The organism is Microbulbifer sp. MCCC 1A16149 (assembly GCF_050368945.1).
In the GTDB taxonomy this organism is placed as follows: Bacteria; Pseudomonadota; Gammaproteobacteria; order Pseudomonadales; family Cellvibrionaceae; genus Microbulbifer.
The window spans coordinates 3,408,014-3,638,699 of record NZ_CP185959.1; the positions used below are offsets into that span (position 1 = coordinate 3,408,014).

Sequence of the window (230,686 nt, forward strand, 5' to 3'; positions counted from 1 at the left end):
GTCGGCCAGCTCACCGCTTACGCAGTTCAAACCGCGGAACATACCGCGACCGCGGGTGGTCATGTTGCCGTCGCCATATTTGTCAACGATGGTCTGCAGACGCTTCTCGATGTACTCGCCCTTGCGCAGCACTTCCTTGGCGAACTTATCGTCGCTCCAGAAGTGTTTGATCGCTGCAGTGGCGGTAACGAAGGCCAGGTTGTTGCCGCGGAAGGTGCCGTTGTGCTCACCCGGCTTCCACTGGTCCAGCTCCGGCTTCATCAGTACCACGGCGAACGGCAGACCGTAGCCACTCAGGGATTTGGACAGGGTTACGATGTCCGGCACGATGCCCGCTTCTTCAAAGCTGAAGTAGCTACCGGTACGGCCACAGCCCGCCTGAATGTCATCGACAATCAGCAGCACGTCGTGCTTTTTACAAACGTCCTGCAGGTTGCGCAGCCATTCAACGCTTGCCGCATTGATACCGCCCTCGCCCTGCACGGTTTCCACCAGTACCGCTGCCGGGTGATCGACACCGCTGGAAGAATCGCTCAGTACCTTGTCCAGGTACGCAGTGGTGTCGAACTCGTCACCCAGGTAGCCGTCGTACGGCATGCGCGCAACACTGCTCATGCTCACACCGGAGGCACCGCGGTGGTGGGAGTTACCGGTAGCGGCCAGGGCACCCAGGCTGCAACCGTGGAAACCGTTGGTGAAGGAGATGATGTTCTCGCGGCCTTTGTACTTACGCGCGATTTTCAGCGCGGCTTCCACAGCGTTGGTGCCGGTGGGGCCGGTGAACTGCATGACATAAGACATGTCACGCGGCTTCAGGATGTTCTCGTAGAACGCTTCCAGGAACTCACGCTTGGCCTTGGTGTGTAGGTCCAGACCGTGGGTGATGCCGTCCTGCTGGATGTACTCCAGCAGCGCTTCCTTGAAGATCGGGTTGTTGTGGCCGTAGTTCAGGGTGCCCGCGCCGGCCAGGAAGTCCAGGTACTGGTTGCCTTCCTCGTCGTACAGGTACTCGCCCTGGGCCTTGTTGAAAACCCGCGGGAAAGCGCGGGCGTAGCTCATTACTTCTGATTCAATTTCGTCAAATACTTTCATCGTGGCAACCCTTTTCTAGTGGTTGATTAAATACATAAATGGAAAACGGAAATTCGGAACAATCTCGTAGAGCGGCGCATGCGCTCAACGGGCATCACCCGCAGCGGTAAACGGGCCGATACGCAGCAGCATTTCGCTGTCGTGCTGGCCGTCGAAATGGCGGTCGCGGTCAAACATCACCGAGTCCGCACACTCCGCTTCAAGCTTGCGCGCAAGGCTGCGGAACAGCGCCCAGGAGGCGTCGTTGTCCGGAGTGATGGTGGTCTCGAGGAACTGCACCTCGGCGCACGCGGGACGGGCGAGGATTTCCCGCAGCATGCGACCAGCGAGCCCCATTCCGCGGCCCTGCTCGGCAACCGCCACCTGCCAGATGAACAGGGTGTCGGCGCGTTCGGGGATGATGTAGCCGGAGATAAAGCCAACCAGCTCGCCGTTCAGCTCCGCGGCCACGCTGGTGGCAGAGAAGTGACTGGCCTGCAGCAGGTTGCAGTAGAGGGAATTGGTATCCAGGGGCGGGCAATTCCCGATCAGGCGGTGCACATTGGCGCCGTCTTCACTGATCGGGCGGCGCAACAGAACCTGGGCACTCTTGGATGGGCCCTGGGTGGCCTCACGAGCTTCCTTCTGTTGCGCCAGCTTGACCTTGTCGTCAATCGAGTCGTCTTCTTTCAATTCGCTTGTCGCGCTCAAACCAATACCTTTCTTTCGATCTTTAGTCATCAAATTGTTAGAGCAATATCAAACTTCTGTAATAAAAACGGAACCCTGTCGTTTAAACCGGATTCCGCTTGAAATTTGACCTTTTTCGCAAAAAGTTATTTACTGCTCTAAATATTTAAATCCATAGTACTCTAAACATTATCGAGGGCGCAAGGCCAAGCCTCATGCAATTTGATCAGAACGCGACCAATTACGACGTCAGCGATGAGCCCCAAGATGGCGCGGAGCCCGCGCAACTACGGGGCTCGCGCACCATTGACGGGCGCGCGAAGCCACCCAAGCAGGGACAGGAAAAGGTGTCGCCAAAGACCACCCAGAAACCGACTAATGGTTCAAAAAGTGGCCAGGAAAGCATTTACCGCAACGAGGCAATTGACAAAAACGGTGCAGAATCCAAAATCGGCCGCGGGCATGTCAGCCGCCATGCCTGCCACCCCGATTTCAAGAGCCTGCTGCTGATGGATAAAATTGAAGAAGTTTTGATCACCCTGCGCCGTCTGATCCGCGCCACAGACCTGCACTCCAAGCAGCTGGTCAAAACGGCGGGGCTGACCGCGCCGCAGCTGTTGCTGCTGCAGGCGATCCGCGAGCAGGGGCAAGTGACCATCGGCGCCCTGGCTAAGGAAATCAGCCTCAGCCAGGCCACCGTAACCACCATTCTCGACCGCCTGGAAAAGCGCGGCCTGGTCTACCGGGAGCGCTCCTCCGAGGACAAGCGCAAGGTGCACGCCTACCTGACCGACAAGGGCACCGACATCATCCGCGATGCCCCCACCCCGCTGCAGGAACACTTCGTCAAACAGTTCCGCGACCTGCGCGAATGGGAGCAGTCGATGATCATCTCCGCACTGCAACGTGTGGCACTGATGATGGACGCCGAACATATCGACGCTTCGCCGGTGCTGGATGTGGGCGATCTGGACCGCAAGGACAGTCGCAGCCTCCCCAATCAGGAAGATAAGTAAAACCGGAATTGCCACACCCCCAACTCGGCGAACAGCGCAACAGCTGCACGTAGAAATAGACGCCATCGAGGTCAATGTTCTAACCAGCCGCCGATTTGGAAACAATTCGCATCCAGCCGTTGCATTCGGGCCGCAGTCCGGTATAAATGGACCGGCAACACTAAAGTGGACACTCGCCCAGTCGGTTAGCGTCCACTGACTCAAGACAGCGGCGAAAAGTGCGGTTGCAGAGGCAAAAACGAGAAGTGGATCACATTGCCAGGCATGGCAAATGGTGTACCACTCAAGCTTCGCGACTGCGCCCCCGGCAAAAACAATCGGCCCGTGCGATGCCCTGCCCCGCAGGTAGCATCCGGCACGACGTCGGGCACACGGTGGTGCCCGGTGAGAAGCATTCCGGCCGCCCTGTCTCGATAACTTCTGCACGCCGCCGAGCACCGGTTTCACACCATTCGGGTAGCGCGTCGCAGTCTTTTGGGGAAGGGACTGAACATGGCCTGCTTGCAACATCCTGATCGGGATCAACCCGTGTACCTGATGGCGCACCATACGATTGGCCGCCGCCAGGGAGTCGCGGATACCCGCATCACGCTGCCAGAGATTTCCGGTATCCACGCCGCTATCCAGTGGACCGGTAGCCACTGGGTGGTGCGCGATCTCAGCCGCAACGGCACCTGGGTCAACGACCAGCAGCTGGTGCCGGCCAAAAATCACCAGCTACAGCTCGGCGACAGGCTCGCCTTCGGCCGCGCCAACAATCCGGTATGGAAAGTGGAAAACCTCGATCCGCCGGAGAACCTGCTGATCGATATCCAATCCGGGGAAGCGCAGGTGCTGGAGTCCTACCACCTGCTGCCGGACGAACACGATCCCATCGCCAGCCTGCACTTCAACCCCATCAACGGGGTGTGGATTTACGAGCTGCTCGAAAGCCCCGAGCACAGCGAATACGCCAAGGTCGTCAATCACGGCAGCCGCGTCGACTGCGCCCACAACAGCTGGGAGCTGTTCCTGGCCAACAGCCAGAGCACAACCACCGAGCTCTCGTTCAAAAGCCTGTGTGTATCGGATTTCCGCCTGCAGTTCATCGTCAGCCACCACGAAGAACACATCCAGCTGCAGCTGTCCAAAGACGACACCCGTGTTGACCTGGCTGCGCGCACCCATAACTACCTGTTGCTGTACCTGGCGCGCGCCCGTATCCGCGACATCCAGCGCAACGTGGACGGCCCCGACCAGGGCTGGGTCGCCATCGATCTCGCCACCCGCGAGCTGGCCATCACCGTCAATCACCTGAACACGCAGATATTCCGTGCGCGCAAGCAGATTGCAGACAGCCTGCCAGACGCCATCGATACCGGACGACTGGTAGAACGCCGGGCCTACGAGATGCGCCTCGGCTGCTTCCTGCTGGATATTTTCAAGGGATCGCAGAAAGAAGAAGTGGAGGCCTCCACCGGCGAACACCCGGTGGTCCCGGAACCGGCCTGAAGAAACAACCCAACGCAGGGACTCGACAAAACAACAACACGCCCGCCCACGGCGGGCTCTGACCATCCATGGACGGCGGTCTAACACAAAGAGTTACAACCGCAGTCAACACCATGCAAACAGAGCAGTTACCCTTCTACATCGGTCATTACCGCGCCACCGCCAGACTCGGCTCCGGGGGTATGGGTGTGGTGTACCTGGCAACCGACGAGCGCCTTAACCGCCGTGTGGCCATCAAGAAACTGCTCCGCAATCCCAACAGTGGCACCGCCGGCGAACGCATTCGCCGCGAGGCCCTGCTGCTCGCCCAGCTCAACCACAGCAACATCGTGCAACTCTACGACGTGGTCGAGAGCGAGAACGGCATCGCCCTGGTGATGGAGTATGTAGACGGCAGCAACCTGCACCGCTGGCAACGCGAGCGTTCGCCAGACCTGCCGCGCAAGCTGCAGATTCTCAAGCAGATCTGCGCTGGCCTGTCCCGCGCCCACAGCGCCGGCATCATCCACCGGGACCTGAAGGCGGAAAACATCCTGGTGGACAGTGAAGGCACCATCAAGATCACCGACTTTGGTATCGCCAAGGACCTGCAGGAAGACAGCGACCTCACCCGCGAGCAGCACGTGGCCGGCAGCTGGGGCGCCATGTCCCCGGAGCAGGCCCAGGGCCAACCGCTGGACAACCGCAGCGACCTGTTTGCCTTCGGTGTGCTGGCCTATCGCCTGCTGTGCGGACAGAACCCGTTCGGGGACAACAGCAGCCCCTATGTGACCGTGGATCGCATCGTCAAAAGCCCGCATCCGCCCGCCGCCCGCGTGGCCCCGGAACTGCCCGCAGCCCTGTGCCTGTTGCTCGACAAACTGCTCGCCAAGAAGCCGGAGCAGCGCCCGCTCAACGCCGCCGAGGTGGCCGCAGAGCTGGAGGCCGTTATCCAGCAGATCCAGGGCGGCTCCACCAGTTTCACGCGCACCCACAGCATTACCGCCACGGTCACTGCGGAAAACTTCTATCAGCAGGCTGACCAGCGGCGCCGCTGGCCGGTGCGCGGTATCGTCGCCACACTCGCGGTGTGCGCCCTCGGCGCTATGGCGGCACTCGGTATCAGCACCTTTTCCGTCGCGCCCACCACCGGCCAGTACATTGCCATCCTGCAGGCGGAAATGCCGGGCGGCGAAGACGATACGCCCAGTGAACAGAACCGGAAGCTGCTGGCCGGCAACGTGCGCAGCGCGCTCAAGCAGGCACTGGCCGGCCGCGAAGGGCTCTTCCTGGTTCCCCACACAGAAACCCGCGACCTGCAGGACCAGCCGCTGGCGGTACAGGCAAAGTCGCTCAATGCCGACCTGCTGCTGATCCCCACGCTGGATTGCGCAACGCGCAGCTGCGAACTCTCGCTGGAGTTGCTCGACAGCGATACCCTGGCGGTGGTCCACAGCAACAGCACCCGGCTGGAAATCGATGAGAGCCTGGAAAGCCGGGCCCGCACCCTGCACCAGGTGGACGAGCTGCTGCCGGAGTATCCCGCGCGCGCCACAACCCCGCTCACCCAGATCAGTGCCGAGGACTACCTCACCTATCTGGAGATCTACGAGCGCCGCCACGACGCCCTTCACCGGGGAGAGTTACTGGATCGTTTGGACGAGCTGCAGGCACGCGAACCGGGCTTCCCACCGCTGTACGAGCTGTACGCGGAAATGACCATCGACCACGAGTTCAACTCCCGCGCAGCGGACTCCGTCGAGCGCCTGAGAAAGCTGTTGCAGAAGGTGCCCGCCAGGCTCGATGACACACCGGAAGTGCTGATTACCAAGCTGTACCTGGCCATTATCAACGGTCAGGATGGCCCCGCAGAATCCCTGCTGGCGCAGCTCAAGCTGACCCTCCCGGACAAGACCGTCTACCACCACCTGAAGGCGGCGTACCACCAGTCCCGCGGCGATTACGAGCTCTCCCTGCAGGAGATCAACAGTGCCCTCAAGCTGCGCACCAGTTACAACTATCTGGTGATGAAGGCTCTGAACCTGAGCCTGCTGGGAGACATGCCGGCGGCGAACGAGGTGCTGCAGCAGACCATGGCGGTAAACGGCAAGGCCATCCCCGCCATCTCCATGCTCGCCGCCAACATGCTCGACACCGGCAAGCCCGATGAAACCATACGGCTGCTGTCCGAGGCCGGGCTCGACCGCATCGGCCCCATGGACACCTACAACCTGTGCCTGGCCTACTACATCCAGAAAGAGTACAACCAGTCCCAGCAGTGCTTTACCAAGGTCTCGAGCCTGGCCCCCAAGGATGCCGACCCGCTGCTGTACCGCGCGGAAATTGCCCGTGAGCAGCAACAGCCGGAAAAAGCCGAGGAACTTGCACAGCAGGCCTTTGAGCTCACCCGCGAGCGTCGCGACTGGGAAGGCCTGTTGATGCAGGCCCGCGCCTACGCCGAGCTGGGTGAGGCGGAAAAGGCGGTGGAAAACCTGATCAGTATCCGCCGCATTGCCCCGGACGACCTCTACGTGAATTACGCCCGGGCCCAGGTGTACATCAGCACCGGCGACCTGCTCTCCGCCAAGGCGCATATCCGCAAGACCCTGGAACAGGGCATCTCGCCCATCTGGTATTGCACCGCGCGGTTTGTCAAAATCTGCAACATGCCCTCGTTCGACGATCTCCGGCAGCAATATCCGGGGCTCTGCGCGGGCAAAGAACACCACCAGCAAGCGGACAATTCCCAGATTGCCCGCAGCGGCGAGACCAGTGTGAATCTGTAACGGGCCAGCACCCTGTACCGATTCCCACCGCTCGCACTGGCCCGCGCCAGGGGTTTCGGCACGGGCACCCAATAGGCTCTAACAAAAAGAACACACGCAGATGGATATTGCAGATCCCGAGGTTGAACAACAGCCGCGTACCGACTCCCCTGTCTTTGTGGGTAGCGACCGCTACCGCATCCAGAGCACCCTCGGTGCCGGCGGCATGGGCATTGTGTACCTGGCGGAAGACCTCAAACTGCACCGCCAGGTGGCGATCAAAAAACTCAAAGACAACGCCGCCAGCCAGAACGCCCGCGACCGTATCCAGCAGGAAGCGCGCCTGTTAGCCCAGCTTAACCACCCCAATATCGTCGCCCTGCACGATGTGCTGGAAGACCAGGGGGATATCGCCCTGGTGATGGAATATATCGAGGGCACCACCCTGCGCCCCTGGATGCGCGAGCGCAGCCCCAGCCTGCAGCAGAAACTCAGCCTGCTGATGCAGATCTGCCAGGGCCTGAGTGAGGCCCACAACCTGGGCATCATTCACCGCGACCTGAAATCCGACAATATCCTCATCGCCGAAAACGCCAAGGGCGAGCCGGTGGCCAAGATCACCGACTTCGGCATCGCCAAATCCCAGCAGCTGGATGAGAAAACCCTCACGGAAGAAAACCAGCTCGCCGGCACCATCACCGCCATGTCGCCGGAGCAGATCCTCGGCAAACCCCTGGATGCCCGCAGCGACCTGTTCAGCCTCGGTACCATCGCGTTTGAACTGCTGTGCGGCAGCCGCCCGTTTGAAAAACACGAAGCGGGCGCCCTGGCCATGGCCAACCGCATTACCAACGAAGCCCACACCCCGCCGCAGGAAGCGTGGCCGGATATCCCGGAGCCACTGGCGATACTGCTGGACAAGTTGCTGGCCAAAGACCCGGCACAGCGGCCGCAAAATGCACTGATCGTGTACCAGGGTTTCGAGCTGTTATACAAACAAAGGTTGGAGAGTGAGAGCGAGGATTTCACCGCTACCATGACCGACCTGTTTACCCACCACAAAATAAAAAGCCGCCGCCGCTGGCAACAGGTTGTGGCCGGCATGACCGCCGCGCTGGTGCTAAGTGCTGGAGGTTACTGGGGCTGGAAGGAATTTACCCGGCTGGAACCGCAGTATATTGCGGTGATGCCGGTGGAGATTAATGGCGAAATCCGTGGCGAGGAGAATGCCAAGGCGCTAACCCGCACCATGGTGCGGCAGGCCCTGATGAATTCGGTTTCGCAGTTGAAGGCGAGTGCGCTGGTGAGCTTTACCCCGAAGGAGGGGCAGGATTTTGAGGCGCAGTTGCAAAAATTGAGAGACAAGGGGGTCACCGATGCGCTTTTTGCAAAGTTAGAGTGCGCGCAGATACGATGCGAAATCGAGCTACATCGGATAGCGCCGGCCATAGGCCAGATTAAGCAGCAGACCGACTTCGTTTTTTTGGTAGACAAACGGCAGGAAGCGGAATACAGAATTGGTAACAGTGCAATGGCTTTGTTTCCAAGCAGTTACGCAAATGAGAAAAATGAAAAAGTCGTAATGTCAGATGAAGATTACTCTGACTACCTGAATATTATTAGCCGACTAGAAACCAAGGATAACTCCGTTGAAGATCTCACCACGCTGGAAAATTTGAGTGACACCTACCCGAAAAACCCTAACCTTTACCGGGTAATCGTTGAGATTGCCACCAATCTATTTGTGCTTACCAATGAAAAAAAGCATCTGCAGACAGGGTTCGATATCATCGAGAAGGCCAAGGGTCGAGATGTTGATTCAGCATCATTACTTGAGCTTGAACTATGGCTAAGCACATATATAGGTGACAAAAAAGAATTCGACAGACTGCTAAAGCAATTGAATAAGCAGGACTCGCCGTCAGCTACACTGCTCGCTAAATTTGCTCGTTATTTCTTTATGCAAGGGGATTATGAATCAGGCCTGAGCTACGCGAAAGAAGCAGCCGCACTAAATCCATCCGCAGACAACCTATATTTGGTCGCACTGAATAACGCCGTAGCTGGAAACTATCCTGAGGCACGCGCTGTACTGGAAGAAATTATAAGTGCTTTCCCAGACCACTGGCCTTCCTATTCTGCACTTGGAAATATCGAAATGGAGAGCGGGAACCTATCTGCAGCTGAAATCGCTATAACAGCAATCCCGCAAGACTTACGCGGCTGGCGCACAAAGTCCAACCTTGGCGTAACCTACTTTCTCCAAAGGAAATACCCGGAAGCGTTAGAGGCCCAAAAACAAGTATTGGTATCCGTTCCAGATAATTTAGAAACCATAGAAGGAATTGCAGCAACCTACTTAATGCTTGGCTTACTAGATTTAGCAAACAATGAATTCAAAAAAATTCTAGATCTCACCGAGAATTCGAACACTGCAAATGAGTTACGTTTTCGAGCGATCGCACTTGCTAACCTTCAACAAAGCTCAGAAGCCATCGATATTAGCCACGAAATTTTAAAGAAATCTCCAGAAGACACCTACATTCACTACAGTGTTGCACAGGTTTATGCTATTGCAGGTGAGTGGCGGTCGGCCAACTATTACATTGAGAAATTATTAGATCAGGGCATGAGCACAGAGTGGTTTAGCCTGCCGGCATTCCAGCAGCTCTGCGCCCAACCACGAGTTTCTGAACAGGTGAAAATCGCTATCTGTGACTGATCATTGCGGCTCGTACTGCGCAGTCGGATCACCGGAAACAATGTTCATCCCGGAATCAATCATTTCGCACAGCCATAGAAACGAGAAATTATTCCCAGCATCCGCAAGCTCAGAAGCTTGGATGCTGGCTTTCACTGTCAGCTCGGTGTAATCCGCACGACCTTTAAGTTTGCCAGCCTTGGCACTGAATTCCTGTTTGAAATCGGTACTCAGGCCAACAATCCCATCGAAATTGCCCTGGTTGGTCTTGGTAAACTGGATACCTTCTACTTCTGAAGTGTCCAGGGTGATATTAAGGGTGATCTTCTTGTTCTGTCCGCGAAACTGGAACAGGATGTTACCGAACTCTTCAGCGGGGTTGGCGGCATTGTACAGCGGCCAGTACTGGGCTTCCCCGTTAATGGGTGCTACCGGCTTCAGAATCAGGTCAAAGGTATCGTTTACATTCAGGTCGGCGACGAAAGTCGGCTTGTCGGCACAGATGTTGGCCATGGTGTTATTCCCCTAAGTTGTATCCCAAAGTTCGATGCTTTCCTGGATACCGCTTGGAAAGCGTGTTTGCTCTCTAATGGTTCTCGCAGCCACCCCCAAAATGTCCCTGAGCTATCGACTGCGCGCTATAGCATAAAAGAAAAATACGCCGGAACTCCATCACATTTTAAATAAAAAAAACCGGCAGTAAGCAAGCTTACTGCCGGTATGAATCAGATGGTCCCAGCCATCTACGGTTACAACAACACTATCAAGAGCGAAAATGAGGCATCCGTGCCTCTATCAGGCCCTTCCTAGAATCCCGGCTTCCTAGGCTCTGTGGTTACCGGGCTGGCCTGACTTTCCGGCTTGCGCCGGAATTCTTCCTGACTTACCAAACTTTCCTGCAGGAACTACTGGGAGTCCTGCGGGATCGTTCGGTTACCAATCCTTTGGCAATGGCTGAGTGCGCGTTACTGTTCACTGAGTGGAGAGCAATTCCGTCGCTCTCCCCAGCTCCTTGTAATACAGTCCGTCTTCCGTAACGGTCTCTGCTAACAGGGTGTCTGCAATCCACCTCGCCACGGCTCCTGTGACGACCGGGCTTCGCGCCCCTCAACCTTGATACGCACTTTACGGATGGACCCATTACAGGTCGATCACAAGCCATTACACGCCATTACACAAATCGCAATTTACTGGCAGTAAAAGGCGCCAGGCAAAGTGATTACTCACATTGCACTTAATCCGGCCCGGAATTACACGCATCACTACGGCGTTCACTACACTCAACAGTCGTTGACGGAATTTCTCCGCGGGTGGCGGCTACCCGGCTCGCTTGTTGGGCTGTGACCGATCCCGTAATATCGGCCGACCTTTCGGCCAGAATTTCGCCAGGCTGTTGTGTCGCAATTTTTGCCCGCACCCGTACACATTTGCGGCGCGCATGCGACACCTGAATTTTTGCTAGCCATAAGCACCACACAATATGTCCAACTTTTACAAGCGTCTGTTTTCTCCCCTGCTGGCCCTGCTGCTGTTGTGCGCCGCCGGTGGGGTACTGGCGCAGAGTTACGAGCAGCTGTACAGCGATTACCGCGGCAGCCTGTACCAGATCCGTCTGATCGAGCTGTCGTCCAATTCCAAAGCCGGGCTGGGCTCCGGGTTCCAGATTTCCACCGATGGCCTGGTGGCCACCAATTACCATGTGGTGTCCGAGGCGGTGCACGATCCGGACAAGTACGCGCTCAAGTACCTCTCGGTGGACGGCAAGGAGGGGGAACTGGAACTGCTGGACGTGGATGTCATCAACGACCTGGCCATCCTGCGCCAGAAGGGCGAACCGGGCAGTGACTTCCTGCGCCTGGCATCCAAGTCCCCGAGCAAGGGCGAGACCATTGTCTCCATGGGCAATCCCCTCGACCTGGGCATGACCATTGTCCCCGGCACCTACAACGGGATTGCCGGCGGCAGCTTTTACGATCGCATCCATTTTTCCGGTTCCATCAACCCCGGTATGAGCGGCGGCCCGGTGATCAATCGCAATGGCCAGGTGGTGGGTATCAATGTGGCCACCGCGGGCAACCAGATCAGCTTCCTGGTGCCTGTGGATAAACTGGTTGCGCTGCTGCTGGATTACAAAAAGGAAGCCACCGCCGGCAACGGCGCCCTGGAACTGCAGCCGGTGATCAGCCGCCAGTTGCACAAGAACCAGCAGCGCATTATCGACCAGGTACTGGCCGCAGACTGGCAGCTGCGCCCGCTGGGGGAAGCCATGGTGGTGGGAGAAATCGTGCCGTCGATCCAGTGCTGGGGCAGTTCCACCGACGATGAGGACGAGCCCGTTACCCAGGTGGCCAAGGGCTGTACCGGGCAGGATGTGGTGTTCCTGTCGGAGGACTTCGATACCGGCCGTGTGGAATACGAGTTCTTCTGGCTGGAGGCAGACGACCTGCGCTCCTCACGCTTTTACAGTGCCTATGAAGAGAACATGAGCGGCTTCTTCCCCGGCAACAGTGCCGGCGAGGACGATGTGACCGATTTCAACTGCAAACAGCAGTTCACCAGCCATCCGCGCAATGGACATAAGATCGGCGCCAACACCAGCGATAAGACGGACACAGCGGCGGGGGACGATAAAGAAGCCCAACAGCAGGGCCAGGCAGAAGACGAGCCCGCGCAAGCCACCCCGCCCAAAGCCAGCGGCAAGCGCGATCCGGTGATCGCGCGCACCTCCTACTGTGTGCGCCGCTACAAGGACTTCCCGGATCTGTACGATGTGTTTTACGTCAGCCTCACCGTGGACCAGAACAATCGCGCCCTGGTAAGCCATTTCACCCTGTCCGGCTTCACCCAGGAATCTGCCACGGCCTTTACCCAGAAGTTTGCGAGTGAAATCCAATGGCACTGATTATCGAGGAAATCAATCGTGCCCACCGGGTGGGCACCCGCTACCGCATGGAAGGCGAGCGCGCCACTCTCGGGCGCTGTTATGAAAACCCGGTGATGGTGGAAGACCCCCACGTGGACCCGGTGCACGCGGAAGTGGTGCGCGACGAAGACGGCTGTTATGTGCTGCGGGATCTGGACAGCCTCAACGGCGTGCGCCTGATGCGCAACTTTCTCGACAAGTCGGTGAAACCGAAAAACATCCGCGAGCACCTGATCCAGAGCGGCGACGAGATCCAGCTCGGCAAGAGCCGACTGCGCTTTATCGATACCGAGACCAGCGTTCCCCCCGCCATCCCCCTGCACTCTGCAGAGACCATCTTCGACCGCCTGGCAACGCCACTGGTGGCGGTGATCCTGTGCGCGCTGGTGGGCGCTTTCAGCCTGTGGATGGCCTATCTGGGTAATACCGGCGAGTTCCAGTGGACTGGCGCGGTGGAAGTACTGACCAACGCGGTCCTCGCCCTGTTGATCTATGCCGCGGCCTGGTCCTTTATCGGCAAGGTGGTGAAACACGAGGCGCACTTCCTCGCCCATCTGTCCATCGCCGCAACCGCGGCGCTGGTTTACGCCGCCTGGCAGTGGTTCGGCACCCTGCTCAATTTCAATTTCTCCCTGCACCAGATCTTGCCGCTGCTGAATATTCTGGCACTGGCGATTCTGATTCCGGTGATGCTGTGGTGCGCGGCCTACCTGGCCCTGAATGTTGCCCCGCACTGGCGACTGGTCGCCTCTATCCTGCTGCCGTGGGCGTTCCTGGGATTCGCCGCGGCGGTGGAGATCGGCAGAATGGATGAGTTCAGCGGTTCTCCTGAGGTCTCCAAGGAGCTGAAGTCGAAGGATTTCCTGTGGCGCGATCCGGTGCCGCTGGACGATTTCCTCGCCAGCACGCCGGCGCTGTTTGATATTTCCATCGAAAAGAGCAAGGCCGAAGGCGGCAGCAAGTCCAAGCGCAAAAAATCCGGGGAGGATCAGGGTATTCAGGGCGAATAGGCGTCGAAGTCTGCGCGCAGAGCCCGTAAAATCTCCGCCCGCTGGGCCTGTTTGCCCGGCCAAGGAGTGACAGCATGAGCGATCAAATGAGTGATCAGCCCCAAGACAACCCGTTCTGGAGCCCCGCGGTAGCGCAGCTCCAGCCCTACGTGCCCGGCGAGCAACCCAAGACCACCGCTCGCCTGATCAAGCTCAACACCAACGAGAGCCCCTACCCGCCTTCCCCCAAGGCGCAGGCGGTGCTGACGCAAGAGGGCCTGGCGGCCCATCTGCGCCTTTACCCGGACCCGGAATCCACCGAGCTGTGCGCGACCATTGCCGCGGAATTTGGCCTGCAGCCGGGTCAGGTATTTGTCGGCAACGGTTCCGACGAGGTGCTGGCGCACGCGTTTTACAGTTTCTTCAAACGCCCCGAACCCCTGCTGTTCCCGGATATCACTTACAGCTTCTACCCGGTGTACTGCCAGTTCTTCGAGATCGAGGCGCGCAAGCTGCCGCTGAGGGACGATTTTTCCATCGCGGTGGAGGATTACGCGGTGGAAAATGCCGGCGGCGTGATCCTGCCCAACCCGAACGCGCCCACCGGCCGCTATCTGCCTCTGGCAGAGATCGAGCAGCTGCTGCAACTGCACCCGCAGCGGGTGGTAGTGATCGACGAGGCGTATATCGATTTCGGCGGCGAGAGCGCCGCAACCCTGATTGATCGCTACCCGAACCTGCTGGTTATCCACACCCTCTCCAAATCCCACGCGCTGGCGGGCCTGCGCCTGGGCTATGCAATGGGACAGGCGCATTTGATCGAGGGTTTGAACCGCGCAAAGAATTCCTTCAATTCTTACCCGATTGATGGGATTGCGCAGAAGGTGGCGACAGCGGCAATCGCGGATCGCGCGTGGCTGGCGGACAACTGCGCCAAGGTCATCGCTACTCGCGAGCGTACCTGTGCGGCACTGACCGAGATGGGCTTCGATATCGTGCCGTCCAAAGCCAATTTCATTTTCGCCAAGCCACCGAAAATTTCAGCGGAAGCGTTATTTGTGGCTTTGCGTGAACGCAACATCATCGTCCGCTATTTCAACAAGCCGCGGATTAGTGAGTACTTGCGTATTAGTATCGGTACTGATGAGGAGATGGAGGCTTTGGTTCAGGCCTGTCGTGAGATTTTGTAAGCCAGGGCTGCGTACCGGATAGTTCAGTGGCCCCTACCCGAACGTCTTGTGGCGGCTCGGCTAAATGGGGCTCTCTTGCGAGACACGAGCTAAGGTTTACCGGTACCTGGACCGCCCCAGCAATATCTACAAGGTACCGCCACGATCCCAATCAACAACTCCCAAGCGGACCATTCCACAGAAGTCCACAGCGGAACCTCTATAATTCCTCGGGCACTAAAACCTAAACCGACACCACCGCAGTAAATTATGTCGACGTACATGCCCGTATCCCTGTTTGCCCTGCTCACCACACTGACGTTGTGTATTGCCCTCCCCGCCCACGCCCAAAACCCGTGGGAAGCCGTTAAAAAGCCCTCGAAACAACTCCCAGCCAGTATCGGCGGCTACAGCAATGGCTGCCTGAGTGGTGCCGAACAGATGCCACTGCGTGGGGAAGGATTCCAGCTGGTGCGTACCGGGCGCGACCGGCACTACGGCAACCCGTACTTGGTGGAATTCCTCAAGGACTTCTCCAACACCGTCGAAGAAAACAACCTCGGCCGGCTGCAGATTGGCGACATGTCCATGGCCCGCGGCGGGCCGTTCAGCAGCGGGCACAGAAGCCACCAGATGGGGCTGGATGCCGATATCTGGTTCTCCCAGGACAAGCGCGCCGCCGAGCGCCCGCTGAGCGCCTGGGAGCGGGACAACATCTCCGCCATCCCCATGGCCGATACCCGCAAGCACGTCCTGCTGGAAAAAAACTGGGATACACGTATTCCCGGGATTCTGCGTATCGCCTCGGAAGATCCACGTGTCGCACGGATATTCGTGCATCCCACCATCAAGCGGAAAATGTGCGATATTGCAGGGAGAGATAACGAATGGCTGCGCAAAGTGCGCCCCTGGTGGGGACACAACTATCATTTTCACGTGCGCCTGAACTGTCCACCGGGAGACAAAAACTGCAAGCCCCAGAAAAAGGTGCGCGGCAGACCCTGTAACGGCGGTCTCGACTGGTGGTTTAGCGATGAATTTTACGCCATCCTTAACCGCCCGGCGCCGACCAAACCCGTACCGAAGAAGCCGCCGAAAAGACCGGAGATGCCCGCGCAGTGTGCGCAGGTGCTTGCCGCCCCCGCAGCGGTATCCAATTAAGAAAGAACGATGAGAGCCCAATGAGCGACAAGGCCCAACAGACCATTCACGTACTGCTGATCTGCGGCGGTGGCAGCAGCGAGCACGATGTCTCCCTGCGCACCGCGGACTTCATCCAGCGCGAGCTGGGCAAACTGAACGATATCCAGCTCTCCCGCGTCACCATGGAAGCGGACGGTCGCTTTGTGGATGCCAACGGCCAGGTGCAGGAGCTGCGCTCGGACAAACTGCTGTACAGCGCTACCGGCAGCGCCCAACTGGTGGATTACGTGATTCCCGCGATTCACGGTTACCCCGGTGAGACCGGCGACCTGCAATCCCAGCTGGAAATCCTCGGCCTGCCCTATTACGGCTGCGGCTCGGAGGCGAGCAAGATCTGTTTCAACAAGATCACCACCAAACTGTGGCTGACGGCGCTGGGGATCGACAATACCCCTTACAAATTCCTGTGCGCGAATACTTCGGAAGAGATCGCCCGCGCGCGGGATGCGCTGACCCTGTGGGGTTCAGTATTCGTAAAGGCGTCCAACCAGGGCTCGTCGGTGGGCTGTTACAAGGTGAGCGATGAAGACGCACTGGAGAAGGCCCTGCGCGAAGCATTCAGCCTGTCGCCCTATGTGCTGGTGGAAAAGTGCCTGAAGGTCCGCGAGCTGGAAGTGGCCGCTTACACCTACCAGGGTGAGCTGGTGATTACCCCGCCCGGGGAAGTGTGTGCGCCGGAAGATACCTTTTACAGTTACGAGGAAAAGTACGCGGAGGCGAGCCGCGCGCAGACCCATGTGGTAGCAGAGGGGCTTTCCGATGCACAGCTGGGGTGGATTCACGAAGCGTCAAAACGGGCGTTTATCGGTCTGCAATTGAAGGACCTGTCGCGGATTGATTTCTTCCTCACCGACGACGGGGAAATTTATCTCAATGAGGTGAACACCTTCCCGGGCATGACCCCGATCTCCATGTTCCCGAAAATGCTGCAGAATCAGGGACACGATTTCAGCACTTACCTGGGTGCGCTGATTCGCGACGCCGTTTAGCCGGCTTTGGTGGAGGTGGCGCAACCGATATTGCCGCCTTCACCGCAAGCGCTTCCGCACCACATATTTCAGATCAACCCGCCTGCTGAACCACTTCTGACAGCCAGCTTTCCTGCCGCTTGCGGGAAAACTGCCCGCGCAGAAATTCCATCTGATCCCCGCGAATCCGCGCGCTGTTGGTAAGCGCCAGATATTCCGCCGCATTGGGCACAAACGGCAGCGCCAGCAAGTCGATTTCAAGATCCTGCAGCAAGCGGTTGCCCTTGTGCTGGTTGCAGCGACGGCAAGCGGTGACCACGTTTTCCCAGATATCCCGGCCGCCCTTGGAAACCGGGTGCACATGGTCGCGGGTTAACTCGCGGATCGGAAACCAGCTACCGCAGTAAAGACAGGTGTGCTGGTCCCGGGCAAACAGTGCGCGGTTGTTTAGCGGCGGGCGTTTGCGCGGACGCGCCATGCGATCGCCGCCACAGGCAATGATCGCGGCGAGATCGAGGGTGGAGCGTTCGCCCAGGCGGTTGATACCGCCGTGTACCGTCTGCACCACCCCGCCCATGGTCCAGGTCACCAGCTCCCGCACGTACAGACAGGCCGCCTCTTCCCAACTCAGCCATTCGAGGGGTTGCCCCGCGAGATTCAACCTCAGGATTTGCGCTTGCACGAGTTCACCTCCCGTTTTTGCGAGCCACGAAAACAGCAGAGCCCCGCGGGATGGCCGGCAGGGCTCTGGAAGTCTGGAAATTGGTTGTGAAAACTGGGGAATCTGGAGGCGCTGGAGGAATGGCGCGAAATTTGGGGGCGATGAAGGCTTGACCACCAATGATGGAAAGGTGGTTGCGTTACGAACGGGTACGGCAATACATTACTGAATGCGTCATCCTCCGCGGTCACTTTATTTGGACCGGCTTTACCTGATTAAAGCGGAGGTTTGTTACGATTTCCAGACTGGCGGACAAAACTGCTGCTGTTTTTTTACTTTTGTGAGATGTCCGTAACGATCTAGCCCGGGCAAACGCAGAAAAACTTTTTTGCAGAAGCCTGTTGCGCGGCAACGAAAACCACCGGGACTTGTATAGACAGGATGATTTGAATTGGGAAAGGGAAGCCGTGACAATGTCGGCAAAAGATCAGGACAGGTTTTTCACAGCCCCAAACGTAAAACACCGCCTGGGCAATCCGGCCCAAGCGGTGCGTCTCACAGGATGGTGCCCAAATCCTTTCGGGCTGGCAGCGCGGTCTCCATTCCTTGGGGACCTATCCTTGCCGCCGTTGCAATCCGTTCTCCGTCCTTGCAAATACATTATGGTCGCTGGGGAAAAATAAGGTAGTGGGAAAGTGCTGAACTTGTTGTAAGAGATGTCTTACAAGCACGTGACCGTCGTCACATTTCACTCGGGGAGAGCGGAGGGGAATGATTTGGCGCGTATCGCAACTGGTACGGCTGTGCGACATTTAGCGGCTTACTATAGTTACTTTTGTTACGAGATCAAGACGATCGTGAAAGCTCCGTCGAAAAACGCGCTAACTTTTACCCGCCGGGTAATATTCGGCGCCATTGTTCTTTTTTTGCTGCTGGTGGCGGCAATCGTCGCCGGTTGGGTGCCTGGTATCAATGTCCCCTGGGGACAACTGATTGGCGCCAGTACCGATGAAAAAACCGTTGAGCGTCAATTAATGCTGGCGCCGGGTTATCGACTGCAACTGTTCAGTGAACAGGTGCCCAACGCGCGTTTTATGGCAGTCACCCGCAGTGGCGATCTGCTTGTCTCGCAACCCAAGCTGGGCCAGGTGAGCCTGCTGCTCAGTGACCGCAACGAAGACGGCAAGACCGATGGGCAGCGGGTACTGATCGACGGCCTGCAGCGGCCGCACGGGCTGGCGCTGTTCGAGGACTGGCTGTATATCGCGGAAAGCAACGGCGTGGGCCGGGTGCCCTTCGATCACTCCGATGGTCGCATCGCCGGCCGTTACCAGAAAATTGTCAGCGGCCTTGCCGATACCGGCAACCACTGGACGAAGACCATCGGCATGGGGCCGGATGGCTGGTTGTACCTTTCCAGCGGCTCCACCTGCAATGTATGTATAGAGGAAGACCCGCACCGGGCAACCATTATGCGTTTTCGTCCGGATGGCAGCGATTTCCAGATTTACGCCACCGGACTGCGCAACAGTGTGGGGTTTGACTGGTCGCCGAAAGACGCCGCGCTCTACGCCACAGATAATGGCCGCGACTGGCTGGGGAACGACTTCCCCCCGTGCGAGCTGAACCGCGTGCAGCAGGGGGGCTTCTACGGCTGGCCCTACGCCAATGGCAACCGCGTACCGGACCCGGATTTCGGCGAGGGCGCTGGGGAAAATGCGGGTGAAATACAGCAACTTATCCGCACCTCGATTCCCCCGGTGTTCGAGTTCCGCGCGCACAATGCGCCGCTGGGCATCCATTTCCTGCGCAGCCCGGAACAGCCGGATACATTCCGCGACTCGGCACTGGTGGCACTGCACGGTTCCTGGAACCGGGACGTAAAGGATGGCTACAAGGTGGTAGCGCTGCACTGGCAGGAAGACGGCAGCATCCGCGCGCAGGACTTTATGTGGGGCTTCCTGGGTGAGGACAAAACCACGGTGTACGGTCGCCCGGTGGATATCGCAGAGGATGCCCGCGGCAACATTTATATCTCCGATGACTACGCCGGTGCGGTTTACCGGGCACAGCCCGGAGATGCCGATTCCGCCAGCAGCGCCATTCCCGCCGATAATCGCCCGCCCATCAGCGCGCCGAAAAAGCCTCTCGCCATCGACAGCAGCGCCGCCCGCCAGGGGGCCCAGATCTATGAACGGCGCAATTGTGTGCGCTGCCACCAGCAGGCGCCACTGCGGGACCTGAGCCGCAAATACTCGCTCAAACAGCTGGCGGACTATTTCGACACACCCACGCCGCCAATGCCCAATTACGGCTTCAGCAACAGCCAGAAACGGGCGCTGGCGCATTTCCTGATGGAGCGGGAGGTGCAGTCGGAGGGAAGCGGGCCACAGCTGGAGCACTTCCTGCCCTGAGGGAAGTCGCGCACGCCAATTGACCGTCCTATTGCGAGCCGCTAAGGTTGCCCGCAACTGCAGCCCTATCAGAGATACCCTTCATGGCAGCCAAAAAGAAAGCCGCAACCTTCGAGAGCGCACTGGAAGAACTGGAACAGCTGGTGGAACGCCTGGAAAGCGGCGACCTGCCCCTGGACGAAGCGCTGACCGACTTCGAGCGCGGGGTAAAGCTCACCCGCGAGTGCCAGCAGAAGCTGGCCAGCGCCGAGCAGAAGGTAAAGGTACTGATGGAGGAGAACGGCAAGGTACAGGAACTGCCCTTCGACACCGAGGACGACTTTGCAGGAGACAATGGCCCCGGAGCTGCGGAGTAAGTGAGCAGTAGCACCGCGGCAGCCATGCCTGCCAAACTGAAGATGTTCCTGCAGACCGCCGGCCAGCAGGTCGAACAGACCCTCACCACTGCACTCGCAGACCACTCTTCCGCTGAAGCCCTGTTCGCCGCCATGAACTACGCGGCCCTGGGCCCCGGCAAACGCCTGCGCCCGGCACTGGTGTACGCCGCTGCCCAGGCTCTAGCGGGCAACAGCGCAGCCGGCCAGAGCCACGAGGCGGCGGCCGCCCTGGAGTGTGTACACGCCTACTCCCTGGTGCACGATGACCTCCCGGCCATGGACGACGACGCCCTGCGCCGCGGCCGCGCCACCTGTCATATCCAGTTCGACGAAGCCACCGCGATTCTCGCCGGCGATGCCCTGCAGACCCAGGCCTTCGAGCTCCTCGCCGCCGCGGCCCTGCCCGCCGAGCTCAAGATCCGCCTGATCGCAGAACTGGCCCACGCTTCGGGCGCCCGCGGTATGGTTGCCGGCCAGGCCATCGACCTGGCGGCGGTGGATCACGCCCTTGCCCTCGAGCAACTGGAAGAGATGCACCGCCTGAAAACCGGCGCCCTGATCTCCGCGAGTGCCCGTATGGGGGCGATGATCGGCGGCGCCAGCGACGATCAGCTGGCTGCCATCACCCGCTATGCCGAGGCCATCGGCCTGGCCTTCCAGGTGCAGGACGATATCCTGGACGTAACCGCGGATACCGAGACCCTGGGCAAAACCCAGGGCGCCGATGCCGCGCGCAACAAGCCCACCTATGTATCCCTGCTGGGTCTTGACGGTGCCCGCAGCAAGGCGGCGGAACTACACGGCGAAGCGAGCCGCGCTCTGACGACGCTTTCCGCCAGCCCAGATGCGACCAGTGCATCAGGCATCCAGATTCTACAGTTGCTCGCAGACTATATCGTCGAGCGAACCCACTGAACGGGCGGCCCCTGGCTGCCCTGTTCCTGCGCCCCACTTTATTCTCTATCCCCCTCACCCAGTCTCTCGGCCAACCCGGCTTAACCTGGCTCTACCGAGTAGGTAAATATGTAGCCAGTGCCCCAGGCGGTCTTGATGATATCCGGATGCTTGGCATCATCCCCCAGCTTGCGCCGCAGGCGGCTGACATGGGAATCGATACTGCGATCAAACGGAAAGCTCTCACGGCCTTTGGTGAGGTCGAGCAACCGGTCTCTGGAGAGGGGTTCCTGGGGATGCTGTACAAAAGCCAGCAGCAGCTCTGTCTCACTGGAGGAGAGGGCGATGGTGTTGCCGTCTCCATCCTTGAGTTCCATCTGCGCGGGGAAAAAGGTCCAGTTACAAAAACGGTAGAGGCCGAGCTTGCCACCGGGCGCGCGACGGTTGGCGCGACGTAAAATCGCTTTCACCCGCGCCACCAGCTCGCGGTCACTGAAGGGTTTGACAATGTAATCGTCGGCCCCCATCTCCAGCCCCACCACTCGGTCCACTTCACTGTTTTTACTGGAAACGAACATCACCGGCGGCATCGCCTCGTCACCACACAGCAGGCGACACAACTCAAATCCATCGGTACCGGGAAGCACGGTTTCCAGCAGGATCAGATCTGCAGTGTGGGAGGCCAGGTGGGCAAGCAGCAACTCGCCGCTCCCCAGGATTTCCACACTGTACCCCTCCGCTTCGAGCAGGGAGCTCAATAGCCCGCAGGCCTCTTCGTCACCATCGACCACCACAAGTCGGGCTTTCGGCGCACCGGTAGCATCCATCTGGCACCTTTATCGTTATTTATGACCAAATGTACAAATTCGTGTGGGACTCTGAATAGCCCCCGTCGATAAAGCTCTCCCTCTGCACACACGGTAACAAAGATTTAAAAAACGCCCAATTAGCGCCAGTTTCAACGCAAATAACCAAACAGCGCGCCAAAAAGAAATTTCACACAGGCCCGCACACTTTTTAACAAATTTAGCAATCTTCCGCACACCTTAAGTGCCAAAGTAATTACGAACAAAAAAACCAACAATAAAAAAGACAGAGAGGTGGCGAGTATGAAAGGATTTACATGTTCTGGATTCGCAGCGGCAACCGCGGCGGCGCTCGCGCTCAGCCAGTCGGTATCCGCGCTTGAAGGCCTCACCGCGCCAGGCCTGATCACTGCCTGCAAAGCCCACGAGGAGAACCGGCAGAGTCCCGAAGCCACTAGCTGCCGCGCCTTTATCCAGGGGTATCTGTCTGCCAGCACTGACGTTGTTGCAAGCGAAGACCAGCCCTCCCCATTCGTAGCCCGCGCTATCCGCACTCGCGCCAGCCGCCTGTCGGAAGACGCGGAACAGCGCCTGAATAGCCGTTACTGCCTCCCCGGATCTACCGCTATCGACACCCTGGCTGCCAAGGTGGCAGGGATTTCGCAACCTGTTGCAGAAGAAGCGACGGCGGAATCCCTACTGATCGGGGTACTGAATGCCCACTTCCGCTGTGACGACGCGGCCGGGGAATAAGTGTGGGGCTCATCCCCTGATCTCTGTTGTCGCGGTAACCAAAACGATAAAGCAGTCATTCATTCATGCGTTACACCTTTAGTCTTTTCGCTGTACTTGCATTTATCTGGCTCGCCAATTCCGGCCTCTACTCGCCACTGATACTCTTTTTCGGGCTGTTGTCAGTCTTGTTCGTGATCCTGATTGCGCGACGCATGAAAGTAGTCGACGGTGAATCCCTGCCTCTGCATCTGTGGTCATCCCTCCCCGGTTACTACCTCTGGCTGCTGCGGAAAATCATCACCAGCAATCTCGAAGTGGTCGGCTGTATCTGGGGAAGTCTGTTACCGGGCCGCAAACCCATCACACCGGTGAGCAAATATATTCCCACGGTGCTGCGCACTGACCTCGGCAAAGTGCTCTACGCCAATTCCATTACCCTCACTCCCGGCACCGTCTCCATCGATGTCGGAAAAGATTCCATTCTGGTACACGCGCTGACCCAGGATGGATTACAGGAACTCGAACGAGGGGAGATGGAACAACGCATCCACAAGCTGGCAGAAGGCGACGCATCACCAGATCACGACACTGCTACACAGCCGGAGGCCCAATGCTGACTGCAACCCTGATCGCACTGCTGGTGGTGATGGCACTGGCACTGATACGCGCCCTGCTCGGCCCGACAATTCACGATCGCATTCTGGCGGTGAACCTGTTCGGCACCAAAACTGTTTTATTGATCGCGGTAATCTGTTTCACCCTGGGAAAGCCGGAATATCTCGATATTGCACTGGTTTACGCACTGATCAACTTTGTCAGCGTGATTGGGGTATTGCGGTATTTTGAGTTTAGAAGCAGTGCGGGCGGCGCTTTTAAAAGCGCTGCCGCTGTGGAGGAGACACGCGGTGATTGACTCCATTTTAACGCTAGTCAGCGGTCTTTTATTGGCAATGGGCTGTTTTTTCATGCTGAGCGGTGCCATCGGCATTTTACGCTTTCCCGATTTTTATACCCGCATGCACGCCGCGGGGATTACCGACACGCTGGCGACCTTCCTGGTAATCACCGGCCTTATGCTGATTGCGGGATGGTCGCTGGCGCTGTTCAAGCTCGGACTGATCCTGCTATTCATATTTTTTACCAGCCCTACCGCCAGCCACGCGCTGGCCCGATCCGCCCAGCATTCGGAACTCAAATTGCAATCGCTGTGGGAAGGCACCGCCAGTAATGGGCGATCGCAGAAAAAAATTTCTACCAAAGGTAGTGAGCCGGATACCGCCATGGAAGCCGCAGACGTTTCCCGCTAGCAATAGACGGAGCGCATCGAGAATAACGGGAGTAAAACCATGATGTCAGGGGAATACAAAATACTGGAGCGCGATTAATGGAGTTATTGCTGGATATCGCCCTGCTGGCAATGCTGCTGGTCACCGCAGTATCGATCGCGTGGATCAAGGACCTGTTCGCCGCAACCATGCTGGCGGGTATTTACGGCCTGCTGTCCGCCGGTTTTTTCATGACCATGGGTGCCGTCGATGTGGCATTCACTGAAGCCGCTGTGGGCGCCGGAATTTCTCCCCTGCTAATCCTGCTGACACTGGCACTGTGTGGCAGACACCAGCGCGCGGACCGCAATCGCGCGCGGCTGGCACTGGCCCTGGTTATCCCACTGGGTGCACTGCTGATCATCGCAACCCACGATATGCCGGCATTCGGCGCAGCCGATGCGCCAGCGCAATTACATGTAGCGCCGCACTATATTCAGGAATCCATGCGCGAGATCGGGATCCCCAATATTGTCACATCGGTGCTCGCTAGCTACCGGGGCTACGATACGCTCGGGGAGGTCGTGGTCATTTTTACCGCGGGCCTCGGTGTACTTTCTCTGTTGCGGGCTACCTCAACCGTAGAACTCCAGCTTCCCCCGCAAACGAACAGCCAGCCCCTTTCTCAGGATATCGTGCTTAAGGTAGTGGCCAAGGTTTTGATCGCGCCGATCATGCTGTTTGCCCTCTACGTGCAGTTCCACGGTGAATACGGGCCCGGCGGCGGCTTTCAGGCGGGCGTGATTTTCGCGGTGGGTTTTATTCTCTACGGGCTGGTGTTTGGTCTGGACGCGGTACGCCGCGTGGCGAGCCACGATGTGGTGCAGCTGCTTTCTGCCATGGGCGTACTGGTGTATGGCAGTGTCGGATTACTCAGCCTGGCCAATGGCAAAAGCTTTCTCGATTACAGCGCACTCGCCGGGGATCCGGTAATCGGCCAGCACATCGGCATCATCGCCATCGAGCTCGGCGTGGGCATAACCGTGGCCTCGGTGATGATCATGATTTTCTACCTGTTTTCGGAGCAACTGCGCCTGCGCGGGACAGACCCCGCCTCCGACGCTGCGCCGGAAATACCGGGACAGGAGGCCAGCTGAAATGTTACTGGCATCGCACTACAACTACTGGATCGTCATCGCGCTGATGATGATCGGGCTGTATATGGTCATTGCCCAGGGCAACCTGGTGAAAAAAGTTATCGGCCTGAATATTTTCCAGACATCGGTGTTTATTTTCTATATCAGTGTGGGAAAAGTTGAAGGCGGCAGCGCCCCCATTCTCAGTGAGGGAGAAGTGCTTTATTCCAATCCGCTACCGCATGTACTGATTCTCACGGCAATTGTTGTGGGCATTGCCACCACCGCACTGGCGCTGGCACTGGTGATTCGCATCAAACGCGCTTACGGCTCCATTGAAGAGCGGGATATACAGAGCGCAGAAGAAAAACAAGAACAGCTGTTGCGCCAGTCAACGGTCGAGGGAGCGGAATAACTATGTTTGCCCACCTCCCCATACTGCAGGTGATACTGCCACTGGTAGCAGCTCCATCCTGCCTGATCATCCGCAAGTCCACACTGGTCTGGCTGTTTACCCTGCTGGTGAGTTTTGCGGCGCTGGTCGTCAGTGTGTTGTTGCTACAGCAGGTATATGCGGAAGGTGCCATCAGCTACCGCCTCGGAGGGTGGGAGGCGCCCTGGGGGATCGAGTACCGGATCGACCTGCTGAATGCGTGGGTGCTGCTGATTGTTTCGGCCCTGAGCAGCGTGGTGCTTGCCGCGGCGCGGACCAGTGTTGCGCAGGAGCTGGAGGCCAGCCGTCAGACGGTTTTCTACGCGTTATACCTGCTGTGTTTTGCCGGGCTTCTGGGTATCGTTGCCACCGGCGATGTGTTCAACGTTTTTGTATTCCTGGAAATCTCCTCCCTTTCGACCTACGCATTGATTGCCCTCGGGCGCGACAGGCGCGCGCTGTGGGCTGCGTTCCAGTACCTGATCATGGGCACTATCGGGGCCACCTTTCTCCTGATCGGGATCGGCTTCCTGTACATGATGACCGGCACCCTGAATATGGCGGACCTGGCAACGCTGATTCCCGCCATGGATCAATCCACCACGGTGCTCGCCGCCTTCGCCTTTATCTTCGTCGGTATCTGTCTCAAACTCGCGCTGTTTCCGCTGCATATGTGGCTACCCAACGCGTACAGCTGTGCGCCGTCGATCGTCACCGCATTTCTTGCGGCCACCGCCACCAAAGTGGCGCTCTATCTGTTACTGCGATTCACTTTTACCGTCTTCGGCATCCAGTTCTCACTGTCTCACCTACCGATGGATACACTGCTCGTCGGCCTCGGGCTGGTGGGTGTTTTTGCCGCGTCCGGCGTCGCCATTTACCAGGCCAATATCAAACGCATGCTGGCCTTTTCCAGTGTGGCCCAGGTGGGTTACATGGTGGTCGGTATTGGAATCGGCACGGTCACCGCACTGCAGGCAACCCTGCTGCACCTGTTCAACCATGCCCTGATGAAGGGAGGCCTGTTTCTCGCTCTGGCCGGTCTGGTCTATCGCCTCGGCGGCTGTCGTATCGAACATTTCAACGGTCTCGGCCGCACCATGCCATGGACCATGGCGGCAATCGTCATTGGCGGTATCAGCCTGATCGGTATGCCGCTCACCGTCGGTTTCGTCAGCAAGTGGTACCTGATTGCCGCGGCCATAGAGCAGCAGCTGTGGTGGGTAGCCGTATTGGTGGTGCTCGGCTCCCTGCTGGCAGTGGTTTATATCTGGCGCCTGGTTGAGGCCGCCTATTTCCAGCCCGCGAATTCGGATGCGGTTACCGAAGCGCCCCTGGGGATACTGTTACCCACCTGGTTACTGATCGCCGCGAATATCTATTTCGGTATCGACACTCGCCTGCCGGTTGAGGTAACGGCTGCAGCCGCGCAATTCCTGATTGGAGGTGCCGCGCCATGAGTGAGTCCAACCTGTTGCAGCTGGCCCTGTTGATTCCTCTGCTGGCATTAATTGGAATTCAGCTAACCGCACGCTGGGAAAATATACGGGAGGCAGTATCCCTGGTGAGTGCCAGCGCGCTGTTCGCAGTGACGACAGAACTCTACCAACCCCTGCTCGCAGGCACGGCCATTAGCGCCCACTGGCTGGAAATACTGCCCGGGTTGAGCCTGGCCTTTCGCGTGGAGCCCCTGGGGCTGTTGTTCGCCCTGGTGGCGAGCTTTCTGTGGATCGTTACCACGCTTTACGCCATCGGCTATATGCGCGGCCACGGCGAGAAAAACCAGACCCGATTTTTCAGCCTGTTTGCGGTATCCATTGGCGCGGTGATGGGGATCGCGTTTGCAGAGAACCTTTTCACCCTGTTCGTGTTCTACGAAATCCTTACCCTGTGCACCTATCCGCTGGTGACCCATGCAGGGACCGACAAGGCCCGTCACGGTGGCCGCGTTTACCTGAGCATACTGCTGGGTACCTCGGTGGGTTTCTTCCTGCTCGCCATCGTCGCCACCTGGCTACTGGCAGGCACGTTAACCTTCAAGCCGGGAGGGATTTTCTCCCCGGATACCTCTGCGGCGCTGCTGTCTGTTTTGCTGGTGCTGTTCGTATTCGGTGTCGGCAAGGCGGCAATCATGCCGTTTCACGGCTGGCTGCCTGCGGCCATGGTGGCGCCGACGCCGGTGAGTGCCCTGCTGCACGCAGTCGCCGTGGTCAAGGCCGGGGTATTTGTCCTGTTGAAAATCTGCCTGCTGATTTTCGGGTTTGAAACATTGCAGAGCATTCCCGCCACCAAGTGGCTGCTGTATCTGGCGGGCGCCTCGATTTTACTGGCGTCTATCGTTGCCCTGCGCCAGCAGAACCTGAAAAAGCGCCTCGCTTACTCCACCGTGAGCCAGCTTGGCTATATCAGTCTGGGTGCCCTGCTGGCGACCTCTGCGGGCATGACCGGCAGCGCACTGCATATCGTCATGCACGCGTTCGGCAAGATCACCCTGTTCTTCTGTGCGGGCGCCATTCTGGTAGCCGCGCACAAGACAGAGATCGGCGACATGCGCGGACTCGGCCGGCAGATGCCAATCACCATGACGGCGTTCCTGATCGCCAGCCTGTGCATTATCGGCATTCCACCCACTGGCGGCACCTGGAGCAAATGGTATCTGATGCTGGGCACCTTTGAAGCCGAGCAGTGGATACTGATGGCGCTGTTGATGGTCAGCTCACTGCTGAGCATTGCCTACCTGCTGCCAATTCCCCTGCGCGCATTTTTTTCCCGGGACACACAGGCCGATGGCTCCGAAACAGCAGCGGTGAACAACGGCGTTGCCACGATTCAGGAAGCGCCGCTGCCGTCACTGATTGCCCTCGGCATCACCGCCACGGGCTGTATTTATTTGCTGCTCTATCCCGATGCTTTCTATCAGCTGATCAAGGCCGGAATCTGATATGCGTGGTAATAAACAGGCGTTCTTCGACAACCCCGACAATATCCGCAAACTGCTGCGGGTGTTCTACGGTATCTGCGCATTGCTGTTTGCCGCAGACTTTGTAGTACACCGCCATATCGAATTCCGCTGGGAAGGCCTGCCCGGGTTTTACCCCCTGTACGGGTTTGTAGGCTGTGTGATTCTGGTGTTTGCCGCAAAATGGATGCGCACTTTCCTGATGCGCCCTGAAGACTATTACGACAAGCGAGAGCTGGGCAGCGACAGCGCCGATTCCGTAACAGGAGGACGCACCGATGTTTGAAGTTGCCCCCTTCATTCCGTTCTTTGTCGCCGCCTTGCTTGCCGGCGTATTGCGCGGCCGGGCGCGCGCTCTGATTACCCTCGCCGTACCGGTTCTGGGGCTCGCCAATTTGTGGCTGCTCGGCAGCGGCAGCTTTGGCCACTACGGTATTCTCGATTTTGACCTGCTGCTATTCAGGGCCGACAAACTCAGCCTGCTGTTCGGCTACCTGTTCCATATCGCCGCACTGATTGCGGTCATTTATGCCCTGCACGTACGCGACACCCTGCAACAGGTAGCGAGTATGCTGTACGCCGGCAGTGCGCTGGGCGCGGTATTTGCCGGCGACCTGCTCACCCTGTTCATTTTCTGGGAACTGCTGGCGCTGACCTCGGTGTTTCTGGTGTGGGCCCGCCGCACCGGCCGCGCCTACGTATCCGGGCTGCGCTATTTCACCCTGCATATCCTGTCCGGATTGTTACTGCTCGGCGGTATCGTGTTCTACGGTCAGGCCCACGAAACCCTGTCCTTCGGCCAGATCGGCCTGAGTGACAGCGCCTACAGCTGGTTGATCTTCCTCGCGTTCGGTATCAAGTGCGCCTTCCCTTTCTTCCACAACTGGCTAACCGATGCCTACCCGGAATCCACCCCCACCGGTACCGTGTTTCTGAGCGCCTTTACTACCAAGGTGGCGGTGTACTGCCTGGCACGGACCTACCCGGGCACCGAGCTGCTGGTGTATATCGGCGCGACCATGGCCTGCTTCCCGATCTTCTATGCGGTGATCGAGAACGACCTGCGCCGGGTACTGGCCTACAGCCTCATCAACCAGCTGGGATTTATGGTGGTGGGCATCGGCATCGGTACCTCGCTGGCAATCAACGGCGCCGTGGCCCACGCGTTCAATGATGTGATCTTCAAGGGGCTGCTGTTTATGTCCATGGGGGCGGTGCTGCACGTGACCGGCCGTATCAACGGCTCCGAACTCGGCGGCCTGTACAAAAAAATGCCCAAGACCACAGTGCTGTGCATCATCGGCGCGGCCTCGATTTCCGCCTTCCCCCTGTTCAGCGGATTTGTCAGCAAATCGATGGTGATGAGTGCGGCGATCAAGAATGGTTACGAGGGCGTCTGGCTGATCTTGCTGTTCGCCTCCGCCGGGGTCTTCCACCACGCCGGTATCAAGATCCCTTACTTTGCGTTCTTCGCCCACGATGCGAAGCTGCCCGCCCGCGAACCTCCGGTAAATATGCTGGTAGCGATGAGCATCGCCGCGGCCCTGAGTCTCACCGTGGGAATTTACCCACAGGCCCTGTACAGCCTGCTGCCCCACGAGATGTCCTACACCCCGTATGACCTCACCCACGTACTGACACAGCTGCAGCTTCTGTTCTTCTCCGCTCTGGCCTTTGTGTGGCTAAATTTGCGCCATCTCTACCCACCGGAGCTACCTTCGGTCAACCTGGACGCCGAATGGCTTTACCGGCGCCTGTTGCCAGATGCCGCCAGAGGGCTGTTTGGCGGCCTGTTTGCCCTCGACAAGCGCCTGCGGGCCGCAGCCACACGGGGTGTCGAGCGCCTCATTACCGGCCTGGCGGACCACCACCGTGCAGACGGGATCCTGGCGCGCAATTGGCTGACCGGCAGTATGGTCGCTGGCGTGGTATTGCTGCTGGCGATCTACCTGATCCTCGGTAGCCTGTGACGCCGCGAGCAGGATGCAATATCGTCTCCTTGGGCATACAATTCGCTTCTTATATCAGTTGCAATTGATACTGTGAGCCGCCGCCCGGCTCTAGTGCCCGAATCAGGACCCTTGATGTTCGACGAGATACCCCGCACACGCCCGTCTACGCCGCTGCTCGACCAGATCGACTCACCGGCCCAGCTGCGCGCGCTGGCGGAAAAACAACTGCCCGAGCTGGCAACCCAACTGCGTGAATACCTGCTGTACTGCGTAGGCCAGACCGGCGGTCACTTTGGTGCCGGCCTCGGTGTCGTCGACCTCACCATCGCCCTGCACTACATCTACAACACCCCGGAAGACCGTCTGGTCTGGGATGTGGGCCACCAGACCTACCCCCACAAGATCCTCACCGGTCGCCGGGAGCAGATGCTCACCATGCGCCAACAGGGTGGCCTCTCCGGATTCCCCAAGCGCTCCGAGAGCCCTTACGACACCTTCGGCGTCGGTCATTCAAGCACCTCCATCAGCGCCGCCCTGGGCATGGCCCTCGGTTCGCCGGATGAGCGCAAGGTGGTGGCAGTGATTGGCGATGGCGCCATGACCGCGGGTATGGCCTTCGAGGCCCTGAACCACGCCGCGCATACCGGTAAAGACATGCTGGTGGTATTGAACGACAACCGCATGTCCATCTCCAAGAATGTGGGCGGCCTCGCCACCTACTTTGCCCGCATCCTCGCCAGCAAGACCTACCTGAACATGCGCGAAGGCAGTCGCAAGGTACTGTCCGTCATTCCCAAGGCGTGGCAGCTGGCGCGCCGCGCGGAAGAACATGTCAAAGGCATGATCACCCCGGGCACCCTGTTCGAGGAACTCGGCTTCAACTACGTGGGCCCGCTGGACGGCCACAATATGCAGGACCTGGTACACACCCTGCGCAACCTGCGCAATCAGCGCGGCCCGCAGCTTCTGCATATCGTCACCACCAAGGGCAAGGGCTTCGGCCCGGCGGAAGAAGACCCGGTGGGCTACCACGCGCTGAACAAGCTGGAGCCAGAGCCCAAGGTGCAGGTAGCACCGTCTGTGGATAAAAATGGCGAAGCCAAGAAAAAAGGCCCGAAATACCAGGATATTTTCGGCCAGTGGCTGTGCGACGCTGCGGAGCAGGACGACAAGCTGATCGGCATTACCCCGGCCATGTGTGAAGGCTCTGGCATGGTGGAGTTTGCGGAACGCTTCCCGGAGCGCTTCCACGATGTGGCCATCGCCGAGCAGCACGCTGTGACCCTGGCTGCGGGCCTCGCCTGCGAAGGACAGAAGCCGGTGGTAGCCATTTACTCCACCTTCCTGCAGCGCGGCTACGACCAGATGGTGCACGATGTGGCGATCCAGGACCTGGATGTCACCTTCGCCATCGACCGCGCCGGTCTTGTGGGCGAAGACGGCCCTACCCACGCGGGCAGCTTCGACCTGACCTTTATGCGCTGTCTGCCGAACCTGATCATTGCGGCCCCCAGCGACGAGAACGAGTGCCGCCAGTTGCTGCACACGGCCTACGAACACAATGGCCCGTCGGCAGTGCGCTATCCGCGCGGCACCGGTCCTGGTGTCACCATCGAGAAAACCCTGGACGCGCTGCCTATTGGCAAGGGCCGGGTTGTTCAGGCGGGTAAGGATATTGCCATTTTGAGCTTCGGCACCCTGCTTGCATCCGCTAAAGAAGCGGCGGACAAACTCGGTGCGACGCTGGTGGATATGCGCTGGGTGAAACCCCTGGACGAGGCCCTGATCGACCAGATGGCCGACAGCCACGACCTGCTTGTGACCCTGGAAGAAAACACGGTTGCAGGCGGTGCGGGCAGTGCGGTTTCGGAATACCTGAACCAGCGAGTGATTCCGGTACCACTGCTACAGCTCGGCTTGCCCGACAAAATTATCGAACACGGCAAGCATCCAAAGTTACTGGCAGAGATTGGTCTGGATGCCAAAGGCATAGAAGAACAAATCAGCGAACGCCAATCGCAAATGCACCAGGCCCAGTCAAAAGGGCAAGCTGCGGCTATCTAGGGCTGACAAAGTACATAACTAAAAATCGAAGGCCGGGTACCGGGTACGGGTTTTCAGGAGCGTCGGCGACAGGACGTCGCCGCCGCAGCGCCCAGGGATGGGTTCACAGGGGGGCGCCTAGCTCGGTCCTGAAAACCCGTACCCGGGACCCGGCTGCCACTGCACTCCGAACAGGGCTCGGATGAAGGACTTCGAGAGAACTACCGTGGCGCCGGGCCACTGGGCAAAGCTTTTCGGAACCGCTGTAGATACGTCCATGTACGCTGCGTCCCGCCTTAAATTTTGGCATCCTCACCTTGTCGCCAAAAGTCCGAACACACTAAATATAAAACAGAGACAGGAAGTACTATGTCCTTTTCACCACTCCGAAAAATCCTGAACTCGAAGCTGATCAGCTTATCCGCAGCCATTATGGCCGCGAGCCTGAATGTGCAGGCGATGGATCAAAAGGCCTTTGAAAAGGCCATGGATGAGATCCCCAAAAAAGGGGCCAGCGAAAAGCTAAAAGCCCTGCAGGACATCCGCTATCGCTGGATCATGGAAAGCTACCCGGAAAACGCCACCTATCGCGGCTACCCCGGAGGGGAAAAAGACTGGACCGATCAATCCAACAAAGGTATTGAACGGCGCAAAGGCCAGACCCGCGAACTACTCGCCGCCAGCCGTCATATCAACGAAGACAAGCTCCCCGAAAACGAACAGCTCGACTACCAGCTGCTCTACCAGGACCTGCTGCTGCAGGTAAAAGGCTACCAGTTCCCCGAACACCTGCTGCCCGTCAATCACATGAGCGGCATCCAGCGCAATGTGCCAGCCGTACTGAGTGCCATGCCCAAACGCAACGCCGCAGACTACGAAGATATTCTCGCGCGCCTGGAGAAACTGCCCCAGCTGATTGATCAGACCCAGATCCTCATGGAAAAGGGCCTGAAGCAAAAACTGACCCCGCCGCAAATTACCCTGCGCGACATACCGGGACAGATCCGCGCCCTGATCCCCACCGATCCCAAGCAGAGCCCGCTGCTCAAGGCATTTTACGAAATGCCAGCGAGCATCCCCGCCGCCCAGCAGACGCGACTGCGCAACCGCGCCCAGAACCTCTACCAGAAAACCCTGATTCCTGAGTGGCAGCAACTGGCAGAATATGTCGAGCGCGATTACATCCCCAACGCCAATACGGAAACTGCGTTTACCAAAAACGATGACGGTATCCGCTGGTACGCCTACAAAGTGCGCGAAGAAACCACTACGGAAATGAGCCCCGAGGAAATCCACCGGATTGGTCTCGGGGAAGTTCGCCGGATTCGCGGCGAGATGGACGCGATCATCAAGAAGACCGGCTTCAAAGGTGACTTCAAGGCATTCACCGATTTCCTGCGCAACGACCCGCAGTTCTACTACGACAGTAAAGAAGACCTGCTGAAAAATTACCGGGATATTGCCAAGCGCATCGACGGCGAACTGCCCGCGCTGTTCGGCACCCTGCCGCGACTGCCCTACGGAGTAAAACCGATTCCGAGTTACTCGGAAAAATCCCAGACCACCGCCTACTACCAGCCGGGCTCCAATGAAGCCGGCCGTGCGGGGGTGTTCTTTGCTAACACCTACGACCTGAAGAGCCGCCCGACCTGGGAGATGGAAGCGCTAACGGTGCACGAGGCCATGCCCGGCCACCACCTGCAGATTGCCCTGGCCCAGGAGCAGAGTGACATCCACCCCCTGCGCCGCAACAAGTTCTACACCGGTTTTGTCGAAGGCTGGGGACTCTACTCGGAAAGCCTCGGTTACGACCTGGGGCTGTACACCGATCCGTATAACGAGTTTGGTGCGCTGACTTACGATATGTGGCGTGCGGTACGCCTGGTGGTGGACACCGGTATGCACCAGCTTGGCTGGAGCCGGGACGAAGCGATCGAGTACTTCAAGAACAACAGCGCCAAGCCGGAACACGATATCGTGGTGGAGATCGACCGCTACCTGGTGTGGCCGGGTCAGGCTCTGGCCTACAAGGTAGGGCAGCTGAAGATCAAGGAAATCCGCGCGCGCGCGGAAGAAGCCCTTGGGGATAACTTCAATATCCGCGAATTCCACGACGCGCTGCTCGGCGCCGGTGCACTGCCTTTGAATGTGCTGGAAAGCCGTATGAACACCTGGATTGAATCCCAGGGCGGAGAGATCAGCAAGGCCCAGCCGGTAAGTGACGCCGGCGGCCAGGCGGCCCTGAACTAGGCTTCAGGAATTGCCACAGGTCCCGTGGCAATCAGCCACGGGACGCCTTTTAACTAATTCCCATTTATCTACTTCCCTTCTCTACTCCTCTCCACTCTTGCGCGCGCGGGAGTGCCCCTGCACCGTGCGCACAAACTGACTGAATGCGCGCTCCTGCGCCCGGGATTCCGCCAGGGTCCGGGTATTTCTCTGGATCTCTCGCCCCAGTTTGCGCCAGTTGTGCAACCGGCGTTCGTCCAGTTCCCCAGACGCAATCGCCGCCTGTACCGCACAGCCCGGTTCGGATTCATGGGCGCAATCGGCGAAACGGCACTGCTCGGCAAGTTCACCGATGTCGGAAAAAGTGGCCGCGAGACCTTCGCTGACATCGGCCAGCCCGAGTTCGCGCATACCCGGGCTGTCCAGCAGCAGCCCGCCATCGGGGATTGCGTAGAGCGCCCGGTGTCGGGTGGTGTGACGCCCCTTGCTGTCGTCTTCACGAATGCCGGAAGTCGCCGCCAGTTCGCTGCCGGCAAGGCTGTTCAACAGCGTGGATTTGCCCACCCCGGAAGAGCCGAGCAACGCCAGGGTTTCTCCACTGCGGCAGTAGTCGCGCAGGGATTCCACACTGGTGCCGTCGAGGGCATTGACCAGTACCACAGGAAGATCCCGGTGGCCCTTCAGCGCCTCGCGATATTGCTCGTGGTCGTCACTGAGATCGGCCTTGGTCAACACCAGGCAGGCGCGACAGCCAGCCTCTTTGACCAGAGCGAGATAGCGCTCCACCCGGGACAGGTTGAAGTCGTGGTTACACGAGGAGACGATCAATACGTTATCGATATTCGCCGCGATCAGCTGGACCTGCTTGGCCCCGGGCGCCATGCGGCGGAACAGGCTGCTGCGCTCGAGGCGTCGCACCGGTTTGCGGGATTCGCGCTCCAGCAGCAGCCAGTCGCCCACCGTGGGCTTATCCACAGCATCGTCAAACAGGGGGCCACTCACCAGCACGGGCTCGTCTCCCCGCTCACCGGAAACCTCGATCTGGCTGCGGTGCACCGCCATTACCCGCACCGGTTCACACGTCTCCAGTTCCTCCAGGGAAAGTTGCTGCTGGAAAAACGGCTTCCACCCCAGGCGGGCCAGAGGAGCGCCGTTGGCCGGCGCAGTTTTCTGGTCGCCCGCAGACACACCGCGCCGGAAAGTCGGGCGGCGGGAAATCAGGGATTTACTCAATTTTGCAGATCCTCAAAAGTCGCCCGCAGTGAATCAAAAAAGATGCGGACGCACGCACTTTATGCCTCTGAGCATAGTTCGGGCAATCAGAATTGGAGGGGATAAACGAGGAAATCCGACAAAAGAAATCTGCCGAAAGAAGACACTTACAGTTGCAGCCGGTGGCCGTTGTCCTTCAGCCAGCGCCGCAGCCTGCGGTAGTCCGGACACAGGCTCTCCACCAGGGACCAGAACGCCGCACTGTGGTTGTGGTGCTGCAAATGGCACACCTCGTGGATCACCAGATAATCCACCACGGCCTCGGGAGCCAGGCATACCAGCCAGTTGTACTGCAACTCCCCGCGAATGGTGCAGTGTCCCCACTTGCTGCGGGTCCGCCGCACCTTGACCGAGGAAAATGAAAGACCCAGCAGCCCGGCAAAATAGGCCGACTTCTCCGTCAGCAATGCCAGGGCTTCCCGCTGATACAGCTTTTGCAGCGCCGACTGGACCTGCGTCGCATCCGGCTCCCGCGTGCGGCAGTAAAGCTGGATAAAGCCATCGCGAATACCGGCATCCGCAGCGCGGGCCGCGCGATCCAGCTCAAGGGCGTTACCCAGCCAGGGAAAGTGTGCGCCAAACGCGAAATGGTGCTCCGGCACCTGGGCCTGACGCACCTCCACCCCGCGCAGCTGCGCGCGCACCCACTGGATATTGTCGCGCAGGAACTGATGGCCGTGGCGCTCGGCGCAGCGCTGGGGAATCCGCACCTCCGCGCCCTTCTCCGTCACCACCAGCCCCAGACGCTTGCGGCGCGGGGAACGCGACAGACGGTAGGCAACATCCTCGAAGGTAAACAGATCCCCACTCACAACAAACGCAGTACCGGAATTAACAGAGATTACTCGGAGGGCACCGGCACCACCGCCATGGTGATCCGGGAAATACAGTTCAGTTTGCCGTTCTGGTCGTGAATACGAATCTCCCAGACTTGGCTGGTGCGGCCGAGATGTACCGCGGTCGCTTTGCCGGTTACCGCACCGTCGGGGACCGGGCGCAGGTGATTCGCATTGATCTCCTGCCCCACGCAATAGAACTTGCTGTTATCCACCACCATGTTCGCCGCCATGGAGCCCAGCGTCTCCGCCAGCGCCACACTGGCACCGCCATGCAGAATACCAAATGGCTGGCGGGTGCGATCCTCTACCGGCATGGTGCCCACCAGATAGTCATCACCAATTTCGGTAATGTGCATCCCCAGGTATTTGGGCATGCAATCGCCCATGCTCCGATTTACCTCATCCAGAGTCGGGTTAGCAGTGTGCCAGACAGCCATAAATCACCTTTACCTATTCGCAGCAAAAACGGCCAGACAATATCAGTAGAACAGCTGCGGATTGAAAGTGCCAAAGCCGCCAAAGTGCATCATCTCAGCTTCCAGGTGACGCATTTCCCGCAGCAGGCTGCGGCGCTCACTGCGCAGGGCGCGCCGCTCCTCCTTGGATTCCGCCTCATCCAGCGCGTCCTCTATCCGGTACACCTCGCGCTCCGCCTGCTCGTATTGCTTCGCCAGTGCCGCGTACTGCTGCTCGGCCTGGTACACGGCGAGGCCGCGCTCGTAGTTGGCCAGGAACAGGTCTGCGGTGGGGCCGGTGCAGACACCTTCGTAATTGCTACCGCGACGGCCAACCACAAAGCCATTTTCCGGGGTGCAGTACTGCTCAACGCCCTGTTCGTGCCCCTGCATCCAGGCTGCGGTATCGGTACGGATACCGTACTCGTGACATTTCTGCGCGATCTTGTACACGGTGGCCTGACTGCGACCGCGGGCACCGTCTTCTATACCGCGCTCGTACCAGAGCCCGGCCTGGCATTCGTTTTCGGAAATTACCGCGCAGCCGCTGGAGAGGGCCAGGGCTGTGGGGAGGGCGAGTAGTGTGAGTAATTTCCAGAGTTTCATATCCGGCCTGTGATGCGAAGTAACGAGGTAGACGTGAAGGCAAAGTGCCGGGTACAGGTTTTCAGGAGCGTCGCAAACAGGATGTTTGCGCCGCAGCGCCCAGGGATGGGTTCACAGCGGTCCTGAAAACCTGTACCCGGCAATTTGCCGCTACTGTCAGTGTTCAGTGCCACTATTTAGCCTGCCCCAGCGTGAATCGATGCTGAATCAACCAAAGCGTTTGTCGGCCACGAAGGGGTTGGTTTGCCGCTCCTGTCCAAAGGTGGACATGGGGCCGTGGCCGGGGATGAATTTGACTTCGTCGCCCAGGGGCCAGAGCTTTTTGGTGATGGAGTCGAGCAGATCCTGATGGTTACTCATGGGGAAGTCGGTGCGGCCGATGGAGCCGGCGAACAGGACGTCTCCCACCAGTGCCAGGTTGCTGGGGCGGTGGAAAAAGATGACGTGGCCGGGGGTATGACCGGGGCAGTGCACGACTTCGAGCACTTCGTCGCCGACGGTGACGGTGTCACCGTCTTCCAGCCAGCGATCCGGGGTAAAGGTTTCCACCGGTGGGAATCCGTACATCTGCGCCTGCACCACGATTTTCTCGATCCAGAACTGGTCCGCCTTCTGCGGGCCTTCCACGGGCAATCCGAGGTCCCGGGACAGAGGCGCGGTGCCGCCGACGTGATCGAGGTGGCCGTGGGTCAGCAGGATTTTTTCCAGCTTGAGATCGCGCTCTTTGACCGCAGCGAGGATACGGTCCACATCCCCACCGGGATCCACAACCGCAGCCCGCTTGCTGTCATCGCACCACAACAGGGTGCAGTTTTGCTGGAACGGAGTGACGGGAACCGAGTGAAATTGTAGAGCCATGGGAATACCTGTTTAGTTCTCGGTGCCGAGTATAACGCTCGGCGCCTTATCCGGCTAAGGTGGCTCTGGGCTTCGTTATCAGTCTGGTGGCGGTGTAGAGTCCTACAGCGCCGCTGCCGTCGCCCGCTGCATGGGGCTGGGGCGGCGTGCCGAGGACTTTTTCAACAATTCCTGCACATCCTCGATCAGGCTCTTCTGCACCATCTCGCTCTGCCAGTAACCGTCGTGGGCCACCAGCTGGGGGCCCCAGCTGGCAGCGCTCCAGTCCGCCAGCGGGCGGGTCTCGTAGTCCCGGTAGACGGCCTGGTTATAGGAGGGACTCAAGGGCTTGAGTGGCCAGCCGAAGAGGTCGTCCGGGTGGTAGAAGTTTTTCCAGCGGAAGTTGTAGCCGCGGGTATCCGACGTGACCGCCTGGATCTGGTCGCGGGCCATGCCGGCGGTCCACAGGGGGTTGCTGGCACCGAGGGTGTACCAGTGGGCCAGGGTTTTGCCGCGCAGGAAGAGATCCTTGGCGGAACCTTTGTGTACGCCTTTGGGGCCGCCATCGCGCCATACGCCATGACTCATGGTGGGTCGCTGGGCGTCCCACAGGTAGTTGGAAAGGATGCTGCAGCCGATGGAGTGGCTGAGCAATATCACAGGAGCAGTGTCGGCGGTGGCTTTGGCCGCGCGCTCGAAGGTCTGGTAGATGGCCTGCTGGGTCTTGTCGTAGTTGCCGCCCCGCTGTTGGATATCGGCCTGTTGCGCGGAGGCTTCGGCGAGCCCGTAGAGCATGAATTTGCGCGCGCGCAGGTAGTCCATGTCGCGCTTCTGCATGGCCTCGAACACCCGCTCCAGGTTGGGCTGCAGGTGGCCCTGACAAAGGATGGTGTCGGTGTGAATGCGGGACCAGTCGTCCCCCAGTCCGCTCTTGAGCGCCTGAAATAGCGGCTCGGCAAAGTCTTCGTCCACCGCGCCCATGCCCGGCGCGGCCAGGATGACCAGATCAGCCATTGTCGCTCCCCGTAGTATTTTTTTATTGGATGCGATTACCTCGCCGGGGGTTTCCCGCGCATCTTGTTATTTTCTCTGGATGTATGAATTTGTGCTGCTCTTCAATCAACGAACCACGAGCAGTACTCCACAAACGCTAGAAGCTACCACTGCACGTTGGCAATGGGAAGAATGGCGCCACAAAAGATGAATATGACGACAAAATCATCCCTATGTGGCGGATTTTGCAAAAATTTGGGATTTTTTCATGCCGGCGGGGAACTAGAGCGCCATGGGCCCGTCAAACATTACAGTTCCCCCAAATCGTATCGTGTGAACGCTTGGTAATCGAACTCTCATCGTATCTCTGCTTAAAGCCGGCCTTGTGCCGGCTTTTTTTCTGCCTGCAGAAAACGGTCAGATTCTGGGCGGGGCGTCGGAGCGGCGGCGGATAAGGGTGAAGTCCAGCTGAACCTGCTGGCCCTGCTCGGCTTCCCCCGCGCGCACTGCGCGGACTTTCTTCACCAGCAGGTCCACCGCCGCCCGCGACATATCCACCACCGGCTGGTGGATGGTGGTCAGTTCCGGCCAGATGGTAGTGGCAAGGGCTGTGTCGTCGAAGCCGCACACGGTGAGGTCCTTGGGGATATCCAGCCCGCGACGCTGGGCCACGGAGATGGTCGCCGCAGCCATTTCGTCGTTACACGCAAAAATCGCGGTGGGCGGGAGTTCCAGGTCGAGCAGCTGCTCGGCGCCGAGCAATCCCGAGCGGTAGGTGAAAAAGCCCTCCACCTCCAGTTCCGCCGAGGGCGCCAGCCCCGAGTCCTTGAGGGCCTGGCGATAGCCTTCCAGGCGCCGCTGGCTTACCTGCTGGCCGCGGTCGCCGGTGATAAAGCCGATGCGCCGATGGCCGAGGGAGGCGATATGCCGGGTCATTTCATAGGCAGCCTGGTAGTCATCGATCTTGACCACCGAGATATTGTTGCGCGGCTGCTCCGAGGCGATCAGTACCGCGGGGGTATCACTACCCTCCAGTACTTCCAGCACCGCCGGCAGGTCAGATAGCGGCGGCGGCAACAGCATGGCCTCGACGCCGCCGCTCAACATCCGCGCAGCCACCGCTTCCGCGTTCAACTCGACATCGCAGTGTTCCACTACCAGCTGGATGTTGTAGCGGCTGGCCTGCTCCAGGGCACCGATCAGGAAGGCACTCAGGTAGGAAGCACTGAGATTGCTGTGCATCAGGCCAATCTTGATCTGGGCGCCGCCGGCGAGACTACGCGCGGCGTTGTTGGGGGTATAGCCGAGGGATTTGATCGCCGCGTTAACGATGTCGCGGGTGCGTGCACGCACATTATCTTCGCCATTGATTACCCGGGAGACGGTCATCGGCGAGACCCCGGCCTCGCGGGCGACATCGGCAATAGTGGGGCCGCTGCCCTGGCGGCGGCTCTGTTTGGGTTTCACGCTGTCACAGGCCCAATCAATTTCACAGGCGGACAATGATCCACTTTAATCGTCACCGGAAGCAAGCGGTCACGCAGGCACCGGTGCAGAAGACGGGCAATACTGCCGGATAAACTCGTGGTGCGGCGGCAGCGCGTTGACCCCCTGGGCTACCTGCGCACGGAGCCCGGATTGTAGTTGCTGCATTTCCTGCTCGGTGATCATCTGCGTAAGCGGGTGGAAGGATTGCGGCTGCAAGCCCTGCCCCAGCATCACCTGCACCCAGGAATCCACGCGAAACAGTTCGTCGTTATTCTGGTAGGCATGGGCGCGCTCGCGGAACAGGTCGATCCGCTGGGCGAGGCTGTCGGGAATATCCATCTGTCGGCAGTGATCCCAGAACACATCGCCCTCGCGCTGGTTGACGTGATAGTGCAACACGATGAAATCGCGGATGTCTTCCAGTTCCCGCTGGGTCTGGCGGTTGTACTCCTGTTGCAGTGACGGTTCCACACCAGTGAACGGGAACAGCTGCAACAGGCGCACAATGCCCGTAACGATCAGATGGATACTGGTGCTCTCCAGCGGCTCGATAAACCCACTGGAAAGACCGAGGGCAATACAGTTGTTTTTCCAGGTCTGCTTTTTCCGGCCGGTAGTAAATCGGATCACACGCGGATCCGTCAGCGGCTCGCCGTCCACTCTCTCGAGCAACAGCGTCGTTGCCGCATCGTCCGAAAGGTAGCGACTGCAATACACCAGGCCGTTGCCGACACGTTCCTGTAGCGGGATTCGCCAGCGCCAGCCGGAGGTCTCGGCGATGGAACGGGTGTAAGGCATGGCCGGGCCAGTAGCGCGGGTCTGCAGGGGCACGGCGCTGTCGCAGGGCAACCAGTGGGACCAGTCCTCAAATTCACTGTGCAGGGTTTTATCAATCAACAGGCCGCGGAAGCCACTGCAGTCGATAAACAGGTCGCCGGCGATCTCGCGGCCGCCCTCCAGCAGCAGCGATTCGATATCACCGGTTTTGGAATTCTGGCGCACATCATGGATCGTGCCCTCCACCCGGGTTACCCCATGCTTCTCGCTGAATTCACGCAAAAATGCAGCGTACTGCGTGGCATTCAGGTGATAGGCAAAATTGAGTGGCGACTTGGGCCCCGCAGCAAATCGACCGGCCTCGGCGGCCTGGTGCTCCAGACAGAAGTCACCAATCCCGGTATCAAACCCCATCTCTTTGCCGCGCAGCCAGAAGTGGTGAAAGTCACACATCCACGCACTGGTACCCGTTTTTCCAAAGGAGTGGATATAGCGCTCCCCTTCCCGGCCCCAGTTTTCAAATGCGATGCCGAGCTTCGCCGTGGCCTGGGTGGCGCGCATAAAGGACTGCTCATCGATCCCCAGCAACCGGTGAAAAGTGCGCAGCGGCGGAATAGTCGCTTCGCCGACACCAACGGTGCCAATGGAATCCGACTCCACCAGTGTGATATCCAGTAATTCACCGAGTTTTTTTGACAGAGCGGCAGCGGCGATCCAGCCCGCGGTTCCCCCACCGGCGATGACAACGCGTTTAATGCGGCCTTTTTCGTTCGCGACAGAATTATCCATCCCGGCTCCCCTAGCGGTTCAGCTTGTTGATCAGCATGGCGCGCAGCTGGCGTGCGCCGATATTATCCAGTTCTCCCAACACACCGCGGGCGTGCTCCGGAAGATGTTTGCCGGCCCGATCCCCGGGGCCGAACACGTAGTATTCAAACAGCTGTCGCCAGCCTTCTTTTTCATGCTCGGGCTTGTCGCGCAGGGACAGGATGCCGTGATAAAGCGCGTTCATGCCGGAGCCGGTGTGCAGGGGCGCATCGTCCCACCAGTAATTCACCAGGATATTGAACGGGCTCAATCCCTCTACATGGTGCATCCACATACTGGGAATATAAATCGCATCCCCGGGCTCCAGCTCGACAACCTGACCGGCAGCGAGCGCATCGCGAAACCCCGGGAAGCGCTCAAAATCCGGGTTGGCGAAATCCACCATACTAATCGCCTGACCACCGGGGGTGAGATCCAGCGGGCCAAAATACAGATTCTCGAACTGATCCGGCGGGAAAATGGTAAAGCGACGACGACCGGCAACGCAGCAGGCGATATTGTCCAGCGCGTCGTAATGACAGCTCGCCACCGAGGGGTTGCCAATCCAGATTTTCATTTGTGCGGGGGAAACCGGATAGCCGCGATCAATGCGGGGGATTGCCAGGTCGTTTTCCGCGCGCAGTCCGGGAAAGTGGCCGTCCACCGAGGTAGAGGAGATATAGAAAGAGGTATAGGCCTCGCCTTCCGTATTTTTTCCTGCAGCAGGGCCATCCAGCGTATCCAGAATACACTGCAGCACTTCGTCGATGGGTGAGCGCAGGGTATCGTAATTCAGCGAACGCAGGTCTTCGTCATAAAAGTACCGGCCGTCCACCGTGCCGCGCCCGAAATTCACCAGGCAGGGCTTGCCATTGTAATAGCTGGTGAGATAGTCCACCGCCGCTCCAGGTGAGCGCTTGCCCTCATTGACCAGCTGCCAGTGACTCACCAACCCTTTCAGCACTACCGGCTTGCAGGTGGAGAGGATTTCCTGAGGAATTTTTCCCGGTTCCAGTCCGTCGATGACCTGCACCGGGTTTTCGACGTTCAATAATTCTTTTGCTGTTTCATCTGCCATTGCCTGCGCCTCCCGATCAGCTCAACTTTCGCCCGGTTAAATGCGCAGGTTCTTACGCGCGACAAGATGTTCGATATTGCCGAGCGAGGAGAGCATCAGGAATATCCCGCGCAGATAGCCGGCGGCATTCAGTCCATGCAGGGTGTCACCGTCCAGCGCGTTCAGGCGCTCTTCGCTGACGGTGTAGTAGCCAGACAGCTGGTGCTTGTCGCCATTTTTCAGGTCGATATTGATGGACACAGGTTCGATCAGACCCACTTCGTCGAGCGCGGCAAACATTGCACGCCCCACTTCCGCGCCCTGATGAATGGTGCGCAGTACACCGGAAACCTGCTCTAGGTAAGCGCTGTTGCCACCAAACTCTTTGAATAGCGGTGTCCCCCGGGAACGGCTCACCCTGGGGTGTTCCAGATCGACAAACACCATCGGCTGCGCGTCATCACCGTCTGCGCCAGCTTCCTGAAAACCAATGATAAATGGACCGCGGGCCACCATGGCGGGCACGTAATTTCCCGCCCAGCCATTGTTGGTGGAATGCTTGCCGCCCTCCAGAAACAGGTTCTCCCCCTTCTGCAGGCCGAGAATGGCAACCGCCTGGAATGTGTCGTCTTCGGAATTTTTTCGCAACAGGATCGGGTATTCCCGCTGGATATTTTCAAATTCGGTAGGAAATGTCATGACTGCGGCGGCACCGTCACCCGCGTCACTGGAATACTGTTCCACAACCTTGAGATCTGCATGCTCGACGTTATTGAGCAGAACGTAATTATTCTTCATGGTTACCCCGTTATTATTATCTTTGAAGCTGCGCTTCGTTCAGGGACTGATACCTGGATCAGTTTTTATATGGTGTGCACCTGAACTTCATACTACCGGCATTTTCTGAAAACAAAAAGCCGCTGTTTCCAGCGGCTTTTTGCACTTCACGTTACCAATTTTTCTCTACAAAACGTTTCATCAGAATTTGTAGGAAGCACCCAGCTGGTAGCGCGCACCGAGGTCATCCATATAGCGCACCATACGCTCATTGCGGTTGTACTCGGTAATATCTTCGCCGGTGATGTTGATGCCTTCAAAGGCCAGGGAGATCTGATCTGTCAGCTCGTAACCGATGCTCAGGTCGATCTGTGAGAAGGTATCCACATAACGCGGGTTACGTGAGGAACCCTGGTTGGTGGCGGTGAGGAACTTGTCGCGCCAGTTGTAGGCCAGTCGCGCCTGCAGGCCGAAGTTCTCGTATACCAGTACCACGTTGGCGGTATCGCTGAGGCCGGTCAGGGCAAACTGGTTTTCCGTGGGCAGTCCCAGGTTATCGAAGCCTACGTCACCGCGCACGATGGTGTAGTTGGCCTGCACACCGAAGCCGGTTTCACCGAAGAAGTGCTGCGCGGCCAGTTCGGCACCGTGGATTTTCGCTTCGCGGTTGTTGATCGGCTTACTGGTGCGGAACACCATTTCCGGATCGCCGCTTTCCGGGATGACATCCCAACCATCGGTTTCACCCAGCAACAGCAGCTGCTCGTTGGTGCCTTCGAACACCCCGTTGGGGAAAATATCCGGGTTGTCGGTGATGGCTTCCGGGTGCTCCATCAACACCACCATGGCGTAGAGGTTGGTATCGTCCGTTGCCAATCCCAGTGCGTCGAGTTCTTCCGCGGCAGCCTGGGCACGGGGACCGGAAGTCTGGTCGAGGATGCCGAAGTGGGTCTCGTCTTCCTGACCGGTGCCGATAAAGTTATCCACACGCTTCTCGAAGAATCCCAGGGAAACATAGCTGGAATCGCCGTAGTACCACTCAAGGGAAAGGTCCAGGTTGTTGGATTCCAGCGGCAACAGGCCCGGGTTGGCAGAAGTCGCGGTGGGCACCGCGCCATTGCGGGTCGATCCATCTAGGGCAAAATTACCCGGCGCCACCTTCAGGTCGCTGTAGCCAGCGCGGGCGATGGATTTACTGTAGGAGAAACGGCCCACCAGGTCTTCGGTAAACTGGATGTCAAAATCCAGGCTCGGCAACAGGTTGTCGTAACTGGCCTTGTCTGCCCAGGTCTGCTGATCACCCGCGGCACCCGGAGAGAAGTCATTGTTGTTTTCCCAAACCAGGTAGGGAATCGGGTTAACCAGAGACTGGGAATCCACATCGGTAGTTTCGTAGCGCACACCGGCGAGGAAATTGACCGGCATATCCGCCAACTCGCTGTTCAGGCCAACCTGGAAGTAGGCCGCTGCGGTATCTTCTTCCAGGGTGTCGTTGAAGGAGTTGGTGTCGGAAACACACAGGCAGGTTCCCGGGTACAGGGTGTTGGCATAGCGGGTCAGTTCCACCGCGTCGCCGCGGAAACCGGTAACCGGGCTATTGCCGGTACTGAAGTCTTCAAACTGGCTGGCAACGTTGATGACATCCAGCATGTCCGCCGGGAACTCACCCGGATTAGCAATACCCCAGTTGCCCAGCGCCTGGTTCACACCGGAGGTCTGATAGGCGCTCATTTCCATCTGACGGGTTTCAACACCAAAGTCAAAACGGCCATCGTCGAACTCGAAACTACCGTCAAACTTCGCCTGGGTAATGTCGTTGACCGAGCCGGCACCGCGCACACGCAAAATGGAGGAACCTACGTGCTCTGCGGTCAGGGCATTACCGGGTACGCTGGTGTTGTAGCTATATTGCGGCGTGCTGCCGGTGAAATCGAGGGTTTTACCGGTAACGGTGGGTGAACCGAGGCCGATGGCGACTTCACCGGAACGATCCGGCCCGGTGGGCAGGCTTTCCATGGACGAGTCGTGCACGTCGAACGCCAGGGTCAGGCTGTCGTTGACTTCGAACTCCACGTTCAGGCCGAAGGAGTCCAGGGTATTGCTCTGGGAGCGATACTGCTGCTCGTAACCCACATCCACGGTGCCACCGTAGGCTTCGGTAATACTGAGCGGAGTGGCGATATCGGAATCATCGAACACCACGCGGGCAATATTGGAGCCGTTCTGGATCCAGTTGGCCACTTCACCGCGATGCTCTTCGATATCGTTATCCGCATAGAGGTAATCGACGGTCGCGGTGAGTTTTTCGGTGGGCTTGAATTGCAGGGTCAGCTGGCCGTTGAGGCGCTCGCGCTGGGTGTCGGAGAAAGCGTAACGGAAATCGTTCGGACGCGCGTACAACTGGCCGTCCTGCGGTGCGTTAACAATTTCGGCCTTGTCCGCATCCGGTACGCCGCCCTGGTTGTACAGATCGTCCTGTCCCCATACACCAATGTTCCAGTTATTGACGGTGACACCGGAGTAACCGGAATCCCGCTGCTGGTGACTCAGCGCCAGGGCCGCGCCCCAGGTTTCCTCTTCGTTGGCGAAGCTGACAATGCCGGAAAACTCCGGGGTAATGTCATCGTTGTAGCGATTGGTGGTATCCGCTACGGCTTTCACGCCAACGTTGGCGGTCAGGCCCGGATTATCCAGCGGGCGCATGGTATTGATATTGATGGTGGCACCGATGCCACCGGTGGCGACATTGGCCTTGCTGGTTTTGTAAACCTCAACACCGCTGACGTTTTCTGAAGCGAGGTTGGCAAAGTTGAACGCGCGGCTGGCGGCGGCGCGGGTAGTACCGTCGGCGCCACTACCGCCACCGTAGGTGGTGCCGGTAGGCATGGTGCGACCGTTCAGGGTCACCATGTTGTTGTCCGGGCCAAAACCGCGCACGGTAACTTCCGCCCCTTCACCGTTCACCCGGTTGATGGACACACCGGTAATCCGCTGCAGGGATTCCGCCAGGTTGGTGTCCGGGAATTTGCCCATATCCTCTGCAGAAATGGCATCGACCACACCGGTGGAGTCGCGCTTGATATCCATGGCGCGATCCATGGAGGCGCGGATACCGGTAACGGTAACCTCTTCCAGGGTGGTGCTTTCCTGGGCCAGCAAGTGCGGCGCACAGGTCATGGAAGCGATGGCCGCGACCACTGCACCGGACAGTTTAGTGCGTTTGAACATTTGGATTTCCCTCTTCGCATTTACCGCGAACGATCCCGATCGACTGAACCACTCCGATTTGGGCTCTGCGGTTTTTATTGGTTTTTGTTTAAATTCTAATCTTTATGGTACCGCTACCATAATAGAGATACGCCTGCTGACTCGGTGAGTCAAGTGGTTTATTCCCTATCTACTTGGAAAGACGATTCAACGGCGGGGATAGTCCCCCCGAGGGGGGCAAAAAAATGCGGCCAAAAGAGGGCAGCGAAGCGCGCATAACGCGCGCCGCAGTAGAACAGGACGACGAATGTGAACGATGGGAAAACCGGAAGGCGGTTCTCGCGATGGCTTCAGTGCCCCGGTGCCCAGGGGAATTCCAGCGCCCGGTAATACGCGAGATCCCGCACCGGTGGCGCGACGCCGTCGGGGAGCGGCCTCGCCGATACTGACTGGAAATAGGCAATGGAGGCATCCCGCCACCACTTCGCCTCGCGCTCCTGTACCGCCAGTAGCCGCGCGGTTTTTTCAAACCGCTCCCGATCCACCAGCGGTGCAAGGGCCTGCCACTGCATGCGCATCTCCTGCACCGCTACAACGCCGCGGTCGTAGCGGTACACCAGCTCCTCCCACAGGTCGCGCCCGGAGCGCATCCGGTGATCCCATGGCAGGTGGTGGAACCACAGCAACAGGTCCTCGCCCACGCGACTGCGGCTGGCAAACCGCTCCGCCACGGGCGGCGCATACTGGGCGACCGCATTGCTTCCCTCCGCGGTGCGATCAAAGCCGATGCCGTTGCGATCGGCGCGGTGATAGTAAGCCGGATTCCATTCCGGCCGCGCCAGGTCCGATACCCATGGGCCAGGACCATAGTGGTGTCCGGTCGCCATCAGGTGCGCGAGCCCCAAGGGCGTCATGTAATCCACCACCGCCTGACGCGACGCCAACATGATATCCAGGCCACCCGCGATTAAATCCGGGTGATCGGAAAAAGTGATCTTCAACCAGTTGCGCGCGACCGCCTCCGCAGCGAGATCCGGGTTCCACGCCATGCGCCCGAACACGTACCAGTTGGCCTGGTTGAATATGGACCCGCTCCAGTCGCGGTCGCGGCCAATATTCGCCACCCCGGCAATCCCCGTGAGGCGCTGCCCGTGCAGGCTGCCGTCAATCACCTTCGTCACCGTGGAGCCCGCCCCCTCGGCAAATGTATCCGCGCGCAACACCTCTTCATACATGGGGCCGAGATAGGCCAGGTGGGAGGCAAAGCCCAGATACTCCTTGGTGATCTGGAACTCCATCATCAGCGGTGTTTTCGGCATGGCACCGAACATCGGGTGAAAGGGTTCGCGGGGCTGGAAATCGATGGGTCCGTTTTTTACCTGCACGATGACGTTGTCGTCGAACTGTCCGTCGAGCGGTACAAAGTCATTGAACGCCTGCTTGGCGCGATCCTCGGGATTGTCCTGTTGGTATACAAACGCCCGCCACATCACCACCCCACCGTGGGGCGCGAGCGCCCGCGCCAGCAGGTTCGCGCCCTCGGCGTGGGAGCGACCGTAATCCTGCGGCCCCGGCTGCCCCTCGGAGTTCGCCTTGACCAGGAAGCCCCCGAAATCTGGAATCCGCTGATAGATCTCGTCTGTCTTGTGCTGCCACCAGCGCTGCACTGCGGGGTCCTGCGGATCGGCGGTTTCGAGCCCGCCGATCTCCACCGGCGCGCTGAAGCGCGCGGACAGATACACGCGAATTCCGTAGGGGCGGAACACCTGCGCCAGTGCTGCAGCCTTGTCCAGGTAACGCGGGGTGAGGCTATCCGCGCTGGCATTCACATTGTTCAGCACCGTGCCATTGATCCCGATGGCCGCATTGGCGCGGGCGTAATCCGTGTAGCGCGGATCCAGTACATCCGGCAGGTTCCACCAGTCCCAGATCGACTGTCCCGCATAGCCCCGCTCCACGCTGCGATCCAGGTTGTCCCAGTGATTCAACAGGCGCAGGCCTATGCGCGGACTACTGGAGATATCTACATCTGCCAGTGCACTGCGGGTCTGCAACAGACGCAACAGGTGAAAACTCCCGTATAGCAAGCCGCGCTCGGAATTCGCGGTAACCAGCGTGCCGGTATGACCGCGCAAAGAAATGGCACGGATCAGGTACCCTTCCTCCCCAAGTGCATCCATCGGCAATTGCGCTGCGCGGACATCGGCGGAAGAGTCCGGCGTTGTCACCAGTACAAAGCCGTCTTCGCGAATCCGGCTCGCCATCTCGGGCGCGCGACCAATCAGCCCACCGACACCCCGAACCAGTTCATCGCCGATAGCCTGAAGTGTTCGCGAACCTTCCCTGCCGGGAATCACCAGCTGCCGCAGTTGCGGCCGGTAGTTGTGCCTGGCCTCCACTTCCAGCGGCTGGTAGCGCAGCCACAGGTCGTAGCCATCTTCCGCATTTACGGCCGCCGCAAGTAGCGCCGAATACAGGAATGTGGCAATTAACAGCAGGTTTCGGGACAGGCAGGACACATCGCTCGACATAACAACCTCGCGGGCTTTTTATTATTTGTGGTGTTGATTCCAGCGTCCGGGGCTTTCTTTACAGCAGCACCCAAGGCTAAAATGGTAGCGCTATCAAAAACAAAACCATAACACAGAATGGACCCCGTGGAAGCTACCTGAACGGATATGGTTGCGGCCATATTTCATCGCTAAGCTGAAAAACAACTAGGCCACGATATTTGAAAGTTGATCTGAGTTTTCCGTGAAGGTGTCGATACCGCCACCGACCAAATTCAAAGCACCCCAAAGAAATAGCGACGAAACGCCCAGGAAAGAAAGCATGCTAAAAATTAAGTCCGCCCGGGTTATCACCACCTCCCCCGGCCGCAACTTCATCACCCTGAAAATCGAAACCGAAGACGGTACCTTCGGCCTCGGTGATGCCACCCTCAACGGCCGCGAGCTGGCGGTGGCCAGTTATCTGCAAGACCATGTTGCGCCCTGTCTGATCGGCCGCGATGCGCACCAGATCGAAGATATCTGGCAATACCTCTATAAAGGTGCCTACTGGCGACGTGGCCCCGTCACCATGTCCGCCATCGCCGCTGTCGACATGGCCTTGTGGGATATAAAAGCCAAAGTGGCCGGCCTGCCCCTGTACCAGCTGCTCGGCGGAGCCTGCCGCAAAGGCAACATGGTTTACGCACACGCCAATGGTGAAAGCATCGAAGAAACCATAGCGGAGGCGAAAAAATATATCGCCCAGGGGTACCGCGCCGTGCGCCTGCAAAGCGGCGTGCCGGGTCTGAGCTCCACCTATGGCGTCAGCAAAGACAAGGAGCGATACGAACCGGCGGACGCCGACCTGCCCACGGAAAATATCTGGTCCACCGAAAAATATTTGCGCAGCGCGCCGGAACTCTTCGCCCGCGCCCGGGAAGAACTGGGTTGGGATATCCACCTGCTGCACGATGCCCACCACCGCATGACACCCATCGAGGCCGCGCGCCTGGCCAAAGACCTGGAGCCCTACCGCCTGTTCTGGCTGGAAGACGCGGTACCTGCAGAAAACCAGGCCAACTTCCGTCTGATCCGCCAACACAGCACCACACCACTGGCGGTGGGAGAAGTGTTCAATAGCATCTGGGACTGCAAGCAGCTGATTGAGGAACAACTGATTGACTATATCCGCGCGACCGTGGTGCATGCCGGCGGCATCACCCACCTGCGGCGAATAGCCAATCTGGCAGCCCTGTATAACGTGCGCACCGGTTGCCACGGCGCCACCGATCTCTCCCCGGTTACCATGGCCGCCGCGCTGCATTTCGGTTTATCCATCCCGAACTTTGGTATTCAGGAATATATGCACCACACCGATGAGACCAACGCGGTATTTCCACACGGCTATCAATTCAAGGACGGCTACCTGCACCCGGGTGATCAGCCGGGGCTGGGCGTGGATATCGATGAAGAAGCCGCAAAAGACTTCCCCTACCAACGCGCGTTTCTGCCGGTAAACCGCCTGCAAGATGGCGGCATGCACGACTGGTAAAAAACGCCGGGTTATCCACAAAAAAAGCCACCGGAATCCGGTGGCTTTTTCGTTAACGTGTTTTTACCGGGAAATATTATTCACAGATATTACCCGTGACCACCGGCACCTCGGCACTACTGCTGCCTTTTTCCCCCTGCATACCAAAGCTGACGGTCTGGCCCGCACCAATGGTGTCATTCCAGTCCATGCTGCTAGCAGTAAACGGGCCCATGCCGTTCACCACCGCACTCCAGGTGTTCACTAGAGAAGTACCGTCGCTATAACCCCACTGAACTTCCCAGCCGCTTACCGCCTCGCTACCGGTATTGGTCAAGCGCACTTCCGCGGTAAAGCCCGTATTCCATTCATTGGATACCACATACTCACAGCTCACACCGCCACCGGCACTGCCACCAGAACTGGAGCTGGAGCCACCGCTACTGGAGGAGCTCGAAGAAGAACTGCCGCCGGATGAACTGGAGGAACTGCTGGACGAGGATGAGCTACTTGAGGAGGAGCTGCTGGAGGAGGAGCTGCTGGAGGAGGAGGACGAGCCACCACTGGAACCAGAGCCGTCAAACGCTACATCCACACAGCCGTGGAAACGCTCCCAGGTAAAGTAATTGCGCCCCCACTCCCCGTAGATGATATGCCGTCCTTCGCGCTCCGGCACTTCACAGGTGGTGTGAAACAGGCTGTTGGCTTTTTCCGCGACCACATTGGGATTGGCCGTGGGGTTTTTGTCGTCGTAGTTCAGAACACAGAAGGCGTCTTCCTCGAAGTCATCCCAGGTCAGGGTTCCGCCCACCTGGTAATCGAAGTCCGGCTTGGTGATCCAGTAGCGGAATTCCTCGGTATCGTCCCAGTGTGGGCCCCAGCTGATATTCCAGGTGAATGTCTGGGTGCCGCCGTCCATGGGGCTGGTGGGCCAGTCCAGCTGGTAATCCCAGGGCGTGGGGCCACCGTTCCAGGTCTCGCTGTCAAAGCCACAAACGTTGGTACTGTCGGCCTGTGCATGTCCCTGGGCATGGGTGAGCACGCTCATAAACTGGTACATGCCACTGAAGTCTTTCTGCGCGGCTTCGACGCAGGCCGGTGTAGTGGCCTGGTCCGGTTTTTCATTCAGGCCGCAATGAGCGTTACGAGCCGGCGGCTCCACTATCAGGCCGTGGCCGAATACCGCACCGGCACACAGGGATAGCCCCAGCACCACCGCGCCTTTTGCCAGGGTGCTTTTTTTACACAAACTTATTGCCATCATCACTGTCCTCTTATTCTACGTGTTATCGGTTTACTGCTGAGGACGTGACGGGACAGCTCGGGCGATGAGCCCCTTACAGTGCTGGCGATGCGCCGTATTGTGGATAAGATCAAACTAGTGGAGTGAATCAGGCGCTAATCGCCTGCACCAATCGCGCGGTGACGTCGCCTTAGCAATCGATCGCGCAGTGGCGCCGGATAAATTCCCGGTGCGATGGCATTGCCGCGACCGAATTCTGCATCACGGATTGGATTTCCCGCATCCGCCCAGAAAACTGTTCCTCGTTCATGGCATCTACCAGCGGATGATAGCTGCGGGGCACGATTCCCTGCCCCAGCATTACTTCCATCCAGCTCAACTCGTTGAAAAGCTCGCTGTTCGCACGCACGATGCGACCGTTCGCTCGGAACTGATCGATTTTCTGCGCCAGGGAATCCGGGATATCCATGGTGCGGCAGTAGTTCCAGAATTCGCTGTCGTCGCGCTCGGTGGCGCAGTAATGGAGAATCAGGAAATCGCGGATACGGTCCATTTCGAAATGGGTCTGACGGTTATATTCATCGATATCCTCGCGGGCGAAGTTGCGATCCGGAAACAGGCTCAGCAGCCGCGCGATGGCAGATTGCACCAGATGAATGCTTGTGGATTCCAGCGGCTCCATAAAGCCGCTGGCGAGCCCCAGGGCGATACAGTTTTTGTACCAGAACTGTTTCCGCTTGCCGGTGGTAAAGCGCAACAGCTTCGGCTCAGCCAACGGCTTGCCGTCCAGGTTATTCAACAGAATGGATTGCGCCGCGCTCTCATCCATAAAGCGACTGCTGAACACATGTCCATTGCCGATCCGGTGCTGCAACGGTATCCGCCATTGCCAACCGGCGCTGTGAGCGGTAGAGCGGGTATAGGGAAGCGGGGCATCGTCGCCTTCGCAGGGTACCGCCCAGGCGCGATCACAGGGGAGCCAGTGGCGCCAGTCTTCATAACCCACACCCAGCGCTTCGCTGATCAGTAACCCGCGAAACCCGGAGCAATCGATAAACAGGTCGCCCTCAATATCGTGCCCATCGTCGAGTCGTAGCGAGCGGATAAAACCACTGTCATCGTCCAGCAAGGTATGTATCACCTTGCCTTCTGTGCGCTGCACACCGCGTTTCTCCGCATAGGAACGCAGGTAGCGCGCATACAGGCCCGCGTCGAAATGAAAGGCATAGGTAATATTGGACAGCGGCGAGTTACCGGCATCGATGGAGCGCATAAAGCGTCCCTGCTGCGCCGCCAATGCAGTAAGGGTGTATTCACCAATATCCTGGCTGCCGCCGCGCAGGTGCTGTTTCAGCCAGTAGTGGTAAAACGGAATGCCCTCCATATCCTTGCCCACCTCGCCAAAGGCGTGGATATAGGAGTCCCCTTTCCTTCCCCAGTCGACAAACTGGATCCCGAGCTTGAAGGTGCCGCAGGTTTCGCGCACGAACTCGTCCTCATCCAGGCCGAGCATATGATTGAACACCTGGATCTGGGGAATGGTGGCCTCGCCCACGCCAACGGTGCCAATGGTTTCCGACTCCACCAGCTGAATGTCGCAAAACCGGTTTTTCAATACCCGGGACAGCGCCGCCGCAGCCATCCAACCGGCAGTACCGCCACCAACGATCACGATCTTGCGAATATTGTTATTTTTCATTTCTCTCAACCGAGTGGCATCGGGATTTAATCGCCGTTCCACTCAACGTTACCGGCCACACTGGCGGTCTGCAATGCAAAAAAAGACGCACTGCTTGCACAGTGCGCCGACGAGAAAGCACAACAGTTTCCAACTACTGGATGCCGTGCGGGAAACTCAGAAATTCGCCCTGGCGATCAAGGCGAAGCGGCGGTCCTGGATAAACCAGGAGCGGCCCGCTTCGGTGCCTTCATTATCCAGCTGCATGATGGTTTCGGTCTGTGTATCCAGCAGGTTCGATACCTGCAAGCCTACCGTCACACCATTGTCGAAGTTGTAGAACACCGATCCATCCATATACCCCGCATCGTCATTGAAAATCGGGTATTTGCTGATTTCGTCGCGGGTGGTCAGCAGGTACTTGGAGCGCCAGTTGTACGCGAGGCGCGCGGACCAGGGGCCCTTCTCGTACATACCCACAATGTTATAGGTATGCTCGGAAACACCGCGCAGGGGCAGCAGTGAAATATCCGGCAACGGATAGCGGTCAGTGGTTTCCTCCACACCGGTGGCCGGTTCTGCACGGCTACCAAGGCCGCTATTACTGAGCCCGGAATCAATCCAGGTGTAGTTCAGCTGCAGGCCGAGACCATCGAACGGCGCCGGCAGGAAATCGTAGAATTGCTGGTAGGCCAGTTCCACCCCCTGCATATAGCCGTCGCCGCCATTGACAGTGGATTCGAAATCGACGGACTGAACCTGCCCGGTGTCCGGGTTGGCAAATTCCCGGGGAAATGCACCGGTCACAAAGGTATCGCTGAGATCTTTATAAAACAGCGACGTGGTAAAAGACCCCACCCGGGCAAAATACCATTCCACCGAGGCGTCGTACTGGATGGACTCCATCGGCCAAAGGAACGGGTTGCCACCGGAACCGACCCAGTCTACTTCCGATACCGATTTGATATCGGTGCCGTTATCTTCCCCCTCTACCGGCGCTGGCGCGTTCGGCGGTAATTCATCCGGGGAGAATCGCACGACGCCGAGCTGACGGGCACCGATTACTGCCTGGTTTTTCACATCCGACATATCTGGAAGGGCGATGGCCTTGGATACCGCAAAACGGGTCAGTACCTCCTCACTCAGCTCCACTTTCAGATTGAAGCTCGGCAGCACGGTGCTGTATTTGCTCCAGCCTTCTTCGAGGGTAAAGGCATCATTACCGAAGGCTTTTTCTTCCTGTGTCAGCCAGTTGTTGGCATCGCGGGCATAGGCAATAGCATCCTTGACGGTTGCGTAGCGACCATCTGCGACGGCCTTCTCACCCCATTCATATACCGAGCCATAATCATCCAGGTCCACCGGTGCACCCGCGGGATAAGGCAAACCGATAAGATCCGGGTACTGCACCGAGCCCAGTGCCTCGCGCTCCAGCTCCACGTAGCGCAGGCCGACATTACCGGAAAAGCGCAGTGCGGTCTCATCCGAGCCGAAATCCAGGCGCAGGTATGCGGCACGATTGGTCTCGGTGGTATCGAACACTTCCGGAGCCTGGAAAATGCCTTCGGCAACGATGTCATCGCGGGTCGGGTAGGGTTCCCAGGGATCACCGGATGGTGAAATAAACAGGTCGCGATTCCCTTTCACAACGCCCATGACATAGTCGGCATCCGGGAACAGGAAACCGCCCCCGGGTACGTTCACCACACCGCCGCGATGGAAATCCGTGAAGTTCACATATTCGTAAGGCTGATCTGCCACTTCCGGGTCGGTCAGGTAATAGGGTGTATTCCACTCCGCGCCGATGGTGCCCCAGTTGTAAGAGGTGAGGCGCACGGTCTGGTCTCGCTTTGCCATACGCGCGCCAAATTTCGCAGCGCGCAGCAAGCCAAAGGGCTCTTCGCTGAAATGGTAGGTGCCGTCAAAACGTCCGGCGATGGACTCGCCCTCGGATCGCTCGTAGTGATCCATGGCAGAGCGCCACCAGTAGTTTTCCGGGTTCTGGAACCAGTTGGGATCACTGCTACCGTCATAGGGCGTATTGGGATCCTCGACGATCAGTGTAGGGGTGTCACCGCTGGCGTCGTAACTCTGCTGCAGCCACTGGCCGAGGGCGATTTGCAGATCGTCGTCCTGGGTTTCTGCCTGAATATATTGCAGGTCAAAACTGTATTCCCAGTTATCGTTGGGTGTCAGTGTCAGGTTCAATGCGAAATCGTCGACGACGGTGTGGGTATCTTTCACCCGGGTATCGGTCTGGAACTTGGAGCCGTACTGGCCGTCGCCCGGTGCATAACCGCCGCGCCAACCGGCTTCGGTCACCATCGCACCCTGCTCGAACACGCCGTTGTCATCGAAAGAAAACTCGGTTCCGGCCAGCGGTCCTACGCGGCGATCTGCATCGTAGGCGTCGCCCTGGTATTTAACGGCATTTTCCGCCCAGGAAAGACGGGAATCCGAACGCATAAACTGCGCGGTGGCGAGGATGGTCTCGTCGGTGTCCGCCCACTGGAACGCGGCCGCGTAGCCCTTGCGGGTGCGCTCATCGTTTTTCTGGAAGAAGTTGGACGCGTTGGGGATCCACACCGTATCGAAATCTTCTGCACCGGCAATCCCCTCGGCTGAATACTGCAGATAGGTATCCGATTGGATACCGTGGGAGGTGCCCAGTAATTCCGAATGGGCAACATTGAACAGTACGCCGAATTCGCCGGCACTGGTCATCCAGCGGTCGCTGTACAGAGCCGACAGACTCGGGGTGCCCTCTTCATCCAGGTCGCCCTGGGAGTAATCCGCGGAAATGGAAACGGTCTGTTCCGCCAGGTCAAAAGGCTTGCGCGTGCGCAGGCTGACAGTGCCGCCTATACCGCCCTCGATCATGTCTGCGGACTGGTTTTTGTAAATATCCACACCACCCATCAATTCCGGCGGCACATCCTGGAACGAGAGTCCGCGTCCGGAGTTGGCGGTGAAGGAATCGCGGCCGTTGAATTCGGAACGGGTTGCGGTCATCCCGCGGATAATTGCACCGGAGCCTTCCACACCAAAGTGGTCGGGGTCGTCGGCGCCGGCAAAGCGTTCGATGGAGACCCCGGGCATGCGCTGCATGGCTTCCAGCACGCTGCGATCCGGCAGAGAGCCCATATCTTCGGAGGAGATGGAGTCGACGAAGGTATCTGCGTCGCGCTTGATATCCTGGGCATTCTGCAGGTTGTAACGCACACCGCTGACAACGACCTCCTCGATCGCCTGCGCGGTATCACTGTCGCTGTCCTCGGTTTCTTCCTGGGCGAGCGCCTGCTGCGCACTGAAGGCGGTCGCCGCCAGCGCAATGATTACTTCGGAAAGCCGGTTTCGGTTGAACTGGTTTTTATTCAGCTGCTGGTTTTTGAGCCGTTTATTCTTGAACACGGGTGTGCCCCCATCTCGCTTGTCGCCGTCGCTCCCGACCCGGTCAGCCGCGGGCTCACCCAAAGTCTGAGAACGTTCGCGGCGGCTTGTTATTTTTGCGTTTTGACCGCTCGATTATTGTTTTGGTACCGCTAACAATTTCTAGAATTATTCAGTGAACACCTCCCTGTCAAGGACTTTCAAACACGGAAACTTCGTGAATTCACTGGCTCTGGAAGGTTTTTTACGCCACGCGTTGTAAACGTTTACATCGAATGGTAGCGTTACCGCAAGGTGATCCCAGTGGCCACCTGCAGCAGTGCACCTGACATCGGCGCCAGAAACTCCGGCGCAGTGAAAAATAACAAGCACTTGCGCGAATGTAGCGATGACAAGCGATGCCCCGGCACCCGGGCCTACCTGCCCGTGTGCGCCCGACGAATTCCGCCGCCCCGGGCCAGCTCCCATCTCTCCACGCGTCAGTTGCCGTTACCGTATCAACAAAAAAAAAGCCCGGAATACCGGGCCAACGGGAAGGGTATCGACCATGAAAAACACGCTGTTCACAACCGCTGTACTGGCACTGGCGATTGCCTCCGCCGGCTGTACCGAAAGAAAGGTCAAAGGGCCAAACGCGTCGCCACCCACAGATAACAATACGCCGCCGGTTGCTGAAGCCGGTGCCGACCTGACGGCCTCCGCCGGCAGCCTCGTCACGCTGACCGGCGCAGGTAGTGATGTAGACGGCAGCATCGCCGGCTACAACTGGAGCCAGGCTTCCGGCCCCTCCGTCACCCTGGACACGGATGCCAATGGCACCGCCAGTTTTACCGCACCTGCCACCGACGAGACGATCACCCTGACCTTCGAGCTGCGCGTCAATGACGACGGCGGCGCAACCAGTCCAGCAGATACAGTGACCGTCACCGTGTTGCCCGCGCTGAACAAGTTCTTTGGCACCGCTATCGAAGACGCCGGTGATTACAATCAGCTCACCACCTATTTCAGCCAGATCACCCCCGGCAATGCGGGCAAGTGGGGCAGTGTGGAGGCCGAGCGGGACATCATGGAGTGGACCGCACTGGATACCGCACATACGTTTGCCGGCGACAACGACCTGCGTTTCAAATTCCACACACTGTTCTGGGGCCAACAGCAGCCGGGCTGGCTGGAGGGCCTGAGCAGTGAGGAGCAGCGCGCTGAAATCGAGGAGTGGATCGCGGCCGTTGCCGAGCGCTACCCGAGCCCGGATATGATCGATGTGGTAAATGAGCCCCTGCATGCCCCACCCGCCTATAAAGAAGCCCTGGGGGGCGATGGCGAAACCGGTTGGGACTGGCTGATTACCGCCTTCGAACTCGCCCGCGCGCACTTCCCGGATTCCAGGCTGATCCTGAACGACTACAACATCCTGAATCTGGAAGATGCCACCGAAGACTATCTGGCACTGGTGGAACTGCTGCACAGCCGAGCGCTGATCGATGGTGTCGGGGTACAGGCGCACTTCCTGGAACAATCCCTCGGCGCCGATGTGGAAGCCAATCTGGACACCCTGGCCAGTGCTGGACTGCCGATCTACATCTCCGAGCTGGACATCAACTTCGCCGACGATGCGCGCCACGCCAACAAGCTGCGTGAACTGTTCCGGGTTTTCTGGGAGCACCCCGCCGTGGCCGGCGTAACCCACTGGGGTTATCGCCAGGGCCATATGTGGCGCAGCGAGGCCTGGCTGCTGGCCAGTGACGGCAGCGAGCGCGCGGGACTGCAGTGGTTGAACTGCTATCTCGGCGAGGCGGAAAACTGCGATCTGCTGGTGCCGGAGTATGTGCCCGCTGGCTGGTCCGGTACGGAAAACCTGCTCACTCTAGAAGCGGAACTGTATGACGAGGGCCGCGGCGTGCTGGCCACAGGTAACGCCGTGGCGCACACGGATGTGGGCGACTGGATTCTGTTTGAGCGTGTGGAATTCAGGGAGTCCTGGGACAGCTTCAGCGTGAATTACGCGAAAGGTGCGGGCAACACCGGCAGCCTCTCCGTGCGCCTGGACAGCCTGGATAGTGCCAATGCGCTACGCGTTGAGTTACCGCCCACCAATGGCTGGGATGATTATCTTACCGTGGCCGCAGATTGGGCACCCATTGCCGGCAGCCACGATGTGTATATCCGTTTCAACGATGTGAGCGGTGTGGGCAATATCGACTGGCTGCGTTTCGGTGTGGCGGGCGCAGAGCCTGTTGCCAACCTGGTGAGCAACGGCGACTTCGAACAGGGTGCGGATGGCTGGAGCGCCGGTTGGGCCGGCGGTGCACTGAGTACCTCCGCTGACAAATCGCAGACCGGCAATCGCAGCCTGCTCGCTTCCGGGTTTGGCGGTGGCGCTTACGCGCTTTACGACCTGACCGGCGGCGTCGAAGCCGGAGGTAGTTACCCGGTCAGCTTGTGGGTAAACCTGAGCGCGGCGGACCGCGTGACGGTAACGCGCAAACTCGCCTGTGCGGGTCAGTCGGACAGTTACAGCTGGTTGACGGACAATGCGGACATCCCGGCAGATACCTGGACGGAGCTGACGGCGACCCTGGAAATTCCGGCGGCCTGCGAACCAACTGAAGTGCTGGTGTATCTGGAAAACACAACGTCGGGTACAGATGTGTATATCGATAATGTGCAGGTCACTGCGCCGGTTTCTGGTGAAGAAACCGGGGACGGTAATCTGATCAACGACGGCGGCTTTGAGGGTTCTGCGGTTGCGGGTAACTGGAGTGCCTGGTGGAGCGGTGGCACGGTGCTGGCGCTGAGTAATGAGCGGGCACAGGCGGGCTCTCAGAGCCTGAAGGTTTCCGAGCGGGTGGAAAACTCGATGCCTTCTTACGATCTGACGGCGGCGGTGGTGCCGGGCACGATCTACGATGTGTCGGTGTGGGTACAGCATTCCGGGCCGGATGCGGCGCCGGTGACGCTTACCCACAAGCTGGCCTGTGAGGGCGCGGATGATACTTATGTGGGTATCGCTTCTGCGGAGGCGATGGCGGCGAATAGCTGGACGGAGTTAACCGGAACTATCGAGGTGCCGGGTGACTGTACGGTGAACGAGTTGCGAGCCTACTTTGAGGGCATCCCTGCGGAGGTAGAAGCCTTGTATATCGATGAGTTTTCGGTAACACCTCAGTAGCTCCTAAGTAACTCGATAATAACTTCGTAGCCGCGCTTTGTGGCGGCAGAGCACCGGGGACCCGTTTTCAAAACCGCTGTGAATACATCCCTGTACGCTGCGTCGGCGACGTCCCTGTCGCCGACGCTTTTGAAAACGGATCCCCGCCGCTCTGCCTGCATTTCAACTTTTGCCACTTCGTAGCTCTTAGGTCTTGAACAGCTGAATAATTATGCTCAAACGTTGTTGTTTTCATTGGGCAATTGCACTGATTGCCACTCTCTCTATACCTGCTCAATCGTTTGCATTGGGTAATCCCTCTTTTGTTTCTTCATTTCCTGCAGTCAATAACTTCAGGCTAGTCGAAGATGGCCATGCAGCCACGCTGTATCACGATGAATATGCAGATACTGCAATCAGGCAGGCGTTGATGCATTTACGGCAGGATATCCAGCGGGTCAGTGGATCGCGGCCGCGACTGGTTACGGACCAGAAAAAGTTAAAGCGTTATACGCTGATTGCCGGGCAAATCGGTAAGAGTCCGCTGATCGACCGACTGATTGCGGAACGTCAGATAGACGTCAGCGCGATTGCGAATCAGTGGGAAGGCTACCTTATTCAGGTGGTGCGCAATCCTGTGGAGGGCGTGGACCAGGGGCTGGTTATTGCGGGAACGGATCGGCGCGGTACGGCTTACGGTATTTACGAGGTGAGCGAACAGATTGGTGTCTCGCCCTGGTACTGGTGGGCGGATGTACCCGTAAGAGAACGAGAAAGCCTGTATATCCATAGGGATACCCGGGTGGTGGACTGGCCGCGGGTGCGTTACCGGGGAATTTTTCTAAACGATGAGGCCCCCGCGCTGACAAACTGGGTGAAGGAGAAGTACGGGGACTACAACCACAAGTTCTACGAAAAGGTTTTCGAGCTGATGATGCGCCTGAAGGCGAATTATCTGTGGCCGGCGATGTGGAACAACGCTTTCAGTGATGACGATCCGTTAAATATGGTGCGCGCGCATGAATACGGGATTGTGATGGGTACATCCCATCACGAGCCGATGATGCGTGCAGATAAGGAGTGGAATCGCTACGGCAAGGATTTTGGTTCCGGCGCCGCACGGGGCGCTTGGGATTACGCAACCAATCCGGAAGGGCTCTACGATTTCTGGCTGCAGGGCGCGAAGCGCAATAAGCCCTACGACAGTATTTATACCCTCGGCATGCGCGGGCAGGAAGATACGCCCATGAGTGAGGAGCAGAATATCGGGCTGCTGGAAACTATCGTCAATGATCAGCGGCAGATTCTCGGCAAGGTGTTTGATGGTCGCCCGCTCTCCGAGGTCCCCCAGGTGTGGGCGCTGTACAAGGAGGTGCAGGGGTATTACGAGAACGGTATGCGGGTGCCGGAGGATGTGACCCTGCTGTGGGCCGATGACAACTGGGGCAATATCCGCCGCTTACCCACGCCGGAGGAAAGAAGCCGCAGCGGGGGCGCGGGGGTGTATTACCATTTTGATTATGTGGGCGGGCCGCGCTCCTATCGCTGGATCAACGTCACGCCCATCGCCAAGGTGTGGGAGCAGATGAACCTGGCATATGCCTACGGTGCGAATCGTATCTGGCTGGTCAATGTCGGGGATCTTAAACCGCAGGAATTTCCCACCGAGTTTTTCCTGCGCATGGCGTGGAACCCGGACGCGTGGCCAAAGGAGCGACTGCAGGAATTTGGCGAATTGTGGGCCGCGCGGGAGTTTGGCGGGGCGTACGCGCGGGAAATTGCCGCGCTGGTGCAGGGGTACAGCCGTCACAACGGTCGCCGCAAACCCGAGCTGGTGGAGGCGGACACTTACAGCCAGCACCACTATAACGAAGCCATGCGGGTTTACACCGAGCTCGCCGAGCTTTCGCGCCGGGCAGATGACCTTTACCGGAAAATTGACTCCCAATACCGGGACGCGTTTTTTCAACTGGTGCTTTACCCGGTCAAAGCCAGTGCCGCGGTTTCCCAGCTGTACATCTCCACCGCGCGCAACCGTTTATACGCCAGCCAGGGGCGCGCGGAAGCCAATGACTACGCGCAAAAAGCCCGCGAACTCTTCGCACTGGATGCTGACCTGAGCGAGCAGTTCCACCGTATCAATGGCGGCAAGTGGAATCATATGATGTCCCAGCCGCATATCGGCTACACCCACTGGAACAACCCACCGGCCAATACCCTGCCCGCCCTCGCCCATTACCGGCCGCACAGTGAGGCGGATATGGGAGTTACCGTGGAAGGTGGTGACGATTTCTGGCCGGCAGCAGCCAACCTCGCACTGCCGGAATTCAGTCCCTACGGCGAAACCAGCCACACCATCGAGATATTCAATCGCGGCACCAGGCCGTTCGATTTTGCCGTCACCACGAGTGCACCGTGGATTCGCGTGAGTACAACCGAAGGCACGGTAAAGCAGCACACGCTGCCGCTGTCTGTCGCCATCGACTGGGAAAAAGCCCCCGCAGGGCGGCACCGGGAAACGGTGGATATCCGCGGAACCGGCTGGGGCAGCGCGAAGATTCAGGTCAGCAGCTTCAAACCGGATGTGTCGAGCGGGGAAGACGTTCAAGGATACGTCGAGGCCGACGGATATATTTCCATCGAAGCCGCCGGTTTCACCCACAAGCGGGATGGCGCGCACGGAGGCTGGGAGGAAATTCCCCTGCACGGGCGCACCCGCTCCTCCATTGCTGTATTTCCCGTCAGTGATCGAGTGTATGAAGATCCGATCCATGCACCTTACGTGGAATACGACCTGACCCTGTTCACCACCGGTCAGGTCCGCGTACAGACACTGGCAGCCCCGAGCCTCAATTTTCAGCCCCAGCGCGGGCTGCGCTACGCCATTGCGCTGGACGACGGCGAACCACAGGTAGTGGATATTCTGGCCGATCTATCCAAGGGCGCCTGGGAGACCGCGGTCAAAGACGGCGTGCGCAAATCTCAATCGGTTCACCGGGTGGATAACGCCGGCCGACACACGCTGCGCATTTACGCGCTGGATCCCGGAGTCACCCTGCAGAAAATCCTGATCGATACCGGCGGACTGAAACCCAGCTACCTGGGGCCGCCGCAGAGCCAGTTTGTAGAGCGCCGGCTTGTAAAAAATCCTACCCTGGAGAAAAAACCGTGAACCTGTTCAGTCTGAAAAAAGTGCGGTGCCTGCTTGGCGTTTTCGCCGCAGGCTTAACGTTCGGTGCCAGCGCCGAAGTCACGCTACCCAAGCTGGTCAGCAACGGGATGGTGCTACAGCGGGACGCCGCCGTGAAAATCTGGGGTTGGGCAGATGCCGGTGAGCAGGTGCGGGTGGACTTCAACGGGCGTCAGTATCAGGCGGAAGCGGATGATGCCGGGGACTGGTCCGTTGTGCTTCACCCCACCGCGGCAGGCGGCCCATACACCATGGATATCCGCGCTGAAAATCATATCCACCTCAAGGATATCCTGCTGGGCGATGTGTGGCTGGCCTCCGGGCAGTCGAACATGGAATACCCCATCAACCGCATTGCACATCGCTTTACTTCCGAAATCGCCGCTGTGAGTAACACCCGCATCCGCCAGTTCCAGGTACCACAGACCTACGATTTCAATACGCCGCTGCCGGACCTGGAGGGCGGGCAGTGGCTGCCAGCCACCCAGCGCAATATCCAGAACTTTTCCGCGGTGGCCTATTTTTTTGCCGATCACATCCAGCAGCGTGAACCGGTACCCATTGGCATCATCAACAGTAGCCTGGGCGGGTCGCCGGCGGAGGCCTGGGTCAGTGAGGAGACACTGCAGCGGTTTCCTGAGCACCTGGCGGAAAAGAAAAAGTTTGAAGACGCTCAACTGATCGAGAAAATCCAGCGCGAGGACCGCGCCCGCAGCGAACAGTGGTATGCCGCCGCGACACAAAAAGATCGCGGCCAGCAGCCGGGGAAAACACCCTGGTATACGCCGGAGCTGGATACCGGGAACTGGCAGACATTCTCCGTTCCCGGTTACTGGGCGGAACAGGCGGGCATCGAAGAGAAAGGCATTTTCTGGCTGCGCAAAACCATAGATCTGCCGCAAAGCCTCGCGGGAAAACCCGCGCTTCTGGAATTGGGGCGCATCGTCGATGCGGATGAGACCTGGGTCAACGGCCACAAGGTGGGCAACACCACCTATCTGTATCCGCGGCGACGCTATCAAGTTCCGGGCGACCTGCTCAGGGCGGGCAAAAACAGTATTGCGATTCGCGTCACCAATAGCGGCGGAGCCCGCGGCGGCTTTGTCCCGGATAAACCCTACCGACTGTCGGTAGACGGCCAGCGCTTTGATCTCCGCGGCCAGTGGCACTTCAAGCAGTCTGCCCAAATGCCGCAATTGCCCGGGCAGACCTTTGTGCGCTGGAAACCCGCGGGACTGTATAACGCCATGCTGCACCCCCTGCAGAATTACCGTATCCGCGGCGCCCTCTGGTATCAGGGAGAATCCAATGTGGGACGCGCGCAGGAATATGCAGAATTATTCCCGGCACTGATCCGCGACTGGCGTGCAGGCTGGCAACAGGGCGCCGGGCAGCAATCCCTGCCATTCTTGTTTGTGCAGCTGGCGAACTTCCTGGAGCCACAACCCGCACCCACCGAGAGCGACTGGGCGGAACTGCGCGAGGCACAATCCGCTGCGCTGGATTTGCCGGAGACCGCCATGGCGGTGACCATCGACGCCGGTGAATGGAACGATATCCACCCTCTGGACAAAAAAACCGTGGGGCAGCGACTGGCACTGGCCGCAGAGAAGCTCGTCTACGGTCGTGAAAACACGGCGGCATCCGGCCCGCGCCTGAAGTCTGCAGACTTTACCGATAACAAAGCCGTGCTGAATTTTGCCCACACCCAGGGCGGCCTGATCGCCACGCCCTGTAGCAATGACTGCAACCATCGCGAAGCCGTGTCTCCGCTGTTTGAATTTGCCATTGCCGGTACCGATGGCAAATTTTACTGGGCCAATACCCGTATCGCAGGCGACACCGTGGAGGTGTGGAGCGAGCAGGTGAGCAACCCGCAGACGGTGCGCTACGCCTGGGCGGACAATCCCGCCGAAGCCAACCTGTTCAACGGCGCGGGCTTGCCGGCTGCACCATTTCAAGTAGCTCGCGCGCCGCAAAGTGATCGCAACGACATTTCTGAGCCGTCTCAATAACAATGCTCAATAGCGGCAAAAGTAGTAACGCAGGAGAAGCACAGTGAATTATCGACAACTGGGAAAAACCGGATACCGCGTCAGTGAAATCGGCCTCGGTTGCTGGCAGCTGGGAGGCGATTTCGGGCCCCTGGCGGGAGACACCGCCAGCGACATACTGGAGACCGCCGCTGCATGTGGCATCAACTTTTGGGATACCGCCGATGTGTACGGAGGCGGCGAAAGCGAGCAGCGAATTGGCAACTCCCTGCACAAGCCAGACAACCTTGTGGTTGCAACCAAGGTGGGACGCGGAGCCGGCCTGTATCCTGAGGGCTACAGTCTCGCCGCGGTGCGCGCCAGCCTTGAAGCTTCCGCGCAAAGACTCGGTGTCGACGCCATCGACCTGGCACAGCTGCACTGTGTGCCTCCGGCCATTCTCAAACAGGGCGATATTTTCCAGTGGATGGAATCGCTGAAGCACAGCGGCCTGATCCGTCATTACGGCGCCAGCGTGGAAACCATCGAGGAAGCCTTCACCTGCCTACAACAACCTGGTCTTGCAACACTGCAGATCATTTTCAACCTGTTCCGCCAGGATGCTGCGGAAGCACTGCTGGATGCAGCACAGGAAAAAAACGTAGGGATCATCGTGCGCCTGCCCCTCGCCTCCGGCCTGCTCTCTGGAAAGTTCACCCGCGATACGCGTTTTGCCGAAAGCGACCATCGTAACTACAACCGCGACGGCGCCGCTTTCTCCGTGGGCGAAACCTTTGGCGGTATTCCATTTGAGAAAGGCGTAGAGCTGGCCGAGGGTTTGGAACCTTTGCTCACAGAAGGCACCCCCACCGGTCTCGCTGCTCAGTCGCTGCGCTGGATCCTTGATCACCCGGCGGTGTCCAGCGTAATCGCCGGCGCCTCCAGCCCGCAACAGATAACCAGCAATGCTTCGGCTTGTGACCTTGCGCCGCTGTCCGAATCAACGCACCAGATACTGTCAAGCTACTACCAGCAACAGGTTCGTCCGCATATTCGCGGGGCTATCTGAACGCCCGGGAATTCAAGCGAGCGTCGAGCCGGATCGTCGGTGCGCGAAGGATGGCAAGCGTCAGAGATTCAATACAATAAAAAGGAGAAGACCATGGCTGTAACAAAGGGCAACAATAAACTGGCGAGCGGCTGCGCGCTGATTATGGCCACGGTTTTCTGTGGTTCACCTTATACCCAGGCTGAGCCAGAGGTGAGTGGGGATATCCGCGTTAACCAGCTGGGTTTTTCCCCGCAATCGGAAAAGATCGCGCTACTCGTCACCCCAAAAGTGCCGGAGGAGTCATCCAGGTTTGTGGTGCGCGCAGCGAAAACCGGCAACGCCGTATTCGAGGGAAGGCTGCAACCGGGCCATACTAAAACCTGGAGCGGCCAGCATACGCTGGTGGCGGATTTCTCCCACCTGAAAAAAACCGGCCACTACTATCTGGAAATTTCCGGAGCTGGCGATACGGAGCCCCTCCGCTCAACGCCGTTCGAGGTGGACAGCGCGGTTTTCCAGGACCTCGCGACTGCCAGCCTCAAGGCATTTTATTACCAGCGCGCCTCTACCGAACTCGAGGAAACCCACGCGGGCCCGTGGCACCGCGCCGCCGGGCACCCGGACGACAAGGTATTGATCCATCCCTCTGCCGCCAATCGGGCACGTTCCGCCAATACCCGCGTCTCCGCCCCCAAAGGCTGGTACGACGCCGGTGACTACAACAAATACGTGGTCAACAGCGGTATCACCATGGGAACCCTGATGAGCGCCTTCGAGCGCTACCCGGATTACTTTTCTGCGCAGTCCCTGAATATTCCCGAATCGGAAAATGCGCTGCCGGATATTCTCGACGAGGTGCGCTACAACCTGGACTGGCTCAGCGCTATGCAGGACCCGACAGACGGCGGTGTTTACCACAAGCTCACCACCGCCGGGTTCGAGGGTATGGTTGCCCCGCAGCAGGCCACACAGCCCCGCTACATGGTGCAGAAAACCACCGCCGCTACCCTCGATTTCGCCGCGGTGATGGCGCAGGCCTCGCGGGTGTATGCCGCCTACGATGCGCAGGGCAGTGAACAGTACCTGCAGGCGGCCCTGGCGGCCTGGAAATGGGCGCAACAACATCCCGCGGTGCACTACCGGCAGGACGAACTCAACAGGCAATTCGACCCGGATATCACGACCGGCGCCTACGGCGATGAACAGCTGGCCGACGAACAGTTGTGGGCTGCCGCTGAACTGTACCTGGCGACGGGACAAACGGATTTCTGGCGCGTCATCGGTAATACTCCTCGGGAATACAGCCTGCCCAATTGGGCGGATGTGCGCTGGCTGGGATACTACAGCCTGCTCGCGCACAATGATCAACTGCCGCAAGACAGCAATCGCTGGCGCAGTGCCATCGAGAAAATCCTGGTCGTCGCCGCACGTGAGCTGGGAGGGGCGGGCAGCAAAAATGCTTATCTGGTACCCATGCTCAGCGACCCCCAAAACTTCGTGTGGGGCAGCAATGCGGTGGCAGCCAACCAGGGCATCCTGTTTCTGGAAGCATTTCGTATTACCGGTGACCAGGCCTTCCTGAACAGCGCACAAGCCACCCGGGATTATCTGCTGGGCCGCAATGCCACCGGTTACTCCTACGTCACCGGCTTCGGCCACAAAACCCCAATGCACCCCCATCACCGCCTGGCCGCAGCGCGCCCGGACCTGCCTCCACTGCCAGGCTTTCTGGTCGGCGGGCCAAATCCGGCACAGCAGGATGACTGTGAATACCCGAGCAAGGTTGCCGACCAGTCCTATGTGGATCACGTGTGCAGTTACGCCAGTAATGAAATCGCCATCAACTGGAATGCGCCCCTGGCTTACCTGGCCAACGGGCTAAGTGCCATCGAAAACCAGCATGCCGAGAGCCACTCCCATCATGAGTAAATCGTTCAAGCGTCTGGCCGCAACGCTTCTTTTCTCGGTGCCGCTAATCAGCGCGGCCATGTCTGCAGAAATAGAAATACAAGGCGAGCGGCGCACAGCCGCCGCAACCACGCAGGAAAGCCTGGCGACAAGCAATCGGAAAACCGGCGAGGCCGCCACTTTCGACTGGTTCGAGTACCGAGGCGAAGACCCGGTTTTCGAAAAGCCGGTCTCGAGCTACCAGTACCGCAACCCGATTCTCGCCGGCTACTATCCCGACCCGAGCATCGTGCAGGTAGGAGCCGATTACTACCTGGTGAACTCCAGCTTCGCGCACTTTCCCGGGATACCGATCTTCCACAGCCGCGACCTGGTCAACTGGAAGCAGCTCGGACATGTGATCGATCGCCCCGGGCAGCTGGACTTTTCCGACCTCGGAATTTCCCGTGGCGTATTCGCCCCGGCGATCTCCCATTACCGGGATAGGTTTTACCTGGTGAGTACCTGCGTGGATTGCGGCGGTAACTTTGTGGTCACCGCAAAAGACCCGGCGGGCCCCTGGTCGGATCCAGTGTGGTTGCCGGATGTCGGCGGGATCGATCCCTCGCTATTTTTTGACGACGATGGCAAAGCCTATATCGTCAACAACGATGCCCCCGAGGGCGAGCCGTTGTACGAAGGCCACCGGGCAATCTGGGTACAGGCATTCGACCCGGAGAAACTGGCGACTTTCGGTCCACGTAAACAGATCATCAACGGTGGGGTGAATATTGCGGAAAAGCCGATATGGATCGAGGGGCCACACCTGCTGCGCAGAAATGGCCAGCTGTACCTGACCGCTGCGGGGGGCGGTACCAGCGTGAATCACTCGCAGGTCATATTCAGGGCGGAATCCCCTTTCGGACCTTTTACCCCGGCGCAGTACAACCCCATCCTCACTCAGCGCCATCTGGATCCAGCGCGGCCAAACCCGGTCACTTCGGTAGGCCACGCGGATTTTGTGCAGGATAGCAGGGGGGACTGGTGGGCGGTGTTTCTCGGCACCCGGCCTTACGAGGGTGACTTCTACAACACCGGCCGCGAAACCTTCCTGATGCCGGTACAGTGGCAAGACGGATGGCCGGTGATTACCCGGGGTGAGCAGTCCATTCCGTATATCGCGCCGCGCCCCGCTGTCCCCATGTCCGCGCGCCCGCCGCTCCCGACCAGTGGCAACTTCACCCTGCGCGACGAGTTCGACCAACCACAGCTCCCCCTGCACTGGCTGCAACTGCGCAATCCGGCGGAAAAAGCGTGGTACGACCTGCAGCAGGTACCCGGTAGCCTGCAGCTCACCCCCATTAGCCACACACTCGGAGACACCGCGAACCCCGCGTTTCTCGCACGTCGCCAGCAACATCAGAATGCACTCGCCAGCACGCGGCTGCGATTTAACCCGGATCGGGATACCCACGCGGGCATGGCGGTGTTCCAGAATCGCGAGCACTTCTATTTTTTTGGTATCGGCCGCGACACCCGCGGCAACGCCAGCATTGCAGTGCAACGCCGGGATGGAGGACCGGAGCGCAGCGGGGAGATCGTAGCGAGCCGGCTACTGGACCTGCCCACAAATGCGCCGGTGGATATCGAGCTGCGTATCCGCGCCCGGGGCCCGGCGTACGACTTCCACTACCGGCTCAGCGGTGATCAAGCCGGTGAAGGCCCCTGGCAACCGCTGCTGCTGTCGGCAGACGGGCGCGTGGTGAGTACGCGCAGGGCGGGGGGCTTTGTGGGCGCACTGATCGGGCTGTACGCCTACCGCGAGGACTCTCCCCGGTAACCGTGACCCAAAAGTCGCAGGCTCTTGATCCCCTCCTCCTCCCCCCGGGGGGAGGACGTGCCGCCACCCCCTCTACTGGCACACTAAAGTTGTACAATTGCGCCTACGCCATCGGGAACTCCAGATGCCCCGCTTGGCCCAGCGACAAGCTCAGCAGAACCGGTTCAAGCCATGCTACTAGCCTCAAAGTACAGCCTTCCCGACTGCCCGGAACACACTCTGCAACGGCCGCGTCTGCTGTCGTTGCTGGAACAGAGCCAGAGCGACCAGCTGTTGCTGGTCACAGCGCCGGCGGGCTACGGAAAAACGACCCTGGTCACCTCCTGGGCCGCGGAGCAGGACAACCCCGTTGCCTGGTTCTCCCTCGATGGCGGCGACAACGAGCCCGGCCAGTTCTGCCGCTATCTGGTGGAAAGCGTGCACCGCGCCACCGGCAACGGTGTGCCGGAAACCAGCAAGATTATCGCCGCCCAGCAAAATCCCGATCCCTCCCTGGTGATCAGCCAGATGCTGGCGGAACTGCGCCAGCTGCCCAGTGAACTGCGCATCGTCCTCGACGATTACCACCAGATAGACAACCCCGTGGTGCACGACGCTACGCGCTTCCTGCTGCGCCACGCCCCCGCTGGTATCGGCGTGGTCATCACCAGCCGCAGCCAGCCACCGCTGGGCCTCGGCGCGCTGCGCCTGCAGGGACGATTGCTGGAACTCGGCCCGGAAGACCTGGCGCTCACCACCGACGAAACCACCCAACTGCTCGCCCGGCGCCTGCCATTTGCCCTCGGCAGCGACCGCGTGGCGCAACTGCACCAGCTGTCCGAAGGCTGGCCGCCGGCGATACAGATGTTCGCCCTGTCCGTACGCAACCAGGAAGAAGTGGACCGCTACCTGGGAGAGCTGGAGCAGGGACACGGCCACATTCTCGATTATCTCGCCGAGGAAGTGCTGGAGCGGCTCGAGCCGGAACTGCGCCAGCTGCTCGCGCGCACCTCGATACTCACCCGCGTCAACGGGCTGCTGGCGGAGCGCCTCAGCGGCCAGGACAACGGCCAGCAGCAACTGGAGAGCGCGGCCAGCCGCGGCCTGTTCCTGCAGGCCCTGGATTCCAGCCGCCAGTGGTTCCGCTTTCACCCGGTATTTGCCCGCTTCCTGCAACGCCAGCTGGGCGATGGCGCGGCGCTGACCAGCCTGCACCAGACCGCCAGCGATACCTGGCAGGAACTCAAACAACCGCTGGAGGCCCTGCGCCACGCACTGCAGGCCGAAGACCGCGAGCGGGTGCACAATCTGCTGGCCATATACGGAGAGCAGTTCCTGCGCGAGGGCCAGTTCCGGGTGCTGAACGACAGCCTCAGCTGGCTCGGCGAAGACCAGATCCAGCGCCACGCCCCCTTTGCCCTGCTCGCCGCGCGCCTTGCCCGCGACAGTTTTGATTACGACCGCTGCAACAAGCTGCTGGCCTCGGCAGAGAGCTGGCTGCAACGGGAAGACCCCAAGCAGTGGCAGGAATTCGAGGGTGCGTTCGCCGCAATGCGCGCGCAGGTTTCCGTATCCCGCGGCCAGATTCTCAAGGCCAAGGAATACGCACAGGAAGCGCTGGAGCTGCTACCCCCGGACCAGGACAGCGAGCGCGTCGCCGCGCAGCTGGTCATCGGTGAAACCAGCTTCTGCCTGGGCGAACTGGACCAGGCGATGCATCACATGGAAGCGGTGGAAAAAGCCACCCTGGCCCGACAGGACATCCCCAACGCCGCCTGGGCCCTGTGCCAGCAGACAGAGATCGCCTTTGCCAACGGCCTGCTGAAAAAAGCCGCCGCCCTGCAGGCGCGCGTGCAGCGCCTGATCGAGGAACACCACCTGGTGGGCCTGCCCATCTCCGAATTCATCTACCGGCTGAAAGGCCAGCTGCAGTGGGAAGCCGGTGACCTGGATGGCGCTGCAGAGTCCGCGCGCCGGGGTATGCAGATCAACCGCAAGGTGGGCGAGCGCTGGTTGCTGCCGGAGTACACCCTGCTGCTGAAAGTCGCCCTGGCCCGCGGCGACAAGGACGAATGCCTGGAGTGGATGGAGCGGGTGGAACACCTGCTGGCGGGAGAGCAGTACCACCGCGACTGGATTGCCAACGCCGACGCCGCGCGCATGCGCGTGTGGCAGGCCCTGGAAAACACCGATGCCATTGCCAGCTGGCAGGAACAGGCGGATCCGGTAGCGGACCGCCCCGCCAACCATTTCGAACAGTGCCACGGGCGCAATCACGTGCGCGCACTCATTTCCCTGCACCGCTGGTCCGATGCCAACCGCCTGCTGGGTCGCCTGCAACAGGTGGCCGAAGAGTGCGGCCTGATCACCGACCAGCTGCGCAACCGGGTACTCGCCACCCACCTGGCGTGGCTGCGCGAGCGCCCGCAACAGGCCCTGGAGCATATCCGCGCTGCCCTCGACATCCTGCAGGAGAGCGACCTCACCGCCAGCGTGCTGCAAATCGGCAAACCGCTGATTGTGGTGCTAAAAGCGGCGCTGGCGGAAACCGGCGAGCAGGCACTGAGCGACGCGCAGAGCGAGAAAGCCCAGCAGCTGATCAAGCTCGCGCAACAGCAGCCGGAACTGGGGGGCGGTATTCGCATCGAGCTGGACGAGACCATCGTGCGCGAAATCCTCGCCAGCGACGCGGTGCCCGATTTCCTCAGGCACTCACCACTGACGCCGCGGGAGTGGCAGGTGCTGAATGCCATTCACTCGGGGCTCTCCAACGAGCGCATCGCGCGGCACTTCAAGGTCGCGCCGAGTACCATCAAGACCCATATCCGCAGCCTGTACCAGAAGCTGGATGTGAAGGATCGCCAGCAGGCGATCGCACTGGCGGAGCAGTTGTTGCGCTCGGTGCAGGATAAGCCCTGAGCAGCCTCCAAAGTGGCCATATTCGAGGAGTGTCCACCCCGTAAAGTGCCCTTCACCGGTGAGTTTCTCTCCCCCCTCCTCCCCTGCAAGGGAGGAGGTAAGCGACCACCGGCACCGCCATACTGACCCTAACCTAATAAGTATCACAAAACGGACTATAGGCATGAGCGGTAATCCCAGCAGCAACAACACCGGGGAATGGTGGCGTAACAGCGTTATCTACCAGATTTACCCCCGCAGCTTTTGCGACGCCAACGGCGACGGCATCGGCGACCTTCAGGGGATCTGCCGCAAGCTCGACTATGTGAAATCCATTGGCGTCGATGCCATCTGGATCTCCCCGTTCTTCAAGTCCCCGATGGTTGACTTCGGCTACGACGTTTCCGACTACCGGGACGTTGACCCGATTTTCGGCACCCTCAGCGACTTTGACCAGGTGATCGAGAAAGCCCACGCGCTGGGCCTGAAGGTCATCATCGACCAGATCCTGAGCCACACCTCGGACCTGCACCCCTGGTTCGAAGAGAGCCGCCAGAACCGCGACAACCCCAAGGCCGACTGGTACGTGTGGGCAGACGCAAAGGAAGATGGCAGTGCACCAAACAACTGGATGTCCAACTTCGGTGGCAGCGCCTGGCGCTGGTGCACCCGTCGCCGTCAGTACTACCTGACCAACTTCCTCAAGGAACAGCCGGACCTGAACCTGCACAACCCGGAAGTTCAGGAACAGCTGCTGGCAGACCTGAAATTCTGGCTCGACCGCGGCGTCGATGGCTTCCGCCTGGACGCCATCAACCACGCGTTCCACAACCGTTCACTGCAGGACAATCCGCCGCGTCCGGTGAAGCTCGACAAGAACGGCCTGCCCCCGGTGAACAGCTACGAATACCAGTGGCACATCCACGACAAATCCCAGCCGGAGAACCTCGAGTTCCTGCATCGGGTGCGCCTGTTGATGGACCAGTACCCGGGCTCCACCACCGTGGGTGAAGTGGGTGACGACAACACCCACAAGATCATGGCCGATTACACCACCGAGGAACGCCTGCATATGGCGTACTCCTTTGACCTGCTGGCGGAAGACTGCAGTGCGCAGTTCCTGCGCGAGACCCTGGAGAAGAACCGCCGCGTGACTGAGGAAGGCTGGCCCTGCTGGTCCATTTCCAACCACGATGTGCCGCGCTCCTTCAGCCGCTGGAACAAAGGGTTTGATACGGAAACCGCATTGGCCCGCGCGCCGCTGTTCCTGCTGATGCAGCTGATGCTGCGCGGCAGTGTGTGCCTGTACCAGGGCGAAGAACTGGGCCTGCCGGAAGCGGACGTGGCGTTCGAGGATCTGCAGGACCCCTACGGCATTAACCTGTGGCCGGAATTCAAGGGCCGCGATGGCTGCCGTACGCCCATGCCGTGGTTCAACGGCGGCGAGATCAATGCCGGCTTTTCCAAGGTAAAACCCTGGCTGCCGGTTGCCGAGGAACACTACCACCTGGCGGTGTCCCTGCAGGAAGACGACCAGCACTCAATGCTGAACCGCTTCCGCGCGCTGCTGAAATGGCACGCGGAACTGACCCCGGCACTGGCCACCGCGGAACAGCAGATTTTTGATACCGAAAATGATCTACTGGTATTCGAACGCCGCACCCAGGACGAATGTTATTTCATCGCCCTGAACCTCGGCAGCGAAGCGGCATCCCTGGCGCTGCCGGAAGAGTTTGCCGGTTGCGAAGACATTTCCCCGGCAGAGTTCGGTGGCAGTGTGGCCGGCTCGGCAATCGAACTTCCGGTTGCCGGTGCGCGGGTTTTGCGTCGTAAAACGTCATAAATTTAAACGGAAAGAAAAACACACAAAACGCCCGTGAGGAATTCGGCGCTTATTGTGGAAATAGGTAAGAAATTGGCGCGAGGTTAACTGCCTGCGCCGAACCTTGGGCCGCCTGCGGGCTCAAAAGGTTACCTCTCAATAAGATCGTCAACATTTGTTGCTCTCTCGTCAAAGCACGATTCCAGACCTTCTGGAAAGTTTGAAGCCGGCTACTTAGCCGGCTTTTTTTTTGCCTGCTATTTCACGCACTTCTCCGGTCGACTCTTTTATAGGAAAAAAGTCCCACAAGGGTACCTGCAGAAATTCCTATAAGCGGCGCCCCCGTCATTCTGAATGAATGTAAAAAGCGCCAAATCAGCACCCTACCATGCCTCTCACTTGCCCTGGTGCCGTCCACCGGAACCGGATGCAGGCTCATCCCGCGGCCAAATCGGGATACACCGACGCGCCGCTTTGGGGAAATTCACAGGCTCAGGTTATGCACTCGCTGCAGGGACTCGTTCGTCCCCGAAAAACCGGCCTGCAATTGGCTCGCAAGAGCAGATGAGGTACGCATGCAACGCCCTTCCACTTTTCTGAAAAGCACCTTCAAGAAATTCATGCTTGGCAGCAGTCTGGTACTGGCGGCATCCGCGGTATTTGCGCCGGTTGCCCAGGCCGGGGATTACCCGTATCCCTATCAGCAGCACAGATCCATGACCGACGGCAGTGCCTGGTGGCGCCGGGATGTAATGGGGGGAGCACCGCATATCATTATCGACATCAGTGAACAGCGTGCCTATTTTTACAAGGGTGGTCGCCTCGCCGGTATTTCTCCGGTAGCCACCGGTATCGCCGGCTATCGCACGCCCACGGGCAGCTTCCGGGTATCGGAAAAAGACATTGACCACCGTTCCAACCTGTTCGGCCACTATGTGGACCGCGCCGGCTACGTGCGCAAATCCAGCGTCGATGTACGTCGCGACAGACGCCCCGCGGGTACCGTGTTCCGCGGTGCCTCCATGGACTTCTTTATGCGGGTCAATGGTGCCGTGGGCATGCATGCGGGCAAGGTAACCGGGCGTCCGGAGTCTCACGGCTGTATCCGCCTGCCCTGGCATATGGCAAAAATCTTTTATGAAAATTCGCCGGTGGGCACCAAGGTGACCATTCGCCAGTAACATTACGCAAGTAAATAACAAGCAAATAAAAAGGGCAGCCATCGGCTGCCCTTTTTATTTTTGATATCGCTAAATTACCCCAAGCTGCCCAGCACACTGCGCATGGTCCAGAAATCCCAGCCCTCTGGCAGCAGCGCGCGATCTTCCTCACTGGCGACAATCCCGCGACGGTGTTCCGGCCACGCCAGTACCGCCACGCCCTCATACCCGGTAAAACGCTGGAACAGTATCGGGGCGGGCAGCTTGCGCTCCAGCTGTTCGCACAGTGGATGCCAGGAGAGCGGCAGTTGCCGACGCGCGCGGGACCAGTCGCGTTCGTTTTCCGGCTCCGATTCCTGCGCTGGCAAACTGACACTGTCGAGCTGCGCACTATGCCGTGTGTGACTGGCCTCCAGTGCACTGGCATCCGGCAAGGTGAGTACGCCCATCGCCTGCTGTTGCGCACAGAGCACACAGGCATCGATGGACAAACCCAGCTGGGTACCGCGTTCTACCGGCACAAACCAGTCGTGCCCTGCAGGCACCTGCCACTCGCAGAAGCCGCAAGTACCGCTGTCGGCAGAATCCGGTTCGATCGCGGAAAGTGCCTGCACCACTTTACCCGGTGCCCAGAAGTTGGCCTCGTCGCCGGGAAAAAATTCCTGCGCATACTGGCTAACGTGCCAGTGGAAGCTGAAGCCGGCGGCAACGCGCGTGCGGTCACGCGGCCCCAGGCTGCGGAAGCCGCGGTGGTTGACCTTGGCCAGGCAGTATTCGCAGGCGTGGGTGGTTTCCAGCCCCGGCGCGGCAAGCGCCTCGCGCGCGGTGCCAATCCACACCGCCTGTGCCGGATCTTCCAGAGCGCCACAGCAGCTCGCCAGGTGCACGCGCTGGAAAAACTCCCGCCGCACCTGCTGATCTTCCACTGCGGCCACATCTACCGCGTACACCATTACCGGGTGTCCACGATACATCCAGCCGTGCTCGGTCTGGTCCAGATCACCCAGGGTCACTTCCATACCCTTGATCAGGGCCTGCTCGATAGAGCTGTCCCGGGGCTCGATCGCCTCCTCGGGTTCTGGAGACTCTACGGCTTCCGCCTCGGGCGCTTCCTGCAGTGCGGTATCGCCGTCGGCGTCCGCCGCGGCAGGCGCAGAAGCCCCCATGCCACTAATGGCCTGGGTGAGCGCTTCCAGATGCCGGCTCCAGCGTCCCATCAGAAGGATTCCTCTAGGATACTGTGGATCTTGGTTTCAGAATTGGTAATCACGCGAAAGGCCACCCGCTTGGATTGGTCGATATTCTCACTGCCATCCGCATTGTATATGGGCCGCGACGATGAATATCCGACCGCCGCCACATTCTGCATCATCCATCGGTTGTAGGACGTGACCGCATCCAGGGTGTAGACAAAGCGCAACACCGAGCGCGCGCGGTCCTGGGACAGCCGCAGGTTGTTGAAGTACATGGCGTGGCGATCGCTGGACTGCCCCCAGCCGGAGCTGGTGTGGCCCTCGATCCGCACTGCTTCGATGGACGCCCTGAACGGTGCCAGTACGTTCATGTAGCGCGGAAAAAACTCCTCGAACACCACCTGGTAGCTCGCATTGAGCTGCGCTTCACCGGTCTCAAACATTGCATCGGAGTTATTGAAGGCAATGGTCAGGGTATCGCGATTGATGGTGGCTCCCCAGCGGCGCAGGTCCGGGGCGAACTCCCGCTGCAGGGATTCATAGATCGCCAGCTGGTTTTCCTTGTAGGACATGGCGATGGTGCGGATTTTCTCGCGCTCGATCATCACCGAGCGCATCATCGCCACCGCGATACACAGGAACACCATCATCAGGCCGGCCATCAGGTCCGACACACTGATCCAGGAGGCATCCCCTTCGCCTCTCTCGCCACCGGTCCCCTTACCGTATCCCCGGCTTCGTCCCTGAGTTCCCGGCCACTGGGCCATTAGGCCATTTCCTCACGGGGGCTGTGCGCCTGCTGCTCGGCGCGCCCTGCGGATTCCGACAGGCGCTGCATCTGCCCGATCAGCTGACGGTAATCCCGGGTGAACTGGCCACTGATCGCTGCCAGGGCCTGCCCCATGGCGCTGATCACGCCCTCGATTTCCTCTTCCATACGACGCTCTACCATCTGGTACTGCTTGCCGATGGTGTTTTCGGAATCGCCAATGCTCTTGCGGATAACGTGACTGAGGGCATCCACCATTTCCTTGTGGGTGCGCGCCTGTTGCAGCGCCAGCTCCTGCATGCCATTGCGATGGGTAGTAACGGATTCCTGCACCAGGGACTGGATAAAGTCCGCATCCAGGCTCGACATTTTCTCGAATGCACCGGAAACCGCCTGGATCTGGGCGCCGAGCAATTCGCTCTGCTGGGCAATGCTGACCAGGGACTGCTTCATGTCGCTGGTCATCACCTGCTGCACCACATCGATGCCATCCACAAACTGGGCAATGCGGTCGCCCAGCTGCGGCATGACTTCCTGAACCTGCGCACTGACCTGACCGTAGCGCTCCAGCTGTACATTGAGCGCCTGCATCTGCTCGCGCACATCCTTGCCAAACCCCTGCATGCCTTCAAAGAATTGCGGCACTTCCGCCAGCTGTTGATGTACCTGCTGCAGATCCCGCGCCACCTGCACCATACCGATAACCGCGGTGTCGCAGTGTTCGGACCAGTACTCGACGCGCTCTTCGTGCGCCTTGTATTCCTTGCTCAGCGTGGCAACCATGGCATCGAACTGGGCGAAGTTCTCACCGAAACGGGTCATGTTCTCACCGAACTGCGCTTCCACGCGCTCGTTGAAGCGCTGCACCACCTGTTCCATTTCGGAAACCAACGCGCGGGAAATCTGCTCAGAAAATTCCGTCAGCTGGTTTTCACTCTGCTTGAGCTGGCGCTCCTGCCCTTCCACCAGAGCGGCCTGCAGTTGCTGCAGGGACTGCTGGATATCTGCCAGTTCGGTCACCGGCCCGGCACTGTCACCGGGAATCGGGATAAAGCGGGTCAGCGCGCGCAGTACGATGGAGAGACCGATACCGCACACACTGGTAATAAACGCGGTCTTCAGGCCATCCAGCAGGGTCGCGATACTCTGGTCGATATCCACCAGACTGAATTCAAACAGCCCGATAATCACCCCGGTAAAAGTGCCGAGAATACCGAGAGAAGTCAGCAGCCCCGGTGCCTGCTCCACAAACTCGCCGCCGCGACGGACAAAGCGGCACACCACCGCCAGGGCGAACAGTGACAACATCAGGTACAGGAATCCCTCGGTCACCGCATCCGGGCTGAGAGCAAGAAATACAGAACGTAATAATTCAGACATGTTGTTTTTCTCGAGACTTTTTCAAATAGGTACTCAAAAAGCGTGCTCAAACAGCGTGTACTCAGCCCTTCAGTTGCAGCACAAATTCCTGAAAGGATTCCCCGGTCGGCAGGCGGCCAAGGTGGTGGCTGTACAGGCGGTAATTCGGCAACAGCCGCATCAGGTCCGCGGTACTGCCCAGATTGCGCGCACAGCGTTTAGTGGAAACACCGGTAACTGCCACGCGACCATCCTCCAGTACTTCAAACATCGACGGCCGCTCCGGCTGCTGCGCAGACTTGTACACCAGGAAATGTAGCGTCGCACCGGTATTCATACGCTCCGCCAGCAGGTCTCCCAGTGCCTGAACCTGTTCCAGGGAACAGTAATTCAGTAGGTCCCACAGGAAGGCCCCATCCAGTCGCGCGCCCTTGTCAAAACTGAACATGGACTCGCTGAAGCCGGTGCCCTCACCGTGGGTCTTTTTTCGCCACGCCAGGGATGCGTGCAGGTCCTCGACATACAGGGCACCCACTTTCTTTTTCAGTGCATCGATATTGCGGCCGTTTTTACGTCCACAATCGAGCACGGTGCTTGCCGCGGGTAGTGCGGCCAGGGCCTTTTCAATACCGGCAAATTCGAGACGCTCATCGTCCTTCACGGTATTGAAGTAGGCACTGACATCGGAGGCTCCACCACTGCGCACCTGATTGCGCGAGGTGACACTGTCGTATTCCAGGAAGTGCTCGGTCACGTTCTGGTCCATGCCCTCCCGCTTCATCAGTGAATTGAACAGGCTGAACCGGTCCATGCACTTGAGTAGGGTTACCGTGGAATGCCCCTTGGACGGGACTTCCGGGTACTCGGGGTCATCCACGTACTCGAAACAGAAATCCTCCAGCAGGCGGAAACGACGCGGCTTTTCCGGCTGGTTGCGGCCGGTATAGCGCATGGTGTGCAGAATCGTGCCCTGCTTGAGGTGCGGCTTGAGTAACTGGATCAGGTGTTCGATGACCTCCAGATCGAGGAAGTTGAGCAGATCCCAGCACAGAATGACATCGAATTTCAGGTTGGCAGGCTTGGGTAGAAGGTGCGCTTCCAGCGCCGCCAGCGGATCACTGCAGGATTGGTTTTCCGTCAGGTATTCCACCAGGTCTTCGATATGACACTGGCAATTTAGGCCGAGAAAAGCCTGGGTGGTCCCGGATGAGAGCGGTCCAAGATCGAGGATTCTGTCCCCACTTTTGACCATCTCGGTCGTTAACGCAGCGAGGCCAAAAGAACGGTGTTGCATCGGTTATCGCAAAGGTTCGGGGCGTGAGCCTGGAATTGAAAAGCGGCGCCGTCAGAGGGACCAGCGCCGCTGTCGAGTCATCTGCAATCAGCTATCCGCTGACTCGACTTCCTTGGCCGCATCCTTGGCGCTGTCTTTGGGGGCAAAAGACTTTTTCGCAGCAGCGACACGCGCCGGTGCTTCATCCTTAGGCGGCAGGTTCGGGTGAACCAGCTTCTCTTTGAATTCGCTGTGACGCGCTTTCATCTCGTCATCGGTATCGACCATATCCATGGAGCCGCGGAACTTACCGCCGTCGTCCAGCTGGATACGCGGGGCAATCAGGTTGCCTTTGACTACCGCGGTGTTGCGGATCTCAATCAGCTCGTCTGCCAGCGCATCACCGGTCAGGGTACCGTTGATCACGATATTCTGCGCGTGGATGTTCGCGTTGATTTCACCTTCGCGACCGATGGACAGGTCGTGGCCTTCCATGATCACGGTACCTTCGATGGTGCCTTCGATGTGCAGGTCTTCGGTGCCGATCAGTTCGCCGCGGAACTTGATGTTTTTACCGATCACAGAGCGATCCTTCGCCATGGTGGATTCGAGTTTGTCCGCAAACGGACGCTCGCTCGCACCATTTTCGTTCATACCGGAAAGAAAAGAATTGGAGTCCAGATTTGCGTCTGGTTTGGGATCGAGAGGGTTCGCCATTGTGCCACCTAACTGTAACCGTAGAGAGAGTTTATGTTTTTAGGTAAGCAGCGTTTTTAGCGCTTTTTTCCACTGGTTCCCATAGCTGGTGAGACAAAAATCAAAGCGTGCGCCAAGTTTGTGAGCGCCCTCACACAAAATCGCTCCGGTTTACGGAACTATTTTTGTGGGGCGCATAAAAACCATTCAGGCCTGCCCAAAAATAACACAGGCAATAAAACTCGGTGCTGATGAAATACTGATTAAATCAGCGAAAAAACACGCACTTACGCACCCGGGGTTTTCACAAAATAATCGTGCGCAGCGCGATTTACCCGGCCGGACAGGCGCAGGGTGGACACCATGGTAGGGATCGCCATCACCGCATACATACCGATAATCAGGTTGTTGACGATATTTAGCGAGGCCACCGCACCAAATACGATCAGCAACAGGTAGAGGATGGTGTAGATCACCTGAAAGCGGTTGCCAAACAGGAATACAAAACACTTCATGCCGTAATACCAGAAAGTGACGATGGTACTGAAGGCCAGCGGTACCACCATTACCAGCAGCAGCACGGGACCCCAGCCACCAAACACGCTGCTAAAGGCATTCGCAGTGAGCGATACCCCTTCAATGCCCTCGCCGTGCTGCCACACACCGGTAAGCAGAATCACCAGCGCGGTACAGGTACAGATGATCAGGGTATCCACAATGGGGCCCACCATCGCCACCACGCCCTCGCGCACCGGCTCGGTCGTCTTGGCCGCGCCGTGGGCCAGAGACTCGGTGCCGATACCCGCTTCATTGGAGAAGGCGCCGCGGCTGATACCGGTGGCGATCACCGCGCCCAGCGCGCCGCCGGCCACGGCTTTGCCGGTAAACGCATCGGAAACAATCAGTGCGAATGCCGCGGGAATTTCCTGCCAGAAATAACCGATCACGCCCAGGGTCAGTAACAGGTAGAACACCACCATTGCCGGCACGATGCGCACCGCAAAGCGACCGATACGCTGGATGCGCCCGGAAATCACCACCAGCGCGGCCAGCGCCAGGGCAACACCCAGGCCGAGTTCGAACACAAACGCATTATCCGCAGAGACCCAGCCCAGTGGCTCGGCAAAAGAAACCCGCAACAACTGCACCGTCTGGTTGGACTGGAAGGAAGGCAGTAGGCCGCACAGGCCGGCAATGGCGAACAGATATGCCAGCGGCTGCCAGCGCTTACCCAGTCCTTCGCGGATCACATACATGGGGCCGCCCTGGATTTCGCCGTTGCTGTCGCGGCCGCGATACATCACCGCCAGGGTTGCGGTGTAGAACTTGGTCGCCACCCCCACCAGTGCGGTCACCCACATCCACAGGATCGCGCCGGGACCACCGGTACTGATGGCAATCGCCACCCCGGCAATATTGCCCAGACCGAGGGTACCGGATAATGCCGTGGACAGTGCCTGGCGGTGGGGAACCTGGCCGGGATCATCGGGATCGTCGTACTTGCCCCGCAGCAGATCAATGCTGTGGCCAAGGTGGCGATAGGGACGGCCGCGGGAGCTGACCAGCAGAAACAGGCCGCCGCCGACCAGCAGCACCAGTAGCGGCGTGCCCCAGGCGTAGGCGACGAAGGTATTGAGTGCGGAATCCAGGGATTCGATAAATGACATGAGAGGTTTTCCCGGCGGGGTTCAGTACGACAAGCGGGATATGCTCGCGCACTGGGGGGAAAATCTCAAACCTTCTCCGACCAGGGGAACCTGTTGAGGGGCAGAGGCTGCCGGGGACGAGCCTCTCACAATCGAGCCCGGGGAATACCGGCTACCCGAACTTACACCACCGCATCCGCAACAACCTGGCGTGCCCCCAGCTGGCTTTCGATCAGTTCCAGCGCCTCGGATTGCATGGCGGCAGACGCAGAACTTGCCCCAGTCACATCGCCGCGCTCGATCGCGTCATACAGTTTTTTATGGTTCGCGTAGCTGGCGCTCTCCACCCCCTTGATACGGTTGGTAAAGCGGATACTGACCCGCAGCGCCGTTTCGATAAAGCTGCCCAGCTGAATATAGAAGGGGTTGTTGGTGGCGTTGAGGATATTGATATGGAAGGCGATGTCCGCTTCCACGGCATCGCCGAGACCGCCCTCCGCCGCTTTCATGCGGGCCAGCGCGTCCTCGATTCCGGCAATGCGATCGCGATCCTGCTCCGCGGCAGCCAGTGCCGCGGCTTCCTTTTCGATCGCTTTGCGCAGCTGCATAAACTCTCGCAGCATTTCCAGCGAGGGGGAGGCGCGCAGAATCCAGTCCAGCACATCCGGATCAAACAGGTTCCAGCGCGCACGGCTCTGAACCCGGATTCCCTGGCGTGGGCGCGAGGAGATCAACCCCTTGGCGGTCAGCATCTTGATCGCCTCGCGAGTGGCGCTGCGGCTGATGCCGTACTCCTCGCACAGGCTGGCCTCGGAAGGCAGGCCATCGCCGGGCTGGTAACGCCCGCTGGCGATGGTTTCCCCCAGGGTGTGTACCAGTTGTTGTGTCAGATTGCGTCCACTGTGGTATCGATCCACGCTCAGCCCCTCATCATTGTTATTGGATAAATATGTCAAACATCACCGGTGCCGCCAAGCCCGCTCGCCGGCGCGCGGGAATACCGCCGGGCGCCACAACCCGGAACACCCCGTGAAACCTGACGTTGGATTGTCCGCCAGCCATTTAGCATATAATTGCGATAAATATTGTAAACGTTTACATCCAGTGATACTTTAAAAATCGTCTCCGGAACATGACTTCGGATTCACAAGCCGTTCAGCCTGAGAAAAAGTGCAAAAAGCACTCGCTGAAAATCACTCAGCACCAGGCTGATCGCAATTAAGCCGGCCCAATAGCACCGGCACAGGCGCCCACCACCGAGCGCCAAACGTCACAAGTAGTAATAACAACAACCAATACACCGTGACACGCGATGAAAAGAGAAGGTCCCCACACCCTGGGCGTGGTCCGTCCGCGCGACGCTGCTGCACAGGTTTATCTGGCCGCGAGCCTGGCATTGTCATTTGCCGTGCCCGCTGTAGCCGATGATCCGGCACTGACACTCTGGTTCGATCACCCGGCACAGGACTGGGAGACCGAATCCTTGCCCATTGGCAACGGCGCCCTCGGTGCGGCTGTGCAGGGCGGGGTCGTCCGCGACACCCTGCAATTCAATGAAAAAACCCTGTGGACCGGTGGCCCCGGCTCCAGGGAAAACCCCGCTGCGGGTTATGACTACGGTATTCCCACACAATCGCGCGTCGGCGAACTGGCCGCAGTGCGCCAGCAACTCAAAGAAAAAGGCGCGTTAAAGCCCGAAGACGTCGCCGGGGTACTCGGCAACAAGATCACCGCCTACGGCAACTACCAGAGCTTCGGTGACCTGGTACTGGCGTTTCCCGCAGCCGACTCGGTAAGCGATTACCGCCGCTCACTAGACCTGTCCAATGCCACCGCCCGCGTCAGCTACCGCGCAGACGGCGTCCACTTTTCCCGCGAGTATCTCGCCAGCTACCCCGATGAAGTGATTGCGGTACACCTGAGTGCAGACCGGCCCGGCAGTATTAATTTCAGTGCACATCTGCAGGTACCCGATAACCGCAGTGCCGAGGTCCATACACGGGGCAAACGTGTAACCATCAACGGCCAGCTGCACGATAACGGGCTCGCCTACGAAACCCAGCTGCAGGTGATCACCGAGGGCGGCGCGGTACAGACGGCTGAAAATGGCACCCTCACCATTACCGGCGCCGACCGCGCCACCCTGCTGCTTGCTGCAGGCACAGAATACGCGGCGGAGTACCCGCAGTACCGCGGCCAGAATCCCCACAGGATGGTGCAGGCACGCCTGGACCGGGCCAGCCGCAAAGCCGCGAGCGATGGCTACCCGGTCCTGCGCGCTGCCCATGTGGCGGATTACCGCAACCTGTTCGCACGGGTCGACCTATCCCTGACTTCCAACGCCATACAAAACCCACCGCCCATTGATCGCTGGCTGGAAAACTACGCTGGTGGCCATGGGCAATTCGATCGCGCCCTGGAACAACTGTATTTCCAGTACGGCCGCTACCTGTTGATCAGCAGTTCGCGGGACGGGTCACTGCCGGCCAATTTACAAGGGGTGTGGAACAACTCCGCTACACCGCCATGGAACGCCGACTACCACGCCAATATCAATCTGCAGATGAATTACTGGCCCGCGGAAGTCACCAACCTCGCGGAAACCACCGGGCCCCTGTTTGATTTTGTCGATAGCCTGCAGGCACCCGGCGGCGTGGCCGCGGAAAAACTTCTCGGAGCTCGCGGCTGGACGCTGTTCCTGAATACCAATATCTGGGGTTTTACCGGGGTTATCGACTGGCCCACCGCCTTCTGGCAACCGGAGGCTGGCGCCTGGCTCGCGGACCATTACTACGAGCACTACCGTTTTAGCGGCGATGAAAAGTTCCTGCGCGAGCGCGCCTATCCTGTGATGCGCGGCGCCGCACAGGTCTGGCTGGACAGCCTGATAAAAGACCCGCGCGACGGCCGCCTTGTCGTCTCACCGAGTTATTCCCCGGAGCACGGGGACTTCACCATCGGCGCCGCCATGTCCCAGCAGCTGGTCAGGGAACTGCTGCACAACACCCGCGATGCCGCCACCCGCCTGGGTGATACCGCTTTCGCCAGCGAACTGAACATCGCCCTGGAATATCTCGATCCGGGTCTGCGTATCGGCAAGTGGGGTCAGCTGCAGGAGTGGAAACAGGATCTTGACGATCCGGAAAACCAGCATCGCCACGTCTCCCAGCTTTACGCGCTGTTTCCCGGCGATGAAATCGGCCACCACACCCCGGCACTGTTCGATGCCGCTCGCACCTCACTCAACGCCCGCGGTGATGCCGGTACCGGCTGGAGCCGCGCCTGGAAAATTTCCCTGTGGGCACACCTGGACGATGGCGACCGCGCACACAAGATTCTCGCCGCGCAGTTGAAAGACAGCACCCTGCCAAACCTGTGGAGCACCCATCCCCCGTTTCAAATAGACGGCAACTTCGGCGCAACCGCAGGCATCGCCGAAATGTTGATCCAGTCCGATGATCACGCCATACAGCTGCTCCCCGCTCTGCCCAGCACCTGGCCAACGGGCCATATCACCGGCCTGCGCGCGCGCGGTGGTGTGACGGCCGACATGCACTGGCGAGAAGGGAAGCTGACCCGTGCACAACTGTATGTGCACAGCGATCGCGATATTCAAATCCAGCTGCCCGACAACAGCCAACACAACCTCGCCGACTACACGCTGCGCGAGGTTGGCAGCCAGAAAATTCTCGCCCTCACCGGAAAAGGCAATCGCCGCAGTTTCTCCGCCAGGGCCGGAACCCGCTATCTCCTGAGTCGTAATAACCAAAACTCCGCGGCCGGGCAGGGATAGCAAATGCGGTAAAAAATCTTAGCGGTATAAAAAATCAACCACAAAGATGGGAGAAGAGAGATGTATAACAATAAAAAGGCTTTCGCCAGAAGTACGCTGTCTTACTACATTCGCGTCGCCTCCGGGGTATCCCTGATGGCGCTCGGGTCTGTAGCACTGGCACAGGAAGAGGTGGGCGAGGAGGATGAATCCGCGCAATCAGTGGAAGAAATCTCCGTCACCGGACAGCGCCTCAGCATCATGTCGGCACAGGATCTGAAACGCGACGCCGACCAGATCGTCGACTCAATTGTGGCCTCCGACATCGGACAACTTCCGGATCGCAGTGTCACTGAAGCGCTACAGCGTATTCCCGGCGTGAGCATAACGCGCTTCAAGTCTCTGGGCGATCCCGAGCATTTTTCTGCAGAGGGCTCCGGGGTAATGGTACGCGGCCTGACGATGGTGCGCAGTGAACTGAACGGGCGGGATAGTTTCACCGCAGATGGTGGACGCGCACTGAGCTTCCAGGATGTCCCGCCGGAATTGATGGCCGGCGTCGATGTCTACAAAAACCAGAGCGCCGATCTTATTGAAGGCGGCCTTGGCGGCACGGTGAACCTGCGCACCAAAAAACCATTTGATTACGACGGCTCCGAAATGGCGTTTACCGCCGAAGGTAACTACGGCGATTTCGTGGAAAAAACCAGCCCTTCTGCATCCGCTTTGGTCAGCAATCGCTGGAACGTTGGTCAGGGTGAGGTTGGCGTTTTACTCGATTTCGCCTATTCCGAAGCGGCAACCCGCACCGACGGTGTTTACACTCGTGCGCTATTTCCACGCGACAATATTGTGGACGGGCAAACGGTTTACATCCCCCGTGGGGCCGACTGGCGCAGTTACGAATTCGACCGCGAACGACAGGGCGCTTACGGCGTGGTGCAGTGGCGCCTGAACGACACCACAGAAATGTCCTTCCAGGTATTTAACAGCCAATATGCGGAATTCTGGGATGAAAGTTCGATCTTCGTCGACAACTGGCCTTTGGACATTATCCCCGCGGACGGTACTGAATTTACCTACGACGACAACGGCGTTTTCCGGAAAGGCAGACTGGCCTCTACCTCCGGCGCTATTCCCATGGGCGCCGCAGCGCGCTTCCAAGACCGGGAATCGGAGACCACAGATCTCTCCTATAACCTCACTTGGCAGCCCAATGACAGCTGGAATGTGAATTTCGACCTGCAACATGTCATGGCGGATACCAGGAGCCTGGACGCCACGGTTGCCACCGGTATCGAACTGGATTACCTGGAAGTAGACCTCACCGGGGGACGCCCCCAGATGTCGACCAATTCCGAGCTGCTGGGCGATCCTTCGAACTACTACATGGCATTCACCATGGACAACCGCACCCAGAACGAGGCGGAAGAAACCGCGGTGCGACTGGATGCCACGTATGATTTCGAAGCCGGCCCAATCCGGGGCGCCAAATTCGGAGTTCGCTTTACCGACACCACTTCTGAAAACCATGATACCGGCTACGACTGGCAGCCCATCTACCAGCAGTGGATGCGCTGGTGGGCGCTGGATGGTATGGCACCCATGCCCTCTGCCGACGGGAGCCAGCTTTCCCTCAACACCCTGGATAATTTTTATCGTGGGAAAGGTGCGCATCCCGGCGTCTTCATGACGCCGAATATCAGCCTCGCCGCCGGTTTCCCGCAATCCTTCCTCGACCTGCACCAGCAGGCCGCGGATTCAGGAAACTTCCTGTGTCCCGATCGCTGCGGTCAGGGCCTGCGCGAAATCCGCGATATCAATGACATCGCGTACACCAACCTGCAGGACGAAAAGACCAGTGCGGTCTACGCAATGACCTATTTTGGCTGGGATGAGCTTCAATACCCCGTCAGCGGCAACCTGGGTGTGCGCGTGGTGAGTACGGATATGTCGACAAACGGCTCGACCATTTATCCCTCGACCGTTACTGACATCGCCGGCAACCAGGGCTTTTATCGCGATCCGGAAGCCCTGGCCGTGGATAACAAGTACACCCGGGCACTGCCAAGCCTCAATGTAAAGATGGAGCTGAGCGAAGAACTGCAACTGCGTTTCGCTGCCGCCAGAGCCATGACCCGACCGGCCTTTGGCGAGCTCCAGGCTTACCAGCAATTGAGCGCGAATCTTCCTAACGGTATCGGTATGGAAGACGAGCCGGAGATGAGTGACTTTCTGCTGACCGCCGACCTTTACGACAACCCGAATCTAAAGCCGACCATGGCCGATCAATTCGACCTGTCCCTCGAGTGGTATTTCAATGAGCACGGCGGCATGGCCCACATGAACGTGTTCTACAAAGATATCACCGACCTCATCAGTCGCGAGTTCGTACAGGAGGAGTACAACGGCTGGACATACAGTGTCGCTCGACCCACCAATAATGGCGACGGCACACTGCGTGGCGCCGAGTTGGGCTGGAAGAAATTCTTTGACCAGTTACCCGAACCGTTTAATGGCCTCGGCATTGATGCCACTTACACCTATATCGACAGCAAAATGGCGCTGGAAGATATCTCGCAGCCGGTGGACACAGATTTCTCCAGTTACGCCGATCTGCCGTTCACCGGTATCTCTCGCAATGCCTATAACCTGACCGGGATGTATGAGTACGGTCCCTTCTCCGCCCGTCTCGCCTACAACTGGCGCAGTAAATTCCTTATGGGGGTTGGGCAGAACGGCTTCAACGGAGATGTCAATGGTCAGTGGCGCCTGCCGGTATACAACGATGACTACGGTCAGCTGGATGCCTCGGTTGAATATCGAATCAACGACAACCTGGCTCTCAGTCTGCAAGCCATCAATATTGCCAATGCAGAGACAGTGCTGATTGCTGACCAGAATGCGGCCGGAGATCATCAGAGCTCCTACGTCAACGACACTACTTACATCATGCGAATGACAGCGACATTCTAATTCTGTTCGCTGATGTAATCCCGGGGGTTCACCAGAACCCCCGCTTTTCGTAACTCCACGTAGATGTGATGTTGATACCATGAACACACCCATATTCCGGTTACTGACCACTGCTTTCTTTTGTATCACCTGTGCATTGCAGAGTGTGAACGCCGCCGAGCTGCCCCGGGTTATCGAGCGCGACGGCCGCCACGCACTGATGGTCGATGGCAAGCCCTACCTGCTGCTCGCCGCCCAGACCAACAACTCCGCCAACTACCCCGCCGCTCTGCCCGATGTGTGGCCGGTAGTGGAGCAGATGCATGCAAACACCCTGGTTATTCCAGTGGCCTGGGAACAGGTAGAGCCTGATGAGGGTGAGTTTGATTTCTCCTATGTGGATACCCTGATCAAACAGGCGCGGGAAAGAGACGTGCGCCTGGTATTACTGTGGTTTGCCACCTGGAAAAATAATGCCCCCCACTACGCGCCATCCTGGGTAAAGCTCGATAACCGGCGTTTTCCTCGGGTAAAAACGGCGGAAGGTAAAACCCTGAACTCCCTGTCACCGCACCACCGCAGCACGCTGGAGGCGGACAAGAAAGCCTTTGTGCAGCTGATGCGCCACCTGAAAAAAGTCGACCGCCAGCGCACCGTGATCATGGTGCAAGTACAAAACGAAGTGGGTACCTATGGTTCAGCCCGGGATTATTCCGATACCGCACAGAAGATATTCCAGCAGCCAGTGCCACAAAAGCTGTTGCACGATACCGGCAAGAAACCGGGCAGCTGGCGTGAGGTGTTTGGCAAAGATGCGGACGAATTCTTTCACGCCTGGCATATCGGCCGCTTTGTAGATGAGATTGCCGAGGCCGGCAAACAGGAATATCCGCTCCCCATGTATGTGAACGTGGCGCTGCGCAACCCGTATCACCCCGGTGAACCCGGCCAGTATTCCAGCGGCGGCGCCACCGACAATGTGATCCATATCTGGAAAGCCGCCGCGCCGCATATCGATATGATTTCGCCGGATATTTATTTCCGCGATCACAAGACCGCCACCCGGGTGATGGATCTCTACGCCCGCGAAGACAATCCGCTGTATATCGCCGAGATCGGCAACGACCAACCCTACGTGCGCTACTTCTTCGACGCAATGGGCCACGGCGCCCTCGGCTTTGCCCCGTTCGGCATGGACAACACCAAATACTCCAATTTTCCGCTGGGTGCGGAGACCATGGACGAAAAAGTCATCAAGCCGTTCGCCGATCTTTACCGGGTGTTCGGCGCTATGGGGTCCGAGTGGGCGGAGATCAGCCTGAACCATCGAACCTGGGGCTTTTCCGAACCCGTAGACACCTTCGCGCCAGACAAGGAACTGTGGAATGCCAGGGGCAGCGACGGCGAGGAGAAAACAGAAAAAGATCCCGAGGACTATACCCAGCGCCAGAACCTGGGGGGCTGGACCGCGGAAATCACCTACGGCCGCCCGGCATTCTGGATTGATCCCCCCAAGGGCAATAACCCCGCATCCGGCGGCGCGGTGATCGCGGAACTGGGTAAGAACGAATACCTGGTAGTGGGCTACCACGCGCGGGTGAGCTTCTCCCCGAGCAAGGAATTGGAAGGTGAGCAATTCACCTTTGACCGAGTGGAAGAAGGACATTTTAAAGACGGCGAGTGGGTATTCGAACGCGTATGGAATGGCGACCAGACCGACTGGGGACTGAACTTCATCTACCGTCCCCATGTGCTCAAGGTAAAACTCGCCACCTACGAAATCGATTGACCGACCATCGGAATCAACAATAACAACGGAAAAGACCATGAGAAATTTCAAACCCAAAAGCACGCTGCTTGCCCTGGCACTCTTTCCCGCGCTCTATGCCTGCGATGGCCAACAAAACGCAAATAACACCACACCAGCAACACACGCCAGCTGGGAGAAGACCGCGCACGGAGCTGTGGTTGCTCTCAAGGGCAGTGAATTCAAAAAAGTCCGCGTGCAGGTCATCGACGAGGAAATTGTCCGGGTTACCGCCACGCCGCAGCAGGATTTCAGCAATCTGCCGGATACCTTGATGGTGACGGCACAGCCGAAGGGGATCGACTTCAGTGTGACTGAGGTAAATGGCGAGCTGCTGGTCAAGACCGCACAAGTGACCGCGGAGGTCTCACTGGAGAATGGTTCGGTAGAATTCAAAGATGCCGCGGGCAAAACCCTGCTCGCAGAAGCCGGCCGCAGCATGGGCCGGGTGATCAATGAACCCGGCAAACCGAATGCCGATTCTCACTCGTTCCGACAGCGCTTCCAGCCGCAGCCGGACGAAGCGTTTTACGGCCTCGGCCAGCAACAGGATGGGCGGGTAAATTACCGCGGTGAGAATATTGAGCTCACCACCTACAACCTGGAAATCGCCATTCCCTACCTGGTATCCAGCCGCAACTACGGCCTGCTGTGGAACAACACCGGCATCAGTCGCCTGGGCGACCCGCTGCCGCCGCAGCCACTGCCGGAAGGCTTCAAACTGTACGACGCACAGGGCGAGCCCGGCGGGCTTACCGCACGTTACTACGACGGCGATGAGCTGAAACTGGAGCGCTCCGAATCCGACCTCAACTACCAGTTCCTGTCCCACGCCAGCGTGCGTGAAGTCCCACTGCCGGAAGAGGTAGCAGACGCAGAAGACCTGCGCATCCAGTGGACCGGCACCATTGAACCGACTACCAGCGGCGAACACGAATTCAAAATGTACTCCAGTGGTTACGCCAGCCTGTCCCTGGACGGTGAGGAATTGTTGAACCGCTGGCGTATGAACTGGAACCCCTGGTACCACAACGCCGAAGTGGAACTGGAAGCCGGTGAGAAATACCAGCTGGATCTCGACTGGCAGCCCCAGGGCGGTTACATGCGCCTGCTACAACACGGGCCGCTGCCGGAGAAAGAGCAGCAGGAACTGTCCTTTACCGCCGATACCGGCAAAGCGGTGGACTACTATTTTGTGGCCGGCGACGACAAAGACGACGTGGTTTCCGGCTACCGCGAGTTGACCGGCAAGGCCACCATGCTTCCCAAGTGGGCATTCGGCTTCTGGCAGAGTCGCGAGCGCTACAAGTCCCAGGACGAACTGCTGGGCGCACTCGAAGAATATCGCGAGCGCAAGATACCCATCGACAATATCGTGCTCGACTGGTCCTATTGGCCGGAAGACGCCTGGGGAAGTCACGACTTCGATAAAACCTACTTCCCCGACGCCAAGGCCATGGTGGAGCGCGTCCACGCACTGGATGCGAACATTATGATTTCCGTGTGGCCCAAGTTTTACCCCACCACAGAAAACTACGCGGAGCTCAATGCCAAGGGCTGTATGTTCAACAAGAACATCGAAGAGAAAAACCTGGACTGGATCGGCGGCGGCTACCTGAACACCTTCTACGATGCCTACAACCCCGAGTGCCGGGAAATCTACTGGAGCCAGATCCGCGACAAGCTCAACACCCTCGGCTTCGATGCCTGGTGGCTGGATGCGGTGGAGCCGGATATCCACTCCAACCTGAGCTTCAAACACCGCAAGGACCTGATTACGCCGAATGCCATGGGCACCGGCGCGGAGATGTTCAACGCCTACGCCCTGCCCCACGCGGAAACCGTGTATCAGGGTGAGCGCAAAACCGACGGCGACAAGCGGGCGTTTATCCTCACGCGCTCCGGCTTCGGTGGTATCCAGCGCACCGCATCCGCCATCTGGAGTGGCGATGTGGTTTCCCGCTGGTCCAACCTAGAGGAACAGATTGCTGCGGGTATTGGTGTGGGTATGGCGGGCATGCCGTACTGGACCTTCGATATCGGTGGATTTACCCCGGAGGATCGCTACCGCTACAACGGCGATGTAGTGGTGGGTAACTACAAGGAAATGGCGGAAAGTGAACAGCAAGAGTGGCAGGAACTGAACCTGCGCTGGTTCCAGTTCGGTGCTTTCACGCCACTGTTCCGCGCCCACGGACAGAATCCCTACCGCGAAATCTTCAACCTGGCCGACGAGGGCAGCGATACCTACAACAGCATGGTGGAGTACACCAAGCTGCGCTACCGCCTGATGCCCTATATCTACACCCTGGCCGGTGACGCCCACCACAAGGACGGCACCATGATGCGCGGCCTGGCCATGGACTTCGGCTCGGATCCCAAGGTGCGCGATATCAACACCCAGTACATGTTCGGACCATCACTGCTGGTGAACCCGGTAACGGAATTCGGCGCGCGCGCCCGCGATGTGTATCTGCCCGCGGGCAGCGACTGGTACGACTTCTACAGCGGTGAGAAATTCAGCGGAGGCCAGACCATCGATGCGGATGCGCCCTACACCCAGATGCCCCTGTTCGTAAAGGCGGGCAGCATTGTGCCCACCGGTCCGGAAATCCAGAGCACCGCGGAGAGCCTCAACACCCCGCTGACACTGAACGTATTTACTGGCGCTGATGGCAGCTTCGAAATTTACGAGGACGATGGCAAAAGCTACGGCTACGAACATGGCCAGTGGTCGCGGATTCCCGTCGAGTACAACGAGGACAGCGGTGAACTCACCATAGGTGAACGTATTGGCAGCTTCGACGGTATGGCAGCAGAGCGCGAGATTGAAGTCCGCTGGATAGACCGCGGCGACAAGCCCTTTGCTCTCGACACCGAAGCAGGCGAAACCGTGCAGTACAGCGGCAATCGCCTCACCCTCAAGCGGAGCTGAGTTCAGGGAGGCACGGGCCTCCTCCCCTGTGGGGAGGGGGTGACTGGTGCAAAATCTCAAAAGCAAAGATCACTCGAGAGTACCCCATTGTGAATACTGCTACTTATCCCGACCTGCACGACAAACCGGTGTTTATCACCGGTGGAGGCTCCGGCATTGGCGCCACCTTTGTGCGCGCTTTCTGTCGTGCCGGCGCGCGCGTGGCATTTGTCTCCCTCGATGAATCCAAAGCAAGGAAACTGTGTACGGAAGTCGAGATGGAAACCGGAAGCTCCCCGTTTTTTCAACGCTGCGATATCACCGATGTGGATCATCTACAGCAGTGTATTGCCCATGCAGCGGGAAAGCTGGGAGACTTTGCAGTGCTGATCAACAATGCGGCGAGGGATACTCGCCACACACTGCAAGAACTGCAGAAAAACGCCTGGGACGAGTCTCTCAATACCAACCTGAGACCGCACTTTTTCACGGCGCAGGCGGTCGCAGCGGCGATGCGCACCAGGGGCGGAGGCAGCATCATTAATGTTGGCTCCAACTCTTCCATGCTCGGACTCGCCGGCTATCCTGCCTATGTCGCCGCCAAGGCGGGAATTATCGGGCTTACCAAAGCCCTGGCCCGGGAGCTGGGGCCGGACCGCATCCGGGTCAATGCACTGGTTCCCGGGTGGGTGATGACCGAACGGCAAAGGCAATTATGGGTAACCGAAGATGCGTTGCAGGAATGCCTGGACCAGCAGTGCCTGAAGGAAACCGTCTCTGAACAGGATTGTGCAGAGGCCGCGCTGTTTCTCGCCTCCAGCGCCGCGCGCATGATCACGGCACAGGCCCTCGTAGTGGATGGGGGGCGCGTCTGATGCAACGCATTGTAGTGGACTGGGGCACAACCAACCTGCGCGCGCACCTGGTTAACGATGGCGGGGCTATTGCCGACACGCGCGTAGCACCGCGCGGGGTGCACAACTGTCACGGCAACTACAGGGAAGTGTTACGCGAGTTCTGCGGTGACTGGCAGCAGCAATGGCCCGGCATCCCGGTGTACCTGTGCGGTATGATTGGCAGCCGCACCGGCTGGCACGAGGCACCCTATGTGGAAAGCCCGGCAACTCCGGATGCGTTGTATCGCGCACTACTCCCCATTCCCTCCGAAGCCAATATGTTTACGGTACCCGGTATGCGCTGTATTACCCCAGCTGGTGCGCCGGATGTGATGCGCGGCGAAGAGTGTCAGGTACTCGGCGCCCTGGAGGAAACCGGGGCGAGCGAAGCGCTGATTATTCTGCCCGGCACCCACAGCAAGTGGGTGCGGGTGACCGATGGAAGCATTCACGATTTTGCGACGTTTTTTACCGGTGAAATGTACGCGCTGCTGCACCAGCACAGCTCCATAGGTGCGGTGCTGAATCTGAAACATCAACATACAGGGAGTTTCCACCGTGGGCTTTCCGAGAGCGCTGGTCCCGGCGGCCTGCTGAACCAGATATTTTCCGCGCGTACCCGCACCCTGTGCGAAGACACCGGTGACCAGTCCATGTCGGCTTATCTGTCCGGCATCCTGATCGGCAGTGAATTTATTCATGGCCGTCAGCTTTTTGCCCCCAAAGGCCGTATTTTTCTGGTGAGTGATCCGAACCTAGCGGTTTTATATCAGATGGCGGCCGACCACTTTGGACTGGAACTGTGGCCGCTGGATCCAGCGCACACGGTTGTTCGCGGCGTTGCCCGGATCTGTGCTGCCGGCGCGGGCCTTGAAGATAAAAAGGCATCGCAACCGGTACGGGATCAAACACAGCCGCCAGAGGAGGTCACCCAATGCTGACGCCCTATATGGAAGCCTGCCCGCTGGTGGCGATACTGCGGGGCATTACGCCACAAGAATCTGTAGCGATTGCTGAGCTGCTGACGCAAAGCGGCTTCAGCATGGTCGAGGTGCCGCTCAACTCACCGGATGCGTTGGATTCCATTCACAGAATCAGTGAAAAGTTCGGCAACCGCTTACTGGTGGGCGCGGGTACCGTCACCAACACTCAGCAGGTAAGCGAGGTAGCGGCCGCCGGAGGACGTCTGGTGGTATCGCCGAATTGCGATCCCGCGGTGATCAACGAGACAAAGTACCGAGAGATGGTCTCTCTGCCCGGCTGCTGTACACCCAGCGAAGTATTTCGGGCCCTCGCTCTGGGCGCTGATGCCATCAAGCTGTTTCCGGCCAGCATGATTTCTCCGCAGAGCGTCAAGGCACTGCGTGCGGTTCTGCCCCCGGTACCGCTGTTCGCGGTAGGCGGTATCGGGGCACCGGATTTCGCCGCCTACCTAAAAGCCGGTGTCGATGGATTCGGTACCGGATCGGGCCTGTACCGGCCCGGGATGGAGCCCGTCGAAATTGGGCGGCGCGCATGCGAAATGGTCGCGACGATCCGCGGCCTGACTACCGAGGTAGCGCCAAACTGAGGCAACACGAACGATTTCCCCCCCAAATTAATACCCGAATAAAAGATAAAAATAAGCAATAGCGAGGTGAACCCCATGCAACTGGCAGCAATCGATCTGGCGATTTTTATCGCCTATGTAGCCATGTTAGTCACCATCGGCTACCTGGTATCCCGGGAGAAAGCCGGCCATGAAAAAAATACCAGCGACTATTTCCTCGCCGGCAAAGGCTTACCCTGGTGGGCAGTGGGGGCATCGCTGATCGCCGCGAATATTTCCGCGGAACAGATTATCGGCATGTCCGGATCCGGTTATGCCATCGGCCTTGCCATCGCCTCTTATGAATGGATGGCGGCAATCACCCTGATTCTGGTTGGCAAGTATTTTCTGCCGGTCTTCGTGCGCAAGGGCATCTATACCATGCCCCAGTTTCTGCAGCAGCGTTACGACGACCGGGTAAAACTGGTGCTCGCCATTTTCTGGCTCGGTGTGTATGTATTTGTAAACCTCACCTCCGTGTTGTGGCTGGGGGCATTGGCCATCAATGCCATTGCCGGTGTCGAGCTGTTTGTGGGGCTGATATTCCTCGGCCTGTTTTCCGCGGCCTACTCCCTCTACGGCGGCCTCAAGGCCGTGGCACTGACGGATATCATCCAGGTGGTGCTGCTGGTGATCGGCGGGCTGGTGCTGTCCTACCTGGCCCTGAGCCTGATCGGCGAGCAGAACGGCGGCGGCATATTGGCCGGGTTTAGCGAGCTCACCCGGGTTGCCCCGGAAAAGTTCGACATGATTCTCTCGAAAGACAACCCGCATTATATGAGCCTGCCGGGACTGTCGGTGCTGGTCGGTGGTATGTGGGTAGTGAACTTTGCTTACTGGGGTTTCAACCAATACATCATCCAGCGGGCACTGGCGGCAAAAAGTATTGCCGAAGGCCAGAAGGGTATTGCTTTTGCCGCCTACCTGAAATTGCTGATGCCGGTGATCGTGGTACTGCCCGGTATTGCCGCGGTGATACTGCTGCCCGAACTGGAGCGCCCGGATCAGGCTTATCCGCAACTTATGAACCTGATGCCGGTCGGCTTCAAGGGATTGATCTTTGCCGCACTGGTTGCCGCTATTGTTTCTTCACTGGCATCCATGACCAACAGTATCTCCACGATTTTCACCATGGATATTTACGCCCGCTACCAGCCCGGCCGAAGCCAGACCCACTATGTGCGCGTCGGTCGCACCGTGGCCCTGCTCTCCCTGGTTTTGGGCATGATCTGCGCCCAGCCACTTTTGGGCCAGTTCGATCAAGCATTCCAGTATATCCAGGAGTTCACCGGCTTCTTTACCCCAGGTATTACAGTCCTGTTCTTACTCGGTGTTTTCTGGCCACTGGCCACGGCCAATTCTGCACTGGTTGCCGCAATCGGCTCCGCCGTGTTGTCTCTGGCAATGAAACTTTGGTGGCCAGAGCTACCGTTTATGGATCGCGTGGGGTTGGTATTCCTGATTTGCTTCAGCCTGGCGGTGATTGTTTCGCTGTGGGAAAACCGCACACGTGGCAACTCCAGGGATCAGGTGCACGCGCTCTCTACCGGTGAAGTCAATTTTGCTACCAGCAGTGTATTCAACCTTGCTGCGTTGGGGGTCACTCTGGTGCTGATCGCCCTTTACACAACCTGGTGGTAAGCGCGTTCGTCGATTGGAGTACACATCGAATGAAAAGGAAAAAACTGGTTTACCTTGCCTGTATCTCTGTAGTTTTAACCGCCTTGAACGCCAGCGGCGAGACTACCCGGCGACACAAAGCAGACGAGGCCCGCTTCCAATGGTTTGAATACCGCGGAGAAGATGACGTCTTCGACACTCCGCTGGCCGAGAGCGAATACCGCAACCCGATTCTTGCGGGGTTTCACCCCGATCCCAGTATCGTGCGCGTAGACAGGGACTACTACCTGGTCAACTCTACCTTTGGATTTTTTCCCGGCATTCCGGTTTTCCACAGCCGCGATCTGGTGAACTGGACACAGATAGGCAATGCCATACATCGTCCCGGACAAGTACAATTCGATGGTCTGCCACTGACCAACGCGGGCGTGTACGCGCCGGCTATCGAATACCGTGCAGGTACTTTCTATGTGATCAATACCTGTATCGGATGCGGTGGTAATTTTGTCGTCACTGCGAAAAACCCCGCTGGCCCCTGGTCCGATCCGATCTGGCTGCCTCACCTTGATGGCATTGACCCGTCTATTTTCTTTGATGATGACGGCAAGACTTATGTGGTCCACCACGCCGAACCGGATAAAAAGCGCTACCCTGCCCACACCGCGATCCGGGTAATGGAGGTGGATCCGGAGACCTTCGAACCTCGCTCAAAAGACATGCTTCTGGTAGACGGGGGCGAACTCCCCCGCTGGAACAGTGACTACCTGGAAGGCCCGCATCTATACAAGGTCAAGGGTACTTATTATCTGTCTGCCCCTGGGGGAGGTACCGGCTACTTTCACCAGCAGCTGGTGTTTCGCTCAGATAATATTTTTGGCCCTTACGCACCCAATCCCAACAACCCAGTGCTGACCCAGCACGGACTGCCCGACGATCGCCCAAACCCGGTAACCGCGACCGGGCATGCGGATTTCTTTGAAGACAGTAACGGCGACTGGTGGGCGGTATTTCTCGGCACACGTGTATACGACCTGGCGACCCCACCGCAAGACCCCGGGAGGTTTCACACCGGTCGCGAGACATTCATGCTGCCGGTACAGTGGAAAGACGGCTGGCCAAGTATTCTCGAAAAAGGACGTGCCCTACCTTACACGGTAAGAAAACCCGACCTCCCCCCCGGCAATCCCGTGCAACGTGCCACTACCGGGAATTTCACCCAACGAGACCTATTTTCCGATTCGGGTCTTGCCCCTCACTGGTTGCTTGCCCGAACCCCCAAAGACACCTGGTGGGATACCAGCAGTCAGGGGCTGTCCCTGGCATTACGACCCTCGGTTATCGGTGACCGCAGTGGCCAACCCGCGTTTATTGGCCGGCGCCTCGCCCATATGAAGGCCGAGTTCACCACCGCATTGAGGTTTACCCCACGGCAAGCGGGACAGGAAGCGGGTCTTGCGGCACTACAGAGTGACGACTTTTTCTATACCCTCGGACTCGGGGAAAACGCCACCGGCGATACTGTTCTGCGTATCCGCAGGAAGGCGGGTAGTAAAGAAAAACTCGGGGGAGAGGTCATTCTGGAATCACCCGTTACCATAAAGGACGGCGATACGGTGTATCTGCGAATGACGATTAACCAGGCCGACCTGGACTTCTCGTACAGCCTGGATGAAAAAAAATTCACGCCGATACTGGAAAATACAGACGGAGGAGTACTGACTACTGCCGCGGCAGGTGGATTTGTGGGTGCAGTTGTGGGGATGTACGCACAGAATAACTTACACGGAGCACAGCAAGCGGCCCGGTGATGAGAGTGCGGCAAGTGGAGCCGGAAAGGACACCTCAGTGTCCATTCCAGCTGTGCACTGCCGCCAGGCTCGCGTTTACCGCCTGCAAAGGGTTCTCTGGATTGTCGTGCTCGACAAAGCCAAACCGGTAGCCCGCGGTCTCCGCTGCCTTGAAAATCTCGGGGAAGTCGATCAGCCCTACGCCAACATTCACCATATTCCCAGCCTTGTCCATATCCTTGATATGCCAGAGAGGAAAGCGACCGGGATATTTTCTGAAATACGCCAGGGGATCCCGCCCGGCCTTGTGCATCCAGAACAGATCCATTTCGAAACTGACGAGCTGAGGGTCGGTAGTCTCCAGCAAGTGATGGTAAGGGTGGAAGCCATCCGTTTCCTGGAATTCAAAATCGTGATTGTGATAGGCAAGCTGAATTCCCGCCGCTCGGAATTGTTCTCCCCAGCGGTTGAGTTCCTCCGCCAGCCGGCGGTAATTGTCCGGCGTGCGTTCTTCCTCGGCAAGCCAGGGCAATACGGCATAGCGGTGACCGATTTCCGCTACGGTTTCCATGCTTTCGGCAAAGTTATCCCGCAATTGTGCGAGTTGCAGATGCGCAGATGGAGCAGCTAACCCCTCACCGTTGAGCACTTTGCGAATTTCACCGGGCTTGGCGCCATAGTAACCAGCGAACTCCACTTGCTCGTAGCCAATAGCAGCTAGCGCCTTCAGGGTTTCAGTAACGTCCTTTTCCATCAATGTGCGGACTGTATATAACTGCACACCGCTCACGGGCACCCGGGAGCGGCCAGTGGATGCGCTCCCTGCCAGCGCTGAAGGCAACATGCTGGAGGTAATCCCGGCTACTGAAAGATTGAGAAAGTCTCTGCGGTTCATTTTGTTGTTCATCTTCAACACTCGCCTTTATTTAGCGACTGGATGCATGAACCATCCAGCGGTATACCTGTCATGGCTGTAAATACTTATCCACAAAGGCGACCATGGCCTCCACTGCCTCGAGGCGGGTCTCACTCTGCATCAGATTGTGGGTCTCTCCACGCAGCTCAATCAGCTCCACCTCTTTTTTCGCTCGCTTCAGTTTTTTGTACATGGTTTTCGACTGGGCATAGGGAACATTGAGATCATTCCGTCCGTGGATCAACAATACCGGGGCCGTGAAATTCTCCGCAAAGCGCGCAGGTGATACTGCGTTGAGTTTTTCATCGGTAATTTCACCATTGCCCATATTTTTCTTCCAGTAGGCCATGACCCAGTGATCGTCGCCGAAGTCACGTTCCTTGTATTCCAGCATATCTTCCAGGTCAGCCACACCATTGATGGATACCACGCATCGGTACAGATCCGGGGTAAAGGCGCCGCCGGCCAGTGCGGCATAGCCACCGTAACTCGCCCCGACAATACAGATACGCTCAGGGTCCACGATTCCCTTCTTCACCAAGACATTGACCGCATCGGAGAGATCGTGTTGCATCTTGCCTCCCCATTCACCCCGGCCTGCCATTTCGTGCTGCAAACCAAACCCGGTGGAACCGCGGAACTGGGGCTGAACCACCAGGTAGCCGCGGTTGGCCAGGGACTGTGCCAACCAGTCAAAACCGATATTGTCGTAAGATGCGGGGCCACCGTGCGGAAGAATGACCGCGGGTAGATTTTTCATGTTTTCCAAGCGATCCCGGGGAATAGTCAGCAGGTTTGGAATTTTCAAGCCATCTCGCGCCTTGAAAGTCATGCGTCCAATCGGATGGATATGTTCCGCTGAAATACCCGGGCGTGCGGAAGCCAGCTCGGTAGGCGGTTCATTTTTACTGAACTTGTAGAAAGTGCCCGAAAACTGCGAACCTTCGACGTAGACAATCAGGTCTTCCCAGTTCGCACTCCAGTCTCGCAGCCAAACAGAGTGCTGCGGGAAGAGTTCACGGATTTTACGCATCCGCTTATCAAGCTCTTCGTCAAAGAAGCGGTACTCCGGGTTGAAACCTGAGTAGCGCACCCCCCAGACAATACGATCCAGTCCTTTATAGGTAAACTCGATATCAGCGTCGGCGCGACCAAAGCCCATATTGGTGAACTCGCCGCTTTCGAGTGACAGAGTGTAATAGTCATCGCGGTCAGTCGTACTGTTGCTTCCCAGCACCACCAGAGATTTTCGGTCAGGCGTAAGACCAACGACATTGATGGTCATGATGTCGGTTTCCTGGCGGTAGACGGTTTTCCACTCCTCACCGACCAGCGCCTGAATCTCATGGTGATTCTGACGGTTATCGAACATTTCATGAACGATAACTTCGCCATTTTCGTCAACAAAGAAGTCGATAGAGTCATCCTTGCCTTTAAAGTGCACTCTCGGACCACGCGGGGTTTTCAGATCCACGCGCATCAGCGACATTCTTGGAGACTGATCGGTGGCACTGTCCGGGACATAGGCCGGCATATATACATCATTGCGATCAGGTGATAACCCGGAGATCCGTCCCAACCCTTCCTGCCCCTTGTAGATGACATCACCGGGGGTCAGCAATTGTCGAATTTTCTTATTCTTCAGGTTGTAGGCGTAGGCAGTGCTGAGATCGAGCTTGCCTCGATAGCCCCTCACTCTCCGAACCTGCGTGGCAACCATGACCAGTTCACTGTTGGTGGCGAAATAGAGGGAATTTATCTGGCTCTTGTTTTCGGCCAGATCGAGACCCGCCAGGTGTTTTCCTTTAGCAAGGTCATACACCACCACCATATCCCGCTCGCCTTCGGTCATTCGATAGGCAATCATTTTGCCATTAGGTGAAATACTCATACTGCTGATTCGCGGCAGTACGCCATATTCCTTCGCAGTGATGGTTTTGGCAGTGGCAACACCGCTAAATGCGGTTAAAAAAAACGCGGCAAAAACGCAAAGCAAGTTGAACTTGCGACTACAAGCAATCATGGGAATTCATTTCCTTATGGTCTTTTCTCTCGTCGCGGGTAAGGGTACCGAATTAACCATCACCAGTCGCGTATACAACCGGTAAAAGTGATTCCCGATATCGTTTAAAAATAAGCAGGGACCCATAAAAAAACCCGGCTGCATACAGCCGGGCTAAAATCGGTCACCAATATGACCATATATCGCGGAGAAAGCTTTTCGGTTAGCGGAGGATTTAGTAGTTCCCTCTCTCCTTTTTACTCACAAACGCTTCCAGAGATGGAGGGAATTTCCAGCGCTTCTTCCGTAGATTTTTCGCCCTGGTAGCCGAATTCCGCATAGGCGCCGGGCTGGATTACGCTGTTCCAGTCAAATCCGGTGGCACTGTAGGGGTTACTGCCAGTGAGATTGGCATTCCAGAGATTGGTAATTCGGCTGCTGCCGCTATAGGCGAAAGTCAGTGTCCAGCCGTCAATTGGCGCCGCACCATTGTTGGTAATACGGATGCTACCGGTAAAGCCGGCACCCCAGTGGCTGCCTTCGATGTATTCGCAGCTGGCAGTGCCGCCTCCATCGTTACCGCCACCATCACCACCGCCATCTGCGGCACTGACCGTGATTACCAGGCTATCGCTACTGCTGGCTGCACCATCGTTTACGGTAAGCGATGCGGTGTATTCCCCCGCTTCTGTATAGGTGTGGGCCACGTTGACGCCAGTGCCGGTACTACCGTCACCGAAATTCCAGCTATAGGTAAGTGCGTCGCCATCGGCATCACTGGATCCCGCCGCATCGAAGGTCACCGCAAGGGGCGCCTCTCCGCTCGTGGCACTGACTGCTGCCACAGCTACCGGAGACGTGTTTTCAGGTTCTACACCGTTAGCGGTAATGACCACACTGGCGGTATCCGTGCCACCACGGCCGTCATTGACCGTAAGGGTTGCGGTGAAGTTACCCGCGCTCTGGTAGGTATGGCTCGCCGTGGCACCAGTGGCCGAGGCGCCATCGCCAAAGCTCCAGCTGTAGCTAAGCGCATCGCCATCAGCGTCGCTGGAGCTACTACCATCGAAGCTCACCAGCAGTGGCGCATCGCCGCTGACTGGCGTGGCGCTGGCTGCGGCAACTGGCTCGGCATTCTCCACAACCGCACCGGTGGGGTCAGCGTACAGCAGGCCGCGGCCATTGGTGCCCAGGTAAACACGGCCGTATATCCGCGGGTCGCCGGTGATCGCCTCGCCCATATTGCCGTACTGGTGCGCGTCATCATTGATACGTACCCAGCCGGCACCTTCATTGGTCGAGCGGAATACCCCGGTTTCTCCATCCACCGTACCCACTAGATAAAGCGTCTGGTAATCACTGCCTGGCGCGGCGGCCCCCAGGCCAATATTCACGCCCTCGTCCACCGAGGTAAGTTTATCGAAACTGGCACCGCCATCGGTAGAGCGCCACACGCCGGTGACTGTTCCCGCACTCGCATTGACGGCACTGCCCGCGAGCCAGATATGTCCCTCCAGTCCGGGCGCCGCGAGGAACTTGCCGGATTCCGGCAGGCCACTGGCGGCTGTCGCGGCAAAACTGTTGCCACCATCGGTCGACACGTAGAAAGTGCCACCGCTGAAGGCGTAAAACACCTGCGGATTCACCCGGTCACTTTCCACGCGCGCACCCTCGGGAACCCCGCTGGAGGCTGTCCAGGAGCTGCCATAAGTGGTGGATACGTGCACCCCGGCGCCAACCGGGCTCCACACGATCGCACCACCATCAGCGCTCATCGCCACATTGCCACCACCGGTTACACCGGCGGGTTCCTGTCCCTGCCACCAGCTGTCACCCGAGGAACTGGAGACGCCGAGATGTACGGTATCCGCATTGCCGACTCGCACCATGATGGAGGGATCCAGCGCGGCAAAATCTATTCCGGTGGTACTGGTTAAGTAAGGTGTCTGGTACATCAACTCAGGCACCGCATCCACGTCTACATGTTTGAACCCACCAATATCACCCAGGGCGGAAAAAATATTCGCAGTGCCGCTGGGTGGGCTGGCGAGATCCAGTACCGCGGTTTCTTCCACGCCCTTGATCATCGGCTCAATGATGACTGTGCCATCGCTGTCCCAATCGGTGAGGTTTTGCGAGCCATAAATGGTCGCACCCGTGCCATACATAAAGCGGTCGGAGTTGTGTGGATCGATTTCAATCGACTCATTCATCCAACCCAGTTTCAGAGCCTCTTCCGGCGGCTGTGGGTTGGCGCCGAGATGCAGCCAGGGCACGGAGCTGATATCCATTTCGTAGCGCTTGCTGCGGGTAGGGTATCCCGCCCAATCCCAGATCCGTGTCCAGGAGTCACCACCATCGGTGGTGCGGAACAGGATCATGTCTGGCCACCATGAGTTGAGTGATGCGACCATCAGGGTATCGGGATTCTGGCGATCAATGGTGAGCCCGGAGTAACCGAAATAGAGCTCTCCACTGGCAGCGGTCATGGGACTGATTTCGGTCCAGGTTTCCGTGGCACTATCGAATTTCCACACCGCACCGGTTTCTCCATCATAGGGTCCGCCGGTATCACTCATGGCGACATAGAGCTCACCATTCACTTCATCGTAAACGCCCTTGTGGGGAATCAGTCCCGATGGTGCTCCGGGGATTACCTCCCAGCTGGTGCCACCATCGGTAGAGCGGTACAGGGAGTGGGCTTTATCCGCAACCCCCACATAAATCACATCTGACCCTTCACCGCTGGTGCCTGAAGACGGATCAAAGGTAACCCACACCACGCCCTGCAGCTTGTCCCCGTAACCCCATTCGTCATCGGGATCTGCGGCGTAGGTGCCGGAATTGGGGAAAGTCTGCACCTCATACCAGGTCACCCCGTAATCGGTACTGCGCCACAGGCCCTCACCCAGCTCGGCACCGTAGTAGATGGTGCTGTTGTCGTTGGGGTCGATACGCAGGCGTTCGCCCATTCCGCGGCCCGGCATATTGCCGCCCACCTTGAATGGTAGCTGGGTCACCTGCCATGTTTCACCGCGATCGGTGGAGCGTGCAATTGCGCCGTTGTTCGGATCCCAGTCATTGGTGTACATGCCCAGCGCCGCGTACACCCGATCGGTGTCCACCGGGTCTGTGGCCATACTCATCACGCCATTCCAGCCCCAATTATCCCAGCCTACCCAGTCGAGCAGCGGCACCCACTCCTGGTTCGCCTCGTTCCAACGGTAGGCGCCACCGATATCCGTGCGGGTGTAAATCAAATTGGGTTCGGTGCGGTTGAAAATGATTCCCGGGATAAAGCCACCGCCGTCGATACGCACGTTTTTCCAACTATATTCTTCTTGCGGTGCGCCCTGCACACTGCTTGCGCACAGCGCAAACAGGCTTGCCTGGAGCACTGGCCGGCAGACCTTTGCCACTTCTGTGGCAAGATTCATCTTTTTGAAGTTAATCATCGCTATGTCCTTATTCTATTTATTTAATAACCGCTTTTATTGAAGTCACTCATGGTTGTGTTGGGAATGCTCCACATCCCGGAATACCCACATTTCCGGGAGAGCCTTGCAGCCCATAAGTCGTGCTCTCAAATGATCCAAGCTTGCCGTTGTAAGACACAGAGCGGCCCGATATCACTTGCCCTTCTGTAGAATCCATATTGATATTCCACGCGTTAGTTACCGTGACCGAATGGGGAAATATCAGATCCGCCCGCCATGAGTCGGCAGAACCATCGGTTTCATTTCTCACGGTTACATTGACGACGAATCCATTACCCCAGTCACTGACACTGTCAATCTTGCAGGTATACATGCCGTTTCTCCCACCCGAGCTCGAGGAGGAACCACCAGAAGAAGAACCAGAAGAAGAACTGCCGGAGGAAGAACCACCCGACGACGAAGAGCCTGAAGAAGAGCTCGAGGACGAGCTACTACTGCCACTGCTAGAAGATGATGCGCCGCCAGAAGATGAACCGCTGCAACCCTCAAAAACCGACGCGCACTGCGCCGTTTCCGCAATGCCATTTTCGCCGTTGAACAGCCGCTCCCCCCAGCCGGAAAGATTGTTCGGATCCCAGTTCAGCGCCATATCCAGATAGGGTTCGGTATTCCCGGACCAGGACCAGCCGAGATAGCCAATACCGCGAGCCTGTGCTTCGGCGAGAATGGAGTCCTCGTCCACCGGTTGTCCCTGGTGCTCGTGGCCAAACTCGCCCACGATCAGGGGCAGCCCCATGTCTTCGAAGTCTTGCATGTAGCTTGCAACCGTATTGTGGTCGCCGTAGACCTGATACATATGCACAGAAAACAGTACATTAGCCAGCGGGTCGGCTGCGAAAATCTGCGGCGCGTTTGCGCGCATGTAATTTTCCCAGTCCTGCCCCCAGCTTGAAGCATCGACCACAATGGTATGGGTTAGACCAGCGTCGCGAATCCGCTGAATCGCCGATGTGGTTCCATCTACATAGTTGCTTTCCGATACGGAATTACCGAAAGGCTCATTGGCAATATTGATCAGGACATAATCTTCCTGGCCACTGAGCGCCTCGACAATATCCGGACTTACCCAGTATTCCGCGGCTTCGGAAATATGAATGGCAGAAGCGTCTTCACCCCATCCCGTCGCATCGTGTACTTCCAGTACACATACCAGCGCATTTACCTTGCACTGCGCAATCACTTGCGCGACATCCGCACCGTTATTGCGGCTCCAGCGACCGCCGGTGGCAAGTACAACGCGCACCGTGTTCGCACCGGCATCGGCAATGTGGAATAGCGCCTGCTGGGTACGCCCTGGATACCAGGTATGTGCGTGATTAACTCCGCGCATAACAAACGGCAATCCGTTGCCATCCAGCAGACGGCCATCATCGATGGAAAATCCAGCCCACCCGGGAATGGATATCGCCAGCAGCCCGCCCACCACTAAACTTCGGAGTAGACAACCTTTGAACTTATTGCGGGGAAAATGCATCTCTCTTCACCTTATCGTTTTGATATACCAGTCAGCCATGGCAATACATTGCACAGGCTGCGTGCACAGAAATCGAAAAAATCGATATCGGTAGGGCAAGCACACGGAGTCGCGCGCACAACAAACCCAGTCCGGTTTTTATGGTGTGAAAAGAGTTAGGACGTTATTTAATTATTATTCCGGGTTATTCTTTCCGGTCGATCGGTGCGTTAAAAAAACTGGCGGGGATAACTCACCCGCCCAAGCTCACACCAAACCTGAAAGTCACACCGGCAGACTGAAACAACCAATCTATCAGCTTATTTATATGACGGATGGCTCTCGTTAAACGGCCATCGTTAAGGAGAAGTAGGCGACATTAATTGACGAAAACATCACAGTTTTGCATACCAATTTTCAGATTGCCCGATATTGGAAATCCCGGAACCGGACACTTGCTTTTGCGGACATGTTTTCGTGACCTTTGCTATTCAGCGCACTATACAATCCCACGCGCAAACTCAGGAAACCGCCGAATACATTGTGATGTAATCCCGAAACTTCCATACGGTGCCCGTGTTGCTCCCAGGTTTCGCCACCGTCTTTGGAGTAATGATAAGTAACGACATTGTCGCGATTCACCATTCGCATGCGCAAACTTCCGGTGTTCGCCGGCTGCCGAAACCAGCTTTGCTCCTCCGCATACTGAAATGTCTTTATGTGCTGACGGGAAACCCCAAGGCCAACAAACGCCTTGTGGCTATAAAACAGCAACAGGCCACCTTCTGCATTTCCCGATAGATCCATCGCCACCTCCACCTCATAGGCGCGGTCAACCGGAATACAGGTGAGAGGGGCACTGTCTATTGGGGATTGTCCCCGACACGCTACGCGCAGCGCACGTTCTTCGTAGTGCACTCTCTGCATTTCATCATCGGCGGGCATGTGAAAGGCCCACTGGACACCAAAGCGGTTTCGGGAAAAATCGTCGGATAATTCCAACCCGGAAATCGTATTCTGTTTCTTCCCCTGCGGCCGCTGCATCGGCAATGAAAGGTCACCGCCTTTCGCGCGAAACCAACCATCGTCCGTCCACTCGATCGGCTCAAGCAGTGTCTGCCGCCCCAGTGTACGGAACCCGTTTTCATAGCCGTGATAAACCATCCACCAGTCACCCTGCGGACCTTCTACCAGGGTCGCATGGCCACGAGACCACCACGGCTCGTCTGCACTCAGTGTGCGCACCAGGGGATTTTGCGGGCAGTGCTCCCAGGGGCCATGGATAGACCTGGAACGTGCGGCAATCACCATATGCCCGGTGGGCGGCCCGGCGGTCCCTCCAACAGCGGTAACCAGGTAAAACCAATCTCCGCGACGCAGTAGCTTGGGTCCTTCCGGGGCAAAATTTTCCACAACCCAGTCTTCCGGGTAACGCCATGGACTGTACGCGTGCTCCAGCTCTCCCGCTGCGGCGAGGCCATCGTCGGTGAGGCGAATCTTGCGAACACCATTGACGAACAGGTAGCGGTGCCCGTCCTCTCCCACAATATGTCCCGGATCGATACAGCCGGGAATCTTCATATCGATGGGATCGCTCCATGGACCTCGAATATCGTCGGCCCAGATCACGAAGATAGACCACCCCTTGTCATCCGGGTTGGCGGGGATATAGATGTAATAACGATCTTCGTGTTTACACAGATCCACCGCCCAGATGGCGCCCAGCGGTTTGAACAGGGTTGGCCCGACCGGCGACCAGTTGACCAGATCCGTAGAATGCCAGATGACCAGCCCGGGATAAGAGTAGAAAGACGAGAACGTCATATAGTAATCATCGCCATCCTTGATGATGGTTGGATCGGGATGATCACCGGGGACTATGGGATTCAGGAAAGTCCCGTTGCCCAGGTCTGCACTTCTCTGCCCCTCCACACCGCGGCCCCATTTTGGGATGGTGACAGCCGATTGCGATGATTTATCAACGCAGTTGCCCTTCGTTGCCAGCGCATTCCCTGCCAGCGGTGCGGATGCGGCACCCACTGCCAGTGCTTTGAATAATTTACGGCGTGTAATATCAGTCATCCCTAAACACTCCCTTTATCCGTCAATCCATCAGCCGTGAGAGCGAAGGCTCCATCGTCTCGGCCCAGATCCGATACCCTTTTTCATTCAGGTGCAGGTAATCTGGCATGATTTCCTTGGTCAGCCGACCATCTTCTTCCAGGAACTCGCTGTATATCTCCTGATAGAAAATATGTTCACCATCGGCATACTCTTCGATGATGTCGTTGATCCCGAGATTGACCTTGCGCATTGGCGTTCCCGGTTCCGGGTCCCGGGGAAAGATACTCAGCAGCAGGATTTTCATTTGCGGCTGACGTTGACGCATTTCATCCAGTACTGCCCGAATACCGGCAGAGGTAAGCTCCGGGTCTTCCAGTCGATGTCCGGTATTGTTGGTGCCGATCATTACCACCGCGGCCTTGGGCTTGATACCTTCCAGCTCGCCGTTCTGCAATCGCCACAGCAGGTTTTCGGTGCGGTCTCCGCCGTAGCCAAGGTTTACCGCATTGCGCTCCTTGTAGTACTCGTCCCACACTTTTTTACCGGCGTTTTCCCAACCCTCGGTAATGGAATCACCAATCATCAGGAGGTCCACATTCCCTTCAGCCAAACGCTTTTTATTCCGCTCAAAGCGCTCTTCCCACCAGCCGCGCGCCCAGTACTCGTGGCGGATATCCGGCGTGGTCGCCAGGGTGCGGTAATCCGGGCACGGATCTTCCGCCTCGGCCGATTTATCCAGCTGGATATTGGCGATGGCCACCTGCCCCTTGCCGCCAACGCGCAGAGCAAATGGCGAAGTCACACTGGAGAAGTCATCGCCCTCGTGCACAAAGCAACTGAGCTTGTAGCTTTCTCGCGTCCACCCATCCCCGATATTTTTTCGCGCTGGTACAGATAATTCCACTCGACGCTCGCAGTTTTCTCCGCACTGGACTTCCAGTGCGAGATCACCGCCGGTGAGGTCATCTACCTTCATGTCAAATGACAGCACCCCTTCTTCTACGTAGCTGGATAAATCCAGGGGACCACCGTGCTTCAGGCTAAGCCGTGCAAACCAGGTATCGTGCCATTTGAAGGTCAGCGCATCTTCCTGGACATCCTTATCACTGGTAAACACAGTCACGCGACCGCTGGGCAGTTTGGCAAACGCGCCACTCAACATCTGGTTTTTCTCAAAATCTTCAATCTGGACGCCCCACGGTTGTAGTGGTCGACCACGGTAGAGTGCATAGCTTTCCGGCTCGCCCCGCATCAGGCCGGGGACATTTTCTGCGAGCTTGCCCGGTCCCTGTACTTCGTCGTACAGGCTCAGACCGTAGCCGGTTGCAAACAGGGGTTCGTAGTCGGGGTGATGTGCATTGAGTTTTGCCTGCAGCGGCAGACCCGGCCAGGAGAAAGAGAGGCGACCTCTGAAGTCATGACGGGCTTTACCGCCCTTATCTGCAATCAGCATGTCCGCCACGCCGTCACCTTCGGTGCCGGGCAACCAGGCGGCCACAAACGCGTCGGAGGCATTGAGTTCAGGGTTGACCCACAGCGGACGGCCGGACAGGAATACCGAAACCACAGGAATATTTTTTTCCTGCAGTTTTTTCAGCAGCGCCAGGCTTTTTTTGTGGCCCGCTTCAAACTCCAGGGTGTTGCGGTCGCCCTGCCCTTCCGCATAGGGCGTCTCACCGAATACTACAATCGCGGCGTCCGGCTTTTTCGTGAAGTCGCCATCGGCAGACAGGGTGGCCCGGCCGCCAGCGCGCTCTACCGCTTTGCGGATCCCGGCGTAAATCGAAGTCGCACCGGGGAATTTATCGTTGGTAATACCAGCGCCCTGCCAGCTGACACTCCAGCCGCCGGACTGCATGGCAATACTATCGGCACCGGGGCCCGTCACCAGGATATTCTGATCGGGGTTCAGCGGCAGGATACCGTCGCGGTTTTTCAGTAACACCAGGCTTTCGCGTACAGCGCGCCGCGCCAGTTCGCGGTGTTCCTTGCTGCCTACGACACTCTCGTCGCCGGCCAGTGCGCGCTCGGAAGGTTTTTTGTCGAATAAACCTGCGCGCAGTTTTACCCGCAGGATTCTGCGCACTGCGTCGTCCAGACGCGCCATGGAAATCTCGCCACTCTTCACCTGCTCGAGCGTATTGGCGATCATGTTTTTCCAGTCGTAGGTCACCATCAGCAGGTCGATGCCCGCATTGATGGCCTGCGGGCAACTGTCATTGGTGCAGCCAACCACCTGGCCATGGCCGTTCCAATCGCCGACCACCAGGCCGTCGAATCCCATGCGCTGTTTCAGCACTTCGGTCAGAATGTATTTATTGCCGTGGTGCTTTTCGCCATTCCAGGCGGAGAAGCTGGCCATGATAGTCTGTACCCCGCTTTCGATCGCCGCGGGGTAGCCGGCATTGTGGATCTGCACCAGCTCCTGCTCGCTGATACGCGCATCGCCCTGATCATCGCCCTCGAAGGTGCCGCCGTCGGCGAGAAAATGCTTGGCAGAGGCCAGCACGCGGGTTTCCGCAAGAAATTCGTCGCTACCCACGCTGCCCTGTAACCCCTCGACCATTGCGGAGGCGAACTGCTTTACCACCTTGGGATCTTCACTGTAACTCTCGTATGTGCGACCCCAAAAATCGTTCTGGGCAACCGCCAGTGTGGGAGCGAATACCCACTCGACCCCGGTAGTGCGAACCTCCTCTGCGGTGGCAGCACCGATGGCCCGCACCAGTTCGGGGTTGCCGGTGGCACCAAGGCCGATATTGTGGGGGAACAGGGTTGCGCCGGTGAGGTTGCCGTTACCGTGAACCGCATCAGTGCCCCAGAATACCGGTATCGCCGGGCCGCCATCGCTGGTATCCATGGAGGCCTCCCAGTAGGCATCGGCAAGCGCCAACCAATCGTCCGGGCCAGCATTTTCCTTGCGCCCGGGAATGGAGCCACCGCCGTTCAAGACGGAACCGATATGGTATTCCTTCACTTGCTGCGGGGTGATGGACTGGATCTCGGGCTGCATGATCTGGCCAACTTTCTGCTCCAGAGTCATTTTTTTCAGCAGCGCCTCAACCTGCTTTTCCACCTCAGGCTTTACCGCTGGACTCTGGGTTTTTGGCCATAGATCCAGCTGGTGGCCACTTGCCGCCGCAAAGGAGACTGCCGGCAATCCTGCGAGCACGATGCCCGCGGCCAGCAGTGCGCGAATTGGTTTGAACGGGGTTCTGGTCGCGGTCATGAGAGCCATCCCTCTGTTGTTTCAGTTCGTTATATTTATTTCTTTCAATACTGCGAACCCGAACATTTCATCGGGTTAATCATATAAATTGCGTCGAGCCAAAAAAATTCCCGGGGCATACCCTGACAAATTCAGGGCAGAGGCCGCGGGGATAAACGAGCCGTGACTCGTGGGGAGCTGACGCTTTTGGAAAATCAGCCCTGCATCTGCTCCAGCTCGCGTCCCTTGGTCTCGCGTACATACTTGCTGACGAAGAAGATCGAGATGAACGCACAGAGCGCGTAGATACCGTAGCTACCAGAGAGCTGGATGCTGACCAGCAGTACCGGGAACGACAGGGTAATACCGAAGTTGGCCAGCCACTGGGCGAGACCGGCTACGGCGAGACCGGAGCCGCGGATCTGGTTCGGGAACATCTCCCCGAGCATCACCCACATCACCGGCCCCCAGGAAGCATTAAAGAAGACCACGTAGGCATTGGCGGCAATCAGCGCAATGGTGCCGACAGAATCCGACAGGCTGAGTCCGCCGTCTTCACCGAGCGTCGCCCGGGAAAACGACACCGCCATGATCGCCAGGGTCACCGCCATACCGATGGAACCGACCCACAGCAGAGGCTTGCGACCGATTTTGTCTACCAGGATCAGCGCGGTAATCACCGCGGCAATACTGACCGCCCCGGACACCACATTGATCAGCAGCGCATCGCTCTCGGTGAAGCCCACCGACTGCCACAGCACCGCGCCGTAATAGAACACCACATTGATCCCCACCAGCTGCTGGAACACGGCGAGACCGATACCAACCCACACAATACTGCGCAGCTTGCCGGTTTTCGCGTCCTTGAGATCAGACAGGCTGGGACGGTGGTCGTCGGCCAGGGAAGCGCGGATATCCCGCTCCTTGTCGCCCGCCGCGCGCTCGCCGAACAGGCGGGTCAGTACCGAGCGGGCGGTATCACCGCGACCGCGGGCTACCAGGAAGCGCGGGCTTTCAGGAATGAAATACAGGCCGATCAGGAAAATGGCCGCGGGGAGCAGTTCAATCCAGAACATCCAGCGCCAGGCCTCAAAGCCCATCCAGAATTCAGTGGTGGAAGCACCGGCGAATTTGGCGATGGCGTAGTTACTGAGGAATGCCGCGGTAAGGCCACTGATTATCGCCACCTGCTGTACCGTGGCCAGTCGCCCCCGGTAGGCTGCGGGCGCCACCTCACTAATATAGGCGGGGGTCATCACACTGGCGGCACCTACCGCGAGGCCACCGAGAATGCGGTAAAAGACAAACTCCAGGGAGCCGGTGGCAATACCGGAGCCCCAGGCAGAAACGATGAACATGATTGCGGAGGCGATTAGCAGTGCCTTGCGGCCATACTTGTCCGCCAGGGTGCCGGCGAAGAATGCGCCGATGGCACAACCGAGCAGCATCGAGGCCACATTGAAGCCAGTGCCGGCGCTGTCGGAATTGAACGCAGCCTGCAGGCCATCCACGGTGCCGTTGATCACACCGCTGTCGAACCCGAACAGGAAGCCACCGATGGTGGCGACACCGCTGATCGCGATGACCAGGCCATGATTGGTTTCTGAGAGGTTGGCTTCTGAAAGGCTGGACTCCGGGCGCAGGGCCTCGACGCCCGCATCACTGCTGACGGTAGTATTCATTTTTATTCTCTCACTCACTGCGGGCCGCTGTGCGACTCCAATTTATTCTTTGATCAGCCAGCTTGCGCCGCCTTCCTCAACTTACGGGAAATCAGGGCGAGAGGCCAATGGCACATTTATACAATTAATCACACGATTATGTAAACGATTACAAAGGTTTCAGAAAAAATGGCGCGTGGAGCTACCACAACCCAACCTCACACCCACAAAAAAGCCCCTGCAATGAGGGGCTTTGAAAGAGACGATATGGATCAGGCGGCAACCGGATCCGACGGTGCGGGCAGTGCCGCTTCCTCTTGCACAAAGAACACCGAGATGGCGCCACACACCATAAACACGCCGGCCAGCATCAGGATATAGATGGCCTGGTTGTCGAACACGCCGGCGAGGATCGGCCCCGCCACCAGCGCAGACAGGATCTGTGGCGCGGCGATGGTGAAGTTGAAGATACCCATGTACACGCCGGTTTTGCTCGCCGGCAGCGAGTCAGAAAGGATCGAGTAAGGCATGGCCAGAATCGCGGCCCAGGCGATACCCACACCGATCATCGGAATCAGCAGGCCGAGCGCACCACTGGGAACGGTTACCTCGGTAATCAGCAGATTTACCTGGGTTGCTTCACCGCCCTGGAACAGCACGAAGCTCATGTAACCCAGGCCACCCAAAAGCAGGGATAGTGCGTATGTAGGCTTGCGGCCAAGCTTGTTGGCTACGCGGGCCAGCACGATGGAGAAAAGCGCGGCGAACAGGGAATAAGCGGCGAAGATAATCCCCACCCAGTCACCGGCAGCGCCCTTGGCGGCGGCGATATGCGCGGGGATCTCACCCACAGATTCCAGGTAGTGGGAATCAAACCACTTGGCCTCCACACCCCACACGTGCTGGGTAATCGCCGGGGTGGTGTACACCCACATGATGAACAGGGAGAACCAGGAGAAGAACTGCACTACTGCCAGCTGACGCATGGTCTTGGGCATGCTCACAAGCAGCTTGAAGAAACCGCCCAAGCGCTGCGGCAGGGATTTGCGCTCCGCCAGCTCCTTCGCCAGGGTCTCTTCGTCGATCCCCTTGTAAGCGTTGTATTCCTTCGGCGCGTACTCCTTGGTGCGGAACACTGTCCACAGTACCGAGCCCAGCAGTACCGAAGCACCGATATAGAAAGCCCAGATTACCGACGGCGCCACTTCACCCGCCTGCGAGGTGTTCTCCAGGCCGATCACATTGGTGAGGATAAACGGCAGCATGGACCCCATCACCGCGCCGATATTGATCAGCAGGGACTGCACCGCGTACCCCACAGTGCGCTGCTCCGAGGGCACCATATCCGAGACCAGCGCACGGAACGGCTGCATGGTGACGTTGAACGCCGCATCCATCAGTGCCAGCATCACGCCCCCGAACAGGATCGGCGCAACAAAGGCCACTGCGATACCCGCATTGGGCATAAACGCCATACCCAGCGCCGCGGCAATGGCACCGAACAGGATATAAGGGTTGCGACGGCCGAAGCGGCTCCAGGTACGGTCAGAGGCAGATCCGACGATCGGCTGCACAATCAGCCCCATCAAGGGCGCAACAATCCAGAACAGGGACAGGGAGTGCAGATCTGCACCCAGGTCGGAAAGAATCCTGCTCGCATTGGCATTCTGCAGGGCAAATCCAAACTGCACCCCGAGGAAACCGAGGCTGACATTCCACACCTGCCAGAAGGGAAGCTTGGGCTGTTGTTTCATCGCATTAACCGCCTGATTATTGTTGAATCGGCCGAATACACCGGAAATAGTGCGGTGCGGGGCTCTGGTTATGGCGGCATTGTGTCAGCAGGGGCAGTGCGGGCCATCCTCCCCGGCGGGGGTGGAGAGCACAGCTGGTAGCGCCGTGAACGGCGCTGCACTCCCGGTCAAAACAGATCAATCAAACAGCAAATCTACATAACGTGCGATTTTTGGCACCTAAAGTACATTAGAGCCGAATAAGTCCCAAATACGGAACATTAAAAACAGGCATTGTAATATCCTCATAAAGGAACATAATCTAGGTAATCAATGCCTATATCCCCTATAAAGCACCTTATGGACTATAGCCAGAAATCCCCCGCCGCCATCGCCGAAGCGCTGGGCCAGCGCCTGAAGCAAGCACGCCTGAACCGGGACCTCACCCAAATTGAGGTAGCGGAGCGCGCCGGCGTCAGCCGCAAGGCGGTGCTCAATGCGGAAAAAGGCAAGGCGCAGCTGGAGGTTCTGGTCGCCATACTCCAGGCCCTCGACCTCACCACCCAGCTGGACAGTTTCCTGCCACCGCAGCCGCCCTCACCGATCCAGCTGGCCAAACTCCAGGGTAAGCAGCGTCAGCGGGCCTCCGGCCAGCGCGGCAAGGGCCACGGGGGTGAGGAAGGAGAAGACAAAGACACACAGGAGGAACCGGAATGGTAATGGAAGTCATCAGCGTCGATTACCAGGGGCAAGCCGCCGGTGCCGTCAGTTTCGACACCGATACCGGTATCGGTGCATTTGAATATGACCCTGCCTTTATCGACACCGGCATCGAACTTTCCCCCCTGAAAATGCCCCTGGCACGACGAATCTACAGTTTCCCGGAACTGCGCTATGAAACCTTCCGCGGCCTGCCCGGCCTGATCGCCGATTCCCTCCCCGACGATTTCGGCAATGCGGTACTCAACGCCTGGATGGCCGCCCAGGGTAAACACCCGCAAGACATCACGCCCCTGCAAAGACTTCAGTACACCGGTAAACGCGGCATGGGCGCCCTGGAATACGCCCCCGCCACTCGTATCAAGAAGCTCAACGCCTCCCAGGATATCGCCATCGACGAACTGGTGAGCATCGCCCAGGAAGTACTCGACAGCCGCGCCGGCTTCCGCGTAGAGCTGGATAAAGATGGAGAAAACCGGGAAGCCATGGTCGCCCTGCTCTCCGTAGGCATGAGTGCCGGCGGCGCCCGCCCCAAAGCGGTACTGGCTTTCAATAAAGACTTCAGCCACGTGCGCTCCGGACAGACCGAGGTCCCCGAAGGCTTTACCCACTACCTGATGAAATTCGACGGCGTGAGCGAGCACAATAAAGACCGGGAAACCTTCGGCGACCCCATGGGCTTCGGCGCCATGGAATACGTCTACCATGAGATGGCCACCAACTGCGGCATCGACATGATGCCCTGCCACTTGCTGCACGAGGGCAACCGGCGGCACTTTGTCACCGAGCGCTTCGACCGCCGCGGCAACGACAAGATCCACATCCAGACCCTGAACGGCCTGGCCCATGTGGACTACAAAGCCCCCGGCTCTTTTTCCTACGCAGAACTCTTTGGCGTCGCGAGACAACTGAAACTCACCGCGAGGGAAGCCGAACAGCTACTGCTGCGTATGGTGTTCAACATCGTCGCCCGCAACCACGACGACCACGCCAAGAACTTCGCCTTCCAGTTAACAGAAAAAACCTGGCAACTGGCCCCCGCCTACGACCTCGCCTACAGCTTCAAGCCAGGTAGCCGATGGGTCAACAACCACTGGATGAGCCTGAACGGCAAGCGGGAAAACTTTACCCGGGAAGATATCCACAGCCTGGAAAAAATCAGCCCACTGTTTAGCAGAAGAAAGATCGACAGCATTGTGGATAACGTGGTGGAGCAGGTATCGCAGTGGCGAAGGCTAGCCCTTGAGCACGAGGTGCCAGATTCACTGATTGAGGAGATTGAGGGGAACTTGCGGTTGCATATATAGCTGTCCAATTCAGCTCAGACAGCAGCTATACGACCTGCATACCGGTGGCTAGTCACCCGAAATAATAGTAGCAATTCTTCTATTTCTTGAACAAACGCCGTAAGTCATTGATATTTATAGCTTTGGAAAATAAATAGTAGCCAGTTGGTATCGCACCACTCGGAAGGAAAGTCTCGTTATTTCCGGTTAAAATCTAAGCGCATGAATATAACCTTTTGATTCTAATGATGTTTCGAGTTAAGGATCAATTCGAGAGAAGTAAATAGTAGCTAGAGAGAGATAAAGCCACTGGCCTTTGAATAAACTGTTAAGTATTTATCGATAAGGAGATCACGAAGTAATGAATGTAGAAGCTATTGCGCAATTATCAGGGTTTATTATCGCTGTGGCGATGATAGTCGCTTGGTTCTGGGGTGGTATGAAGTACGCGATGATAATATACGTTGGGTGTGTCGCGGCCATATTTGCTGTTGTGTTTGCCGGTGGCCCCCAAATGATAGCGGGTGTGATTACTGGCGTAATAGCAAATGAAATCACCAGAGCAATTCGTCAGCGGAAACAGAGTGCCACTAATACTTAACAAACACAGGCAGCGAGGCTCCGGCCCTTCGGGCCTCCGCGGTACGTCTTACCTTATGCAGATTTTTGGAGTAGTTCGTGAATTCTAAGAAAAAATACCTAAGCACTTTCCATATATTCATGCTTTATTGGTTTGTAGCAATCCTAGTTATTGTGGGATTGGTCTTTCTCGGGTATCGATACAACAGCGTTCTAGAAGATATGGATGCGGAGTTTGCGGAACTAAATAAAAGCTTTCCAAGAAATCTCAATGATGAAGTTTCTATGATTGGAGTCTTTCGAGAAGATCGGAAAATTGTGTATATATTTGAAATGCTGGATCCAGAAGATCTGGAATTAAATGAAATATATAGTGCAACCCCTAAGTCAGAAACGGCTGAAGAGTTCTGCGCTATAGAAGAAAGTAAAGATATATTTAGCGGAGGATTTTCTGTCGCTTATAGGTATAGTCTTCCGAATGGAAATATACTGGTGGAGCACCTGGTTACAGCTGACGACTGCGCAACTTTGCGAGAATCGGCATAACAAACGCAAGCAGAATGCTCCGGCCCTTCGGGCCTCCGCGGGACGTCTTACCTTGTGCGCCTTTTGCGCGGGTCGATTCGCCCCAATTTTCGGGCAAAAAAACGCACAAGGTAAGCCGCCTCTGCTGTGGGCGTTAGAAGCACATAAGAGTAAGCGCATGGAAAAAGTTTTGTTCGCACTGGAAGTCGAAGATGGATGGCCTCCTGTTGGAGTGGAAGGTGTCTGGTGTGAAAAGGTTGGGGAAAATTTCCAGTTAAAGAATGTGCCTTTCTTTATAGCGAATATTGCAGCTGAAGATATTTTTCATGCAATACCTGACCCAGTTAACGATCATGTATTTGAGTTTGAAATTGTCAAGGAGTCTGGGCACTCTGTCATCTGGTTAATGAATAATATTGATTTAGACATTACAGAGTTTGTCGACATAGTTAAGGCGCTCGGATGTAGTTATGAGGAATTCTCTCAGTATTCACTAGCAGCTATTGACGCACCTCCTGAGGTCGATGTGGATCAGTTAAATGAAGTAATAGATAAATTCGAAGAAAAGGGAATAAATTTCGCGTTTCCAGTATGGCGCCTTGATTGACGTCACTTCTAAAAAACGCAAGCAGTTTGCTACGGGCCTCCGCGGGACGCCCAACGCCATGCACATTTTGTGCGGCGCGCTACGCTCCCAGTTTCGCACAACATGTGCATAGCATTGCCCCCCTGTTGCGGGCGTTAGGAGGCTTTCCCAGTGATGCAGCGTATTTCGGCACCGAGTCGAGGATTTGACAGACAGTTTGTAAAATTCTGGATAGGTGGTGTCCTCTGTATGTCTTTACTGGCCATTTCACTCGGTGACTTTTCATTACTCACTGTGGCTTCAATATCAGTAATGCTCGCTTTTGGTTTAGTCTTTTTTTATAACACTGTATGGAGCGTTTTCGACGAGGTCTTGGATTTTGGAGACCATCTTTTATTTAAAAAAGGAAAATCTGAACAAAAGGTGTACTTTTCTGAAATCAAGAAAATTGACCATCCATATGCAAATTTTAAGGGACTAGTTAGAGTCCACCTCCAATCAATGAGCATCGTAGGTAAATGTCTTACTTTCCGTGTAGCCTCATCTCCGTCCTCAAGGTTTACGGAGACACGCTTATTCAAAGATCTAAAGAAGAGGCATCAGCGTGCAATTTCCTCCTAAAAAGGCGCTGCAGGCGACAGCTAACTTTATGCACCTTTTGCTCTTTCGCTACCAATTTTCGCGCAAAATTCGCATAATTATAGAGTCTATTTTTTGTGTGTAAGACCAGCATTCAAAAATATCATGCAAGATAAGATTTCATTATCGCAGTACGTTAAGAAACGAAATGGTGTTGCGCTAGGTGCAAACCATTCCATGAGAAATATGTTGTATCGCTCTCTTGGGGCGGGTTCATTCCCGATCTTTTGGCATTATTGGAATCCGATATGGGGCTACTATTTGTCTCGAAACATCATGAAACCGCTGGGTTTATTTCTGCCGAGTTGGCTAGCGGTCGTTTTTACGTTTCTTGTTAGTGGTGCGATCCATGATTTAGCGGTATCTCTCGTTAAATGGAAAATGATTATATTTTTCACTCCATGGTTTGGCCTTATGGGTATTGCTGTTGTACTTTCCAAGTATTTTTCTATTTCTTATCGCTCATATCCGTGGCTTTTTCGTGCATCAGTAAATATACTTTTTATCAGTAGTACACTTTTGGCAACATACTTCGTGGAGGGCAAATATGCCTAACAAGACAGTACAGGCCGACGGCCAAATTTGTGCACTTTATTTGCGGTCGCTGCGCCCCTTTATTGTGCATGACTCGCACAAGGTAAGCCGCTCCTGCTGTGCGCGTTATATGAATCCATTCGTTTTCGAAGAAAAGTATACTTTGAGTAATTTATGAATATAAATATTGGGCTCACCCCCTACATACTGATCTTCACTTCCATTATTCCGGCATTGCTGGCATTTTGGGTTGCGAAGAAGCAAGGACGTTCAGCCGTAGCCTGCTCAGCGGTTGCTCTAGTTTTAGGTTTGAGCTGGGTCGGTGGCTGGCTTTACTTGGCAGTACTAACCAACTTAAAACCAAAGCAAGTGAGTAGTTAACTCCCATATAAAAAACGCAGGCATATTAATTCGGGCCTCCGTGGAACGTCTTAGCTCATTTACATTTTGTACAGGTCGCTTCGCTCTTACTTTTGCGCAAAGCGCGCCTAAAGAAATTTGCTCCTGCTGCGGGCGCCATGTATTCGAAATCCAACAATAACGGACGTACTATGAAAATTATATTAATCGTCATCATGTCAATTGCGATTGCTTCATGCGCTTCAACATCTGAAAAATACTTGACCTCGGACCCAGTAGAGATAGGGATTGATAAACTGGATCACTACTGGGTTAATGAAAGTAAATCTATTAGATTTAGCATTTCGCCTCGCGTAGTACCAGCGCCTGGTACACAAGGGGTTGTAAAGGTACGTTTTCTTATTGATTCAAAAGGTGATGTATATAACCCAGAGATCATAGAGTCGTTTCCAGAGGGAGCCTGGGATCAAAGTGCACTAGTTGCAAGTACGAAACAAAAGTATGTTCCGTCAAAAGACAACACTAAACGAACTCCTGTGTATGTCATTCAAACGATTAAATTTAAATTTGGTTGATATAAATTCAGCCGGCGTCTTGCTTTGTTCACGTTTTTATCGGCGGCTGCGCTCCACATTTCGTGCAAAACGCACACAAAAAATTCGACCTGACTGCAGCACCAGCCAATTTAGGCATCACTCGTTTTAAGGGAGTAAGTGGATGCAAAAAGAAAAATGGTATAAAAACCCAGAAATGCTTGTTGCACTAACAGCGTTATTTATTGGCTTAGTCACTGCGGCCATTTCTATTTATTCTGCGTACATCGATCGCGCATATGCGAAAGCATCGGTCTGGCCAAGAGTTGAAATTTTCAGAAGCTACAACAATGAAGGTTTCAGCTACGGAGTTTCAAATAGAGGCACCGGCCCGGCGATTATAGAATATGCAAAAGTAAGTTCAGGGAATCAATTTTTAAAAAAGTGGGATGAATTGCCGGAGTTCAAAAATATTTCTCAGTCCCACTTCAGCAACATTACATTACCATCAGGACAAACTGTGAATCCCGTGAAGTACAAGGGAGAACTAATTAGTGACGTTCTGACTTTAGATAAAAAAATACAAATCGAAATTTGTTATTGCTCAATTTATGGTGATTGCTGGATTGTAAAGCGGTCAAATGAAACCCAACCAACAGAAGCCTGCTCAGTGATTTCTGAACAGGCATTTGCACAATGAACAAGTATATAAATGTAATGATTCTGCGCCACTTCGCTGCGTAGGCACTCTCTATTATTCCAATTCACCGAAGACAGTTAGTAAGTCAAGACAGAAAAATTCCGGGTCATGTGTCTTTATACCGGGCCCCACATCTAGGAGCTAGAAAGTAGTGATAGGAATATGGCAGACATAATTCTCGAGTCAACGATCACTTGTCCTGAATGCCACCACCAGAAGATGGAAATCATGCCGACAGATTGTTGCATCTTCTTTTATGAGTGCGAGAATTGCCACACTCTGCTAAAACCAAAGCCTGGTGATTGCTGTGTTTTCTGCTCGTTTGGCACCATCAAGTGCCCTCCGATCCAGCAGGGGGAGAACTGTTGTGGGAACGGCACTTAACCAAGCTAGCTCATCAATAATTGATGCTATTTGCTACACAAGGGAGATACGCCAGTGCCCATTCGGAAATGGATTTTTCAATACCTGGTCATGCTTGCTGTACTGTTCACGCTGTTCGCAGGCGTGCAGTTTTTGAAAGGTAGGGAACTCGAGTACTCCCTGGAGTTTGGCGTGCTTTGGGCGTTGATCAGTTCAACCATTTTCCTGGTTGTACGTATACGCAACTATAAAAAAAGAATTGCCTGCCAGTTGTGCAATGATCTTCCCGACCAGTGAGCGGGGTATCGCGAATTCCTTCCAGCCAAGCCAGGGCTCAAAACTCTGGCGCTCTACGCCTCTCGCCCAACAGCAATTGCGGAATCAGGGAGGCCCTGACTATTCAGGCAATTTTGGCCACTTCCGTCAGAGCCAATCTTTAACCTGATAACTCTCTATTTTCGCCACATTTAGGCTAAATTTCTCGTAAAAAGTGCGCTCAACATATCGATCTTCTACTTGTTTCGCATGCCGCCATCCACGCACTTTCATGTAGCCAGATAGGATCAGGCAAGACTCAGCCTCAATCAGGCAAACGCTATTATCCGGCAAGCACTTAGTATTAACGGCATGGAAAACAGGTGTCGGGATGTGAACGGCTCAAGGAGTCTAAATTACGCCCGCCTCTCCGGGTTGTCTCTATGGGCAGCTGGATATACTCAACAACACTTAAGAGGACAACGGTTATGGTTCTGCAAGATACGTATACCCTCTCTAATGGCATCAAAATTCCCAAGCTCGGACTTGGCACCTGGATGATTGAAGGCAATGCTGCCGAACAGGCGGTCAAGGAAGCTGCCCGAATTGGCTACCGGCATATCGATACCGCGCAGGATTACGGTAACGAGGCGGAAGTCGCAGCCGGTATCCTGTCTTCTGGTGTACCCCGCGACGAGATGTTTCTTACCAGCAAGCTGGCAGCACAGTACAAGGATTACAAGGGTACGGTTGAGGCCATCGACGGCTCGCTGGCGCGCATGGGGCTGGACTACATCGACCTGATGATTATCCACAGCCCACAACCCTGGGGTAGCTACGGTAGCGAGAAGCGCTTCTTTGAGGGCAACCGGGAAGCCTGGCGCGCGCTGGAGGAAGCCCACAACGCAGGTAAGCTTCGTGCAATCGGCGTTTCCAACTTCACTCAGCCCGACATCGATAACATTCTGGCATCCTGCTCTGTGAAGCCAGTGGTAAACCAGATTCTGGCACACGTGAGCAACACCCCCTGGGATCTGATCCAGTATTCTCAGGACAAGGGGATGCTTGTGGAGGCGTTCTCGCCAATGGGCCACGGCGAGCTGTTCAAGAACAGCGAACTGGTAGATATGGCGAGCAAGTATGATGTTTCCATCGCACAGTTGTGTATTCGCTACAATCTGCAGCTTGGCCTGCTACCGCTTCCCAAAACAGGGAATCCGGTACACATGCAAAACAACGCGGAAGTGGATTTCGTTATTAGCGACGAAGACATGGAAGTGCTGAAAAGTATGAAGACCATCGAACATTACGGCGAAGCGGGCGTCTTCCCGGTTTTCCAGTAATGTTCGCGGCCCAGGTTTAACGAGATTTTCTCGCGCGCCGTGCGGCCATTTTCTTCGCCACAAAAATAGTGTGCCGCGCCCCCTTACCGGGGCGCTCGCGCACTGTCTCTACCTTTACCTGAAAGCCTGCCTTCTTTAGACGGCCGACGTACATGGAGTCGGGCCCCGCCGACCACACCGCCAGAACACCACCCGGCGCCAGACTACTGAAAATGCTGCTGGTCCCCTCGACCGAATACAGCCAGTTGTTGTCACTGTGTGTCAGCCCCTCTGGACCATTGTCCACATCCAGGAGCACGGCGTCATAGCGAGCGTCACCCTTCGTCAGCAGCTCAGCCACGTCGCCGATATGTACGCTTACCCGAACATCATCCAGGGGCCGCCCGGCACAGTCCCCCAGCGGTCCGCGGTTCCACTCCACCACCTCGGGAATCAGATCGGCGACCATGACCTCGGCGTTGGATGACACTGCCTCAAGGGCTGCCGCCAGTGTATAGCCCATACCCATACCGCCCACCAGTACGCGGGCGTTATCCCGGTTCTTCAGATGGGCACAGCCCAACACCGAGAGCTGCTGCTCGCTGTTGAACCGGCGACTGTTCATCAGTTCGCCGCGGGGACCGGACAGGGAGATGGAGAATTCCTGGTCGCGCTGGCGCAACGTGAGCACCCCGCCGTCGTTGGGAATCTGGGCGGTACCGAGTTCGATCCAGGGCTTCATGGGGAGAGCTCACTCACGTCTGGGGGGTAATTGGGGATGCGGACTGCGCGCGCAATGTAGCACACGTTGGTTCGCCATGCCGGTGACGTTAATATGCACACATTCGCCAGACCAGCTATGGTGACCACATATGCCCGCAACCCCACCGAGAATCCCATGAACCGCAGGAAGAAAGTCAACCAGATCCTGAAGAAGAAGGCCAAGAAGGCCAAGAAGGCCAACGACAAGCTCAACTCCAATAGCAAACCCCGCTATGTATCCAAGGCAGAACGTGCAAAGCAGGAACAACAAGCGGGGGAGTAACCTGCGGCTACAGGCCCTCTTTAGGACCGTGACACCAGCACCATAAGAATACAGCGAACACCTATGCAGATTATCAACCTGGCAGATGTTCCGGAGGCCATTGGGACTCTGGCTCGATGGCACTTCGACGAATGGCACACCCTTTACCCCGAAGAGACACTGGAAGATTTCCAGGCAGAGTTGGCGGCGTCGACGACGCAGGGAACCGTGCCATCCACATTTATCGCACAAGTAGACGGCAACGTGGTTGGCTCAATCAGCCTGTTATCGCATGATATGGATATCGACGAGCCGTGGGCCCCGTGGCTGGCCAATCTATACGTACACCCGGACTACCGGCAGCAGGGCGTTGGCAAACAGCTGATCCAGCACTTGATCGCCTTCGCTCGCCGCAATTCGCTGGACCAGCTTTATCTGTTCACACCCAGCAGCCGCGATTATTACGAGGCGCTTGGCTGGACATTATTGAGAAGGCAGTCCTATAAAGGCCAACAGGTAGATATCATGCTGCTGGCGCTATCGGAAAAGGATGGATAGCAGAAGCGCCAAGGAAAATAAAACTCAAGGAGGAGTTGAATGGACCCATTCAGAAATATACAAAGCAAGCATCTATCCATAGTGCTCTCATTTGCCAGAATCCTGTGTTTCTTCTCGATGCTGGCTTTTATCGTGATTCTGTTGGGCACAATCTTCAGCCCGTTCATCGGATACCCAGTTCTTTATTTCATCTGGTTTATTGGTGTTCCTATATCAGGCTTTATACTGTCGGCCCTTCTCGCCGCCCTGGTGGCATTTGAAGAGGGATTCAGACAGAGGACCGAGCGGATACTGACTGAAAAGCAGGATCCTGCTTGATTCCACCTGAAGCACGCCGTAATAACGACATAATGGATTATTCGATGAAATTAACCGCTGTTCTCGCTTGCCTATTCCTGGTATCTCCCATGGCCCTGGCATCATCAATGGATCTCAAGGGGGTGTGGAAGCTGAAATCCGGCGAGTACATCAATGGTGAAGGTGACTTGATCAGTTACCAGTCACTCAATATGCAGTCCCTGAAAATCATTTCCGATACCCACTTCAGTTTCACCTCCATGAAGGGAGACACTTTCTGGGCTTCGGGCAGTGGGTCTTATGAGTTCGAGGACGGCAAGTACGTCGAGAAGCTACAGCTCAATTCCTTTGGCGAGAAACCCGGCGCGATATTCGCGTTTGATGCCAGGGTAGAAGGGGAGTACTGGTACAACGCCCGTTGGGACAATGGCAAGCGGGTTGAATACGAAGTATGGCAAAAGGTCGAATGACCCGATTCGCAGGGGCCACCAACCGCTGATGCTGCGCAGGTAATTAAACTGTGCCCCGTACGGCGGGGCACGAGCTATTGCGCTTTATCCACACGCATTTTATTTTCAATGCGGTGAATGCGCCGTGCTACGGGCTGCTCGAGCAATTCCTCCAGTCCGTTTATTACATCCAGCATACCGCTCACCCTGCGCTTTTCCTCCCCTTCCAGGCTGGCGTAAAAATCACAGCAGCGCTGCCACATCCATTGCATATAGGGAAACGTCAGGCGCGTTCCGCTGACGCCCTCGATGGTAAACCCGACTTCACCGATTGCCCTATCGATCTGATCACCGCCCTGCCAGTTACCGACCTGTTCCATGGTCTGCCGAATAACCGGACCCTGCTCCTCCAGCATGCGTTGCAAAACCGGGTACAGGGTGTCGGGCACTTCGTCATCCGCTAAAAACTCACCGGATAGCGGTGCGGGTTCGATCATACGCCTGACCCAGGCAACTACATTGGGCGCCTGCGCTTCCATCAACCGCCCGGAATAGGGATCGCGATACAGGTGCGCGTACAGGGGGCCGATCAGGCCGAAGTCTCCGATACTGGGGCGGCTACCGAGCAGAAAGGAGTATTGGGCAAAATGGCGATCCAGATCCGCCAGCAGGCCCAGGTAGCTTTTTTCGATGGCGGGTAAGGTATCGTCTTTCACCCCCAGCATAGGCAGCGCACCAGCGAACGGCTTGGCGGTCTGCTGGCCAATGGCCACCTGCTCTTCTTTGTTGGCGTGCGGTGCCGATGTGCGACCGAACTCGCCGATAGCGAAATTGCGATTTTCGTCGATGTTCCAGCGGTAATGCATCGCCGGAATAACGAGCCATTCATCGCCATAGGTTTCGAGCAAGAGTGAGACTAGATTTTGCTTCGGTGTACTGGGATAGATACTGGCCTCTGGATATCGCCTTTCCAGAAAGTCAATTATCTCGGTGGTATCCTGAATCGCTTTATCGTCATCACTAATCAGTACCGGGATATAACGCACACCGGTACGCGGAATGATGACATTTTGAAATACTTCCCGTGAGGCGGTGACCTCATCAAAAGGAATGTTCTTGTATTTCAGGTAGCAACGAAGCTTTCCCGTATAAAGAGAAACCTCCGCGCCAATAAGCTGATGTGAAATCATGCGGCGCCCCTGACTATTCTTTATTCTCGCAAGAATGTTAGAAGGCCGCCTATTTAACAACAATACCGTTTAGCGCCACATCGCCTGACCGTTTCTTCAGGGTGCTGGCCTGCGTCACATCCACCAAAAAGCCCCGGGCAGAGACCCGGGGCTTTTAGCGTTTGGTGAACAATTACATTAATGCAACACGATCACTTCATTGGCGTCCAGGTTCAGTACCGCGGAACCGCCGCTGACGTTCACTGAATCACTGCCCACCAGGCTGCTGTACTGCCCGTCGGCCAGATCCAGGTTGCTCACATTGATCGAGGTGCTGCCGCCGCGGTTGACCGCTACCATCACCACATCGCTGCCTGAGGTGCGCTCGAATACCAGAATATCCCCGTTGACCCAGCGCTGGGTGTAACTGCCGGATGCCAGTGCCGGGCTCTGTGCGCGCAGTTCGGCAAGCGCACTGATCAGCTGGAAGGCTTCCGTGGTTTCGCTGAACGAGGGCATCCCTTCGCGGTTGTACGGGTCATGCCCTACCTGGCCATCGCCGTTGGCGGTAAACCAGGTGCTGTTCTGCTCGCTGCCGTAGTAGATGGTGGGGATGCCCGGCAGGGTCATGACCAGTGCCATCCCCAGGTTCTGGCGCGCGTCCGCCAGTGTCTTGGAGAAACCTTTACCGGTGCGGCCGTTGTCCACCGGACCGGTGGTCTGCAGGAATACACTGGTGCGGGTGGCATCGTGGTTGTCCAGGAAGATCGGCTGCCAGCTATCGCGATTGTTCATCGCCCCGGGGCGGGATTCAATGTGGGTGTTCAGCTGGGTCATGGTGATATCGCCGGCAATGGCCTGCTCGATATGATTGCGCAGCTGGAAGTCCAGCAGCTCGGAACCGCGCCCTTCATTCAGGAACTGCATGGACAGGCTCTCACCGGCACCGGCGCCATACCACTCACCGAAGATATACACATCCGGGTTCTGCGCGCGCACTGCACTGCTGAAGCGGTTGATAAAGCTCGGCTCGATATGCTTGATGGCATCGATACGGAAGGCGTCCACGCCGTGGCTCATCCACTTGAGTGCCGCGTCGATCAGGTACTGGTCCGCGCTGCTGTTGCCACTGACACCGTGGTTGAAGTCGGTGAGGTTAAACAGGGTCTTGTTGCGGAAAGACCAGGGGTCATCCCACTCGCTGCCACAGGTAGTGGAAGGGTCGGCGTCGCCACAGTCGGCAATGGCGCCGTTGTGGTGATACCAGGTGCCGTTGTCCTGATTCACGTCGGTGATGAAGGTACCCTCTTTGTAGAGTGCGCCGAACTCGTACTGGTCGTCCTGGTTGGAGTGGTTCAGCGCGATATCCAGCACCAGCTTCATGCCGCGGGCTTCCATTGCCGCATCCAGCTGATCGATCAGGGCCCAGTCTCCCAGGTGCTCATCCACTTCGTAGAAGTCGCGCCCCCAGTAACCGTGGTAGGCACCGTCTGATCCGGAGTTATCGATATTGTCATTCAGCGGGGTAACCCAGATGGCGGTTACGCCGAGGGCTTCCAGGTAATCAAGCTTGTCGATCAGGCCCTGGATATCGCCACCCCAGTATTTTTTCCACTCGGACAGGCCGCCGGCGGATTGGGTGGTAGAGGTGGCCGCAGCGTTGTTGCCATTATCGTTGCTGGTGTCGCCATTGTGGAATCGATCGACGAATACAAAGTACATGCTGCGGTTGCGGAAGTCGGTCAACCCGGGCTGGGTGGTTTCACAGCCGTTGGCATCCACCGCAGTACCCGCCGGGGTGTTGGGGCAGTTGTCCTGGCTATCCGGCACGCCGTCGTTGTCAGAGTCCGGCTCAACTGCACCGCAGTTTTCGCCCAAATCGGTGGTGACACTCACCAGGGTGTTGTTCGCGCCGTCGGCAACGATGTAGGTCCAGCCGCTGGCGGCCTGATCCTGCGCCGGGAACTCGCCACCGGACCAGCTGCCACTGGGGTCGATCTTGAAGCGCGGGCCACCGTTGCCGTCGCCGCTGGTGAAGTTGCGGCAGGCATCGTATTCATCGGTCTCGCCAATGCGGGCCAGCAGGTCGCCGGCGGCCCAGCCGTTGTGGGTACCGCGCAGGTGCAGGGTGGCATCCGGGGTTTCCGGGTCTTCAGCGGGCAGGATGTGGTAGTCCTTGGTATCCGTGTAGAACTTGATATCCCAGGTTCCGGCGGGGACGGCAATATTGTTGCCGCTTTGCTGGCCATTCGCCCCGTAGTTTTCGCTCCAGTCGCCCCAGCGGTCAAACTTGATCTCGCCGGCACTGGTGAAAACCACATCGTCCGCCAACATGGTGTTGCTGCCCAGATTCTGCATCTGGTCCGCCTGCCAGTTGTTGTGGGTACCGCGCAGGTACCATTCCGCCTGAGCGGTCGCGCTCGCACAGAGCAACAGGCCCGCGAGGGCTAGTGTTTCTCTCAACATTTTCATCATCTCTTGTGGATTATTTTTCTGTGAGTTGGCGAGCCTGCTAGAAGGCTCTGATCGCATGGTCGGAAATACGGGGATGGTTGACCTCCTCCCCGGCCGGGGCGTGGAGGAATATTGCGCCAGGCCGTTTCACGGGCCCGGGCGGGAACTCCCCCTGCCGGGAGGGGGATAACAGATTGCGAACAAGACGGCACAATGGTGAAAAAAAGTACGGGTCTAGCCAGACACTAGCCGCACAACAATCGCCAACAGGCTGAGCCAACACAGGTGCCCGCGATGACAAAGTCCCCAAACTGCTTGGTTGCCAGCTTGCTGTTTACGCTGCTCCTCCCCCTTTCTGTGGCCGCCAATAAGGCCGATGCGCGCGTCGAGCGTGTGGAACCGCCCTTCTGGTGGACCGACATGGCGGAATCCCGGCTGCAACTGATGCTGCACGGGGAGGATCTCGCGGAGGCGGAGGTACACCTCGATTACCCCGGCGTGGCCGTTACCGGCACCGAGCGGGAAGCGAACCCCAATTACCTGTTTATCAATCTGGCGGTAGCAAAGGGCACCGAGCCCGGCGAACTACAGATCCAGCTGCGCAAGGGCGACTGGCAGCAGGTGCTCCGCTACGATCTGAAGAAACGCCGCCCCGACTCCGCCAACCGCCAGGGCTTCGACAGCAGCGACGTCATCTACCTGATTACCCCGGACCGCTTCGCCAACGGCGATACCGGCAATGACAGCACCGCCGACACCCAGGAAGGCCCCGACCGCGACGACCCCAACGGCCGACACGGTGGTGATATCGCCGGGATGCGGCAACACCTGGACTATGTGGCGGACATGGGCTTTACCCAGATCTGGCCGAATCCGCTGATCGAAAATGACCAGCCCGCCTATTCCTATCACGGCTACTCTGCCACTGACTTCTATCGCATCGACTCCCGCTACGGCAGTAACGAAAGCTTCCGCGCATTCGTGGCTGCAGCGAAAGAAAAAGGCATCGGCGTGATCCAGGACATGGTGCCCAACCATATCGGCGACGGGCACTGGTGGCTGCAGGACCTGCCCGGCAGCGACTGGCTGAATGGTGACGGCACCGCAAAAGGCGACTACGAGTACACCAACCACGCCCGCACCGTACATATGGACCCTTATGCCAGTCACCGGGATCACGCGTTGTTTACCGATGGCTGGTTTACCGACTCTATGCCAGATCCCAATCAGCGCAATCCACGCATGGCGAATTACCTGATCCAGAATGCCATCTGGTGGGTGGAGTACGCCGACCTGTCCGGTATTCGCGTGGACACCTATGCCTATTCCGACGCGGACTTCCTTACCCGCTGGTCCGGGCGCCTGATGCAGGAATACCCCAACTTCAATCTCGTCGGCGAAGAGTGGACCCGGCAGGCGGCACTGGTGGCTTACTGGCAGGCGGGAAACAAAAACCGCAACGGCTATATCTCGTATATGCCGAGCATGATGGATTTCCCGTTGCTCTACGGACTGCGCGACGGGCTCGAAAAACCGGAGACCTGGAGTACAGGCCTGGTAACCCTATACGAGTCCCTGGCCAACGATCTGCTGTACCCCAACCCGAACAACCTGGTGATCCTCGGAGGCAATCACGATATGAGCCGCCTGTACAGCCAGCTGGATGAAAACATTGGCAAGTTCCGCATGGCCATCGCCTACCTCGCCACCATGCGCGGTATCCCCCAGTTTTACTACGGCGATGAGATCCTGGCGAAAAGTCCCAAGCACCGCGACGACGGTGTGGTGCGCAGCGACTTCCCCGGCGGCTGGGAAGGCGACAAGATCAACGGGTTTACCGGCAAGAACCTCAACCCGCAACAGCAACAGGCGCAACAGTTTGTGCGCACCCTGTTCAACTGGCGCAAGGACAAGGACGTTATCCACAACGGCAAGCTCAAGCACTTTGCACCGATCGATGGCCTCTATGTGTACTTCCGCTACAGCGAAAAAGACACGGTGATGGTGGCGATCAACAAGAGTGACCGTCCACGCGAACTACCGGTGGCGCACCTGGCGGAAATGCTCGAAACCAAATCCACAGCTACCAGTATTACCAATGGCAAATCCTCGCCACTAAACGAACTGGTGATCGCGCCCAGCGATGTACTGGTTGCCGAAGTATTCTAAAAAAACAGAAGCAAGCGACGATGAAAGACGTGAAATCCCTCAAGCCCAAAAGGCTGTTTAAGAAATTCGGGCTGGCGACCCTGCTGCCCACCCTGCTGGCTACCGCCCTGCAACCGGCCTTTGCCGAGACAGCACGCAGCTACCAGAACCACCAGTTGTTCGGCGACAAACTGGTGATCGAAACCAGCGACAGCCAGGTCACCCTGACGCCGCTGAATAGCGGTGCGCTGGAAGTGCACTACCAGCGCGAGGGCATGAAGCAACTGCCCTCCTTCGCACGAGCGCAACTCGAGGCCGATGTTCAGGTACAACTGAGCGTTTCCCAGGAGACCCTGCGCTATGCACTCGGTGACCTCACCGCGGTTATCCACAAGTCACCGTTTGCCATCGAATACCTGCGCAACGACAAGCCGCTGCTGGCGGAAGAACACGGCTTCTTCGCCAACCAGACCATGCGCGGTTTTCGCTTTGCCCTGCAGGAAAACGAGAAACTGATCGGCGGCGGCCAGCGCGTGCTGGGCATGGACCGCCGCGGCCATCGCCTGCCGCTGTACAACAAGGCCCACTACGGCTACACCACCGAATCGGAACAGATGTATTTCGGCCTGCCGGCGGTGATGAGCAGCAACAAATACATCCTGCTGTTCGACAACAGCGCGACCGGCACCATGGACCTGGGTGCCAGTGAAAGCGACGTCATGCAGTTTGAAGCAGTGGCCGGGCGCAGCGCCTATATCGTGGTTGCCGGCGCATCTTATCCACAGCTGATCGAAAACTACGTGGATGTGACCGGCCACCAGCCCATGCCGCCGCGCTGGGCACTGGGCAATTTTGCTTCCCGCTTCGGTTACCGCTCGGAGCAGGAAGTGCGCGATGTGGTGGAGAAATTCCGCGAGGAAGATTTCCCGCTGGACGCGGTGGTACTGGACCTGTTCTGGTTCGGCCCGGACATCAAAGGGCATATGGGCAACCTGGCGTGGGACAAGAACACCTTCCCCACGCCGGTGGACATGATGGCGGATCTGGATAAACAGGGCATCAACACCATTCTGGTCACCGAACCCTTCGTTCTTTCCACTTCCGAGCGCTGGGACAACGCAGTAGCCAGCAACGCGCTGGCGAAAAATATTGCGGGTGAGCCCAAGCAGTTCGAGTTTTACTTCGGTAATACCGGCCTCATCGATGTGTTCTCCGAAGACGGACGCGACTGGTTCTGGAACGTTTACAGCGATCTGAAGGAACAGGGCGTAGCCGGCTGGTGGGGCGACCTGGGCGAGCCGGAAGTACACCCGTCCGATACCGTGCATGCCGTCGGTATGGCAGATGAAATCCACAATGCCTACGGACACCGCTGGGCGCAGATGTTGTTCGACAATGAAAAAGCCGCAAGTCCGGAAGAGCGTCCGTTCATCATGATGCGCGCCGGTTTCCCCGGCTCCCAGCGCTTTGGCATGATCCCCTGGACCGGCGATGTGGATCGCAGCTGGGGTGGCCTCAAACCACAGGTGGAACTGTCACTGCAGATGGGTCTGCTGGGCTTTGGCTATACCCACTCCGATCTCGGCGGTTTTGCCGGCGGCGAGAAGTTTAACCGCGAGCTGTATATCCGCTGGCTGCAATACGGCGTGTTCCAGCCGGTGTACCGCCCGCACGCGCAGGATCACATTGCCCCGGAGCCGGTATTCCACGACCGCAAGACCCGCAATATTCTGCGCGAGTACGTGAAACTGCGTTATCGCCTGCTGCCCTACAACTACACCCTCGCCTTCGAGAACAGCCAGACCGGCATGCCGCTGATGCGCCCGCTGTTTTTTGAAAACGAATCCGACCTGGCGCTGATGGACAACAAGGACGCCTACCTCTGGGGTAACGACTTCCTGGTGGCACCGGTGACCGAGGAAAACATCGACGAGGTGGAAGTACAGCTCCCCGGCGGCGTCTGGTTCGATTACTGGACCGATGAAGCCTACCGCGGAGACAGCGCGGAAGTGGAAGTGGAACTCGACACCATTCCCGTCCTGGTGCGCGCCGGTGCGTTTATCCCGACCATCAAGGATGTGCGCAACACCCGTGAATACTCCAGCGAGCACCTGCGCCTGGACTACTACGCTGATGCATCTGTCAGTGCGTCTAGCGGCTCTGTGTACGAGGACGACGGCGTGACTGCCGATGCCTTCGCCAAGGGCCTGTACGAACAGCTCGCCTTTACCAGCGCGCGCGGAGACAACGCCCTGAACTTCGCCTTCAGCCGCAGCGGCGACGGCTATACCGGTGCGCCGGAAACCCGCGCCATCGAGCTGGTGCTGCACAACTGGCAACAGGCGCCGGCGTCCATCACCCTCGGCGGTGAGTCTATTCCGCTGGTGCGCAAGGAAAACCAACTCACCACCAACACTGCCTACTACGACAAGCGCAGCAACACCCTGCAGGTGAAATTCGCCTGGGGCAAACAAGACCTGAAGCTCGCTGTATCCCTGTAAGGGAATAGAAATAACGAACGGAATTATTGGCTGTTATGAAAACATTTACCCGACTGCTACTGGCTTCTTCCATCGCCACTGCGCTGCTGAGCGGCTGCGACAATAAAGCTGCCGATGCACAGACCACCCGGATTCAGGAAAGCGTGCAGGAAAACACACAGGAAGCCGTACAGGCAGCAACCGTGCTGCCTTCCCCGGTAGAAACCTTCGGCAAGCCGGTGATTTACCAGGTACTGCCACGCCTGTTCGGCAATACCAATACCACCAACAAGCCCTGGGGTACCATCGAGGAAAACGGGGTCGGTAAATTCAGCGACTTCACGCCGAATGCGCTGCGGGAAATTCGCGAATTAGGAGCCAACTACATCTGGTATACCGGCGCGTTGCATCATGCGGTAGTGCGTGACTACACCGAGTTTGGTATCGCCAACGACGATCCGGATGTAATCAAGGGCCGCGCCGGTTCTCCCTATGCGGTCAAGGATTACTACTCGGTAAATCCGGATCTTGCCGAAGATCCGGGCAAGCGCCTGCAGGAATTCGAGGCGCTGATCGAACGCTCCCACGACGCGGGTCTCAAGGTCATCATTGATATCGTCCCCAACCATGTTGCGCGCAATTACCACTCCCTGGCCAAGCCAGAGGGCGTGCGCGACTTCGGCGCGGATGATGACACCAGCGTGGCCTACGCCCGCGACAACAATTTTTACTATGTGCCCGGCGAACCCTTCCAGGTGCCGGTGGCGGAAGACGGCTACCAGCCGCTGAATGGTGAGAGTCACCCACTGGTAGACGGTGAATTCAAGGAAGTACCGGCAAAGTGGACCGGCAATGGCAGTCGCGCCCCGCAACCGGCCCAGGGCGACTGGTACGAAACGGTGAAGATCAACTTCGGCGTGCGCCCGGATGGCTCTCACGATTTTGCGGAACTGCCGCAGGACTACGCCCAGAAAGATTTCCGCGCACACGCGGCCTTCTGGGCGGATAAAGACGTCCCCAGTAGCTGGGAGAAATTCCGCGAGATTACGGATTACTGGCTCGCCTTTGGTGTCGACGGTTTCCGCTACGATATGTCCGGCATGGTGCCGGTGGAATTCTGGAGTTACCTGAACTCCAGTATCAAAATGCAGAAGCCTGACGCACTGTTACTGGCGGAAATCTATCAGCCTGATCTGTACCGGGATTACATCCACCTGGGCAAGATGGATTACCTGTACGATAAGGTAGGTACCTACGATGCCATCCGTGCGGTCATGGAAGGCAAGGCCGGTACCGACCCGCTGGTGGATATTCAGCACAGCCTGCAGGGTATTGAAGACAATATGCTGCGCTTCCTGGAAAACCACGACGAGCAGCGTATCGCCAGTCCGGAATTTGCCGGCAGCGCCGCGGCTGGCAAGCCCGCGATGGTGGTGTCCGCCACTATCAGCGGTGCGCCTACGCTGGTCTACTTCGGCCAGGAACTGGGTGAGCCCGGCGCCGACGATGCGGGTTTCGGCAAGGCCAGTCGCACCACCATTTTTGATTACTGGTCGGTACCTACCATTCGCCGCTGGAACAACGAAGGCGCCTTTAACGGCGAGAACCTGAGCGAGAGCGAACAGCAGCTGCGCGATTTCTACCAGCGCCTGATGCAGTTCTCCAGCGAGAGCAAGGCACTGCAAGGTGAGTACCTGGACCTGCACAAGTTCAATCGTACCCAGTCTGAAGGCTATGGTGACAGACAGTTTGCCTTTGCCCGTTGGGCCGGTAATGAGCGACTGGTGGTGGCTGCCAATTTTGCCGATGCAGAACGGAAGCTGACGCTGAAGCTGCCGGCAGAGCTGGTGCAACAATGGAACCTGAAAGACGGCCAGTACCCGTTGCAGGAACAGCTCGCAGGCAATGTTGATGCAGCGCTGAAGGTAGAGGGTGGCGAAGGCGCGATCACGCTGGAGCTGATGCCCCAGGACAGTGTAATCCTGCAGCTGGACAACTGATCCAGTACTTGGGGTTTATCTGAGTGGACGCCGGTGGGTCACCACCGGCATCCGGCTCAGAAAAATTCATACTCCAACAGCAGACGGATTGTCTGGTCGGGGCTGTCACTGGTCAGTCCCTGGATCACCCCGAATTCCCACATCAGCTTGCTCGCTCCTGGGAGCTTCTTTTCCCCGCGAACAATCGGCCCTATGCCGCGATAATCCTGCCCCGCGTAGAATTCCACCCCGGGTTCAAAATGCGGTAACCAGCGGTAGCGCGCCTGCATACGCAGTTCCGATTCCCACTCGTTTTTGAAGTCGTCGCCCCATTCGTAGAGAGCGGAGAGATTGGCCGTGCCGGTCCAGCGCCCCCACTCCCGGCTACTGATCAGCGTTGCTGCCGCCTCCCACACATTTTCTTCGCGTTCGTGCTCCAGCTCGAACAACAGTCCCCAGTCTGCGGCGTACTCGCCCTGCTCGGTGAGCTGATATTTGGCCTCCAGCTCGATCGCCTCCAGTTTCAGGTCCCGCTCGGAGTCCCGCGCGCCGATCAGGTAGACCTCGCCGAACCAGCGGTCGGAAAAACTGCGGCCAAGTCCCAGGTGATGTATCTGCTCCCCACCCCAGGTTTTGTCCTTTCCGGGAATGGCGGAGGTACGCCATTCGAGTTCTTTTTCCAGCGGCTGCACGTAAGGGTCGTAAACGCGGTCCACCACCTGGCCATCCGCATGCGCCACAAGCGGTGTGACAGTCGCGGCAGCTGCCAGAGTCAGCGGGGCAAACCAGGCCTTAGTGGGCAACGGCGGGAACATGGGCGTGCGATCGATAAACATAATGGGTAAATCCGAGTGTCAGCGCCATAACCGCCAAACTCATAGCATAAAGAAACACTTCAAGCGGCGTTGGCGACGCCTCGTAACTCATCAGCGCATACAACAGCTGCCCCAGCAAGGAATCCTCCCGCAGCAGTGCCGAGGTGTCCCAAAGCGGCATCTGGGACGGCAGCCAGTCAATCTGTATTAATAGCTGCACCGCCTGTGAACACATACCGCCGGCGACGATCGTGAGCAGAATACAGGTGATCAGCAGAGTGTGACGCTCCGGCAGTGCCAGTAGCAGGTAGTACAGCAGGGCACCAATACTAAAACCGATACCCGCGCCGATCAGAGCCCCTTTCAATACACTGCCAAACAACTCTGGCTGGGTATGAAAGGTGTACAGGTAAATATAAATCTCCGCCCCCTCGCGCAATATCGAACTCATCACCGCCAGCAGCATGCACCACTTCAGCAGTGACAGCCGGCATCCTGGGCGATAGTAATTAATCACCATCAACGAGGTGCTGATCAGCAACAGGGCATAGATAAGAATATGCAGGCAGGCATTCAGCAGTTCCTGCCCGGTGCCGTCGAATGCGTTGGAAATCGCCGCCAGGTTATTCCCGTAGACTATGGAACCGAGGCCGCCCAGGGCGAGCGCGAGCAGAAACCAGCGCGTATTCAGTCCGATGAATCGGCTCATGGCGAGCAGGATGGTCAGCAGCAGCGCCGCTTCGAGCACTTCCCGCAGAATAATGATGACACTGGTCAATAACATGACGGTAATCCGACGCTACTTAAATTATTCCGCGATGATTTTTCCCTGCGCCGTTTTCGGATTGAACTCACCAAAAAACGGATACTCACCGGGCTTTAATGGACCAATAAAAATAATGGCCTTCTGCCCGCCCATAATGACCTTTTCCCGGTTCAGCTCGTAGCTCTCAAACTCCTCCGGTGTGGGATCGCGGTTGTACACAATCAGCTTGATCTTGGTATTGGCCGGCACCACCAGTTCCGAGGGGAGGAACAGGTGGTCGCGAATTTCCAGCTTGATTTCCGGCCGCGCTGCGCCGAGGCTCAGGCTGGCAAACAGGATCAGCAGCAGGAATTTACCCATGCAGGCAACCGGGCATTTAGGCATTTTTTGTTGCTCGCTCTTGCATCGATTCTGATACGGAGTTTTCCCCAACCGGTTTTCCCAGTGGGAAACGAACTTGCACGGAAAGGCCATGACCAAAATGTGAGGTACCCAGCCGGATATCCGCATGATGCAACTGGGCAATATGCTGCACAATCGACAGACCCAACCCGCACCCCTCCACCGCGGTGACATGCCGGTCGCCACCCACTCGGTAAAAGCGTTCGAAGACACGTGCGTACTCCGCCTCCGCAATACCGGGCCCGGAATCCTCTACGCGCAGCTCTACCTCGTCACGCTCGCTCAGAACATTCACTGTGACTTCAATCTGCCCGCCTTCCGGTGAGTATTTATTGGCATTTCTCAGCAGGTTCTTGAGCAGAATCGACAGTGCAAAACGATCTCCACAGAGGCCGGCCGGCGCGCCGCAGAGTTCCACCTGCTGATCTCTGCAGGCAAAGCCGGCATAGTTCTCGGCAATGACCTCACGTGCTAAAGCGTACAGATCGACCCTTTCAAAACGCGCCGGGTAATGGTCCGGGGTGGTTCGGTACAGATCCAGCATCTGCTCCACCAGATGTGCCATACGCTCCACACTGCCCTGTAATTTTTGTAGCGAGTCGGGCTTTTCAGCAGCGGAGGTTTCCGTTAACTCCCGCTCGAGATTGTGCGCGTGGACCTGGATCGCACTGATCGGTGTGCGCAACTCGTGTGCGGCATCCGCAGAGAAGCGCCGCTCGCGCTCGAAGGATTCCTGCAAGCGCCCCAGCAGTGCATTGGTAGAGGAGACAACCGGCAGTAGCTCCTCCGGCGGGTTATCCAGCGGTAGCGGGTGCAGATCTTCCGCGCGTTTCTCCTGTAGCGCTGCCGCCAACCTGCGCAGGCTGCCCAGGCCCCGCGCCAGAATCAACCAGATAAGCAGGCCGGCCACCGGGATGCCGATCAGGATAGGCGTGACCGACTCCAGGATTACCCTGTCCGCCAGCTGGTAACGCAGATCAACCCGTTCCGCCACCAGTACCCAGCCCGGTAACTGCGGCGCATAGTGGGAGAACACACGCCAGCGGAAACCGGAGAAATTCACTTCCCGGTAGCCCTCGGCAAAGGTACTTACCGGTGTCTCTGGGGCATTGACCGAGCGCATCAACAGGGCCTGAGTCTCGGTCCAAACCTGAAACGCCATGGGGCCGGTGTGCTCTACCACGACCGGGAGTTGTTCCGGCGATTGTTGTGGTGTTGGCATGGTGGAAAGCAACTGCGCCGTGGCTACCATTTGCTGGTCAAACAGCCGTTGCGCCTCCGACATACTGCCGCGATACCCCTGCAGCGCGGCGACAAAGTTGACCAGCACGATGGTCGCCAGCAGCGTGATCAGCAGGAAGAAACGAATCGACCTCACTGCGCAGGACCCACCTTGTAACCGACGCCGCGGATGGTCTGGATAAATTCGGGATAGATTTTTTTGCGCAGGTTGTGGATATGCACATCCACGGTGTTGCTGGCCACTTCCTCCCCCCAGCTGTACAGCTTGTCTTCCAGCTGTTCGCGGCTGAGGATATTGCCGGGCCGTTCCGCCAGGGCCCGCAACAGGGTGAACTCCCGACGCGACAGTTTCACCGCTTCGTCGCCGCGGAATACTTCGTGGCTGGCGAGATTGATACGCACGTCTCCGATGGCGATCTCGGCGCTGAGCCCCACCCCCAGACGCCGTTCCAGCGCGCGCAGGCGAGCAAGCAGCTCATCCACGGCGAAGGGTTTGGTCAGGTAGTCGTCGGCGCCGGCATCCAGACCCTGTACCTTGGAAGCGAGATCATCCCGCGCGGTCAAGATCAATACTGAAGATTTAACCCCATGACTGCGCAACCGGCGCAATACCTCGACCCCGTCGAGATCCGGCAAACCCAGGTCCAGCACAATCACATCGGGCTTTGCCGCGCGCGCCAGGGACACCCCCTCGCCACCAAGGGCAGCGTGATCCACGGCGTAGCCATTGTGGCGCAACGCCGTGGCGATGCCATCGGCCAGGGATTCATCATCTTCGATCAGCAATACCCGCATTGACTGTGCTTATCCCTGTGCAGTGATCGGCCTGAACCTAGTGCATTTTTTGCTGGATTTTTGCCTGCAGGCTTTTGATTTCCCCCAACCGCCCTTCGCTGGCCAGTGGCCGCTGGGGATCGGCGGGCGCTTGCTCCGCACGCTGCAGATATTCGAGTGCCTGCGTGTAACTTTTCTTCTGGAAAAGGTAGTCGGCGTAGAAGTAGTTGGCATCAACGTCTTTGGCGCCAAACTCCAGCCCCTTACGCAGGAAAGCTTCCGCTTTTTTATCATCGCCGAACCCGATTGGCCAGCCGGGTACCTGGTAATACAGGGAGCCGAGGCTGGTATAAGCGGCACCATCGAGCACACTGCCGTCGATGGCAATGGCCTGCTCCAGATCGGATTTCGCCGCCTTTACCGCAGACAACGCTCCGAGACCGCCCTTGGCGCCGGCATACGAGGCACGGATGATGCCGCTCCACACCCACACTGGTGCGCTCTGTGGATAAGTTGCGGTAGCCGCCTGTGCCTGATCAATCAGCTCGGAAAACAGCGCCGCCTGCTGTTTTTCCGGCGTGCGGTATTTGATCTTGGCCCAAGCACTTTGCAGGCTGACAACCCGCTCGTCGGCGGTTTCCGCAGCGGCGGACGCGGTAACAAATACCTGGGCAACCAGTGCCATCAACAGCACCACCAGGTAGCGGGCAAACGGTTGTGCAGGAAGCGATAAACGTTTCACGGTGTATCTCCTTTGAGGTCGGGGAAGTTCTGTTGTGCATATTCGCGGATGACCGGCAGCTTCTTCGCCAGCGCCGAATCCACCACGGCGGGAAACAAGGCGTTGACCTTGATAAACAGGCGCTCCGGCCAGCCGATAAAGCGGCGCTGGCTGGCAGCCCCTTCCAGCAGGCGCAAGCAGGCCTGCGCCACCCGCTCCGGGGAGTCGGATTTGTTGCCGAGGGAGCGATTCAACCCGTTGACCGCATCGGTATTCAACGCGGTATCTACCGCACGCGGTGCCAGGTAATGCACGCGCAAGCCGGTATCACCCAGCTCACGACGCAGGGCCTCGGTGAAGCCGTGCAGACCGGATTTACTCGCGCCGTAAACGCTGAAACCCGGATGGCCGATATGGCCGAAGGCGGAGCCAATGTTGATCACCGCCGCCCGCTTGCTCTCCTGCAGCAGCGGTATCAGGTCGCGGGTCAGCGCCATGGGAGCGAGCAGGTTGGTGCCGAGTATCCGCCCCAGTTCCTCGTCACTGGTATCGGAGAGCAATGCAAACGTGGAAACGCCGGCGTTGTTGATCAGCACATCCACGCCACCCATTTCATCGCGGCAGGTCTGCACCAGGGTGCGGCGGGCGGCGGGGTTGAGCAGGTCGGCTACTAAAATGCGGTGGTCCGCATCCCCAGGCAATGATATGCGCAGCTGTTCAAGACGTTTTGCATCGCGCCCCTGCAACAGCAGGCGGTAGCCCTGCGTGGCGAGCAGGGTGGCGATGGCGCGGCCGATGCCACCACTGGCGCCGGTGACCAGCACCGTCAGTGGCTTGGTTTCGGGCTTGGTTTCGGGCTTGGTTTCAGATGAAGAGTGAGCGCGCATTACGCAGCCTCCAGGGCCATACTCAGGCGGTCCACTTCGCGGAACACATCTCCGTACAGGCGGAAGAACACCCGCGCACTGTGCACGATGGCGGCCTTGTCGGTATCGCTGTCGATGCGGTTCATCAGGCCGCGGAAGAAATCCACGTGGCCGATATCCAGGTCACCGTGGGACAACAGGTAACTGAAGGCTTTATTGGGCAATTCCAGCGAGGTCTGGATCGCACGGGCAGCACTGGTGGCGAGGGCAATACTGGTGCCCTCGAGCACATTCACCATGCCGAAGAAGCTCACCGGGTTACCGCGGGCAATGCTGTCGTAGGCGTAGGCCACCATCAGTTCAGTGGAGAGGTTGGGCCGGCTGTGGCGCACGGCTTCGGCATCGGCGCCACAGGCCGCGATGTCATTGAGGATCCACTCCTGGTGCCCGGTTTCCTCTTCGATATATTCCGCTAGCGCCTCGCGCAACCACTCCTGGTGATCGCCCAGGCGACTGCCGCAGGCCATCATCAGCGGTACAGTGTGCTTCACGTGGTGATAGGCCTCGGTCAGAAACGCCACGTATTCCGGTAATTCAATTTCGCCGCGGGCACCGCGCTGGATCAGCGGCACGTTTAACAGTGACAGGCGGGCGTCTTCGGTCTGCTGTTGCAGTTCGTCATAGAAAGGCATGGGATTCTCCGTACAGCGTTTCAATGGATTCGGCATATTGATTGGCAATGGCATCGCGGCGCGGGCGGCCGTTGGCGGTCAGCAGGCGGTCGGCAAACGTCAGCGGTGCCGGCAGGCGGCTCCAGTTACGTACCTGTGCGTAATCCGGCAGGCGCTGGTTGACCGTGTTGAGCCAGTCGTCGACCTGCGCGTCCGCGACACCGGGATGGGGGAATATCAGCGCACAGCAGTGCGGGCGCGCATCGCCGATAACCACGCACTGCAGTACCTGTTGATCCAGCAGGATTTCACTCTCGATCCACTCCGGCGAGATATTGCGACCGAAGGCGCTGATCAGCAGGTTCTTCTTGCGCCCGGTAATGTGCAGGAAGCCGTCGTTATCGATGGCACCGAGGTCACCTGTTGCCAGCCAGTCGCCATCCATATCGCTCGCCGTTCCATTGACCGTGCCACTGTCGCCCAGGTAGCCCAGGTAACGGGGCCCGCGCACCTGCACTTCGCCATCGCGAATACGGATTTCACAGTGGGGCAACGGACGTCCAGCAGCTCCGGGGCAGTCGGCACCGGGCAGGTTCAACGCCACCACCGATCCGCACTCCGACAGGCCGTAGCCCTCGAATACCGGCAGCCCCAGCGCGCGCGCCTGGAGCAGTAACTTCGCGGAGACCTTGCCCCCGCCCACGGCGATAAAGCGCAGCGACGCCGGTGCACGCCACTGGCCCAGATGGACTTGCGCCACCAGCAGTTTCAGGATCTGGGGCAGCAGGATCAGGCTGTCCGGCTGATACTCGTCAATGCAGCGGCACAGCTGTGCCGCATCCAGCTGGGAACTGCCGTGGAAGCCGAGCTTCGCCAGCGGCGGCGCGATTACCGTCCCCCCCAGCAACCAGCAGGTGTAGGCACCGGCGACGTTCTCCAGCAGAGTGGCCAGGGGCAGCAGACACAGGTGACGCGCACAATCGAGTTCATTCAGGCGCTCGGCCAGTGCGGCGGCGGTGGTGTACTGGGTTTCGTTCGCCAGGCAGACACCGCGGGGGGTGCCTGTGGATCCAGAGGTGAAGGTAATCTTGGCGGTCTCTGCCGGCAGCGCTACCCGCTCGGTTCCCGGGGTCTCAATCAGCGTCAGGCCGGCGAGATCACCCCGTGCCTCACCCACCACAGACAGCGGGGTAAAGCGTTCGCAGTCGTCCGTCAGCAGTGCCTGCATGCCACTGGTGCGAATGGTGTGTTCGAGCTGCTGGGGGGTAAAAAAGCCCGGCAGCGGCACCAGTGTCACACCCGCTTTCTGACAGGCCAGGTCTAACAGCAGCCACTGGGGACCGTTGTCCGCATACAAGCCAAGCACCGCTATGCCCAGTTGTTGCAACGTGCCCGCCAGCGAATCTATCGTCTGCGCCAGCTGTGCATAACTGGTGTTTTCCTCAACACCAATAAGCGCAGCCCTCGTGGGTGAACTCGCGGCGTGCGCGGCGATCTGTTCGATCAATTGCATGGATAAACCTCCCGCAATGCATGCGCCATCTGCTGTGCCGGTGTGGCACAGGCCTGTAACAACTCCCGGATCAACGGATGCGCCAGCAGTGCGTCGCGCTCCTCGGCCACATTGATGGCGGTCACCGCCGGCCGGGTATCGTAGTAACTGCCCCAATCGGCGAGCCGCTCACCCAGGCGATCGCCATCCGCCTGACACAGTACAAACTGGTTGCCGGTGAGCTTGTTCAACAGGCGGTGCACTTCCGGGGTGGCAGTAAAAATGGCCCAGGTCACGTCCGCGGCAGCAAACAGCTCGGCCAGCATGAGAAAAAGCAGGCGACTGCCGCCGCGGGCGGTGGAGACCAGATTGCCGATTTCCACAATGTCGCCCCGTTCGACTTCGCCGCCGGTGGCACTGGCCAGTGCGGCTTCTACTGGCTGATCCAGGTACTGCTCCAGAAACAGCGGTGCGGTATCCGCCCTGCGCAACCCCAGCGCCGACACCAGGCCGCTGTCATTGCACTGTGCCAGCAACAGGGGCATAAAGTGGTAAAGCCGCGCGCCGTAGGTCTCGGCAAAGGTCGCCGCGATATAGGATTCCACCGCGGGTCGATTGCGGTCCCCGGCCGCGCTCAGGAAGAAGCCCGGACAGGCACTTGGCGCGAAAACTCGCGCAGATCCATTACTTTCCCGTTCCATGTTTGGAGAGCTTTCCGCTGCCATGAGACCCACTCTTTGGATTGTCGATGCTGTGAGTCTATGGGGGCCAAATTAAGGCAAACTTAAGCGGGGATAATTTTTGGAGATTTTGCGGGGAGAGACTTTCAGAAGTTATTCGGGGGGCGGAGGAACGCGCTATCCGAAACCTTCGCGACCTGATACTGTCCTAGACTTCACAGTCAGTGGTTTACACTGTCTTATAAGGCGCCAGACGCTGAGCGCGGGAATCAACGGGAGGATTTGCAGATGGGTGGCAGTATCAAAGATTGGCTGATCGCGCTGCTGGTGGTAGCAGCGGTAGTTTTCGGCATTTACTGGTTCGCGTTGCGAGATACCCCGGCACCCGAAGCCCCCGCTCCCGTCACCGAGCCCGCGCCGGAAACACCGAGCGTCGACCTCGACAAGCCAGAGGACGAGCCGGTCATTCCTCCCGCTCCGGAACCCGCCGAGCCAGAAGATCCGCCGCGCCAGCTGCCCGCCCTGAACGACAGTGATGCCGAGGCGCGCAAGGATATCATCAGCCTCTCCTCCGACGGTGCGCTGGCAAACTGGATAGTGCCGGATGAAGTCGTGCGCAAATGGGTCGCGGCGGTGAACACCGCAACCAAGGGCGACCTGATGCACAAGAACCGTCCCTTCAACAACCTGAAGGACAGTCTGGCGGTCAAGGATCTGGAAACCCGCGATGACGGCCAGAAGATCTACGTGCTCTCTCAGGAGAACTACCAGCGCTACGAGCAACCCGTGCGCCTGTTCGCCATGGTCGATACCGATACCGCGGTAAACCTCTACCAGTTCTGGTACCCGCGCCTGAAACAGGCTTACGGCGAACTGGGGCTGAAGAACAAGAACTTCCACGCGGCGGTGCTCGCCGCGATCGATCAGGCACTGGCCGCCCCGGAAGTCGAAGGCCCCATCAAGCTGATCCGCCCCACGGTGTACTACAAGTTTGAGGATGAAAAACTGGAGAAACTGCCCGGGCTGCACAAGTTGATGATTCGCATCGGCCCGGATAATGCGGCGCGGGTAAAGGAAAAGTTGCGCGAGCTGAAAGCCGCACTGCAGAACCTGCCCAGCGAGCAGTAAGCCACACCCACCCAATAAAAAAGCCCCGGTATATCCGGGGCTTTTTTTTGGGGGCAGATTAAATACGGAAACGGGTTTAATCCGGCACACCCAGCAAGACCACGGAGTGCGGTGTGCTCAGTGCAACTTCGCCATTGACCACCTGGGCACTGGCCCCGGAGTAGAAATCCAGCAACGACTGCCCCTCCTCAAATACCCCAGCGACCGGTATTTGCTTGTCGCCGGCAGGTTGAGCCAGTGCGACCACCACCGGGGCAAAATTTTCCAGGCTCCTGGAAAACACCAGCGGCGCCTGCTGGATCACCTGATGTTCACCTGCACCGAGCGCCGCAAACCGCTGGCGGAATTTCAACAGTTTTTGCCAGTGCGTCAGCAGCAGCTGGGTATCGGTATCCGCCATATCCTGCCAGTTCATGAAACTGCGCAACTCGGCATCGTACAGCGCCTGTGCGTCCGTTAGCGGCCGTCCCAGCTCATCACCGTAATATACCTGTACTGCGCCGGGTGCCAGCAGCAACTTTGCGGCAGATTCAAACGCTCGACTGCGGTCCCGGTCAAAGCTGTCCATATCGTCGTGGGAGCTGATGTAACTGAGCACACCGGCGCCCTTGAGGTCACCGGTATTAAGGTCCTGTGCATATTGTGCAAACAGCTCTGCCGACGACTGTTCCGCGTGGTGCACAAATCCCATATTGATCAGGCTGTCGAAACCATACTGGTAAAAGTCCACCTGCTGATCACCAAAGTCATACTGGCGACCGTCACTGTTAGAGAAATCATCGACGCCGAAGCCGTAAACTTCTCCCAGCATGAAGAAGGCTTTGTCGTCGATTTTCTGCAGTGGATTTTGCGCTTTCCAGTCCGCCAATGCGTCTTCGGCTTCCCGCTTCAGCTGCCCCCAGAATTCTGGCTCCACATGCTTGGCGGTGTCCACGCGAAAACCGTCCACGCCGTATTCGCGCACCCAGTCGGTGAGCCATTTCATCAGGAAATAGCGCGGCGCGCGCGGGTAGCCGGTGCGTTCGAAGAATGCATCCAGCTCAGCCACCTCCTCTGCCTGACGTCCCTCGGACTGCCATTTTTCCAGCAGGAATTCGGGAATTTCCACCGACGCGTCACTTTCCGTGCGGATATCCGGCAGGTGATCGGTGAGTGTGCAGGTGACATTGCCGGCGAAACCGGACCAGTCGCACACCGGTGAAGTGCGCACCCACGCACTCGGCCACAGCGGGTCCTGCGCGGTTTCCGGGCCGGTGTGATTGGCGATTACATCGAGCAATACCCGGATGCCCTGCGCGTGCGCGGTATCGATCATCTCCTTCAAATCAGCCTCACTGCCCAGGTTGGCATCTACCGCGGTCCAGTCCTTTGGCCAGTAGCCGTGATAGGCATAGGTGCGACCGGAGCTTTCCAGATAACCGTGCACATTTTCCATAATCGGTGACATCCAGATAGCGTCGATGCCAAGATCGGAAAAATAACCTTCGTTCAGTTTATCAATGACCCCGCGCAGATCTCCGCCGAGAAAACCGCGCAGGGGGGCACCGTCGGCCTGGCGACCATAGGCCAGGTCGTTGCTGCTGTCGCCGTTATTGAATCGATCCGTGAGCAGGAAGTAGATACTCGCATTGGCCCAATACGGATCGATGGAAATTTCTGGCAGGGGCTCCGGTTCGGGTGCTGGTTGTGGTGTTGGCTGCGGTGTTGGCACCGGTGCAGGCGTTGCACCACCTCCACCGCCTCCGCACCCCGTGAGAGCCACCAACGTCAACAACCCGGTCAACGCATACCGCTTTACCGTCATACTTCCCCCGCTCTTCTCCGTGTGAATTTCTTGATGATTTTTTCTCGAGTTGTGCTTTCGCCGGGTCAAACCACCCCGCCACTCCAGTGGCTTTCCGGCAGGCTGTTCACCCCCAGATAGCGGGCAACATCACCGAACAGTTGATGAGTACCAAAAATACGCTGGCCATTGTTGACGCCATCCCCACAGTTGATGATCCGCCCCATCTGCAGCGCGCCGCCGGCGCCACCGGCGAGGGTGACAGCGCCAGCGGCACCACCGTGCTTGGAGCCATCCCCCACCTCACTGAACATCATCACCAGGGTGTCATCCAGCAGGCCTTTGTCCTCAAGTTGCTGCAGAGTGTAGGCGAGCAGCGAGTGATACCAGCGCACCTGGGCGGTGTGCGGCACATCGCCCGGGCGATGCGAAGCACTGTGGCTGGCAAATTCGTTGTACCAGCGAGTGGTAGCACCCAGCGGGCCGCTTTCACTGGTGCTCTGGATACCCTGGTTGATCGCGTCCTGGGCCATCTGCCAGCACTCGTCGTAGGAGTAATTCACCAGGTTGCCGTTCTCGTCGCCCTTGGAAAGTTGCAGGGTGGCGACCCGGTGCAGGCCACAGGAAAAGGCGCCCACAATATTGTCCACCTGGGCCCGCGCCAGGTGCGGGAACATCTGCCATTCAGTGGGCGTGAGCTGACTGCTGGATGCGTAATACGGATCGCTCATCACATTGGTATTGAAGGTGCACTGGCCCACCTGATTGCTGGCGAGGTCCCGCAGGCGCTTGAGGGCATTTTCGTGCAGGGTCAGCTTGTCCCTGCGCGCGGCATCCAGTGTGGCGTTGGCAAGGCTGTCGAAGTCGTTCAGTACGGCTTCGTAATACGCCTGCTTTTCCCCGTTACTGTCACTACCCCCGCCCTGAATACCCACCGCCAGCTTCTGCGCCGCATCCGCGGGGTCGTTATTGGGAATCGGCCGAGTTTCACTGTCGTAGCCGCGCGGTTTGGAAATCATGATGTCCGAGCGGCTGCCGGTACGCACACCGAGACTCAGCACACCCTCACTGCCCAGCTGTTCTGCAATCAGATGATCAATACTGGCGCTCTCGCGGCTGATCTGGTTGTTGCCGGTGAGGATGCCGCGCATATCGTTGTAGTGGGCCCCGGCCCCGGCACCGATGTCCAGGGTCAGGTTCTGCAAAACGATCATGCGGTTGTGCCATGGCGCGAGTGGCCCGAGGCCGAAACTCAGCTCCTGGCTGCCGCTGATGGCACCCGCGCCCTGTTGCGGCAACCAGTTGTAGGGCACCACACCGTTGGGGTAATAGAGAAAGAGTACCCGCTGGGCGCTGCCGCCCTGTGCCAGCACTTTTTGCCCCAGCATGCTGCTGGCCAAAGGCAACAGCACACCCGCCTGCGCCATGCGCTGGAGAAATTTCCTGCGCGACTGGCTGGTGGATTCCTTGATGGTGGGGAGACGGAATTGATTGAACAGTTTCATTTTTATTCTCCTGTTTCAGCGACGCAGGGTGAATGCGTCGGACAACACCAGGCTGCGCAGCATGGCCTGCATGCCGCCGCCATTGCGCAGGTCTTCACTCACCGTATGAATGATCAGGTCATCACTGGCACCCTCCTCTCGCCCTACCACATAGCGGTAGAACTGGCGGGCGAAGCAGGCCTCCCCCTGATCACTGCCGGCAATCAGGCTGGCCAGTTCCGCTACCGAGTAGAAGTCATAACTGGGGCTGGTGGGGTCGAGTACCGTGGCCGGGGTGTACAGGCTCTTGATGCTGCCGCTGTCATCAATCGCCTGCTCTTCACCGGTGCCAATAGTTTCGATGGTTCGGAAGAGCGCATCGCTGCCGAAACCTTCGAAGCCAAAGCCGACACCATCGATAAACTGGTGACAGGCGGCGCAGGCAGGATCGGAAGTGTGACGTGCGGTCGCTTCCCGGTTGCTGTCGGTCTCTTCAAATACCACGTTGAAGTCGGCTGCCGCGGGGGGCGGAAACTCCTGGCACATGAGCACTTCGCGCACGTAGACACCGCGCTTGATGGGTGCCGGGTTGGCGGTACTGGTGCGTGACGCGAGGAAGCTGCCGTGCCCGAGCAGGCCGGTACCTGTGCGCGGATCCCCCACGGGAAAACTGCGCATCATCCAGCCGCTGCCCGCACTGGTATCGAGGCCGTAATGTGCCGCCAGTACTTCGTCCGCCCAGGTGGCATTGCCGCTGAGGAGCGTGCTGTAGGCTGCATCGTTGCGAATATTTTCCAGCACGAAACCGACGGTTTCTTCCTTGAATGCGGCGATCAGGTCGGGGCTGCTGATGGCGGGGAACGGATACTGGTTGTTGATCAGCCATCCGCTGATAAACCGGCGCAGGCCCCGCTCAGACCTGGAGTCCGCCAGCAGTCGATCCACCTGCGCTGCCACATCGAAGTTTTCTTCGGTGGCCGCCAGCAGCAGCGTATCGTCCGGTGTGGTTCCCCAGAAGGTGTAAGACAGCAGGGTAGCCACTTCGTAGTTGTCCAGACGATAAAGCCCGGTTTCCGCATCCAGCTGGCCCAGCTCGGAGCGATACATGAAATGCGGAGACATCAGCATGGCCTGCAGCAGTAACCGGCCATCATCCTCGCTGCTATAGAGCGGTGTGTAGTTGGCGATTTCAGCAGCGGTCAGCGGACGACGGAACAGGCGGAAGCCAAGTGTGTCCACCACGCAATTTACATCGCCACAGCCACTGGCGAGATTCAGGAAACCCGTCTGGCCAATAGCGAGGTCCGCAACCTGCTCTGCCACCAGCTCGAAACCGAGGGTGCGATCGTTGCCGGCGGTGAGGAAAGAGGCGGTATCGAAATTGCGGAATCGACCATCCGCCGGTACCGGGCCCATCAGCGAGGCATCGAAGTCGATGGCAAAAATATCCCGCACACTGTTGAGATACTCGTCCCGTGTCAGCAGACGCAGATTGCGCTGGTCCAGGTTGCTGCCATCGCAACTGCTGTCACCACAGGAGCCGTTGCCCCAGGCCTCATCCACGATCAGGCGCGCCGTTTCATAGGCACAGGCCCCGGGCTGATCGCCGACGCAACTGGCCGCCGCATCCATCGGCATAAAGTCTTCGATATATTGCGTGAGCTGCACCAACTGCCAGTTGCTACCGGACCCCGCGAGCGCCTGCGCCACACCGCCCTGCCCCTGGTCGCCGTGACAACTGGCACAGTGCGCCGCATAGAAATTCTGCCCGGCCTCGTAGGCATTGTTGCTGCTGGGGAACAGGGCAACCAGGGACAGGTCGTGCTGGGGAATCAGCAATTGCACCTGCGGTTGCGACGGGTCGCCGACGATATAGGGCGCTGCGTCGCCGCTCCAGCTGGCGAACTCGGTGCCCAGTGGCGGGGTATCGGCAGTGACGGTAATAACCCTGCCAATCGCGTAGTCACGGCCACCATCGGCGGTGGTACCGCCGATCACCGACAGGCGCGAAGTATCGCCGCCCACCGGCCCCTCCGCCTCCCAGGGTTCCCAGGTCCCGCCTGTCAGACTCGAGGATTCGGCAATATTGCGCTGGTCGCCGGTCTGCTGGCCGTTGCCGTTGTTGAACACAAGGTTAATCTGACCGTTGTGAAGGTCTTCCTCCGCAATCGTATGACTCCACCAGCCTTCGGCATCCGGCCCCATCATCAGCAGCCCGGGCCACTGGGTAATCGCCTGATCCTGACCATCGACGGTCACCCACAGGTGGACAAACACCTGGGCCCAATCGTCCGGGTTGTCATAGCGCACCGATATTCCGCTGCTCGCCTCGGTGAGCGCGACCGTTGCAGAAAACTCGCCGGCTTCCGCGCGCACAGTGACATCACCGCCGCCGGTGCGCGTCACCAGGCCACTTTCGTCGACAGTGGCCGGGCCGCTCTCCACGGACCAGGTAACCTGTCCGAACAGATTCTGGCGCGTACCATCGGCACGCACACCGTAGGCCGCTAACTGACGGGTGCTATCCAGCGGCAATCCCTGCGGTGCAATAGCGATATCCGTTATCCCGGTGTCTACCGTGGTCACCGAAATTGTCAGCGACTTGCCAAACCCGTTTTGCTGTACCGTTACCGTGGCGCTGCCGGTGTCGCCGGCACGCAGGGTAAACGCACCGCTAGCGACGGACTCGATGGACACCACCGAGCTATTGCTGGAAGTCACACTGGGGGTACCGGCAACAGCCGTGGTAAAACCGTTATCAAACTCGGCCTGCACGGTAACGCTGAGAAGATCACCGCTGTTGAGGCGGTCGCTACCAGCCTGCAGAGCGATTCCGGTTTGCTGTGCCGCCGTCGCATCAATCCAGCTTCTGAACAGGGCCTCCGCCACCGGGTTGGTGTAACGGGTCCCCTTGGGCATGCGGTTGTTATCGGTGGTCTGATAGATATAAATCAGACTGCTGGCGTGATCGAATGGCCGCAGGCGGGCTGTGCTGCCGGTGGCCTCCACTTCCAGCAGGCGCGTATCCGCCAGCGGTGTGTCGTAACGCAGGTCCATAAAACTACTGGCGTGACAGTGAGAGCAATTGGTATCCAGGTAGGTGCGTGCGCGCTCGTTCAAATCAGCGGAAGTATCATCCGCAGCGACAAACTGCGCGTGATTTTGCGCACTGCCAATATCTTCGCTAAACAGGCCGATCGTATTGAATACGTCCAACTGGTTGGCAGCGCTTTCCGGAGACTCCCCGTACTGGAAAGTCCGGTTGAACTGTCGCGTATGTACCGCCAGGGGCTCGCGACTGCCACTTCCTATGTGGCAGGATCCGCAGTCGGCGGCTGACTGCACGGCCCGCTGACGGCTTTCAATGCCGCCATCCATCACTGTGAGTGTTTCATTCACCAGGTCAGCGTCGGTACCCGCGCTGTTCCAGTAATAATTCGCCGCTTGCCACTTGCCGGTATCCTGGCGGAACAGCACGGATGTGGTAAACGGTTGTTCGGGGTTTTCTGCTGTGGCAATACTCTGGTGTTTCACCAGTACCGTCCCCACCGGCAGATTCCAGTTATCAATATCGGTAAAATTGATCTGGCTGTCGTTGGGCAAAGAAATGAAGTGACGCACACTGGCGCCATCAAACCAGCCTTTGGTATTCAGGCTGTACTCCAAAACGCCCGAGACCGGTACCAGGTTTTCAAGATCGGCAAACAGACCGGTTTCAGATAATTTTGCAGGAATTACCGCGGTTTCCGCGTCGTCATCCACCACCTTGTAGATTGTGGATTGCCCGCCGTACTCCACGCCGTAGGTGGAGACCAGCAGTGTTTCGCCACTGAGATCGGTGCCGAAAGAGGCGATATTTTCCGGGAAGGTATCACTGATCAGGGTTTTGGCTTCGCCATCCACAATCGACCAGATACGCTTGGTAACGTAATCGCCAAAGATGAAGTTGCCGGTAAGTCCCGGAAGCGAACCGCCCCGATAGACCACGCCGCCAATAATCGAGAAGCCGGTGGGATGAGCGTAACCATCGCGCGGGGGTTCAAAATCCGTGCTGCAGTTTTTCGCCGGGTCTCCCCCCAGATCCCCGCGATTGGTGGTGCCTTCACACACCGGCCAACCGTAATTTTTTCCTTTTTCGATCAGGTTGACCTCTTCAAACCCGGCCTGACCGACTTCGGTCTCCCACAGGGTATAGGGGGCTTCGCCATCGAAGCTCCAGCGCCAGGGGTTGCGGTGGCCATAGGACCAGATTTCCTCACGGAAACCGGGTACGCCCACAAAGGGGTTATCTGCGGGGATCGCGTAATACTTCCCGTCTACCGGCTGCGCCAGTGGCTGGATACGCACAAAAGTACCCAGCAGGTTATCGGTTTCCTGCGCGCCATTATTGGTGCGCGGATCTTCCGGATAAGACATGGTGGCGCTGTGCCCGTAGGCACCGTCACCGATACTCAGGTACAGGTAATTGTCTTCCGGGTGAAACTGCATCATGCCGCCCTTGTGGTCCGGGCCGCGTTGGGGAATACGCAGCAGCTCCGCTCTGGAGCCGGCAATTACCTGCACCGGATTGTTCGGGTTATCCACCGTCCAGCGCTCGAGGATGGCATCGCCGTAGCTGCCGTCCGGTGCGCGCTCGTTGTCGTCGGTACCGTGGATGTAATAGATATAGATATAACCGTTGCTGGCGAAGTCCGGGTCAAAGGCCATGCTGAGCAGGCCCTGCTCATGATAGTTACGCACTTCGGCGTTGATGTTGAGCAGGGTCTGCACCTCTCCCGGAGCGACATCTTCACGATTCGGGAAAGTAAAAATAGAACCGGTTTTATCAACTACATACAGCAGGTCATTCAGCCCATCCGGCACCACCATCACCGGCGACATAAACATGCCCTGCAGGTTGGGGTAGGCGATTTCAAACCGGTAGTTACCACCGGACACATTGCCGGAGATGGGAAAGTTCAGCGGCTGCGCCAACAGCGGTCGCTCGCTGGGAGGCTGGTCCGGGTTTGCGTCGAGTCCACAACTCAGTGCAGGCTGCCACTGGCCATCGAGATAGCAGGGATCGCCACTGAAAAGCAGGTCTGGAGTCTGGGCCGCACCGTTATCATTGAAAATGACATTCAGCGAATCCGGCATGGCGCCATCAAGATGCCCGACAAAGTCATAGCAGTAGAAGCCACCGCTCTGGGTCATTGGCCGCCCGGGCCACCCGGGTAGATCGTTAAAGCCGGCAGCCGGCTGCGGGCCCCAGAAATAGATATGGGGATCGGCATAATTCTGCGCATTGTCGAAACAGACCTGGTTACTCGACTCGGCCGGAGGATCGACAATTTCCGTCACCGAAATGTCTTTACTGACGTCGTCGAAAACAATCCGGTAGCGCCCGTTTTGCATCAGGAAGTCATTCGCCGGGTAGGCTTCATTCCAATCCTGGAAGTGGCTGATCTTGAAGCGCGGGTTGGCATCATCGAACGTCTGTTCCGTCACCCAGGCACCGGCCTCCGCATCGTAGGTCATCGCCGTTGTTCCCCAATCGTTTGGGGTACCGCGAAACCAGGCTTCGGACCAGCTTTGAGCAAATGCCGTAACTGGCAGGCAGAGTACCAGCAGCAGGAAAGCGCGCAGGCATACGTAGGTAGCGGAGACCTTGTCTCCGACCACTTGGGGGGCAGATATCATCGCTATGCTCCGGTCGTTATTTTTATCCGGACGACTGTCATGTCAGTTCAACATTCAGTCTTTATTTTTTTCAACTGAATACATCGCAGCTGTGTTGTGCGCAGGAACCGCATAAGCGCAGCGCCGAGTAAGGCGCATATTCAAATTACTCTGATTGCAAAGGATTGCCTCACCCTCCCCGGGGGAGGAGTTGGCAAACCCGCCAATGAGAGTTTGTAAAAGTGAGGTACCGCACAAAAGTGACAGGCAAAAAAAACCGGTATCACGCGTCAGCGGATACCGGTAAATCTTTCGACGAGAAAGAGATGGGGTCACACGCGGCCAAAAAAGGCCGGACAAACAAAGACGTCAATACAGCCGTCAATTCCAAGTCATCCCACTGCACGAGGCAAGATCCGGTAGCAAACGCTCTGGAACTTACCGCTGCGGAGTGATGATAAAATTCGCGGCCCGGTCAGTTACCGGGCGCTCAATGCCTGGGTGGCGGGGCTACCCAAAAGTAGAGTATCGAACTCTGTATCAAATTTCAGAGTGCCATTTTCTACCCGGGCTTCAATACCAGAGTAATAATCTTTCACCAGGGTGCCCTCGGCGAAGACGCCGGCAGCAGACAGGGACTTCTCCCCTTTTGGCATATCCAGTGCCACCATTACCCGATCATCTTCCAGCGTGCGGCTGAATACATAGGGCGCTTCACTGAGACGCTTGTGCACACCGGCGCCGACCGCCAGATGAGACTGTCGGAACTGACCCAGTTTCTGCCAGAGAGCGAGTATCTCGCGGGTTTCGTTTTTTTCAAGATCCCCCCAGTTCATAGGGCTACGCAGCTGGGCATCGCCCTGGGCACCGGGCGCCGTCAGCGGCCGGGCCAGCTCATCGCCGTAGTAGATCTGTGCGGCGCCGGGCGCCAGCATCAACTTGAATGCCGCTTCGCGGGGACGCTGGCGCTCGCGGTCGAAGGAATTCATATCGTCGTGAGAGGTCAGGTAATTGAGCACACCCACACCCTCCATTGCCCCGCCGTTCAACATTTTTGAGTAGCGGGAAAAGATCGACTCCATATCTTCGTGATCGGCGCGCGCAGCGATATCGAAATTGATCAGGCTGTCGAAGCCGTAGTCAAAGAAGTCCACCTGGCGGTCGCCGAAATCGAAATCACGTCCGCTGGTAATCCCATAGCCATAGACCTCTCCGACCATATAAAAGTCGCGATTGTCGAGCTTTCTATCCGGGTTGCGTTGTTTCCAATCTGCGAGGGCAAGGCTTGCCTCCTTCTTGAGCACTGCCCAGACTTCCGGCTCCACATGCTTGACCGTATCCACGCGAAAGCCGTCAACACCGTACTCACGCACCCAGTCGGTCAGCCATTTCACCATGTAATATTTGGGCGCGCGCGGGTAACCGGTGCGCTCAAAGAATGCGTCCAGCTCGGCCTGCTCCTGTTGCAGGCGTCCCTCCTCCGCCCACTTGCTCACCAGCTGCGGCGGCAGATCAACCGGCGCTTCGCTTTCGGTGCGGATGTCCGGCAGGTTATCAACCAGCATGCAGCTGACGGTACCGGCAAAGCCAGACCAGTCGCACACAGAATCGGCGCGGTTCCACTCCGCTGGCCACAGCGGATCCTTGCCGGTCACCGGACCAGTATGGTTCGCAACCACATCCAGCAGTACGCGGAGGCCGCGGCTGTGCGCCGTATCAATCAGTTCCGCCAGTAGCGCCTCATTGCCAAAGTTGTGGTCAACGGTGGTCCAATCTCTGGGCCAGTAGCCGTGATAGGCGTAAGTGCGCCCGGTGCCCTCATCCGTGGCACCGTGAATCTGCTCGTAGACCGGGGACATCCACAGGGCGTCAACACCCAGCGCGTCGAAGTAGCCCTCATTCAACTTGTCGATAACGCCTTGCAGGTCGCCGCCGTGAAAACCGCGCAGGTGGCCCGTATCGGCTTCGCGTCCGTAGGCCAGATCGTTGTCCGGGTCACCGTTGGCAAAGCGGTCGGGGAGCATGAAATAAACGGTGGCATTGTTCCAGAATGGGTCCGCCCCGGTCGGTGCCGCGACCTTCTCGTCAGCCTCGGCCTGGACCGGGGACTCAGCTGCGGTGACTGGCGTTGCCGGATCCGAAGCGGATCCGTCGTTACAGGCAGCCAATGCCAGGCTGGCAGCTGCGATAAAGGCACTCAGGCCGGATGTTTTTCTCATTATCTTCTCTCCGCCGTTATCGAACGGTAATCACTGCAATCTACTGTACGCACCACAGCCATATTTTCATCATCCCGCCCCGGGGCGTAGATGAAAAAAGCAGCGGCCGGTGATAGGCTTGACTCCCCAGTCTTAGGGCCGCCCCAAAGCCATTTTTGGCACCAATTACAGAGGCGGGAACTGCGCCAGATCAACCTGTTGCGCGGTGATACCAGAGAGAATTCAGGGAACCGTTTCCCAATTAAAAAGGAGTGACCATGCAGGATAAACCCGTCGTATTCGTTGTCGTCGACCCCAATGACGACCGCCACGTAGCCCTCGAGCGTGCACTGACCACCGCCCGCGAGCGCAACCCCCAGCCCAAGCTTGCCGTATTCGTTGCCGTGGATGGGGAAGCGGTAGATACCCGGGCCGTCAACGACCACCTGTTCCGCGACGAGTTCTGGTTCCGCGACCAGATCCGCACCCCGATCGAAGAGGCCGGCGTTGAATTCGAGATCTCCGTGTGCTGGTCCAGCGACTGGCAGGGAGCCATCATCCAGGAAGCCAAGCGCTGCAACGCTGAAATGATCTACCTGCCGGTGCACGCCAGAACCAGCAGCCGCCGCTTCACCTTTGCCGAGTCCAAGTGGCAGGTACTGAAACAGGCCAAGTGCCCGGTGGTACTGATTCGCCCCGGCGCCAAGGATCGCCGCAAAGTGGTACTGGCGACCGTCAACTACCAGGCCCAGACCAACCAACAGCGTCAGCTGAACCGACAGATCACCGAGCGCGCCAGCTACATTGCCAGCGTATACGGCGCCGAGCTGCACCTGGTCAACGCCTTCCTCGATTCCATGCGCTACCCGGACCGCGGCGCCCTGGCCAAGCTGGCAGACAAAACCGGCGTACCCACCGACCGCATCCACGTGAAGCAGGGCTACACCAACGAGGTAGTAGCCGAGATTGCCAAGGAAATCGATGCAGATGTGGTGGTGATGGGCACCCTGAACCAGTACGGGGAAACCGGCTCACTGCTGCGCGGCAATACTGCCGAGCGGGTGATCGGTTCGGTGGATACCGATGTGATGGTGTGTAACGCGTTTACCACTACCACACACTGAACTCGCCTGAGCGAAAAGAAAAGCCGCCGCTAATTCCGGCGGCTTTTTTTATCTTTTCTTCCGGCTCCTCTCAGCCCCGGCCCAGAAACGCTTCGTGCGACGGCAGCGGGCGCACGGTACCCGTCACCAGGGTGCGCAGGCTCTCAAGCAGCGAGTTCACCTGTTCTTCGGACAAGCCATCCGCAAGTGCATGGTAATCCTCGGGTACAATTTCCTGCCCGATCATTACCTGCAACCAGGCCACCTCGGTAAACAGGTCCTCGTAATCCCGAAATAGCTTTCCGGTGCTGCGGAACAGCTCGATTTTTTCATTCAGGCTGTCAGGCACCGCCATGTTCTCACAGGCCCGCCAGAATTCGCTGTCGCGACGCTGGTTCGCTTTGTAGTGGAGAATGATGAAGTCGCGAATACGCTCCATCTCCACCCGCGACTGACGATTGAACTCCGCCACTTCCACCTCGCGAATACCATGATGGGGAAAGCACTTGATCAGTCGGGTGGCCGCAGACTGTACCAGGTGAATCGACGTGCTCTCCAGTGGTTCCAGGAATCCACTTGCCAATCCCAGGCTGACCACATTGTGTTTCCACTGTTCGCAGCGATGGCCGGTTTTGAACGGGATGATTCGGGCTTCCGCCAGCGCCTCACCGGGCAGGTTGGCAAACAGCAGGTCGCGGGCCTGCTCATCGCTCCAGTGCGCACTGGAATACACCATGCCGTTACCGGTGCGGTGCTGTAGGGGAATCTGCCACTGCCAGCCGGCACTGTGGGCGATTGACCGCGTATAGGGAACAAGTTGCTCGGCGGACTGACTGGGTACCGCCATTGCGCGATCGCAGGGAAGCCATTTGTCCCAGCGCTCGTACTCACTACCCACGACCTTATCGATCAGCAGCCCCACAAACCCGGAGCAGTCTACAAACAGGTCTCCCTCTACCGACTGTCCGTCTTCCAGCAACAGGCTTTCTACATGCCCGGTGTTTCCGCTTTGGCGCACATCGCAGACCTTGCCTTCGATGCGCTGTACACCGCGCTGCTCACTGAACTTCCGCAGGTATTGCGCGTACAGTCCAGCATCAAAATGATAGGCATAGGCGATGCCGGGAAGGTTGGTATTGGGGATATTGGCCAGCGGTGCAAAGCGGTTACTTTTTGCAGCCTGATAATTGAGTGAATAATCCCACAGGCTGGACGTATCACCACTGGCGCGGGCACGCAGCCAGTAGTGGTGGAAATCGCAGAACGGAAAATTCTTGCCGATATTGCCGAAGGCATGCATGTAACTACTGCCCGGCCGCGACCAGTTCTCAAACTGGATTCCGAGCTTGATGGTGCCCCGGGTCGCCTTGAGAAAATCCTGCTCATCAATGCCCAGGGCGCGATTGAAATTCTGGATTGGCGGGATCGTGGCTTCACCAACGCCCACGGTGCCAATCTGGTCCGACTCCACCAGGGTAATGTCGACCGTCTCGCGCATACTGCGAACCATCAGGGCGGCTGTCATCCAGCCCGCCGTGCCACCGCCAAGAATAACTAGCTTCTTTATTTTTTTATTGTTCACAAATCTTCCCCGCAGAGGGCTTCTCTCAAATAATTTCTCGCTTTCCCTGCAATTACTTCCTGAAAACAAAAAAGGCCCCTGCAACCGGAATCACAGGGGCCCTGATGACAACTCAGTGGTGCTTACAGCTCGTAGCTGAAGCCCAGCAGGTAGGTCTTACCATAGCTCTGGTAATCGCGAACCTGAAGTTCATTGTCACCGCTCAGTGTGGTAAACGGCTCGTCGGTCAGGTTGATGCCCTGCAGGTAAACGGACAGGCCTTCCAGACCACCGATACCAGACTCGCCAAAGTCGTAACCCAGTTGCGCGTCGACGATGGTTTCACCCAGCACGTCTACCTGTACGGTATCGAAGCCCAGGCCATATACGTCGCCCTTGAAGTCAGAACGCTTGCGCACACTGGTACGGGCAGAGAAACCATGGTTATCGTAGTAGAAGGTCATGTTCTGGATGCTGTCAGACAGGCCCGGCAGCTCGTACTCGTTACCATTGATGTCTTCGATATCAGAGCTAACGCCAGTGTGGCTTGCCAGCAGGCCGAAACCGTCGAGGCTCTCGCTGAACATGTTGAACGGCAGAGACACAGACAACTCGTAACCCTGCAAGGTACCGCCACCGCCATTGACCTTACTGTAGCGGGTCGCGTCGGAGGAAACACCGTCCGGAATCAGGGTGGAATCGAGAGACAACACTTCGGACACATCAACTTCGTAGTTGTCGTCGAAGTGCCAGGAATCGAGGTCTTTCCAGAAAACTGCTACGGAGAAGTAACCTTCGTCGCTGAAGTAATTCTCGTAGGACAGGTCAACGCCAATCGCTTCTTTCGGCTCCAGGTAGGGGTTACCACCGGAGATTTTGAAATTGTTGCCGTTGTCATCCTGAGTCGCGGAGTACTCGAAGTTTACGGAAGAGTTCATCTCATCCATGCGAGCACGGGAGATGGTCTTGGCCGCACCGAAGCGCAGAGTCTGCTGCTCGTCGATTTCCAGAGACAGGTTCAGGCTTGGCAGCAGGTGACCGTAGTCGTGCTTCACGTTGGAGGCTTCTGCAACGACCAGGTTGTTTTCGACCTTACCGGTGTAACCTTTGGAGGTCACTTCGGTGTATACGTAGCGCAGACCAGCATTACCGGACAGCGGCAGACCTGCCACCTGAGTTTCGAAGTCCGCCTGCGCAAAGGCCGCAGTAACGGCTTCGCTGATGTCGTAAGACTTGGTCAGGTGCTTGATATCAGTCAGGGATTCGTCGGTCAGCTCGTAATAGCCGTCACGCAGCATGCCAGCCGCGTCGTAGGCAATCATCTCGCCCATGCCGATGAAGTCCAGGGAAACGGTGCCCAGACGGTATTCTTCCGGCACGATCAGGGTGCTGTTTTCGGTAGTACCGTCGAAGTTCGCCAGGGTCATGTAGTAACCCTGAGAGCGCTTCACCTTCTGGCGGTCGCGGTAGGAAACACCGTAGGAAATTTCGTTGACGATACCCGCTTCAACAATCTGGGTAGCAGCCAGCTTCAGGGAGGTCAGCTCGTCATCGATTTCCGGCGCATTCAGGAAGCCGTCCTGCGCTGCATTCTCGTAGGGAGTGCCTGCGAGGTTGTATTTGTCGTTCAGCGCCTGGCTCCAGCCCCAAGTCAGCGGGCCGCCCAGCTGAATCAGGTCATAGTCGCTGTAGTCCAGACCATGCTCGAACTGTGCACCGGTGTTTCCGCCATTGAAGGTGTATGTCAGGTCATCCGCAACACCTTCGCTGTCGCCACGGCCAGTACCGGAGTAGCTCTCGAAGCTCCAGATATCGCGCTCAACCTTGGAGTGGCTGGCATCGAACTCCAGCTGGAAATCTTCGGTGAAGTCGTACTTGGTATTGAAACCGAAGGACTTCATTTCCGCGGAGCGGCTCTCCATGTCGTTGCGCACAACAACGCGCTGACCTTCGGTGGTACCGCTGGTTACGAAACCGGTTGCTTCGTCAATTTCATTTGCAGTGATGCTGCCCTGGCCCCAGGCAACGGGGAGCTCGATACCGCGCAGGATCTTCTCGTCGGTGAAGTCTACGTAGAGAGCATCGAAGGTAGTGTGCAGTTTGTCATTCGGCTGCAGCTCGACTACCAGCATGGCGCTGTCGCGCTCAAGCAGGGAGGAGCGAACAAACGGCTTGGCGCCGCCCAGTACGGAGTAATCTTCCAGACCCGGGGTATCGTTGCGGTAGCCCCAGGAGTTCCAGCGCTCTTCCTGGTTCGGAGAGCTCATGGTGTTGTAGGCGAAAGCCACACCAACGGTATCATCCGCAAACTGGTCAATGTAGGAGAAGGTGCCGCGATGGCCTTTGTCTTCACCATCCGGATTCAGCTTGTCAAAGCTGGTCGCTTCCAGCTGACCGTTGAACTGCACAACACGCTCGCCACGCTCCAGCGGCTTGACGGTCTGCATGTCGATCACGCCGGCAATGCCTTCGGCTTCCAGGTTGGCAGTCGGGGTTTTGTAGACGGTTACACCGCTCATGATCTCGGAGGGGTAGAGATCGAATTCCACACCGCGGTTGTCGGAGATGGAAACCTGCTCACGACCATTGAAGGTGGTGGCACTTTCATTTTCACCGAAGCCGCGAATGGTTACTCGGCTGGCACGGCCGTCCAGACGCTGGGTAGCCAGGCCCGGCAGACGGGAGATGGCTTCAGCGATGGAGGAGTCGGGCAGCTTGCCGATGTCTTCGGCAGAGATAGCTTCGACTACGGCCTTGGCATCGCGCTTGGTACCGATAGAGTCCATAACACTCTTACGGAAACCGGTCACGGTGAGCTCTTCCAGTGTAGAGCTGCTTTCTTCTTGGGCCTCTTGGGCAAAAGCAACACCGGATACGACGGACGCGGCAATAGCTGCGGACAGCAGTGCCGGCCGAAAACGTTTGTTGGTCAGACTCATCATCTTCTCCCTTGGACTTATCGTTATGGTGAGTAGTGCCATCCTAGGCATACCCGAAGTCCTTATCCTCCACCCCCAGGGGGGGAGGAGAGGGGAGAATGTGCGGCCGACAGAGGAGGAGCCGGCGCCTGTTCACCATGGGGCGGGATTATAACCGCTGAACAAAATTTGTTCAGCGGTTTGGTGAACGACTTTGTGGGAAATTGCCGAATACGTTGTGGGATCAGCTCTCCAGCCAGGCCGCGGCACCGATCAGGGCCGGGTAGCCGGCTTTCAGCACCTCTACCCGCACGCCCTGCAGCCAGTCACCCAGGCGGCCCTTGTGGGTAAAGCGCTGCTCGAATTCGCTCTCCGGGAGCAGCGATTCGATACGCGGCAACACCCCGCCACCGAGGAATACACCGCCGCGGGCCACATAGTAGAGGGCCGCATCGCCTGCGGCGCTGCCGAGGAAGTTAAGGAAATCCACCAGGGTTTCGCGGCACAGGGGGTCGGAGCCGTCGAGGCCGCGGCTACTGACATCCGGCGGCGTCAGCGCTTCCGCCGGGCGACCGTGCAGGGCGCACACCGCCTGGTACAGGTTGACCAGACCGCCACCACTCAGCACATACTCGTTGTAGACCGGCATCTGTTCGCGGGCGAGAATCCTCAGCAGCTCCAGCTCGCGCTCACTGCCCGCAGGCAGGTTGGCGTGACCGCCCTCACCGGGCACTACCCGGTAGCTGCCGCCTTCGTGGACCAGCCCTGCCACCCCGAGACCGGTACCCGGCCCCAGCACCACCATGGGCGCGTGGTTCTGTGCGGGCACATCCCGCAGCGCCCACTTGTCCTCTTCCGGCAACCGCGGCAGAGACAGGGCCAGGGCGGCGAAGTCATTGACCACCAGTGCGCGCTCGAGAGAGAAACGCGCGCACAGCTCTTCGGCGCGGATATCCCATCCGAGGTTGGTCATGGTCACCCGACCGCCCTGTGGGGTCTTTTCCACCGGCCCGGCCACAGCAATACAGGCCTCGGTCGGCTGTGGCTGGTCCAGTTCCTGGAGCCACTGGCCGAGCGCGGTATAGAAATCCCCGAACTTGGCGCAGTTCACCACCTGGATCGATTCCAGTCGGTAGCCGCCCTGATGCGGGTGGGCGATGGCGAAACGGGCGTTGGTGCCGCCGATGTCCGCGACGATTCTTGTCATAACGCTTTCCTTACACGTTCTACTACCGCGGGAGCCGCCGCTGCGACCACCGGGCCCAGAGGACAGGTGCCCTGAAAAAATGGCGGTATAAGGTAATGATTTGCCGATGAAAACTCCAGTCCCCCTCCCCCTTCAGGGTCACAAATATGGGGGGATGAGACGCCAAGAGCATCATATAAGGGAACCAGGGCTTGTGATGCCAATTTCAGCACATGGCGAGGCCGTCCCGGGGCATGCGGGGCGCGAACTGGGAAAGTAAAAATACCGGCAGGGAAAACCTGCCGGCCCAACTAGCACAATAAGGTCGACGAGAAAGACCCACTAGCAGGAGAAGAGAGATGATGTCGGGCTACCTTTGCCAGCGGGGTACACCGGGGAGAAGCAATGAAATGCTCTCCGCGGTACCGGCCTCGGCAATACCCGATGTCACCAGTGTGCGATTTCACCGGATTAGCGTCGCCCCACTTTGGAAAAATCCGCAAACTGGGCGGTGTCACTTTCCCGATTTTCGCAAGCGGGATGGGCTGCAGAGGCCCGTGGAAGTGGGCAACGCTCCTCCCCCGGGGGGAATTCTCTTATACTCCCCCCTATAAGAGCGATAAAAACCATAACAAGCAAAAATCTATCCGCGATGGCCCGATGAAACAATACATATTCAATATCCACGACGTGGTGCTGTTGATGACCGCGGCAGAGTGCCTGCTGCTGGCCGTCTTTCAGTCGATCCTGCCCACCCGTGCACGGCACGACGGGCGCCTACTAACCGCCTTCTTGCTGATTATTGCCGTGGCCTCCAGCTGCACCCTACTGCTGTGGAATGACCAGTTTTCGTTGGCACCCTGGTTCGAGCAAACGCTGCTGCCCTACCTACTATTTGCCTCGCTGCTGCTCAAGGGGCCGGCGATTTACCTGTACGTCTGCTCCCTGACCCAGCGCAAACTGAGTCTCAACCGGCGACACGCCCTACACCTGTTGCCCGCGCTGCTGGCACTGGGCTGTATCGCCATTTTCGATATTTCCAGCAATGACCTGCGGCATATCGCCGATTCCGGCCAGGGCCTGCCGTCCACAGCCATCGGATTTATCTGGGACATCGCCTCGCTGGTGCCCTTTGTCTACGCCGCTGCGGCACTGTTGAGGATCCGGCGCTACCGCCATGCCCTCAAGGACGAATACTCGCACTACTCTGAGACCGAACTGCACTGGCTGTCGGCGCTCACCTGGGGGGTATTTGTGGCCTGGACCTGGACCATGGTGGTGCACGTGGTGGCCAAGTTTTCCAGCGATGTGGTGGCGGACTACATGGGCATCGCCGACAACTACCTGGCGTTTATCCTGATCAATGCGTTCTTTGCCTACAGCCTGACCTACGCCCACCAGCTGCTGGTCACCAAGCCGGAAGAGGAAACCCGCGAGACCAGCAGCGAGGAAGAGCCTTCCGAGCCCGCCATCGCCAAAGTGCGCAATGCGATGGAAGAAGACAAAATCTACCTTAAGAAAAACCTGAACCTGGAACAGTTTTCCGAGCGCATCGACTTGCCGGCAAAAGAGGTCTCCGCGGTAATCAACAAACACTTCGGCACCAACTTCTTCGAGTTCGTGAACAGCTACCGGGTCGAGGCCGCCAAGGCGTTGCTCTCTGATCCGGGAAAGGCGGACATGACGGTGCTCGATGTGCTGCTGGAATCCGGCTTCAACAGCAAGTCAGCATTCCATCGCTTTTTCAGCCGGCTTGTGGGTATGTCTCCCACGGAGTTCCGCAAGCGGGCACTGGCCGCGGACGCAACATCCTGATCCTCGCGGATTGATCGCGATTTTTATAGAGACCGGTTTCCGTCAAGGACCGGTCTCGCTTCCCACCTGTTCCTGTATACCCTGAGCCCCTGTATCTAATTCTTCGTCCGCCAGCCGCGCGGCCTCTGCACTGCCGAGTACGGCGTCGCGCGCTGCAAACACCTCGGCGTCGCTGGCACCATCAGCGCGCATCCGCGCCACCTTGGCCTCCAGTACCTTGCGCGCCAGTGGAGATTCCATCCGGCTTGCGGTTTCGTTGAACTCGGCCTGCATTGCCGCCAGCTTCTCCGCTCGCTCCTCCTCCGTTAGATTCGGGTCGCGTGCGACGGCCATGGACTCCACCATATACGGCAGCTGGGCTTCCTCCTCGGCATACATGCCACTGGCCTGCTCTTCCTCGAGATAGCTACGACGCAGGGCTTTGATCTGCTCGTAATTATCCAGCGGATTCGATGCCGCCAATGTTTCCGTCGCCCGGGTGCGCTGAACATCCTCCACCGCCTGGCGATAGGCGGAATAATCCTGCAACAGATCCAGCAGCTGTATGGCCACCGCCTCCGGTAGGGCATCGCTCAGCAACGTCTGCAAACTTTCCAGCCGACTTTGCACGCGACGTTCCACTCCTGGGCCCTGCCCATCGCCATCCTCCGCCAGTTGGTCGTGGAGCAGCTGCAGCGCGGCGCGCGTGTTGCGGTCGAACAGTAAATTGCCCTCGCTGTCGAAGTTCAGGATCAGCAGCGCATCGTACAGTGCCACGGAGTCCAGCGTATTGCGCTCCGTTTCCTCCGCTCCGAGAGACTCATTTTCCGCTAACACCGGAGCGGATTTCAGGTCGCCCTCTGCCCCAGTGTCGAGTTCATTCGATCGGTCATCCGCACCTCCGGCATCAGGCACGGGCATTTCTACCGACTCCGCAATCGTCAGCGACATTGCAGTCTCACCCCCGGGCTCCGGGCTGAACCACAGGTTTGCCAGCACGCCAGAAACCAGCAATGCAATAACCGCACAGGTAATAAGTATTTTCACGGTATGACCTTTTGGATAAATCCGCAAAACACAGTTTTTTACGGACAGTTAAAAGCCCCCCATTTAACAACGGGCAGCAAGAAAAATCTGTAAGCAGGGAAAAACAAGTAAACGAAACAAACGCCACAGTGACAGCAGAAGACATACAGGCCGATTTTTGGTGCCTTATGTACTTTCTGCAAAAGTTGCTCTCAGCCTAACCTTCTCAACAGCTCGCGGCATTCAAAATCACACAATAAAAATTTCCAAGAGCGAATGGCCAGGCTGCTTTCGGCCGACAAAAAAATCCAACCGATAACGAGGCTAATTAAGATAATGATGAAGAGAAATCTGACCAAGACCCTGCTGCCCACACTGGGTTTGATTCTGGGAGGCATTTTTACCAGCGCTGCAGTACAGGCACAGAGCTGTCCTTCCGACGCCATCTGCCGCTACGAAGATACGCCGGGAAGCTACAGCGATAACGGGCCTTACGGTTACGACAGCTACACCATGCCGTACCTGTCCACACCCGGAGGCGCGACCGTCTACTATCCGCGCAATGCGGAACCACCCTACTCCCTGCTGGTGTTCACGCCGCCTTATACCGGCACCCAGATCATGTACCGCGACTGGGGTCCGTTCTTTGCGTCCCACGGTATCGTCCTGGTGACCATGGACAGCCGCACCATCTACGACAGCGTGGATTCCCGTGCGGACCAGCAGCAGGATGTACTCGATGCGATGAAAGGGGAAAACACCCGCTACGGCAGCCCCCTGCGTGGCAAACTGGATACCAGCCGCTTCGGTGCTACCGGCTGGTCGATGGGTGGCGGCGCGACCTGGATCACCTCCGCGGAATACAGCGGCCTGAAAACAGCCATGTCATTTGCCGGCCACAACCTCACCGCGGTAGATAGCGATTCCAGCGGTCGCAACACTCGAATTCCCACCATCCTGTTCAACGGTTCACTGGATACCACTTATCTCGGTGGCCTGGGACAGAGCGATGGGGTTTACCGCAACATTCCTTACGGCGTACCCAAACTGTTTTACGAGGCCTCCAACGTCGGCCACTTCGCCTGGGGCGGCCCGGAAGATGCCAACCGCTATGTGGGACAGTTGGCACTGGCCTTCCAGAAAACCTTCCTTGACGGCGATACCCGCTGGGCACAGTTCCTCGACCGTCCGCCGCTATATGTCGCGGAGTTCGAAAAAGCCAATATACCCAACTGATTCCCCCAAGACTGATCAGCCGATTGGTCAGCTAATTGATAGGCGTTTTAGGCACCGGCCAGGTCGGTGCCTCTTTTTTCTAGCTCAAAAAACTTCAAAAGGCCAAAGGGGCCGCGTCGGGATTCCATCACCCGACTGACATCTTCCAGATAGGTATTCTTTTCCGACGCGGTGCAATATTTCAGCTCACCGTAACCATTGTCGTCACAAATGGTGGTGAAGGCCCCAAAGGCGACCAATGCTCCTATGATTGTTCAGGAGGGGGGAGTGCTTGATTGTTGGGGGGGCACTTCTTGGAAACCGGATACCCGGCTAACACAGCGTTATTTTTTCTTGTCCGGCCCTCACCTTATGGGTGATTCGCGGAACCCGGCTGCCGGGAAGGTGGATGGGTGGCAGCCGGGTTAATGCTTTAAATCTGAGGAAATAGATTATCCGCAGCTAATATCAGTCTCCGCATTCGCGGCAATATGGATATCGTGAATCGTGACATCCAAGGCACCGGCAGTGCGCACATAGAAAGGCGACAGCACCATATCCAGTTTTGCGCCGCCCTTGGCCAGACACTGTAAATCTACCGCCACGGTTTTCCACTCTCCGGGAGTAGCGCCCTTGAGCAGCTCGGTAATGGATTGCTCGGCACCGCACTCCATACCGCAGTTAATGCCGAGGTTCACCGCGTCACTGGGTGCCGCGTCCACTTTGACATCGAATACCAGCGCGCCCTGATTGGCCAGGTAAGCGGAGAGATCCGTGCGGCTGTTGGCAAAGAAACCGGCAATGGCATTGCCCTCACCGCTCCACTGCAGGCGACGGCTGTCTTCCTGCACATTGCGATCCACGGACTGCACGCTGATACCCTGCAGCTTGGCGACACTGCTGGAAATCACCGAGTGGTTGTTGCCAACATCCGTGACCTGGAAGCTCCACGGGTCCAGCGCACGGCCATTGAATACCGCCAGCGCTTCCTTGGTGTCCGCCTCGGACAGGCCGCTCTCTTCCGACAGCATCGCCAGTTGTTCCGAGTCTGCGTAACTCAGGCCATAGCCGTAGTTGAATTGTGCCAGCGCTTCGTTTTCACCGGGGTTGCGCACAGTGGGCTGTGCGTCGTTCGGCCAGGAGAATGTCAGCTTGCCGGTGAAGTCGTGATTCACCTGCCCTTCGGCATCGCGCAGGATCACGTCGGCAACGCCCTCGCCCTCGGTACCCGGCTGCCAGATCGCCACAAACGCATCGGAGGCATTCAGCTCGGGATTTACCCACAGCGGGCGACCGGTGATAAACAGGGAAACCACCGGGATACCCTGCGCGCGCAGGCGTTTCAGCAGCGCGAGATCGCTCTCTCCCGGGTAATCCAGGTTGGAAACATCACCCTGCATTTCTGCGTAGGGGTCTTCGCCGAATACCACAATGGCGACATCCGGCTTCTGCTCAAACCGGCCGTCTACCGACAGTTCCGCAGTACCACCAGCACTTTCCACCGCCTTGGCAATACCGCCGTAAATGGAAGTAGCACCGGGGAAGTCGCTGTTCTGGTTACCGGTACCCTGCCAGGTAATACTCCAGCCACCGGACTGTTTGCCGATATTGTCGGCACCATCACCCGCGACCAGAATCCGCTGGTTGCGCGCAAGCGGCAGCAGGTTGTCGTTGTTTTTCAGCAGCACCAGGGATTCGCGCACGGCCTGACGGGCAATGGCGCGGTGCTCCGGAGCACCGATCAAGGATTCGTCACCGGCATACGCGCGCTCGGAAGGCGCACCGGCTTCAAACAGGCCCGCGCGCAGCTTGACGCGCAGGATGCGGCGCACGGCGTCGTTCAGACGCTCCGCGGAAATCTCGCCACTTTTGGCTTGCGCCAGGGTGTTTTTGTAGAGCTCTTTCCAGCTCGGGTCTGGAGCCATGAACATGTCGAGGCCGGCATTGATCGCCTGCGGACAGCTCACATTGCTGCAACCACTGACAAACTGGTGACCTGCCCAGTCGCCGACAATAAAACCGTCAAACCCGAGACGCTCTTTCAGTACATCGGTCATCAGGTATTTGTGGCCGTGCATCTTTTTGCCGTTCCAGCTGCTGAAAGAGGCCATCACGGTCTGTACCCCGGCCTCGATGGCAGTGAAGTAGCCCTGGGCGTGGATCTCGATCAGCTCTTCTTCGCTCATGATCGCATCGCCGCGGTCGATGCCGTTTTCGGTACCGCCATCGGCAAGGAAGTGCTTGGCGGTGGCAACCAGGTGCTTGCCATTGAACAGTTCATCACTGTCCGGTGCGCCCTGCAGGCCCGCGACCAGTTTGCCCGCGTAGTCGCGCACCACGGCCGGATCTTCGGAATAGGATTCGTAGGTACGGCCCCAGCGATCATCGCGCACCACCGCCAGGGTCGGGGCGAAGATCCAGTCGATACCGGTAGCGGACACTTCCGCCGCAGTGGCGGCGCCGACCTGACGCATCAGTTCGGGATTGTGTGTGGCACCGAGCGCGATATTGTGCGGGAACAGGGTCGCGCCGATGACATTGTTGTGTCCGTGCACCGCGTCGGTGCCCCAGATTACGGGGATGGCAACGCCGCCGTCGCTGGTATCCATGGTGGCTTCGTAGTAACTGTCAGCCAGGGCTACCCAGTCGGCAACGCTCGCGTGCTTGTCGTCGCCCGGGAAGGCACCGCCACCATTGAGGATGGAACCGATGTGGTACTGCTTGACCTCTTCCGGGGTCGCAGAGCGAATTTCCACCTGCACCAGCTGACCGACCTTTTCCTCGATCGACATCTTGTCCAGCAGTTCGGTGATACGCGCTTCCATCGCCGCATCCTGGGCAATCGGACTGGCTAGTTCTGGCCAGGCGTCATTTACCTGTGCAGCAGTGGCATCCGTTGCCTGCGGCTCAGCGGCCATTTTCTGTTCACCGCAGCCGCCGAGGCCACCGGCTATCAGTCCGGAGATGACCCCCAGCAAAATTCGCTTTTTCATCACCGCGCTACTCCCCTTGGATATGCATTGGTTCTTATTCGTCTAGTGACTTGCCTGCGGCGACTGGTCGCTTGCCCGCTCCCGTCCGCCCGGCTTTTCCAGCTTCCTTTGTACGGACTGCGCCGAAAAGGGTCGTCCCACTTCCCCGTTCCGTCACAAAATGGTGCAAACCACCTTGCCACCCTGTGCAAATCGGGAAAATGGGACGCGGATCAGCGGCTCCAGATCACATTATCCACCTGCAATACCGCTCCCATCTGGTTGTCCCACCCGGGAGAAATCACAAACGGGGTATTCACGCCCTGCGTATTCAGCCCCCCGTCCACCAGGTCCATGACCGGAATCTGGAATTGAGTCCACTGGTTCACCGGCGGCATATCCAGGGGAATATCACCGGAGGAACAGGGATGGCCGCAGTCCGCGCGAAAGGTGAGAGAAGCGGCCCCCGCATCCGCCGGCTCCGCCAGCACGCGCAGGTCAAATTTCACATAGGTGTAGGCACTGAGATCGTAGGCGGCTTCCGACTGGAAATAGCCGATGCCCTGATTCGTGTTGAAGGAAAACTGGCCAACCTCCCCGTAATCACCACCGGCATCCACCACTTCCAGATCCACGCTGCCACTGGCAGTCCAGGTCAGCCACTGGTAGGGCGCCTGCACGGCCCCATCGAAAATGGCCAGTTCATCGCCATCGCCGTCCGGTGCCTGTGGCGGAGTGATCCCGGGATTGAGCACAAACTCGCCATCGCTACTGGCGCAACCTTTACCGGTTTCGAAATCTTCCGTGCATTGATACACCCGCACGTAATCGATCACATACTCCTGGGGAAAAGCGCTCTCATCGATACCGGTATCGTTGACGTTGGACGGCCAGTCGCCGCCCACCGCCAGGTTCAGGATCAGGTGGAATGTCTGGTCAAACGGCGCCAGCGGATTGTCCAGGGCCGCGGTGGTGTACCAGCCATCACTGGTCTGGGTGGCGAAGTGGTCACCGTCAACGTACCAGCGGATTTCTCCCTCCTCCCACTCTGCGGCGTAGGTGTGGAAATCGTCTGCGGGATTCAGGCCGCCCGGAATCTGGTAGGCCTCGCCGGTGTACTTGTTGGCCGGCCAGGAATCGCCGTAGTGCAGGGTGCCGTGAATTCGGTCTTCGCCGCCGACTTTCAGGTTTACCGCCTCGAGAATATCGATCTCGCCAGAGAGCGGCCATCCGCCATACACCCATTCGCTCGGCAGCATCCAGAAGGCCGGCCAGGAGCCCTGTCCGAAAGGCAGTTTCGCACGCATTTCAAAACGACCGTATTTCCAGTCACCGAGCCCCTTGGTACGCAGTCGCGCGGAGGTGTAGGTGCCGCTGCCGGTGGTGTCTTCGGGATCGTAATCGGGGTCATCATCCACGCGATTCGGCCCGGTGGCGTCTTCGCGGATTGCCTTGATATGCAACATGTCATCGGCAACCCAGGAATTTTCCGCTGCATTCGTATAACACTGGGCCTCGTTGTTGCCACCACCGGTGCAGTTTTTCTCATGGGACCATTTTTCGCTATCGATCGATTCACCGGAGAATTCGTCCGCCCATACCAGGCAGTAGCCGGAATTGAGAGGGTCCTCCAGACATTGCTCCGGCCGATCTACCACCGGATCAGTTGGTACGCCGGGATCTTCCTCGTTACCGGAACCACTGCCGCCACCGCAGGCCGCCGCTGCCAGCCCAATGCCCAGAACGGACGTGCGGAATAACATTTTGGACATCGCTGTCTCCTCATCGCGAGTTTATTTTTTTCTTGTGGAGTGCTCGGGTTGTCAGCCCGTTTTTTTGTAACCCGGAAAACACCCGCGGGTCGCCCCACCTTGATCACGTTTCCAAGGTGGGGCGAGCGGTTTAGCGGTGTTACAGGGAATTGAGGAAATTCAACAGGTCCTGTCGCTGTGATGCAGACAGCCCCTGATAGGCATTTTTAGAAGCTTCACCTTCTCCACCATGCCAGCGAATGGCTTCGTCGATACTGCGCGCGCGACCGTCGTGCAGGTAACTGTGCTCGGGGGTACACACTTCGTTGCCCTGCCCTCCGATCGGGTTTTCCACGCCGCCGGTCACGCACGCGGAAAGCCCGAGTCCCCACAGCGGTGTTGTGCGCCACTCCGCACCACTGGCCTCTCCCTCGCCGAGGTTATCTGCCAGCCCCGGCCCCATGTCGTGCAACAACAGGTCGGTGTAAGGGTGGATCGTCTGATTGCGCAGTTCGGCAAACGGATGGTATGCGCTGGTCTGCAGCGTCGGCGTGTGGCAGCCCGCACAGCCCACAGAAGAGAACAACTGGCCGCCGTTTACCACGGAAGGATCATCGTAATTCCGCTGGGGTCGCACACCCAGAAGCGCAATATATTTGGTGAGATCCTGCAGGTGATTGTCCGCAAGTTCGGCACCTGCCGCACCGCAGTCCGTTTGACTGCTGCCGCAATCCGGGCTGGGGAATACCGACGTCATGACCCCCATGTCCGAATTGAAAGCGCGCGCCAGCTGATGGCGAATACTCGCGGCCCCGGCTTTCCAGCCAAAACGTCCCAGACGGGTATCGCCGGTTTCCGGATCGACAACGCGGTTGGCTCGGCCGGAAATGCCATCGCCGTTCGCATCGGTGGGGTCAGCCGCGGCGGTAACCGCAGTTTCACTGACCGCTTCGAGCAATCCCATCCCCACGAGATTCGGTGCGATTCGCGCGGAAAAGCGTTGCGGTGTCACACCGGTAAATGCGTAATTGGGAGAGCGCAAGCCGTTCTGCTCACTCCAGCTGGCGATGGAAACCGAGCCTTCGCTTGCCGCACCGTCACGCGCCTTTGGCTGCAACACCGAACCGAGGTAGGGATCCGGATTGCCATTCGCATCCGCGACCTTGAAGGTCCATTTTTCCAGCGGTTCGCCAACCGCTGCCGGCGCCGCACGACCATTGCGCTCGTGGCAACTGCCACAGCTGGTGTTGATATAGTGCGGCCCGGCGAGCCCAACCATGGGCGCAAACGGTGGATTCTCCAGCGGTTTTTCATCGTGCACACCGTCAATGGCGGAGCTGTGCAGGATACGGCGACCACGCATAAATGGCTGGGCATTGTCGTACCCCATATTGGTTGCCATCTGCATAAAGTGGTTGTCGGTCTCCCCGGAGGTCAGCGCGTGTATCGTGGTGTCTCCGCCAAGCCAGGCCTTCTCTGCGATCTTGTAGGAATCCTTCACACCACCGAACGGCGTGGTTCCGCCCACATCCCACGGGACCAGTCCCTCGCCGACGATATACAGGAAGGTGGTACCGTAATAGTTTGCGCGTCCATTGGGCACACTGGGATCGAGGAACTGGCTGATTTCAAATTCCAGTTTGTCGCCGACCTGTATCGCACGATTTTCACGGCAGTTGAAACTGCGCTCTTTGTAATAATTGTAGTTATCCACCACGTTCATTACGCCGTTGTCGCAGTACTCGGCCACGGTACCTACTCCGCGATAAAACCAGCGGTTTTCAGCTTCGGTATCGCTCAGTCTGAATTGGGTGCGCACATTCATCCGCACCGTATCCCCGCCCTTGGCCACCTCGTCGATGATTTCAATGGCGGCGGTGCGGTCTTCCCAGTAAAAACTCAGGTAGTGATCGTAAGCCTGGAAGTGATCTTCCTTGGCATGGCGATCGCGTGCGCGATCTGAAAAGCGGGTCACCAGTGCCGTGGGTGTTTCGAAGACGATGGCGGGCTCCAGCGCAGTGCCGCTGTTGAAAATTGGAATAATATTGCCCAACCCCGGATTGCCACCGGAGGAAGAACTGCTGCTCGAACTACCGCTGCCAGAGCTGCTGCCACTGGAGCCGCCCCCGGAAGAGGATGAGGAAGAAGATGAGGATGAAGAGGACGAGCCACCCTGGCCAGCGAAGGTAAACTGTACCGGATCGGTGGTTTCCCCTACGCCTGCGGTAATTTTGGTGAAGTAGTAGGCCACCACGTCGCCGGCTGACAGGTTCGGAATATTGTGTGTCCAGTTGCTGCCATTCTGCGTCATGCGCACATTCATCTGGCCGCCGCCGTTTACCGTATAGTGTACATCCACAATATCGCCACCACTCATACGCGCCTGTGCGGTCGAGGCATCCAGCTCTACCAGACAACCACTGTCGCAGTTGGCGAGGGTGCCATACACGCCCAGTTCCCAGATGGAATATCCCCACTGGTTACCGGCACTGCGGCTTATCCCCTGGATACGCACTTGCTGGTAAATGCCGTCTACGGTCACCGTGTCCGTGCGGTGCCCGAATACGCCGCCGGTCTGAGTCGATAGCGTGGTCCAGTCAATGCCGTTGTTGGATCCCCAGATTTCATAGGTGTCCGGATTCGCGGCCTCCCAGAAAATTTCTACCTGATCCAGATCGTAGGGCTGCCCCAGATCCACCGTAATCCAGGATGGATCTGTCTGCGCTGCAGATGCCCAGCGGGTTCCGGTGTTGCCATCGACGGCATTACTCGCGGGAAGATCTGCGGTACTGGCAGTAACCGGCGCACCGGTTGCCAGGTTGACTGGTTGCGCATGGGATGCCGCACTGGAAATAAAAAGTGCGGCACCGGCAAGAAGGGAAAATACGGGCGCCCGAAAGGCTCCCCGCTGTTCAGGGATTCGACGCATGAATGAACCTCGCATTGATTATTGGTTATTCGAGTTCTCGAGCGCTATTGCACGTTCTAACTAACGCACGCTCATCGTTTGCGTCGGTGAAACTAGACTTTTCCGGGACGGAAAATCGTCCCACTTTGTAAAACGTTTTTAAATGACGTGGACCCCAGCGCCAAACAGGCACCGAGGTACCACCTGCAAAATATTTTTTGTGAAACCGTCAACAGTTATCGGCAAAACCGCAACGGACCCGTGCCTGAAAAATTTCAGCGCAGCTCATTCCATCCGGGCTTTGCAGTAATGGTTGATGAACTCCATATGATCCGGCCACCCATCCACCACGCCGCGCACCTGACTGCGAATACCCGCAAGGAAACGGCTCAGCTCTTCGTCACTCATCATATCCACGATGGGGTGGTAGGTGCGCGGCATTAGTCCCTGGCCGAGCAATACCTGCAACCAGGAACTCTCGCCAAACAGTTCCGTACCATTCTGGTAAACGCGACCGCTCTGCTCAAACACTTCCATACGGCGCGCGAGAGATTCCGGAATATCCATACCGCGACAGTGACGCCAGAATTCCGAATCCTGACGATCGGTCAGCTTGTAGTGCAGGATCACGAAGTCGCGAACATTTTCCGTCTCTTCACGGATCAGCTGGTTATATTCGTCCACATCCGTCTGCACGATACCGGTGGAGGGGAACAGGGTCAGCAGGCGCACGATACTGCGCTGGATCAGGTGGATGCTGGTGGATTCCAGCGGTTCGATAAACCCACTGGACAAGCCGATCGCGACACAGTTTTTATTCCAGTGCTGGCGACGGGTGCCGGTGCGGAAGGGGATCACCCGCGGATCATTGAGTGGTTCACCCTCGACATTTTCCAGCAGCTGCCTGGTGGCCGCCTCTTCATCCATGTAGTGGCTGCAGAAAACCAGGCCATTGCCAGTGCGGGATTGCAACGGAATACGCCACTGCCAGCCGGACTCGCGCGCGATGGAACGGGTGTAGGGGACCGGGTTTGCGGATTTTCCAGTCTGCACCGCCACCGCGCGATCGCAGGGCAGCCAGTGTCCCCAGTCATCAAACCCGGTATGCAGTGCCTGGTCGATCAACAGGCCGCGAAAGCCGGTGCAGTCGATAAACAGGTCGCCTTCCAGAAGCTCACCACTTTCCAGCTGCAAAGCCTTGATATGACCGTTGTGGTGATCGAGCTGTACCTTCTGGATTTTTCCTTCGACGCGTACCGCACCGTGTTTTTCTGCGAGGGTGCGCAGATACTTTGCGTAGAGGCTGGCATCAAAATGATAGGCGTGGGTGCGCTCACTGCGCGGGGAAACCGCATAGCGCCCCATGCGCGCACCGAGATGTTCTTTGGTGTAATCGCCGATGTCGTGGTCGATACCCAGCTGTCGTCCCTTCACCCAGAAATGGCTGAAGTTACACGCCCAGCAATCTTTGCCCGCGGCACCAAACGAGTGGATGTAATCCTGCCCGACATCTTTCCAGTTTTCGAACGCGATACCCAGTTTGAAGGTCGCATTGGTTGCCGCCATCATCTCGCGCTCGTCGATACCGAGTAACTGATGGAATAGGTGCAGGGTGGGGATGGTTGCCTCGCCGACACCGACGGTGCCGATTGCCTCGGATTCAACCAGTTTTATATCGAGGTTTTTTCCCAGTAGTTTCGCCAGTGCAGCCGCTGCCATCCAGCCCGCGGTTCCGCCACCGGCAATGATCACTTTGCGAATATTGTTCTGTGTGTTCACGCTCGTTCTCTCAACTCGTTATTGCCCGTGTTTTTCCGGCAGTTACCGTTTCAGGTCATTTTGTAGTTTTGCGCGCAGTTGCATCGCCTTTTCTAGCGACAGTGGCTGCTCCTGAATACCGCGTGCCGCAGGCTCAATGTGCTCGGCAGATTCCGCGTCCGCCTCAAATACATAGTAATCAAATAGTGCCCGCCACGCCTTTCGCTGGTGTGGCGGCAGATCGCGCAACCCGAGCATGGCGTGCAGCAATGCATTGGTTGGCCGTCCCAGGTAAGGGGCCGAATCCCGCCACCAGTGGGTATACAGTACGTTCAGGGTATCCAGGCTCTCTACGTGGTGCCACCACATACCGGGAATATACAGCGCATCACCCGCTTCCAGCTCCGCCACCTGCGCGCAGGCCAGGGCCTCGCGAAAGCGCGGGAAGCGCTCAAAATCAGGATTGTAGAAATCCACCAGGCTGATCTCCTGCCCGCCGGGCGCGAACTCCAGAGGGCCGGGATAGAGATTGCCAATCTGCTCCGGCGGCAAAAGGGTAAAACGGCGTTTACCGGCAATATTGCAGGCGAGATTATTCGGAAAGTCGTAATGTGCAGCGATGCGCACCTTGTTGCCGAGCCATAGCGAACCGATGGGAGATACACTGGCGACACCGGCATCATTGGCCGCAGAAAACCGGGGAAACCAGTAAGAAACCTCACTGGAGGGCATATAGCGCATGGCTGCCCGTTGCGCGCCGGCACCGGTAAGAATGTCGTCCAGCAATTCGCCGAGTTCTACCCGGCGGGTTTCGAAATTGAATCCGCTCAGGTCTTCGTTGTAAAACACCCGCCCACCGGTTTCCGCCGCGCCGTAGCAACCATTGACCGGATGACCGCTGTATTGATCCAGCAGGTACTCAGCCATTTTTTGCGGAGATTCCTTTGCCGCGGCCACTGCGGGAAAACCCGCACAGTATCCCCGCAGTACCAGCGGCTCGGTGATACCTGCGAGCGCTTCCAGTGCATTATCCGGTGTAATATCACGGGCTTCCCGGGTGGACGGCAGGCCTGCGGTTTCAATAAACGGCTGCGCCATTTCGCACCTCACTGAGCGGCGTTGCGACGGTTCTTTTCATCGATCAGGCGACGCACCTGGGACTGGGAAGCCAGCACCATGTAAATGGCCTCCAGGAATCCCGCCTGGTGCAGTTCATTCAGATCCTCAGCGTTCAGCGCGCGCAGGCGCTCTTCGTCGATGGTGTAGAAACCCTTCAGCTGGTTGGCCTCGCCGTTATCCAGCGTAATATCCATGGTGAAGGATTCCAGCAGACCGTGAATCTGCAGTGCTCGGATAAATTTTTCGCTCTGCTCGATACCGTGGTGGATCGCTTCCAGCATATCCGCCACGCCATCCAGGAAGGGGGAGTTACCGCCGTACTCGAGAAACAGGGGTTCACCCTGCTCGCGATTCACCCGGGGGCTATCCAGGTCAATATGAATCACGCGACGGGTTTTCTGCACACCGTCTTCCACAAAATTCTGGCGCCCGATCAGAAACGGCTCGCGGCGAATGGTCAGCGGGAGGTAGGAAGCCGCCCATTGATCGTCGTGCAGGTAGAGGTTTTCCCCGGGTTCCAGCCCGAGTAGCGCAAGCGGAAAGAAAGCGCCAGTGCTGGCATCTTTCTGGAAAAAAATCGGGTACTGGCCCTGCAGTGCGCGAAACTCCAGCGGGAAGGTCAGTGCATACCAGTTGTCGTCACCAAACGCCGCCGAGCGCCCTGTCTGCACCCGCAGATCGCGATGCTCTACATTGTTCAGCAGTACTGCATTCGTCATCCTACTTCTCTCTTCACTCATTGTTATTGTTTTCACGGCAGCCTGTTTTGGCTGAGTTCAATTGCGGTATAAAAAAAGCCGCTGACCTGACGACCAGCGGCTTTCCGTGCCTATTTAAACCATCCTGTGAAATGGTTTAGAAGGCGTAACGGGCACCCAGCTGCCAGCGAGCACCACCCTGGTAATAACCCAGTAGCTGACGCTTGTCACGGCCGTGAACACGCTGTGCTTCGTCGGTAACGTTGATGCCTTCCAGGAACACCTGCAAGCCTTCCAGCTGCGGCAGCTCGTAGCTCACGTTCAGGTCGATCTGGCTGTAAGCTTCAACATACTGCGGGTTGGCGCCGGTATTCTGACCGCGGGAGCTCAGGAACTCGTCGCGCCAGTTGTAAGCAATACGCGCCTGGAAACCGTTCTTGTCGTAGAAGCCCACCAGGTTCGCGGAGTCACTCAGGCCGACCATGGCTTCCTGGTCAACCAGGATGAACGGATCGTAGCTGAGTTCGGAATCCACGATGGTGTAGTTGGCCTGCAGACCAAAACCAGTCTCACCAAACATGTGCTGCACCGCCAGCTCAACGCCGTCGATGGTGTTGTCCACATCGCTGTTCACCGGGGTATCGACGAGGAAGACCATGTCGTTGTCGGTGGCAGGGTTACCCTTGATGAAGATCTTGTCGACGGTGACGCCATCTTCCTGGTAGGTCACATCAACGTAATCGCTATCGGCGTAATTCGCAGCGATGTACTGACGAATGGATTCCGCATCGTTGGCACCGTTTGCCCGCGCTTCATCCACCAGAGCACCGTCCGCCGGGTTGGCGATATTGAACAGTGACTTTTCAGTTTTCGCGTTGCTGATGAAGTTGGAGACATCCTTGCGGAACAGACCCACAGAGGCGTAGCTGGTCTCGCCGTAGTACCACTCCACGGAAAGATCGTAGTTGATCGATTCGTAGGGGAGCAGGCTCGGGTTACCGGTAGAACCGCCGCCGATGCCGCCATTGGCAATAGTGCCGATGGTGGTGCCGCCCTTGATGGAGTTGTAATCCGGACGGGTGATCGCCTTGCTGACTGCAGCGCGGGTTACTACGTCTTCGGTGACATCCATTTTGAACGCGATGCTGGGCAGCCAGTAGTCGTAGTTACCCTCTTCGCTCAGGTATACCTGCTCGCCGGTGCCGAGAATGGCGACTTCGTTGTTGGAGTTCCACTCCGCGCGGTCGTATTCCGGAACCACGGACACGGAGTCCACATCTGTCTGTTCGTAGCGCAGGCCGGTATTCACTTCATAGGGCATGCCACGCACTTCAGAACTGAAGTTGTACTGGGCATACGCCGAGGTGGAGGTCTCGGTGGTGGCGCGGTCGGTGTCAGACGCGTAGTCGGTAGATGCACAGAAGGCGGTGCCACAGTCACCTACACGGTTGGCAGTGCCCAGGTCGGTCGCGTTGTTTGCATACAGGCTTTCAGCCACGGCGCGCACCGCGTCGAAGTTCCACGCGTAGTAGATGTCCAGCGGCTCAAGACCGCCAACCTCGGAGAAGTCTCCCCAGGATTCGTCGAACTTGTCGGAAATGCTCTTGGCGGTGAACAGCTCGTCCGGCAGATCGGAAGCCGGGCCGGCGCCACCCCAGTTATTGCGCTGTACAAATACAGACTGTGAACGGTTGTACACTTCCTGACGGGCGATGCCGAAATCGATATCGCTGGATTCGTTGATCTCGAAGTTACCGCCAAAGCGGAACTGGTCAACCTCGGAGTAATCCTTGGAGTTGGTGAACACGGAACCGGTGACGATGATATCGGAGGCGTTCACGCCGTTGGCGGAGTCCACATAGATCGCCGGGATATCGCCGGTGAAGTCCACGCTGCTGGCTTCGCGCACCATGGCGGCAACGGTCAGCACGTTGCTGGTACCCCAGGGGCTGTCCGGGGTGCGCTCGGCTTCGGAGTGCTGGCCATCGAAGAACAGATTCAGCTTGTCGCTCACCTGCCACTCGAGGTTCACACCCAGCATATCGCCTTCGTGGATTTCCGCGGTGCTGCCGCCGCCCATGGCCACATCGCTGGGCGCGCCGTAGAACTCGGAATAGATGATCGGGGTGGAGATGGGGCCGTCACTCCACACGCCGCGCTGGTCACCCTGCCAGGCGTGATATACGGAGATATCGTTGAACTGCTTGGCGATCTTGTTCTGGTAGTAGTTGTAATCCAGAGTCGCGGTGACGTCGTCGGTCGGCGCCCACTGCAGAACCAGCTGGCCATTGGTGCGCTTGCGCTGCTGCTCTTCAAACTTGAAGGCCGCGTTCTGCGCAACGGAGTAGATATCGCCTTCACCCGGACGGTTGACCTGGTTTTCCAGCGGCACTGCGCCCCAGGCATCATTCACGCCGTCCCAGTTGTTGTCCATCTGACCTTCGACACTGATCCAGCCGCCGGGTACCAGTGCCTGCTGGCTGCCGCTCTCGCGCTCCTGAACAGAGCCGGAAATGGCCACACCGAATTTGCCATCGGCGAAGGTATCGGAATAGAAGCCGCTGTACTCCGGCGTCATGCTCGCGTCATCGGAGGACTCGTCCATCACACCCTTCACGCCAAAGCGCATGGTGCGCTCGGGGGTGTCGAACGGACGGGCAGTCAGCAGGTTGATGGTGGCGCCCATGCCACCAGACGGCAGGGTCGCGTTGCTGGTCTTGGAGACCTCAACGCCGGTAACCATGTCCGAGGCGATATTCTGGAAGTCAAAGGAGCGACCGCCGGTAGTGCGCGCAACCTGACGACCATTCAGGGTTACCAGGTTGAAATCCGGGCCCAGGCCGCGCACGGTGACTTTACTACCTTCACCGTTCACACGGTCGATAGACACACCGGAGATACGCTGCATGGATTCCGCCAGGTTGGTATCGGGGAACTTGCCGATATCTTCTGCGGAAATCGCGTCCACAATGCCTTTCGCATCGCGCTTCACGTCCATGGATTTTTCGAGACTGCCGCGGATACCCAGCACCACCACTTCTTCGAGTGCTGCTTCCTGTTCGGTTTGGGCAAAGGCGGAGCCACTTACGCCTGTGATGCCGACCATAGTGGTCGCAATGGCTACCGCAATGGAATTCTTCTTGAATCCGGTCATTCTGTTCATGGAGTTGTCTCCCCCATCGTCACGTCATTTTCGTTATAGGTTTCGCCGGATTCGGGTACCTCGAAGACCGCATTAGGATAACCCGATCTGGCGCCACGCTATACTCCCGCCACGCCACAATTTGAGTCGTCCCACCTTGGTTAAAACGCGAGAAATGGACTATCCCACCTTGGTCCCGGCAAACCGGGAATAAAAAAATCTTTTAAATTCAACAAGTTATAATTTTGGCGCAGATCTGCACCAAGTGCGAGCAGGCGGCGATCCAGGTTGGGGCGGCGCATCCCTGAGACCGGGAAAGAAGGGGGTTACAACGCGAGTGACCAAACGGCCAGAAATTGACTCCGAGGTCGCAGTACCATCGAGTGACCAGCTGCGGGACTACCCCTTGACCGCACCCGCCGAGAGCCCGGACACCAGGGAGCGCTGCAGGGCGAGAAACAGCAGCATCACCGGCAGCGACACCAGGATCGACCCCGCGGCAAAGTAGCCCCATTCAGACGCGTAATCACTGACAAAGAAACGCAGCCCCACCGGCACGGTGTAGCGGGACTCCTCATCCATAAAGATGGAAGCGAGGATGAACTCGTTCCACGCGGTCATAAATGCGAACAGACCGGTCACGGCGATAGCCGGGCGCGCCAGGGGCAGGATGATACGGATGAAGATTGTCCAGCGGCTGGCGCCCTCCAGCAGGGCGGACTCCTCGATCTCGTAGGGCAGCGTGTCGAAGTAGCCCTTCAGCATCCACACACAGAACGGCAGCGCGGTGATCGAGTAGACCAGAATCAGCCCCAGCCAGGAATTCCCCAGCCCCAGCCACTGCACCACAATCACATACAGCGGGATCAGCATCAGTACCGCGGGGAACATCTGTGAAATCAGGAACAGCATCATTCCCCGCGCGCGGCCGGCAAAGCGAAAGCGGGAAAAGGCATAGGCGGCGGTGCAGCTCAGGGACAGCCCCACCAGGGTGGTGGCGAAAGCGACGATCAGGCTGTTGCCCAGCCAACGCAGGAACGGCTGCTCGGTAAGCACCGCGCGGAAGTTGTCCAACGTCCACTGCTGCGGCAGCGGCAGCAGGGCAAGCAGTTGCTGGCCGACACCGGCATTTTCCGGCAAGCGCACCAGTGTGAGGGATTGCTGACCGGAAAAGGCGAGACTCACAACCCACAGCAGGGGGTAGATCACCACCAGCGAGGCAAATACCAGCAGGGCGAAGCGCCAGCTGAAGACGTCCCGGGCAATCCTTGTAGGAGCCTGCCTGCAGGCGAACCAGGCCCGCTGCCAAATTCGTTCGCCTGCAGGCAGGCTCCTACGGGGAGACGGAGTATTCATCGGGCCATCTCCAGTGTTCGGCTCATTCGCATCTGCCACATGGCATAGCAGAACAGCAGCAACAGGATCACCATGGAGTAGGCGGCCGCGTAGGCGTACTGGTACTTCTCGAAGCCGATACGGAAGGCCTTGGTGATCAAGATATCGTTGGCCCCCGCCGGCGCGCCGTCGCTCACCAGATAGATCACATTGAACATATTGAAGGTCCATACCACCGACAGGATCACCGCGGGTATCAGCACGGGCTTCAGCAGCGGCAGGGTGATCGAGCGGAACTGGAACCAGCGCCCGGCGCCCTCCACCTTCGCCACCTCATACAATTCCCGCGGAATCGACTGCAGGCCGCCGAGGATGACCACCATCATAAACGGGATGCTCAACCACACGTTGGTCACCACGCCGGTGAAAAAGCTGGCACCGATGGAATCGAACCAGGCTACGGGTGCCAGTCCCAGCACCTGCAATCCCTGATTGATGGCACCGAACTGCGGGTGAAACATGCCTTTCCATACCAGCGCGGTGATGTAGTTGGGAATGGCCCAGGGCAAGATCAGGATCAGGCGGAACCAGGCGCGACCGAAGATGGGTCGGTACAGCGCCAGCGCCAGCACCAGCCCCAAGCCCACCGCCACTGTGACATTGCAGGCGGTCCACAAAATGGTGATCAGCAGGGTCCAGTAGAAATTGTCGAAGTCGAGACTGCGCTCGCCCCCCTGCCCTCGCCAGAGGTGAAAATCACCGAGGATTGCCGTGTAGTTGTCGAGCCCAATAAACCGCGACCATAAAGGTGCGTGCTCATTGAATACCGTGGTATCGGTAAACGACAGCAACAAACCGTACAAAAGCGGGAAAAACACCAGCACCAGCATTCCCAGCATGGCGGGCATCAGGTACAGATACGCAGTGCGGTTGGATCGCCAGCCCGCCGCCAGTTGCTGGCGGTAGCGGCGCCAGGCCCACAGCGCGAAAAGTGCAAGAGCGAGGGGAATCAGCCAGAGCCAAACCGGCATCTCGGCCGGCGATTTTCCCCGCGCCCGGGAGCGCTCCAGTCGCGCCAGGTCGATGCTCAACTGTCGCTGCAGCTGGCGCATCTCCACTTCCGGCCGTGCCGCGCCCTTGACGACTTTTTTCAGGGTGTTTTCCAGCGGCACCCACACCAGGGTCATCGCCGGCAGGTTGGGAATAGGCACCGCCACTTCCAGCTGGCGGCGAAATGCCATGGCGGTATCGTCGGTCGCGAGTTGCGGATGCTCGAAGGCGCTGACATTGGCCGGCAGCTGCCCGCCCTCGATGCCCATCTTTTCCGCGGAGTCGCGACGGGTGAGAAACTCCATCACCGCCACCGCCGCTGTCGGGTTGCTGGTCCAGGGGGAGAGGAACAGCCCCTCCACCGCCACCCAGGGCGCCAGCGGGCGGCCGTTCTCGCTGTTCACCGGCAGCGGCACCACGCGATAGTTCACCCCCGGGGCAATCTCCCCCAGCATCCAGGGACCGCTGATCACCATGGCCGCGCGCCCCTGATTGAACAGGCTGGTAACCAGTGTGCTGGTGGGTTCTTCCGGGAGTATCCGGTCATCGCGCACCCAGCGCGCGAGCATTTCCATCGACTGGATATTGGCGTCGCTGTCGAGATCCAGGTTGCCGCCACGGTCGAAGGGACCGCGGCCGAAGCTGTTCATCAGCGCGCCGTGAAAGAACGGCTCGGTATAGCTGTAAGCCAAACCAAAGCGGCCGCTACCGCGGTCGGTGTGGCGCAGGGCCTCCGCCACCAACTCGTCGGTGGTGGCGGGCGCGGCTCGAACCAGGTCGGCATTCAGTATCAGCGCGGGGCTCTTGAAGGCAAACGGCAACCCGTAGAGGTCTCCGCCGAAGGTCATCGCATCAATCAGGTTCGCGGGGAAACGCCGGAGTAAACGTTCACTGACGTGGCGATCGATGGGCGCCACTGTATGTCCGGCACTGGCCCATCCACCCAGGCGATCGTGCGCGAACACAAACAGGTCCGGCCCCTGGCCGCGCGGCAGGGCCGCCGAAAGTTTGTCCGCGTAGCCGCCAAAAGGCACCGCCAGTGCCTTCACCTGCACGGCACCCTGGCTGCGGTTGTACTGCTGGATCAACTCCTCGAAGGCGGCGCGCTCGGCGCCGCGGTAACCGTGCCAAAGCGTGAGTGTTTCGGTGGCGCTGGCCTGGCTGGCAAACACAATCAGCAGCAAAAATACTTTCAGGAGCCGGCGGGCGAACGGTCCCCACAAGGTCGACCCGCAGGCGCATTCGCGAGCAGGCTTGCTCCTGCAGATCGAGACAGGGATCACGCCCGGACTCCGGCCCGGGCAACATCAACATCGCCGCGAATGCGCTGCCGGCTTTCCGCATCAAACAGGTACACCGCTGCGGGATCGAAGGCGAGCTCGAGAATGTCGCCAAGGGTGAACTCGCGCAAACCGGGCAAGCGCGCCACTACCTGTGCATTACCCGTGCGCAGGTGCACCAGCATCTCCGCGCCCAGGCTTTCCACCAGTTCAATTTCCCCCCTGAGCCGCGGCCAGTTGGCGGGAGCACTGACGGCATAGACCAGTTTTTCCGGGCGCAGCCCGAGCACTAGCTGTGCCTTCTGCCCCTGTAAATGTGCGCGGGGCAGACTCAGCAAATCACAGGTCAGCTGGGTACCGTCGTTGGTCACCGGCAACAGGTTCATGGGCGGCGAGCCCATAAAGCCCGCCACAAAGGTGTTGTCCGGATCGTTGTACAGCGCCAGCGGCGTACCAGCCTGCATCAGGGTTCCCTGGTTGAGAATCGCGATGCGGGTGCCCAGGGTCATGGCTTCCACCTGGTCGTGCGTGACATACACCGAGGTCGTGCCCAGCTGGCGGTGCAGGCGGCTGATCACACTGCGCATCTGTACACGCAGTTCCGCATCCAGGTTGGAGAGTGGCTCGTCGAACAGAAACACCTGGGGATCGCGCACCATCGCGCGTCCCAGAGCCACCCGCTGACTCTGGCCGCCGGACAGCTGGCCCGGTTTGCGCTGCAGCAGGTCGGCCAGGCCGAGTGTTTCCGCCGCCTCGCGTACCCGGCGCTCGATGCCCAGCTTGGGAAAATTGCGCACGCGCAGGCCAAAGGCCATATTGTCGAACACGGTCATATGCGGATAGAGCGCGTAGTTCTGGAACACCATGGCGATGTCCCGGTCTTTCGGTGGCAGGTCGTTAACCCGGTGGCCGCCGATCAACAGGTCGCCGGAGGAAATGGTTTCGAGCCCGGCGATCATGCGCAGGATGGTGGACTTGCCGCAGCCGGAAGGCCCCACTACCACCATAAATTCGCCATCGCGAATTTCCAGGTCCAGGCCCGGTACCGTGGCGGGGCCGTCTGCATAGCGCTTGCTGACACCTTTGAATTCAATATTGGCCACGGGGGCGGGCCTCTCTCTTCGTCGGGTTTCCGGTCTTTGTGACCTGCTTATTATTGTCGTTTCCAGATATTAGCCGCCAGCCACACACGACTTTTGTCGTCGATGCACTCTGTCGTGTCGAAGCAAGCCGCTGGCGTGTCAAATCACAATAGACGACCCATGTTGAATTTGGAACCGGTATATCAGGGAGAGGCACACGCCAATCGACCGGCGTTGTTCACAGGCTGTACTAAATTGTGGAGGCGCAGCGGTATCGTGCACTCAGAAGTCAATAAGTACGCTAAGGACAAAGAGATATGCGCTTGGCTCCCCTTGCCACGATGACGGCCTTCGGCCTGACTCTGGCGACTCTTTCGGCTTGTTCCATAAAACCCACGGCGATCGACGACGCCACCGTAGATCAACGCGCCAGCAGTGACTGGCAAACCGCTTTCGGCAACCAGCAACCGGTGACCGGTCCGATCGACCTCAACGAGGCGATTGCCCGCGCCATTGCCTACAACATGGACAATCGCCTGAAACTGATGGAAGCAGTGGTTGCCAATCGCAACCTGCGTCTGTCCCGCTGGGAAATGCTGCCGGAGATCGCCGCCAGTGCCGGCTATAACCATCGCAACAAGCAGCGCTTCGCCAGCAGTGAAGACGTCAATGGCAACCAATCTCTGGTCCAATCCACCTCGCAGGACAAAACCTACAGCACCGCCGGCCTGGATCTGTCCTGGAACGTGCTCGACTTCGGTATCAACTACCTCTCCGCCAAGCAGGCCGCCGACGGCGTGATGATTGCGGTGGAGCGCCAGCGCAAGCTGATGCACAACGTGATCATGGATGTGGAATACGCCTTCTGGATGGCCGCGGCCGCCCAGCGTGCCCGCGCCCAGTTGCCCGGGCTGATCGCACAGACCCGCAGCGCGCTGGAAAAATCCCGTCAGTCCGCCGAGCGCGGCCTGCGCCAGACCGAGGCCAGCCTCTCCTACCGTCGCGACCTGCTCGATCTGATGCAGGAACTGCTGGCCCTCGAGGGGGACATGCACAACGCCAAAATGCAGCTGGCATCGTTGATCGGCCTGCCCCCTGGAACCGAGTTCACCGTCAGTGCAAACAATGCCGACATCCTGCGCAGCCCGTTCACCGAAATGAGCGTGCTGGAGCTGGAGCAGTACAGCCTGCGCAACCGCCCGGAGCTGATCGAGGAAGATTACCGGCAGCGTATTGCCGCCACGGAAATCCGTAAGGCTTGCCTGCAGTTACTGCCCGGCCTGGAACTGCGCACCGGGTATTTCTACGACGACAACAGTTTCCTGCTCTACAACGACTGGGGTGAAAGCAGCCTGCGCCTCACCTGGGATTTACTCGGCACCGTAGTAGGCGGCAAGGACCTGGTGGGATACGCCAGGGACAGCGAACGCCTCGGCGATGTGCGCAGGGCCGCGCTGACCGTTGCCATCCTCGTGCAAGTAGACCTCGCATACAGCCATCTCAAACGCGCGCAACTGAACCACGGCTATGCAGAGGAACTGGCAGAAGTTGACCGCGCCATGGCCAGCCAATCACACGCGCGCTGGCAATCCAGCCAGGGCACGGAACTGGAAAGTATTCACGCCGCCACCCAGGCCCTGGTCTCCAGCGTACAGCGCGACGTGAGTTATGCAGACTGGCGCAGTGCCAACAGCCGGCTGAGCAACGCGGTGGGCTTTCAGCCGGAATTCTATATCGACTATCGCCAGCCCCTGGAAGTGATCGAACAGCAGGTTGCCGACCTGCGCTCCCAGAGTGCCAGCATGGAACTGCTGTCCTCCGGTGGTTACAACCCGGAGGGACTGGAAGCGCGCGAAGATGTGGTGCGAGAAGAAGGCCCCGCCGCTGCACACTGGTGATCGCAGCGCGTGTCATTTTTTGGCGATAGACAAACTCAGTGGTAGATGTACTCGTGGTATCCGTCATGCATATTCGACTTCCCCGCAGACTTGCAGCGCTGCTGCTCGCATTGCTCCCATTTTGCAGCGCAGCACTGGCAAGCCCCGCCGGCAGTGATGACAGCGCACCCGCCAAACTGAATGCACTCAGCCGCGTACAACTCTCCAGCGAGCTGGCCGCGAGGCTGACCCAGGTGCATGTGCGGGCGGGCGATCGTTTTGCAAAAGGCGACCTGCTCGCACGCTTCGACTGTACCGAGCTGAAAGCGGAACTGGAGGGCGCCGAATCCCAGCGTGTTCTCGCGCGCCGACAACTGGATGCGAACATCTCCCTGCGCCAACTCGGCGGCAATATCAGTGAACTGGAAATGGTGCAGAGCGAGGCCCAGCTGGCGGAGGCCACGGCAAATGCAAAAATCCTGAAACACCGCAACGGCTATTGCGATGTCCGCGCACCGTTTGACGGCTTTGTGGTCAGCCGCAGTGTGGAACCCCATCAGCGGGTGGACGTGGGCGCGCCATTGCTGGAACTGGTTGACAATCGTGGGCTCGAAGTCGAGGCCATTATCCCGTCCGGGTGGCTGGAGAAAATCTCCGTCGGCAAAACATTTACCGTCACCATCAACGAGACCGGTCTGAAATACACCGCTACCCTGCAGCGTATTGTACCCGTGGTCGACCCGGTGACCCGCACCGTGCGGGTGATCGGCCATATCAAAAACCAATCCGCCGGGGAGCCCTCCGCCCTGCTACTGATTTCCGGTATGAGTGGCGAAGCGCATTTCTCATTGCAATCCGATACCAAGGACCTGCTCGCCGAGCGCGCTTCCACATCCCCTACTGACACCCGGGGTATCAACTGAGATGGATGCGCGGCTTCTGGAAAAGCTGAACCGCTTTCTCGCACTCGGCAAAAAGTTGCGCGGTGCGAGCAGTCCGCAGCAGGTCGCACGTATTGCCTGTAGTGACAGCCAGCAACTGCTGCATTTCGATAGCTGCCTGTTTTTTGCCGGCCAAAGTCTGAAACTGATCGCCGCCTCCAACGTTTCCACCATCGATGCCACCAGTAGCACCGCGGTCTATTGGCGCCAACAGGTGCGCAAGCATTTCTCTGAAGCGCAGCAAAAAAGACCGTTACAGGTGCCCATTGAAGATACCCAATCCCGGTCCGCCGCTGCGCAGCATCTGATCATCATGCCCATCGGCAAAAACGGGGAGGAAGGCTGCCTGGCTTTGCTGCGCGGCAAACCGCTGGCAGAGCAGGAAATAGAAGTTTTGTGCGAGCTTGCCGCTTACATTCAGCAGGCGCTACTCGCGCTGCGCGGCGCGCGTACTTTTTCCGTGCGACGGCTGATTGCGCGACGGCCACTGATTGTCTTTGCGGTCATTAGCGCCATCTGTCTGATACCAGTGCGCCAGAGCGTACTTGCCCCGGCAACCCTGACCGCGATTGAACCGCGTATCGTATCCGCGCGCACCGATGGGGTAATTCGTGAGATCAATATTCCCCCCAATGCACAAGTAGAGAATGGACAACAGCTGTTCACTCTGGAAGATGCGGAAGTTACCGCGGAGATCGATCGCGTGCAGCAGGAAATCGCGCTGTATCAGGAGCGCTTGCGCATGACGCGTCAGTACAATTTCCAGCAGGCATCCGCCGGCCACAAACTGGCGCAGGCAGAGACCGATCTTTCCATTCGCAACCTGGACCTCGACTACCAGCAATCCCTGCTGGAAAAAACCCGGGTCAAGGCGCCGGCAACCGGTGTTGCCATCTATACGGATCCCTCCGAATGGATCGGGCGCCGGATTCGCGCCGGGGAAAAGGTGATGGAGATCGTGCAGCCACAGTCGCGGCAGATTCAGATTGATCTTCCCACTTCCGATTCAATCAGCCTCCCGGAAAATGCCCATACCGTTTTTTATGCGGAATCCGATCCGCTCTCTCCCATTGAGGGGCAGCTGCGCTACCACAGCCTGCTCACCGCGGAGGGTGAAAACCTGCCCGCCAGCTACCGGCTTCTGGCAGCCATTCAAAAGGACCAGGCGCAAATTCGCATCAATACCCGCGGTCACGCGCGGGTCTATGGTACGCGGGTTCCTCTGGTGTACTACCTGTTGCGTCGTCCCCTGGCCAGTGCCCGCCGCTGGATAGCGATCTAGCCGCGCGCGATGCACAACAAGAGGTAGAGAGGTAACCGTGCAAACATCGTGTTCCGCCAGCCCCACTGCACACCCAGGCAGCGACAGCCCAGGTGCTGAGCAGTGTTCGCTGCCACCACTGCGCACGGATCTCCAGTTTCACCCGGTAAAGGAAGGCGAAGGGGTGGATGAGGGTGCCACCAGCTGGATGCTGTATGACCCGTTGCGGGGCCAGTATCTCGAGCTGGGTGAACTGGAGTTACTGGTATTGCATCACTGGCATCGCGGCAACGCCCAGGCTATCGCCGATTGTGTCGCCCGTGAGCAGGGTTGCGCGGTCAATCCACAGGATGTGGAAGCCGTGGTGCGCTTTGCCAAGGAAAACGAATTGCTGCAATGCAGCAGTGATTTAATCGAACAGAAACTGGCAGGCGTCAGCCCGCAACAAAAGCGCCTGCAGAATCTGCAGCAGGCGCTATTCTGGCGCAGGCCACTGTTCACTCCCGAGCTGAGCAGCCGACTGCTGCTGCCGCTGGCACGCGCCACAGCACATAAAGGCTTTTACGTACTACTGGCACTGGCGGCTGCCCTCAGCGCTCTGTCTATCGGTCAGCACTGGTCCGAATTCCTCGCCTACTTCAACGCCTCCTGGAACGCCGCCGGCGCAGCCATTTTCTTTGCCTGCTACCTGTTGCTCAGTCTGTTTCACGAACTCGGGCACGCGAGCGTTGCCCGTATTTATAGTATCCGGGCAAATAGCGTGGGGGTCGGTCTGATCGCATTGCTACCGATCATGTTCAGTGAAATTACTGACGCCTGGCGATTGTCCCGCCGCGCGCGGCTGCATATTTCTGCAGCGGGCGTATTGTTCGAAGCGACACTTGGTGTGGTGGCAGCACTGGCCTGGTGCCTGCTGGACGATGGACCGGTGAGATCACTGGCGTTCTACCTGTTCACTGCGTCTCTGGTGACCACCCTGCTGATCAATGCAAACCCGTTGATGAAGTTTGACGGTTACTACCTGTTAAGCGACTTCACCGGGGAAAAAAACCTGCAACAGACCGCCACCACCACCTTGCGACACTGGTGCTGGGCACAGCTACTGCGTCAAGCGACACCAGCCACCAGCCGCCGCCAGAAACTTCTGCTGCTGTTCGGCGCGGCCAGCCTGCTGTACCGAATTTCTGTTTTCGCAGTGATCAGCTATGGCGCCTACCAGTTGCTGTTCAAGGCCGCGGGGGTACTGATCCTGGTACTGTGTGTCGGCCTGTTGCTGATCATTCCCACCCTGCGTGAGATCCGCGCGTTTATCAATTTCCTGAAAGAGCAACATGCGCAACAAGCCATGAACGGAAAAATTTCACCAACCGACCAACCCCCTTCATCCGGGCAAGCAACGCAGCAAGGCGCCGGACAGGAGAAAGCATCCCCCTTACAGCAGGCCGGGGAACTCCTGAGCCTGCTCAATCGAAAGTTTCTCGCCGGGTTTACGTTTTTCGGGGCTTTGTTACTGATCCCCCTGCCCTGGCCGGTACAGCTCCCCGCCAGCACTTTCTTTGCGGAAAGCCAGAAAGTGATGGCGCCTGCGGGCGGGGTACTGCAAACCCTCGATCTGCACCCGGGCAGTAAAGTGCTTGCCGGTGATGTGATCGCACGGCTACAGGACTCGCAACTGGATTACCGTATCGCCCGCACCAGAGAAGAGCTGAAGTTATTGCAGCGGCGTCAGAACAGCGACGGTTTTGCAGAAAGCCTGGATGCGCTGGACGGCGTGTACCTTCAGGACCTGCTCAGCAAGCAACAACAGCTGAAGGCACTGCAGGCCGAGAAACAACAACTGGAAATTATCGCCAAGGTTTCCGGCACCGTGGACTGGGTACTACCCGGTCTCCATACCGGCCAGTATCTGGACACTAATCAGCAGTTTATTGCCATCGCCGACACCACCACCCTGCGTGGGCGCGCGTACGGAAAGTCACAGCAATTCTTGCGGCTTGCCCAGAGTGACGGTGAACCGCTGCGCGGGCGATTGTTTTTACAGGGCAGCTGGCAACCGGTCACTGCTACCGTGCAGATGGTGGAACAGATCGCCTCGCGCAGAATTCAGGACCCATCCCTGACATCCGACTACGGGGGGCCACTGCAAACATTGCCCGACGATCACGAGCGTAGCGCCGAGGCGCTGCACCTGATCGACTTTACCCTCGATGGACACGGCGGCGACAGTACTGCGCCCACAACAGCACAACGCACCGGCCATCTGGTGCTACTGGGCGAACCCATCAGCCTGTTGAAATTATTTACCGACCGGGTCGCTGGTGTAGTGATCCGCGAGAGCGGCGTCTGACCGCGCTGTTGCCCCATTATTTCGGTGCGGCCAGGAAAGCCGCCCAGAACGCCACAAGGAACGAGGTATCCCATGGAGCTCAACGAGTTTTCCAGATCATCCCTGGCCCAGGCCATCAACCTGCAGGGTCGTCAACTTACCAGCCGACACCGCGCTTTGGAAAAGCGCGTGTTGCTGGATGCCTCGGTGGCAGCAGACGTAAGTCAGGACACGGGTGATTCCGGTGGCGATGGGGCCCTGGATTCCGACAGTGCTCCCAAGGCCGCCAGCGGAGATAAAAATCTCGGCGAAAATTCCACGCTGGGAAATGACAGCAACAATACTTCGCGCCAGGAACTGGTTGTCATCGACCTGCAACTCAGTGATTCGCAGGCATTGATCGACGACCTGATTCAGCAGGCGGATTCGGTTACCGAGCATCCGGACAGCACCGAGATCACCATCGGTGCACGCCATATCACCCTGCTTACCGTAGATGCTGACGACAGCCTGCAAACGGTAACCGACCTGCTACAGAAAGTAAGCAGTGAAACCGGCGCGACCTTCGATGCCATACACCTGATTTCCCACGGCGGTGCCGGCGGTATCGATATCGGCGGCGATGCGCTTTCCCTTGAAACCCTGAGCGGACCCGATGGCGATAATCACAGCGCACAATTACAGGCATGGTCGACCGCTCTGAGCGAAAACGCAGACATACTCCTGTATGGCTGCAACACCGGCTATAGCCTGACCGGCGATAAATTTATCGACCAGGTCGCCGCATTGACGGGCGCGGATGTAGCCGCTTCCGACGATCCCACCGGCAACGCTCTACGTGGCGGCGACTGGGATCTGGAAAAAAACAGCGGGGAAATTGAAACCGATATCGTTTTTTCGCAACTATTGCAGGGCACCTGGGAAGGACTGATGGTGGCCACACCCACCACTTCGGTCGATGCGCCGAGTGAAGATTTCATCAATGAATCGACCGATATCGGATTCTCCTTCGAGAACGATGGCGATACCACCGGCTACGGTCCATTCGTGGATATTGTCGCCGGTCCGGGCATGACCATCGAGAGCGTCAGTGGTTTGAACGGTGCCATTGTCGAGACCTACACCTATGAGGACGGTCAGTGGTTAGACAGCGGCGGTAACCCGGTGGAGTACCACCCCTTCGACTTTAACCAGACCGGCGCTATTCCCCTGCCGCCCGGGGAAGAGGGCGCGACCTGGTATGCGATCCAGTTGCCTTTCGGTTCTTTCTCGCCGGACCAACCATCCTTCGATTTCGATGTATCGGTGCTACTGGATGAAGCCGAAGGCGCGCTGGTCGGGGTACCGATTCCGATCTGGGTGCGCCCCGGTTTTGCCTACGGTAACGACCCGCTGAATAACCCGGATACCGATCCGCCCATTATTTCCAATCCCATCGAGACCACGGTCACACCGACCGTGATCGAGGTGGATAAAGTCGCACAGGATGGCGACGGCGATAACAACTCCATCGGTGACGATGGTGAAACCGTCACCGGCCCCAGCGAACCGGTGACCTGGCGGGTCAACGTCGACATTGCCAACCTTTCCACGATTGAAAACCTGGTGGTGACCGAAGACGTCCCGAACAATTTTTACTATGTGCCCGGCAATGTCACGGTAACCGACTCCAATGGCGAGCCGCTCGATGTCACGATTACCGAACCGCCGGAAGGCGCCAATAACGATGCGCAACTGATCATCGAATTCAACGATCCGATCGAGGGTACGCTGGCCAGTAACGACATTGTCATTACCTATACCGGGTATGTGCCGGACTTCGATGCCAATGGCGATCCGATCGTAATCAACGATGGCGCCAATGACGCGGTACGCAATACGGTATCGGTGACCGGGGACTATCAGGACCAGGCAATCAGTGACAGCGACGATGCGGTGATAACCGCAGTAGCGACTGCGCTTCAGAAAGACGTGGCACTTATCGACGATACCGGTGCAGAGGGATTCACGCCGGGCGATCGCATTGAGTACACCCTGACACTGGAGATTTCGGATTACATGCAGCTGGCGAACGTGGTGCTGAATGACAGCATCGAGGACGGCCTGCAGATAGATCCGGACTCCTTTTCATTTGAAATATTTACCAATGGCAATACTTTCGGCCCGGATGCATTCGATCTCGCCAATGTATCCGTGGTGGAGAACGCCGGCGACGGCAGCACGGATGTCAGCCTCGATTTGTCACAGGAACTCATTGATCGCCTGATCAGCCCCAACGGCGTACTGAACGGCGACCTGTTTGAAGATACCGCTGTGGATGGCACCACCACGGTCACCATCACCTACGAGGCCACCATTCGCGAAACCTACCTTGAAACCGGAGATCCGGTCCAGGTCTTCGATGTCATCAATAACCAGGCCACGATCAGCGGCACGGCCGAATCCGCCAATGGTGAAGAGGTCACTAATAGCGGCAATGAAAGCGTACAGATAGAGGGGGCAGAATCCAGCAAAAGCGTCTATGCGATTGATGGCAGTACAAACCCTGATGACTTGACCGATATCAGCGTCGGCGAAACGGTGACGTTTGCCATCGATATCGATCTCGCCACCCTGGATAGCGATGGCGTGGTGATAACCGACTATCTGCCGCAACCGGTGTTCGATGCTATCGCTCCCACATTCACCGATACCTCACAAGGCACGCTGATACCCGGTGTGAACGAATGGGGCTTCGGTCCGGCTACCGATTTTTCGAACTGGCCCGATGGCTATCTCGATGGGGCCAACGTCACCACCAGTGCCGACTCCGCAAACAACTCCATCTCCTGGACATTGGATCCCGTGGAGCAAATCTCCTCCGTTGGCGGTCATGTACAGTTACTGTTTACGGTACAGGTCCAGGACGAGCCGTTTACCGATGGGCTGTTCCTGACCAATGTGGCGCAAGTCTCGGTGAATGGTACGGACGAAACCGTAACGCTCCCCCCCGGTGGCATCCAGATTGAAGTGGTTTCGCCTGAGGTAAATCTCACCAAGGGGGTAATCTCCACCGGTGATGGCGACGGTGTATTTGACCCGGCTCCTCCTGGCCCTGTGACCTTCGACCCGGCGGGTACCGCAGACAGCGGCAGCGCACCCTGGACCGGAGATATCACCAGTGACAATCTGGACAGCACCCCGATCGATTCCAATCTCAGTGACATTGACGCCGGCGATACCGTGCGCTTTGCCATTGTGCTGGAAAATACCGGCGGTTCCGACGCTTTCGATCTGGTGATCAGCGATATCCTGCCGGACGGTTTTGAAATCCCACCGGACGGGCTCAACTTGCAGATCTATACCGGTGACGGCACGCAGATTGATTTCACGGTCAATGAAGAAGATCTGTTCGGTTCCGGTATCACCCTGGTCGATCCCTCATCGGATGAAGGCGCGCTGAATGAAGGGCGCGATCCCGATACGGGCCCCACCACCGATGGCAGTAACATTATCGTTATCACTTATGACCTGGTCGCTTCGGACGATGTACAGGCGGGTGAAATTATTGAAAACACAGCGCAGCTGGAAGGCTATGGCGGGGTCGACGAGGGTAATGACTACACCGAGGGCAACACCAACATCAATTGGCAGGACGATGCCACGGTCATAATCCAGGAAAACACGGTAGATAAAACCCTGAACTCGACCAGTATCGTCACCCCCAATAACGGCGATGCAGAGGCGGTGATCGGCGAGGTGATCAGCTATACCCTGACCCTGACCGTGGCAGAAGGCGTCACACCGCTGGCCAGCATCACCGATCAGCTGGATCCGGGGCTCTCTTTTATTGGTGTCACCGATGTAACCCTCTCCTCCGGCGATATCACGTCCACCGCACCGCTCACCACGGACACTATCCAGGTCACACAGAATGGCCAGGATGTCATATTTACCCTGGGAGATATCACCAATACCAACCGCGACAATACGGTTCCTGAAACCATCACCATTACCTATGACGTGCTGGTAGAAAATGTGGAGTCCAACCAGAGCAGCGTGCAACGCAATAACAACGCACAGTTCTCCTGGGACAGCACGGACGATGGCGTAGAAAATCCGACGGTCAATGACAATGACTCAGCGGAAAACGTTGCGGTAATTGAGCCAGATTTGCAGGTGGACAAGTCCATCAGCAGTGGTGCCCTGATCATCGATGCCGGTGCCCCGGTGCAGTACACCATCGTAATTTCCCATACTGGCTTCTCCGATACCGACGCCTTCGATGCGACATTTACCGATACACTGCCGCTACAACTCACCAATGTATCGCTCGCCAGTGCTACCCTCACCGTCAACGGCATGGACACCGATGTCTCCAGCCTGTTCGTAGTTAACGGCAATACCATCGAGATGGCCCCGGATGCCAGCTTTGATTTACTGCTCGGTGATACGCTGACACTGGTAATCGATGCCAACGTAATCGATAACCCAATCCTCGGTACGGAAGTGACCAATACCGGCACAGTGGACTGGGAGAGCATTGATGGCGACGATGACAACGAGCGTACTGGCGAGGACGGCGCCGGCGGTGCACTGAACGACTACGAAACCGATGGCAGTGCCCAGTTCACTATCGCCACTGTAGAATCCGGCAAGCGTATTGTGAGCAGCTCCATCGAGGATGAGTTCAATAGCCGCACTGAAGCGGTAATTGGAGAAGAAATCACTTATCAGGCGGCCTTCGTTGTACCCGAGGGCGTGGTACTCAGTGCGCAGATCCTGGATACACTGCCGCCTGGGATGGAGTTCGTCAGCTTTGATGGCATCATCATCGCCGACGACCTGCAGATTGTGCTCGGTGGCTACGGTGATCCAGAAATCACCGTCAACCCGGATGGCTCCACCAGCCTAGACTTTGGCTCCGCAACAATTGCCAATAATGGCGCAGACAATATTCCCGATCTGATCACGATCGTGTATACCGTCCGCGTCGCCAATGTGGATTCCAACCAGGCCGGTGTAACGCTGAGCAATAACGTCCAGTTCATTACCGACAATGGCACCTCCGAAGCGTCCACCACCGTCAATGTGATCGAACCGCAACTGGTTATCGGTAAGTCGGCGAGCGTCGGCATCGGCGACAACGGCGATCAGGTCAGCTATGTCATTTCCATCAGCAACCCGGACGACGGCAGCAGCACCACTGCCTACGACATCAGCTTCAGCGACCCACTGCCTTCGGAACTGACGGACATCAGTTTTACCGCGTCACTGGAATCCGGTGGCAATAACACGGATGTATCCGGGTTCTTTACCATTGTCGGTGGAGAACTGGTGCTGGATCCTCAGGCGGAACTGGATTTGATCCCCGGCAGCGTCGTTACCATCACCGTCTCCGGCACTCTGGCCAATACCATTGCCGGCAGCACCATCGAGAATATTGCCGAAGTTGACTGGTCGAGCCTCGATGGCGATGACGCAAACGAGCGCACGGGCGATGACGGAGAGGGCGGCGCCCTCGACGACTATGCCACCAGTGACAATGTGGTGATCACGGTCAATTCACCGGCAATCGAAAAGACGCTGGTATCGACCTCCCAGAACGACGACCTGAATGACGATACCGAGGCAACCATCGGTGAAATCGTTACCTTCTCCATTACCGTGACCTTGCCGGAAGCATCGCTCACCGGACAGATTACGGATGTCTACGGCCCGGGTTTCGAATTTGTCGATCTCATTGATGTAACCACCAACAACCCGGATGCCATCCTGGTCAACCAGGACGACATCACCGTGATCGACGATCCCGGCAACAACACCATCGGTTTTGATTTCGGTACCCTGCTCAATACGGATACCGATAATGCCACCGCGGAAACCGTCACCATTACCTATCGCCTGCGGGTGACCGATATCCCCGCCAATGTGGACGGCACCACGCTGACCAACGATGCGACCCTGAGTTTCGATACCGACGGCGATGACACGCCGGACACCGATATCAGTGACGATGCCTCGGTGGACGTGGTGGAACCCCTGCTGAATGTCGACAAGGAACTGCTCAGCCCCGAGCCCCTTACCCTCGGTGGAATTGCCACCTACCAGATTACCGTGCAGCTGGACCCGGCCAGTGGTGCCAATGCCTACAACGTCACCCTGCAGGATGCGCTGCCGGTGTATCTCTCCGGCGTTGAAAATATTCAAATTGATGTGAGCGGCGGCTCGCCCATCATCGTGGACAGCTCCACCGCCAACCTGCTGCTGCTGGAGATCAGCGAAATCGATCCCTCCACGGTTATCACCATCACCGTGGATGCCCGGGTAACCACGGACCCGGATGCTCTGGGCGAGACAACCACCAACGTGGCAGATATTGAATACACCAGTCTCGATACCCCCGAAGGTGGTGACGACAGTGCCATTGAGCGGGAATACGACGACAGCGATGAGGTCACCGCCGAGATCGGCGCGGTGGACCTGTTTGTGGACAAGGACGACGGCGGTATTTCCGCCGAGCCCGGCGATGACATCACCTACACCATCAATTACGGCAACAATGGCAACGTTGATGCGACGGGCGTGGTCATTACGGAAAGCCTGCCGGAATACGTCACCTTCGACCCCGCAGACAACCCCGGCTGGACACTCGATGGCGACACATTGACGTTTGACGTGGGTGACCTGGCCGCAGGTGAAACCGGGTCGGTAACCCTGGTCGTCACCGTCATCAGCCCGCTGCCCTCCGGTGTGGAAGAAACCAATAACACCGTTTCCATCGACGGCGACGAAAGCAACGGTACCGATCCCACGCCGGAGGACAATACCGACGTGGATGTCACCCCGCTGATCGCCGCGCCGGATTATGTCATCGACAAGATCGAAAACTTCGATGACCCGGCCAACCCGGGGGATCCTATCGAGTGGACCATCGAAGTCACCAATGAAGGGAACCAGGATGGTACCGGTGTGATCGTCACCGACACATTGCCGGATACCAGCCTGTTTAATTCCTTCACTGCCAGTAATGGTGGCGTGATCGATCTCGACGCGGGTACCGTCACTTGGGATATCGGCGACCTCGCGGTGGGCGACAGTGTCACACTGACCCTGAGTGCCGTGGTCAATGAATCCGTGCCCACCAATATCCCCACCCAGACCAACTCGGTAGAAGTCACCGATGATGGAGCCAACGGCGCAGACCCGACACCGGACAACAATATCGATAGCGAAGATCTGGATATCACCTATGTGGACCTGGCCATCGACAAGGACGATGGCGGTATCACCGCGGAGCCCGGTGACACCGTGGTGTACACCCTGGATTACGCCAACAACGGTACCGCCGATGCCAGTGGGGTCGTAATCACCGAATCCCTGCCGGAGTACGCCACGTTCGATGCGGCCAATTCCGATCCGCGCTGGGTACAGAATGGCGATACGCTGACCCTGGAACTGGGCGATGTAGCAGCCGGTGAAACCGGCAGTGTGGACTTCGCCGTGATCATCGACGATCCCATTCCTTCCGGGGTGGAGGAAACCAGCAACACCACCAGCATCGAAGACGACGGCAATACCGGCCCCGACCAGAACCTCGAAAATAATGATGATGACGAGGTCACCCCCATTGATGGGCGTCCGGATTACGTGATCGACAAGATCGAAAATTTTGATGATCCCGCGTTTCCCGGAGAAACCATCAGCTGGGATATCGTCGTGTCCAACGAGGGCAATCAGGATGGTACCGGTGTGGTGGTCACCGACACCCTGCCCACCGGCGACTTCTTTGACGCCGGCTTTATCGCCAGTGACGGCGGTATCGTGGATCTCGATGCCGGCACCGTGACCTGGAATATCGGCGATCTGGCCGCAGGGGATTCCATTACCCTCACGCTCACCACCACCGTCAATGAAAACGTACCGCCGTTCCTGTTGCCCCAGCAGGTGAATTCCGTATCGGTAACCGATGACGGCGCCAATGGCGAAGACCCGACCCCGGAAAACAATATCGATGAAGAGCCGTTTGATATCACCGAAGTGGATCTGGCGATCGCCAAGGATGACGGCGGTATCACAACCACACCCGGCGGTTCGGTTACCTATACCCTGGACTACGCCAATATCGGCTCGGCTCCGGCCGAAGATGTACTGATTACCGAGACGCTTCCGGACAACACGACCTTCGATGCGGCCAATTCAGATCCCCGCTGGGTCGAGCAACCGGACGGAACCATTACCCTGGATCTGGGCACCCTGGCCGACGGCGAGAGCGGCAGTGTTACTTACACGGTGATCGTGGACGATCCACTACCGGCAGGCGTCGAAGAGATTTTAAATGAAACCGAAATTTCCTACGCGGACGGACGCGGCCCGGACCAGAACCTGAGTAACAACACCGATGATGACACTACACCGGTTATCGCCCAGCCGGACTACGTGATCGATAAAATCGAGAACTTCGATGATCCAGCGAATCCCGGTGACACTATCGAGTGGACCATCGAGGTCAGCAATGAAGGCAACCAGGATGGCACCGGTGTGGTGGTTACCGATACCCTACCGGATACCAGCCTGTTTAACTCCTTCACCGCCAGCGACGGTGGTGTGATCGATCTCGATGCGGGCACGGTCACCTGGAATATTGGCGATCTCGCCGCGGGCGAAAGTGTGACGCTGACACTCAGCGCCATCGTCAATGAATCCGTGCCCACAAACATTCCCACTCAGACCAACTCGGTGGAAGTGACCGATGACGGCAACAATGGAGAGGACCCGACTCCGGACAACAATATCGACAGCGAAGACCTGGATATCACCTACGTGGATCTCGCTATCGACAAGGACGACGGCGGTATTACCGTCGAGCCCGGTGATACCCTGGTGTACACCCTGAATTACGCCAACAACGGGACCGCCGATGCCAGCGGTGTGGTGATCACCGAATCCTTGCCGGAATACGCCAGTTTCGACGCGGCCAATTCCGACCCGCGCTGGGTGGATCAGGGGGATGGCACTTTCACGCTCGAGCTCAACACCCTCGCCGCGGGAGAAACCGGCAGTGTGGAATTTGCGGTAATCATTGATGAACCGATTCCCACCGGCGTCGAGGAGACCAGTAACACCACCACCATCGAAGACGATGGCAATACCGGCCCCGACCAGAACCTCGTAGACAATGAAGACGACGAGGTTACTCCTATCGACGGTCGACCGGACTATGTGATCGACAAGATCGAGAATTTCGATGATCCGGCCAACCCCGGTGACACCATCGAGTGGACCATTGAGGTCAGCAATGCGGGCAACCAGGACGGCACCGGCGTTGTCGTCACCGATTCCCTGCCGGACACCAGCCTGTTCAGTAACTTCACCGCCAGCGACGGCGGCGTGATCGATCTCAACGCGGGTACCGTCACCTGGAATATTGGCGACCTCGCGGCCGGTGACACCATCACCCTGACACTCACCGCAGTGGTTGCGGAATCCGTGCCCACAAACATTCCCACCCAGACCAACTCGGTGGAAGTGACCGATGACGGCAACAACGGCGAAGACCCGACGCCGGAAAACAATACCGATAGCGAAGACCTGGATATCACCTATGTAGATCTTGCCATCGACAAGGACGACGGCGGCATTACCGTCGAGCCCGGCGATACCCTGGTTTACACACTGAATTACGCCAACAACGGCACCGCCGATGCCAGTGGCGTGGTGATCACCGAAACGCTGCCGGAGTACGCCAGCTTCGATGCGGCCAATTCCGACCCGCGCTGGGTACTGGATGGCGATACGCTGACCCTGGCGCTCGGCGAGCTCGCCGCTGGCGAAAATGGCAGTGTGGATTTTGCGGTGATCATCGACGACCCCATTCCAGCCGGCGTGGAGGAGCTCAATAATACCGCCACTATCGAGGACGATGGTAATACGGGGCCGGACCAGAATCTGGAAGACAATACCGACGATGAAGTCACCCCAACAGATGCCCAACCGGACTATGTGATCGACAAAGTCGAGAACTTCGAAGACCCCACCAATCCGGGCGACGCCGTTGAGTGGACCATCGAAGTCAGTAACCAGGGCAATCAGGATGGCACCGGCGTAGTGGTTACCGACACCCTGCCCGACACCAGCCTGTTTACAAATTTTGTCGCCAGTGATGGCGGTATCATTGATCTCGACGCCGGCACCGTGACCTGGAACATCGGCAATCTGGCAGCCGGTGACAGCGTCACCCTGAGTGTTGCAGCCGTGGTGGTCGAGGACGTGCCCGCCAATGTCGGCCCGCAAACCAATATGGTGGTGGTCGACGACGATGGTAGTAACGGCGAAGACCCAACACCGGAAAACAACCGCGACGATGAAATCCTCGAAATTGAATTCGTGGATCTGTATATCGACAAGGATGACAACGATGCGGTACCGAAACCTTCCGAAACCCTGGTCTACACCCTGGATTACGGCAATCGCGGTACCGCTAGTGCAAGCGGTGTCGTAATTACCGAAACCCTGCCAGCGAACACCAGTTTCGACGCTGCCAACTCCACACCCGGCTGGGTACAGAACGGCGACACCTTCACCTTCGATGTGGGCACCCTGGCCCCCGGAGAGGAGGGCAGTATTACCTTTGCCGTCATTGTGGATTACCCCCTGGATGCCACGGTACAGCAGGTCGACAACACCGCGGTGATTACCGATGACGGCAACAACGGCAAGGACCAGAATCTTGAGGACAATACCGACAGCGACGAGACGGAAATCGAAAACAACGTCAATGTCGACTTCCTTACCCTGCTCCGCTCCGATATGTATCCCTATCCCACCGTGACCTGGGACCGGGAATTCTTGCAACTGCACGGCCGCCTGATCACTCTGGCGCACGCGGATATTGAAGCCAACCTGCAGGGCAGTCACGCCGGGCTCTACTTTGACCCGGTGTTCGGTCCCGTAGGCGGGGAGTATTACCCCAACGGCTGGGCGTGGGTTTTCTACAACGACATGAGTATCTCGGTCAGCTTCGAGCCTGAACAGGAAAAATCCAGCCCTCTGGCCCTGGACAAGGATTTCGGAAATTACCGGGCCAACACCCGTTTCGGGGAGTTCGAGCGCCCCGCAGCGAGCCCCAGGTTGCCGGTGGCTTATTACGAGATCACCGCTGCGGAAGAGTCACTGCCACCCATCTTCCAGTCGTCGCCCGACAATGCGGAACCGTTCCCGGTGGAGAACGAGGAGAATCCGCTACAGCGGCAACTGGCAGAGATTACCCGGGAGATCAGCGAATCACGGGTTTCACCGCTGCTGCTGGCCCTGGCCGAACTCAGCCAGCAGGAGGCCGCAATGGAGCATGCAGTGAACGAGAAATAAGTTGCCGGTGACGCCAACGGGCGACGGGTTCGGTATCATGGTGGCTCCCGGCTAACCGAGAGGAACCCCCTTGCTCCCCATGGTCCGCGCCAGCGCGCTCACCGGCTACAAAAGCCTGCTTGGCAGCTTCGGCGTCAACGTCGCGGAACTGCTACAGCGGCTGTCCCTGCCTGCGGACTATCTCGACAGGCCCGACCTGATGATTCCCATGGAAACCAAGGTCGAACTGCTCGAGCTGGGCGCACGTCTTAGTGGCTGCGCGCACTTCGGGCTAAAGCTGGCGCAGCAGCAGAATATTTCCGCATTTGGCACCGTAGGGGTACTACTGCAACAGTGCGCGACACTGCGCGATGCGCTGGAGACCATCACCTCCTCCATCGGCCAGACCGCACAGGGCCTCGAAGTCTGGTTTGAAGTGGAAGGCGACACAGCCCAGTTGTACTCCCGCTACAATTTCGACGGGCCTTCCGCACACTCGCGCCAGCACAGCGACAATCTGGTGGCCGGCGGCGTCAACATGATCCGTTTTTTGCTCGCCGAGCCCGTGCCGCTGAGCGCCGTTTACCTGAGCGGTCCAGCGCCAACTGCGCCGGGCGGCCTCATTCCCTATCGGGATCTGTTCCAGTGCCCGGTTTACTTTGATTGTGCGTCCAATGGCATTGCCTTCGCTGCATCCCTGCTGGAGCGCCCCGTGGCGGGCGCCAACCCGGAAATGCGCGGTCTGATCGACAGTTTCCTGAAAAAAAAGCAGCTGGACGGGTTTCAGGAGCAACTCCTGTGGACCATCACCAATCTTTTACCGCGCGGCCCGGTTACCCTGGAGAAGGTCGCCGACAGCGTGAATATGGCGCCGCGCACTCTGCAGGCGCGGCTGCGCCAGCAAGGCACCAGCTTCCAGCAACTACTGGACCGCACGCGTGTAGAGCAGGTGTGTACTTACTTACTCGAGGGCAACCTGTCCCTCACGGAAATCGCCGAGCTGGTGGGCTACAGCCAGCTCAGCGCCCTCACCCGCGCCTTCAAGCGCATCATGGGCGCCAGCCCCAGATCCTGGCTGCGCCAGCACCCAGGCTGAACCGATCGCCAGCGTGGTAAATTGCGCGATCGGTCAACTCTTGCGGGTCGGAATTGCGTATTCTGGGAACAACAACCATTAGATCCCGGATACCACGCTGCGGAGCGATCATGAATACCCAGACACTGAACAGCGATAACGCCCAGGCCGCCGTCCTGGAAAACCTGCTGGCACAACAGCGCCAGGCCTACCTCGCCGACCCTGCACCGGACTATCAGCAGCGGGTCAGAGACCTGAAATCCCTCGCGCAGATGATTCGCGACCACCAGGACGAGATAGTGCAGGCGGTCAGTGCCGACTACGGCAACCGCTCTCACCACGAAACCCTGTTTGCGGAAATCTTCCCCGCACTGGACGGGATCAAGGGCACCATCAAGAATCTCAAAAAGTGGATGAAGCCCCAGCGCCGCCATATAGACATCACCGCCTTCCCCACCTCGTCCAATAAGGTGATTCCGCAGCCGCTCGGCGTGGTGGGCGTGATCGTGCCGTGGAATTTCCCGGTCAATCTGTCCTTCGGCCCTCTGATCAACATCTTTGCCGCCGGCAACCGCGCGATGGTGAAGATGTCGGAAAACTCGCGCAAACTCACCGCGCTGCTACAACGCATCAGTGGCGACTATTTTCCCGCAGACAAGCTGGTATTTCTCGAAGAGACTGGTGGCGTGGGTATCGAGTTTTCCAAGCTCAAATTCGACCACCTCATTTTTACCGGCTCTGGCACCACCGGGCGTAAAGTCATGGCCGCGGCGGCGGCCAACCTGACACCGGTCACCCTGGAACTCGGTGGCAAGTCTCCGGCAATTGTCGGCCCGGATTACGATACCGATACGGCCGTGGAACGCGTGCTGTTCTGGAAGCTGTTCAATGCCGGGCAGATCTGTACCACGGTGGATTACCTGCTGCTACCGGAGGACAAGGTCGACGGCTTTGTGGAAAAAGCCAGGAAAGTCTTCAAAAAGCGCTACCCGGATATCCAGAATCCGGACTACACCTCGGTCATTGACGAGCGCTCGTTCCAGCGAATCTGGCAGACTCTGGACGATGCGGTCGACAAGGGCGCTACCGCCATCGACCTCACCGACGGTCAGGGCCAGCGCGACGACCCGCTGAAAAAATTTCCCGCCCACCTACTGATCAATGTGAGCGAGGACATGGAAGTCATGCAGCGGGAAATCTTCGGCCCGCTATTGCCGATCAAGACCTACAAAAACCGCGAAGAAGTGGCCGCCTATATCAACAGCGGTGACCGTCCGCTGGCCATCTACCCGTTTACCAAAGACAAGGATCTGCAGAATTATTACATCGAGCATGTCATGTCTGGCGGTGTCAGTGTGAACAACGCGGTGTTGCATGTTGGACAGCACGATATTCCATTCGGCGGTGTGGGCGAGAGTGGTATGGGTCACTACCACGGTTATGAAGGATTTATCACCTTTTCCAAACTGCGTCCTGTTTTCTACCAGGGCCCGCTGGATCCGCTGAAACTGTTGATGCCGCCTTACGGCAATCTCGCAGATAAAATGATGAAGTTGATGCTTCGCTTGACCAAGTAACGCAAACCTTCCCAATGTAAAAATCTACATGCGAAGGCAGAGTGCTGGGTACCTGTTTTCAGAAGCGTCGGCGACACGGACGTCGCCGACGCAGCGTACAGGGATGTATCTACAGCGGTTCTGAAAACAGGTACCCAGTACTCTGCCGCCACCACACTGCGCTTAGATTTTCGTCCCTCCCGCCGCGCACAAGCAACAAAATTGCGGTCAAACTGCAACTTTTGGTAGGCTAATTTCAGAGCTTTGCCATTATGGCGCTCTTTTTTTCTTGGATCTCTTTTGCAAGAGCACCAGTTCAATCACAACGATGCAACATCGTCGTGCACCCCGGGCAAAGACGCCCGCTATTCAATCGCGCAATCCAGCTCGGATACCAACGGAACACGCGTGATCACAAGGAGAAAACATGACTGCACCAAACCGCAGCAAGCTTCACCATTCTGACGCACAAGCACCCAGACTCACCCTGCCCGGCCGCACACTGCTGTTCAGTGCCATTGCGCTCGCAGGCACCCTCGGTGCCAACAGCGCCCTCGCCCAGCAATCCGTACTGGAAGAAGTCACCGTGACGGCACAAAAGCGCGAGCAGTCCATGCAGGACGTCTCCGTCGCCGTCAGCGCATTTTCCGGGGACGCGATCGATAAAATGGGTTTTGAAGAAGGACTGGATATTACCCAGCAGGTACCAAATATGAACTTCTTCGCCATCTTCGGCGAAGCGTCCAGCCCTTCCGTCAGCCTGCGCGGTATCAGCCTCGTGAATTTCTCCGACTCCTGGGAATCCCCGGTATCCATCTACGTGGACGACGTCTACCGCGGCAATCCCGCAGGCTCCGCGATTCAGCTGTTCGACCTGGAACGGGTGGAAGTTCTGCGCGGCCCACAAGGTACCCTGTATGGCCGTAACACCACCGGTGGCCTGGTGCACTACGTTTCGCGCAAGCCCACCGAAGAATTTGAAGCCAGTGCCAGCGCCAGTATCGGTACCTATTCCGAGAGTATTCTCGAGGGTGCCATGAGTGGACCAATCAGCGACAGCGTTCGCGGACGCATCGCCGTCAAGACCACACAAAACGATGGCTGGCAGACCAACACCGTCACCGGGGAAAAGCTCAATGATACCGACAGCTTCGGTTATCGCACCCAGCTGGAATTCGATCTTGCCGACAATGCCAACCTGCTCCTGAACGTGCACGGTAGCAGTGCCGACCAGCAATCCGTGGGCTTTGCGCATATGGGCTACCTGGAAGAAGCTAGCGGGGACGCAAACAAGTGTTCCATCGGCGCAATTCAAGCCGGGCGCTGCACCAGTGCATCATTTGATATGACCGGTATCGAAGCCTCGGGGGGCAGGTATGGTCCGGAATATGTGGCATCCGGCGCGAAGGGTGGCCTCGGCACCGAGATCGATACCTTTGGCTCTTCCGCGACGCTTATCTGGGATTTCGAAAATTTCTCCCTGACCTCAATCACCGCCTACGAAGAACTGGATAAATTCCTGCAGGATGACGGCGACGGCACCGCAGTGGTTTATTTCGATGAACAGTACGGGGTGGATGCAGAGCAATACACCCAGGAAATACGCCTGAACGGCAACACCGAAAAAAGTAACTGGGTAACCGGGTTTTACTACTACAAGGATGACCGCGGCCTGGTAACCGAGGCTCCCACCACCGCAGACTGGGCGGAGCTGGGTCTATGGCATCGGGAAATCGTGACCCTGGATAGTGAGTCCTGGGCGCTGTTTGGCCAGCTGGAATACGATCTCTCGCAAACCCTCACCCTGGTCAGCGGCCTGCGCTATACGGAAGAGGAGCGCGACTTTACCCAGGATGCTGGACCCAGTTTTTACGATGAAATCGATACTACCGGCGACCTGAGCGACAACGCCACCACCGGCCGTATCGGTCTGGACTGGCGTCCCAGTGCCGGAACACTGGCCTACGCAAGCTACTCCACCGGTTTTAAAAGCGGCGGTTTCTCCGGCAGTTACAACTCTTCCCCTGAGGCCACCAAGCCGGTGGGCGCAGAGAATATCGATAACTTCGAACTTGGCCTTAAAACCACCCTGGCAGAGGTCTACCGACTGAATATGGCAGCCTTCCACTACAAAGTGGATGACTATCAGGCCCAGGTATTTCTCACCGTGGCCGATGGCAGTGTGATCACCAATGCCGGCGACGTAACCGGTACCGGTGCCGAAGTAGAACTGACCGCGCCGATTACCGAAAACTTTGAAGTCATCGCCGGCGCCGGCTGGCTCAATACCGAATTTGATTCGGAGCAGCTGTTTTTTGTAGCGGGAGACGCTTACACCCTGGATGGCAATGAACTGCCCTCCGCCCCCGGCTTTACCTACAACCTGGTAGCGCGCTACTACCAGAGCCTGGGCGACAATGGTGAACTGGTGTTCCAGGGGGATTACGCCTGGCAGGACGACCACTACCTGCAGGTGGAAAACGACCCCTACTCCAAACAGAGCGCCTACGGTCTCGCCAACGCCAAGGTCGCCTGGCACTCGCCGACGGACACCTACAGCGTCGAGGCCTTCGCCAGAAACCTGGCCAACGAGGAATACTTCACCTACCAGAACACCCTGGGTTCCGACTGGGGATACGGTGTGTGGGGGCAGCCGCGCACGGCTGGGCTGCGATTTAACTGGAAGATGTAACCTCCAATTTACAAGTGCTCCGCGCTGGAGTTCTCAAGCTTACACCTTGCAAAAAACGCCTGTTTTCAGGCGTTTTTTGTTAGCTAAAACTGGTACGCCCATTCCTCTAATAATTCTGTAATTCCCCTTCAGATCCTTTAGTATTTCTCGGCCACAAGAAATACCTGCATTTTCAAAAGGACCTGAAAATGAGCACTCTCCTCCTCTGCAATCGGGAACTGACTTCCCCCGATATCCAGCAAGCCTGCAATTTGAACTTGCAGCAACTTTCCGCACTCCACTGCCCGACCCCGAAATTCGCGCAGGCCAATACGCCTTACCTGCTGAATGGTCACAACAGTGCACAGGGAAAACGCATCCAGGCCCTTCTCGCTCCGTCACAGGTCGCCCGCCCCATAACCGAGATGTCACTGACCTTCGGCGAAGACAACACTCTGGCCATTGCTGCTATGATGGAGCAGCTCAATGACTACAATATCGCTCTGACCGGCGCCTCCACCAGTGTCTACGGCGAGCGAATCAACGGCTTTGCCAAATCGGTTAAGGAGTACCAGATAGCGCTGCTTGCCTACCGGGATGCGAAGCTGAACAAAGCGGGCAACCATAGCCAGCTCAAACAACTGGCGCACCGCGCTTTTCAAAGCATGCAGTTGCAGTTTCGTGCCGAGCTGAATGCCGTGACAGACCATATACGCTCACGGCGCGGCACCCCGCTGACCAGTGCAGAACGCGGCACCAATATCGCGCGCAGCAGCCGCAATGCGGCGAAGCTTCAATTTACCAGTGAGATTGAGGCGCACAAACTGGTTAGATTCAGTCAATATACCAAGCTGCTTGGTAATGGGCTTGCTGTCGTGGACTTTGGCACCCGGGTAGGGAAAGTACACAATAGCTACCAAGCCGGCGGTGACTGGGAACGAGATCTGTTCCGGGAATCTCTTAGTTTTGGAGTAGGCGCCGGCTTGGGAATCGCGACAGCAAAAGTCGGTGCGGCTGCACTAGGTGTTTTAATTGCGGCAACCCCAATTGGATGGGTCGGAATTATTGTCGGTGGTATTGCTATTGTAGGTGTGGCAGCTGCAACATCCATGGCCGCAAGTGAGTTAACTCAGTCTCATGCGGACACTTGGTATGACAGCATTATGGAGGTTCTCAACTAAACATGAGTACATTTACGGCGATTCTTGGCTGCTCTGTCGCAGTCATGTTATTAAGTCTTATTTTATATGTCCTTTTCGGGCAAATAACCGTGCGCAAATTGCGTAAAAACCCCGAAACCAAGTACGAACTTGGACTCGAGTTTGCTAGTGGATGGGATATTTTAAATGTTGCTCAAGCGCTGGCAACTCCACGAAAATTCCATAAAGTCCTGGAGAGAGGGCAACTTGCATTTCTCCACGCCAATTCAGAGCTAATCGCTAAGCATACAAACCGGTTTGACCGGGCGCTGGCCATTGTATTTTTTTGGATGTTTATGGGCTCTGCTTTCTGCCTAATTTCTCTTATCATTCTCGACAAGATAGGGGTATTCAGCTCATAGCTCACTACCACTCCACCCCCTTCCGTGCAGAAATCCCATTCTCAAATGCGTGCTTGTGCGATTTCATCTCCGTTACAGTGTCCGCAATATCCATCAGGTACTGCTTGGCACCGCGGCCAGTAATAATCACGCTCTGCTCGGCCGGGCGGCTCTGAATCGCTTCCAGCACTTCCGTTTTATCCAGCCATTTGTAATTCAGTGCATAGGTCAGCTCGTCCATCACTACCAGATACACGCTGTCGTCGGCGAGCGCTGACTTCAGTTTTTCCCACAGGGCGATGGCCGCGGCTTTGTCGGCCTCGAAGTCCTGGGTTTCCCAGGTAAAGTCGGTGCCCATCTCGTGCCACTGCAGCGGGTACTGGTCGGTGGGGAGCTGGCTAAGCAGGTTTTTCTCGCCGCACTCCCACACCCCCTTGATGAACTGCCCCACCACCACCTTGTAGCCATACCCCAACGCGCGGGTGACGGTGCCCACAGCGGCAGTGGTTTTACCTTTTCCATCGCCGGTATACACGATGACGATACCGCGCTCTTCCAGCGCCTGGGCGATACCGGTATCGACGATTTCCTTACGCGCCTGCATGCGTTTCTTGTGGCGCTGCTGCTTGTCGCTTTCCGCAGTCATAGATAGGCCTTCCGAAATTGGAAATAAACAGGATAACAGGAATCCGTGAACCGGATTGGGGTCGCGCTTGCGCGCTTCATGGAGAGAAGAATACGGGGTGGAATAGAGAGAGGTATAGAGAGTGGAATAGAGAAGCGAAAAGTGCCGGGCCCGGGGCCCGGCACGCTCGGTTGGATCAGTTCAGGGAGAACTGCACACCCGCGTATACCGCGGCGCCGGCGGTGTAGTAACCGGCCACTTCGGTGTAGTCGTCGTTCAGGACATTTTCACCGCGCAGGGTGAAGGCGAGACGTTTGCTGAATGAATACTTCGCATTCACGTCCAGCTTGCTATAGGCATCCTGGGGCAGTGGGCTTCCGCCCCAGGCCGGATTCGGGCTCAGGCGGTCATCGGCCTGCTGCCAGTTTCCGGACAGGGTCAGGCGATCTCCCAGCAGTGCATAGCTGGCACCCACATTAAACACCCGCTGCGCCACGTTCAGGCGTTGTTCGCCGGCACTGTCAGTGCTGTCGAGCCAGGTTCCGTTGGCATACCAGCGACCGGCATCGCCGATATTGCCCGCCAGGGAGAGCTCCACCCCGTCGGATTCACTCTCGCCATCGTCCTGGGCATAGGCGCCCCAGCCGGTGCCAATACCGTTTACATACACGATGGCGTCGGTAATGGTCTGCTGGAAGGCAACCAGCTCCAGCTGCAGCAGGTCGGCATAGCGATACTCCACCCCCAGCTCATAACCGCGACTGGTTTCCGGACCTACCGGGACTACTTCGCTGACCACATTGGTGGATACTTCGTAGGGGCTCGGCGCGCGGAAGCCGGTGCTGGCACTGGCGCGGTACTTGATCTGCTGGTTATCACCGATCAGTTGCGGGAGCGCCGCGGAAACCCGCCAGCTGTTGTGATCCTCACTCTCCAGGCTGTCGCGACGGAATCCGACGGTGTAGTAAACACTGTCCGCCACATCACCGCGCCACTCGCCGTACAGACCGAGAATCTCCAGGGACTGGGCGTTGTAGGCAGATTCGAATTCCTGCTGGTCCAGGTCAAGCCCCCAGGAAATACCGCCGGCACCCAGGTCGGTGCTACCCACATAGTTCAGCTCTTCGATACTGCCTTCCACCGCATAGCTGCTGATACCTTCGGCAAGGCTATCGCGCTCCAGCTTCTGCCTGGACAGGGACCACTGATGGGCGAGGGCCCCGGTCTTCAGGTCTGCGCCCAGCTGGTAAGTGGTCTGGGTATAGATATCCAGGCAATCGGAAGGATCACTGAAGGCAAAGCAGCCATCAAACTCGGTTTCCGCATCGACTTCCCGCACCTGTCCCTGTACGGAAAAACTTTCGCTAAAGGCATAGCCAAGCTTGGCGCTGGTAGTCTGGTTGTCGTAGCCGTCGCGCTCGCCGGTGCTGTCGGATACCTGGGCATTGAACCCATCACTTTCCAACTGACTCAGGTCCACCGCGTAGCTCCATCCCGCCAGCTCTCCGCGCAGCGCGGCCTGGGTGCGATTCGTATCGTAACGGCCGGTTTCACCGCTCAGTAGCACTTCCAGGGGCTGGCTGGCGCGCTTGGTGATGATATTGATTACACCGCCGGCACCGGCGCCGTACATCATGCCCTGGGGGCCACGCAGTACTTCGATGCGCTCGATGTCGCTGGCCAGCAGGTGCTGGAACTGGGTGGTGACCTGGGTATTGGTAGGGTCGGCAACGTTGACACCGTCCAGCAGTACCAGGGTACGGGAACCGGATTCACCGCGTACGTACACGTTGCTGACCTTGCCCAGGCCGCCGGTGTTGCTGACGGAAATACCCGGCAGGGTTTTGACCACATCCAGCAGGGTGCCGTAGCCAAGTTTTTCAATATCCGCCGCGGTCAGTACCGAGACTGACACTGCAGACTGAGCCTTGGGTATCTCGATCCGACTGGCGGTGACGGTAACCTGTTCCAGGTCCTGACCAGCGGTCGCTGAATTGTTTTCCGCAAAGGCGGATGGCGCGGCCAGAACGACACTAGTAGCGCAGGCGCTGGCGAGCAGATTTTTTTTCATGGTGTTCCCCAATCCGAAAATTCGATCGATTGAGGGAGGGGAGATATGGGCGAGAAGCACAGGCGGGCGCGGGAAAACGGCCCTCAAGAACAAGCCCAGACAAAGCCCTCCGCTTTATCGTAGTTGGTGTGCTCGAGGCCGGTATCGGGCTTATCGTTCCATGCACCTGGCAGAAAACGAATCACCGTTGCGGGGGCAGCGCCGGATTGTAAATGCTGTTGTTGTCAGCGATCACCGGACTTCCCGTTTAACCCAACCAAGCCAGTCGCTTGTGGCGACTTGAACTGCTGGGCACCTGGAGTCGCCGCGATTATACAGAATGCGGGCCTTGCGGGAAGGATTGCAGGAAGGAGCGAGAAAGTATTGTGCAAATGGTGGAGGGAGAACGCCGTTTCAGATCAGGTCACCGGCAACAAACTCGGGCCGCCCCTCGCGCCAGCGGAGCTCGCTGCGGATACCGTAAACCTCCGCCACCTGTGCGGAATTGAGCACTTCCTGCGGGGTTCCGTGGGCGCGCAACTGGCCGCGCTCCAACAGCAGGACCCGATCGCAATAGCGGGCGGCGAGGCCCAGATCGTGTATCGCGAGGATCACGGTTTTACCTGCGTCTGCCTGCTGGCGAAACGTTTCCATCAGCTGCAGCTGGTGACGGATATCCAGGGCCGCACCCGGTTCATCGGCAATCAGTGTGGGCGCATCGCCCACTAACAGCCGCGCCAGCTGCACACGGCGCAGCTCGCCACCGGAGAGTTGCGTCACCGGACGCAGGGCGAGATCCAGTGCATCCACCTGTTGCAGTGCCGCCGCCACCCGGGCTTGCCGCTGTGCGCGGTTGATACTCCGCCCCCAGGGCAGCAGCCCCAGCGCGACCAGATCCTCCGCGGGCATACTCCAGGCGGGGCTTTCCTGCTGTGGCAGGAAGGCGCAACGTTTCGCCCATTCCCCCCGGGGGATACTCGCGCAGGGGCGCTCATTGACAGAAAACTCCCCGGCCGTGCTCGGCAACACCCCCGCCAGACAAGCCAGCAGGCTGCTCTTGCCGGCACCATTGGGGCCGATCACCGCGGTCAGTTCACCCGGGCTGATAGTACAGTCGATGCCCTTCAGTACCTGGCGGTGATGGCGGCCGAGCCCGACGCCACGACAATGCAGGGTTTGCGGATTTTGTTCACTCACAGATTGACTCCCCGCCGGCTACGCACAATCAGCCAGAAAAAGAAGGGCGCTCCGATAAAAGCGGTCACCGCGCCGATGCGCAGCTCCTGGGTCCCTACGGTGTTCAATACCAGCACATCCGCCAGCAGCAACAACAGCGCACCGGCAAGGGCACTGGCCCACAACAGTCGCCCCGGATCCTGGCCCACCAGTGGTCGCATCAGGTGTGGAACCACCAGACCGATAAAGCCGATGGTGCCCGCTACCGCTACCGAGGCCCCCACCGCAAAGGCAATGCCAAACAATACCAGCAAGGGGTAGCGACGACTGGAAAATCCCAGTGAGGCGGCGCTGGCCTCGCCGAGAGAAAGCGCACGCAGGTAGTTGCGGGAAAGAAACAGAAACACCGCGCCGAGGACCACGAAAGGCAACGCCAGCAAAACCTGATCCCAGCCGCGATTGGCGAGCGAACCGAGCAACCAGAAAACGATTTCCTGCATGGCGAACATGCTCGGTGCATAGTTCAATGCCAGCGCCATCAGCGCAGATAGAAACGCATTGATCGCCACACCGGCCAGTACCAGGCGACTGGCACTGGCACCGTGCCCTGCCAGCAGCCATACGCTCCCCACGGCCAGCAACGCACCGACAATGGCCAGCACTGGCAGCAGGTAACCACTCACCGCGGCGCCGTAGTACAGCACCAGGATCGCCGCCAGCGCAGCACCACTGCTGACGCCCAGTAACGCGGGCTCCGCGAGCGGATTGCGCAACATGCCCTGCATGGCCGCACCACCCAGGCCCAGTGCCGCACCCACTACAATGGCGAGCACCGCCCTCGGCAGGCGTAATTGCCAGAGAATGACCGCGTCGCTACTGTCACTTTTCCAGCCGTCGCCGAGCGCCGCCGCCAGGTCAATCGATACCGGTCCGCTGGATAACGCCGCCAACATGGCCAAGGGCAGCACACAGGCGATAAGAATCAGAATTACATTACGGTTGACCAACAATTTCTTTTCTCTTTTCCATCAGCTGCTGCAGTACTTCCACCGCGGCCAGTGCCGGGCAAAAACCCAGCTCCTGCGGCAAACGGTACACCCTGCCCGTCTCAATATATTCACGCAACACCGGGTGGCGTTCCGCCAGATGGGCGATAGCAAAGTCCTGCTCACCGCCATAGAAAACCAGCAGCTCGGGCCGGGCATCAATCACCTGCTCCAGGCTCACGCGCCCCAGCTGTTGCACGCCCTGTTGCGCGGCCAGATTGGTAAATCCCGCGCGGGTCAACAATTCATGCTCAAGCATGCCGTCGCCGTAGGTGATGTTATTCGCCGAAAGAATCAGGGCACCGGGATTACCGGCAGCGGTCTCGGGTATTTGTTGCAGCAGCGCCTTTAGCTGGCTCCGCTGCTGCCGCAATCCCGGTAATTCCCCCAGGGCCTGCTGCAGAGATGCCAGTTGCTGCTGCAGCTGCGCCAGGTTGTAGGCGTCGGGAATCCGCACCACGCGCAAGCCCAGCTGTTCCAGACGGTGAGACGCACGCTGGGCGCCATACTGGCCGGTCAATATCAGATCGGGCTTCAGCGGCAGCAATTCTTCCGCCTGTGCCCGGTTCAGGTACACGTGCTCGGGCAAGGGCGCCCGTTGATAATGCCGCTCTCCGGACAGCCAGGTTACCGAAACGATTCTCTCCGGTGCGACCCACTGGAGCAGCATCTGGTCCATACACAGATTGAGAGAGCCAATTCGCTCCTGAGCCGAGACCGGTGCAGACGTCGGTGCAGAGAGCAGTATCGCTAGCAGTAACGCCGTCGATATTGAACGCATCCGTCGCAGGCAGATTCGCTTTTCCCTGTATTTATTCATATTCCCACGAAAGGCTTCCCGGTGATGCTGGATGGCTTTGCCCGCCGCATTTTTAATGGCATCCAACCCACTGCATCCAAATCAGCGCACCGACGCATCCTACTGGCACAGACGATGAATTGTTAATAACAACCCTGGAGTACAACATGAACGAGGACACCCTGGCACTACTGGTTCCTTTCGGCTTTTTTCTGCTTGTGGGCACTGCGCTGTGGATGGTACTGCACTTCCGCAACAAACGTTCCCTGGAAGTACAGCAAACTTTGCGTATTGCTCTGGAGAAAGGCATACAATTGTCTCCAGAACTGATTGACCAGATGGGTGCCAGTAACAAACCACACCCGCTGAAAGACGTGCGCAGAGGTATCGTCTGGATTGCCGTCGCCGCAGGAACGGCTTTGTTTGGCTACTGTATCCCGGATCCCAGCAACCAGGCCTTCGCAGCGATACTCGCCATTGCCGCACTGCCTCTGGCAATCGGCCTGGCATACCTGGCCATGCACCGATTCACCCGTACCCAGGTCGCCTGATCAGACAGACCTGTCGCCGTCTGCGCTCAGCTCATTTCAATGGCGTTGAGCGCCTCGGCCAGTGTCTTCACCGCAATCACTTCCATACCGTCGATGTCATTTTTCAGACGATTTCCCGCCGGGACAATCGCCTTACGGAAACCGTGCTTGGCGGCCTCCCGCAAACGCTCCTGGCCCGATGGCACCGGGCGGATCTCTCCGGCGAGGCCCACCTCACCGAACACCACCATATCCCTGGCCAGGGGGCGATTGCGGAAGCTGGAAACCACCGAAACTAACAGTGTCAGGTCGGCGCTGGTCTCCATGACTTTCACACCGCCCACCACATTGATAAACACATCCTGGTCGCCAACCAGTACCCCGCCGTGACGGTGTAATACGGCCAGCAACATGTTCAGACGATTCTGGTCCAGGCCCACCGCGACCCGGCGTGGATTGCCGAGACTGCTGTCATCCACCAGCGCCTGCAGCTCTACCAGCAGCGGCCGTGTGCCTTCCCAGATGGTGGTGACGACCGAGCCAGCGGCGATCTCGTCCGCGCGCTGCAGGAAAATCGCCGAGGGGTTGGAGACTTCTTTCAGGCCCTGCTCGGTCATCGCAAACACGCCCAGCTCGTTCACCGCGCCAAAGCGGTTTTTGTGCGCGCGCAGGGTACGGAAGCGGGAGTCGTGGGTACCCTCGAGCATGATGGAGCAATCGATGATGTGCTCCAGCACCTTGGGACCGGCGAGACTGCCGTCCTTGGTGACGTGCCCTACCAGAATCAGGGCGGTGCCGGTCTGCTTGGCAAAGCGGGTGAGGTAGGCGGCACTCTCGCGCACCTGCGCCACAGAACCTGGCGCGGACTGTACTTCGGCCATATGCATGACCTGGATGGAGTCCACCACCATCACCCTGGGCTTCACTTCACCGGCGGTAAGGCAGATCTGCTCGACATTGGTCTCGGACAGCATCTGCAGGTGGTCCGCAGGCAGTCCCAGGCGCTTGGCGCGCATGGCCACCTGCTGCAAGGATTCCTCACCGGTCACGTACAGTGCCGGCAGGGTTTGCGAGAGATGACACAGAGTCTGCAGCAGCACCGTGGACTTGCCCGCACCGGGATGCCCACCAATCAGCACTACCGACCCGGGCACCAGCCCGCCACCCAACACCCGGTCCAGTTCGCTGGCATTGGTGGGGATACGGGGCAGCTCGCTGAGGTCGATCTCGGAAAGCTTCTGCACCTTGCCCTGCCCAGCGGCACCGGCATAGCCCGCCTGGGCATCGGTAAAGTTAGCGGAGCGGCTGTCCGTATGCGCCGGCCCCAGCCGCACTTCACTCAGACTGTTCCACGCCTCACAGGCACTGCACTGGCCTGCCCATTTGCTGTAGTCGGCTCCGCACTCATTACAGACAAATGCGGTTTTGGATTTTTTGGCCAAGGTGTGTCTCTCAGTTCTTGGTGCGGTGGTATCAGTTCTTTTCTGGATTTGTGGCGGTGCCGCTATCGGGTGTGAACTTCTGAGACACGCCGTAGACCCATCCATGGGGGCTCTTCCGCGAGGTCCCTCTCGCGGAAGGTCTCAGAAGTTCACACCCGATAGCGACACCTTCTCGATAACTTCATGACTTCGAAAGCAGCGCGACCTAATGCTATCCGGCAGCACAGCGGTACGAATCTAAGCCTTGGGCGGTATCTTCTCCCCGGGACCGTCTGCGGCCAGGACGGCCGCAGCCGAGCCCCCATGGATGGGTTCACGGCGTGTCCCGGGGAGAAGATACCCCCCAAGGTGCCCGGGACTATCCGACAAGGAACCCCGGAAAGGCAAAGATTCTACCCTTCTACAGCCAATGGGGAAAATTCACGAATCCGCCCATGCACCCACTGGTACAACACTGGCAGTACCACCAAGGTCAGCAGGGTTGAGGAAATAATTCCCCCAATCACCACCGTCGCCAGCGGCCGCTGAACCTCCGCACCAGTGCCCGAATTCAGAGCCATCGGCACGAACCCGAGGCTCGCCACCAAAGCCGTCATCAGCACCGGCCGCAAACGTAACATCGCGCCGTCCACCACCGACGTATACAACTCGCCACTCTCCCGCCAGCGCTCGCGAATAAACGACAGCATCACCAGACCATTCAGTACCGCCACCCCGGAGAGCGCGATAAATCCGACGCCCGCAGAAATCGACAGCGGCATATCCCGAAGCCACAGCGCCAATACCCCACCGGTCAACGCCAGCGGCACCCCGGTAAAAATAATCAGCGCATCTTTCAACGAGCCGAAAGCCAGCAGCAACAGCGCCAGAATCATCACCAGCGTCAACGGTACCACCACAGACAAACGGTCACTGGCAGACTTCAATTGCTCGAAGGTACCACCGTAATCCAGCCAGTAGCCCGGTGGCAGCTGCACCGAATTCGCGACTTTTTCCTGTACCTCACGCACAAACGAACCCAGATCCCGGCCGCGCACATTGGCCGTGACCACCACCCGGCGCTTGCCGTTCTCGCGACTGACCTGCCCCGGAACCGGCACCCATTCCACAGAGGCAACCTCCTCTAGAGGCACAAAGCCTCCGGAGGGCAGCGGTAGCGGTAGCGAGGTCAGGCCGTCAATATCCCGGCGCAGAGGTTCGGGCAAACGCACCACCAGTTCAAAACGGCGATCGCCCGCGTAGATCAGCCCGGCGGACTCCCCTCCAATGGCCGCGGCGATCAATTCCTGCAGCGCCTGGAGATCGAGGCCAAACTGGGCCAGGGCGATACGCTTGGGTTTGATCGAGAGCACCGGCAGATCGTCAATCTGTTCGATACGCACATCCGCAGCACCTTCAACCTCCCGCACCTCGGCAAGAATTTCCTCCGCAGACTTGCGCAAATTGCCCAGGTCATCCCCGAAGATTTTTATTCCCAGGTCTGCCCGCACCCCGGAGATCAGTTCGTTGAACCGCATCTGGATTGGCTGGGTGAATTCGTAGTTATTGCCCGGCACATGTTCCACAGCATCCTGCAACTGTTCAAGCAATGCCGTACGAGAAAGCGCGCTGTCCGGCCACTCCGATTTCGGTTTGAGAATGACGAAGGTATCCGCCACGTTGGGCGGCATCGGATCTGTCGCCACTTCCGGGGTACCGATTTTGGAAAACACTCGCTGCACTTGCGGGAAAGCCAACAGCGCCTGCTCCAGCTGTCGTTGCATCGCCACCGATTGCTCAAGGCCAGTACCCGGGACGCGCAATGCATGCAGGGCGACATCGCCTTCGTTCAGTTGCGGCACAAACTCGGATCCCAGAGAAATCGCCAGCCAGGCGCACAGCAGTACCAGCAACATTGCCAGGGAGACCACCAACCAGCGCAGCTGCAACGCGAGCATCAGCACTGGTCGGTACACGCTTTTCAATCCACGTACTACAAAGCTCTCCCGCTCCTGAATGCGACCACGCAGAAACACCGCTACCGCCGCAGGCACCAGGGTAAAGCAGAACACCATCGCCGCCAGCAGCGCCATCACCACCGTCGCCGCCATGGGGTGGAACATCTTCCCTTCCACACCGGTAAGGGTAAACAGCGGTATGTACACCAAGGTAATAATCAGCACACCGAACAGACTCGGTCGGATCACCTCGTTCGTCGCACTGAACACAATGTGCAGGCGCTGCTGTAACGGTAACGCCTCCGCTTTGCCGCCCGCCGATGCCTGTGCCAGCCGGCGGATGGTGTTTTCCACAATAATCACCGCACCATCCACGATCAGACCAAAGTCCAGCGCACCGAGGCTCATCAAGTTGGCGGATACGCCGGTGGCGCGCATTCCGGTGAGGGTGGCCAGCATCGCCAGTGGAATGACGGCTGCGGTAATCAGAGCCGCGCGGATATTGCCCAGCATCAGGAACAACACCGCGATGACCAGCAGCGCGCCTTCCAGCAGGTTTTTCTGTACCGTGGCGATGGCCTTGTCCACCAGCGTGGTGCGGTTGTACACGGCCTCGGCGCGCACACCTGCAGGCAGTGAACTCTGTATATCTTGCAATGCCATTGCGAGATCTTCAGAGACTGCGCGGGAGTTTTCCCCCACCAGCATCATTGCCGTACCCAGCACAGTTTCGTCACCATTTTGCGTTGCCGCACCGGTACGCAGCTCGCGGCCGATGGCAACGTCAGCGAGGTCGCCAACCGTTACCGGCGTCGCGCTACTGCCATCCTTAGCAGTTCCCGGCACTTTAACCACCACGCTTTCGATATCGGCTATGGTTTCCAGCTGCCCGGGTGAACGCACCAGCAACTGGCTGCCACCACGCTCGACAAACCCCGCTCCGCGGTTTTGATTATTGCGCTGCAGCGCACTGACCACATCCTCCATGCGCACTCCAAAACTCAGCAGCTTGCGCGGATCCGGGGTTACGTGAAATTGCTTGCGGTAGCCACCGATGGTGTTGACCTCGGTTACGCCCGGCACCAGCGCCAGTTGCGGGCGAATAATCCAGTCCTGGATTTCCCGCAGCGCGGTAATATCGTAGGGCCTGCCGTTTTCCTGCCGCGCCTGGGCGTCGGCAGTAACGGTGTACATAAAAATTTCCCCGAGGCCGGTGGCAATCGGCCCCATTTTCGGTTCCAGTCCCGCCGGCAACTCATTGCGAATGGACGCCAGGCGGTTCGCCACCAAATTGCGGGCAAAATAGAGATCGGTGCCCTCGTGAAACACCGCTGTGACCTGCGACAGGCCATAGCGGGAGAGACTGCGCGTATAGGCCAGCCCCGGCAGGCCCGCGAGCGCCGTTTCCACATGGAAGGTTACCCGCTGCTCCGCCTCCAGCGGTGAATAGCCAGCGGCTTGTGTATTGATCTGCACCTGCACATTGGTAATGTCCGGCACCGCATCGATGGGCAGGCGTTGATAGCTCCAGAGCCCGAGTGCAACGATGATGAGGCTACTGCAAAGCAGCAGCACCCGACGCTCGATGGAAAAACGCAATAGGGGTTCTATCATGCTATCCCCCTTAATGCGTATGTTCTGCAGTGGATTTTTCCAGTTCCGCTTTCAGCAGATAACTGTTTTCCACCGCGTAGCGCGCACCACGTTTCAGCCCGCTGCGCACTTCCACAAACTGTTTACCACGTGCCCCCAGTACAACCGGCACCGCTTCAAAGCGGCCAGGGCCATGCTGCACGAACACCACGGTATCACCATCCAGTGACTGCAGCGCCCGTTTATCCACCGCAAGCGGCACTTCGGCTGTGGCCACTTCGACATGCCCCTCAACAAAAATACCCGGCGCCCAGCTACCGTCGTTGTTGTCTACCAGAACACGGGCACGGGCGTAGGGAGAATTCTCACTGCCCGGCACCACACTGCGCACGGTGCCCGCGTATACGTGATCCCCGGCAATGACCCGCACCCGCTGATCTTTTCTGACCGATGCCATGCGTGCGGGAAAGACCTGCAGATCCGCCCACAATTGCGAGTAATCCGCAACGGTAAACAGTACCTGGTCATTGACGTATTCCCCCGGGCCCGCATGCTTTGCGGTCACCATACCGGCGAATGGTGCGCGCAACTGGTATTCCTGCAGACTCTCGTTAGAATCCACCTCCGCCAGTACCTGCCCCTTTTTCACCGTATCACCAATGTGCACGTTAACCCGGGAAACCACACCGGAATAGCGTGCGCGAATATGGCTGACCGCGGTTGGCTCCGGGTGCAGTTTTCCGTACAGTTTCAGGTACCGCTCGATTTTTTTCGGGGCGGTTACATCTGTGGACACGCCTGCACTCTTCAATGCTTTTTCGCCGACTTGCACTACCTTTTTTTCATCGTGTTCGTTTCCTTCGCGATGTCCGCCGGCGGCAAATACCTGGCCGGCCGGCATCAATAATAAAACCGCACTCCACAAGCCAATCTGAGAGCGAAGTTTTCTCTTCAATATCTTTAATAACATATCGACAACCCTGAATTATTTTTCCACCGCAGTACTGGCAGGCAGTGCGTTTAGAGAAGCTGCGGTCAGCTGCTCAATTTCTGCTGTGGCCAGCAGTGCCTTTGCCGCCTCATCGATTAATGCACGGCGTGTATCGAGCAACTCCTCTCGAGCAGCAACCCATTCCAGATAGCCGTAGCGACCTGCGCGGTAATAGCGCTCGGTTTCCTCAAGAGCGCGCATCTGAGTCGGGATCACTTCGGCGCGCAGCTGACGCACGGAATCGATCGCCTGGGCACGCAGTGAGAATGCGCGATGTAGCTGTGTATAGAGATCGAGATGAACGGACGCGCGCTGTGGGGCTATTTCGTCGAGAGCGGCCTGGGCGCTGGTAATTTCTCCGCGGGCACGCCGGCCGGAGAACAGGGGGACACTGACACCGGCAACCAGTGAGGTGCTACCGGTTTCACGGCTCTGGCGCAAACCGACCGACCAGCCGATATCCGCACTGGCGCCATTGCGGGCGAGGCGCAATTGCGCGGCGGCAACGCGCGCTGCGGAAGCGAAGCGGGCGAGACGCGGGCTTTCCTCCACGAGCTGGAAGAAGCTGGCAAAATCTCCAGCAGACCCCACGTCGTAAAGTGCGGAGCCATTGACGGAAAACTCCGCAACGACATCCCCCCACATGGCCGCAAGCGCCACGCGGTCGGCACTTAACTGCTTTTGCACCGCATTAAAAGCTAGCTTTGTTTTCGCCAGTGCGGCCTCGGCACGCAACTTCTCCGCCCGGGGCGCACCACCGGCAGCGACTCTTGAGTGCACCGCATTGAGCGTATCCTGCGCCAGACTAACGGCATCGGATGCCAGCGCTTGCCGCTCGCTGCCGGCGAGCACCCTGACGTAGCGCCGGGTGACCTCACCGAGTAAATCCAGCGCCTGAATCTGGCGCTCCATATCCAGCAGCAGGCGCTCGCTATTGACCGCCGCAACGCGGGCGTCGCGCTTGCCACCCAGTTCGATGACCGAAGAAAGTGCTGCCGTAAGCTCAGCGTTTTCGCTGCCATCGGAACCGGCGAAATTTTCCAGTTCGGCATCGAAATTTATCGCCGGCCGAAGCGCCGCCGTCTGTACACGACCGCTCAGGGTTCGCTCGCGAAAATCAAATACCGCGAGGGATGGATTGCGCTGCAACGTCAGGGCAATGGCCTCCTGCAGCGAAAGAGTTGACGGAGGAAGAACAGCCGCGGCACCGGCCGCAGGATGAAACAGCAATACCAGTGCGCACACAGACATTGCGCGCAAACAGGCGTACAGATGCCGGACGGAGGGCGTCGTCAGAATATACATATAGGTTTCCTGAACTATTGAACGAATTGCGCAGCCCGAATCACGGGTTGCGCGGTAAATTCAACAATTCAGGCAATAGGAGGACGGAAAGGCGTGGAAAAGTAGCCGTGGACGAAGTCCGAGTCCACCGCCGCAGCCCAGCGGCTGGCGGTACGGTTGTGGGCAATAAGATTGGTCGCAGGCAAACACAGAGAAGAGCTGCCGTGACAGTGACAACAGTGACTGCAGTCCTGAACGGCATCCGGTTTCTGGTGTTCACCTGGCGTCACCTGTTCCAGCTGAACGATACCACCGGAATCCCCGGCACTATCACCGGCGCTATCACCAACACTATCACCAGCACTGTGATTGCGGTGCTCGGTATGATCCAGGTGCGGGGTGCCATCCGCCGCGTCCTGGTGATGCGGCGGCAGATGTTGCAGGGAAGCTTCCAGTTCGCTGTGGCTATCATAGCCCGACGACACCAGCTGGAATACCAGCAGTGCGGTCAGCACAAAGCCAAACAATTTGATCGAACCGGGTTTCAGCATGAAATTTCAGACCGGTGGTCGCGCGGTGAGTTCCGATTAAAACAAATCGCGCCCAATCCCACAAAGCGGTGGCAGCATCCCGTGCCAGCGATTAGCATGAAGTCCATGGTTCCAATGCTTTTACAGGTGCGATGACTTTACCCGCCGTATGGCTTCTCCACAGCAATGATGTGCCCGCCGACAGCGCCGATGCCAAAGCGTTGGAGCGCTTACTCTCTGCCGATGAACACGCGCGTCGCGCGCGCTATCACAATAGCGAAGCCCGCCACCAGTTTCTGCTGGGGCGCGCCCTGCTGCGCCGGGTTCTGGGGAAGATCAGCGATCAGCCACCAGAAGCTCTCAGCTTTTCCCGCAACGAAAACGGCAAGCCTTTACTCGCGTCGATGCCCGACCTGCACTTCAGCCTCAGCCACAGTGGCCAGTGGATAGCGCTGGCGGTCTCTTGCGAAGCGCCCGTCGGTATCGATATCGAGCAGCCGAGCAAACCGCGCGATTTTCTGCGTATCGCCCGCCACTACTTCCACCCCCAGGAGCGTGCATTACTGGAGGCGCCGCCCCTGGAGCTGATGCCCACGCACTTCTACCGGCTGTGGACAATGAAAGAGGCCTTTTTCAAAGCCCGCGGCACCGGTATCTCCGAGGGGCTGGGGCGGATCAACCTGGCGGGCTATCACCTGGGCCAGGGAGTCTCTTTCGACGAAACCCTGGCCGATCGGGATGCCCCCTGGCAGTTCTACTACGCCATGCACCCACTACCGGACACCACGCAACTGCATATGGCGCTGGCGGGCACCGATCCGGCCCTGGGCGAACTCAACAACACCAGTATCTACCGCGGGATTGATTGAGATCAGCACTGGGAGCACGTGACCCGATCAGAGGCTCTAAATAGCCAAATCCAACCAAAAATTAACGATTCCTTAGGAAGCACATTTTTCAAAGTCCCGGGAACGTGGGCGAGCACTACTGGGTGTGGCGGCCTTTTCATTTAACAGCTACGCCTCCCAGCCCCTCGCTTCGGCGCAAGCAACTTGTACATACAAGTGATAGCACTTAATCTCGGGGGCAATCAGAAATAACGCACAAGACTCTGGCGACCATGCCCTTTGACCTGACCCGCATACTGCTGCTGTTATTGACGCTGACCTTGAACGGTCAGGCGATTGCGGCGCCCTGCGGATCCCGGGATACGGGAAGCAAAGAGCACCACCAGACCACTACATCGGCCCGATTTGAACAGTGCGCCGAGGGCGCTCACCAGCATCACTGTCACCAGGGAGGTGACACAGAGGCCGCCGAGTCTTCGCCGGCAAACAGCTGCGAGCAGGCGTGCAGCTGCTGCCCCGGCCACTGCGCCAGTGCCATTCCCGCGGCCGAACACACAGAGCCTGCCCGCCCCGTCATCGCCAGCATCACGCTTTACAACATTTCTCACAGCGCCCCGCTGCCCGAAACCACCCTGCGCCCACCCATTCTTCTCTGACACGGGATCAGTGCGCCCGGCATAAATGCCAGGCCATACGCACGAGCGCCAAATTTTCGCGCCTCCGCGTACTCCCGTCTGTCGACACTATCTCCATCAGCCTCCGCGACGCTTTGCGCCAAATAGCGCATCGCTGCCGCGGACGCGACGATAACGAAAGTCTCCCAGAGAAGGACAACAACATGAATTCAACAAGCTTCAGACTGACCAGAACCCCGCTGTTCATCGCCCTTGCCACTGTGGCCGCGGGTTACATCCCCCTGGCGTCGGCCCAGCAGACCGGGGAAACCACACAGACGCAAATTGAAGAAGTGAATGTCACCGGTACCCGAATCAAGCGCAAGGATATCGAGGGTGTAGGCCCGGTAACGGTGCTCAACGAGGCAAGTATCGAAGCCACCGGTATCAGCTCGCTGGAAAACCTGCTGCAGTCCCTGCCCGCGGCAGCCGGCTTCGGCGGCAACCAGACCAGTGCCTACTGGACATCCAACGGCTGGGGCACGCCGCAGATCAACCTGCGCGGCCTGGGCATCAATCGCACCCTGGTCATGGTCAACGGCCGCCGCGTGGTTAATGGCGGTACCGGCGCCAACAGCAGTGTCGACCTGTCCATGATCCCGATGTCCCTCATCTCCAGCGTCGAAGTCCTGAAAGATGGTGCTTCCGCTACCTACGGCGCCGACGCCGTTGCCGGTGTCATCAACCTGATCACCAAAAAGGAGTTCGACGGCCTGGAAATCGAGGGCAAGTACGGCCAGACCGCCCTCGGCGATGGCGAGGAAACGGTGCTCGACCTGACCTGGGGCGTGTCCGGCGATCGCGGCAACCTGATGGTCAACATGAGCTACCAGAACAATGAGGCCTCCCCGCTGGTCGACCGCGTGCCCTGCCCGCTGAACAGCAACAGCGAGTGCAGCGGCAGCTCCTCCACCATCGGCGGCCGCACTACCCTGCCCGCGGGCGCGGTACTGGCTGATGGCACCGTGCTGACCGA

General features: G+C 58.1%; 154 protein-coding genes and 1 riboswitch (2 of these 155 cut by a window edge). Of the genes, 78 read left to right on the forward strand and 76 right to left on the reverse strand.

Features of this window, described 5'->3' with window-relative positions; all coding sequences use genetic code 11:
* Together ectB and ectA are read right to left on the reverse strand one after the other, a co-directional pair.
* A protein-coding gene (gene ectB / locus ACONT6_RS14295) for a diaminobutyrate--2-oxoglutarate transaminase (RefSeq protein WP_428819115.1) crosses the window boundary here: on the reverse strand, positions 1–1,092 show its 5' portion. 237 nt of this gene lie to the left of the window's left edge; 1,092 of the gene's 1,329 nt are visible here — the first part of the coding sequence; its start codon is at positions 1,090–1,092; its stop codon lies off the left edge, out of view.
* 84 nt (positions 1,093–1,176) lie between these two features.
* Complete coding sequence (gene ectA, locus ACONT6_RS14300; protein ID WP_428819116.1) at positions 1,177–1,782, reverse strand: diaminobutyrate acetyltransferase; 606 nt, start codon at positions 1,780–1,782, stop codon at positions 1,177–1,179.
* A 488-nt stretch (positions 1,783–2,270) separates the two neighbouring features.
* On the opposite strand from ectA, the gene ACONT6_RS14305 reads away from it, so the two are divergent.
* From ACONT6_RS14305 to ACONT6_RS14320, 4 genes are all read left to right on the forward strand, one after another.
* Positions 2,271–2,777 (forward strand): MarR family winged helix-turn-helix transcriptional regulator, encoded by a 507-nt coding sequence (locus tag ACONT6_RS14305; protein WP_428821520.1) that lies wholly within the window; start codon positions 2,271–2,273, stop codon positions 2,775–2,777.
* A 492-nt stretch (positions 2,778–3,269) separates the two neighbouring features.
* Positions 3,270–4,268 carry an FHA domain-containing protein gene (locus ACONT6_RS14310; protein WP_428819117.1) on the forward strand — a complete coding sequence of 333 codons (999 nt, stop codon included), beginning with the start codon at positions 3,270–3,272 and terminating at the stop codon, positions 4,266–4,268.
* Between the two features lie 113 nt (positions 4,269–4,381).
* Complete coding sequence (locus ACONT6_RS14315) at positions 4,382–7,033, forward strand: protein kinase domain-containing protein (RefSeq protein WP_428819118.1); 2,652 nt, start codon at positions 4,382–4,384, stop codon at positions 7,031–7,033.
* Positions 7,034–7,133: 100 nt separating this feature from the next.
* Complete coding sequence (locus ACONT6_RS14320) at positions 7,134–9,734, forward strand: protein kinase domain-containing protein (RefSeq protein WP_428819119.1); 2,601 nt, start codon at positions 7,134–7,136, stop codon at positions 9,732–9,734.
* Here ACONT6_RS14320 and ACONT6_RS14325 read toward each other — a convergent pair whose 3' ends face one another.
* Entirely contained in the window at positions 9,735–10,226 is a 492-nt protein-coding gene (locus ACONT6_RS14325; protein ID WP_428819120.1) for a hypothetical protein, read from the reverse strand. It lies immediately after the preceding gene.
* A gap of 967 nt (positions 10,227–11,193) precedes the next feature.
* Here ACONT6_RS14325 and ACONT6_RS14330 point away from each other — a divergent pair.
* The 5 genes from ACONT6_RS14330 (at position 11,194) to ACONT6_RS14350 (ending at position 16,986) form a co-directional block, all read left to right on the forward strand.
* On the forward strand, positions 11,194–12,615 hold the full coding sequence (locus tag ACONT6_RS14330; protein WP_428819121.1) for a S1C family serine protease: 1,422 nt from the start codon (positions 11,194–11,196) through the stop codon (positions 12,613–12,615).
* Positions 12,606–13,646: an FHA domain-containing protein gene (locus tag ACONT6_RS14335; RefSeq protein WP_428819122.1), complete on the forward strand. Its 1,041-nt coding sequence runs from the start codon at positions 12,606–12,608 to the stop codon at positions 13,644–13,646. Before ACONT6_RS14330 ends, ACONT6_RS14335 begins: the two co-directional genes overlap by 10 nt.
* Positions 13,647–13,720: 74 nt before the next feature.
* Positions 13,721–14,815 carry a histidinol-phosphate transaminase gene (gene hisC / locus ACONT6_RS14340; protein WP_428819123.1) on the forward strand — a complete coding sequence of 365 codons (1,095 nt, stop codon included), beginning with the start codon at positions 13,721–13,723 and terminating at the stop codon, positions 14,813–14,815.
* A gap of 249 nt (positions 14,816–15,064) precedes the next feature.
* Positions 15,065–15,955 carry a penicillin-insensitive murein endopeptidase gene (gene mepA, locus ACONT6_RS14345; protein WP_428819124.1) on the forward strand — a complete coding sequence of 297 codons (891 nt, stop codon included), beginning with the start codon at positions 15,065–15,067 and terminating at the stop codon, positions 15,953–15,955.
* A 20-nt stretch (positions 15,956–15,975) separates the two neighbouring features.
* On the forward strand, positions 15,976–16,986 hold the full coding sequence (locus ACONT6_RS14350) for a D-alanine--D-alanine ligase (RefSeq protein WP_428819125.1): 1,011 nt from the start codon (positions 15,976–15,978) through the stop codon (positions 16,984–16,986).
* Between the two features lie 73 nt (positions 16,987–17,059).
* On the opposite strand, the gene ACONT6_RS14355 is transcribed toward ACONT6_RS14350, so the two are convergent.
* Complete coding sequence (locus tag ACONT6_RS14355; RefSeq protein ID WP_181252167.1) at positions 17,060–17,647, reverse strand: HNH endonuclease; 588 nt, start codon at positions 17,645–17,647, stop codon at positions 17,060–17,062.
* A gap of 836 nt (positions 17,648–18,483) precedes the next feature.
* Here ACONT6_RS14355 and ACONT6_RS14360 point away from each other — a divergent pair.
* The 3 genes from ACONT6_RS14360 (at position 18,484) to ACONT6_RS14370 (ending at position 21,332) form a co-directional block, all read left to right on the forward strand.
* Complete coding sequence (locus ACONT6_RS14360; protein WP_428819126.1) at positions 18,484–20,040, forward strand: DUF7133 domain-containing protein; 1,557 nt, start codon at positions 18,484–18,486, stop codon at positions 20,038–20,040.
* 83 nt (positions 20,041–20,123) lie between these two features.
* On the forward strand, positions 20,124–20,396 hold the full coding sequence (xseB, locus tag ACONT6_RS14365) for an exodeoxyribonuclease VII small subunit (protein ID WP_078083004.1): 273 nt from the start codon (positions 20,124–20,126) through the stop codon (positions 20,394–20,396).
* A 24-nt stretch (positions 20,397–20,420) separates the two neighbouring features.
* Positions 20,421–21,332, forward strand: coding sequence for a polyprenyl synthetase family protein (locus ACONT6_RS14370; protein WP_181255640.1), 912 nt, complete (start codon positions 20,421–20,423; stop codon positions 21,330–21,332).
* A gap of 80 nt (positions 21,333–21,412) precedes the next feature.
* Here the strand turns inward: ACONT6_RS14370 and ACONT6_RS14375 are convergent, their stop codons facing one another.
* Positions 21,413–22,138: a response regulator gene (locus ACONT6_RS14375; RefSeq protein ID WP_428819127.1), complete on the reverse strand. Its 726-nt coding sequence runs from the start codon at positions 22,136–22,138 to the stop codon at positions 21,413–21,415.
* 282 nt (positions 22,139–22,420) lie between these two features.
* On the opposite strand from ACONT6_RS14375, the gene ACONT6_RS14380 reads away from it, so the two are divergent.
* The 12 genes from ACONT6_RS14380 to ACONT6_RS14435 all read left to right on the forward strand — a co-directional run bounded on the left by ACONT6_RS14380 (position 22,421) and on the right by ACONT6_RS14435 (position 34,890).
* Positions 22,421–22,870 carry a Rap1a/Tai family immunity protein gene (locus tag ACONT6_RS14380; RefSeq protein ID WP_181252165.1) on the forward strand — a complete coding sequence of 150 codons (450 nt, stop codon included), beginning with the start codon at positions 22,421–22,423 and terminating at the stop codon, positions 22,868–22,870.
* Between the two features lie 65 nt (positions 22,871–22,935).
* Positions 22,936–23,469, forward strand: a complete 534-nt coding sequence (locus tag ACONT6_RS14385) for a Na+/H+ antiporter subunit E (protein ID WP_428819128.1) — start codon at positions 22,936–22,938, stop codon at positions 23,467–23,469.
* Positions 23,463–23,765, forward strand: coding sequence for a monovalent cation/H+ antiporter complex subunit F (locus tag ACONT6_RS14390; RefSeq protein WP_428819129.1), 303 nt, complete (start codon positions 23,463–23,465; stop codon positions 23,763–23,765). The genes ACONT6_RS14385 and ACONT6_RS14390 overlap by 7 nt, the downstream gene beginning before the upstream one ends.
* Positions 23,758–24,159: a monovalent cation/H(+) antiporter subunit G gene (gene mnhG / locus ACONT6_RS14395; RefSeq protein ID WP_428819130.1), complete on the forward strand. Its 402-nt coding sequence runs from the start codon at positions 23,758–23,760 to the stop codon at positions 24,157–24,159. The genes ACONT6_RS14390 and mnhG overlap by 8 nt, the downstream gene beginning before the upstream one ends.
* A gap of 77 nt (positions 24,160–24,236) precedes the next feature.
* Entirely contained in the window at positions 24,237–25,274 is a 1,038-nt protein-coding gene (locus ACONT6_RS14400; protein ID WP_428819131.1) for a DUF4040 domain-containing protein, read from the forward strand.
* A gap of 1 nt (position 25,275) precedes the next feature.
* Positions 25,276–25,668: a cation:proton antiporter subunit C gene (locus ACONT6_RS14405; RefSeq protein WP_181252161.1), complete on the forward strand. Its 393-nt coding sequence runs from the start codon at positions 25,276–25,278 to the stop codon at positions 25,666–25,668.
* A gap of 2 nt (positions 25,669–25,670) precedes the next feature.
* Entirely contained in the window at positions 25,671–27,146 is a 1,476-nt protein-coding gene (locus tag ACONT6_RS14410; protein WP_428819132.1) for a monovalent cation/H+ antiporter subunit D family protein, read from the forward strand.
* On the forward strand, positions 27,143–28,627 hold the full coding sequence (locus ACONT6_RS14415) for a proton-conducting transporter membrane subunit (protein ID WP_428819133.1): 1,485 nt from the start codon (positions 27,143–27,145) through the stop codon (positions 28,625–28,627). Before ACONT6_RS14410 ends, ACONT6_RS14415 begins: the two co-directional genes overlap by 4 nt.
* Position 28,628: 1 nt before the next feature.
* Positions 28,629–28,931: a hypothetical protein gene (locus ACONT6_RS14420; RefSeq protein WP_181252158.1), complete on the forward strand. Its 303-nt coding sequence runs from the start codon at positions 28,629–28,631 to the stop codon at positions 28,929–28,931.
* The gene (locus ACONT6_RS14425; RefSeq protein WP_428819134.1) at positions 28,924–30,615 is read left to right on the forward strand and encodes a Na(+)/H(+) antiporter subunit D; all 1,692 of its coding nucleotides are present in this window, start codon (positions 28,924–28,926) and stop codon (positions 30,613–30,615) included. The genes ACONT6_RS14420 and ACONT6_RS14425 overlap by 8 nt, the downstream gene beginning before the upstream one ends.
* 114 nt (positions 30,616–30,729) lie before the next feature.
* On the forward strand, positions 30,730–32,661 hold the full coding sequence (gene dxs / locus ACONT6_RS14430; RefSeq protein ID WP_428819135.1) for a 1-deoxy-D-xylulose-5-phosphate synthase: 1,932 nt from the start codon (positions 30,730–30,732) through the stop codon (positions 32,659–32,661).
* A 348-nt stretch (positions 32,662–33,009) separates the two neighbouring features.
* A complete protein-coding gene (locus tag ACONT6_RS14435; RefSeq protein WP_428819136.1) occupies positions 33,010–34,890 on the forward strand; it encodes a DUF885 domain-containing protein in 1,881 nt (626 codons plus the stop codon).
* Positions 34,891–34,971: 81 nt separating this feature from the next.
* On the opposite strand, the gene rsgA is transcribed toward ACONT6_RS14435, so the two are convergent.
* From rsgA to ACONT6_RS14495, 12 genes are all read right to left on the reverse strand, one after another.
* On the reverse strand, positions 34,972–36,102 hold the full coding sequence (gene rsgA, locus ACONT6_RS14440) for a ribosome small subunit-dependent GTPase A (protein ID WP_428819137.1): 1,131 nt from the start codon (positions 36,100–36,102) through the stop codon (positions 34,972–34,974).
* A 146-nt stretch (positions 36,103–36,248) separates the two neighbouring features.
* A complete protein-coding gene (locus ACONT6_RS14445; RefSeq protein WP_428819138.1) occupies positions 36,249–36,953 on the reverse strand; it encodes a M48 family metallopeptidase in 705 nt (234 codons plus the stop codon).
* A gap of 29 nt (positions 36,954–36,982) precedes the next feature.
* The gene (locus ACONT6_RS14450) at positions 36,983–37,417 is read right to left on the reverse strand and encodes a hotdog fold thioesterase (RefSeq protein WP_428819139.1); all 435 of its coding nucleotides are present in this window, start codon (positions 37,415–37,417) and stop codon (positions 36,983–36,985) included.
* A 42-nt stretch (positions 37,418–37,459) separates the two neighbouring features.
* Positions 37,460–38,041, reverse strand: coding sequence for a DUF2799 domain-containing protein (locus tag ACONT6_RS14455; RefSeq protein ID WP_428819140.1), 582 nt, complete (start codon positions 38,039–38,041; stop codon positions 37,460–37,462).
* 207 nt (positions 38,042–38,248) lie between these two features.
* Positions 38,249–38,899, reverse strand: a complete 651-nt coding sequence (locus tag ACONT6_RS14460; RefSeq protein WP_181252152.1) for an MBL fold metallo-hydrolase — start codon at positions 38,897–38,899, stop codon at positions 38,249–38,251.
* A 102-nt stretch (positions 38,900–39,001) separates the two neighbouring features.
* Positions 39,002–39,892 (reverse strand): hypothetical protein, encoded by an 891-nt coding sequence (locus ACONT6_RS14465; protein ID WP_428819141.1) that lies wholly within the window; start codon positions 39,890–39,892, stop codon positions 39,002–39,004.
* A 396-nt stretch (positions 39,893–40,288) separates the two neighbouring features.
* Positions 40,289–41,338 (reverse strand): LacI family DNA-binding transcriptional regulator, encoded by a 1,050-nt coding sequence (locus ACONT6_RS14470; protein ID WP_428819142.1) that lies wholly within the window; start codon positions 41,336–41,338, stop codon positions 40,289–40,291.
* A 69-nt stretch (positions 41,339–41,407) separates the two neighbouring features.
* Positions 41,408–42,925 (reverse strand): tryptophan halogenase family protein, encoded by a 1,518-nt coding sequence (locus ACONT6_RS14475; protein WP_428819143.1) that lies wholly within the window; start codon positions 42,923–42,925, stop codon positions 41,408–41,410.
* Positions 42,926–42,935: 10 nt separating this feature from the next.
* On the reverse strand, positions 42,936–44,021 hold the full coding sequence (locus ACONT6_RS14480; protein ID WP_428819144.1) for a cupin-like domain-containing protein: 1,086 nt from the start codon (positions 44,019–44,021) through the stop codon (positions 42,936–42,938).
* A 36-nt stretch (positions 44,022–44,057) separates the two neighbouring features.
* On the reverse strand, positions 44,058–44,798 hold the full coding sequence (locus tag ACONT6_RS14485; RefSeq protein ID WP_428819145.1) for a SapC family protein: 741 nt from the start codon (positions 44,796–44,798) through the stop codon (positions 44,058–44,060).
* 180 nt (positions 44,799–44,978) lie between these two features.
* Positions 44,979–48,005, reverse strand: a complete 3,027-nt coding sequence (locus ACONT6_RS14490; RefSeq protein WP_428819146.1) for a TonB-dependent receptor — start codon at positions 48,003–48,005, stop codon at positions 44,979–44,981.
* A gap of 329 nt (positions 48,006–48,334) precedes the next feature.
* Positions 48,335–50,515, reverse strand: a complete 2,181-nt coding sequence (locus tag ACONT6_RS14495; protein WP_428819147.1) for an alpha-glucuronidase family glycosyl hydrolase — start codon at positions 50,513–50,515, stop codon at positions 48,335–48,337.
* 301 nt (positions 50,516–50,816) lie between these two features.
* On the opposite strand from ACONT6_RS14495, the gene manD reads away from it, so the two are divergent.
* On the forward strand, positions 50,817–52,028 hold the full coding sequence (gene manD / locus ACONT6_RS14500) for a D-mannonate dehydratase ManD (RefSeq protein ID WP_428819148.1): 1,212 nt from the start codon (positions 50,817–50,819) through the stop codon (positions 52,026–52,028).
* 76 nt (positions 52,029–52,104) lie between these two features.
* Here the strand turns inward: manD and ACONT6_RS14505 are convergent, their stop codons facing one another.
* The 3 genes from ACONT6_RS14505 to ACONT6_RS14515 all read right to left on the reverse strand — a co-directional run bounded on the left by ACONT6_RS14505 (position 52,105) and on the right by ACONT6_RS14515 (position 58,339).
* Positions 52,105–53,271: a lytic polysaccharide monooxygenase gene (locus ACONT6_RS14505; protein ID WP_428819149.1), complete on the reverse strand. Its 1,167-nt coding sequence runs from the start codon at positions 53,269–53,271 to the stop codon at positions 52,105–52,107.
* A 169-nt stretch (positions 53,272–53,440) separates the two neighbouring features.
* A complete protein-coding gene (locus ACONT6_RS14510; protein WP_428819150.1) occupies positions 53,441–54,949 on the reverse strand; it encodes a tryptophan halogenase family protein in 1,509 nt (502 codons plus the stop codon).
* Positions 54,950–55,105: 156 nt separating this feature from the next.
* The gene (locus ACONT6_RS14515) at positions 55,106–58,339 is read right to left on the reverse strand and encodes a TonB-dependent receptor (RefSeq protein ID WP_428819151.1); all 3,234 of its coding nucleotides are present in this window, start codon (positions 58,337–58,339) and stop codon (positions 55,106–55,108) included.
* A gap of 526 nt (positions 58,340–58,865) precedes the next feature.
* Between ACONT6_RS14515 and ACONT6_RS14520 the strand changes: the two genes are divergently transcribed.
* The 9 genes from ACONT6_RS14520 to ACONT6_RS14560 all read left to right on the forward strand — a co-directional run bounded on the left by ACONT6_RS14520 (position 58,866) and on the right by ACONT6_RS14560 (position 77,287).
* On the forward strand, positions 58,866–61,487 hold the full coding sequence (locus tag ACONT6_RS14520) for an endo-1,4-beta-xylanase (RefSeq protein ID WP_428819152.1): 2,622 nt from the start codon (positions 58,866–58,868) through the stop codon (positions 61,485–61,487).
* A 409-nt stretch (positions 61,488–61,896) separates the two neighbouring features.
* Complete coding sequence (locus ACONT6_RS14525; RefSeq protein ID WP_428819153.1) at positions 61,897–64,638, forward strand: glycosyl hydrolase 115 family protein; 2,742 nt, start codon at positions 61,897–61,899, stop codon at positions 64,636–64,638.
* On the forward strand, positions 64,635–66,671 hold the full coding sequence (locus ACONT6_RS14530) for a sialate O-acetylesterase (protein ID WP_428819154.1): 2,037 nt from the start codon (positions 64,635–64,637) through the stop codon (positions 66,669–66,671). The genes ACONT6_RS14525 and ACONT6_RS14530 overlap by 4 nt, the downstream gene beginning before the upstream one ends.
* A gap of 43 nt (positions 66,672–66,714) precedes the next feature.
* Positions 66,715–67,698 carry an aldo/keto reductase gene (locus ACONT6_RS14535; RefSeq protein ID WP_428819155.1) on the forward strand — a complete coding sequence of 328 codons (984 nt, stop codon included), beginning with the start codon at positions 66,715–66,717 and terminating at the stop codon, positions 67,696–67,698.
* 93 nt (positions 67,699–67,791) lie between these two features.
* A complete protein-coding gene (locus tag ACONT6_RS14540) occupies positions 67,792–69,609 on the forward strand; it encodes a glycoside hydrolase family 9 protein (protein ID WP_428819156.1) in 1,818 nt (605 codons plus the stop codon).
* A complete protein-coding gene (locus ACONT6_RS14545; protein WP_428819157.1) occupies positions 69,602–71,407 on the forward strand; it encodes a glycoside hydrolase family 43 protein in 1,806 nt (601 codons plus the stop codon). Before ACONT6_RS14540 ends, ACONT6_RS14545 begins: the two co-directional genes overlap by 8 nt.
* Before the next feature lie 171 nt (positions 71,408–71,578).
* Positions 71,579–74,305 carry an HTH-type transcriptional regulator MalT gene (gene malT / locus ACONT6_RS14550; protein ID WP_428819158.1) on the forward strand — a complete coding sequence of 909 codons (2,727 nt, stop codon included), beginning with the start codon at positions 71,579–71,581 and terminating at the stop codon, positions 74,303–74,305.
* A gap of 163 nt (positions 74,306–74,468) precedes the next feature.
* Complete coding sequence (locus tag ACONT6_RS14555) at positions 74,469–76,127, forward strand: alpha-amylase family glycosyl hydrolase (protein ID WP_428819159.1); 1,659 nt, start codon at positions 74,469–74,471, stop codon at positions 76,125–76,127.
* A 554-nt stretch (positions 76,128–76,681) separates the two neighbouring features.
* The gene (locus ACONT6_RS14560) at positions 76,682–77,287 is read left to right on the forward strand and encodes a L,D-transpeptidase family protein (RefSeq protein ID WP_428819160.1); all 606 of its coding nucleotides are present in this window, start codon (positions 76,682–76,684) and stop codon (positions 77,285–77,287) included.
* A 74-nt stretch (positions 77,288–77,361) separates the two neighbouring features.
* On the opposite strand, the gene ACONT6_RS14565 is transcribed toward ACONT6_RS14560, so the two are convergent.
* The 7 genes from ACONT6_RS14565 to ACONT6_RS14595 all read right to left on the reverse strand — a co-directional run bounded on the left by ACONT6_RS14565 (position 77,362) and on the right by ACONT6_RS14595 (position 85,119).
* Entirely contained in the window at positions 77,362–78,483 is a 1,122-nt protein-coding gene (locus ACONT6_RS14565) for a hypothetical protein (protein WP_428819161.1), read from the reverse strand.
* Positions 78,483–79,226 carry an OmpA/MotB family protein gene (locus ACONT6_RS14570; protein WP_428819162.1) on the reverse strand — a complete coding sequence of 248 codons (744 nt, stop codon included), beginning with the start codon at positions 79,224–79,226 and terminating at the stop codon, positions 78,483–78,485. The genes ACONT6_RS14565 and ACONT6_RS14570 overlap by 1 nt, the downstream gene beginning before the upstream one ends.
* On the reverse strand, positions 79,226–80,608 hold the full coding sequence (locus ACONT6_RS14575) for a hypothetical protein (protein WP_428819163.1): 1,383 nt from the start codon (positions 80,606–80,608) through the stop codon (positions 79,226–79,228). Before ACONT6_RS14575 ends, ACONT6_RS14570 begins: the two co-directional genes overlap by 1 nt.
* A 61-nt stretch (positions 80,609–80,669) precedes the next feature.
* Positions 80,670–81,881 carry a hypothetical protein gene (locus ACONT6_RS14580; RefSeq protein WP_428819164.1) on the reverse strand — a complete coding sequence of 404 codons (1,212 nt, stop codon included), beginning with the start codon at positions 81,879–81,881 and terminating at the stop codon, positions 80,670–80,672.
* A gap of 87 nt (positions 81,882–81,968) precedes the next feature.
* Positions 81,969–82,577 (reverse strand): bactofilin family protein, encoded by a 609-nt coding sequence (locus ACONT6_RS14585; RefSeq protein ID WP_428819165.1) that lies wholly within the window; start codon positions 82,575–82,577, stop codon positions 81,969–81,971.
* A gap of 266 nt (positions 82,578–82,843) precedes the next feature.
* On the reverse strand, positions 82,844–84,223 hold the full coding sequence (locus tag ACONT6_RS14590) for an alanine/glycine:cation symporter family protein (protein WP_428819166.1): 1,380 nt from the start codon (positions 84,221–84,223) through the stop codon (positions 82,844–82,846).
* A 161-nt stretch (positions 84,224–84,384) separates the two neighbouring features.
* The gene (locus ACONT6_RS14595) at positions 84,385–85,119 is read right to left on the reverse strand and encodes a FadR/GntR family transcriptional regulator (protein WP_428819167.1); all 735 of its coding nucleotides are present in this window, start codon (positions 85,117–85,119) and stop codon (positions 84,385–84,387) included.
* 395 nt (positions 85,120–85,514) lie between these two features.
* Here ACONT6_RS14595 and ACONT6_RS14600 point away from each other — a divergent pair, with 395 nt between their 5' ends.
* The 9 genes from ACONT6_RS14600 (at position 85,515) to ACONT6_RS14640 (ending at position 101,562) form a co-directional block, all read left to right on the forward strand.
* Positions 85,515–87,995 carry a glycoside hydrolase family 95 protein gene (locus ACONT6_RS14600; protein ID WP_428819168.1) on the forward strand — a complete coding sequence of 827 codons (2,481 nt, stop codon included), beginning with the start codon at positions 85,515–85,517 and terminating at the stop codon, positions 87,993–87,995.
* A 60-nt stretch (positions 87,996–88,055) separates the two neighbouring features.
* Positions 88,056–90,950, forward strand: coding sequence for a TonB-dependent receptor (locus ACONT6_RS14605; RefSeq protein ID WP_428819169.1), 2,895 nt, complete (start codon positions 88,056–88,058; stop codon positions 90,948–90,950).
* Between the two features lie 79 nt (positions 90,951–91,029).
* Positions 91,030–92,718, forward strand: coding sequence for a DUF5597 domain-containing protein (locus ACONT6_RS14610; RefSeq protein WP_428819170.1), 1,689 nt, complete (start codon positions 91,030–91,032; stop codon positions 92,716–92,718).
* 37 nt (positions 92,719–92,755) lie between these two features.
* A complete protein-coding gene (locus ACONT6_RS14615) occupies positions 92,756–95,671 on the forward strand; it encodes a TIM-barrel domain-containing protein (protein WP_428819171.1) in 2,916 nt (971 codons plus the stop codon).
* Positions 95,672–95,760: 89 nt separating this feature from the next.
* Positions 95,761–96,525, forward strand: coding sequence for an SDR family NAD(P)-dependent oxidoreductase (locus ACONT6_RS14620; RefSeq protein ID WP_428819172.1), 765 nt, complete (start codon positions 95,761–95,763; stop codon positions 96,523–96,525).
* Positions 96,525–97,487 (forward strand): 2-dehydro-3-deoxygalactonokinase, encoded by a 963-nt coding sequence (locus tag ACONT6_RS14625; RefSeq protein ID WP_428819173.1) that lies wholly within the window; start codon positions 96,525–96,527, stop codon positions 97,485–97,487. Before ACONT6_RS14620 ends, ACONT6_RS14625 begins: the two co-directional genes overlap by 1 nt.
* Positions 97,481–98,116, forward strand: a complete 636-nt coding sequence (locus ACONT6_RS14630; protein WP_428819174.1) for a 2-dehydro-3-deoxy-6-phosphogalactonate aldolase — start codon at positions 97,481–97,483, stop codon at positions 98,114–98,116. Before ACONT6_RS14625 ends, ACONT6_RS14630 begins: the two co-directional genes overlap by 7 nt.
* Before the next feature lie 75 nt (positions 98,117–98,191).
* The gene (locus ACONT6_RS14635; protein WP_428819175.1) at positions 98,192–99,775 is read left to right on the forward strand and encodes a sodium/sugar symporter; all 1,584 of its coding nucleotides are present in this window, start codon (positions 98,192–98,194) and stop codon (positions 99,773–99,775) included.
* Positions 99,776–99,804: 29 nt separating this feature from the next.
* Positions 99,805–101,562 (forward strand): glycoside hydrolase family 43 protein, encoded by a 1,758-nt coding sequence (locus ACONT6_RS14640; RefSeq protein ID WP_428819176.1) that lies wholly within the window; start codon positions 99,805–99,807, stop codon positions 101,560–101,562.
* A 34-nt stretch (positions 101,563–101,596) separates the two neighbouring features.
* On the opposite strand, the gene ACONT6_RS14645 is transcribed toward ACONT6_RS14640, so the two are convergent.
* The 8 genes from ACONT6_RS14645 to ACONT6_RS14680 form a co-directional block, all read right to left on the reverse strand.
* Positions 101,597–102,448: a sugar phosphate isomerase/epimerase family protein gene (locus ACONT6_RS14645; protein ID WP_428819177.1), complete on the reverse strand. Its 852-nt coding sequence runs from the start codon at positions 102,446–102,448 to the stop codon at positions 101,597–101,599.
* Positions 102,449–102,506: 58 nt separating this feature from the next.
* Positions 102,507–104,348, reverse strand: a complete 1,842-nt coding sequence (locus tag ACONT6_RS14650; protein ID WP_428819178.1) for an alpha/beta hydrolase family protein — start codon at positions 104,346–104,348, stop codon at positions 102,507–102,509.
* 368 nt (positions 104,349–104,716) lie between these two features.
* The gene (locus ACONT6_RS14655; RefSeq protein ID WP_428819179.1) at positions 104,717–107,914 is read right to left on the reverse strand and encodes a PKD domain-containing protein; all 3,198 of its coding nucleotides are present in this window, start codon (positions 107,912–107,914) and stop codon (positions 104,717–104,719) included.
* A gap of 49 nt (positions 107,915–107,963) precedes the next feature.
* Complete coding sequence (locus ACONT6_RS14660; RefSeq protein WP_428819180.1) at positions 107,964–109,379, reverse strand: cellulase family glycosylhydrolase; 1,416 nt, start codon at positions 109,377–109,379, stop codon at positions 107,964–107,966.
* 447 nt (positions 109,380–109,826) lie between these two features.
* Positions 109,827–111,491 carry a family 43 glycosylhydrolase gene (locus tag ACONT6_RS14665; protein WP_428819181.1) on the reverse strand — a complete coding sequence of 555 codons (1,665 nt, stop codon included), beginning with the start codon at positions 111,489–111,491 and terminating at the stop codon, positions 109,827–109,829.
* A gap of 22 nt (positions 111,492–111,513) precedes the next feature.
* Positions 111,514–114,702: a glycoside hydrolase family 3 N-terminal domain-containing protein gene (locus ACONT6_RS14670; protein ID WP_428819182.1), complete on the reverse strand. Its 3,189-nt coding sequence runs from the start codon at positions 114,700–114,702 to the stop codon at positions 111,514–111,516.
* A gap of 194 nt (positions 114,703–114,896) precedes the next feature.
* Entirely contained in the window at positions 114,897–116,363 is a 1,467-nt protein-coding gene (locus tag ACONT6_RS14675; protein WP_428819183.1) for a sugar porter family MFS transporter, read from the reverse strand.
* Between the two features lie 251 nt (positions 116,364–116,614).
* Positions 116,615–118,096 carry an MFS transporter gene (locus ACONT6_RS14680; RefSeq protein WP_428819184.1) on the reverse strand — a complete coding sequence of 494 codons (1,482 nt, stop codon included), beginning with the start codon at positions 118,094–118,096 and terminating at the stop codon, positions 116,615–116,617.
* Positions 118,097–118,435: 339 nt separating this feature from the next.
* On the opposite strand from ACONT6_RS14680, the gene ACONT6_RS14685 reads away from it, so the two are divergent.
* From ACONT6_RS14685 to ACONT6_RS14730, 10 genes are all read left to right on the forward strand, one after another.
* Entirely contained in the window at positions 118,436–118,795 is a 360-nt protein-coding gene (locus ACONT6_RS14685) for a helix-turn-helix transcriptional regulator (protein ID WP_428819185.1), read from the forward strand.
* Complete coding sequence (locus ACONT6_RS14690; RefSeq protein ID WP_428819186.1) at positions 118,795–120,102, forward strand: type II toxin-antitoxin system HipA family toxin; 1,308 nt, start codon at positions 118,795–118,797, stop codon at positions 120,100–120,102. Before ACONT6_RS14685 ends, ACONT6_RS14690 begins: the two co-directional genes overlap by 1 nt.
* Before the next feature lie 340 nt (positions 120,103–120,442).
* On the forward strand, positions 120,443–120,682 hold the full coding sequence (locus tag ACONT6_RS14695) for a hypothetical protein (RefSeq protein WP_428819187.1): 240 nt from the start codon (positions 120,443–120,445) through the stop codon (positions 120,680–120,682).
* A 77-nt stretch (positions 120,683–120,759) separates the two neighbouring features.
* Positions 120,760–121,206, forward strand: coding sequence for a hypothetical protein (locus ACONT6_RS14700; protein WP_428819188.1), 447 nt, complete (start codon positions 120,760–120,762; stop codon positions 121,204–121,206).
* Positions 121,207–121,363: 157 nt separating this feature from the next.
* A complete protein-coding gene (locus tag ACONT6_RS14705) occupies positions 121,364–121,792 on the forward strand; it encodes a DUF4265 domain-containing protein (RefSeq protein WP_428819189.1) in 429 nt (142 codons plus the stop codon).
* A 723-nt stretch (positions 121,793–122,515) separates the two neighbouring features.
* Positions 122,516–122,965, forward strand: a complete 450-nt coding sequence (locus tag ACONT6_RS14710; protein WP_428819190.1) for a hypothetical protein — start codon at positions 122,516–122,518, stop codon at positions 122,963–122,965.
* 530 nt (positions 122,966–123,495) lie between these two features.
* Positions 123,496–123,879 carry an energy transducer TonB gene (locus ACONT6_RS14715; RefSeq protein WP_428819191.1) on the forward strand — a complete coding sequence of 128 codons (384 nt, stop codon included), beginning with the start codon at positions 123,496–123,498 and terminating at the stop codon, positions 123,877–123,879.
* Between the two features lie 142 nt (positions 123,880–124,021).
* Positions 124,022–124,537 (forward strand): hypothetical protein, encoded by a 516-nt coding sequence (locus ACONT6_RS14720; protein ID WP_428819192.1) that lies wholly within the window; start codon positions 124,022–124,024, stop codon positions 124,535–124,537.
* Between the two features lie 162 nt (positions 124,538–124,699).
* Positions 124,700–124,921 (forward strand): GDCCVxC domain-containing (seleno)protein, encoded by a 222-nt coding sequence (locus ACONT6_RS14725; RefSeq protein ID WP_428819193.1) that lies wholly within the window; start codon positions 124,700–124,702, stop codon positions 124,919–124,921.
* A 722-nt stretch (positions 124,922–125,643) separates the two neighbouring features.
* The gene (locus tag ACONT6_RS14730) at positions 125,644–126,498 is read left to right on the forward strand and encodes an aldo/keto reductase (RefSeq protein WP_428819194.1); all 855 of its coding nucleotides are present in this window, start codon (positions 125,644–125,646) and stop codon (positions 126,496–126,498) included.
* Between the two features lie 16 nt (positions 126,499–126,514).
* Here ACONT6_RS14730 and ACONT6_RS14735 read toward each other — a convergent pair whose 3' ends face one another.
* Entirely contained in the window at positions 126,515–127,219 is a 705-nt protein-coding gene (locus tag ACONT6_RS14735) for an MnmC family methyltransferase (protein ID WP_428819195.1), read from the reverse strand.
* Positions 127,220–127,312: 93 nt separating this feature from the next.
* Here ACONT6_RS14735 and ACONT6_RS14740 point away from each other — a divergent pair, with 93 nt between their 5' ends.
* From ACONT6_RS14740 to ACONT6_RS14755, 4 genes are all read left to right on the forward strand, one after another.
* Entirely contained in the window at positions 127,313–127,522 is a 210-nt protein-coding gene (locus tag ACONT6_RS14740) for a DUF2986 domain-containing protein (protein WP_428819196.1), read from the forward strand.
* 63 nt (positions 127,523–127,585) lie between these two features.
* The gene (locus ACONT6_RS14745) at positions 127,586–128,059 is read left to right on the forward strand and encodes a GNAT family N-acetyltransferase (protein WP_428819197.1); all 474 of its coding nucleotides are present in this window, start codon (positions 127,586–127,588) and stop codon (positions 128,057–128,059) included.
* Between the two features lie 39 nt (positions 128,060–128,098).
* Entirely contained in the window at positions 128,099–128,377 is a 279-nt protein-coding gene (locus ACONT6_RS14750; RefSeq protein ID WP_428819198.1) for a hypothetical protein, read from the forward strand.
* Between the two features lie 44 nt (positions 128,378–128,421).
* A complete protein-coding gene (locus ACONT6_RS14755; RefSeq protein WP_428819199.1) occupies positions 128,422–128,826 on the forward strand; it encodes a hypothetical protein in 405 nt (134 codons plus the stop codon).
* A gap of 74 nt (positions 128,827–128,900) precedes the next feature.
* Here ACONT6_RS14755 and ACONT6_RS14760 read toward each other — a convergent pair whose 3' ends face one another.
* Complete coding sequence (locus tag ACONT6_RS14760) at positions 128,901–129,995, reverse strand: glutathione S-transferase family protein (protein WP_428819200.1); 1,095 nt, start codon at positions 129,993–129,995, stop codon at positions 128,901–128,903.
* Positions 129,996–130,172: 177 nt separating this feature from the next.
* The gene (locus tag ACONT6_RS14765) at positions 130,173–132,440 is read right to left on the reverse strand and encodes an alpha-amylase family glycosyl hydrolase (RefSeq protein WP_428819201.1); all 2,268 of its coding nucleotides are present in this window, start codon (positions 132,438–132,440) and stop codon (positions 130,173–130,175) included.
* Between the two features lie 282 nt (positions 132,441–132,722).
* Here ACONT6_RS14765 and ACONT6_RS14770 point away from each other — a divergent pair, with 282 nt between their 5' ends.
* Genes ACONT6_RS14770 through ACONT6_RS14780 form a run of 3 tightly spaced genes read left to right on the forward strand, consistent with a single transcriptional unit; the run spans position 132,723 to position 139,056 of the window.
* Positions 132,723–134,597 carry a glycoside hydrolase family 13 protein gene (locus tag ACONT6_RS14770; RefSeq protein WP_428819202.1) on the forward strand — a complete coding sequence of 625 codons (1,875 nt, stop codon included), beginning with the start codon at positions 132,723–132,725 and terminating at the stop codon, positions 134,595–134,597.
* 20 nt (positions 134,598–134,617) lie between these two features.
* A complete protein-coding gene (locus ACONT6_RS14775; protein ID WP_428819203.1) occupies positions 134,618–137,077 on the forward strand; it encodes a TIM-barrel domain-containing protein in 2,460 nt (819 codons plus the stop codon).
* Positions 137,078–137,112: 35 nt separating this feature from the next.
* Positions 137,113–139,056 (forward strand): alpha-amylase family protein, encoded by a 1,944-nt coding sequence (locus ACONT6_RS14780; protein WP_428819204.1) that lies wholly within the window; start codon positions 137,113–137,115, stop codon positions 139,054–139,056.
* Positions 139,057–139,112: 56 nt separating this feature from the next.
* Here the strand turns inward: ACONT6_RS14780 and ACONT6_RS14785 are convergent, their stop codons facing one another.
* The 10 genes from ACONT6_RS14785 to ACONT6_RS14830 are packed head-to-tail and all read right to left on the reverse strand — an operon-like array spanning position 139,113 to position 147,509.
* A complete protein-coding gene (locus ACONT6_RS14785; protein ID WP_428819205.1) occupies positions 139,113–139,871 on the reverse strand; it encodes a hypothetical protein in 759 nt (252 codons plus the stop codon).
* Positions 139,828–140,634 (reverse strand): FTR1 family protein, encoded by an 807-nt coding sequence (locus ACONT6_RS14790; protein WP_428819206.1) that lies wholly within the window; start codon positions 140,632–140,634, stop codon positions 139,828–139,830. Before ACONT6_RS14790 ends, ACONT6_RS14785 begins: the two co-directional genes overlap by 44 nt.
* 24 nt (positions 140,635–140,658) lie before the next feature.
* Positions 140,659–140,976: a cupredoxin domain-containing protein gene (locus tag ACONT6_RS14795; protein WP_428819207.1), complete on the reverse strand. Its 318-nt coding sequence runs from the start codon at positions 140,974–140,976 to the stop codon at positions 140,659–140,661.
* 16 nt (positions 140,977–140,992) lie between these two features.
* Positions 140,993–142,396: an ATP-binding protein gene (locus ACONT6_RS14800; protein ID WP_428819208.1), complete on the reverse strand. Its 1,404-nt coding sequence runs from the start codon at positions 142,394–142,396 to the stop codon at positions 140,993–140,995.
* Complete coding sequence (locus ACONT6_RS14805) at positions 142,393–143,055, reverse strand: response regulator transcription factor (RefSeq protein ID WP_428819209.1); 663 nt, start codon at positions 143,053–143,055, stop codon at positions 142,393–142,395. The genes ACONT6_RS14800 and ACONT6_RS14805 overlap by 4 nt, the downstream gene beginning before the upstream one ends.
* 37 nt (positions 143,056–143,092) lie before the next feature.
* A complete protein-coding gene (locus ACONT6_RS14810; RefSeq protein WP_428819210.1) occupies positions 143,093–143,776 on the reverse strand; it encodes a tetratricopeptide repeat protein in 684 nt (227 codons plus the stop codon).
* Complete coding sequence (locus tag ACONT6_RS14815; protein WP_428819211.1) at positions 143,773–144,642, reverse strand: SDR family oxidoreductase; 870 nt, start codon at positions 144,640–144,642, stop codon at positions 143,773–143,775. The genes ACONT6_RS14810 and ACONT6_RS14815 overlap by 4 nt, the downstream gene beginning before the upstream one ends.
* On the reverse strand, positions 144,642–145,313 hold the full coding sequence (locus ACONT6_RS14820; RefSeq protein WP_428819212.1) for a TenA family transcriptional regulator: 672 nt from the start codon (positions 145,311–145,313) through the stop codon (positions 144,642–144,644). The genes ACONT6_RS14815 and ACONT6_RS14820 overlap by 1 nt, the downstream gene beginning before the upstream one ends.
* On the reverse strand, positions 145,300–146,805 hold the full coding sequence (locus ACONT6_RS14825; RefSeq protein WP_428819213.1) for an AMP-binding protein: 1,506 nt from the start codon (positions 146,803–146,805) through the stop codon (positions 145,300–145,302). Before ACONT6_RS14825 ends, ACONT6_RS14820 begins: the two co-directional genes overlap by 14 nt.
* Positions 146,796–147,509 carry a thermostable hemolysin gene (locus ACONT6_RS14830; RefSeq protein ID WP_428819214.1) on the reverse strand — a complete coding sequence of 238 codons (714 nt, stop codon included), beginning with the start codon at positions 147,507–147,509 and terminating at the stop codon, positions 146,796–146,798. The genes ACONT6_RS14825 and ACONT6_RS14830 overlap by 10 nt, the downstream gene beginning before the upstream one ends.
* Before the next feature lie 243 nt (positions 147,510–147,752).
* Here ACONT6_RS14830 and ACONT6_RS14835 point away from each other — a divergent pair, with 243 nt between their 5' ends.
* Positions 147,753–148,592, forward strand: coding sequence for a DUF3014 domain-containing protein (locus ACONT6_RS14835; protein WP_428819215.1), 840 nt, complete (start codon positions 147,753–147,755; stop codon positions 148,590–148,592).
* Positions 148,593–148,668: 76 nt separating this feature from the next.
* Here the strand turns inward: ACONT6_RS14835 and ACONT6_RS14840 are convergent, their stop codons facing one another.
* The 4 genes from ACONT6_RS14840 to ACONT6_RS14855 form a co-directional block, all read right to left on the reverse strand.
* Positions 148,669–150,396 carry an alpha-amylase family glycosyl hydrolase gene (locus tag ACONT6_RS14840; protein ID WP_428819216.1) on the reverse strand — a complete coding sequence of 576 codons (1,728 nt, stop codon included), beginning with the start codon at positions 150,394–150,396 and terminating at the stop codon, positions 148,669–148,671.
* A gap of 65 nt (positions 150,397–150,461) precedes the next feature.
* Positions 150,462–151,880: a DUF1552 domain-containing protein gene (locus tag ACONT6_RS14845; protein ID WP_428819217.1), complete on the reverse strand. Its 1,419-nt coding sequence runs from the start codon at positions 151,878–151,880 to the stop codon at positions 150,462–150,464.
* A 15-nt stretch (positions 151,881–151,895) separates the two neighbouring features.
* Positions 151,896–157,538, reverse strand: a complete 5,643-nt coding sequence (locus tag ACONT6_RS14850; RefSeq protein WP_428819218.1) for a PQQ-dependent sugar dehydrogenase — start codon at positions 157,536–157,538, stop codon at positions 151,896–151,898.
* 458 nt (positions 157,539–157,996) lie between these two features.
* The gene (locus ACONT6_RS14855; protein WP_428819219.1) at positions 157,997–159,736 is read right to left on the reverse strand and encodes an alpha-amylase family glycosyl hydrolase; all 1,740 of its coding nucleotides are present in this window, start codon (positions 159,734–159,736) and stop codon (positions 157,997–157,999) included.
* 257 nt (positions 159,737–159,993) lie between these two features.
* Between ACONT6_RS14855 and ACONT6_RS14860 the strand changes: the two genes are divergently transcribed.
* The gene (locus ACONT6_RS14860) at positions 159,994–160,839 is read left to right on the forward strand and encodes a universal stress protein (RefSeq protein ID WP_428819220.1); all 846 of its coding nucleotides are present in this window, start codon (positions 159,994–159,996) and stop codon (positions 160,837–160,839) included.
* 70 nt (positions 160,840–160,909) lie between these two features.
* Here ACONT6_RS14860 and ACONT6_RS14865 read toward each other — a convergent pair whose 3' ends face one another.
* The 3 genes from ACONT6_RS14865 to glk all read right to left on the reverse strand — a co-directional run bounded on the left by ACONT6_RS14865 (position 160,910) and on the right by glk (position 166,504).
* Positions 160,910–162,400, reverse strand: coding sequence for a tryptophan halogenase family protein (locus ACONT6_RS14865; RefSeq protein ID WP_428819221.1), 1,491 nt, complete (start codon positions 162,398–162,400; stop codon positions 160,910–160,912).
* Between the two features lie 122 nt (positions 162,401–162,522).
* The gene (locus tag ACONT6_RS14870; RefSeq protein WP_428819222.1) at positions 162,523–165,318 is read right to left on the reverse strand and encodes a TonB-dependent receptor; all 2,796 of its coding nucleotides are present in this window, start codon (positions 165,316–165,318) and stop codon (positions 162,523–162,525) included.
* A 223-nt stretch (positions 165,319–165,541) separates the two neighbouring features.
* Positions 165,542–166,504, reverse strand: a complete 963-nt coding sequence (gene glk, locus ACONT6_RS14875) for a glucokinase (protein WP_428819223.1) — start codon at positions 166,502–166,504, stop codon at positions 165,542–165,544.
* A 639-nt stretch (positions 166,505–167,143) separates the two neighbouring features.
* Between glk and ACONT6_RS14880 the strand changes: the two genes are divergently transcribed.
* Positions 167,144–168,298, forward strand: a complete 1,155-nt coding sequence (locus tag ACONT6_RS14880; protein ID WP_428819224.1) for a helix-turn-helix domain-containing protein — start codon at positions 167,144–167,146, stop codon at positions 168,296–168,298.
* 42 nt (positions 168,299–168,340) lie between these two features.
* Here ACONT6_RS14880 and ACONT6_RS14885 read toward each other — a convergent pair whose 3' ends face one another.
* Positions 168,341–169,324, reverse strand: coding sequence for a lipase secretion chaperone (locus ACONT6_RS14885; RefSeq protein WP_428819225.1), 984 nt, complete (start codon positions 169,322–169,324; stop codon positions 168,341–168,343).
* A 315-nt stretch (positions 169,325–169,639) separates the two neighbouring features.
* Between ACONT6_RS14885 and ACONT6_RS14890 the strand changes: the two genes are divergently transcribed.
* On the forward strand, positions 169,640–170,539 hold the full coding sequence (locus tag ACONT6_RS14890) for a dienelactone hydrolase family protein (RefSeq protein ID WP_428819226.1): 900 nt from the start codon (positions 169,640–169,642) through the stop codon (positions 170,537–170,539).
* A 431-nt stretch (positions 170,540–170,970) separates the two neighbouring features.
* Here the strand turns inward: ACONT6_RS14890 and ACONT6_RS14895 are convergent, their stop codons facing one another.
* The 10 genes from ACONT6_RS14895 to ACONT6_RS14940 all read right to left on the reverse strand — a co-directional run bounded on the left by ACONT6_RS14895 (position 170,971) and on the right by ACONT6_RS14940 (position 189,634).
* Entirely contained in the window at positions 170,971–173,511 is a 2,541-nt protein-coding gene (locus ACONT6_RS14895) for a glycoside hydrolase family 3 protein (protein WP_428819227.1), read from the reverse strand.
* Positions 173,512–173,723: 212 nt separating this feature from the next.
* Positions 173,724–175,262 carry a family 16 glycosylhydrolase gene (locus tag ACONT6_RS14900; RefSeq protein ID WP_428819228.1) on the reverse strand — a complete coding sequence of 513 codons (1,539 nt, stop codon included), beginning with the start codon at positions 175,260–175,262 and terminating at the stop codon, positions 173,724–173,726.
* A 139-nt stretch (positions 175,263–175,401) separates the two neighbouring features.
* On the reverse strand, positions 175,402–178,170 hold the full coding sequence (locus ACONT6_RS14905) for a di-heme oxidoredictase family protein (protein WP_428819229.1): 2,769 nt from the start codon (positions 178,168–178,170) through the stop codon (positions 175,402–175,404).
* 264 nt (positions 178,171–178,434) lie between these two features.
* On the reverse strand, positions 178,435–179,928 hold the full coding sequence (locus ACONT6_RS14910; RefSeq protein ID WP_428819230.1) for a tryptophan halogenase family protein: 1,494 nt from the start codon (positions 179,926–179,928) through the stop codon (positions 178,435–178,437).
* A 42-nt stretch (positions 179,929–179,970) separates the two neighbouring features.
* Positions 179,971–181,005, reverse strand: coding sequence for a cupin-like domain-containing protein (locus ACONT6_RS14915; RefSeq protein WP_428819231.1), 1,035 nt, complete (start codon positions 181,003–181,005; stop codon positions 179,971–179,973).
* Positions 181,006–181,013: 8 nt separating this feature from the next.
* Positions 181,014–181,745: a SapC family protein gene (locus tag ACONT6_RS14920; protein ID WP_428819232.1), complete on the reverse strand. Its 732-nt coding sequence runs from the start codon at positions 181,743–181,745 to the stop codon at positions 181,014–181,016.
* A gap of 136 nt (positions 181,746–181,881) precedes the next feature.
* Positions 181,882–184,887: a TonB-dependent receptor gene (locus tag ACONT6_RS14925; protein WP_428819233.1), complete on the reverse strand. Its 3,006-nt coding sequence runs from the start codon at positions 184,885–184,887 to the stop codon at positions 181,882–181,884.
* Positions 184,888–185,265: 378 nt separating this feature from the next.
* Positions 185,266–186,222, reverse strand: coding sequence for a sugar ABC transporter permease (locus ACONT6_RS14930; RefSeq protein ID WP_428819234.1), 957 nt, complete (start codon positions 186,220–186,222; stop codon positions 185,266–185,268).
* The gene (locus tag ACONT6_RS14935) at positions 186,219–188,435 is read right to left on the reverse strand and encodes an extracellular solute-binding protein (protein ID WP_428819235.1); all 2,217 of its coding nucleotides are present in this window, start codon (positions 188,433–188,435) and stop codon (positions 186,219–186,221) included. Before ACONT6_RS14935 ends, ACONT6_RS14930 begins: the two co-directional genes overlap by 4 nt.
* A gap of 95 nt (positions 188,436–188,530) precedes the next feature.
* Positions 188,531–189,634 (reverse strand): ABC transporter ATP-binding protein, encoded by a 1,104-nt coding sequence (locus ACONT6_RS14940; RefSeq protein ID WP_428819236.1) that lies wholly within the window; start codon positions 189,632–189,634, stop codon positions 188,531–188,533.
* Between the two features lie 296 nt (positions 189,635–189,930).
* On the opposite strand from ACONT6_RS14940, the gene ACONT6_RS14945 reads away from it, so the two are divergent.
* The 10 genes from ACONT6_RS14945 to ACONT6_RS14990 all read left to right on the forward strand — a co-directional run bounded on the left by ACONT6_RS14945 (position 189,931) and on the right by ACONT6_RS14990 (position 214,206).
* Positions 189,931–191,511: a TolC family protein gene (locus tag ACONT6_RS14945; protein WP_428819237.1), complete on the forward strand. Its 1,581-nt coding sequence runs from the start codon at positions 189,931–189,933 to the stop codon at positions 191,509–191,511.
* 65 nt (positions 191,512–191,576) lie between these two features.
* Positions 191,577–192,413, forward strand: a complete 837-nt coding sequence (locus tag ACONT6_RS14950; protein ID WP_428819238.1) for an efflux RND transporter periplasmic adaptor subunit — start codon at positions 191,577–191,579, stop codon at positions 192,411–192,413.
* Between the two features lies 1 nt (position 192,414).
* A complete protein-coding gene (locus ACONT6_RS14955) occupies positions 192,415–193,713 on the forward strand; it encodes an efflux RND transporter periplasmic adaptor subunit (protein ID WP_428819239.1) in 1,299 nt (432 codons plus the stop codon).
* Positions 193,714–193,750: 37 nt separating this feature from the next.
* Positions 193,751–196,039: a hypothetical protein gene (locus ACONT6_RS14960; RefSeq protein ID WP_428819240.1), complete on the forward strand. Its 2,289-nt coding sequence runs from the start codon at positions 193,751–193,753 to the stop codon at positions 196,037–196,039.
* A gap of 72 nt (positions 196,040–196,111) precedes the next feature.
* Positions 196,112–207,364, forward strand: a complete 11,253-nt coding sequence (locus ACONT6_RS14965; protein ID WP_428819241.1) for an isopeptide-forming domain-containing fimbrial protein — start codon at positions 196,112–196,114, stop codon at positions 207,362–207,364.
* A gap of 79 nt (positions 207,365–207,443) precedes the next feature.
* Positions 207,444–208,439, forward strand: a complete 996-nt coding sequence (locus tag ACONT6_RS14970; protein WP_428821521.1) for an AraC family transcriptional regulator — start codon at positions 207,444–207,446, stop codon at positions 208,437–208,439.
* 110 nt (positions 208,440–208,549) lie between these two features.
* The gene (locus ACONT6_RS14975) at positions 208,550–209,995 is read left to right on the forward strand and encodes a coniferyl aldehyde dehydrogenase (protein WP_428819242.1); all 1,446 of its coding nucleotides are present in this window, start codon (positions 208,550–208,552) and stop codon (positions 209,993–209,995) included.
* Between the two features lie 406 nt (positions 209,996–210,401).
* Complete coding sequence (locus ACONT6_RS14980) at positions 210,402–212,666, forward strand: TonB-dependent receptor (RefSeq protein ID WP_428819243.1); 2,265 nt, start codon at positions 210,402–210,404, stop codon at positions 212,664–212,666.
* A gap of 188 nt (positions 212,667–212,854) precedes the next feature.
* Positions 212,855–213,826: a hypothetical protein gene (locus tag ACONT6_RS14985; protein ID WP_428819244.1), complete on the forward strand. Its 972-nt coding sequence runs from the start codon at positions 212,855–212,857 to the stop codon at positions 213,824–213,826.
* 2 nt (positions 213,827–213,828) lie between these two features.
* Positions 213,829–214,206 carry a hypothetical protein gene (locus ACONT6_RS14990; RefSeq protein WP_428819245.1) on the forward strand — a complete coding sequence of 126 codons (378 nt, stop codon included), beginning with the start codon at positions 213,829–213,831 and terminating at the stop codon, positions 214,204–214,206.
* A gap of 4 nt (positions 214,207–214,210) precedes the next feature.
* On the opposite strand, the gene cobO is transcribed toward ACONT6_RS14990, so the two are convergent.
* From cobO to ACONT6_RS15015, 5 genes are all read right to left on the reverse strand, one after another.
* Entirely contained in the window at positions 214,211–214,831 is a 621-nt protein-coding gene (cobO, locus tag ACONT6_RS14995) for a cob(I)yrinic acid a,c-diamide adenosyltransferase (protein WP_428819246.1), read from the reverse strand.
* A 175-nt stretch (positions 214,832–215,006) separates the two neighbouring features.
* Positions 215,007–216,881, reverse strand: coding sequence for a TonB-dependent receptor plug domain-containing protein (locus ACONT6_RS15000; protein ID WP_428819247.1), 1,875 nt, complete (start codon positions 216,879–216,881; stop codon positions 215,007–215,009).
* A gap of 119 nt (positions 216,882–217,000) precedes the next feature.
* A riboswitch (cobalamin riboswitch) is annotated at positions 217,001–217,195 on the reverse strand.
* 79 nt (positions 217,196–217,274) lie between these two features.
* The gene (locus ACONT6_RS15005; protein ID WP_428819248.1) at positions 217,275–218,057 is read right to left on the reverse strand and encodes an ABC transporter ATP-binding protein; all 783 of its coding nucleotides are present in this window, start codon (positions 218,055–218,057) and stop codon (positions 217,275–217,277) included.
* A complete protein-coding gene (locus ACONT6_RS15010) occupies positions 218,054–219,046 on the reverse strand; it encodes a FecCD family ABC transporter permease (protein WP_428819249.1) in 993 nt (330 codons plus the stop codon). Before ACONT6_RS15010 ends, ACONT6_RS15005 begins: the two co-directional genes overlap by 4 nt.
* Positions 219,030–219,968 carry an ABC transporter substrate-binding protein gene (locus tag ACONT6_RS15015; protein ID WP_428819250.1) on the reverse strand — a complete coding sequence of 313 codons (939 nt, stop codon included), beginning with the start codon at positions 219,966–219,968 and terminating at the stop codon, positions 219,030–219,032. The genes ACONT6_RS15010 and ACONT6_RS15015 overlap by 17 nt, the downstream gene beginning before the upstream one ends.
* A gap of 80 nt (positions 219,969–220,048) precedes the next feature.
* On the opposite strand from ACONT6_RS15015, the gene ACONT6_RS15020 reads away from it, so the two are divergent.
* On the forward strand, positions 220,049–220,432 hold the full coding sequence (locus ACONT6_RS15020; protein WP_428819251.1) for a DUF6249 domain-containing protein: 384 nt from the start codon (positions 220,049–220,051) through the stop codon (positions 220,430–220,432).
* 26 nt (positions 220,433–220,458) lie between these two features.
* Here ACONT6_RS15020 and radA read toward each other — a convergent pair whose 3' ends face one another.
* From radA to ACONT6_RS15045, 5 genes are all read right to left on the reverse strand, one after another.
* The gene (gene radA, locus ACONT6_RS15025) at positions 220,459–221,853 is read right to left on the reverse strand and encodes a DNA repair protein RadA (protein WP_428819252.1); all 1,395 of its coding nucleotides are present in this window, start codon (positions 221,851–221,853) and stop codon (positions 220,459–220,461) included.
* Between the two features lie 392 nt (positions 221,854–222,245).
* On the reverse strand, positions 222,246–225,404 hold the full coding sequence (locus ACONT6_RS15030) for an efflux RND transporter permease subunit (protein WP_428819253.1): 3,159 nt from the start codon (positions 225,402–225,404) through the stop codon (positions 222,246–222,248).
* Positions 225,405–225,414: 10 nt separating this feature from the next.
* On the reverse strand, positions 225,415–226,179 hold the full coding sequence (locus tag ACONT6_RS15035; protein WP_428819254.1) for an efflux RND transporter periplasmic adaptor subunit: 765 nt from the start codon (positions 226,177–226,179) through the stop codon (positions 225,415–225,417).
* Between the two features lie 189 nt (positions 226,180–226,368).
* Positions 226,369–227,679, reverse strand: a complete 1,311-nt coding sequence (locus tag ACONT6_RS15040; RefSeq protein ID WP_428819255.1) for a TolC family protein — start codon at positions 227,677–227,679, stop codon at positions 226,369–226,371.
* A 68-nt stretch (positions 227,680–227,747) separates the two neighbouring features.
* Positions 227,748–228,209, reverse strand: a complete 462-nt coding sequence (locus ACONT6_RS15045; RefSeq protein WP_428819256.1) for a hypothetical protein — start codon at positions 228,207–228,209, stop codon at positions 227,748–227,750.
* 131 nt (positions 228,210–228,340) lie between these two features.
* Between ACONT6_RS15045 and ACONT6_RS15050 the strand changes: the two genes are divergently transcribed.
* The 3 genes from ACONT6_RS15050 to ACONT6_RS15060 form a co-directional block, all read left to right on the forward strand.
* Positions 228,341–229,057, forward strand: coding sequence for a 4'-phosphopantetheinyl transferase family protein (locus tag ACONT6_RS15050; protein ID WP_428819257.1), 717 nt, complete (start codon positions 228,341–228,343; stop codon positions 229,055–229,057).
* A gap of 251 nt (positions 229,058–229,308) precedes the next feature.
* Positions 229,309–229,692 carry a hypothetical protein gene (locus tag ACONT6_RS15055; RefSeq protein ID WP_428819258.1) on the forward strand — a complete coding sequence of 128 codons (384 nt, stop codon included), beginning with the start codon at positions 229,309–229,311 and terminating at the stop codon, positions 229,690–229,692.
* Between the two features lie 182 nt (positions 229,693–229,874).
* Positions 229,875–230,686, forward strand: partial view of a TonB-dependent receptor domain-containing protein gene (locus ACONT6_RS15060; protein ID WP_428819259.1) — the 5' end (the start) only. It continues 1,912 nt past the right edge of the window; the window shows 812 of its 2,724 coding nt (coding positions 1–812); it begins with the start codon at positions 229,875–229,877; the stop codon falls past the right edge of the window.

Coding starts and splice junctions, on each gene's coding strand:
- manD (WP_428819148.1), top strand. CDS start 50,817: ATGCTAAAAATTAAGTCCGCCCGGGTTATCACCACCTCCCCCGGCCGC.
- ACONT6_RS14590 (WP_428819166.1), bottom strand. CDS start 84,223: ATGTCATTTATCGAATCCCTGGATTCCGCACTCAATACCTTCGTCGCC.
- ACONT6_RS14735 (WP_428819195.1), bottom strand. CDS start 127,219: ATGAAGCCCTGGATCGAACTCGGTACCGCCCAGATTCCCAACGACGGC.
- dxs (WP_428819135.1), top strand. CDS start 30,730: ATGTTCGACGAGATACCCCGCACACGCCCGTCTACGCCGCTGCTCGAC.
- ACONT6_RS14925 (WP_428819233.1), bottom strand. CDS start 184,887: ATGAACAGAATGACCGGATTCAAGAAGAATTCCATTGCGGTAGCCATT.
- ACONT6_RS14775 (WP_428819203.1), top strand. CDS start 134,618: ATGAAAGACGTGAAATCCCTCAAGCCCAAAAGGCTGTTTAAGAAATTC.
- ACONT6_RS15030 (WP_428819253.1), bottom strand. CDS start 225,404: ATGATAGAACCCCTATTGCGTTTTTCCATCGAGCGTCGGGTGCTGCTG.
- ACONT6_RS14560 (WP_428819160.1), top strand. CDS start 76,682: ATGCAACGCCCTTCCACTTTTCTGAAAAGCACCTTCAAGAAATTCATG.
- ACONT6_RS14955 (WP_428819239.1), top strand. CDS start 192,415: ATGGATGCGCGGCTTCTGGAAAAGCTGAACCGCTTTCTCGCACTCGGC.
- ACONT6_RS14580 (WP_428819164.1), bottom strand. CDS start 81,881: ATGCAACACCGTTCTTTTGGCCTCGCTGCGTTAACGACCGAGATGGTC.
- ACONT6_RS14380 (WP_181252165.1), top strand. CDS start 22,421: ATGAAAGGATTTACATGTTCTGGATTCGCAGCGGCAACCGCGGCGGCG.
- ACONT6_RS14450 (WP_428819139.1), bottom strand. CDS start 37,417: ATGGCTGTCTGGCACACTGCTAACCCGACTCTGGATGAGGTAAATCGG.
- ACONT6_RS14900 (WP_428819228.1), bottom strand. CDS start 175,262: ATGTCCAAAATGTTATTCCGCACGTCCGTTCTGGGCATTGGGCTGGCA.
- ACONT6_RS14475 (WP_428819143.1), bottom strand. CDS start 42,925: ATGGATAATTCTGTCGCGAACGAAAAAGGCCGCATTAAACGCGTTGTC.
- ACONT6_RS14350 (WP_428819125.1), top strand. CDS start 15,976: ATGAGCGACAAGGCCCAACAGACCATTCACGTACTGCTGATCTGCGGC.
- ACONT6_RS14645 (WP_428819177.1), bottom strand. CDS start 102,448: ATGAACAACAAAATGAACCGCAGAGACTTTCTCAATCTTTCAGTAGCC.
- ACONT6_RS14390 (WP_428819129.1), top strand. CDS start 23,463: ATGCTGACTGCAACCCTGATCGCACTGCTGGTGGTGATGGCACTGGCA.
- ACONT6_RS14320 (WP_428819119.1), top strand. CDS start 7,134: ATGGATATTGCAGATCCCGAGGTTGAACAACAGCCGCGTACCGACTCC.
- ACONT6_RS14860 (WP_428819220.1), top strand. CDS start 159,994: ATGCAGGATAAACCCGTCGTATTCGTTGTCGTCGACCCCAATGACGAC.
- ACONT6_RS14480 (WP_428819144.1), bottom strand. CDS start 44,021: ATGGCAGATGAAACAGCAAAAGAATTATTGAACGTCGAAAACCCGGTG.
- ACONT6_RS14950 (WP_428819238.1), top strand. CDS start 191,577: ATGCATATTCGACTTCCCCGCAGACTTGCAGCGCTGCTGCTCGCATTG.
- ACONT6_RS14310 (WP_428819117.1), top strand. CDS start 3,270: ATGGCCTGCTTGCAACATCCTGATCGGGATCAACCCGTGTACCTGATG.
- ACONT6_RS14385 (WP_428819128.1), top strand. CDS start 22,936: ATGCGTTACACCTTTAGTCTTTTCGCTGTACTTGCATTTATCTGGCTC.
- ACONT6_RS14465 (WP_428819141.1), bottom strand. CDS start 39,892: ATGGCTGATCTGGTCATCCTGGCCGCGCCGGGCATGGGCGCGGTGGAC.
- ACONT6_RS14820 (WP_428819212.1), bottom strand. CDS start 145,313: ATGCCTTTCTATGACGAACTGCAACAGCAGACCGAAGACGCCCGCCTG.
- ACONT6_RS14575 (WP_428819163.1), bottom strand. CDS start 80,608: ATGTCTGAATTATTACGTTCTGTATTTCTTGCTCTCAGCCCGGATGCG.
- ACONT6_RS14425 (WP_428819134.1), top strand. CDS start 28,924: ATGTTTGAAGTTGCCCCCTTCATTCCGTTCTTTGTCGCCGCCTTGCTT.
- ACONT6_RS14805 (WP_428819209.1), bottom strand. CDS start 143,055: ATGCGGGTATTGCTGATCGAAGATGATGAATCCCTGGCCGATGGCATC.
- ACONT6_RS14755 (WP_428819199.1), top strand. CDS start 128,422: ATGAAATTAACCGCTGTTCTCGCTTGCCTATTCCTGGTATCTCCCATG.
- ACONT6_RS14785 (WP_428819205.1), bottom strand. CDS start 139,871: ATGTTTATCGATCGCACGCCCATGTTCCCGCCGTTGCCCACTAAGGCC.
- ACONT6_RS14335 (WP_428819122.1), top strand. CDS start 12,606: ATGGCACTGATTATCGAGGAAATCAATCGTGCCCACCGGGTGGGCACC.
- xseB (WP_078083004.1), top strand. CDS start 20,124: ATGGCAGCCAAAAAGAAAGCCGCAACCTTCGAGAGCGCACTGGAAGAA.
- ACONT6_RS14485 (WP_428819145.1), bottom strand. CDS start 44,798: ATGAAGAATAATTACGTTCTGCTCAATAACGTCGAGCATGCAGATCTC.
- ACONT6_RS14520 (WP_428819152.1), top strand. CDS start 58,866: ATGAAAAACACGCTGTTCACAACCGCTGTACTGGCACTGGCGATTGCC.
- ACONT6_RS14815 (WP_428819211.1), bottom strand. CDS start 144,642: ATGCGCGCTCACTCTTCATCTGAAACCAAGCCCGAAACCAAGCCCGAA.
- ACONT6_RS14845 (WP_428819217.1), bottom strand. CDS start 151,880: ATGAAACTGTTCAATCAATTCCGTCTCCCCACCATCAAGGAATCCACC.
- ACONT6_RS14990 (WP_428819245.1), top strand. CDS start 213,829: ATGAGTACATTTACGGCGATTCTTGGCTGCTCTGTCGCAGTCATGTTA.
- ACONT6_RS14460 (WP_181252152.1), bottom strand. CDS start 38,899: ATGGCTCTACAATTTCACTCGGTTCCCGTCACTCCGTTCCAGCAAAAC.
- ACONT6_RS14325 (WP_428819120.1), bottom strand. CDS start 10,226: ATGGCCAACATCTGTGCCGACAAGCCGACTTTCGTCGCCGACCTGAAT.
- ACONT6_RS15055 (WP_428819258.1), top strand. CDS start 229,309: ATGCCCTTTGACCTGACCCGCATACTGCTGCTGTTATTGACGCTGACC.
- ACONT6_RS14545 (WP_428819157.1), top strand. CDS start 69,602: ATGAGTAAATCGTTCAAGCGTCTGGCCGCAACGCTTCTTTTCTCGGTG.
- ACONT6_RS14930 (WP_428819234.1), bottom strand. CDS start 186,222: ATGAATACTCCGTCTCCCCGTAGGAGCCTGCCTGCAGGCGAACGAATT.
- ACONT6_RS14795 (WP_428819207.1), bottom strand. CDS start 140,976: ATGGGTAAATTCCTGCTGCTGATCCTGTTTGCCAGCCTGAGCCTCGGC.
- ACONT6_RS14725 (WP_428819193.1), top strand. CDS start 124,700: ATGGCAGACATAATTCTCGAGTCAACGATCACTTGTCCTGAATGCCAC.
- ACONT6_RS15020 (WP_428819251.1), top strand. CDS start 220,049: ATGAACGAGGACACCCTGGCACTACTGGTTCCTTTCGGCTTTTTTCTG.
- ACONT6_RS14980 (WP_428819243.1), top strand. CDS start 210,402: ATGACTGCACCAAACCGCAGCAAGCTTCACCATTCTGACGCACAAGCA.
- ACONT6_RS14570 (WP_428819162.1), bottom strand. CDS start 79,226: ATGGCCCAGTGGCCGGGAACTCAGGGACGAAGCCGGGGATACGGTAAG.
- ACONT6_RS14305 (WP_428821520.1), top strand. CDS start 2,271: ATGGATAAAATTGAAGAAGTTTTGATCACCCTGCGCCGTCTGATCCGC.
- ACONT6_RS14850 (WP_428819218.1), bottom strand. CDS start 157,538: ATGATATCTGCCCCCCAAGTGGTCGGAGACAAGGTCTCCGCTACCTAC.
- mepA (WP_428819124.1), top strand. CDS start 15,065: ATGTCGACGTACATGCCCGTATCCCTGTTTGCCCTGCTCACCACACTG.
- ACONT6_RS14710 (WP_428819190.1), top strand. CDS start 122,516: ATGCAAGATAAGATTTCATTATCGCAGTACGTTAAGAAACGAAATGGT.
- ACONT6_RS14745 (WP_428819197.1), top strand. CDS start 127,586: ATGCAGATTATCAACCTGGCAGATGTTCCGGAGGCCATTGGGACTCTG.
- ACONT6_RS14655 (WP_428819179.1), bottom strand. CDS start 107,914: ATGATTAACTTCAAAAAGATGAATCTTGCCACAGAAGTGGCAAAGGTC.
- ACONT6_RS14965 (WP_428819241.1), top strand. CDS start 196,112: ATGGAGCTCAACGAGTTTTCCAGATCATCCCTGGCCCAGGCCATCAAC.
- hisC (WP_428819123.1), top strand. CDS start 13,721: ATGAGCGATCAAATGAGTGATCAGCCCCAAGACAACCCGTTCTGGAGC.
- ACONT6_RS14665 (WP_428819181.1), bottom strand. CDS start 111,491: ATGACTGATATTACACGCCGTAAATTATTCAAAGCACTGGCAGTGGGT.
- ACONT6_RS14525 (WP_428819153.1), top strand. CDS start 61,897: ATGCATTTACGGCAGGATATCCAGCGGGTCAGTGGATCGCGGCCGCGA.
- ACONT6_RS14420 (WP_181252158.1), top strand. CDS start 28,629: ATGCGTGGTAATAAACAGGCGTTCTTCGACAACCCCGACAATATCCGC.
- ACONT6_RS14840 (WP_428819216.1), bottom strand. CDS start 150,396: ATGACGGTAAAGCGGTATGCGTTGACCGGGTTGTTGACGTTGGTGGCT.
- ACONT6_RS14375 (WP_428819127.1), bottom strand. CDS start 22,138: ATGGATGCTACCGGTGCGCCGAAAGCCCGACTTGTGGTGGTCGATGGT.
- ACONT6_RS14890 (WP_428819226.1), top strand. CDS start 169,640: ATGATGAAGAGAAATCTGACCAAGACCCTGCTGCCCACACTGGGTTTG.
- ACONT6_RS14330 (WP_428819121.1), top strand. CDS start 11,194: ATGTCCAACTTTTACAAGCGTCTGTTTTCTCCCCTGCTGGCCCTGCTG.
- ACONT6_RS14695 (WP_428819187.1), top strand. CDS start 120,443: ATGAATGTAGAAGCTATTGCGCAATTATCAGGGTTTATTATCGCTGTG.
- ACONT6_RS14630 (WP_428819174.1), top strand. CDS start 97,481: ATGCTGACGCCCTATATGGAAGCCTGCCCGCTGGTGGCGATACTGCGG.
- ACONT6_RS14750 (WP_428819198.1), top strand. CDS start 128,099: ATGGACCCATTCAGAAATATACAAAGCAAGCATCTATCCATAGTGCTC.
- ACONT6_RS14780 (WP_428819204.1), top strand. CDS start 137,113: ATGAAAACATTTACCCGACTGCTACTGGCTTCTTCCATCGCCACTGCG.
- ACONT6_RS14715 (WP_428819191.1), top strand. CDS start 123,496: ATGAAAATTATATTAATCGTCATCATGTCAATTGCGATTGCTTCATGC.
- ACONT6_RS14765 (WP_428819201.1), bottom strand. CDS start 132,440: ATGTTGAGAGAAACACTAGCCCTCGCGGGCCTGTTGCTCTGTGCGAGC.
- ACONT6_RS14830 (WP_428819214.1), bottom strand. CDS start 147,509: ATGGCAGCGGAAAGCTCTCCAAACATGGAACGGGAAAGTAATGGATCT.
- ACONT6_RS14415 (WP_428819133.1), top strand. CDS start 27,143: ATGAGTGAGTCCAACCTGTTGCAGCTGGCCCTGTTGATTCCTCTGCTG.
- malT (WP_428819158.1), top strand. CDS start 71,579: ATGCTACTAGCCTCAAAGTACAGCCTTCCCGACTGCCCGGAACACACT.
- ACONT6_RS14405 (WP_181252161.1), top strand. CDS start 25,276: ATGTTACTGGCATCGCACTACAACTACTGGATCGTCATCGCGCTGATG.
- ACONT6_RS14635 (WP_428819175.1), top strand. CDS start 98,192: ATGCAACTGGCAGCAATCGATCTGGCGATTTTTATCGCCTATGTAGCC.
- ACONT6_RS14945 (WP_428819237.1), top strand. CDS start 189,931: ATGCGCTTGGCTCCCCTTGCCACGATGACGGCCTTCGGCCTGACTCTG.
- ACONT6_RS14825 (WP_428819213.1), bottom strand. CDS start 146,805: ATGCAATTGATCGAACAGATCGCCGCGCACGCCGCGAGTTCACCCACG.
- ACONT6_RS14720 (WP_428819192.1), top strand. CDS start 124,022: ATGCAAAAAGAAAAATGGTATAAAAACCCAGAAATGCTTGTTGCACTA.
- ACONT6_RS14690 (WP_428819186.1), top strand. CDS start 118,795: ATGGAAGTCATCAGCGTCGATTACCAGGGGCAAGCCGCCGGTGCCGTC.
- ACONT6_RS14605 (WP_428819169.1), top strand. CDS start 88,056: ATGTATAACAATAAAAAGGCTTTCGCCAGAAGTACGCTGTCTTACTAC.
- ACONT6_RS15000 (WP_428819247.1), bottom strand. CDS start 216,881: ATGAAAAAAAATCTGCTCGCCAGCGCCTGCGCTACTAGTGTCGTTCTG.
- cobO (WP_428819246.1), bottom strand. CDS start 214,831: ATGACTGCGGAAAGCGACAAGCAGCAGCGCCACAAGAAACGCATGCAG.
- glk (WP_428819223.1), bottom strand. CDS start 166,504: ATGACAAGAATCGTCGCGGACATCGGCGGCACCAACGCCCGTTTCGCC.
- ACONT6_RS14410 (WP_428819132.1), top strand. CDS start 25,671: ATGTTTGCCCACCTCCCCATACTGCAGGTGATACTGCCACTGGTAGCA.
- ACONT6_RS14680 (WP_428819184.1), bottom strand. CDS start 118,096: ATGAAACAACAGCCCAAGCTTCCCTTCTGGCAGGTGTGGAATGTCAGC.
- ACONT6_RS14565 (WP_428819161.1), bottom strand. CDS start 78,483: ATGGGACGCTGGAGCCGGCATCTGGAAGCGCTCACCCAGGCCATTAGT.
- ACONT6_RS14730 (WP_428819194.1), top strand. CDS start 125,644: ATGGTTCTGCAAGATACGTATACCCTCTCTAATGGCATCAAAATTCCC.
- ACONT6_RS14705 (WP_428819189.1), top strand. CDS start 121,364: ATGGAAAAAGTTTTGTTCGCACTGGAAGTCGAAGATGGATGGCCTCCT.
- ACONT6_RS14510 (WP_428819150.1), bottom strand. CDS start 54,949: ATGAAAAATAACAATATTCGCAAGATCGTGATCGTTGGTGGCGGTACT.
- ACONT6_RS14585 (WP_428819165.1), bottom strand. CDS start 82,577: ATGGCGAACCCTCTCGATCCCAAACCAGACGCAAATCTGGACTCCAAT.
- ACONT6_RS15050 (WP_428819257.1), top strand. CDS start 228,341: ATGACTTTACCCGCCGTATGGCTTCTCCACAGCAATGATGTGCCCGCC.
- ACONT6_RS14770 (WP_428819202.1), top strand. CDS start 132,723: ATGACAAAGTCCCCAAACTGCTTGGTTGCCAGCTTGCTGTTTACGCTG.
- ACONT6_RS14555 (WP_428819159.1), top strand. CDS start 74,469: ATGAGCGGTAATCCCAGCAGCAACAACACCGGGGAATGGTGGCGTAAC.
- ACONT6_RS14495 (WP_428819147.1), bottom strand. CDS start 50,515: ATGTCGAGCGATGTGTCCTGCCTGTCCCGAAACCTGCTGTTAATTGCC.
- ACONT6_RS14670 (WP_428819182.1), bottom strand. CDS start 114,702: ATGACCGCGACCAGAACCCCGTTCAAACCAATTCGCGCACTGCTGGCC.
- ACONT6_RS14650 (WP_428819178.1), bottom strand. CDS start 104,348: ATGAGTATTTCACCTAATGGCAAAATGATTGCCTATCGAATGACCGAA.
- ACONT6_RS14490 (WP_428819146.1), bottom strand. CDS start 48,005: ATGTTCAAACGCACTAAACTGTCCGGTGCAGTGGTCGCGGCCATCGCT.
- ACONT6_RS14455 (WP_428819140.1), bottom strand. CDS start 38,041: ATGAAACTCTGGAAATTACTCACACTACTCGCCCTCCCCACAGCCCTG.
- ACONT6_RS14610 (WP_428819170.1), top strand. CDS start 91,030: ATGAACACACCCATATTCCGGTTACTGACCACTGCTTTCTTTTGTATC.
- ACONT6_RS14985 (WP_428819244.1), top strand. CDS start 212,855: ATGAGCACTCTCCTCCTCTGCAATCGGGAACTGACTTCCCCCGATATC.
- ACONT6_RS14315 (WP_428819118.1), top strand. CDS start 4,382: ATGCAAACAGAGCAGTTACCCTTCTACATCGGTCATTACCGCGCCACC.
- ACONT6_RS14540 (WP_428819156.1), top strand. CDS start 67,792: ATGGCTGTAACAAAGGGCAACAATAAACTGGCGAGCGGCTGCGCGCTG.
- ACONT6_RS14600 (WP_428819168.1), top strand. CDS start 85,515: ATGAAAAGAGAAGGTCCCCACACCCTGGGCGTGGTCCGTCCGCGCGAC.
- ACONT6_RS14870 (WP_428819222.1), bottom strand. CDS start 165,318: ATGAGTCTGACCAACAAACGTTTTCGGCCGGCACTGCTGTCCGCAGCT.
- ACONT6_RS14675 (WP_428819183.1), bottom strand. CDS start 116,363: ATGAATACTACCGTCAGCAGTGATGCGGGCGTCGAGGCCCTGCGCCCG.
- ACONT6_RS14970 (WP_428821521.1), top strand. CDS start 207,444: ATGGTCCGCGCCAGCGCGCTCACCGGCTACAAAAGCCTGCTTGGCAGC.
- ACONT6_RS14370 (WP_181255640.1), top strand. CDS start 20,421: ATGCCTGCCAAACTGAAGATGTTCCTGCAGACCGCCGGCCAGCAGGTC.
- ACONT6_RS15040 (WP_428819255.1), bottom strand. CDS start 227,679: ATGTATATTCTGACGACGCCCTCCGTCCGGCATCTGTACGCCTGTTTG.
- ACONT6_RS14915 (WP_428819231.1), bottom strand. CDS start 181,005: ATGGCGCAGCCGTTTATTGAAACCGCAGGCCTGCCGTCCACCCGGGAA.
- ACONT6_RS14895 (WP_428819227.1), bottom strand. CDS start 173,511: ATGAAAAAGCGAATTTTGCTGGGGGTCATCTCCGGACTGATAGCCGGT.
- ACONT6_RS15045 (WP_428819256.1), bottom strand. CDS start 228,209: ATGCTGAAACCCGGTTCGATCAAATTGTTTGGCTTTGTGCTGACCGCA.
- ACONT6_RS14975 (WP_428819242.1), top strand. CDS start 208,550: ATGAATACCCAGACACTGAACAGCGATAACGCCCAGGCCGCCGTCCTG.
- ACONT6_RS14835 (WP_428819215.1), top strand. CDS start 147,753: ATGGGTGGCAGTATCAAAGATTGGCTGATCGCGCTGCTGGTGGTAGCA.
- ACONT6_RS14920 (WP_428819232.1), bottom strand. CDS start 181,745: ATGACGAATGCAGTACTGCTGAACAATGTAGAGCATCGCGATCTGCGG.
- ACONT6_RS14905 (WP_428819229.1), bottom strand. CDS start 178,170: ATGCGTCGAATCCCTGAACAGCGGGGAGCCTTTCGGGCGCCCGTATTT.
- ACONT6_RS14615 (WP_428819171.1), top strand. CDS start 92,756: ATGAGAAATTTCAAACCCAAAAGCACGCTGCTTGCCCTGGCACTCTTT.
- ACONT6_RS14640 (WP_428819176.1), top strand. CDS start 99,805: ATGAAAAGGAAAAAACTGGTTTACCTTGCCTGTATCTCTGTAGTTTTA.
- ACONT6_RS14880 (WP_428819224.1), top strand. CDS start 167,144: ATGAAACAATACATATTCAATATCCACGACGTGGTGCTGTTGATGACC.
- ACONT6_RS14685 (WP_428819185.1), top strand. CDS start 118,436: ATGGACTATAGCCAGAAATCCCCCGCCGCCATCGCCGAAGCGCTGGGC.
- ACONT6_RS14505 (WP_428819149.1), bottom strand. CDS start 53,271: ATGATGGCAATAAGTTTGTGTAAAAAAAGCACCCTGGCAAAAGGCGCG.
- ACONT6_RS14760 (WP_428819200.1), bottom strand. CDS start 129,995: ATGATTTCACATCAGCTTATTGGCGCGGAGGTTTCTCTTTATACGGGA.
- ACONT6_RS14400 (WP_428819131.1), top strand. CDS start 24,237: ATGGAGTTATTGCTGGATATCGCCCTGCTGGCAATGCTGCTGGTCACC.
- ACONT6_RS14790 (WP_428819206.1), bottom strand. CDS start 140,634: ATGTTATTGACCAGTGTCATCATTATTCTGCGGGAAGTGCTCGAAGCG.
- ACONT6_RS14625 (WP_428819173.1), top strand. CDS start 96,525: ATGCAACGCATTGTAGTGGACTGGGGCACAACCAACCTGCGCGCGCAC.
- ACONT6_RS14740 (WP_428819196.1), top strand. CDS start 127,313: ATGCACACATTCGCCAGACCAGCTATGGTGACCACATATGCCCGCAAC.
- ACONT6_RS14435 (WP_428819136.1), top strand. CDS start 33,010: ATGTCCTTTTCACCACTCCGAAAAATCCTGAACTCGAAGCTGATCAGC.
- ACONT6_RS14855 (WP_428819219.1), bottom strand. CDS start 159,736: ATGAGAAAAACATCCGGCCTGAGTGCCTTTATCGCAGCTGCCAGCCTG.